Here is a 230,686-nt window from a genome sequence, read left to right as displayed (position 1 = left end):
GGACGACCCGCGGCAGATCCTGGCCGCGCAGCAGAACAAGGCACGCGGCGAGGCGGTCGCGGCGATGAAGGCGGACGGCGTCGAGTACGAGGAGCGCATGGAGCGGCTGATGGACATCAGCTACCCCAAGCCCCTGGAGGAGCTGCTCTCCCACGCCTACGACGTCTACCGCAAGAGCCACCCGTGGGTCGGCGATCACCCGCTGTCCCCCAAGTCGGTCATCCGCGACATGTACGAGCGGGCCATGACCTTCACGGAGTTCACCTCCTTCTACGATCTCGCGCGGACCGAGGGCATCGTGCTGCGCTATCTGGCGAGCGCCTACAAGGCGCTGGACCACACCGTCCCGGACGATCTGAAGTCGGACGACTTCGAGGACCTGATCGCCTGGCTCGGCGAGATGGTGCGGCAGGTCGACTCCAGCCTCCTGGACGAGTGGGAGCAGCTCGCCAACCCCGCCGAGGAGACGGCCGAGGAGGCCCAGGAGCGCGCCGACCAGGTCAAGCCGGTCACCGCGAACGCCCGCGCCTTCCGGGTGCTGGTGCGCAACGCGCTCTTCCGCCGCGTGGAGCTGGCCGCCTTGGACAAGGTGGGCGAGCTGGGCGAGCTGGACGAGGAGTCCGGCTGGAACGAGGACCGCTGGGCGGAGGCCATGGACGCGTACTGGGAGGAGTACGAGGAGCTGGGCACCGGCCCCGACGCGCGCGGCCCGAAGCTGCTGCGGATCGAGGAGCGGCCGGAGGACGGGCTCTGGCGCGTCCGGCAGACCTTCGCCGACCCCAACGGCGACCACGACTGGGGCATCACCGCCGAGGTGGACCTGGCCGCCTCCGACGAGGAGGGCCGCGCGGTGATCCGGATCATGGACGTCGGCCAGCTCTGACCGCCGGGCCGCGCCGCCCTCCCCGGCGGCGCAACCGCCTCCAGAGCCCGGGAAGCCCCGGCCGGCCCGGGCCCGACGGCCCGCTCGGTCCGGCCTGCCGGGGCGGCCCTCCCACCCCGGCTCCGGAGGGCACCGGCCGTTCCAGCGGCGCGGACGGTGCGGGCGGCGCGGAGAGCACGGAGCGCGTCGAGGAGAGGACCGGCACCGACGGCTCGGTCCGCAAGGCCTGTTCGAGGGAGGCCGCTGACGTACCCGCCGCGACGGTTCCCGGTGGCACGCCGCCGGCCGGTGAGGCCGGGCCCAGGGCACGGGCCTCCGCCAGCGCGGCGGTCAGGCAGTGCCGGTGCCACTCGATCTCGTCCTCGTCCTGGGCCAGCACCAGCTCGTCGACGACGTCCCGGGCGGGCCCCGTGACGGGACGAGCGGGGACGAGGGCCGGGCGCAGCGCGCTCAGGTACGCCCGCTCGCCGGGATCCGGCACGGCGTCGGCCAGGTCGTCGGAGCCGAGCACGGCCGCGGGGACGGCCGCCCGCTGCCAGGGATCCTCCGCTTGCGCGGTCAGCTGGTCGAGCCGCCGCGCGCGCCAGCCGCGGGCCCGCCGGTCGGGGTGTTTCTCCAGCACCGCCCGCAGTGGAGCGGGCGTGCGCCCGGACAGCAGATCGGGGCTGCGGTCGGCGAACTCCACGAGATCCGCCGTCAGATAGTGCCAGACGACCACGCGGTAGCGGTTGACGTAAAAGCGCACCGGAGCGAAGCAGCCAGCCTTCGCGAGCCGGGTGAACCGGCCCGGGCTGATGCCGAGCAGCTCGGCCCCCTCCGTCGTGCCGACCACCCACAAACGGGTACGCAGAGCCTCCGGGAACGCCTCGGTGGCACGGTGCCGTTCGATCTCCTCACGCGCCACACGCCGCCGCCCTCCGGGGCCGGACGCGACGGTGCGCACTTCCCCCAGCTGTACGGCCAGTTCGAACTCACGGGGCTTCAGCCCCAGTTCCCGCGCCGCCCTGGCGAGCGGAACGCTCTCCTCCATGGCGCCGCGCCCCCCAGCGCTCCGCACCGCGCACTGCTCCACGGCCATGACATCCCCCGTCGTCAATCCGTTACGGACAGTGACGACTCTAGCGTGGAGGGCGACAGCGCGTCAGACCTGTGGATAACTCTCGCCGCCCGGCCCGCCGGCCCTCTCTCCCGCCGCACGGCCGTCCCGCGCGCCGGCTCCCCCGCCCCGCACAGGAGCCGCGCCGCCCGACCCCTCGCCGACGCTGTTGACCAGCACGGTCATCTCGTAGGCGATCTGGCCGATGTCGGCGTCGCCGCCACCGAGGACGCACAGGCAGTTGTTCTCGCCGGCGGCGGTGACGAAGAGGACGCCCTCGTCGAACTCGACCATGGTCTGCCGCACCCGGCCCGCCCGGAACTGCCGTCCGGTGCCCCGGGCGAGGCTGTGCAGCCCCGACGCGACCGCCGCCAGGTGCTCGGCGTCCTCCCTCTCCATGCTCGCGCTGGCCCCCGTCACCAGGCCGTCGTTGGACAGGATCAACGCGTGCCGTATCGCCGGGACGCGCTCGGTCAGGTCGTCGAGCAGCGAGTCGAGTTCCTTCGGGGAACCCCCGCCGAACCCTTGGCCCGACACCCCGCCGAGTTCCATGCCCATTTCCATGCCGCCTCCCCGTTCCCCGATTTCCCCGGAACTGCCGTGCCAGCCTTACTCACCTCCGTGCTCCCGGCAACCCGTCCGGCCGCCCGGCACATGCCTGTTGGCCAGTCGGCACAGGACAGCGACATGAACGGAGAATGGGTACGGACAGGCAACGGCGGACATGCGGTGACCCCGGGGCCGCCGAGGCGTTACTCCGCGGCGGGCGATTCCGTCGACGGCCCGCGCAACACCGGACAGCCGCCACCGCGTGCCGGGAAGGTGCCGAGTTCGGTGACGACGTAGCCGTTCGGATATCCCTTGATCTCGGGATTATGCCGGGCGTAGTGCGGGGTGCGCCGGGGCGGCAGCAGGCGGACCGCCTTCGACCGGGCGCGCAGCGCGCCGCGGACCAGGGCCCGGGCGGCGGGGTGCGGCCGCTCGTAGCGGAAGGCCTCCAGCAGGGCATCGTCCAGCAGGGCCAGGCTCGCGCCGCGGACAAGGGGGGCGAGCGGGCGGGGGTACCAGGAGGCCATGAGCTCGAGCGTGGCGTCGGAGACGCGGCGGCCGCCCTCGCACCAGCCGAAGTGCTCCCGCTCGTAGGCGTCGAGGCAGTGCTCGAAGTCGGCATAGGTGGAAGGGATGTCCTGGATCCCCATGTGGCGGCCGAGCGTGCGGTAGTACGCGGCCATGGCACGCCGTTCGTGGTCGGACAGGCGTCGCCAGCCATAGCTGTCGATCCACCTGCCGGGAATCACCACGAAGGCGCACAGGACATAGCGCATGTCGTCGTTGCCGATGTCGTAGGAGCGGTGCATCTGGTTGATGCGGCGGATCGCGGACCGGCCGCTCTCGCTGTCGAAGCCGTGCTCGAGGACCGTGTCCAGCAGCAGTGCCGTGTCGTCGTACCGCTTCTGCGGGCGTCCGGGGAATTCCCCTGTCGCGGCCAGGAGACGGCCGATGCTGGGTACGGCGTACGTCCGGTACAGCGCCAGCTCCAGGGCGCGGGTCGTGTCCCAGGGGAACTCGAGTGTCGAAGTGATCCGGTAAACGCGGAGGAAGTCGCGCTCCGGGTCCAGACGGCGGATTTCCCTGAGCCGGTCGTAGCGCTTCACTTCGCGGTCTTCCCTTCGTTCGTCGGAGGTTCAACTCTACGGCCGCCGGGCACACTTGAACGACCGCAGGAATAGCCGCTCACGGGGCAGGTGATCCGCGTGTTCGACAAACTTCGCAGGCGTGTGGAAGAGATCCGTCAGCCGCCGGCGCCCCCGGTGCCGCTCGGCCGCCGGCACAATCTCTTCGAGGCGGCAGCGGTGTATGTGGCCGCGTGCGCCGAGAACGACTCCGACCGGGGAGCGGAAGCGGCCCGGTGGGTGTCCCCCGAAGCGCTCAGTTTCGGGATAAACGAACTCGCCTGCCGGGCGGTCATAGCACTGGCGCGCGAGCGCGACGAATCACCGCAGACCGTGGCCCGCACGCTCCTGGGCCTCCCTGCCGCCTGAGCAGCCCCGGTCGCGTCCGCGCGCCTTCGGCGCCCCTGCCGCCACCGCCCCACCGGTGACGACGTGTCGCGTCCCGCTCGGACGACGTTCCCCAAGCCGTCATTTTGAAGTCGTGTACATGCCATCATCACCGCTCTACGCTGCCACCGCACCCGCGCCCACCGTCTCCCCCACCCGGAGGACCTCGTGCCCGCCGCAGCCAGCCAGCCCGCCCCTCCCCGCAGACTCCGCCGCCGCCACCTCGGCGCCCTGGCCACGGCGTTCGGCCTCGCCGCCACGTCGCTCGGCCTGTGGGCCTCCGACTCCGCGGCCGCGCCCGCCGTACCGACGCCCGAGCACGTGGTGGTCGTCGTCTTCGAGAACCACGGCTACAGCCAGGTCGTCGGCAACTCCGCCGCCCCCTACATCACCTCGCTCGCCACGGGCGGCGCGAACCTGACCGCCTCGTACGCCGAGACCCACCCCAGCCAGCCCAACTACTACGCGCTCTTCTCCGGGGACACCCAGGGTGTCACCGACGACAGCTGCGTCGATCCCGGCTTCAGCGACGCGCCCAACCTCGCCTCCGAACTGGTGGCCAAGGGCAGAACGTGGGCCAGCTACAACGAGTCGCTGCCGGCCGACGGCTCCACCACCTGCAGCAGCGGCCGGTACCGGCAGAAGCACAACCCCTGGTTCGGCTTCGACAACGTTCCCACCGGCACCGCCCACACCTTCGCGGCCTTCCCCGGCGACTACGACAAGCTGCCCACGGTCTCCTTCGTCGTGCCGGACATGTGCAGCGACATGCACGACTGTTCGGTGGGCACCGGTGACGCCTGGCTCAAGAAGAACCTCAAGGGCTACGCGGACTGGGCCAAGAGCCACAACAGCCTGCTGCTCGTGACCTTCGACGAGGACAACCGGCTGAGCGGCAACCGCATACCGACCGTCCTCTACGGCCAGCCGGTCAAGGCGGGGGCCAGCTCCGCCACCACGTACAACCACTACGACGTGCTGCGGACGCTGGAGACCATGTACGGCCTCCCGCACGCCGGGAACGCCGCGCGTGCCAAGGACATCACCGGCATCTGGAACAGCTGACCGTGTACCTCACGGACGGCCGCGCCGCCCCGCCCACCGCCGCCCCCGGCCGGGACTCCGCTCCCGGCCGGCGGGCCGCCGTCGTCCCCGGAACGGTGCTCGTCCTCGGCACCGTCAGCCTCGTCACCGACGTCTCCTCGGAGATGGTCAGCGCCGTGCTGCCGCTCTACCTGGTCACCGGACTGGGCCTGTCCCCGCTCGGGTTCGGGCTCCTCGACGGGGTGTACAACGGCGTCAGCGCGCTCGTCAGGCTCGTCGGCGGCCGGCTCTCCGACCGGAGCGGCCACAAGGCCGTGGCCGCCGTGGGCTACGGCCTCTCCGCCGTCTGCAAACCCCTGCTCCTGGCCGTCCACTCGCTGCCGCTGATCGGTGCCGTCCTGGCCGCCGACCGCACCGGCAAGGGCCTGCGCACCGCCCCGCGCGACGCCTTGATCTCACTGTCCTGTGAACCCGCCGGACGGGGACGGGCTTTCGGGGTGCACCGCGCGATGGACACCGCCGGGGCCCTGCTGGGTCCCCTCGTCGCGTTCCTGATCCTGCGGGCAGCCGCCGACGGCTACGACGCGGTCTTCACCGCGAGCGGGTGTGTGGCCGCGCTGGGCGTTCTCGTGCTGCTGCTCTTCGTCCCCGGACGCACGCGCGGGCCTTCCGCGGCCCGCCCCCCGGCCAGTCGCGCACCCATGCGGGAGCTGCTGCGCCGGCCGGCTGTCCGCCGGCTGACCGGCTGCGCGGTCGTGCTGGGCCTGACCACGGTCAGCGATTCCTTCCTCTACCTCACCCTCCAGCGGCGCCTCACACTGTCCGAGTCCTGGTTCCCGCTGCTACCGCTGGGCACAGCGGGCACGTTCTTGCTGCTGGCGGTGCCTCTCGGCGCGGTCGCCGACCGCATCGGCCGCCGCCGGCTGTTCCTCTGCGGGCACCTCGCGCTGCTCGGAGCGTACGGCCTCCTCGTCGCCCCGCTCGGGGACTCCCCGGCCCTCGCCTGCCTGGTGCTCGCTCTGCACGGGAGCTTCTACGCCGCCACGGACGGTGTACTCGCCGCGGCCACCGCCGACGCCGTCCCGGCGGCGGTGCGGGGCACCGGCCTGGCGGTGGTGCAGACCGGCCAGGCGGCCGCCCGCTTCGTCTGCTCGATCGCCTTCGGAGCGGCCTGGACCGCCTGGGGCGACCGCACCGCCCTGGGTGCCGCCGCCGTCGGCCTGGCCGTGGCCGCCGCGGCCGGCGCGCTGCTGCTGCGCCCAGCCCCTCCTGAACCCACCCCGGAGCCCGCCCGTTGAACCGCGAGAACGTCCTCAGTCGCAGGAACCGTCTGCTCGTCCTGCTCGCCGCCGTACTGGTCCTCGCCGCCGTCGCCGTGGGTGCCGTGCTGCACGCCGCCGGACGGGCGGCGCAGAAGGACCAGGAGCAGGCGGGCGGGCCACCCGTGCGTTCCGGCAAGGTCACGCTGGACGCGCCGGGCCGCGGCGTCTTCCGCAACATGGCCTGGGGCCCGCACCGCGACGAGATCGCCTCGGTCGCCGCCGACGACCCCACCGGCCCGCGCACCGCGTCCGGAGTGCGGTGCCTGCGCTTCCACACGGCCGGCGGCACCGGCGTCTGCCTCCAGGCCGTGCGCGGCGGCCTCCGCGAGGCCTACCGCGCCGTCGTCCTCGACGCGCACCTGCGGGAGCTGCGCCACTACGACCTCGCGGGCGTCCCCACCCGGGCCCGCGTCTCGCCCGACGGGCGCTCCGTGGCGTGGACGGTCTTCGTCAGCGGCGACTCGTACGCGGGGACCGCGTTCTCCACCCGGACCTCGGTCGTCGACACCCGTACCTGGACCGTGGACCGCGATCTGGAGGACTACCAGGTCTTCGTGGACGACCGTCCGTACAAGAGGGCGGACATCAACGTCTGGGGCGTCACCTTCGCCGACGACACCCGTTTCTACGCGACCGTGGCGACCGCCGGAAAGACGTATCTGGTCAGCGGCGACCGCACGGCACGGACACTGCGCGCCCTGCACGAGAACGTCGAATGCCCGTCCCTCTCCCCCGACGGGACCCGTATCGCGTACAAGAAGCGCGTCGAGGGCGCGTCATCCGACGCGCCCTGGCGCTTATACGTCCTGGATCTGCGGACGCTGCGCGAGAGTGCCACGGCCGAACGGCGGAACGTCGACGACCAGGCGGTCTGGCGGGACGGGCACACCCTGGTGTACTCACTGCCCGGCGACTACGGCTCCGACCTGTGGACGGTCCCGGCCGACGGCTCCGGCAGGCCCCAGGTGGCGATGGCGGCGGCGCTGGCCCCCGCCTTCACCGGCCGGGCCCGCTAGCGCCCCAGCTCCTTGCGGGAGGCCCTGCGCAGCCGCTTGCGCTGCGAGGGGTCCAGCAGCAGATACGCGCCGACCGGTACCCCGATCAGCACCAGCAGGGCGGCCCAGAAGGGCAGCAGCCACAGCAGGACCACGCCCACTGCCACGCCGCCGACGGCCACCTTCGTCCTGTTGGTCATCGCGTGCCTCCTTGGCGACGGCCGGCGCGGCGCCTGCCGCCGCCGCCCGTCACAGCTGCCTGTCACAACGCCTCAAGGCCCTGCCCGGTTCCCCGGGCGGCCCGCAGCGGGGCGCCCACCTCATGCATGTGGAGCAGCGCCTGTCGATAGGAATCGATAAGTCCGGTTTCAGCGTACGTCAGCCCGGACGTCCGGCAGTGGGCGCGGACCAGGGGGCGGGCCAGGCGCAGGTGGGGGCGCGGCATGCTCGGGAAGAGATGGTGCTCGATCTGGTAGTTCAGGCCGCCCATGAACCAGTCGGTGACCGGCCCGCCGCGTACGTTGCGGGAGGTGAGGACCTGCCGGCGCAGGTGCCCCCAGCGCTCGCCGTCCGGGTCGGGCATCTCCATGCCCTTGTGGTTGGGGGCGAAGACCATGCCGAGGTGGAGGCCGAAGAGGGCGTGGTGGAGCAGGCCGAAGGCGAGCGCCTTGCCCGGCGACATCGAGGACAGCAGCAGGGTCGCGTATCCGGCCGCGTGGAGGAGGAGAAGCGTCGCTTCGAGACGGCGTTCGCCCGCCTCCCGCCGTTTGAGGTCGAGCAGGCTCGAAACCTTCAGGTTGACGCCTTCGAGCAGCAGCAGCGGGAAGAACAGTGCTGCCTGGTGGCGGGTGAGCCAGCGGGTGAAGCCGGCCCGGGCGGCGGCCTGCCGCTGCGTCCACACCAGCGCGCCGACACCGACGTCGGGGTCCTTGTCGACGTGGTTGGGGTTGGCGTGGTGGCGGTTGTGCTTGTCGTTCCACCAGCCGTAGCTCATGCCGAGCAGCAGGTCGGCGTGGACGAGCCCGAGGAGACGGTTCGCACGCCGGGTGACGGCTATCTGGGAGTGTCCGCTGTCGTGACCGATGAAGGCGGTGCGCGCCGAGAACACCGCGGCCGGCAGGGCGAGCAGCAGGGTCCACCACGAGTCCCCGGTGAGCACGATCCCCGTGGCCGTGGCGGCGAGCGCCAGCAGATTGGTGACGACGGTGAGCGCGTACCGGCCCCGGCGGCGCTCCAGCAGGCCGGCGGCGCGCACCTGGCGCAGCAGCGGGGCGAAGTCGCTGCCGGAGGCGGGTTCCGCGCGGACGGGTGTGGCCTGGGGCATGGGGTCTCCGGTGTGGTCTCGGCGGGCGGTGCGACGTCTGAAAACGTACGGAGAGCGGCCCCTGCGGGACCATGGCGGCACCACCCGGACCCGCAGGGGGGCAGACCCACGAGCGGGCAGGGGGGCTGGCGACACCCCCGCGCGGACGTGGCGCGGCTCACACGTCGGCGGCATTCGCCGGACCTTCGCGTCCTGTACCCTCGGGCGCTCCGGACCCTGACTAGTCAAATTTGAGGAATGCGCAGCTCCGTGACACCACTCCCTGTCGCACCGCCCTCCGACCTCCGCCGGCTCGTCCACTGCTCGGCGGCCTTCCTCCCCGGAGACCCGGCCCGCACCGGCCGCGTCGCCTTCTGGCAGCCGGACGGCACCCCGCCCGTCGCCACGGACGCCGTCGAGGAGCTGACCGTCGCCGTACCGGACGGCTCCGACGTCAGCACCCGGACCGTGCGGGCCAGGGTGCTGCCCGTGCGCGATGCCCTGCCCGTCCTCACCCGCGCCCGGGCCGCGCGGGCCGACGAGGCTGCGGCCTTCTGGGGATCCGCCGCCGTCCTCGCCCTGCAACTGGCCGCCCGGGGCAAGCTGCTGCCGGGCCTGTCCGCCACGGACCACGACGCCTGGCGCGTCGGCCCCCTCGCCCCCGACGACTTCCGCCGCGTGCGGGAGCTGGCGGCCGCGATGCCGCCGGCCGCGCACGCGGTCCCGCTGCCGGACAGCGACCCGCTGCTGCTCCCCGACCCGGAGCAGCTGCTGCGCGCCTTCCTGGACGCCGTCGCGGACGGCCTGCCGCGCTCCCCCGCCGCCGCGCTCGCCACCGGCGGTCCCGCCTTCACCGCGCCGGAGCCACAGCGTCTGCCCGAGCAGCGCGCCTGGGCCGCCGACGTCGCCGCCGGGCACGACGCGGGCGTCCGGCTCTCCCTGCGCGTCGAGGTCCTCGGCCCCGACGGCGCGCTCACGGACACCGGCGAGCCGGACGACGAGGACGTCCACCCACGCTTCCGGGCCGTCCTCCAGCTCCACAGTCTGGCCGACCCGGCGCTCGTCGCGGACGCCGCCGACGTGTGGTCCGGCACCTCGCCCGTGGCCGCCGCGCTCGGCCGGGGCGCCCGGATGAACGCCCTGCTGGCGCTGCGCCGCGCCGCCCACGCCTGGCCGGCCCTCTCCCCCCTGCTGTCGGAGGCCGCCCCGGCCGCCATCGACCTCGCAGACGACGAGGCAGGCGAACTCCTCGGCGCCGGTTCCCGGGCCCTGGACGCGGCGGGCGTCGAGGTCCACTGGCCGAAGGAGCTGGCCCGCACGCTCACCGCGCGCGCCGTCGTCGGCTCGCCGGACGACGACGATGAGGCGGCGCCCGACCGCCGGTCGGGCCTGCCGTCCCTGCTGTCCGCCGACGCGCTGCTCTCCTTCGGCTGGCGCTTCGCCGTGGGCGACCGCGAACTGACCAGGGCCGAACTGGACCGGCTCGCCGAGGCCAGCCGCCCCGCCGTGCGCCTGCGGGACCGCTGGGTCCTCGTGGATCCCGAAGCCGTCCGCCGCGCCCACGAACGGCGGGACCGCAAGGTGTCGCCCGTCGAGGCGCTGGGCGCGGCGCTCACCGGCCGCGCTCTCGCGGGGGACGGCGACGAGACCGTCGAGGTCGAGGCCACCGGCCGGCTCGCGGCCCTGCGCGACGCCATCGCCGACCCCGAGGCCGTCCGCGAGCCCGTGGCGCCGCCCGCCGCGCTCGCCGCGACCCTGCGCGACTACCAGCTGCGCGGCCTGGACTGGCTGAGCCGGATGACCTCCCTGGGCCTCGGCTGCTGCCTGGCCGACGACATGGGGCTCGGCAAGACCGTCACCCTGATCGCCCTCCACCTCCACCGGCAGACCCTGCCCGGCGCGGCCGGACCGACGCTGGTCGTCTGCCCCACCTCCCTCATGGGCAACTGGCAGCGCGAGATCGAGCGCTTCGCGCCCGGTACGCCGGTGCGCCGCTTCCACGGCTCGTCGCGGAACCTGGACGGGGTCGCGGACGGCGAGTTCGTCCTCACCACCTACGGCACGATGCGCCTGGACGCCCCGCGGCTGGCCGGGACGGGCTGGGGCATGGTCGTCACCGACGAGGCACAGCACGTCAAGAACCCGTACTCGGCGACGGCCAAGGCGCTGCGCACCATCGGGGCGAAGGCCCGGGTCGCGCTCACGGGCACGCCGGTCGAGAACAACCTGTCCGAGCTGTGGGCCATCCTCGACTGGACGACACCGGGTCTGCTGGGCTCGCTCAACGCCTTCCGGCGCCGCTACGCACAGGCCGTCGAGGGCGGCGCCGACCCCGCCGCGGCCGAGCGGCTGTCGGCGCTCGTGCGCCCGTTCCTGCTCCGCCGCCGCAAGTCCGACCCCGGCATCGCGCCGGAGCTGCCGCCCAAGACCGAGACGGACCACGCGGTCACGCTCACCCGGGAACAGGCGGGCCTGTACGAGGCGGTGGTGCGGGAGATCCTCGCCGAGATCTCCGCGGCGGACGGCCTGGAGCGGCGCGGTCTCATCGTCAAACTGCTCACCGGCCTGAAGCAGATCTGCAACCACCCCGCGCAGTTCCTCAAGGAGCTCGGGACCAAGGGCAAGGACGCGAAGGGCAGCGGACGGAAGGACGCCCGGGCCGGTGGCCCGCGCATCGCCGGCCGCTCCGGCAAGGTCGAGCTGCTGGACGAACTGCTGGAGACCATCCTCGCCGAGGGCGCGAGCGTGCTGGTCTTCACGCAGTACGTCCAGATGGCGCGGCTCCTGGAGGACCATCTGGCCGCACGGGGCGTGCCCACCCAGTTCCTGCACGGCGGCACGCCGGTGGCGCAGCGCGAGGAGATGGTCCGCCGATTCCAGGCGGGCGAGGTCCCGGTCTTCCTGCTGTCGCTCAAGGCGGCGGGCACGGGCCTGAACCTCACCCGCGCCGGGCACGTCGTGCACTTCGACCGCTGGTGGAATCCGGCCGTCGAGGCCCAGGCGACCGACCGCGCGTACCGCATCGGCCAGACCCAGCCGGTGCAGGTCCACCGCCTCGTGACCGAGGGCACCATCGAGGACCGGATCGCCGAGATGCTCAGCCGCAAGCAGGCGCTGGCCGACGCCGTGCTGGGCGCGGGCGAGGCCGCCCTGACCGAGCTGACCGACGCCGAGCTGGCTGAACTCGTGGCACTGAGGGGGACCGGACGATGACATCCGTGAACGAGCACGACGAGCACGACGAGCGCACCTTCGCGGCCCTGCCGCCCGTGCAGGGGCGGGGGTTCGCACAGAGCGAGTGGGGCCGGGCCTGGCTGGCGGCGCTGGAGGACTCCGCGCTGGACGGCCAGCAGGTGAAGGCCGGCCGGCGGCACGCGCGCGCGGGCGCGGTGGGCGCCGTGACCGTACGGCCCGGCCGGATCACCGCCCTCGTACGCGACCGGGACGGCACGGCCCAGCGCTCCGACGTGGTGGTCCAGCGGCTCTCCGCCGCCGACTGGGACCGCCTCCTCGATCTGGTGGCCGGCCGGGCCGGGCACGTGGCCGCCCTGCTGGACCGCGCGCTGCCGCCGCATCTGGCCGAGGACGCCGCCGCGGCGGGCGTGGACCTGCTGCCGGGCATCGGCGACCTGGAACCGGAGTGCGCCTGTGGGGCGTGGGACCACTGCCCGCACACGGCGGCACTGTGCCACCAGGTGGCGCGGCTGCTGGACGAGGACCCGTTCGTGCTGTTGCTGATACGCGGCCGTGGGGAGCGCGAGCTGCGGCGCGAGTTGGAGGCGCGCGGCACCGCCGGTACCACCGCGCACGCGCGGCAGGCGCCGGCGGGGGTCCCGGCCCGCGAGGTGTTCGCGGCCCACGCCGTCGTCCGGGAGCTGCCCGCTCCACCGCCGGCGGTGGAGGCCCCGGGCCGCGCCCCCGTCCTGGCGGGCGCCTCGGCCGAGCCCCCCGGACTCGACGTGCCGGCGCTGGAGTTCCTGGTCACCGCTGCCGCGGCCCGGGCCCACCAGATGCTGTCCGAGGCCCTGGCACCCGGTCACGAGGAGACGCCCGTCCCGGTCGAGCTCACGGTGCGGCAGGACGCGGTACGGCTCGCCGCGGCGGGCCCGCCCGGCCGTGTCGCCGACCGGCTGGCGGCCGGCTGCGGCCACGGACGGGCGGAACTGGCCCAGGCCGTACGGGCCTGGGGGCACGGCGGCCCGGCGGCACTGGCCGTACTGGACGAGGACGGGGAGCCGGAGCCCGCGGACCTGGCGCGCGCCCGGGCACGGCTGGCCGGCGCGTGGGAGCAGGGCGAGGCCCCGCGGCTGCGGGCCGTGCGCAACCGCTGGACGGTCGTCGGCACGGGCGCACAGCTGCGCTACGGGCCCGACGGGCGCTGGTGGCCGTACCGCAAGGAGGGCGGCCGCTGGCAGCCGGCCGGCCCCGGCGACCACGACCCGGCCGCGGCGCTCGCGGGCGTGCTCGCGGAGAGCTGACGCCTCGCCACGGCCCCTTCCGGGGGCGCCGTGTGAAGCCGTGCGGCTTCCGCGCCCCCGGGCACTCCCGGATCGCCTAGAAGCCGGGCCAGCCGGTGGGCAGGCCCGCCGGCAGGCTGGGCAGGCTCGTGGGCAGCCCGGAGGGGAAGCCGGACGGCAGGGAGCTGGGCAGCGAGGAGGGCAGCCCGCTCGGCAGGGAGAAGGACGGTGCGGCGCTGACGGGCCCGATGGTCGAGTCGTTCTTCACCGGCTTGCCGTCGGCCTTGTGACCCATCACCAGGAACGCTCCCAGCGCGGCCCCGGCCACCGCCACCACCGCCGTCACGGCGGCCCCGGCCCGCCGGCCGCCTCCCCGGCGGGGAGGCGGCTGCGGGGCCCATGGCGGCGGCGAGGGGCCGAAACCGCCGGGTGGCGGTCCGTACGGGGATCCGGGCGGCGGTCCGGGTGGAGTGGCCATGGCGCCAGCGTCCCCGGGCCGCGCCCCGGGGACCGCCCCGATGACCGGACCGCTACACGCTTCGCTCAGGACCGCGACATTCCACCGCTTTGGCGCCTGCGTGGCGCAACCCTGGGAAGATCCACTGACAGTACGATTTAACGGATGACTGTGGAGATCACCCAGATACGGGTCACCGAGGCGAAAGCGCGGGCGGCGCGCCTCCTGCTGGCGTTCCGGCACGGCAACCAGCGCTCGTTCGACGACTCCCTGCCCTCGGACATGGCTGCCGAGGAGACCAGGGACCTCGTCGCCGCGCTCGTCTGGGTCGCCAACGAGGCGGTCGCCAAGGCGTATCGCCCCGAAGCCGCCGACCGGGTGCTGCGTCATCTCGCCCGGCGCGCGCCGGAGGAGGCCGGCTGGGTCGAGACGGACGAGGAGGCCGCACCGGATGTCGCAGTGCTGCTCGAATCGGTGTGGCGCGGAGACGCGGAGACGGTGCGCAGGCTGGTCCGTGCCACGCCGGACACCACCTTCCTGCTCGGCAAGCTGGTGCACGCGGTCGCCCTGCTCCTGCCGTCGGTCCCCGGCCCCGAAGTGCGCCGCGTCATCGGTGAGCTGCGCGGAGAAACGCCTCCAGCCCCGCGAGGTCGTCCGTGTTGAGGTAGTCGACCCCGGCGGCGAGCAGCTCGCGCCACAGGGCGGTGCGGGCGGGGCCCGGGACGTCGGGCGTGGCCCAGAAGCGCACGTGCCGGCGTTCGGCGTGCGCGGTGGTGACGATGCGCGTGAGGGCGGCGCGTTCTCGTGCGGGCATGGGGCCCACGCCCTGCCAGGTGAAGGTGTGGCTCCAGTCGTCACTGACGAGCGGAGCGAACGAGGCGGGTGCCCCCCCGAGGTCGGAGAGCCTGCCGTCGTAGAAGGCGTGCCGCACGTGCTCCGCCGCCATGGGCGCGCGGGCTCCCCGGTCGCCGGAGACGACGGCCGTCACCGCGTCCCGGTGGACCCTGCCGCCGGTGCACGAGCTGAGCATCGAGTGGTACGGGCGCAGGTGCCGGGACAGCGCGCGGTAGGTGGCGTCCCCCGCGGTCTTGATGTCGATGAGCAGTTGCAGGGAGAGGTCGTGGCCGGCGTACACGCGGCCGTGGTTGGCTCTGACCCGGCGCAGCAGCGGGTCGAGGTAGAGGGCCTCCAGGGTGCGGCGGGGGTCGAGCCCGGAGGCGTCGTGCGCGACGAGCAACTTGTCGCCGACCAGCCAGATGTCGGCTTCCACGCTGTTGAAGCCGTGCGCGAGTGCGTCGGTGAGCGGGTGCGGGTGGGCGTAGTCGTTGTGGGCGTGGGCGTTGCGCAGCGGGGGCCCGCCCCGGCCGGTCTCGGCGACGGGGCGCGACTCGGCGACGGCGGGAGTGGTGAAGGAGCCCGCGAGCGCGGCTCCGAGGGTGAGGACGACGGCTCGGCGGGTGCGGGACATGGGGCGGCCTCCCGGTGGGGTGGGCGAATAGGCGCGCTCTGCGCGAGCTGCTGGTCGTGAGTATCGGGGCCCCCAGGGCCGTTTGACAGGGACGTGTCGAGAGTTGCCCGGACCGATGCCGGGGTGTTCCTCGGTGTTCTTTCGGGGGCATGGATAAGTGCCGTGTGTCATGACGGAGTTGACGAGACCTCTGGGGTGACAGTGGGTAGAAGTGGCCGCCGCCTGCGGGGGGCGCTGACGGTTCTGGTGGCATGGATCTCGCTGGTCGGCGGCGGCCCGGCGTGGGCCGACACGGACGAGGTCTCCTCCCTGGAGCTGGGCGCCGCCGCGTCGCTGGGGTCGGGAGTGACGTACCGGAAGTTCTCGTTGAAGGGCTCGCACGGGCCCGCGTACGGGCATCTGCTCACGGTCGACCTGCGCAACCGCCATGTCTCCGTGGACCTTTTGTACCCCGGTGCGGTCGGGGCGCGGGAGCGGACGTCCCTGCTGGCCGGCGAACGCGGCGCCGTGGGGGCGGTGAACGGGGACTTCTTCAACATCAACGAGGACCAGCACCCGGGTGTGGAGGTGACGGGCGCTCCGGTGGGTCCGGCCGTGTCCGGCGGCCGGGCGCTGAAGGGCGCGGTGCCGGACGGCCAGCGCTTCGGGCCGGCGATGCCGTCCGGGGCCACCACCGAGGACGTCCTGACCGTGGGCCGGGACCGGGTGGGGCGGCTCGACCGGCTCGTGCTGGACGGCTCGGTGCTCACCGAGGACGAGGAGCTTCCGCTGAGCGGCTTCAACCAGTACGCGCTGCCCGTCGGCGGCATCGGCGCCTTCACTCCGGCGTGGGGCCGGTCCTCCCGGGAGCGGGCGACGTGCGGGACCGACCACGACAGGGGCGCGCCGTGCAGCGACGTCACCTATGAACTGACCATCAGACGGGGCCGGGTGGCGTCGGCGGCGCACAGGCCGGGGCGGGGCGCGATCGCGCGCGGGTCGGTGGTGCTGGTCGGGCGTGAGAAGGGAGCGCGCGCGCTGCGCAGGCTGCGGGTCGGCGACCGGGTGAAGGTGGAGCAGCGGTTGCGGTCGCGGCGGGCCCGGACTCCGCGGTTCGCGGTCGGGGGCTTCCCGATCCTGCGCGGCGGCGCCTCGCTTCCGGGGCTGGACCGCAGGACCTCGGCCGTGCGCACGGCCGCCGGTCTGGCCGGCCGGGGACGGCGGCTGTACCTCCTGGCGCTGGACGGCTCACCGGCCTACCGCTCCGGGCTGACCGTCGCGGAACTGGCCCGGACGATGCGGCGGCTGGGGGCGGTCGACGCCTTCAACCTCGACGGGGGCGGCTCGTCCACACTCGTCACCCGCGCCCGGTCCGGTGGCCGGCCGACGGTGCGCAACCACCCGTCGGGCGGCGCGGAGCGAGCCGTGGCCAACGGTATCGGCATTTTTATCCGACCTTGACACCGGACTTTAATCCCATCCTTTTGAGTGATCGCCCCGGCCTAATTCCGCTGCTAACTTCGAATGCGGCCGAGCGCGAATTCCTCGCGGTTCCGTAGCAGGCAGTTCCGTATTGGATGGGTGGGCTTTCGCATATGACTACGCCAGTGGAGTCCGGTACCGGCACGGTCGACCCCCCGGGCCGGCTGAGCCTGGGCACGGAGGCTGCCCGGAATCTGGCGACCACGACCAAGTCCGTGCCGCAGATGCAGGGCATCACCTCGCGGTGGCTGCTGCGCCTGCTGCCCTGGACGCAGGTCTCGGGCGGTACGTACCGGGTGAACCGGCGCCTGACGCACACGCTCGGCGACGGCCGGGTCGAGTTCTTCACCACGGGCGCCGAAGTGCGGGTCATCCCGGCCGAGCTGGGCGAGCTGCCGCTGCTGCGCGGGTTCTCCGGCACCGAGGCGCTCCAGGAGCTCGCCGACCGGTTCACGCAGCGGGAGTTCCGGCCCGGCGAGATGCTGGTGGAGGCCGGCCGGCCCGCCGACCAGGTGGTCCTGCTGGCCCACGGCAAAGCGGAGAAGGTGCGCACCGGGGAGTACGGCGACCCGGTCGTGCTCGGCGTGCTGGCCGACGGGGGCTACGTCGGCGACCGGCCGCTGGCCGCGGGTGCGCCAGGCGACTGGGACTTCTCGGTCCGGGCGCTGACGGCCTGCACGGTGCTGACCCTGCCGCACCAGGAGTTCCAGGAGGTGCTGGAGCGTTCGGCGGAGCTGCGCTCCCACGTGGAGTCCTACCGCGACCGCGCGACGCTCCCGCAGAACGAGCACGGCGAGTCCGCCATCGACGTGGCCTCCGGACACGTCGGCGAGCCCGCGCTGCCCGGTGTCTTCGCGGACTACGAACCCACGCCCCGCGAGTACGGGCTGAGCGTGGCCCAGACGGTCCTGCGCGTCCACACCCGCGTCGCCGACCTCTACAACGAACCGATGAACCAGCTCGAACAACAGCTCCGCCTGACCATCGAGGCCCTGCGCGAACGCCAGGAACACGAAATGGTCAACAACCGCGACTTCGGCCTCCTCCACAACGCCGACCTCAGCCAGCGCATCCACACCCGCAGCGGCCCACCCACCCCCGACGACCTCGACGAACTGCTCGCCACGGTGTGGAAGGACCCGTCCTTCCTGCTGGCACACCCGAGGACCATCGCGGCGATCGCCCGCGAGTTCAACCGCCGGGGCGTCTATCCGGACAGCGTCGACGTGAACGGTCACGCCGTGCCGGCGTGGCGGGGGGTGCCCATCTTCCCCTGCAACAAGATCCCGGTCAGCGAGAGCGGGGTCAGTTCCGTCCTGCTGATGCGGACCGGTGAGGAGAACCAGGGTGTCATCGGTCTGCACCGCACGGGAATTCCCGATGAATACCAGCCGAGTCTTTCCGTGCGCTTCATGGGCATCAGCGAACAGGCGATCATGTCTTATCTGGTGAGCGCCTACTACTCCGCAGCAGTGCTGGTTCCCGACGCACTGGGCATTCTCGAGCACGTCGAAGTCGGGCACTGAGCGCGGGTATCCCGCAGAAGTCGTCGCCCCCTGCCGGGGGCCGCGACCGGATGCCGGGGCGGGCCCATCGGTCTGGGCACAGCCGCCGTCCCGTCGTCCGGCTTCGCAGCCCCCGGCTCCTGTCCTCCCGCACCACCGTCATGCCACGTCACGCACAGATGGGTGAGCCCCGCTTATGACCACGTCAGTGGAGCCGGACCAGTCCGACCAGCCGACCCCGGCTCAACCGGCCGACACACAGCTGAGCCTGGGCACGGGCGCGGCGCGCCAGCTCGCGACGACCACCAAGTCCGTGCCCCAGATGCGCGGCATCTCCTCCCGCTGGCTGCTGCGCGTCCTGCCCTGGGTGCAGGTCTCGGCCGGCACCTACCGGGTCAACCGGCGGCTGGTCTACACCCTGGGCGACGGCCGCGTCGAGTTCGTCTCGACCGGCACCGAGGTGCGGGTCATCCCGGCCGAGCTGGGCGAGCTGCCGCTGCTGCGCGACTTCGGGGACACCGACACCCTGGAGGCCCTGGCGAACGCGTTCGTCCAGCGGGAGTACGCCGCGGGCGACGTGCTCGTCGAAGCGGGCCGGCCCGCCGACGAGATCTTCCTCATCGCCCACGGCAAGCTCACCAAGACGGGCCCCGGCGAATACGGGGACGAGACGACGCTCGGCATCCTGGGCGACGGCGACTACTTCGGCGACCGGGCGCCCCTGGAGCCGGACGCGACCTGGGGCTTCACCGTGCGCGCGACGACCCGCTGCACGGTCCTGTCCCTCTCCCTCCAGGCCTTCCAGGAGCTGGCCGACCGCTCCGAGGCCCTGCGCGCCCATGTCGACGGCTTCGCGGACCGTCCCACGCCCCCGGCGAACAAGCGCGGCGAGGCCGACATCACCGTGACCTCCGGGCACTCGGGAGAGCCCCTCATTCCCGGCACGTTCGTCGACTACGAGCTCAGGCCCCGTGAGTACGAGCTGAGCGTGGCCCAGACGGTCCTGCGCGTCCACACCCGCGTCGCCGACCTCTACAACGAACCGATGAACCAGCTCGAACAACAGCTCCGCCTGACCATCGAGGCCCTGCGCGAACGCCAAGAACACGAAATGGTCAACAACCGCGACTTCGGCCTCCTCCACAACGCCGACCTCAGCCAGCGCATCCACACCCGCAGCGGCCCACCCACCCCCGACGACCTCGACGAACTGCTGTCACGGCGCCGCAAGACCCAGTACCTGCTGGCCCATCCGCGCACGATCGCCGCGTTCGGTCGCGAGTGCAGCAGCCGGGGCCTGTATCCCAAGAACATCGAGGTCATGGGCACCGCGGTGCGTTCCTGGCGCGGAGTTCCGCTGCTGCCCTGCAACAAGATCCCGATCAGCCCCACGGGCACCAGCTCCATCATCGCCATGCGGACCGGTGAGGAGAACCAGGGCGTCATCGGCCTCCATCAGACCGGCATCCCCGACGAGTACCAGCCCAGTCTCAACGTGCGCTTCATGGGCATCAGCGAGCAGGCGGTCTCCTCCTATCTGGTGAGCGCCTACTACTCCGCCGCGGTGCTGGTGCCGGACGCGCTGGGCATCCTGGAGGACGTCGAGATCGGACGCTGAACCACCGGCCGGGCTCCGGTCGCCGGGGCCCGGCCCGCTCAGGGCCGGACGTCGCCGACGAGCTGGGTGGTCGCCGACAGGCCGTGGGAGATGGTCGGCGCGACGCTGGTGCTCGCGAGCAGGAAGCCGAGCAGGACACAGACGAGCGCATGCGCGAATTTCAGGCCCCCGCTGCGCATGAACACCACTGCCAGGACCAGAAGCAACAGGACCACGGAGATCGAAACGGCCATGGCGAACCTCCTCGGCGGAGCGGCGGTTGTCCGCCAGTCTGGCTCATCCCACCACCTGGACCCGCGCGCCGGGCATACTCCATTCGGGTATGGATGTCACCGGTACGGGCGGGTGCGCAGCGGATCCGGTGCCGGGAGGCGGGTCGCGAGCGGCCGCCCATGAGGCGGCGGTGGGCCGTGCGGGCCCGGGCGGACGCTCGACAGGCGCACGGCCCACGGCGTGCCTAGGCTGACGGAATGAGCCGCACGACCCGGGACGGCGGGACCGCCACAGTGCCGGAGACCACGGTGCGGGAGACCGCCGGGGCCGGCGAGCGGACCACCGCCTGGCGGCGCTTCCTGCACCGGGTGCCCAACGGGTTCGCGCTCTTCTTCGCCCTGCTCGGCGTCTTCTGCGCGATCACCGCGCTGATTCCGCCGCTGCGGCGCGTGGCCACCCCGGTGACCGACGCCATGGACCTGCTGACGGTGCCGACGGCGCCCAACCTCGCCTATGCCGTCTTCCTGCTGCTGCTCGCCGCGGCGATGGCCGCCCGCAAGCGGGTCACGCTCTGGTTCGTCCTGGCCTATCTCACCCTGTTGCTGCTCGCGGACGCGCTGCTGCTGTCCGTGGGCTACTGGGACATGATCCCCTCGACGTCGGTGAGCGCCGCCGCGATCGTCCTGCTGGTCCTCGCGCGACGGGAGTTCTACGCGGCGTCGCGGCGCGGGGCGTTCCTGAGGGCCCTGCTCGTTCTCGTGGCGGGGCTCGCGGTGGCCATCCTGGTCGGCTGGGGCCTGGTGTCGCTCTTCCCCGGCACGCTGGAGCCCGGTGGGGGCAACCGGCTGCTGTTCGTGGCCAACAAGGTGTGCGGCGGCCTCGTCAGCGGCCGGCACTTCGACGGGCACCCGCCGCACTGGCTCTACTTCCTCCTGGGCCTGTTCGGCGCGCTGGCCCTGCTCAACGCGGCCATGGCGCTCTTCCGGTCCCAGCGTCTGGTGGCGGCGCTGCACGACGACGAGGAACCCCGCATCCGCGCCCTGCTCGGCCGCTACGGCGCCCGGGACTCGCTCGGCTACTTCGCGACGCGCCGCGACAAGGCCGTCGTCTTCTCCCCCAGCGGCAAGGGCGCCGTCACCTACCGCGTCGAGGCGGGCGTCTGCCTGGCCTCCGGCGACCCGCTGGGCGACCCCGAGGCGTGGACCCCGGCCATCGAGGCCTGGCTGGGCGTGGCGGGCCGCTACGGCTGGCAGCCCGCCGTCATGGGCGCGAGCGAGGAGGGGGCCAAGGCCTACGCCCGTTCGGGGCTCGGAGCGCTGCAGCTGGGTGACGAGGCCGTCCTCCAGGTCTCCTCCTTCGACCTGGAGGGCCGCGAGATGCGGGTGACCCGCCAGGCCGTCCACCGCGTCGAGCGCACCGGCGCGACCGTGCGCGTCCGGCGCCACTCCGCGCTGTCCGACGAGGAGATGGGCGAGGTCATCCGGCGTGCCGACGCCTGGCGGGACACCGAGACCGAGCGGGGCTTCTCCATGGCGCTGGGCCGCCTGGGCGATCCGGCCGACGGCGACTGCCTGCTCGTCGAGGCGTTCGACAACGAGGGCACGATGATCGCCCTGCTGTCGTTCGTGCCGTGGGGAGCGGACGGGGTCTCGCTGGACGTGATGCGCCGTGACCGCGCCGCGCCCAACGGGGTCATGGAGTTCATGGTCGCCCGGCTGTGCGCGCAGGCCGGGCGGTTCGGCGTCAAGCGCATCTCGCTCAACTTCGCCGTCTTCCGCTCGGCCTTCGAGGAGGGCGCGCGCATCGGAGCGGGGCCGGTGTTGCGGCTGTGGCGCAAACTGCTGTTGTTCTTCTCCAAGTGGTGGCAGCTGGAGGCGCTCTACCGCTCGAACGTGAAGTACAACCCCGAGTGGCACCCCCGGTTCCTGTGCTACGCCGACGCCGGTGCGCTGGCCCGGATCGGGCTGGCCGCGGGGATCGCCGAGGGCTTCGTCGCGGTGCCGAGCCTCGGCAAGCTGTGGCGCCGGGGGCGGCCCCGGGGCATCGCCAGCCCCGCGTCCACGGCGGGGCTGCCCTCGCTCTCCGAGCTGGGGTTCGTCCCCGGAGCGGGTACGGGCGCGGAGGCCGGGGACGAGACGGCCGGGCTGCCGGAGCAGGTACGGGTGCGGCGGCGGAAGCTGGAGCGGCTGCGGGCGGCGGGCGTCGACCCCTATCCCGTGGACGCCCACCGCACCCACACCCTCGCCGCCGTCCGCGCGGCCCACCCGGGGCTGCCTCCCGCGTCCCGCACCGGTGCGCGGGTGACCGTCACCGGACGGGTGCTGCTGATCCGCAACCACGGCGGGGTGGCCTTCGCCCTGCTGCGCGACTGGTCGGGCGACCTCCAGCTCGTCCTCACCCGCGACGGTTCGGGCGACGAGCTGCTCAGGCGCTTCTCCGCTCACGTCGACCTCGGCGACCACGTCGAGGCCGAGGGTGAGGTCGGCACCACGGACCGCGGTGAGCTGAGCGTCTTCGTGACCCGTGCCCGTATGACCGCCAAGTGCCTGCGCCCCCTGCCCGACAAGCGGCACGGCCTGAGCGACCCGGAGGCCCGGGTCCGGATGCGGTACGTGGACCTCGCCGTCTCGCCCGGGGCGCGCCGGACCGTGCGGGCCCGCAGCGCGGCGGTGCAGGCGCTGCGGCAGGGGTTGCTGGCGCGGGGCTTCCTGGAGGTCGAGACGCCGATGCTCCAGCAGGTCCACGGCGGCGCGAACGCCCGGCCGTTCACCACCCACATCAACGCATACGACCTGGACCTGTATCTGCGGATCGCGCCCGAGCTGTATCTCAAGCGGCTGTGCGTGGGCGGCATGGAGAAGGTCTTCGAGCTGGGCCGGACGTTCCGCAACGAGGGCATCTCCTACAAGCACAACCCCGAGTTCACGATGCTGGAGGCGTACCAGGCGTTCGCCGACTACGACGTGATGCTGGACCTGACCCGTGAGCTGATCCAGGAGGCGGCCGTCGCCGCGCACGGCTCGGCGGTCGCGGTGCGGGTGGACGGTGACGGGAAGCGGACGGAGCACGACATCTCGGGGGTCTGGCCCGTGAAGACCGTTTACGGCGCCCTCTCGGAGGCGCTCGGCCGGGAGATCGGTGCGGATACGCCCACCGAGGCGCTGCGGGCGTGCTGTGACGCGGTGGGTGTGCCGCACCGGCCGGAGGACGGGCGCGGTGACGTGGTGCTGGAGATGTACGAGCGGCTGGTCGAGGAACGCACCACGCTGCCCGTCTTCTACAAGGACTTCCCCACGGACGTCTCACCGCTGACGCGGCCCCACCGGGGGGACGCGCGGTTGGCGGAGCGCTGGGACCTCGTGGCCTTCGGCACGGAGCTGGGCACGGCGTATTCCGAGCTGATCGATCCGGTCGAGCAGCGGCGCCGGCTGACGGCGCAGTCGCTGCTGGCGGCGGGCGGCGACCCGGAGGCGATGGAGCTGGACGAGGACTTCCTGCGGGCACTGGAGTACGCGATGCCGCCGACGGGCGGGCTGGGGCTCGGAGTGGACCGGCTGGTGATGTTCCTGACGGGGCTGTCGATCAGGGAGACGCTGCCGTTTCCGCTGGTGCGGCACCGGTGAGGCGAGGGGCCCGTACCGACCCATCGGACACCCCCTAGGGGCGCCGTTCGGCGGCGAGGTCCGCCCAGCGCATCGTGCGGTCGCACCACCGCTCCAGCAGCACCGCGTCATGGCCGACGGTCAGCAGTCCCGCACCGCTCTCCCGGCGGTACGCCTCGACGACGGCCACCAGCGCGGCGGTCGTCGACGCGTCCAGCATGGCGGTCATCTCGTCGCAGACCAGCCACCGGGGACGCAGCACGAGCGCCCGTGCCACGCAGGCGCGTTGCAGCTGTCCGTCGCTGACCTCGTGCGGACGCCGGGCGAGCAGTTCCCCGGACAGGCCGACGGCGGCGGCGAGCGCGGCGACGCGCTCGGCCGCCTCGCCGCGCCGCCCGGTCGCGCGCAGCGGCTCGGCGATCAGGTCGTCGAGCCGCAGCCGGGGGTCGGCGGACTGCCGTGGCTGCTGGAAGACGACGCCGAACGCCGTGCGCTGTGCGCGCGGTGCCCGGTGGCGCCAGCCGCGGGCGGGCTCGCCGTCGATGACGACGGTCCCGGCCACGGGCCGGTGCAGCAGCGCGGCGACGCGCGCCAGGGTCGACTTGCCGCATCCGCTGGGGCCGAGCAGGCCGACGGCCTCGCCGTCGCCGACGGTCAGCGAGACGTCGTGGACGACGGGTTCGCGCGGGTCGTAGCCGGCGGTGACGCCGCGCAGTTCAAGCACCGGGGGGCTCCTCGTGGTGACAGGCGACGCCGCCCGTGAACTCCGGTAGCGCCGCGCACTCCTCGGTCGCCCGGGCGCACCGCGCCGCGAAGGCACAGCCGTCGGGGAGGGCGTCCAGCTCCGGCGGCATGCCGGGGACGGGGGTGAAGGCACGCTCCGGCAGGGCGTCGAGGAGGCCGCGGGCGTAGGGGTGCCGGGGCCCGGTGGCGCCGAAGAAGTCGGCGGCGGGGGCGATTTCGACGATGCGGCCCGCGTACATCACGGCGACGCGGTCGGCGACGCGCCGTGCCGCCGCCAGGTCGTGGGTGATCATCAGGAGGGCGTGGCCGGCGTCCGCGTGGCGGCGCAGCTCGTCGGCCGTGCGGTCGACGAGGTCGCGGTCGAGGCCGGTGGTCGGCTCGTCGGCGAGCAGCAGCGGCGCGTCGCCGGCCAAGGCGAGCGCGGTGGCGGCGCGCTGGGCCAGGCCGCCGGAGAGCTGGTGGGGGTGGCGGTCGAGGTGGCCGGCCGGGAAGGCGGCCCGCTCGGCGGTCGCCTCGACGGCTTCGTCCAGGGCCCTCCCCCGGGCGCCCGTCAGCTCGCGCACGGTCTCGCGCAGCTGCGCGCGTACGGTCCGCACGGGCGTGAGGTGCGCGGCGGGGCTCTGCGGGACGAGGCCGATGCGGCGGCCGCGTACGGTGCGGGCCAGGGTGCGCTCGTCGGCGGCGAGCAGGTCCAGGTCCCCGAGGTGGGCGTGGCCGGTGGTCCGGGCGTTGGCGGGCAGCAGGCCCAGCAGCGCGGAGGCGAGCACGGACTTGCCGCAGCCGCTCTCGCCGATGAGCGCGAGGCACTCTCCCGGCATGAGCCGGAAGGACACGTCGGTGACGGCGGCGACGTCGCGGCCCGCGCGCATGCGGAAGCGTACGGTCAGGCCGCGGACGTCCAGGACGGCTGCCGCGTCCGTGGCCGGGGGCGTCGAGGGGGCCGGCGTCGTCACAGCGTCAGCTCCGATCGGCGGCGCGGGTTGAGCCGTTCGCGCCAGGCACCCGCGAGGCCCGCCACGGCCAGGGTCGGCAGGACGATGAACAGGCCGGGGAAGAGGGTCGGCCACCAGTCGCCGGCGAGGAGGGACCCGCGCGCGCTCTGGACCATGGTGCCGAGGCTGGCCTGGTGGGTGGGCAGGCCCAGGCCGAGGAAGGACAGCGCGGATTCGTGCCAGACGGCGTGCGGGATCATCAGCACCGCGGCGAGTCCCGCCTGGGGGGCGACCGCCGGCAGCAGGTGCCGCACGGTGACGCGCCAGCGGGACGCGCCGCCGGAGACGGCGGCGTCGACGTAGGGGCGGGTGCGCAGCGACAGCAGCTCGGCGCGGACGATCCGCGCCGTCGACAGCCAGTGCGTGACCGCGACCGAGGCGATCACGGGCCAGACGCCGGGGCGGAGCACGGCGACGACGAAGATGCCGAGCAGCAGGTGGGGCACGGAGGAGAAGAGGTCGACCACCCGCATCACGGCGCGGTCCGCCCAGCCGCCGAGGGCGCCGGCCAGCGCGCCGACGGCCGTGCCGACGACGGTCGCGACGACGGCGGCGGCCACGCCGACGAGGAGGGAGACGCGCAGGCCGTGGACGCAGCGCAGCAGCAGGTCGCGGCCCACCTCGTCGGTGCCGAAGGGGTGGGACCAGGAGGGTGGCAGCAGTTTCGCGCCGAGGTCGACGGCCTGCTCGTCGAGGGGCGCGGCGTACGGCACCACCAGGGCGACGAGGACGACCAGCGTGACCGCCGCCGCCGGGACGGCCGTGCGCGGGTCACATCTCTTCATGGGACACCCTCGGGTCGGCGAGTCCGTAGAGCAGGTCGGAGAGCAGGTTGCCGACGAGGACGGCGGCTGTGGCGAGCACGGTGAGGGCCGCCAGCAGCGGGAAGTCGACCTTGGTGGCGGCCTCGACGGTGGCGGAGGCGATGCCGGGCCAGCTGAAGACCGTCTCGACGAGCAGGGCGCCGGTGATGAGTTCGGGCACGCGCGAGCCGAGGAGGGTGAGGACGGGCAGCAGTCCGGACCGCAGGGCGTGGTGGAGCAGCACCGTCCGTTCGCTCAGGCCGCGGGCGCGGGCGCCGCGCACGGGGTCCTCCGTGAGGGCGTCGCCGACGCCCTGGCGTACGTACAGCACGAACCAGGGCAGCTGGGTGGCGGCCAGCACCGCGGCGGGGAGCACGAGATGGGAGGCGACCTGTCCGGCGGTGACCACGTCGCTGCCGGTGTCGGTGAGGCCCCCGGCGGGCAGGGCGTCGAGCTTCAGGGCGAAGCCCCAGACGGCCAGCAGCCCCAGCCAGAAGGGCGGCGCGGCCTCCAGGACGTACGCCAGGGAGGTCACGGTCCGGTCGAGGAGGCCGCCGCGGCGCCGGGCGGCGAGGACGCCGAGAGCAGTGCCCACGGTGACGGCGAGGGCGAAGGCGACGCCGCCCAGCAGGACGGACCAGCCGACGCGTTCGCCGATGACCTGGGTGACGGGCTGGCGCAGGGACGCGGAGTCGCCGAGGTCGCCGGTGAGGGCGGCGGTCAGCCAGTCCCACCAGCGGGCGACGAACGGCCGGTCGGCGCCGAGGTTCTCGCGGAGCCGGTCGAGGACGTCCTGGCCGGCGCTCAGGCCGGAGGTGCCGGCGTAGGCCTTGGCGGGGTCGAACGGCGACGCGGCGGCGAGGGCGAACACGCCGAACGTCACGACGGCGAGCAGGGGGACGGCGGCCAGGAGCCGCCGCCCCGCCATGCGTGCCATCGGCCCCCAGGGGAGGGTGCGGGGCCGGGGGCTCACTTCGCGGGCTGCCAGTCCTCGACGTTCCACCACGGTCCGGCACCGAGGCCGTGGTCGTGCGGTTCGACCTGGGTGGTGAGGTCCTGCCAGGCGTCGTTCACGACGTAGAGGTGGTCGACGTCGGTGAGGAAGACGTAGCCGGGGTTGTCGGCGAGACCTTGCTGGACCTTGTCGTAGGCGGCCTTGCGGGCGCTCTTGTCGCCGCTGCGCCGGCCCTCCTCGAGGGCCTTGTCGACGTCGGGGCTGGCGTAGGCGGCCATGTTGTTGAAGCCGTCGAGGGCGAGGGAGGAGTGGAGCAGGTTGTAGAGGTCGAAGTCGGGGTCGGCGGGGTTGCCGCCGCCGGCGAGCACCGCGTCGTCCTTCATGCGGGGCTCGATGACCTCCCAGGTGCCGCTCTGCACCTTGACCTCGATGCCGGCCTTCTTGGCGTCGGACGCGAAGGCGAGGGCGTGCTCCTCGCGGAGCTTGTCGCCCGCGGGGAACCAGAGGGTGAAGGAGGCGCGCTGTCCGTCCTTCTCGCGGACGCCGCCGGCGGCGGGCCGCCAGCCCGCGTCGTCCAGGAGCCGCTGGGCCTTCTCCAGGTCGTGGGGGCGCTCGGTGCCCTCGGCGAACCACTCGCTGTCGGTGGGCACGGGCCCGTAGCCGGCCCGTCCGGCGCCTTCGAGCAGCTTGTCGACCATGGCCGCCCGGTCGACGGCCAGGTCGAGGGCGCGGCGGACGGCGGGGTCGCCGGTGACCTTGCCCGCCGTGGGCAGCGTGACACCGCGGAAGTCGGTGGTGCGGGCGGTGAGGGTCACCTTGTCCTTGTCGCCCTTGAAGCCCTTGACGAGGTTGGGCGGCAGGACGGCGCCGTCGAGGTCGCCGGAGCGCAGCCGGGTGGCGCGCACGTCGTCGTCCTTGATGATCGCCATGGTGAGCTTCTTGACCTTCGGCTCGCCGCCCCAGTAGCCGGGGTTGGCCTTGAAGGTCAGCTTCTCGCCCTTGCTCCAGCCGGTGAGGACGTACGGTCCGGTGCCGATGGGCGCGGTGTTGAAGGAGCCGGTGTTGACGTCCTGGCCCTTGGCCGCGTGTTCGGGGGCGATGGGCAGGACGGTGCGCTCGGCGAAGGGGGCGTAGGGGTACTTGAGCGCGAAGACGACGGTGTCGTCGCCCTGGGCGGTGACCTCGTCGATGGCGTCGAGCTCGCCCTTGGCGGCGTTGTTGGTCTTCTCGTCCAGGATGGTCCGGTAGGTGAAGACCACGTCCCTGGCGGTGAAGGGCTCTCCGTCGCTGAACTTCACGCCCTGGCGGAGCTTGTAGGTGTACGTCCGCCCGTCGTCGGTGACCTTCGGCAGCTCGGCGGCGAGGGCGGGCCGCAGCTTCATGCCGGCGTCGCGGCGGAGCAGCCCGTCGAAGATCTTGGAGTTGCCGTCCTTGCCGTAGCCCAGGAGGGGACTGAGGGTCTCGGGCTCGTTGGCCAGCCCGACGACGAGCGAGTCCCCGGCGCCGCCTTCGCGCCCGCCACCGGGCGCCGCACAGGCCACCGCCCCTGCCGCGAGTACGCCTGCCATGGCCGTGGCGGCCACTCCCCGTATGGACCGGGCGGTCATGCCCCCACCTCTTGCTTACTACGTGTTGCTATTGCGAATCACTCGCAATTAAAGCGTACGTAAAGGTGGGGGCGTGCTCGGGGGTGGGAACGGGCCGGTCCGGTCAGCGGACGGGCGGCCTCACGTTCCCGCCGGCCGTCAGAGCTGACCGGACGCCGCGATGGTGATCTTCGCGGAGGTCGCGCCGCCGCGGGAGCCCAGCGCCTCGATCTTCTTGACCAGGGCCATGCTGGTCTCGTCGGCGACCTCGCCGAACACGACGTGCTTGCCGTCGAGCCAGTCGGTCACGATCGTGGTGATGAAGAACTGCGAGCCGTTGGTGTTCGGGCCGGCGTTGGCCATGGACAGCAGGCCCGGCCGGTCGTGCTTGAGGGTGAAGTTCTCGTCGGCGAACTTCTCACCGTAGATGCTCTTGCCGCCCGTGCCGTTGCCGCGGGTGAAGTCGCCGCCCTGGAGCATGAAGGCGGGAATGACCCGGTGGAAGGAGGAGCCGGCGTAGCCGAAGCCCTTCTCGCCGGTGGCCAGCGCGCGGAAGTTCTCCGCGGTCTTCGGAACGACGTCGTCGAACAGGTTGAAGTTGATGCGCCCGGCGGGCTCGTCGTTGATGGTGATATCGAAGTAAACCTTGGTAGTCATGCCTCTATCCTGCACCCTTGCGCACACTGCTCTTCTCCGGGGGCCCTGTACTCCCCCGCCGGACCAGCCCGGGCCGCGGGTCCTGGACGCTGACCGGCTCGGCGCCGTCCAGGAGGGCCGTCAGGCGCTCCGCCGCGCGGCGGCCGAAGGCCGCGGTGTCGCGGTTCAGGGCCGTGAGGGGCGGGTGGGTGGTGCGGCACAGGACCGAGTCCTCCCACGCCACGACGGACAGGCCGCCGGGCACCGACAGGCCGCGTTCCGCGGCCACGGCCAGGCCCGCCACGGCCATCACGTCGTTGTCGTAGACGAGCGCGGTGGGCGGGCGGGGGGCCGCGAGGACGCGGCGGGTGGCCTCGGCGCCCTGGGCGTCGGAGTAGTCCGTGGTCACCGACCTCGCCTCGGGCAGGCCCAGGCGCTCGGCCTCGGCGCGCAGGGAGTCGATGCGGCGCCGGGTGTGGGCGAGGCCGGGCAGGCCCGCGACGTGGACGACTCTGCGGTGACCCAGGGCGTGGAGGTGGGCCACGACCGAGGCCATCGCGCCGGCGTCGTCGGCCCACACCGTGGAGATCGCCGCACCCCGCGGGACCGCCTCGGCCGGGGCGCCGACGACCACGGCGGGCAGGCCCAGCTCCGCCAGCAGCTCCGGGCGGGGGTCCCCGTCGCGGGGGTCGACGACGAGGACGCCGTCGACCCGGTGCTCGGCCCACCAGCGGCGGTGGACCGCGCACTCGGCGTCCAGGTCCTCGACGACCTGGAAGAGCAGTCCCAGCCCCCGCGCGGCGAGCGCCTCCTGGACACCGGAGACGAGCTGGAGGAAGAAGGACTCGACGCCGAGGGTACGGGCGGGGCGGGCCAGGACCAGGCCGACGGTCGCCGCGCCCTCGCCCGACAGGGCGCGGGCCGCGGCGCTGGGCTGCCAGCCGAGCTGCTCGGCGACGCGGCGGACGCGCTCGCGGGTCGCGGCGGAGACGCCCGGCCGGTCGTTGAGGGCGAAGGAGACCGCGCTCTCCGAGACGCCCGCCCGCTGGGCGACGTCCTTCATCGTGGGGCGTCGGGCCGGCCGGTGGCGCATCGTTCCCACCCCTCCTCGGAGCCCTTCGGGCACCAACACACTAAAGCGCATTAGTCGTTGACGGCAGTATTGACGTGACTCGCCTGCCGGGTGCAGGTTTTGACCTGCCTCCTGCCGACCCGATCGAAGGAGCTCCCCCGGCCATGCCCATATCCAGGCCCCGTGTCGCCGTCGCTTCGCTCCTCGTCCTCCCCCTGACGCTCACCGCCTGCGGCTCGGGCGGCGACGGAGGAGGCGGCGGATCGAGCGCGGACGGAAAGCCCGAGGGCACCATCACCTTCCAGACGTGGAATCTGCGCGCGAAGTTCAAGGATTACTTCGACGGCCTGGTGAAGGACTTCGAGAGACAGAATCCGGGCGTCAAGGTCAAATGGCTCGACCAGCCGGCCGAGCACTACGCCGACAAGCTGAGCGCCGAGGCCGGCGGCGGGACGCTGCCGGACGTCGTCAACGTCTCCCCCGACCTCTCCTTTCCCCTGGCCAAGGCCGGGATGCTGACGAACCTGGACAAGGAGAAGGCCGCCGCGAGGTTCAAGGGCGAATACACGCCCGAGGCGTGGCAGGGCAACACCCTGCCCGGGCTGGACGGCTCCTACGCCTTCCCCTGGTACCTCAACACCGGGCCGCTCTTCTACAACAAGGCCCTCTTCCGGTCCTCGGGCCTCGATCCCGAGAAGCCCCCGAAGAGCTACGAGGAACTGTTCGCCACGGCCATGACGATGGCGGAGAAGTCCGGTGGACGCACGGCGACGCTCGCCAACACTCCGTCCATCGAGGATTTCGGGCGCTACGGCGTGCAGCTGATGAACCACGACGCCACCAGGTTCACATACAACGAACCCAAGGGCGTCGAGCTGCTGAGCAAGTACAAGGAACTCTACGACCGCGGCGGTCTCGACCCGCAGGCCCTGACCAACAGCGCCGAGAAATCCGGGCAGAAGTTCCTGGAGCAGAAGGTCGCCATGAACCCGGGCGGCGCCCACGACCTGGAGACCTTCAAGAAGAACGCACCGAGTCTCTACCGCGAACTCGGCATCACCGACGCGCCCAACAACACCGGCAAGCCGAACATGTACGTGATGGGCCTGGCCGTCAACGAGCACAGCGCACACAAGGCGGCCGCGGTCGCCTTCGCGCATTTCGTCACCGCCAAGGAGAACCAGGAGGCGTTCGCGCACAAGGTCGCCGTCTTCCCCAGTACCCGGGGCTCCCTGGACGACCCGTACTGGACCGCCGACGACGGCACCGACGAAGGCCGCGTGCGGGTGGCGTCGGCGAAGATGCTCAAGGGCGCCGTCAACTACACGCCCGTGGTCATGAGCGACGAGATGAAGACGGTGCTCAAGAACGAGGTCGCCAAGGCCCTCCAGGGCAGGAAGTCACCCCGGCAGGCGCTCGACGACGCGGCGGCGCAGAGCGACAAGCTGCTCGAGCGGGGCTGATCCGCCGTGCCACGCAGCGCGTCACGGGTCCGTACCCACCGGGCGGTCACTCCCTGGCTCTTCCTCCTGCCCGGCCTCGCCGTCGTCGCCGTCTTCAGCCTCTACCCGGTCCTCAGCACGTTCTCCAAGGCGTTCACCGACGCCCGCACCCTCACCGGCGGCCACTGGGTCGGCACGGCCAACTTCCGCGGCCTGCTGCACGACGAACAGTTCTGGGTGGCGCTGCGCAACAGCCTCCTGTACGTGCTCCTCGTCGTGCCCTTCACGGTGCTGCTGCCCCTGCTGCTGGCACTGCTGGTCCAGAAGCAGATCCCCGGCGTCGCCTTCTTCCGCGCGGCGTTCTACACGCCCGTGGTCGCGTCCGTCGTCGTCGTGTCCCTGATCTGGGTGTGGATGCTCGACGACCGGGGCCTGGTCAACGGGATCCTGCACGTCCTCGGTGCCGGGCCGGTCGACTTCCTCGGCGACTCCTGGCTGCTGCTGCTCAGCGCGATGGCCCTGACCGTGTGGAAGGGGCTCGGCTACTACATGATCGTTTATCTGGCGGCCCTGGGGAACGTCCCGCGCGAGCTGCACGAGGCGGCCGCCGTCGACGGGGCCGGCCCGCTGCGCCGCTTCCGCAGCGTCACCGTGCCGGCCGTCCGCCCCACCATGGTGCTGGTCGGCGCGCTGTCCTCCGTGGCGGCCTTCAAGGTCTTCTCGGAGGTCTACCTGGTGGCCGGGCCCACGGGCGGCCCGGCCGGCCAGGACACCACGCTGGTGATGCTCGTCCAGCGCACCGGCACCGGGCTGAACGGCCGCGTGGGCTACGCCTCCGCCATCTCCCTCGTCGTCTTCGCCGTCGCGCTCCTGCTCATGCTGCTCGTGCTGCGCGCCGACCGTACCGACCGCAAGGAGAAGTACTGATGCGCGGGGAGAAGGCCTGATGTCGCGGACGCCCGGCTGGGAGAAGGCGCTGCGTTACCTGCTGATGCTCCTCGTGCTGGCCGTCACCGTCGGCCCCTTCCTCTGGCAGCTGTCGACGTCGCTCAAGAGCACCACCGAGGACGTCTACACCTCGCCGCCCCGCCTGCTCCCCGGCCACCCGACGGCGCACAACTACGCGGAGGTCGCGGACATCATCCCCGTGTGGGACTACGCCCTGAACTCCCTCAAGGTGGCGGTGGCCAGCGTGCTCACCAACCTCGCCGGCGCCTCCATGGCCGGCTACGCACTGGCCAGGCTGCGCTTCAGGGGCCGCAAGGCCGCCGGGCTCGCGTTCGTGCTGGCCCTGCTGGTGCCGCTGGAGTCCATCGTCATCGCACAGTTCACGATGATGCGCGACCTGGACCTCGCCAACACGCTCACCGCGGTCGTGCTGCCCGGCGCCGTGGGCGCCCTCAACGTCCTGCTCATGCGGAACGCCTTCGCGGCCCTGCCCCGGGAGGTGGAGGAGGCGGCCGTCATCGACGGGGCGAACGCCTGGCAGCGGTTCGTGCGGATCGGCCTGCCGTCGGTGCGCGGCACCCTCGCGGTCGTTGCGATCTTCGCCTTCATGGGCGCCTGGGACGACTTCCTGTGGCCGCTGATCGTCCTGACCGACTCCGACAAGTTCACCCTGACCGTGGGTCTGAACTTCCTCCACGGCACCTTCGCGCAGAACCCCCGGCTGGTCGCCGCCGGGACCGTCATCGCGGTCGCCCCGCTCATCGTGATGTTCGCCTGTCTCCAGCGGTACTTCTTCCGCGGGGTGGGCGAGGGCGCCGTCAAGGGCTGAAGGGATCGCTCACGTGCGCTTCGGCGTCAACTACACCCCCTCACGGGGCTGGTTCCACCACTGGCTCGACTTCGCTCCGGACGACATCCGCGCCGACCTGGACTCCCTTGCCGTCCTCGGCCTGGACCACATCCGCGTCTTCCCGCTCTGGCCGCTCTTCCAGCCCAACCGCTCCCTCATCCGGCCGCGCGCCCTCGACCAGCTCGGACTGCTCGTCGACGCGGCCGGCGAACGCGGCCTGGACGTGAGCGTCGACGGCCTCCAGGGCCATCTGTCCAGCTTCGACTTCGTCCCCTCCTGGACCACCACCTGGCACCGCCGGAACCTCTTCACCGACCCCGACGTCGTCGAGGCCCAGGCCGCCTACCTCCGCGCCCTCGCCGGCGCCCTCGCCGGCCGGCCCAACTTCCTGGGCATGACGGTCGGCAACGAGGTCAACCAGTTCTCCGCCGCCCCCCACCCCGACCCCGACCGGATCGACGCCGGCCAGGCGGAGCGGTGGCTGCGACGGATGCTGGACGCGTGCGAGGAGGGCGCACCGGGCCGCGCGCACACCCACGCGTCCTACGACGTCGCCTGGTACGACGGCACGCACCCGTTCACGCCCGCACACTCGGCCCGGCTGGGCACGATGACCGCCGTGCACTCGTGGGTGTTCAACGGCACGGCCCAGCGGCACGGGCCCGGCGGGGCGGCCACCGCCCTGCACGCGGCCTACCTGGTGGAGCTCGCGAAGGCGTGGGCCGTGGAGCCGGCCCGGCCGGTGTGGCTCCAGGAGGTCGGCGCGCCCGCCCCGCACGTTCCGCCCGGGCGGGCGGCGGACTTCACCCGGGCGACGCTCGCGCACGTGCTGGACTGCCCGGACGTGTGGGGGGTCACGTGGTGGTGCTCGCACGACGTGGACCGCGCCCTGGCGGACTTTCCGGAGCTGGAGTACGGGCTCGGCCTGTTCACCAACGACCGGCGGCTCAAACCCGCGGGCGAGGCGATGTGCCGGGTCGTACGGGAGTGGCAGGAGGGCGCGGCACGTGAGCCGGTCGCGCCCCGGACGACCGCCCTGGTCCTGGACGTGGGCGAGCCGGACGGCGCTCCGGGGCGGGGGGTGTGCGCGCCGGGCGGGGCGTTCTTCGAGGCGTGGATGCGGGTCGCCTCCGGCGGAGGGCGGCCGGCGGTGGTCCTCGCGCAACGGGCCCGGGACGCGGACCATCTGGCGGCGCGCGGCATCACGGAGGTGCTTGTCCCACAGGACACGCCCTGAACCCACCGGGCCGCCCGTCGCGGCCCGGTTCCGCCCCTCACCCAAGGAGCTGTCGTGAGCGAGAGACCCACCCGCCGTGCGGTGCTGGCGGCCGGAGCGGCCGGCCTCGCCGCCGGCGCCCTGCCCGCGGCGGCCGCCTCGGCCGGCGCCGCCGAGGACCTCCAGCCGTACGCCTCCTACTGGTTCCCCGACGGTCTGCCCTCCGGCACCCCCGCGCCCGGCGTCACCTGGCGCAGCCTGAGCGCGTGGCGGGAGCGGGACGACGCCGACCTGCCGTTCAACCGGGCGACGGTCCCGCTGGCCCCGCGCTTCACCCCGCCCCCGCCCAACGCCACCGCGCGCCCCGACCAGGCCCGCGTCTGCGCCCTCGCCGCCTTCGCCCCCACCTCGGGCAACCCCTCCCAGGGGTCGGCCAGCGCCGACTTCTACGCGCTCAGCCACTGGGCCTACCTGGACGAGCTGGTGTTCTGGGGCGGTTCCGCGGGCGAGGGCCTGGTCCTCGCGCCCAACGCGCCCGTCGTGGACGCCGCGCACCGCAACGGGGTGCGCGTGCTCGGCACGGTCTTCCTGCCGCCGGCCGCCTACGGCGGACAGCTGCGCTGGACGCACGACCTGGTGCGGCAGGGGCCGGACGGCGCGTTCCCGCTCGCCGACAAGCTGGTCGAGGTGGCGCGGGCGTACGGCTTCGACGGATGGTTCCTCAACGCCGAGACCGGCGGGGGTGACGCCCGGCTCGGGGCGCGGATGCGCGACTTCGTGGCGTACCTGCGGGCCCGGGGCGCGTCCGGCGGCAGGGCGCTGCGCGTCACCTGGTACGACGCCATGACCGTCTCCGGCGACATCGCCTGGCAGAACGAGCTCAACGAGCGCAACGCCCCGTTCTTCCGCGCCGCCGACGGCATGTTCCTGAACTTCGGCTGGAGCCGTTCGGGTCTGGTGTCCTCCGGGGAGCTCGCCCGGAGCCTGGGGCGCGGACCGTTCGAGCTGTGGGCCGGCATCGACGTCGAGGCGCGTGGCTGGGACACCCCGGTCGACTGGGACGCGCTCGTGCCGGCCGGCGGCCCGCACCTCGCCTCCTACGGTTTCTACCGTCCCGAGTGGACGTGGCGGAGCCTCCCCGAGGGCGGCCGGGCACCGGCGGCCTTCCACGCGCGGGACGACCGCTTCTGGTCCGGGGCCGCGCTGGACCCGGCCTGTCCGGAGTCCGGGCCGTGGCGGCCCGCGGCGGCGACGGTCGTGGACCGCTCGACCCTCATCGCGCTGCCGTTCGCCACCACCTTCAACACCGGTCACGGACTGGGCTGGTACGACCGCGGCCGGCGCGTGGCCGGCGACGCGTGGAACCACCTGGGACTACAGGACCGGCTGCCCGGCCGCCGCTGGGTGGTCCACACGGCCGGTGACCGGCCCTTTGTCGGCTTCGACTTCGCCGACGCCTGGCGGGGCGGCAGCAGTCTCCTGGTCACCACGCAGGCCGCGGGCGCCGCGACGGTCGAGCTCTACGCCGCGCGGCTGCCGCTGTCGGAGGCGACCGTGGTGGAGCTGGCGCACCGCACCGACCCGGGGTCGGCGGCGGTGCGCGTGGAGGTGGCCCTCGCGCTGGAGGAGCGGCCCGACCGCTTCGCGTACCTGCCGGCCGGCACGTTGCCCGCGGGCGGCCGGGGCTGGACCACGGCCACCCTGCGCCTGGGCCCGCTCGGCCGCGCCGGCGGCACGGCCCGCGTCCTGGGCGTGCGGCTGACGGCGCCGGACGGCGGCGGCGTGCGGTGGCGGCTGGGCGAGCTGGCGGTCCACGACGCCGTGCCCGCCGCACCGGGACGGCCCCGGGCGGTCACGGTGAGCGCGTCCACGCGGAACGCCGACGGCACGGCCGCGCTGCGGCTGCGCTGGGACCCGCCCGCCGCGGCGGGCACCGGCCGGCGGGCGCCCGGGCCCGTGCGCCACTACGAGCTGCGGCAGGCGCTGCCCGGCGGCGGCTTCCGCTTCCTCGGCGGCACGTGTGGGCATGCCTACTACGTCCCGGCGCTGCGCCGTACGGCCGGCGAGGCGGCCACCCGCGTCGACGTGTGCGCCGTGGACGAGCTGTACTCCGTCTCCGCCCCCGCTTCCGTCATGTTCCGCTGGTAGCCCTTCTCACCCGAGGGCCCCGCCCGAAGGAGAAGCATGCACAACGACCGCAGCATCACCGAAGCCCGCCTCACGCGCGTGCTGGAGGAGCGCATCCGTCCGGCCGTGTACCCCGAGTCGGTGCCGCTGTCCGTGTCCGTGTGGCACGCGCCGGGTGAGCCCGTGTCGGTGGCCGAGGGGCTGGCGGCGGAGCGGACGCCCGTCGAGGCGGGGACGGAGTGGGGGCCTGCCTGGGGCACCAGCTGGTTCACCGTGTCCGGGACCGTGCCGCGGGAGTGGGCGGGCCGCACGGTGGAGGCGCTGCTGGACCTGGGCTTCGACGACAACATGCCGGGCTTCCAGTGCGAGGGCCTGGTGTACGGCCCGGACGGCTCGCCGCTGAAGGGGCTCAACCCGCGCAACCAGTGGGTGCGCGTCAGCGAGAGGGCGCGGGGCGGCGAGCAGGTCCTGCTGCACGTCGAGGCGGCGTCCAACCCGGTGATCCTGGACTACCGGCCGTTCCGGCCCACCGAGCTGGGCGACCGGGAGACGGCCGACGACGCACCGCGCTACCGGCTGGCCCGGATGGACCTGGCCGTCTTCGAGCGGACGGTGTGGGAGCTGGTCCAGGACCTGGAGGTGCTGGGCGGGCTGATGGCCGAGCTGTCGGTGGACTCGCCGCGCCGCTGGGAGGTCCTGCGGGCCGTCGAACGGGCGCTGGACGCCGTGGACCTCCAGGACGTGGGCGGCACGGCGGCCGGGGCCCGTGAGGAGCTGCGCGGTGTGCTGTCCTCGCCCGCGCACGCCTCCGCGCACCGGATCAGCGCGGTCGGGCACGCGCACATCGACTCGGCGTGGTTGTGGCCGCTGCGCGAGACGGTGCGGAAGGTGGCCCGTACGACCTCCAACATGACGGCGCTGCTGGAGGACGAGCCGGACTTCGTCTACGCGATGTCGCAGGCGCAGCAGTTCGCGTGGGTCAAGGAGCACCGCCCGGAGGTGTACGCGCGGGTCAAGAAGGCGGTGGCGGAGGGCCGGTTCGTGCCGGTGGGCGGCATGTGGGTGGAGTCCGACACGAACATGCCGGGGTCGGAGGCGCTGGCGCGGCAGTTCGTGCACGGCAAGAGGTTCTTCCTGGAGGAGTTCGGGATCGAGACGGAGGAGGTGTGGCTGCCGGACTCGTTCGGCTATTCGGCGGCGCTGCCGCAGCTGGTGAGGCTGTCGGGCTCCCGGTGGTTCCTGACGCAGAAGATCTCCTGGAGCCGGACCAACAAGTTCCCGCACCACACCTTCTGGTGGGAGGGGCTGGACGGCACCCGCGTCTTCACGCACTTCCCGCCCATCGACACCTACAACTCCCAGCTGTCGGGCGCGGAGGTGGCGCACGCGGTCCGCAACTTCCAGGAGAAGGGCGGTGCGACGCGGTCCCTGGCGCCGACCGGCTGGGGTGACGGCGGGGGCGGGACGACACGGGAGATGCTGGCGCGGGCGAAGCGGCTCGCGGACCTGGAGGGGTCGGCGCGGGTGGTCTTCGAGAAACCGTCGGCGTTCTTCGAGAAGGCGCACGCGGAGTATCCGCACGCGCCGGTGTGGGTGGGCGAGCTGTACCTGGAGCTGCACCGCGCGACGCTGACGAGCCAGGCGCGGACCAAGCAGGGCAACCGGCGCTGCGAGCACCTGCTGTACGAGGCGGAGCTGTGGGCGGCGACGGCGGCGGTGCGGACCGGGTTCCCGTATCCGTACGAGGCACTGGACCGCCTGTGGAAGACGGTGCTGCTGCACCAGTTCCACGACATCCTGCCGGGCACCTCGATCGCGTGGGTGCACCGGGAGGCCGCGCGCACGTACGAGGAGACGGCGGCCGAGCTGGAGGCGCTGATCGCGCGGGCGCTGGCGGCGCTCGCCGGGGACGGCGCCTCCGGCGGCACGGTCGTCTTCAACGCGGCGCCGCACGAGCGCGCGGGCGCGGCGGCGCACGGGGCCGTGGCCGCGGGCCGGCCCGCCCCGGAGCCGTCGACGGCACAGCCGCGCGAGGGCGGCGGCTTCGTCCTGCGCAACGCCGCCCTGCGCGTCGAGGTCGACGGTCGCGGCCTAGTGGTCTCGGTGTACGACACCGGGGCGGACCGGGAGGCGGTCCCCCCGGGCGCGGCCGCCAATCTGCTCCAGCTCCACCAGGACTTCCCGAACATGTGGGACGCCTGGGACGTGGACCCCTTCTACCGGAACACGGTGACCGACCTGACGGACGCCGAGACGGTGGAGCTGGCCGAGGACGGGGTGACGGTCCGCGTCGTGCGGGCCTTCGGCACCTCGCGCGTCGTGCAGCGGCTCTCGCTGCCGGCGGGGGTGCGCCGGCTCGACGTCGAGACGGAGGTCGACTGGCACGAGACGGAGAAGTTCCTGAAGGCCTCCTTCCCGCTGGACGTGCACACGGACCGGGTGGCGGCCGAGACGCAGTTCGGCCACCTCCACCGGCCCACGCACGCCAACACGAGCTGGGACGCGGCGAAGTTCGAGGCGTGCGCGCACCGGTTCGTGCACCTTCAGGAGCCGGGCTGGGGCGTGGCCCTGGTCAACGACTCGACGTACGGCTACGACGTGACGCGCGCGGCCCGCGCGGAGGACGGCGGAACGACCACCACCGTCCGGCTCTCCCTGCTGCGGGCCCCGCGCTTCCCCGACCCGCGCACCGACCAGGGTGTGCACCGCTTCCGGTACGCGCTGGTGCCGAACGCGTCCGTGGGGGACGCGGTGCGGGAGGGATACCGCGTCAACCTGCCGGAGCGGAGGGTGCCCGGGGAGCGCGGGGTCCTGCCGCTGGCGCGCGTCGACGACGACGCGGTGGTGGTCTCGGCGGTCAAGCTGGCGGACGACGGCAGCGGGGACGTGGTCGTCCGGCTGTACGAGTCGCTGGGCGGGCGGGCGCGGGCGCGTCTGACGCCGGGCTTCGCGATGGCTTCGGCGCACGTGTGCGACCTGCTGGAGCGGCCGCTGGAGGCGGTCCCGGCGGAGGGTGAGGGGATCCGTCTGGCCCTCAGGCCGTTCCAGATCCTCACCCTGCGGCTGAAGCGGGCCTGAGGCCGGGGTGGATGGCGGGCGGCCCTCCGCACGGGGGCCGTCCGGCCGGATCCCGGCTCCGCATAGCATTCGAACATGAAGCTGCGTTTTCCCCGCCTGCGCGGACGCCGGCTCCTCGCCGCGACGGCCGCTGCCGTGGTCCTCGCGGGTGCCGGCACGTGGACGGTGGCCTCGGCCACCGGAGGCGATCCGCCCGTGCGCCGCGAGGACCGGTTCATGACCGTGCCTGAGGCCGCCGGCGGCGGTGGCGGTGGCACGGTGCGGATCGACACCTCCTTCTTCACCTCCGGCGGTTCGGGCCGCCGGCCGGCCGTACTGCTCGCGCACGGCTTCGGCGGCAGCAAGGAGGACCTGCGGTCGCAGGCGGAGGAACTGGCGCGTTCCGGCTACGCGGTGCTGACCTGGTCGGCGCGCGGCTTCGGGCGCTCCACGGGCCGCATCGGCCTCAACGACCCCGACCGCGAGGTCGCCGACGTGAGCAGGCTGATCGACTGGCTGGCCGGGAGGCCCGAGGTGCGGCTGGACGCGGCGGGCGACCCCCGAGTCGGCATCACGGGCGCCTCCTACGGCGGCGCGGTGTCCCTGCTCGCGGCCGGGAACGACAAGCGGGTCGACGCCATCGCCCCGCAGATCACCTACTGGAACCTGGCCGACTCGCTGTTCCCCGGCGACGTCTTCAAGAAGCTGTGGGCCGGGATCTTCTTCACGACGGGCTCCACGTCCACCACTGCCTCCGGGCCCGTCGGCCCTAAGGGCGGCCCGGCCGGGGAGGGCGGGGCGGGGGCGCCGTCCGCCCTCGCCGCGGGCTGCGGCCGGTTCGAGAAGAGCCTGTGCGAGATGTACGAGCGCGTCGCCGTCGCCGGAAAACCGGACGCGCAGGCCCGGGAGCTGCTGGAGCGCCGCAGTCCCTCCGCGGTCGCCGGCCGGATCGGTGTCCCCGCGCTCCTGGTGCAGGGTCAGAGCGACTCGCTCTTCCCCCTCGACCAGTCCGACGCGGCGGCCCGGGCCATCGACCGCAACGGCGCGCCGGTCGCGGTCGACTGGATCACTGGTGGTCACGACAGCGGCACCAAGGGGGAGCAGGACCGCGTCGAGCGGCGCACCAAGGCCTGGTTCGACCGCTACCTGGGGGACGACGACGGGGTGGACACCGGCCCGGTGTTCCGCGTCACCCGGACCGGGGGCATCGACTCGACCAACGGGCGGACCCAGCTGCGCGGGGCGAGCGGCGACTACTACCCCGGGCTGCACGGCGACCCCCGCGAGGTCGCCCTGACGGGCCGTGAGCAGTCCTTCGCCAACCCCGCCGGGGCGACTCCCCCGGCCATCTCGGCCGTCCCCGGCATCGGCGGCATCTCCCAGCTGTCGGGCCTGGGCGTCGGCGTGTCCATGGACTTCCCCGGCCAGTACGCCCGTTTCGACTCCGAGCGGCTCGACGAGGGCGTCCACGTCACCGGCTCGCCCACCGCGAAGGTGAAGGTCGCCTCGGACACCGGTGAGGCGGTCCTCTTCGCCAAGGTCTACGACGTCGGCCCGAACGGGCAGCAGCTGCTGCCCGGACAGCTGGTGACCCCCCTCCGCGTCGAGGGCGCCGGGACGGGCCGGACCGTGGAGGTGCGGCTGCCTGCCGTCGACCACACCTTCGAGGCCGGGCACCGGATGCGGCTGGTCCTCGCCTCGACCGACCTGGGCTACGCCTCGCCGGCGCGGCCGGCCACGTACACGGTCTCGCTGGGCGACGGCGGCCTGACCGTGCCGGTCGCGCCCGGTGTGCGGACGGGCTCGGCCGGGCTGCCGTGGTGGACGTGGGCGATGCCGCTCGGCGGGGTGCTCGTGGCGGCGGCCGTGCTGCTGACCGGCCGGCGGCGGACGGCCGCCCCCGCGCCCGACCCGGAGCTCGCCGACGTGCCGCTCCAGATCACGGGCCTGAGCAAGCGGTACGCCGGGTCCGCCGACCGGTACGCCGTGCGGGACCTGTCGTTCCGGGTCGAGCGGGGCCAGGTGCTGGGCCTGCTGGGGCCGAACGGCGCGGGCAAGACCACGACGCTGCGCATGCTCATGGGGCTGATCCGGCCCGACGCCGGGGAGATCCACGTCTTCGGGCACGCGATCCGGCCGGGCGCGCCGGTGCTGTCGCGGGTCGGCGCGTTCGTGGAGGGCGCGGGCTTCCTGCCGCACCTGTCCGGCCGGGCCAACCTCGACCTGTACTGGCGGGCGACCGGCCGGCCGGCCGAGGACGCGCACCTCGACGAGGCCCTGGAGATCGCCGGGCTCGGCCCCGCGCTGGAGCGGGCGGTGCGGACGTACTCCCAGGGCATGCGGCAGCGCCTGGCCATCGCGCAGGCCATGCTGGGGCTGCCGGACCTGCTGATCCTGGACGAGCCGACCAACGGTCTCGACCCGCCGCAGATCCGCGAGATGCGCGAGGTGATGATCCGCTACGCGGCGGCGGGGCGGACCGTCATCGTCTCCAGCCACCTCCTGGCGGAGGTGGAGCAGTCCTGCACCCACCTCGTCGTGATGGACCGCGGGCGGCTGGTCAGCGCCGGTCCCGTCGCGGAGATCGTGGGCTCCGGCGACACGCTGCTGGTGGGCGTGGAGGGCGAGGTCTCGGAGGTGACGGCCGACAAGGTGGCCGCGCTGCCCGGCGTGGCCTCGGCCGTGCGGACCGACGAGGGGCTGCTGGTGCGGCTCGACGGCGTACGGGCGCCGGAACTGCTGGTGGAACTGGTGCGCCTGGAGGTGCCGGTGGCGAGCGTGGGCCCGCACCGGCGGCTGGAGGACGCGTTCCTGACCCTGATCGGAGGCTCGGCATGACCACGGCGCCGGCGTCCGCGCCCGGTTACCGGGCGCGGCACACCCTGCCCCTGCGTGTGGAGGCGGCACGGCAGCTGCGCCGGCGGCGCACGCTCGTGGTGGGCGCGGTCCTGGCCGTCCTGCCGTTCGTGCTGATCGCCGCCTTCGCCATCGGCGGCGATCCCAGCGGGCGCGACGGGCGGGTGACGCTGATCGACACCGCCACCACCTCCGGCGTGAACTTCGCGGCGACGGCGGTGTTCGTCTCGGCGGGCTTCCTGCTGGTGGTGCCGGTGGCGCTGTTCTGCGGCGACGCCGTGGCCTCGGAGGCGAGCTGGTCGTCGCTGCGCTACCTGCTGGCTGCTCCCGTACCGCGGTCGCGGCTGCTGCTGAGCAAGCTGGCGGTGGCGCTCGGGTTCAGCGCGGCCGCGATGGTGCTGCTGCCGCTGGTGGCACTGGCCGCGGGCACGGCCGCGTACGGCTGGGGCCCGCTGCGGATCCCCACCGGGGGGTCGCTGGACGCGGGGACGGCGGCCGGGCGGCTGGCCGTCGTCGTGGCGTACGTGTTCGTCAGCCAGCTGGTGACGGCGGCGCTGGCGTTCTGGCTCTCGACCGTCACCGACGCGCCGCTGGGCGCGGTGGGCGGCGCGATGGGGCTGACCATCGTCGGCAACGTGCTGGACGCGGTCACCGCGCTGGGTTCCTGGCGCGACCTGCTGCCCGCGCACTGGCAGTACGCGTGGGCCGACGCGCTCCAGCCGCAGCTGGAGTGGGGCGGCATGGTGCGGGGCACCTCGGTGTCGGTGGCGTACGCGGTGGTGCTGTTCGCCCTGGCGTTCCGGCACTTCGGGGCCAAGGACGTCGTGTCCTGACGCGGCGTCCGGCCCTCCCCCGCCCGGCCCCGGGTCAAGGCCGGGCGGGGGAGGCGGCGCCGTAGACGGGCCGTGGCATGCGGGTCCGCGCCAGCAACTCCCGCACCGCCTCCCCCACCTCCGACGGCGCCCACCGGTCGCCCTTGTCGGCCACCGGCCCGGGGTGCCAGCCCTCCATGACCGTGACCCGGCCGGCTTCGGCTTCGAAGACGTGCCCGGTGACCTCGGCGGAGGCCGCGGAGGCGAGCCACACCACCAGCGGTGAGACGTTGGCGGGTGCCATCGCGTCGAAGCCGTCCGCCGGCGCGGCCATCGCGGCCGCGAACGGCCCCTCGGTCATCCGGGTGCGCGCGGCCGGTGCGACGGCGTTGACCTGGACGCCGTAGCGCCCGAGTTCGGCGGCGGCGACGAGGGTGAGGGCCGCGACGCCCGCCTTGGCGGCGGCGTAGTTGGCCTGTCCCACACTGCCGAGCAGGCCGGCGCCGGAGGTGGTGTTGACGACGCGGGCGACGGGCTCGCGCCCGGCCTTCGCCTCCGCGCGCCAGTGCCCGGCCGCGTACCGCAGGGGCAGGAAGTGGCCCTTGAGGTGGACGCGCACGACCGCGTCCCACTCGTCCTCGTCGAGGTTGACCAGCATGCGGTCCCGCAGGAAGCCGGCGTTGTTGACGAGGGCGTCGAGGCGTCCGTACGCCGCCAGCGCGGTGTCGACGAGGGAGGCGGCGCCCTCGGCGGTGGCGACGTCGCCGGTGTGGGCGACGGCTTCGCCGCCCCGGGCTCGTATCTCCTCGACGACCTCGTGTGCGGGGCCCGCCGAGGCCCCCTCACCGGCCGGGGTCGTCCCGAGGTCGTTGACCACGACGCGGGCCTCCTCGGCGGCGAGCGCCAGGGCGTGCGCCCGGCCGAGACCGCGGCCGGCTCCGGTGACGACGGCGACGCGGCCCGCGCATATTCCGGTCATCTCAGCTCTCCTGGTCCAGGTCCACGGGACGGTTGGCGTCGGCGGCGTCGAGGAAGGCGGGCCGCTCCCCGCCACCGTGCACGAGCAGGCTGGCGCCGGTGATGTAGGCGGCGCGGTCGGAGGCGAGGAAGACGGCGGCCTCCCCGACCTCGTCGGGTTCGGCCAGGCGCCCGGCCGGGACGGTGCGGGCGACCGCGGCGACGCCGTCCCGGTCGCCGTAGTGGAGGTGGGCCGACTCCGTGCGCACCATGCCGAGGACGAGGGTGTTGACGCGGACGGCCGGGGCCCACTCCACCGCCATGGTGCGGGCGAGGTTCTCCAGCCCGGCCTTGGCGGCGCCGTAGGCGGCGGTGCCGGGTGAGGGACGGGTGCCGCTGACGCTGCCGATCATCACGATCGCGCCGCCGGACGGCTGGTCGCGCATGATGCGGTGGGCGGCGAGGGACGCGGTGAGCGGGGCGGTGAGGTTGAGTTCCAGGACGCGGGCGTGGCGCTCGGCGTCGGCAGCGCCCAGGGGCCGGAAGGGGGTACCGCCGGCGTTGTTGACCAGGACGTCCAGTCGCCCCTCCGTCTCCTGGAGGTGGGCGAAGAGGTCCCGTACGGCGGCCGGTTCGCGCAGGTCGACGGGGAGGTGACGAGCGGTGCGGCCGGCGGCCGTCACCGGCGCGTCGGGGGGCCGGCGGGCGCAGACGAGCACGCGGGCGCCCGCGCGCAGCATCGCCCGGGCCACTCCCGCGCCGACGCCGCGCGTGCCGCCGGTGACCAGCGCGACGCGGCCGCGCAGACAGCCCGCGGCTGGCGCCCCGGTCGCCTCCGCCGCCCTCGCGCCCGTCGCGCCCCGTGGTCCGGGAGCGCCGCTCATCTCGCACCTCCCGCGGCAGCCGGTCCGCTGCTACCGTCGAAACCTAACAAACGTTTGGTGGAAAGGTAGCCGATGAGCGTCTCCACCGCACGCCCCGAGCCGGGCATCGCCGTCCTCACCGTCGACTTCCCGCCCGTCAACGCCTTACCCGTACAAGGCTGGTTCGAGCTGGCCGGGGCCGTGCGCGCCGCCGGGAGCGACCCGGGGACGCGCTGCGTCGTCCTGACCGCCGCAGGGCGGGGCTTCAACGCGGGCGTGGACATCAAGGAGTTGCAGCGTACGCCCGGTAACGACGCCCTGATCGGCGTCAGTCACGGCTGCTTCGAGGCGTTCTCCGCCGTCTACGAGTGCGAGGTGCCGCTCGTCGCGGCCGTGCACGGCTTCTGCCTGGGCGGCGGCATCGGCCTGGTCGGCAACGCCGACGCCGTCGTCGCCTCCGACGACGCCACCTTCGGCCTGCCCGAGCTGGACCGGGGCGCGCTCGGCGCGGCGACCCACCTGGCCCGGCTGGTGCCCCAGCACCTGATGCGCACGCTCTACTACACCTCCCGCACGGTCACCGCGCGGGAGCTGCACGCTCACGGCTCGGTGTGGCGCGTCGTCCCGCGCGAGGACCTGACGGCCGCCGCCCTGGAGCTGGCGCGGGAGATCGCGGCGAAGGACGCGTCGCTGCTGCGGCTGGCCAAGGCCGCGCTCAACGGCATCGACCCCGTCGACGTGCACCGCAGCTACCGCTACGAGCAGGGCTTCACCTTCGAGGCGAGCCTCGGCGGCGCCGGCGACCGGCACCGCGACGCGTTCGTCGCGGGGCACCGGGGGAGGGAGCGGTCGTGACCGCCGACAAGACGATGACCGCCGACGAGGCCGTGGGCCGGCTCGCGGACGGCATGACCGTCGGCATCGGCGGCTGGGGGTCCCGGCGCAAGCCGATGGCCCTCGTCCGGGCCCTCCTGCGCTCCGGCCTCACCGACCTGACCGTCGTCTCCAACGGCGGCCCGGACGTGGGCCTGCTGGTGGCCGCCGGACGCGTGCGCAAGCTCGTGGCCCCCTTCGTCACCCTCGACTCGATCCCCCTCGAACCGCACTTCCGCACCGCCCGGCAGCGCGGTGAACCGGAGCTGATGGAGCTGGACGAGGCGATATTCCTGTGGGGCCTGACGGCCGCCGCGCGCCGGCTTCCGTTCCTGCCGGTACGGGCCGGCCTCGGCTCGGACGTCCTGCGGATCAACCCCTCGCTGCGCACGGTCACTTCCCCGTACCCGGACGGCGAGGAACTGCTGGCGGCGCCCGCGCTGGACCTGGACGTGGCCCTCGTCCACCTCAACCGCGCCGACGCCCACGGCAACGCCCAGTACCTGGGCCCGGACCCGTACTACGACGACCTCTTCTGCGAGGCCGCCCATGAGGCATACGTCTCCTGCGAACGGGTGGTTTCGAGCGCGGAGTTCGCAGAAGGAGGAGGGCCGCAGACGCTGCTGGTCCAGCGGCACTGCGTCACCGGTGTCATCGAGGCGCCGGGCGGTGCCCACTTCACGTCCTGCGTGCCGGACTACGAGCGGGACGAGGCGTTCCAGGCGGCGTACGCCAAGGCCGCCTCCGACCCGGTGGCCTGGCGGGAGTTCGCCGAGCGCTTCCTCTCCGGGGACGAGGACGACTACCGGGCCGCGGTCGCGGCCTGTCGCGGGGAGGGCGCGTGACCGGCGGGACGGGTGCGAGCAGGGCCGAGGTCTGCGCCGTGGCCTGCGCGGAGGTGTGGCGGGGCAGCGGGGAGATCCTGGCGAGCCCCCTCGGCGGCGCGGTGCCGGTGATCGGCGCCCGGCTGGCCAAGCTCACCTTCGCCCCGGAGCTGCTGCTGACGGACGGCGAGGCCATGCTCATGGCCGACGTGCCGGCGCTGGGCGCCCAGGCCCGGGTGGTGGAGGGCTGGCTGCCCTACCGGCGGCACCTGGAGCTGGCCACCGGCGGCAGGCGGCACGCGCTGCTGGGGGCGAGCCAGCTCGACCGGCACGGCAACCAGAACATCAGCTGCATCGGCGACTGGAAGCGGCCCGAGCGCCAGCTGATCGGCATGCGCGGCCTTCCCGTCAACACGCTCAACCACCCCGTCAGCTACTGGATCCCCCGCCACTCCCCCCGCGTCCTGGTCGAGCGGGTCGACGTGGTCTGCGGCGTGGGGCACGACCGCGCCGCGGCCGCCGGGCCGGCGGCGACGCGCTTCCACCGTCTCGTACGGGTCGTCACCGACCTCGCCGTGCTCGACTTCGAGACGCCCGACCGCACGCTGCGCGTCCGCTCGCTGCACCCCGGCGTGGCGCCCGGCGCACTGCGGGCCGCCACCGGTTTCCCGCTCGCCGTCCCGGCCGACGTGCCGCGCACGCGCGTGCCCACGCCCGCCGAACTGCGCCTGATCCGCGACGTCCTCGACCCGGACGGGTTGCGCGAGCGCGAGGTGCCGTCGTCATGAGCGCCACCGTGCCGGCCGGGCCCAAGGAGCCGCCTCCGCCCTGCCTGCCCACCGCGCTGACCCGTCTCGTCGGCGTCCGGCACCCCGTCGTCCAGGCCGGCATGGGCTGGGTGGCCGGCCCCCGCCTGGTGACCGCCGTGGCGGAGGCCGGGGGCCTGGGCGTCCTGGGCTCCGCGACCATGACGCCGCCCCAGCTGCGCGCCGCCGTCCGGGAGGTGAGGTCCCGGACCGACAGGCCCTTCGGCGTCAATCTGCGCGCGGACGCCGGTGACGCGGCCGAACGCGTGGAGATCATGGTGGCGGAGGGCGTACGGGTGGCCTCGTTCGCGCTGGCCCCCTCCCGTGCCCTGATCGCCCGGCTCAAGGACGCCGGGATCGTGGTCATCCCCTCGGTCGGGGCCCGGCGCCACGCCGAGAAGGTCGTGGCGTGGGGCGCGGACGCGGTCCTGGTGCAGGGCGGCGAGGGCGGGGGCCACACCGGCGGGGTCGCGACCACGGTGCTGCTGCCCCAGGTCGTCGACGCGGTGGGCGTCCCCGTCGTCGCGGCGGGCGGCTTCCACGACGGACGGGGCCTGGTCGCGGCCCTCGCCTACGGCGCCTGCGGCGTCGCCATGGGGACCCGCTTCCTGCTCACCGCCGACAGCACGGTGCCGGCCGCGGTGAAGGCCGCCTACCTCGCCGCGACCGTCCGGGACGTCACCGTCACCACCAAGGTCGACGGCCTGCCGCACCGCATGCTCCGCACCCCCTTCGTCGACGGCCTCGAACGCGCCGGGCGCGCCGCCACGGCCCTGCGGGCCCTGCGGCACGCCGCCGCCTTCCGTGAGCTCTCCGGCGCCGGCCGGCTCCGCCTGCTGCGCGACGGGCTGGCGCTGCGGCGCGCGCGGGACCTGACGTGGAGCCAGGTGCTGCTGGCCGCCAGCACCCCCGTGCTGCTGCGGGCCGCCATGGTGGACGGCCGCACGGACCTCGGCGTGATGGCGGCCGGACAGGTCGCCGGCGTCATCGACGACCTGCCGTCCTGTGCCGAACTGATCGAACGGATCATGGCGGAGGCACAGGCCGCTCTGCGAGGCTTGGGGCTTCACGAGGGCCTGTAGGCAGGGCCCTATGGGCACGCAGCCGGAAGGTGTCGACCATGGCCGAAGCAGCCGGGACCGCAGCCCGAACCCTGTGGCAGTTGTTCGAACCCGTGCACGCCGTCACGTACTTCGCCCCCGAGGCCCTCACCGCCTACGCCGAGGCGGGCCTGCGGGGCTGGCAACGCGGCTACTTCGCCGGGCGGGCGGCACCGCTCGGGCCCGTCGGCCCCGAGCCGGTCACCGCGGCCTTCTTCAGCTTCGCGCCCGGGACCGTGGCCCGGGCCCTGCCCGCCGTCTGGGAGATCACCCCGCCCGGACGGGCCCTGGAACTGCGCCGGTCGGGCGCGCGGGCGGCGCTGGCCCGGCTGCTGTCCGGCCGGGAGAAGGAGGCGGCCCGGGCCGGCGAACTGCTCGAACCGTACGCCCGGGGGCTCGACCACGGCGGCCGGGTGCTCGCCGCGGCGAACGCGGCGCTGGACGTCCCCGGCGACCCGCTGGACCGGCTGTGGCACGCGGCCACCGTGCTGCGCGAACACCGCGGGGACGGCCACGTGGCCGCGCTCGTGGCCGCCGGCCTGGACGGCTGCGAGGTGCTGGTCCTGCGGACGGGGATCGACATCCCGCGCTCCGAACTCCAGCCGTACCGCGGCTGGACCGACGAGGAGTGGGAGGCGGCCGCCCGGCGCCTCGGGGACCGCGGGCTGCTGGCCGCGGACGGCTCGGCGACGGAGGAGGGGCGCCGCCTGCACGCGGCGGTCGAGGAGGCGACGGACCGGGCGGCGGCGCGGCCGTGGCGGGGCGTGCCGGCGGAGGCCCTCCGTGAAGTGGCCGACGTGCTCGCGCCGCTGGCGCGGGCCTGCGCCCGCTCGCTGCGCTTCCCCAATCCGATCGGGCTGCCGGAGGCGGAGCTCACGGGGGCCGGCTGAGCCGTGGTGCGGGGGGCGGGCGGCCGGGGCGGTCACAGGCGCTCGATGACGGTCACGTTGGCCTGCCCTCCCCCTTCGCACATCGTCTGCAGGCCGTAGCGGCCGCCTCCGCGTTCCAGCTCGTGCAGCAGCGTCGTCATCAGCCGCGCCCCCGTCGCGCCCAGCGGATGCCCGAGCGCGATGGCTCCGCCGTTGACGTTGACCTTGTCCGGGTCGGCGCCCGTCTCCTCCAGCCAGGCCAGGACGACGGGGGCGAACGCCTCGTTGATCTCGACGAGGTCGATGTCGTCCATGGTGAGCCCCGTCTTCCGCAGGGCGTGGGCGGTGGCCGGGATGGGGGCCGTGAGCATGCGGACGGGGTCCTCGCCCCGGACCGACAGGTGGTGGATCCGGGCCCTCGGCGTCAGTCCGTGGTCGCGCACGGCGTTCTCGCTCGCGATGAGCAGCACGGCCGCCCCGTCGGATATCTGCGAGGAGACGGCCGCGGTCAGGCGGCCGCCGGGGACGACCGGCCGGAGGGCGGCCATGGCGGCCGCGGACGTGTCCCGGCGGGGGCCCTCGTCGGCCGTCAGGCCGCCGTACGCGACGGTCTCGCGGGCGAAGCGGCCCTCGTCGGCGGCCCGCACGGCCCGCCGGTGCGAGCCCAGCGCGAACTCCTCCATGGCCTCGCGGGAGATGCCCCACGTGTCGGCGATCAGTTCGGCGCCGTGGAACTGGTCGACGGGCCGGTCGCCGTAGCGGGCCCGCCAGCCGCGCGAACCGGCGTACGGTCCGTCGGTCAGGCCCAGGGGTTCGGCGGCGCGGCGGGCCGCGTAGGCGATGGGCACCTGCGACATGTTCTGGGTGCCGCCGGCGACGACGAGGTCCTGGGTGCCGGACAGCACGGCCTGCGCGGCGAAGTGGACGGCCTGCTGACCGGATCCGCACTGCCGGTCGACCGTCACGCCGGGCACCTCCTCGGGCAGCCCCGCGGCCAGCCAGCTGGTGCGGGCGATGTCGCCGGCCTGCGGCCCGACGGTGTCGAGGCAGCCGAGGACGACGTCGTCCACGGCCGCCGGGTCCACGCCCGTGCGCTCCATCAGCGCCGTGATGACGTGCGCCGCCAGGTCGGCGGGGTGGGCGGCGGCGAGGGCGCCGCCGCGCCGGCCGACGGGCGTGCGCACCGCTTCGACGACGTATGCCTCGGCCATGGCTCCCACTGCTCCTAGGCTCGTACGGCGATCCCGTCCAGGACCATCGACAGGTACTGCCGGGCGATCTCCTCGGGGCTGTGCGCCCCGCCCGGCCGGTACCAGGACGCCGCGACCCAGACCGTGTCCCGCACGAAGCGGTAGGCGAGCCGGACGTCGAGATCGGCGCGGAAGGCCCCTTCGGCGGCCCCGCGCTCCAGGGTGCCCAGCCACACCCTTTCGAACTTGCGCTGCGACTCGGCGAGGTAGCCGAAGCGCGGCTGGCCCACCAGGTGCCGGGACTCCCTCTGGTAGATGGCGACGGCGGCGCGGTGCCGGTCGATCTCCCGGAAGGACTCGGTGACGAGGGCCTCCAGGGTCTGCCGGGGGGCGAGCCGGGCGGCGAGCACGGCGTCGTAGCCGGCCCACAGCTCGTCGAGGAAGGTGGAGAGGATCTCGTCGAGCATCGACTCCTTGGAGTCGAAGTGGTAGTAGAGGCTGCCCGCGAGGATGCCCGCGGCGTCGGCGATGCGGCGGACGGTGGTGGCGCTGTAGCCCTGTTCGGCGAACACGTCGGCCGCGGTGGCCAGCAGTTCCCCGCGTCGTGCGGGAGCCGGCTTGCCCGTGGTGGTCTTCTTGCTGATCGGCACGGTTTCATTCTCGTCCACGTCCAGGACCGGTCACGCGCGCTGGCTGCTGACGGAGACGGTCTCGCCGGTCATGTACGAGGAGTAGTCGCTGGCGAGGAACACGATGACGTTGGCGACCTCCCAGGGCTCCGCGGCCCGTCCGAAGGCCTCCCGCTCGGCCAGTTCGGCGAGCAGCCCGGGGGTGGTGACCCTGGCCAGGTGGGGGTGCGCGGCGAGGCTGGGCGCGACCGCGTTGACCCGGACCCCGTAGGCGGCGGCCTCGACGGCGGCGCAGCGGGTGAGGGCCATGACGCCGGCCTTGGCGGCGGCGTAGTGGGCCTGGCCGCGCTGGGCCCGCCAGCCGATGACGGAGGCGTTGTTGACGACCACCCCGCCGGTGCCGTCGGCGCGCATGCGGCGCAGGGCGGCGCGGGTGCAGCGGAAGGTGCCGTTCAGGGTGGTGTCCAGGACGCGGTGCCACTGCTCGTCGGTCATGTCGGCGAGTTCGGCGGTGCCGCCGAGGCCGGCGTTGTTGACGAGGACGTCGAGGGGGCCGTGCCGGGCCCGGGCCAGGTCGAGCAGGGCGGCGACCTGGCCCTCGTCCGTCACGTCGCAGGGCGTTCCGGCGACCCGTCCGGCGCCGAACTCCCCGGCGAGCGCGGTCACGGTGGCGCGGAGCCTGCGTTCGTGGGCGTCTCCGAGGACGACGGCGGCGCCTTCCTCCAGGAAACGGCGGGCGGTCGCCCCGCCGATGCCGGTCCCGGCGGCCGCGGTGACGACGGCCGTGCGGCCGGACAGCAGGGCGTGCGGGGCGGGGCGGGGCGGCGGGCCGGAGCGGGGAGCGGTGCGGGGCGTGCGCGACTCCTCGACGCTGCTCATGGCCGTACGTTAACCTACCAAACACTTGTTAGGGAAGGATCGCCATGTCCACTGACCCTGTAGTGCGCTACGAGCGGCGCGGCCCGGTGGCGACGGTCACCATGAACCGGCCGCGGTACCGCAACGCCCAGAACCTGGACATGACGTACGCGCTGGACGGCGCCTTCTACGCGGCGTCGGACGACGACGCCGTCAAGGTGGTCGTCCTCGCCGGGGCGGGCGACCACTTCTCCGCCGGCCACGACATCGGCACCGCCGAGCGGGGCGCCGACCTGCCCCATCCTCGCCGGGCCGGCCTGTGGTGGGACCACTCCGACAAGGCGGGCGCGGAGCGGCGGTTCGCCCGCGAGTCGGAGGTCTACCTGGGCATGTGCCGGCGCTGGCGCGAGCTGCCCAAGCCGCTGATCGCGAGCGTCCAGGGGGCGTGTGTGGCGGGCGGGCTGACGCTGGCCTGGGTGTGCGACCTGATCGTGGCGAGTGAGGACGCCTTCTTCGCCGACCCCGTCGTACGGATGGGCGTGCCGGGCGTCGAGTACTTCGCCCACCCGTGGGTGATGCCGCCGCGTGTGGCCAAGGAACTGCTGTACACCGGCGACCGGATGAGCGCGCGGCGCGCGTACGAGGTGGGGATGGTCAACCGCGTGGTGCCGCGCGCGGAGCTCGCCGGACGGACGGCGGAGCTGGCCGAGCGCGTCGCCCGCATGCCCCGCATGGGTCTCGCCCTCGCCAAGCGGGCCGTCAACCAGGCGGAGGACCTCCAGGGTCTGCACGCCGGCCTCGACTCCGTCTTCGGGCTCCACCACCTGGCGCACGCGCACAACGCCGAGACCTCGCGCGACCCGCTCGGCGGCATGGACGTCCGGGCCATGAAGGACGCCTGATGGACCTGGGGTTCACGGCGGTGGAGCGGTCCCTGCGGGCCGAGGCCCGCGCCTGGCTGGCGGCGCACGTGCCGCCGGAGCCGCTCGCCTCGCTGGAGACGGAGGCGGGGTTCGCCCAGCACCGGGCCTGGGAGCGGACGCTCCACGAGGGCCGCTGGTCGGTGGTGTCCTGGCCGCGGGAGTACGGCGGCCGGGGCTGTTCGCTGCTGGAGTGGCTGGTCTTCGAGGAGGAGTACCACGCCGCCGGCGCCCCCGCCCGCGTCTCCCAGAACGGCGTCCACCTCCTCGCCCCCACCCTCTTCGCCCACGGCACCGACGAGCAGCGGGCCCGGGTGCTGCCCGCCATGGCCGGCGGCGGGACCGTCTGGGCCCAGGCGTGGTCCGAGCCGGAGGCGGGATCCGACCTCGCCTCCCTGCGGTCGGTCGCGGTGCGCACCGAGGGCGGCTGGCTGCTCTCCGGCCACAAGGCGTGGTCCTCGCGGGCGGCCTTCGCCGACCGGGCCTTCGGCCTCTTCCGCAGCCACCCGGGCGCGGACCGGCCGCACCACGGGCTGACCTACGCGATGTTCCCCCTGGACGCGGACGGCGTGACCGTACGGCCTGTCGGACGCCTGGACGGCAAGCCGGCCTTCGCCGAACTCCTGCTGGACGACGTCTTCGTGCCCGACGAGGACATCATCGGTGAGCCGGGCCGGGGCTGGCGCGTCGCGATGAGCACGGCCGGCGCCGAGCGCGGGGTGACCCTGCGCAGCCCCGGACGGTTCACGGCCGCCGCGCGGCGGCTCGTCACCCTGTGGCGGGCGGCCGGCGAACCGCTCGACGGGGCGCTGGGCGACCGGGTGGCCGACGCGGTGATCCGCGCTCGGGCCTACCAGCTCCACGGCTACGCCCAGGCGTCCCGGCCCGGGCCGGCCGACCCCGCCGGCGCGGAGTCCAGCCTCACCAAGGTGTTCTGGTCCGAGCTGGACCTGGCCCTGCACGAGACGGCCCTGGACCTGCTGGGCCCCCGCGGCGAACTCGCGGACACGGCCGGCGAGGCGCCCGCGGGCGGCGGATGGGCGGACGGCTGGACCTTCGCGCTCGCCGGTCCGGTCTACGCCGGCACGAACGAGATCCAGCGCGACGTCATCGGCGAGCGGCTCCTGGGCCTGCCGAAGGGGCGCCGTGGATGAGGCGGCGGGATCCGGGACGGCGGGGACGGGTGACGGGCGACGGCGGCAAGCACCGCGCCGGCCGCCGCGAAGGAGGCACGCGATGACCGACGGTGCCGGACGGTTCCCCGGACCGGTCACGGGGAGGCGCGGGTGAGGTTCGCCCTGGACGCCGAGCAGAGGGCCTTCGGCCGGGTGCTCGACCGGATGCTGTCCGCCGCCGGTACGCCTGCCGCGGTGCGGGCCTGGGCGCGGGGCGAGCACGGGCCGGGCCTGGCGCTGTGGGAGCGGGTCGCGGCGGCGGGGGTCTTCCAGCCGGCCGCGCCCGAGGCGTACGGCGGTGCCGGGCTCCTGCCGGTGGAGTTGTCGGTCGCCTTCGTCGAGCTGGGTCGGCACGGCGTGCCCGGGCCGCTGGTGGAGACCGTCGCGGCGCTCGTCCTCCTCGGCCGGCTGGCCGGGGCCGGCGAGGCGGCACCTGCGGAGGAGTGGGGGCCGCGCGCCTGCGCGGGGCGGGCCCGGCTGACCCTGGCGGCGGCCGGCGGGCCGTACGCGCTGGACGCGGACGTGGCGGACGCGGTGTTCGTCGTCGACGGCCCGCAGGGGGCGGCCGGCGGCGCCGGGCGGCACACGCTGCGGCTGGCCCCCGGCCACGGGCCGGTGCAGCCCTCGCTCGACCCGGCCCGGCGGCTCGCCCGCCCGCACGGCGACGGGGAGCTTCTCGCCACCGGGCCGGCCGTACGGGACGCCGCCGCGCACGCCGCCGAGTGGGCGGCCCTCGCGACGGCGGCGCAAGCGCTCGGTGTGGGCCACGCCCTGCTCGACCGGACGGTCGCGTACGCACGGCGGCGCACGCAGTTCGGCGCGGCCATCGGCTCGTTCCAGGCGGTCAAGCACCGGCTGGCGGACACGCTCGTCGACCTGGAGTTCGCCCGGCCGCTGCTTCTCGGCGCCGCCGTGGCCCTGGCCGGGGACGACCCCGGGACGTCCGCCGCCGTCGCCGCGGCCAAGGCCGCCGCCTGCGACGCGGCGTACGCGGCGGCGCGCACCGCGCTCCAGGTCCACGGGGCGATCGGCTACACGGCCGAGTACGACCTGTCCCTGTGGATCGGCAAGGCGCGGGCGCTGCGCTCGGCGTGGGGGACGCCACGGGAGTGCCGGGCGAAGGCGCTGGGCCTGTACGACGGCCTCTGACCGCCGCGCCCGGCGGAGTGCCGGCCACCGCCCGTGCACCGGGCCGCCCGGTGGGCGGGGCTACGGTGTCCGGGCAAGCGCCGGAAGGCCGTCGCGCTCTCGCACCTCAGAGACGCCCCACACCCGCTGTGACTGAGCGCCGCAGGGGGCCCGACTGGCCGACTGGCGTGCTCAGTCACAGGTGAGCGTCCCCACCGCCGGCGCGGCGCGCCCGCTCATGCGCTGTCGATACGGTCGAGCAACGCCTTGGCCTCCGCGCTGCGACGGTGATCCGGGCCGAAGGCGGCCAGGCAGGCGTCGTGGGCGTCCGCGGCCAGCGGACGGGCCTCGGTGGCACGCCCCAGGCCGAGGAGGGCGGTGGCCATGGCCACCTTGACCGCGCCGGTTTCCGAGCGGCGCTGCTCCTGGGGCAGACGGCGGCGCAGCTCGTCGGCGCGCTCCGCCTCAGCGAGAGCCTCCTCGTGGCGGCCCTGGCCGTTGAGGCTGCGGGCCAGACCGAGACGCAGGACCAGGGTGAACCGGTCCGGTTCGCGATGGGCGGCGAGTGCCTCGCACGCCAGCGCCTCTGCCTCCGAGTGGCGGCCCAGCGCGGTGAGGGCGAAGATCTGCCCGTTGCGGGCGGCCGTGGTGATGAGCGCCATCTCCGGGCCTGTGCCGCGGGCTGCGACCCGGGCGACGGCCCCGCACTCCGCCTCGCATTCGGCGTGCCGGGCGAGTGCGCTCAGCGCCTGGGCGCGGTCCGAGCGCAGTTTCAGCGTCTGCGGGTGTTCGGCGCCGAAGATCCTGCCGAAGACCGGAAGCAGGGCGTCGTATGTGGTGACGGCATCGGCGTGGCGGCCTTGAGCGCCCGCAGCGAGCGCGGCGATACCCAGTGCCAGCGGCGCGTAGGTGTCGTCGCGCGGCCGGGACCGGGCCGCAGCCACGGAGCGCGCCTCGGCCTCAGCCTCGGCATAGCGCCCCGCCTGGTACAGGGCCATGGCCTGGGCCAAAGGGGTTGTCATCGTCTGAGCGGCTTCGCCTCGGCCACGCCACCGAAAGAGTTTCATGCCCGGAGCATACGAATGCTGCACACGCCAGTTCGAAGAAGAGGCAAGGGGTGGTCTGTGGGTTCGAGCGCACGGGGCCGACTCGGACGCTCACGGGCCGAGTACAGCGCTCCGTCACACCCGCAGGCGATCGCCCTCCTCCCTCCCTCACACGCGATACACCCCGGGGGGCGCAAAAGGACCCGACGATACCCCATAGGGGTATGATTGGTCCTCCTCTCCCGAGGAGCAGCGTTGACCCCCACGACACCGAGTACCACCGGCGCGCCCCGGGCCACGGCCGAGGTCGAGCTCGCCATCGGCGGCATGACCTGCGCCTCGTGTGCCGCGCGCGTGGAGAAGAAGCTCAACTGCCTGGACGGGGTGGCGGCGGCGGTCAACTACGCCGCCGAGAAGGCCAAGGTCACCTACGGCGACGGCGTGACGGTGGCGGACCTCGTCGCGACCGTCGAGGCCACCGGTTACGCGGCCACGCCGCCGCGGGCCGGCGGGACGGCCGGCGGGGAGCGGGCCGACGAGGGCGCCACCGGGGCGGGCGACGAGCTGACGCCGCTGCGCCAGCGCCTGATCACCGCCGTCGTCGCCGCCCTGCCGCTGGCCGCCTCGGGGCTGCTCGACCCGATGATCGCCGGGGCCGCGATGGCGTTCTCCTCGGTCTTCGTCGTCGGCAACGGCCTGCGGCTGCGGAGCTTCAAGGCCGCCGGCTGACCCCCGCGCGCCGGACCACGACCCGCCGCCGGGCGCCTTCGGGCACCCGGCGGCGGGTCATGTGCGGGCGGGCGCGGGGGTGCGCGCCGGCGTGGGCAGGTGGTCGACCATGGGGACCACGTAGCTGTTCTCGCAGGTCTGCCCGGTCACCTTCCTGCCCCCGCCCACCAGGTCCACCTCGATCCGCTCGGGCGGCAGCCCGCCCGGCACCCGGTTGTGGGCGGCCGTGCAGACGAGCTGCCGGCGGGCGGTCACCGTCAGGCGGGCGACGTCGAGAGGCAGCTGGATGGTGACCCGGCCCTGCGCGGTGCCGACCTCGATGCGGCCGCCGCTCTTGGGCACCTCGGAGAACAGCCCCCGCATCCGCTCGGCCTCGTTGGGCCCGTGCAACAGCAGCAGCACCGCCTCCTCCGCGCTCACCCCCTCGCGGGCCGGGCGGGAGACCGGTTGCAGCCCGCCGGCCAGGCCGGGGAAGGCGAAGTACAGGCGTGCCTCCTTCACCGGCTCGCCGGGCCGTTTGACCCCCTGGGCGGGCCGTCCCACCTCGACGACCTCGGTCGGCTCGATGCCGCAGGCCGACAGGCCCGCCACCAGCGCCCCGCACAGGGCCAGTGCGCCGGCCGCGCGTCGTGCCCTCACCCCTCGTCACCTCCTCCTCGGCGCAGCGGGAGGTCCACGGTGAACACCGCTCCTCCCTCGGGTCCGTTGGCGGCCCGGACGGTGCCGTCGTGCAGGCGGACGTTCTCCAGCGTGATGGCGAGGCCGAGGCCGCTGCCCTCGGAGCGGACCCGGGCGGCGTCCGCCTTGAAGAACCGGTCGAAGACGTGCGGCAGCACCTCGGGGTCGATGCCCTCGCCCCGGTCGGCGATCTCGATCAGCAGCCGTTCGTCCCCGGCGTCGCCCCGGCCCGCCCGCACGGAGACGGCGACCGGCTCGCCGCCGTGCCGCAGGGCGTTGCCCACGAGGTTGGCGACCACGACGTCGACGCGGCGCGGGTCCAGCCGCGCCCGTACGCCCTCGGGCAGGCGGGCCGTCACCTTGTCCTGCCAGCCGCGGGCCTGGAGGGTCTTGCGCACCGTCTCCGCCACGTCGACCTCGTCCAGGTGGAGCGCGGCGGCACCGGCGTCGAACCGGGAGATCTCCATGAGGTCCTCGACCATGCGGGCGAGCTTGCCGGTCTCCTCGCTGATGAGCCGGACCGCGTGGGCGGTGTCGGGGTCGAGGCCGGCGGCGTCCTCGTCGAGCACGTCGACGACGGCGGTCATGGCGGCCAGCGGGGTGCGCAGCTCGTGGGAGACGTCGGCGGCGAAGCGCCGGGAGTTGGCCTCCATGCGGCGCAGCTCGGCGACGTTCTCCTCCAGGGCGGCGGCCATGTCGTTGAAGGTCCGGGACAGGTCGGCCAGCTCGTCGCCGCCGGTCACCTTGAGGCGGGTGTCCAGCTCGCCCTCGGTGATCCGCTGGGTGGCGCGGCGCAGCTCGCGCACGGGCCGCAGCACGCCGCGCGCGGCGATCAGCGCGGGCACGACGGCCAGGGCGACAGCGGGCAGGGCGCCGCTCTGCGCGGCGTCGACCAGGGCGTGGACGTTGACCTCGTCCTCGCGCAGCGGCACCTGGGCGTAGACCTCCAGGCCCGACATCTGCGAGGTGTCGCCGCTGAAGGCGACGGGCAGGCCGATGGCCAGCCAGGGGCTGCCGTCGACAGTGACGCGCTGGAAGGCGGCGATGCCGTCGCGGACCTTCTCGCGCACCCCCTCGGGGATGCGCCCGCCCGGGTTGCCCTTCTCGCCCGGGCCCCGGAAGCCGGCGGGCAGCAGCGGTCCGTCCTTGTAGCGGACGTGGGTGGTCCACTGCAGGGCCTGCCCGGCCCGGTCGAGGTCCTGGGTGAGCTTGACGAGGCTCTTGTCGTCCGGCGGGAAGCCGAGGTCGGGCACCTGGGAGTTGACCTGGGCGCGCAGGGCGGTGACGGCCGTGTCCTGGGTGCGCTTGAGGATGGCGGTGCGCGCCTCGCGGAAGGTGAGCGCCGACGTGGCGAGCGCGCTCAGCGCCGCGACGAGGAGGAACGCCACGACGAGGCGGGCGCGCAGGCCCCGCGCCAGGGTCCGCAGGTTCGGACGGCGCAGGTTCGGACGGCGCAGGGCCGGGCGTCTCACGGCGGTACGGCTCGCTTACAGGGGCCCGAAGCGGTAGCCGAAGCCACGGACGGTCTGGATGTACTTCGGGGAGCGGGTGGACTCCTCGACCTTCGTGCGCAGCCGCATGACGCAGGCGTCGACCAGCCGGGCGTCGCCGTGGTAGCTGTGCTCCCACACGTGTTCCAGGAGCTGCTGGCGGCTGAAGACGCGGCCCGGGGTGGCGGACAGGTACAGCAGCAGCTTCATCTCGGAGGGGGCCAGCGGCAGGTCCTGGCCGTTCTTGGAGACCAGCAGCCCGGCGCGGTCGATGACCAGGTCGCCGTGGGCCTCGGCGGCGGCCGGGGCCGGCTCGCAGCCGGCGCCGTCGACGGGCGCGGCGCGGCGCAGCACCGCACGGATGCGGGCTTCGAGGACCTCGCCGCGGGCGGGCTTGACGATGTAGTCGTCGGCCCCGGCCTCCAGGCCGAGCACGACGTCTATGTCGTCGCCGCGCGCGGTGAGCATGATGATCGGGATCTGCTGGGTGGCGCGGATGCGCCGGCAGACCTCGAAGCCGCTCTTGTCGGGCAGCATCAGGTCGAGCAGGACGAGGTCGGGCCGGAAGGTCTCCAGCGCGGCGAGGCCGGCTTCGCCGGTGGGCGCGGCCTCGACGTCGTGGCCGCGGCGGCGCAGGGTGAGGGTGACCCCTTCCCTGACGGCGCGGTCGTCCTCGATCAGAAGCACGCGTGACATGCGGACCAGTATCGGTCGCGCATTTGCCCGAATGCGCCCGCGGCACGTCCGCCGCCGGAATTGTCACCGACTCCTCATATTCGAAATCTGCGAAGTCCCCGGTCGGACGGGGCCCGCTAGGGGTGTCCGATGTGCCGCAGCAGCAGGGCACGGAACTCCCGGTCGAAGGCGTCGTAGCGGGAGCGCAGCCCCTCGCCCGGCCATCCCTCCGGCGTCAGCTCGGCGGGCAGCACCGGGTCGGCCAGGAGGTGTCGCAGCACCGCCGCCGACACCATGAAGCGCTCGGCGAGCCGGTCCGGGCCGCCGGGCAGGGCCGCGAGGGCCGCCTCCAGGGCGCGGGCGCGCCGCGCCCAGCCGTCGAGGTCCCACAGCGCCGCCGCCAGCGCGGCGGGCTCGCCCTCCGGGGTGCCGGTGAACACGGCGCACTGCTCGGCCACGACCTCCGGTCGCCCGTCCCGCACGAGGTTGGCGGGCCGCATCCAGCACCCCTCGCGCAGTTCGGCCATGCGCAGGTCGGTCATCGCCTGGCGCAGCGCGGCCCGGTCGGCCGCGGCGCGGCGTTCGCGGGCGACCACGGCGATCTCCCAGTCGCCCGGCCAGGGGCGGGTGCGCGGGGCCCGGCTGTCGTCCTGCCGGGCCTGGCGGGCGATCAGCCGGTCGGTGAGCCGGTACAGGCCGTCGCGCTGCTCCAGGTCGCCGGCGGCCACCATGCGGGTCAGTGCGGTGCGCACCGTCCCCTCGGCGGTCTGGAACAGCTCGCCGACGCGGACGAGCGCACGGGCCGGGAGGGCCGGCGGGTGATGGCCGAGGAGCGTGGACAGCACGATCGAGCGCGCCGTCAGCGGCCGGAGGGGAAGTGAATCGTCCATGACTGTCGAAACCCTATCCATTACAGTCTCGCATCACGCATCATGAAAACGTAATGCCGAGCCCGCCCCCCGCTGCCGCCCGGAGGTCGCCGTGAGCGCCACGCACGAAGTGTTCAACCAGGCCCCGCCCCTGACCGGCTTCTCCACCGCCGACGACCCCGCCCTCCTGGAGGCCCTGCGCCGGGACGGCGGCGGCTGGGGCGAGGCGGAGGTCCGCGCGCTGGGCGCGCGGGCGGGGTCGCCGGAGGTGCAGGAGTGGGCCCGGACGGCCGAGGCGAGTCCGCCCGTGCTGCGCACCCACGACCGCTACGGCCACCGGATCGACGAGGTGGAGTTCCACCCGTCCTGGCACCGCCTGATGGCCGCCGCCGTCGAGAGCGGCCAGCACGCCGCCCCCTGGGCCGAGGCCCGTCCCGGCGCGCACCTGGTGCGGGCGGCGAAGTTCTACGTCTGGGCACAGGCCGAGCCCGGGCACGGCTGCCCGGTGTCCATGACGTACGCCGCCGTACCGGCCCTGCGCGCCCAGCCCGGCCTGGCCGCCGCCTACGAGCCGCTGCTCGCCTCCCGGACGTACGACTACGGGCTGCGCCCGCCGCTCGGCAAGCGGGGGCTGATCGCCGGCATGTCGATGACGGAGAAGCAGGGCGGCTCGGACGTGCGGGCCAACACCACCACCGCCGTGCCGGCCGGCGACGGCTCGTACGTGGTCACCGGGCACAAGTGGTTCACGTCGGCGCCGATGAGCGACGTCTTCCTCGTCCTGGCGCAGACGGGTGAGGGGCTCACCTGCTTCCTGATGCCCCGCGTCCTGCCCGACGGCACGCGCAACGCGATGCGGTTGCAGCGGCTGAAGGACAAGCTCGGCAACCGCTCCAACGCCTCGGCGGAGATCGAGTACGAGCAGGCCGTGGCCTGGCCGGTGGGCGAACCGGGGCGCGGGGTGCGCACCATCGTCGAGATGGTCAACATGACCCGGCTCGACTGCGTCGTCGGCTCCGCGGCCGGCATGCGGGCCGGGCTGCGGCAGGCACTGCACCACGCCTCGCACCGGAGGGCGTTCGGCGCCGAGCTGATCGGCCAGCCGCTGATGCGCAACGTCCTCGCGGACCTGGCCGTGGAGTCCGAGGCCGCCACCGTGCTGGCGATGCGGCTCGCCGCGGCCCTGGACCGCTCGGAGGCGGGCGACGCGGGCGAGGGGGCCCTGCGGCGGCTGGGGCTGGCCGCCGGCAAGTACTGGGTCTGCAAGCGCGGCAGCACCCACGCCGCCGAGGCCCTGGAGTGCCTCGGCGGCAACGGCTACGTGGAGGAGTCCGGCATGCCCAGGCTCTACCGGGAGGCCCCGCTGCTGTCCATCTGGGAGGGCTCCGGCAACGTGGCCGCGCTGGACGTGCTGCGCGTCCTCGGCCGCGAACCCGACTCCCTGGAGGCCTACTTCACCGAGGTGGAGCGGGCCGCCGGAGCGGATCCGCGGCTCGACGCGGCCCTCACGCGGCTGCGCGGGCTGCTCGGTGAGCTGTCCGATCCCCACCGCGCCCAGCTGCTGGCCCGCCGGCTCGCCGAGCAGCTCACGCTCGTCCTCCAGGCGAGCCTCCTCGTCCGCCACAGCGCCCCGGCCGTCGCGGACGCGTTCTGCGCCAGCCGGCTCGGCGGCGACTGGGGGAACGCCTTCGGCACCCTTCCCGCGGGCGCGGACCTGGGGCCGGTGCTGGACCGGGTGCTCCTGAAGGACGCGCCGTGACCGTGCGCACCGAGCGCCTGGGCCCGGTGACCACCGTCGTCCTCTCCCGTCCCGAGGTGCGCAACGCCGTCGACGGGCCCACCGCGGCCGCGCTCGCGGCGGCCTTCCGGGCGTTCGAGGCGGACGGCTCGGCCCGGGTGGCGGTGCTGTGGGGCGAGGGCGGCACGTTCAGCGCGGGGGCGGACCTCAAGGCGATCGCCGCCGGGCACGGCAACCGCGTCGCGCCGGCGGGAGACGGCCCGATGGGACCCACCCGCATGCGCCTGTCGAAGCCGGTGATCGCGGCGGTGAGCGGCCACGCGGTCGCCGGCGGCCTGGAGTTGGCCCTGTGGTGCGATCTGCGGGTGGCGGAGGAGGACGCCGTCCTCGGCGTCTTCTGCCGCCGCTGGGGCGTGCCGCTGATCGACGGCGGGACCGTGCGGCTGCCCCGGCTCATCGGCACGAGCCGCGCCCTGGACCTCGTCCTGACCGGCCGTCCGTGCCGGCCCCGGAGGCGCATGCGATGGGGCTGGTCAACCGGCTGGTGCCGACGGGCCGTTCGCGCGCCGCGGCCGAGGAGCTGGCGACGGAGATCGCCCGCTTCCCCCAGGACTGCCTGCGGGGCGACCGGGCCTCGGTGCTCGACCAGGAGGGGATGCCGGAGGAGCGGGCCCTCGCGGGTGAACTCGCCTACGGCATGCGGTCGTTGGAGCAGGTGCGCGCGGGCGCGGCCCGGTTCACGGCGGGGGCCGGACGGCACGGGGACTTCACGCAGATCTGACGGCACATGCCATCGACCATGTCCTGAATTCACCCCATCGGAGGAATCCGGCCGAAGGACCGGGCGAGCCGCCGGGCGAGCCCCTCAGGATCTTCGTCGTGAGTGGATGGCGACGGCCAGGACGTGCGGGGACGGCAGGGCGCCCGGGGCTCGTGGGGCGTACGGGGGCGCTGGTCTTCGCGGCCGCCCTGGCGACGGGCGCGGCGCCCGGTGAGCAGCCCGCCGCCGGCCCGGCGCCCGCCGCGCCCGCGTCGGCCCCGGCGGAGGTCCTCCGGGCGGGCGGCGGCGCCGACACCGCCGTGCTGACCCGCAGGGGCGACACCTTCGAGGCCCGCACGCACACCACGGCGCAGCCCTGGGAGGACCTGGCGGACCGCGCCCCGGGCGACGGGCCGTCCCCGAGCACCGCGTTCCTCCACCACCGGCCCGGGTGTCTGATCGCCTCCACGCAGACCGCGCGCCTCGTGACCACGGTCAGGTTCTGCCCGCCGGCGGCCCCCGCCGCCCCGCCGCCGCCGGCCCCGCGGCCCACGCCCCCACCACCCCGGCCGGAGCCCGCGCCCGCGGCACCGCCCGCGCCCACTCCCGCTCCCCCGCCCGTACCGCGCAGCGCCCCCCAGGCGCCGCCGCCGAGCGCCCCGGCCCCGCCTCCGGCCCCCGCGCCGCCTCCCCCGCCCCGGCCGCACGCCGCTCCCGTCCGGCACGTCACGGCCCGCACGTACCACCCGAGCGTCGCGCCGCCGCCCAAGGGCGGTGCCTCCCTGGTCACCCTCACCCTCCTGCTCACCGCCCCCGCCGTGCTCGCCGCCGCGCTGCTGCGCCCGCGCTCGGGCGGTGGCGGCCGGAACCGCTGACCCCGCTTGTCGTCCTCTGGAGGTTTGCCTTGTCCGAGTGGCTGGTTCTGGCCATCGCGATGGCCGCCGCGTGCGCCGTCGTCCTGACCATCACGGTCCTCAGGGAACGCCGGCTCGGCGAGCACGACGACCCGAGCCAGACCCCCGACGTCATCGAGTACATGACGATGATGGTCGGAGTGGTTTACGCCATCGTGCTGGGACTCGCCATCGCCGGCGTCTGGGAGGGGCGCAACGCCGCGCAGGACACCGTCCGGGCGGAGGCGCAGGCCCTGCACGAGGTGTCCGAGCGGGTCCAGGTCTACGCCCCGGAGACCCGGGACCGCGTCCGGGCGGACATCGACGCCTATGTGAAGCACGTGGTCAAGAAGGAATGGCCCGTCATGCTCAAGCAGGGCGACGTCACCGACCAGGGCGCCCGGCTGCTGGACAAGGTGCGCACCGACGTGACGGCGTACGAGCCGCGCGACGACCACGAGAGCCAGTCCTACCAGCCCGTTCTGGACCAGGTCGGCGCGGCCGACACGGCACGCAACACCCGGGCGGCGAACGCGAGCGACACCATGCCGGGCGTGGTGTGGTTCGGGCTGATCGTGGGCGCGCTGGTGGCGGTCGGGCTGATCTTCACGCTCCAGATCCGCCGCTCGCCCCGCGAGCTGATGCTGGCCGGCCTCTACAGCGCGCTGATCGCCTTCCTCCTCTTCCTCATCTGGGACTTCAACTCCCCCTTCGGCCATGAGGTGGCCGACACCACGGGACCGTTCACGGCCCTGTTCACCGTCTGAAGGCCGCTCCCGGCCCGCGGCGCACGCCCCGCCCCGGGCCTCCCGTCCCACGTCACCCTCCCGGGTCTCCCCTGGCGGGCTCGCCGAGCGCTCGCCACAATGTCGGCGTGGCCAGGAGTCCGGGCCCCGGAATGACCGGATCACGGCCCCGGACCCCACCGGTCCGACTGTCGGTGGCGGTTTGGGGGTACGGAGGTACGGACGGGAGGTACCGAGCGTGACCGACTGCTTTGCTGACATGGACGGCCTCACCAGGCCGGTCGGCGAATCGGAAGCCGACGCGTACGTGCGCGGCATCTGCTTCAAGACCGGGCCGCCCCGCCTCATCGGTGCCGAGCTGGAATGGCTCGTGCACGACCTGCGGGAACCCACCCGCCCTGTCGCCCCGCACCGGCTCGCCGCCGCTGCCGAACGGGTCGGCGCCCTGCCGCTGCGTTCGGTTTTCACCGTGGAACCCGGCGGCCAGCTGGAACTCAGTTCACGACCCGCGGAATCCCTCACCGCCTGTGTGGAGGAGCTGTCCGCGGATCTCGCCCTCGCCCGCGCCGAGCTGCGCGGCCTGGGGCTCGCCCTGGAGGGGTGCGGCAAGGCGCCGTGGTACGAACCCCCTCGGGTGCAGAGCAATCCTCGGTACAACGCGATGGAGGTCTACTACGACAGCATCAACGGCGCCGGCCGCAACGTCATGTGCCGCACGGCGTCCGTGCAGGTGTGCGTGGACGCCGGCACGGAGGAGCCGGGGCCCATGGGCTACGGGCGGCGCTGGCGGATGGCGCACCTGCTGGGCGCGGTGCTGTCCGCCGCGTTCGCCAACTCGCCGCTGCTCCTCGGGCGGCCGTGCGGCTGGCGCTCCAGCCGGCAGGCCTGCTACGCGCGCATGGACCCGGGGCGCAGTCTGGCCCCGCCGGAGAGTCACGATCCCCGTGCGGCGTGGGCGGCCTACGCGCTGAACGCGAACGTGATGTTCGTACGGTCCGACGGCGAGCCGTGGGCGGTGCAGCGCGGGCTGGCCCTGCGCCAGTGGGCCCGTAGCGGCCTGCCGCGGCCGGTGACCGCGGACGACGTGGCCTATCACCTGACCACGTTGTTCCCGCCCATAAGGCCGCGCGGGCACCTGGAGCTGCGCATGATCGACGCGCAGCCCGGGGAGGACGGCTGGATCGTGCCGCTGGCCGTCACGGTGGCGCTGTTCGACGACCCCTCGGCGGCGGAGACGGCCTACCTGACGCTCAAGGGGCTGGGCGACGCCCCGGGCCCGCAGCGCCCGCCACGCAACGCGCTGTGGCGCAGGGCGGCCCGCCGCGGGCTGTCCGACCCGGAGCTGCACGCGGCGGCGGTGGTGTGCTTCGCGGCCGCCCGGGAGGCGCTGCCAAGGCTCGGGGCCTCGCCCCGGGTGACGGAGGCCGTCGACGCGTTCATCGACCGGTACGTGAACCGCGGCCGATGTCCCGCCGACGACCTGCTCGACCGCGTCGCCGGCGGCACCGGCGAGGGGGCCCGCCCATGACCGCGTCCCGGGTGGACCCCGGCACATTGCGGTCGCGTGCCGCGAGCGCACTGCTCGCGGCACGCGACCGCACCCGCGCCCTGACCGGCTGCGTCGACGACAGGGAACTGGTCGCGCAGCACTCGCCGTTGATGTCCCCCCTGGTGTGGGACCTGGCGCACATCGGCAACCAGGAAGAGCTGTGGCTGCTCCGCGCGGTGGCCGGCCAGGAGGCGCTGCTTCCCGGCATCGACTCCGTGTACGACGCCTTCGAGCACCCCCGCGCCGAGCGGCCGTCGCTGCCCCTGCTGTCCCCGGCACAGGCCCACGGCTACGTCGCGGACGTCCGCGGCCGGGTGCTGGACGTGCTCGACGCCACCCCGGTGGAGGGAGGCGGCCCGCTGGTCGAGTCCAGCTTCGCCTTCGGCATGATCGCGCAGCACGAGCAGCAGCACGACGAGACGATGCTGATCACCCACCAGCTACGGGCCGGGCCGGCGGCGCTCACCGCGCCGCAGCCTCCGCCGGCCGCCGTGGACGCGGCGCTGCTCCCGCGGGAGGTCCTCGTCGAGGGCGGCCCGTTCACGATGGGCACCTCCACCGAACCGTGGGCCCTGGACAACGAACGCCCCGCGCACCGCCGCGAGGTGGCCCCCTTCTTCATCGACACCCTGCCGGTCAGCAACGACGCCTACGCGCGGTTCATCGAGGACGGAGGCTACGACGACCCGCGCTGGTGGCACCAGGAGGGCTGGGAGCAGGTGCGCCGCCACGGCATCACCGCGCCGCTGTTCTGGCGGCGCGAGGGCGGCGGCTGGCTGCGGCGGCGGTTCGGGGTCGTCGAGGAGGTGCCGCCGGCCGAACCGGTGCTGCACGTCAGCTGGTACGAGGCCGCGGCGTACGCGGCGTGGGCGGGCCGGCGGCTGCCCACGGAGGCCGAGTGGGAGAAGGCCGCGCGCCACGACCCGGCGTCCGGGCGTTCCCGGCGCCACCCGTGGGGCGACGAGGACCCCTCGCCGGAGCACGCCAACCTCGGCCAGCGGCACCTGCGCCCGGCCCCGGTCGGCGCCTACGCCGCGGGGGCCTCGCCGCTGGGCGTCCGGCAGCTGATCGGGGACGTGTGGGAGTGGACGGCCAGCGACTTCCTGCCCTACCCGGGCTTCCGGGCCTTCCCCTACCGCGAGTACTCCGAGGTCTTCTTCGGCGACCGGTACAAGGTGCTGCGCGGCGGCTCGTTCGCGGTGGACCCGGTGGCCTGCCGGGGCACCTTCCGCAACTGGGACCTGCCGGTGCGCCGGCAGATCTTCTCCGGCTTCCGCACGGCGCGCGACGCGGAACCCGTCTGATGTGCCGCCACATCGCCGTGCTGGGCCCCAAGGCCCCGCTCGGCCGACACCTCATGGATCCTCCGTACGCGCTCGTCCGCCAGTCCTGGGCGCCGCGACGGCAGTGTCACGGCACGGTCAACGCGGACGGCTTCGGCGTCGGCTGGTACGCGCCGGGCGATCCGCTGCCCGCGCGGTACCGGCGGGCCGGCCCGGTCTGGGCGGACGAGTCGTTCGCCGACCTCTGCCGGGTGGTGCGCAGCCGGGCCCTGCTCGCGGCGGTCCGGGACGCGACCCTCGCGGGCCCCGACGCGGAGGCCGCGGCGGCTCCGTTCGCCGGGGGGCCCTGGCTCTTCAGCCACAACGGGGCGCTGCCCGGCTGGCCGGACTGCGCGGCCCCGCTGGTGTCGCTGCTGCCGCCGGTGGCGTCGCTGCGGCTGGCGGCGCGGTGCGACTCGGCGTTCGTCTGGGCGCTGGTGGAGCACCGGCTGCTGCGCGGGGAGAGACCCGGGCAGGCGCTGGCGGGGGCCGTGGCGACCCTCGCCCGGGCCGCGCCGGGCTCCCGGCTCAACCTGCTGCTCACGGACGGGGCGTCGATCGCCGCCACGACGTGGGGGGACTCCCTCTGGTACCTCGCCGGCGACGGACGCACGGTCGTCGCCTCCGAGCCGTACGACGACGACCCCCGCTGGACCGAGGTCCCCGACCGCACCCTCCTGACCGCCGACCGCACCGGCGTCACGCTCTGCCCGCTCTCCTCGCGAGTCCCGCGAGTCCCGCTCAAGGAGCCCGTTCAGTGAGCCCGTTCGTCCTGACCCGCACCCTGCCGCCCGACGCGACCGCCGCCGCACTGCGCGCCGACGTCGCCGAGGGGCTGACCCGCTCCCCCAAGGAACTCCCTCCCAAGTGGTTCTACGACGCCCGCGGCAGCGAGCTGTTCGACGAGATCACCCTGCTGCCCGAGTACTACCCGACCCGTTCCGAGCGGGAGATCCTGCTCGCCCGGGCCGGGGCCATCGCCGGGGCGACCGGTGCCCGTACGCTCGTCGAGCTGGGCTCGGGCTCCTCGGACAAGACCCGGCACCTGATCCGGGCCCTGGAGGCGCTGGAGTTCTACGTCCCGGTGGACGTGAGCGAGAGCGCCCTGGCGGGCGCCGCCGAGACGCTGCTGGCCGAGCACCCGGCGCTGACGGTCCACGCGCTGGTCGCCGACTTCCAGTACGGCCTCGCCCTGCCGGAGGGCCTGCCGGGTCCCCGGCTGATCGCCTTCCTCGGCGGCACGATCGGCAATCTGCTGCCGCCGGAGCGGGCGACCTTCCTGGCCGGCATCCGGGCCGGCCTCGCGCCCGGGGACGCGCTGTTGCTCGGCACCGACCTGGTGAAGGACCAGAGCGTGCTCCTCCCGGCCTACGACGACGCCCAGGGGGTGACGGCCGCGTTCAACAAGAACGTCCTCACCGTCATCAACCGGGAACTGGGTGCCGACTTCGAGCCCGACGGCTTCGACCACGTGGCCCTGTGGGACGCCCGCCGCGAGTGGATCGAGATGCGGCTGCGGGCCCGTGCGCCCGCCGTGGTGAAGATCCCCACGCTGGACCTGGCGGTCCACTTCGAGGCCGGCGAGGAGCTGCGCACCGAGGTGTCCGCGAAGTTCCGGCAGGAGGGCGTGCGACGGGAACTGGCCGAGGCCGGGCTGGAGCTGACCCACTGGTGGACGGACGAGGCAGGCCGCTTCGCCTTGTCCCTGTCCGTCCCGGTTAGCCTCCCGGTGTGAACGAGGACAGCGCGCACGACGCGCACCAGGGGAAACGGGACGACGGCCACAGCCTCCCGGCCGGCTTCGAACGCGGCACGGACGGCCCCAGAGTCATCGTCGCCGGCGTCGACGGCTCCGACACGTCGTGGCGCGCCGCCGCGTACGCCGCCGGGCTGGCCCGCCGCCAGAACGCGCTGCTCGCGCTCGTCTACGTCCAGCCGGTCCTCGCCGGCGGCGCGGCGCTGGGCGCCCCCGTGGCGGACATGACCGAGGAGGTGGCCGAGGAGCTGCTGGCCGAGATCCGCGCGACGACCGAGCGGCTGCGCGGCGTCCACGAGGTCCGGTGGGAGTTCCACACCTTCCGGGGCGACCCGTACACGGGCCTGGTGCGGGCCGCGGACGAACTGAAGGCGGACGCGGTCGTCGTCGGCGCGTCCGAGCAGGCGGGGCACCGCATCATCGGTTCCGTGGCGGTGCGGCTGGTGAAGGCGGGGCGGTGGCCGGTGACCGTGGTGCCCTAGGGGCGCCCTGGCCCCCGGCACCACCCGAACGGGTGACGCTCGGGCGCCGGCCGGGTGGGTAGCCTCCGGAACATGGCTGATCAGGAGGACGACGCGCGGCCGGACGGGGCCCTCTCCCTGGAGCACGACGAGCACGGCGTGCTGGTGCTGAGGCTGGGCGGGAGCGGGACCGTCATCCCCAAGTCCATCCCGGTCGTGGACGGGTCGGGCAAGCTGATCGCGGTGTACGCGGCGGGCCCGGCCGTGGTCCGCGTGGCCGAGCAGGACCTGGCACGGATGCCGGACCCGCCGAGCGCGCCGGCCCCCGCCCCGCCCGTCCCCGACTTCCCGGCCCCGGACCCGGAGCGCTGACGCGGCCCGGCCGGACGCGCTCGTCTGGCGGGGGGCGGGTGGGTGAGGCACGGTGGATCCATGTCCAACCACACCTACCGGGTGACCGAGATCGTCGGCTCCTCGGACGAGGGCGTGGACGCGGCGATCCGCAACGGGATCAGCCGCGCCGCGCAGACCCTGCGGGAGCTCGACTGGTTCGAGGTGACCCAGATCCGCGGCCATCTCGAGAACGGCTCCATCGCGCACTACCAGGTGGGAATGAAGGTGGGCTTCCGCCTGGAGGACGCCTGACGGGGGCGGACGCCCCGGGGTGCTTCAGTGCGCCTCGCGCAGGTGTACGCCCATGCGGGTGGCGGTGGCCGTCATGCGGTCGGCGTCCCCCTTCTCCTCAGCCGCGCGCCGTTCCGCTCTGATCGCCTCGCACGCGGCACACCGTCGCGCCCCCTCCCCTGCCGTGCCGAGCAGTTCGGCCGCCCTGGCCAGCCTGAGCGCGGCCGGCGGACAGTCCCACTCCCGCCCTCCGCCGACGGGGCGGAGCTGCACGTACGGCCCCTCACGGCCCATCACTTGACCGACCTTGTCGATGCGGCGGTCCACGACGAACGCCCCGACCCGGTACGTCATCACACCAATCTCCCCCTCAGGGTCGCACACGGTGATCTTCTCTTCGCTCTGGGCAACCGTTTGTCGGTGCCCGGCGGTACTGTGGGCGACGGCGGCGAGGTTTAAGAGCTTTAAACGCCGCCCTGGGGCGAGGAGTTGATGGCGGTGGGGAAACGGGATCCGAACAGGGGCCTGGAGCGGCTGTTCCGCGAGAGCACGTGGACGCTGAGCCAGTTCGCCCGCGAGGTCAACCGCATGGGCACCGAGCGCGGGACGCCGCTGAGGTACCGCGAGCCGTCGGTGCACCAGTGGCTCGGGGGCCACCTGCCGAAGGAGCACGTACGGCCGCTCATCCTGGAGGCGCTCGCCCGCAGGCTGCGCCGCCCGGTCACCCACGCGGAGGCCGGCTTCCCCCCGCCGGGCGGCGGCACCGGCCCGGGGCCTGGCACGGTCGAGGGGCTCGTCGACCTCGGGCGAAAGGACATGGACCCGTCGCGGCGGAGCGTGCTGGGGTACAGCCTGTTCTCCGTGGCGCTGACGGTCCCGGACTGGCCGGACGTGGTCGGCCGGATGGAAGCCGTGCAGAAGGGTCAGGCCGGGCGCATCGGCATGCCCGAAGTCGACATGGTCATCGCGATGACCGAACGCGTCTCCGAACTCGACGACCAGTTCGGCGGCCGGCACGCACGACCGATGGCGGCCGCGTTCCTGGTGAACACGGTGACGCCGTATCTGCGCGCGGACGCTCCGGAGGCGGTGCGCAAGGCGATGATGTTGGCTGCTTCGGACCTGTGTTACCTCACGGGGTACATGGCGGTGGACGAAGGCCTCCACGGCCTGGCCCAGCGCTATTACCTCAAAGCCCTGCAGCTCGCCGGAGCATCCGAGGACCACCTCACGTACTGCACGACGCTGCGGGGCATGAGCGTGCAGGCCGTCGACCTGGGCCATGGGCCGGAGGCCGTGCGACTGGCCGACGCGGCTGCGTCGGCGTCCCCACAAGCGGGGCCTCGCATGCGGGCGTTCCTCGCGGGGCAACAGGCGCATTCAGCAGCGCAGGTCGGCGATCGCACGGCGGCCTTGATGTACCTCAAGGAGGCGGAGGTCGCGATGGAGAAGGCCGAGTCCCGGGCGACCACCTTCGCTTCGTACAACCCCTCGTCACTCTCGTACCACGCCGGTCAGGTCCGTTACGAACTCGGCGACCTGCGCGGCTCGATCGAGGCCCTGGAGGAGTCCGACAAGCTGCGCTATCACCTGCACTGGCGGAGCCGTGTGCGTTACCTGTCGATGCTCGCGGAGCGGCAGTGCCAGATCGGTCACCTCGAAGCCGCGTGCGACACCTGGGGCAAGGCAATCGACATCTATCCGCATGTCCAGTCGGCACAGTGCGACGAGCGGATGCGGGAGATGTTCTCCCGCATCCGCCCTCACCTGGGAAACGCCGCCGCCCGACAGCTCCACGAGCGTGCCCGAGCCGTCGCACCCGCGACGTTGTCGGCCTGACGGGCGTCAGCCGCGCGGCACCACCGTCGACAGGACCTGCGGCAGGGGGTACCAGTCGGCGGTGGCGAAGCTCGCGTGGGAGCGGGCCATGAGCGAGACGCGCTCACGTGCCTGCGCCTCGGTCGGACGGGTGATGTCGATGGCGGGCGCCACCTTGTGCGCGTCCGTCATGACGACGAGGTAGTGGCGCCTGTCGTACCAGGCGGTGTCGATGCCGCCCGCCGTGTACGCCGTGGCGTCGCCGTCGAAGACGACGAACCACGGACGGATCGTCGCGTCCGCGTACCGCGTGCGCGGGTCGCCGGCGGCGGCGTTGTGCACGGCCGGGAAGGCGGCGGCCTGGCCGATGCGGCCGGCGGCGGCGAGGTCGCGGAGGTGGGTGGCGTACTCGCGGTCGGTCCACAGGCGGTCGAGCGGGTTGCCCTCCTCCACGACACCGGGGATCAGCTCCACGATGAACTTGCCCGCCAGCGCCGACCGGCTGGGCCAGCCGTCGGCCTGCACGGCCTCGTCCAGCGAGGCGTGCTTGCCCATCAGGTCGCCGGGGCGGTACAGCGCGTCGCCGAGCTCGGCGGACAGGAGGGCGTCGAGCTCGGCGGGGCCGCGGCCGCTGTTGGCGTTGAAGCCGTCCTTCATCTCGACCTTGAGCAGGATCGGCCGGTGGCCGGGGTTGGCGTCGTGCCAGGCACGGATGTCGGCGAGGCAGCCGGACAGCGGCTGGTTGCGGGCGCCGGTGCGCAGGGCGGCCGGCGAGCCGGCGTTCACGCAGTTGTTGTCGTTGCTCAGCGGCTTGGAGTGGGAGACCCGGAAGGAGCCGCCGCCGAAGCCGTTGGTCCAGACGTCGATTTCGAGAAGGCCCGCCCCGGAGTCGAGGGCGTCGGCGAAGTAGGGGTACTTGGCCGTGTCGTAGGCGTTGTGGACGCCGACCCCCGTCGTGGCGCCGTAGGACGGCGAGCCCTCCGCCCCCGCCGGAGCCGCCGGCACGGCCACTGCCGCGATCGCGGCAACTGCGGTCATCCCCGTACGTATCGCGGTACGCATGTCCCCCACCACTCTCCATCCGCTGATGTGAATGATCAGCAGGGTACGGGAGGGACACGAGCGGCCTTGAGGTGGTCAGGAGTTACTGTCCGTCGACGGGGATTCGGACCACACGACGACCGAGAGGCTGAGGCCGCGCCCCCCCTCCGACCGGGCTACCTCGAACGCGGCCACGCGTCCCTCCGTGGTGACGAAACAGGCGACGGAGCCCGGCTCGACGATGACGGCCTTCGGGGCCTCCCTCCTCCCCGTCAGCATGACCGCGCGGCACATGGACGGCGTCAGGTCCCTGACGGGCACGTTCACGCCCTCGGCGAATCCGCCCGCGTCGAAGACGACGCGCTCGGAAGCGGAATCGGCCGCCCAGAGGTCGTCGCCCTGGGAAGCCCCCCTCGGCTCGGGCGGCTCGCGATCCAGGTCGATGCCCGACGCTTCGGCCTCCGAAGCGGCACTGGGCGGCAGGAAGACCCAGCCGCTCCAGCGGACGCCGGCGCGCGGAGGGGACGCGGGGGACGCGACGGCCGTAGGGGGGAAGGGGGCCCCGGTCGGCGCGGAGGGGGCGGGCGCCTGGCGGCGTTCCCCGCCGGTTTCCATCACGATTCCCAGTCCGACCACCACCGAGGTCACCAGGACGCCCAGCACGGCGGAGACGACGCCCCAGCCCCTCCTCGTCCTTGAGGTGAACGCACCCACGACCACCACCCCGCCCTCCCGGTGAGACGGGTGCCGGCCACGGGCGGGCCGGCGTGAGGCGGCCGGTGCGGCCCTTCGGCCGGCCTCCGTCTCCACCCGCAGCCCCAACACCGCCGCCCACGTCCGGCGGACGGGCGACAGGTGGCGGACTCGGACGGGGGGCGTGCGCAGCCCCAGCAGCGCCGCCACCGTGCGCCGGGCGAGAGGGGATCCGCTCATCGCGCCGTCCCTCCCGCCGCGCCCTCCGGGCCGCCCGGACTGCCGGGCCGCGGCGCGGCCGGGCCCTCCGGGCCGGTGCCCAGCACCGCGTCGCTGATGGTGCGGGCCTGCCCGAGGTGGGTCAGGATCGTGGGGGCCGACATCCCCACGGCGATCGCCGCGTAGACGCCGTTGATCTGCTCGGACAGGCCGGCCAGGGCCGCCGCCCCCGCGCCGAGTCCCATGTGGACCACCAGGGCCGCGCAGGCCGGGATCAGGTCGTAGAAATCCCGCAGGCGGGGCGGCTCGCCCTGCTCTCCGGCCGGGGCCTGCCGGTACTGACGGCGGGCCTCCTGCCAGGCCATGACCTGGTGGTGCAGGTCGACCAGGCCGCGGAGCGAGCCGCCCGCCGCACCCAGCAAGAGCAGTAATGGCGTGTCCATGGAGCCCCCGTGCATCATGACGGCACTCCGGCGCAAAATCGCGGGAGGGCTTCACAAAGCGTAGTGGGCCTGCCTTTTCCTCGCGCCGGGCGCGACGGAAAAGGCAGGGTCTGCCACTTGCTGCGCCGGCGGCTCCCTATCCGGCGTAGACGTCCTCCACGTACCGCCCCGCGTCCGTCAGTCGGCGCAGCCACGCGTCGGCGCCCGCGGCGTCGACGCCCGTCCGGCGGCTGCACAGGTCGCGCAGTGCCGCACGTACCCCCGGGGCCATGCGGCTGCCGTCACCGCACACGTACACCCGCGCGCCGGCCTCCAGGAGGGACCAGACCTCGTCTCCCTCGGCGGCGATGCGGTGTTGCACGAACGGGCCGCTCTCGCCCGGGCGTTCGCTGAACGCCGGGCGCAGCGAGACCGCGCCCGCGCGTTCGGCCGCGCGGAGTTCGTCCTCGTGCAGGAAGTCCGCGTCCGGGGCGTCGCAGCCGAAGTACAGGAGGGCGGGGGCGAGGCCGGCGCCGGCCGTGGCGAGGGCGTGGCGGTCGGCGACCGCGCCGCGGAAGGGGGCCAGTCCCGTGCCGGCGGCGACCATCAGCAGCGGGGCCGTGTCCTGGTGGTCGATGCGGAACGACTGGCGGCAGGGCTGGACGCGGCCCCACACCGTGTCCCCGGGCCGCAGCCCCGCGAGGTGGTTCGAGCCTGTTCCCCGGAACTCGCCCCGGCCGGAGCGGGCGGGGGCCGCCAGGACGGAGACCATGAGGTCGATGTGGCGGGGGCTGTGGGCCGGGGAGGAGGAGACGGAGTAGATCCGGGGCCGCAGCGGCGGCAGGAGTTCGAGGAGGGCGGCCGGGCCGAGGACGCCCCGCAGGGCGGGGTGGTCCTCGATCAGGTCGAGCACGGTGCGCGGGTCGTCGGCGTGCACGGCCCTCAGGGCGGCCTGCTCGGGCGGACAGGGGTTGCGGTCGGCCAGCCAGGCGAGCTGACGGGCCGTCGGGCGCTGCTGGAGCTCCAGGTGGTGCGTGAGGAGCTCGCGGACGGTCAGCGGCCGGTCGACGGGCAGGGCGTCGCGGCCGGGGCGCCGCGGGTGCAGGGAGAGGACCGTGTCCGGGTGGACGCCGAGGAGCCCGGCGGCGCGCTCGACCAGCGCGGGGTCGTTGGCCGGCAGGACCGCGAGGTGGTCGGCGGTGCGGTATGCGACACCGTCCGGCAGGGCCAGCCGCAGGAAGCGCTTGGTGCGGGGATGGCCGGGTGCGGTCAGGTCGTGGGCCTCGGTGACCGTCATGGGCCGTACGTCGTGCCGGGCGGCGAGCGCGTCCAGGGGTCCGCCGGTGACCTCGGTGACGGTGTACGCGGGGGCGTCGGCGGCGTCCTCGGCGGGCTCCGCGCTCGCGTCGGGGTCGCCGTAGCGCTCCAGCAGGGCGTGGCGCAGTGCGCGGGTGAACTCCTCGACGGTGCCGGTCAGGTCGCCGGAGGCGTCGGCTGCGGCGCGGGGCAGCAGCCGGGTGCCGCCGAGAGCGGCGAGCCGTTCGTCGAGGAGGGTGGGGACGCGCTGGTAGGTGGCGGCCCAGTTGCGGTCGCCGACGCCGAGGACGGCGTAGTGGACTCCCTCGGCGGCGCCTGGGGCGGCGGTGTGCTCGGCCCATGCGGCGAAGTCCGTGGCGTCGTCCGTCGGCCGGCCGTTGTAGGAGGCGGCGACGATCACGACGGGGGTCTCGTGCGGAAGGGCGCCGACGCGTTCGTCCAGCGCGGCGACGGTGGCGTCGAAGCCCAGCCGGGCCGCCTCGTCGGCGAGGTCGCGGGCCAGGTCGCGGCAGGTGCCGTAGGCGGATCCGTGCAGGACGAGCAGGCCGGTGCCCTGCCGGGCGCGGGCGGGCAGGGCCGCGCTCCCGTCGGCGGCGGGTGTGCGGTCGTCCGTGGTGACCGGGCGGGGCCCGCGCAGGGCGGTGCGCAGGGCGAGCCGGTCGGCGGCGGTGCGGCGGGCGAGGGAGAGGGTGAAGCCGTCGGGCTTGAGGGTGAGGGTCTCCTTGACGCGCAACCGGTAGTCGGTGGTGTCGAGGAAGCGGTAGCGGTGGACGAGCAGGCCGAGCAGCATGGTCGCCTCGTGCAGGGCGAACTGGCGGCCGATGCAGGCGCGTTCTCCGGTGCCGAAGGGCTTGTAGGCGTGCGGTGAGCGGGCCGCCTCCGCCTCGGGGGCGAAGCGGGTGGGGTCGAACAGCTCGGGGTTGTCGCCCCAGACCGGGTCCCGGTGCAGCAGGGGGGTCAGGACGGTGACGCCCTCGCCCGCGCGCAGCGGGTAGCGGCCGCCGAGCAGCGTGTCCTCACGGGCCTCGCGGGCGAAGGCCGCGGCCGTGGGCCACAGCCGCAGCGCCTCGTTCAGGACCTGCCGGATCCAGCGCAGCCGCCCGATGTCCTCGAAGGTCGGCTCGGGGTCCTCGGCGTCGCCCCACAGTTCGTCCGTCTCGCGCTGGGCGAGACGCAGGGCGACGGGGTCCTTGAGGAGGTGGTGGAGGGCGAAGGAGAGGGCGCCGGAGGTGGTCTCGTGTCCGGCGATGAGGAAGGTGATGACCTGGTTGCGGATGTTGGCCGCGTCCAGGGTGGTGCCGTCGGCGGGGTGGGGGGCGCCGAGCATGAGGCCGAGGAGGTCGTCGGTGCGCTGCTCACCCGTGGCGGTCCGGGCCGCGATGACGTCGTCGACGACGCCGGCGAGGAACGCGGCGTCCGCACGGAAGGCCGCGTCCTCGGCGCTGTGGTCGGCGTCGGGGTCGCGCCCGAGCTTGTTCATGCTCCAGTCGAGGCAGCGCACCATGGCGCCGACGAAGGGGTGCGGTTCGTCGCGGGCGAACGACTCGAAGTCGTAGCCGAATCCGGCGAGCCCGATGGTGTCGAGCGTCATGCGGGTCATGTCCTCGGGCACGTCCACGGGGCCGCCCTCCGCCAGGCGGGCGTCCCAGGAGCCGGTGAGGCGGCGGGCCACCCGGAGCATGGCGGGGTGGTAGGCGCGCATCGAGCCGAGGGCGAAGGCGGGCAGCAGGATGTCGTGGGCCTTGGCCCAGTTGGCCTCGTGGTTGTAGGCGGTGAAGAGCCCGTCGGCGGTGAACTCCCGGACGTTCTCCAGCGCCGGCCCGACGTGTTTGGTGAAGCGCTCCTCGTCGGCCAGCTCGGTCACCAGGTCCAGGGAGGTGACGAAGAGCCGGTCCACGCCGTGCAGCCGGCGGCGGAAGACGGGACCGTGCCGGCGGGCCAGACGCATGATCTGCTGGAGCGGGGTGTCACTCGCGCCGACGGCCGAGATGTCGACGACGGGGATGGCGGCCACGGGGGCCTCGGTGACGTGGGTCATGTCTTCAGCGTGGCCGCCCCGGACCGGACCGCCGGGCGGGGGAACTGCATGATTGTGCAGTGGCCCGCGGCGCGTCGCTCTTGCGCGCGGGCGCTGACCGGTTCCGAGGACGGGGGTGTGGTGGTGAGCGGTGACGAGTACGGCGCGTGGCGCAACCACTTCATCGCCCTGCTGGACCGGCTGCCGATCCCGATCGCCATCTGTCACGCGAACGGGGAGGTGACGGTCGCCAATCCGGCCATGGCCACCGAGTGGGGCATGGCCCCGGGGCAGGTGCGCGGCCGCAACCTGCTGGAGCTGTTCCGGCCCCGGGCCGCCGAGCAGATCGAGCGGCTCACCGAGGCGCTGCGCCTGGGCAACCGCTCGCGCTACACCATCGACGTGTGCTGGCCGGCGGGCCACGGCGACGCGTTGCGGGAGGGCGAACTGCTGGTCGACCCGGTCGGCGAGCCGACGCGGACGTACCCGATGCTGCTGGCGGTCCTGCGGGTGCGGGAGGCCCCGGAGCCGGCGCCGGTGGTGGGGGTGAGCGAGGTGGAGGGCCGGATCCTGGCGCTGGCGGCGGCGGGGTCGACGACGGCGGCGATCGGCAAGGCGGTGGGCCTGACGGTGGACGGCGTCAACTACCACCTGGGGCGGCTGTCACGACGCTGGCGGGTGCCGAACCGGACGGCGCTGGTGGCGAAGGCGTACGTGCTGGGGGTCCTGGTGCCGGGGCGGTGGCCCCCGGAGGTGGGGGCGTGAACGGGCCCCCCTTTCTTCCGGGGCTTCGCCCCACCAGGCCGGTCCGGGGTTCCGGCTCGGGCTGTACGGTCTCGTGCGCTGGCGGGTGGGGCGCGGTGGGGCCGTCGCCGGAGCGCTGCGAGCGAGGGAGCCATCGCCACGATGCAGGCTCGGACCGGTAAGGTGCTGACCTTCGGTTGCCGGAAGCCGACCGGAGTCCTTCGAAGGCCGTGTCCACGATGAACCTCGACGTCACTCCCGCACGACTCCGGCTCGACCGCGCGCTGGACGGCCTGACCGTCGCCTTCCGCGGTATGACCGCCCGACCTGACGAAAGCAACTGCGCGTGCCATTGGGGCAGCGCGGAAGAGCTCGCCCAGCCGAAGGCCCCGGACGGGCGGCTGGACGCCGACCTCCTGCGGCGCACCTGGCAGGCCGTCGACTGGAAGGACCACGGCGCCGTGCTGCGCCGCGTCCTGCCCCAGTTCTCCACGGCTCTCGTCAGGGGGCTCGTCGAGCCGGGCTACGGCTTGGAGGAAGCCGCACGATCGTTCGCCCGCGGCCATTGGCAACGGTGGCCCGCACGGCACAGCGCGGCGGTATGGGAGTTCCTGCACGCCTGGTGGGCTCACACCCTCACTGAACCGGATCCCGTCGTACCCGCCTACGAGGTCCTCACCTTCTGCGCCGAGGCCTCCGCCACGATGAGCCCGTGGCTCACCGCCTGGGAGGACGCGAGGGGCCCCGTGGCCGACCAGCACCTGGCCGAGACGGCGGACCGGTGGCAGGACGACATGCTGTGCGACGAACTCCCGTGGGACGCCTGGGAGAACGAGGAAGAGATGCGCACCGCACTCGCCACCTGGTTGGTCACCCACGGCACCGCCCGGTTGCGAGCGCACGGCGTCGGCGAGGAACTGCTCGACCGGATACAGCTGCTCCGCCTCACCGGCCTTGCCCGCTGGGAGCACCCGCACTGGCCCTTTCCCTACCACTGAGCCGCGCGCCGTTAACCGGTGGCATCGCCCGGTCGGCCCTGGACAATGCGTCTATGCGTATGCGAGCAGTGCGCCTGGACGAGCTGTCCCTCCTCCAGGACATCGAGAGGGCCGCCGGGCAGTGCTTCCTGGACGTCGGCATGCCGGAGATCGCCCATGACGAGCCGTTCCCGCTCGGTGAGCTCAGGCGCTACCACCAGGCGGGGCTCGCCTGGGTGGCGGCCGACGACGCCGACGACCCGGTCGCCTACTTGGTCGCCGACCGGGTCGACGGCAACCTGCACGTCGAGCAGGTGTCGGTGCACCCGGGCAGCGCGCGCCGCGGCCTCGGCCGGGCCCTGCTGGACCACCTGGCGGATCACGCCGCGAGCGAGGGGGTGCCCGCGCTGACCCTCACCACGTTCACCGAGGTCCCGTGGAACGCCCCTTACTACGCGCGCTGCGGATTCCGGCTTCTGGACGACGACCAGCTCACTCCCGGGCTGCGGGAGATCCGCCGGCGCGAGGCGGCCCATGGATTGGACCGGTGGCCCCGGGCGTGCATGCGCCGGGCTTTGTGATCCACGCTGCACCGGTACGGGGCCGCAGCCGCGCCGGCGGCGCCCCGCCTTACCGCCCCCGCAACACGCAGTCCCCGCACAGCCCTCCCCCCGGCACCCGGTAGTACAGGCAGCACGACCGGCGGGTGAACGACGGAGCGCCGCCGGTGCGCAGGGTGCCCGTGTCGTGGAGCAGCGGGTCGGTGAGCAGGGACCGTGCGACGGCGACCGCGTGGGCCGCTTCCCGGTGGCGGCCCCGGGCCCCGCACCACGTGTGCAGGACGCGCAGGGAGCCGGCGAGGGACGAGGCGGCGTTGCCGCGCAACAGCCGCGGGGAGACGGGGGTCACCGTGCGGGTGACGTCCATCAGGGGGGCCAGCAGGCCGTGCAGGACGGTGGCCGCGATCTGTGCCGCCTGCTCCGCCGGTTCCGCCGTGGGCGGCAGTGCGGCCGGGCGGGGCAGGAGGAGGTCGTCGGGGGCGGTCGCGCCGGGGTGCCAGCGCAGGCGGCCGTCCGCGAGGTCGGGGACCGAGCCGGTCAGCACGGCGGAGGCGAGCGGGACCGACAGCAGGCGTCCGGCGACGCCCTGGAAGGCGATGGAGGCCGCGACCCGCCGGTCCGCCGTCCCCAGCCGCTCGGCGACGGTCGCCACCCGCAGCCGTACGGCCTCCTCGCCAAGCGGGAGGAAGCCGTGGGCGTCCGCTCCCGCGTCGTCGTCGGTGCGCAGGGCGAAGAAGGGCCCCACGGAGGCGGTTTCGGACAAGCGCATGGGCGGCCGTTCCCCTCGACTGGTTCCCACCGGTTCCGACGGGGTCCGGTGGAGTCCGACGGCACCCGTCAAGGCCCGGACGGACATTCGGGCTCTATGGTCGCTGGAACGTGACCTGAACACCACGCCCACCATCCGTCGCATCCTTGACTCCCTGTACGCCCCACGCAACCCTCTGCGCGGACACCGTTGTCGCCAAAGGGGCGTGGACGCATGAGACGGACCGTACATCCACCGCTGCGCCGCACCGGTGTCGTCGCCCTCGCCCTCGCCGCCGTGCTGGGCTCCACCGCGCTCGTGCCCCGGGCGCCCGCCGCCCCCGCGGCCCAGGCGCTCACCGGCCTGGTGAACCCCTTCATCGGCACCCAGAACGAAGGCAACACCTTCCCCGGCGCCGCCGTCCCCTTCGGGATGGTCCAGCTGTCCCCCGACACCGGCCACAGCACCGGCTACGACTACAAGGACGGCCAGATCCGCGGCTTCAGCACCGTGCACCTGTCCGGCGTCGGCTGCCGCCTCGGCGGCGACCTGCCGGTGCTGCCGACCACGGGCGAGGTGACGCAGACGGACGACGCCCGCTACGCCGCCGGGTTCAGCCACCGGGACGAGAGCGCCCGGCCCGGCTACTACCGCGTGCGCCTGGCCTCCTACGGCGGCATCACCGCCGAGCTGACGGCCACCGCCCGCACCGGACGGCAGCGCTACACCTTCCCCGCCACCGACAAGGCCAATGTCCTCCTCAACGCCGGCCAGTCGCTGCACAAGACCGTCTCCACCAGCGTCGAGGTCGTCGACGACCGCACCGTGCGCACCACCATCACCGGCCGTGGCTTCTGCCAGGACACCCGCCCGTACACCCTCCACACCCTCACCCGCTTCGACCGGCCCTTCGCCTCCTACGGCACCTGGAACGGCGACCACGTCACGGCCGGGTCGCGCACGTCGGCCTCGGCCGGGCGCAACGGGGCGTGGGTGCGGTTCGACACCACCCGCGACCGGGACGTGGAGGCCACGACGGCCCTCAGTTACGTCGACGCGGCCGGCGCCGAGCGCAATCTGCGCGCCGAGGAGGCCGGCTTCGACCGCACGGCCGCCGCGGCACGGGCGGCGTGGGAGCGCCGGCTGGGCGACGTGACCGTCCAGGGGGGCGGCCCGACGCTGCGCCGCACCTTCTACTCGTCGCTGTACCGCTCGTTCCTGGCACCCAACATCGGCAGCGACGTCGACGGCCGCTACACCGGCTGGGACCAGCGCGTCCACCGCGCGAGCGGCTTCACCTACTACCAGAACTGGTCGCTGTGGGACACCTACCGCACGCAGGCCCAGCTCCTCGCCCTGCTCGCGCCGGGCGAGTCCCGGGACATGGCTCTGTCGGTGCTGCGGATCGACGCGGAGGGCGGCTGGCTGCCCAAGTGGGGGTACGGCACGGTCGAGACGAACATCATGACCGGCGACCCGGTGACGCCGTACCTCACCAACGCCTTCGAGCACGGCCTGCTGGCCGGGCACGAGGAGGAGGCCTACCGGGCGCTGAAGAAGAACGCGGACGGCGTTCCGCCGGCCAGCTCGCCGTACGTCGGCCGCGAGGGCAACGCCCAGTACGTCCGTGACGGCTTCGTCCCGTACCTGCCGTCCGGGCCCCGGCGCAAGCCCGGCGACTCCGACTTCCACGAGGGCGCCTCCGCGACGCTCGAGTACGCGCTGGCGGACGGCGCGCTCGCACGGATGGCCCGGGCGCTGGGCCACCGCGCGGACGCCGACCGCTACGAGGCCCGGTCGCACAACTACCGCAGGCTCTACGACCCGGACACCGGCTTCTTCCGCCCCCGCGACGCCTCGGGCGCGTTCACCGGGTCCGCCGAACCGGCGCGGAGCCCCGGCTTCCACGAGGGCACGGCGTGGCAGTACCAGTGGCTGGTGCCGCAGGACCTGCCCGGCCTGGTGCGGCTGATCGGGGGCCGGGCCGCGGCGGACAGGCGGCTGGACTCCTTCTTCGCCTACGACCGGCTGCTCGCCGACCCGGCGCGCACCGCCCGCGAGGTGTGGGTCCACGGCCCGTACGACTACTACAACGCCGACAAGTACAACCCGCAGAACGAGCCCGACCTCATCGCGCCGTACACCTACCTCTCCACCGGCAAGCCGTGGAAGACGACGGACGTGGTGCACGCGGCGCTGACGCTGTTCACCGACTCCCCCACCGGCATGACCGGCAACGACGACATGGGCACGATGTCCGCGTGGATGGTGCTGTCGTCCATCGGGGTGTACCCGGTGCGGCCGGGCACCGACCTGTGGGGGCTGAGCACACCCGTCTTCGACCGGGTCGACCTGCGCCTGGACCGGCGCTGGTACCCCGGGGGCCGCTTCACGGTGACCGCGCCGGGCACCTCGGACACCGATCGGTACGTCCGCTCGGTGCGGCTCGGCGGGGACGCGTACGACCGCACGTACCTGACGACCCGGGAGATCCGCGACGGCCGGCGGCTGGACTTCACCGTGGGGCGGGAACCGTCGGGCTGGGGCACGGGCGAGAGGGCCGCGCCGCCCGCCATCGGCTGATCCCCGCGCTCCGAGCGGGGCGGCGGCTTCCGTCACCGTCCCGGCTCGGCCATGATGACCGCGATCGTCACGAACGACGAGAGGACGAGGGCATGGCCGGGCTCCGGGTTGGTCAGGGCGTACTGCGCCGCAAACCGATCGAGACGATCGAGGAGGCCGAGGAGACGGAGGCGCACGGCGAGCACCTGACCCGCACGCTCGGCCTCTGGCAGCTCACCGCGATCGGCGTCGGCGGCATCATCGGCGCCGGCATCTTCAGCCTCGCCGGCACCATCGCCAACGGCAAGGCGGGCCCGGCGGTGCTGGTCTCGTTCCTGATCGCGGGCCTGGCGAGCGCGGCGGCGGCCTTCTCGTACGCCGAGTTCGCGGGCATGATCCCCCGGGCCGGGTCCGCCTACACGTACGGCTACGCGGTGCTCGGCGAGATCGGCGGCTGGTTCATCGGCTGGGACCTGCTGCTGGAGTACACGGCGATCGTCGCGGTCGTGGCCATCGGCATCTCGGGGTACATCGACTTCCTGCTCGGCGAGATGGGCGCCAAGCTGCCCGACTGGATGCTGGGCGCCCCGGGGACGGGCGACGGGCACCGCATCGACCTGTTCGCGGCGGTGCTGTGCCTGCTGATCGCCTACCTGCTGACCATGGGCATCAAGAACGCGGCCCGGTTCGAGACGATCGTCGTGGGCCTGAAGGTCCTGGTGGTCCTGCTGGTGATCGTCGTCGGCTTCTTCCACATCAACACCGCCAACTACTCCCCCTTCTTCCCCTTCGGCGTCAGCGGCGCGTTCACGGGCGCGGCCACGGTCTTCTTCGCCGTCTTCGGCTACGACGCCATGTCCACGGCCGCGGAGGAGTCGAAGGACGCGCAGCGGCACATGCCCCGGGCGATCATGTACTCGCTGGCCGTGTCGATGGTGCTGTACGTGCTGGCCTGCCTGGTGCTGACGGGCATGCAGAACTACAAGGACATCGACAAGGAGAGCGGCTTCTCCACCGCCTTCAAGTCGGTCGGGCTGGGCGGGATCGCCGACGTCATCGCGGTCGGTGCGATCATCGGCATCCTGACGGTGATGTTCACCTTCATGCTCGGGGTGACCCGCGTGTGGTTCGCGATGAGCCGCGACGGGCTGCTGCCGAAGTGGTTCGCGCACACCCACCCCACACGGCACGTGCCGACCCGGGTGACCTGGATCGTCGGCTTCGCGTCGGCGGCCATCGCCGGGCTGGTGCCGATCGGCGAGGCGGCCGAGCTGACCAACATCGGCATCCTGCTGGCCTTCGCGGTGGTGTGCACCGCCGTGATCGTGCTGCGCTACCGGCGCCCGGACCTGCCGCGCTCCTTCCGCTGCCCGTGGGTGCCGGTCGTCCCCGGCCTCGGGGTGGTCGCGTCCATCTGGCTCATCACCTATCTGGCGTGGCAGACGTGGGTGCGGTTCGCGGTGTGGTTCGTGATCGGCCTGGTCGTGTACTTCGCCTACTCCTACCGGCACTCGGAGCTGGCGCACGCGGACGAGCGCGGGATTCCGCGGGACTGACGGGACGGGAGGCACGGGCGGCGCCGGGAGCCCGCGCCCCGTCCGGGCCGCGGCCGCCTCCGCCCGGCGCGCGGCTCACTTCAGCAGCTTCGACAACCGCCGGTCGGCCAGCGGCTTGCCGCCCGTCTGGCAGGTCGGGCAGTACTGCAGCGAGGAGTCGCTGAAGGAGACCTCGCGGATCATGTCCCCGCACACCGGACAGGGCTGCCCCGTCCGCCCGTGCACCCGCAGGCCCGTCTTCTTCTCCGCCTTCAGGTCGGCGGCCGCCTGCCCGCGCGAGCGTTCGACCGCCTCGCGCAGCGTCGTGCCGAGCGCCTCGTACAACACGGCGGTCTCCTCCTCGGTCAGGCCGGCGGCGAGTCTGAAGGGCGACATGCGGGCGGCGTGCAGGATCTCGTCGGAGTAGGCGTTGCCGATGCCGGCGATGACGCCCTGGTCGCGCAGGACGCCCTTGAGCTGCCGGCGCCCGCCGCTCAGCAGCCCGGCGAAGACCTCCAGGGTGAACTCGGGCGCGAGGGGGTCCGGGCCCAGCCTGGCGATGCCGGGGACGTCGGCGGGGTCGCGGACGCAGTAGACCGCGAGCCGCTTCTGGGTGCCCGCCTCGGTGAGGTCGAAGCCGCCGCCTCCGGCCAGCCGCACCCGCAGCGCGAGCGGCCCCTTGCCGGGGCGCGGCGGGGCGTCGGGGAGGGTGTCCCGCCAGCGCAGCCAGCCGGCGCGGGCGAGGTGGAAGACCAGGTGGGGGCCGTCCCCCGTGGCGAGGCCCAGGAACTTGCCGTACCGGCGCACGGCCGTGACCTCCCGCCCGTCCAGCGCGCCGAGCGGCGGGTCGTACGTCTTGAGGACGCTGACCGCCGCGGGCAGGACGCGCTCGACGGTACGGCCGACGAGGCGCTCGGTGAGGAAGCCTGCGAGGGCCTCGACCTCGGGCAGCTCGGGCATGGTTCAAGTCTGCCGCAGCGGGGCGCGGCGGCAAGTCAGCGCACCGGGGCGTCCCAGTCGACGCGGTAGCCGGTGAGCCAGTCCGTGCCGCCCCCGGTGTTCCCGGCCGTGCGGGCCGCCACCTCGGCGTCGCGGGCGCGTCGCTCCTCGGCGGTGCGGGCCGCCCGCCCGGCCAGGGCGGCGCTCATGGCGACGACCCGTTCGACGCGCTCGCGCCGCAGCCGCTCGTAGGCGGCGAAGGCCCGGTCGGGTGCGGGCAGGTCGCGCAGGCAGCGGGCGAGGACGACGCCGTCCTCGATGGCCATGGACGCGCCCTGGGCGGCGTTGGGCGCGGTGGCGTGGGCGGCGTCGCCCACGAGGACGGTGTGGTGGTCGTGCCAGACGGGAGTGGAGAGGAGGTCGTAGACATTCATGCCGACGATGTCGCGACCGGTGGCGGCCGCGATGGCGGCGGCGGGCGTGCGGTCGTCCGCGAAGGTCTCGGTGACGCGGCGGCGCCACTGGTCGGGGGTGTGCGCGGCGAGCGCCGTCTTCGGCACCTCGGGACCGGGGATGTTGGCGAACCAGTACGTCGTGCCGTCGGGGGCGGTGGCGCAGCCGAAGAAGCCCCGTCGCCCGTACATCATCCGGTAGGTGTCCGGGGGCGCCGGGTGGCCGGTGTCGCGGGTGCGGCCGCAGACGGTGAGCTGGCCGGTGTGGCGGGGGCGGGGCGCGGTGGGGTCCAGCAGGGTGCGGGTGCGGGAGTGGATGCCGTCGGCGCCCACGACCAGGTCGCCCTCGGCGCGGCTGCCGTCGGCGAAGAGGGCCGTCACCGTGCCGCGCGGGCCGGTGCCGGTGGCGACGAGGCGCTTGCCGTACTCGACGGGGATGCCGCGCCGCGTGGCCTCGTCGCGCAGGGCCCGGTAGAGGGCGGAGCGCGGGAGGGTGCGGGGGCGGGGCCCGCCGGCGGAGCCGGCGAGGGGGCGGGTGCCGAGCGTGCCGCCCGTGTCGCTGAGGAACTCGACGGTGCCGGAGGGGAAGGAGCGGTCGTGAACGGTCCGGTCGGCGTCGATGACCGCCAGGGCCTCCAGCCCGTTGGCGAACAGGACGAGGAACGCCCCGGCGTGGTCGGCGCCGCTCGGGTACGCCTCGTAGACGGTGGATCCGATGCCGGCCCGCTGGAGGGCCATCGCCGTGACGGGCCCCGCGATGCCACCACCGATGATCAGGGCATGGGCCATGGTGCTCCGTCCCGATACGTCGAATGCGAACGCCTGATCGCTGGAATCACCGATCGCCCGGTCGAACATCTGCTCACGACGTAACCAGACGGAGTGCGGCACGTCCAGAGCCGGGGTGATGGCCGGAACTCGCTCTCTCCCCCGGCGGCGGCGCGACGGCTTCCCGACGTGACGCCGTCCCTCGGGGGGGGGCGGGTCGGGGGGTGGTCCCCGTGTCCGCCGGGGAGCACCGGCGGACTCTCCGGCGCTCGTCCCCGCCCGCGCGCCTTCCCGCACCCCTCGCGCTCCGGAAGGGAACACGGGGTGCTTACCTGCGTCCGCCACGGTTCGTCCCGGCGCGCATACTGGGTCGCGGCACTGGGTGGAGCAGACCGGGGTGGGCACGGCTCGGGGGATTCGATGCCAGAGCAAGGCGTTTCGCTACAGGAATTGATCGCTCGTCAACACCGCTCGGGGATCGTCGGCCGGCAGGCGGAGCTGGCCTGCTTTCAGGACAACTTGCGCCAGCCGCCCGACGACGCCTCTCACCGGTTCGTCTTCCACCTCCACGGCGACAGCGGAGTGGGCAAGACCTTCCTGCTCCAGCAGTTGATCAGTGGCGCACGGGCGCAGCGGGCCCTGACGGCGTGCGTCTCCGACTCCGTCCGCAGTGTGGTCGACGCCATGGAGACCGTCAGCGCGGAACTGGCGCAGCAGGGCTTCCCGCTGCGGAAGTTCGACGCCCTCCTCACCGCCTACCGCCGCAAGCTGCACGAGGCGGAGGCCCTCTACCACTCGGCGCATCCCCCACCCGGCCGGCCCGTGGACCGCACCCGGGACGGCCGCGGCCCCCAGGACGGCGCCCCCTCGGCGACGAGCCGGGTGGCGGCGCGGATCGGGCTGGCGTCGCTGGCGCTGGTGCCCGGCATCGGCTTCGTCGCCGGGGCGGTCGACGCCGCCGAGGTCGCCCAGGCCACGGACCGCCTGCGGGAATGGCTCGGCGGCCATTTCCACAACCGTGAGGACGTCGAACTCGTGATGTCCCCGGAGAAGACGCTCACCCCCCTCTTCGCCGAGGACCTCCGTGAGGCCGCGGCCCGCCGGCCCTGGGTGGTGCTCTTCTTCGACGACTACGAGTGCACGGCGCCGGTGCTCGACGACTGGCTGCGCGAACTCCTCCTGAGCCGCGTCCACGGAAAGCTCCCCGCCAACACCGTCGTCGCCCTCGCGGGACAGCAGCCGCTCAGCTACGCCGGCTGGGGCGACCACCTGGGCCTGGTGCAGCACCTGCCGCTCGACGTCTTCACGGAGGCGGAGGCCCGGCAGCTGCTGGCCGCCAAGGGCATCACCGACGAGCTGAGCGTCGGCGTGATCCTGCGCGAGTCCGGCAGACTGCCCCGGCAAGTGGCCCTGATGGCCGAGAACGGCCCCGACGACCCGCACAGCGCCGACGTCAGCGGCGCCACGGTCGAGCGCGTCCTCAAGAACATCGACGACCCCGTCCGGCGGGCCGCGGTGCGGGCGTGCGCCGTCCCCCGCCGGCTCGACGAGGAGGTGTACCGGGCGGCGGTCGAACCGGAGGCCGCCGTCTTCTCCGGCTGGCTCCGCACCCTGCCCTTCGTCACCGACCACGGCGGCATCTGGCAGTACAACGAACCCATCCGGGCGGCCTTCCTGCGCGACGAGCGCAACCGGTCGCCCGAACGCTGGCACGACCGGCACCGGGCGCTGGCCGGCGCGTTCGAGGAGTGGCGCCTGCGGCTGGAGGAGACCCTGCCCCCGGAGGACCGGTGGGCCGACGACCGCTGGGTGGAGTTCGCCCTGGAGGAGCGGTACCACCACCTGTGCGCCTTCCCCCAGAGCTTCCTCCGTACGACCGCGCGCTTCCTCGTCGACGCCTGCGCCTGCGAGCCGGCCCGGATCAGGCGCTGCGCCGACATGCTGGCACAGGCCGGGGAGGCGGCCGGCCTGGAGGCCGCCCGCAGTCTCGGACAGCGCCTGCTTGCGGTCCTGCCGGACGAACGCGCCGACGCCGTCCCCGCCCTGGACACCCTGCTGGCCGAACCCGGCCTCGACACCGCCGGGCGCGTCGCGGCGCTCGTGGCCCGGGGGGAGCGCCACCGCAGGGCCGGGCGCGCCGAGGAAGCCCTCGCGGACTACCGCCAGGCCCTCCAGCTGGATCCGACCTGCCCCCGCGTCTTCACGGGCCGCGGCGCCCTCCACCGCGCCATGGGCCGCCTCGACGAATCGCGTTCGGACTTCAGCCGCGCCCTGGAGCTCACGCCCGGCGATCCGGCCGCCCTGGCCGGGCGGGGCGCCACGCACCGGTTGATGGAACGCTACGGCGACGCGCTGGCCGACCTCCAGCGGGCCGTCGCGATCCGGCCCGAACTCCACTGGGCCCACGCCGAACGCGGCTGGACCTACCTCGCCACCCGCCAGCTCGACGAGGCGCGCGCCGCTTTCACCAGCGCGCTCGAACACCGGCCCGACGACTCCCGGCTGTTCATCGGGCGGGCCTCCGCCCACCGGTACATCGGCGACTACGACCTGGCCCTCGCCGACTGCGGGCACGCCCTGCGCCTCAAACCGGACTCGTGGTGGGCGCACGCGGTGCGCGGCGCCACCTACCGGCTCCTGGAACGTTACGACGAGGCCGTCGCCGACCTCACCCGGGCCATCGACCTGCGCCCCGACTACGACTGGTGCCTGGCGGGGCGCGGCGAGGTCCACCGGCGCGAGGGCCGGTTCGTGGAGGCGCTGCGCGACCTGGACCACGCCCTGCGCATCCAGCCGGACAACGACTGGGCGCTGGCCCGGCGCGGCGCGGTGTACTGCGCCCAGCAGCGCACGCAGGAGGCGCTCGCGGACTTCCAGCGGTCCTGGGACAACATGCCGGACTACGACTGGGCGCTGATCAAGCCGGGCCAGACGTACCGGCTCATGGGCCACGAGTTCGACTGGTACTCGGCCCCCGGGTGACGCCGCCCGGCCCCCTAGCGGGCCCGCCCCAGCGCCTCCGCCAGGTAGGGTGCCGTCGCGCTCCCGGCGGCCCGCGCCACCTCGCGGGGGCCGCCGGCCGCCATGACGCGCCCGCCCTCCTCGCCCCCGCCGGGGCCGAGGTCGATCACGTGGTCCGCGCCGGCCACGACGGCCATGTCGTGCTCGACGACCACGACCGTGTTGCCGGCGTCCACCAGTCCGTGCAACTGCCGCAGCAGCACCTCCGTGTCGGCCGGGTGCAGCCCGGTCGTCGGCTCGTCCAGCACGTAGAGCGTGTGCCCGCGCCGGGTGCGCTGGAGCTCGGCGGCGAGCTTGATCCGCTGGGCCTCGCCGCCCGACAGTTCGGTGGCGGGCTGGCCCAGGCGCAGATAGCCGAGCCCGACGTCCTGGAGCGTGCGCAGGCTCCGCCGCGCCGCCGGCACGTCGGACAGGAAGCCGGCCGCCGCGTCGACGGTCATGTCGAGGACCTCGGCGATGGTCCTGCCCCGGTGGGTGACCTCCAGGGTCTCCGGGTTGTACCGCGCGCCCCCGCAGGCGGTGCACGGGGCGTACATCCCTGGCAGGAACATCAGCTCGACCGCGACGAACCCCTCGCCCTGGCAGACCTCGCAGCGGCCCCCGACGACGTTGAACGAGAAGCGCCCGGCGCCGTAGCCCCGGGCCCGGGCCTCGTCCGTGGCGGCGAACAGCTTGCGGACGGCGTCGAACAGGCCGGTGTAGGTGGCGAGGTTGGAGCGCGGGGTGCGGCCGATGGGCTTCTGGTCGACCTTGACGAGCCGGTGGACGGCCTCCAGGCCGTCCGCCTTCCCCACGGGCTCCCCGCCGTCCAGGTGCGCGGCGACGGTGTCGGCGAGGCCCTGGCCGACCAGGGTCGACTTGCCCGAACCCGACACGCCGGTCACCGCGGTGAAGACGCCGAGGGGGAAGTCCACGTCGAGGCCTCGCAGGTTGTGACGCGTCACGCCGCGCAGCCGCAGGACGCCGGAGGGCTCGCGGGGCGTACGGGCGGCGGGCGCGGCCCCGTCGGGGAAGACGAACCGGCGCGTCGCCGACTCCGCGACGTCCGCGAGACCTGCGACGGGGCCGCTGTAGAGCACCCGGCCGCCGTGCTCGCCCGCCTCGGGGCCGACGTCGACGATCCAGTCCGCGCGGCGCACGACGTCCATGTGGTGCTCGACGACGAACAGCGAGTTGCCCGCGGCCTTGAGCCGGTCCAGCACGGTCAGCAGGGCGGCGCTGTCCGCCGGGTGCAGCCCGGCGGAGGGCTCGTCCAGGACGTAGACGACACCGAAGAGGCCCGAGCGCAGCTGGGTGGCGAGCCGCAGCCGCTGGAGCTCGCCGGAGGACAGCGTGGGGGTGGGCCGGTCGACGCTGAGGTAGCCCAGGCCCAGCTCGGTGAGGACCTCGATGCGGGCGACCAGGTCCCGCGCGAGGGCCGTGGCGGCGCCCTCCCCCGCGCGGGCGGCCGGGCGCAGCGTCCGTGCCAGCGCGGCCAGCGGGAGGGCGGCCAGGGCGGCGATGTCGTGCCCGGCGAACGTGACGGCCAGCGCCTCGGGGCGCAGTCGGCGCCCCGCGCACACCGGGCAGTCCCGGCTGACCAGGTGCCGCTCGGCGCGGGCGCGCAGGGCGGCGCTCTTGGAGTCCGCGAAGGTGTGGAGCACGTAGCGGCGGGCGCTCATGTACGTGCCCTGGTACGGGCGCTGGATGCGGTCGGCTTCGCGCACGGGGTGGACGGTGACGACGGGCTGCTCGTCGGTGAACAGGATCCAGTCGCGGTCCTCCCGCGGCAGGTCCCGCCAGGGCCGGTCGACGTCGTACCCGAGGGTGTCGAGGATGTCCCGCAGGTTCTTGCCCTGCCACGCGCCGGGCCAGGCGGCGATCGCGCCGTCGCGGACGGACAGCGACGGGTCGGGGACGAGGGACTCCTCGGTGACCTCGTGGACCCGGCCCAGGCCGTGGCACGCCGGGCAGGCGCCGGCGGCGGTGTTGGGCGAGAAGGCGTCGGAGTCCAGCCGCACGGCGCCCTCGGGGTAGCTGCCGGCACGGGAGAAGAGCATGCGCAGGGAGTTGGACAGGGTGGTGACGGTGCCCAGGGACGACCGCGACGTGGGCGTGGACCTGCGCTGCTCCAGTGCGACGGCGGGTGGCAGCCCGCTGATCTCCTCGACCTTCGGCGCGCCGACCTGGTGGATGAGGCGGCGCGCGTAGGGGGCGACGGATTCGAAGTAGCGGCGCTGGGCCTCGGCGTAGAGGGTGCCGAAGGCGAGGGAGCTCTTGCCGGAGCCGGAGACGCCCGTGAAGACGACGAGGGCGTCGCGGGGGATGTCGGCGTCGACGGCCTTGAGGTTGTGTTCGCGGGCGCCGCGGACGCGGACGTAGGGGTCGTGCGGCCGGGCCTCCGGCCGCGCTGCCGGGTCGTGCATCGGGGTTCTCCGCGGGTCGGCGCAGGGGTGCGGGCCGATCTTATGTTCCCCGGTCGTGTCCCTTTCGGGGAACCGCGGCAGGTCCCCGGCCGGGACCGCCGTGCGCAGAGCCGCGGGCCGGCACCGCGCCGGGCGGAAAGGAGGAGATGCCAAGCTGGCCGCATGTACACCGCCGCACCCGTCCTGGTCGTGGACGACGACCCGACCGTCGCCGAAGTGGTCACCCGTTACCTGGAGCGGGCCGGCTTCGCCGTCACCCGCGCCGCCGACGGGCCCACGGCCCTGGCGCGGGCCGCCGAGGAGCGGCCCGCGCTGGTCGTCCTCGACCTCATGCTGCCCGGCGGCGTGGACGGCCTGGAGGTCTGCCGGCGACTGCGCCGGGACCACGGCCCCGTACCCGTGATCATGCTGACGGCGCGCGGCGACGAGGACGACCGCGTCCTGGGCCTGGAGGTGGGCGCGGACGACTACGTCACCAAACCGTTCTCACCCCGCGAGCTCGTGCTGCGCGTCGAGTCCGTCCTGCGCCGCGTCCGCGCGGCCGCTGCCGCCGTCCCGCCTCCCCCGGCGCCGCCGCTGCGGGCCGCCGGGCTGACGCTCGACACCGCGGCGCGCCGCGTGACCAAGGACGGCGTCGAACTCGCCCTCACCGTACGCGAGTTCGACCTGCTGACCTTCCTGCTGCGCCAGCCCGGGCGGGCCCTGGGGCGCGAGGAGCTGATGCGCGAGGTGTGGGGCTGGGAGTTCGGCGACCTGTCGACGGTCACCGTGCACGTCCGGCGGCTGCGCGCCAAGGTCGAGGACGACCCGGCCCGGCCGCGGCTGATCCAGACCGTGTGGGGCGTGGGCTACCGCTTCGCGGCGGGGCCGGGAGAGGCGGCAGGCCGTGCGTGACGTGCTGCTCATCGTCCTCTTCGCCTTCCTCGGGGCGGCCGTCGCGGGTCTGCTGGGGGCCCTCGCGCTGCGCGTCCTGCGCCGCCGCTCGGTCGTGGTCTCCCTCGCCGTGGTGGCCGTGGTCTCGGTGACGGCGATGCTGGCCGGGACGCTCGCCGTGGCGCGGGCGATGTTCCTGTCGGCGCACGACCTGCGCGTCGTGACGACCGTGTGCGCGACGGCCGCCGTGGTCTCGCTCGCCACGGCGCTGCTGCTGGGGCGCTGGGTGGTGGCCCGCAGCGCGGCCCTGACCCGTGCGGCCCGCTCGTTCGGCGAGGGCGGCTCCTTCGCGGCCCCCGACGGCGGGGCCACGGCCGAACTGGACGCGCTCTCGCGGGAGCTGGCGGCCACCAGCGCCCGGCTGGCCGAGTCGCGGGAGCGCGAACGCGCCCTCGACGCCTCGCGGCGTGAGCTCGTGGCCTGGATCTCGCACGACCTGCGCACGCCGCTGGCCGGGGTGCGTGCGATGTCCGAGGCGCTGGAGGACGGCGTGGCCGAGGACCCCGGGCGCTACTTCCGGCAGATCCGCGTCGAGGTGGACCGGCTGGACGCCATAGTCGGCGACCTCTTCGAGCTCTCGCGCATCCACGCCGGGGCGTTGCCGCTGCACCCGGTCCGCACGTCGGTGTACGACCTGGTGGGCGACGCCCTCACCGGCATCGGGCCGGTGGCCCGCGAACGCGGCGTCCGGCTGGCCGGCGACGCGGTGGACGCCGCGACGGTCGTGGTGGACGGCAAGGAGATGACCCGCGCCCTGGGCAACCTGCTGGTCAACGCGGTCCGGCACACGCCCGCCGGCGGCACGGTGACGGTGACCGCCCGGTGCGGCGAGGGCGACGGGGGCACGGTCGTCGTGTCGGTCACGGACGGCTGCGGCGGCATCCCGGAGGAGGACCTGCCGCGCGTCTTCGAGACGGGCTGGCGCGGTTCGCAGGCCCGGACCCCGCCGGGCGCGGGTCTGGGCCTAGCCATCGTCCGCGGCATCGTCGGGGCCCACGCCGGCAGCACGACGGTGCGCAACGTGCCCGGTGGCTGCCGCTTCGAGATCACGCTGCCCGCGGGCACCGGAGGGGCGGCGCTCCCGGACGGGTGACCGGTCGTCAAGGCGCTGACGTGATCAGGGCCCGTGCGCGACGATGCGTCCACGCTCCGGCAGAGCGAGCACCGCCGAGGGAACGGGATGGGCCATGTCCGACACCGACGCCGACCCGCTGCGCAGGATCGCCGCGACGATCGACCGGGAGCGCGAGCCCTCGTCGCGGGTGTGCCTGTCCTGCGGCGGGCCCGCCCTGGTGGTGGTGACCGAGGAGCCCGCCGGGAACAGCCCGCCCGTCATCAGCGTGCGCAAGGAGTGCGCGCACCGCAGGTGCGAGCACCCCTGACCCCGGGCGGGCTCAGCGGGAGGTGCGCGCCGCCCAGCGCTGCTCGACCTTCCCCAGCCGCCAGTAGGCGAGCGCCGCCGCCCACACCACGACGAACAGCCCGACGATGACGAAGCCGACGTTGTCGAGGTCGAGCGCGGCGATCCAGCCGCTCACCGGGTCGTGGAGTCCGAGCTTCTCGTGCAGGACGCCGACCAGCTCGATCGTGCCGATGAGGAAGGCCACGGCGATGGACAGACCGGTGATGGTGAGGTTGTAGTAGACCTTGCGGACGGGGTTGGAGAACGCCCACTGGTAGGCGAAGTTCATGAACGTCCCGTCGAGCGTGTCGAACAGGCTCATGCCGGCGGCGAACAGCAGCGGCAGGCAAAGGATCGCGTACCAGGGCAGGCCGGCGGCCGCGCCGCTGCCCGCCATCACCATCAGGGTGACCTCGGTGGCGGTGTCGAAGCCGAGGCCGAAGAGGAAGCCCAGCGGATACATCTGGCCGGGGCGGGAGACGGAGCGGGTGAAGCGGCCCAGGAGGCGGTTCATGAAGCCCCGCGAGTCGAGGTGCTCCTCCAGCTCGGCCTCGTCGTAGCGGCCCTCACGCATGGCGCGGAAGACGCGCAGGATGCCGGCGAGGGCGACGAGGTTGAGGGCGGCGATGAGGTAGAGGAAGCCGCCGGAGACGGTCGTGCCGACCACTCCGAGCGTCTGGTGGGTGGCGGACCCCTCGTCCATCAGCACCCCTGCCATGTGGGTGCCCCCGGCCACCAGGGCCGCCATGACGACGACCACGCTGGAGTGGCCGAGCGCGAACCAGAAGCCGACCGAGACGGGACGCTTGCCGTCGGCCATCAGCTTGCGGGTGGTGTTGTCGATGGCGGCGATGTGGTCGGCGTCGAAGGCGTGCCGCATGCCGAGGGTGTAGGCCGTGACGCCGAGGCCGACGCCGAAGACCTTGGAGTCCACGGTGTAGTGGTTCGGGACGACCAGCAGGAAGAGCACGCCGAAGGCGACGACGTGCAGGGCGGCTATGACGGCCAGGAGGCCGGCGGTGCGCACGGTGTCCTGGCGGCGCCAGCGGAAGGCGGGCAGGCCTTCGGGCGCGGCCGCGGCGGGGGTCTTGGTGGGCAGGGTCATCTGCGGGTCACGCTCCAGCACCTCGTGGATCTTCTCGTGAGATGCCGTGGCCGGTCTCCTGGCTTACGGGTCGTACAGCGCGCCCGTCCCGCCTTCCCAGCAGCTGGGTGCTGCCAGTGGCTCCGGGCGCCGCACGCGGCGCCCGGGTGGGACGAGAACTCCCCGATCACAGTGGCGAGGGCCGCTCCGGACTCGGACCACGAGGGTCCGCACCGGTCTTCCCGAGCACCACGGCCGGGCCACCTTAGCGCTCTGACCGGCCACGGGAACAAAGAAGTGGCAAGTGCCACTTCCTTGCAGCAAGCCCCGGCGGCCCCTCGCCGGACGTCCGCACGGCCCCCGCAGGCCGTGCGGCCCCGGGTCGGGCACGGACGACACCCGCCGGGTGATGGACGCGGCCGGCCGGCCGGTGCTACGAGTGCAGGGACGACGAGAGGGGCTGACCGCCATGGCAGACACGCCGGACAGAGAGCACCCGCCCGCGGACCCGGCCGGGCCGGAGCGGGACGTGACGTTCGTGCGCCGCATCGGCCTGTTCCAGGCCACCGCCATCAACATGAGCCAGATGTGCGGCATCGGACCCTTCGTCACCATCCCGCTGATGGTGGCCGCCTTCGGCGGGCCGCAGGCCGTCCTGGGCTTCGTGGCGGGGGCGCTGCTCGCGCTGGCCGACGGGCTGGTGTGGGCGGAGCTGGGGGCCTCGCTGCCGGGCGCGGGCGGCAGTTACGTCTACCTGCGGCAGGCATTCCAGTACCGCACCGGCAAGCTGATGCCGTTCCTGTTCGTCTGGACGGCGATGCTCTTCATCCCGCTGGCGATGGCGACCGGCGTGATCGGCTTCGTCCAGTACCTCGCCTACCTGTGGCCGGACATGACGCGGACGCAGGGCGACGTGACGGGCCTCGCGCTCATCGCGGTGGTCGTGGCGCTGCTGTGGCGCCGGGTGGAGAACATCGCCCGCATCACCGCCGTGCTGTGGGGCGTGATGATCACCGCCGTCCTGCTCGTCATCGTCGCCGCCTTCACCCACTTCAACCCCGACCGCGCCTTCACCTACCCCTCCCACGCCTTCGAGCTGACGAGCAATCACTTCTGGATCGGCTTCGCGGCGGGCCTGACCATCGGCATCTACGACTACGGCGGCTACAACACCGCCGCCTACATGGGTGCCGAGATCAAGGACCCGGGACGCACCCTGCCGCGGGCCATCGTCTTCTCGATCCTCGGCATCATGGGCATCTACCTGCTGCTCCAGATCGGCACCCTCGGCGTCGTCGACTGGCAGGAGATGCTCGACCAGGACTCGACGGCCGCCACGTCCGTGGCCTCCGCCGTGCTGGAGAAGACGTGGGGCAAGGGGGCCGCGGACGCCGTCACCGTCCTGATCCTCCTCACCGCCTTCGCCTCGCTCTTCACCGGGCTGCTCGGCGGCTCGCGCGTGCCCTACGACGCCGCCCGCGAGAAGGTCTTCTTCCGGCCGTTCGGCGTCCTGCACCCCAAGCACCGCTTCCCGGTGCTGCCGCTGGTCACCCTGGGGGTCATCGGCTCCGTCGGCTTCCTGATCGGCCGTCACACCGAGCTGGCCACGCTGATCCAGCTGCTGACCTCCGTGATGGTCCTCGTCCAGGCGCTGGCCCAGATCGCGGCCGTGACCGTGCTGCGCCGCCGGCAGCCGGGGCTGCGGCGGCCGTACCGCATGTGGCTCTACCCGCTACCGAGCCTGGTGGCGCTGGTGGGCTGGCTGGTCATCTACGGCTACGCGGACGAGAACTCGCCGGGCCGGCACCCCATCGAGTGGTCGCTGGCCTGGGTGGGCGCGGGGTGCGTGGCGTTCGTGCTGTGGGCGGCGTACGAGAAGGTGTGGCCGTTCGGGCCGCGGGAGATCAGCGAGGAGTACCTCCAGGCCGGTGCGGCGGGCCCCGGTACGGCCGATCCCGACGCCGGCGCGGACCCCGGGGAGCGGAAACCGGCACCCGCCTGACGCGGCGGCGCGGCCGGTCGTCTGACGGGGCGTCCGGCAGCGGGGGCGGGCGGCCCGGACTCGGGTGGTCCGGCCGAACGGTGATAAAACGGCACCCATGCCCGTGACCACCGCGCCTCCCCCGCCCACGCCCGCCGCCAAGCCGCGCAAGCTGCACTGGCACCGCCTGATATTCGGGCTCTGGTACCGCCCGGTCGAAGTGCTCGACGAGGCGCGGGACCGGAGCGTCTGGGGGGCGGCGGCCTTCCTGTCGCTGCTGTGCGGAGCGCTCGGCACGCTGGCCAAGGACTCCTTCTGGGGGCAGTGGGACGTCAGTCCCGTGCTGGCGCTGGAGGCCATGGCGATCGGGTCCGTGGTGATGCTGCTCGCCAGCCTGCTGCTGGGCGCCGTCACCCACGCGATCGCGCGCCGTCTCGGCGGCAACGGCAGGTTCGCCCCGACGGCGAGCCTGTTCGTCGTGCTGTTCTGGGCGAGCGACCTGCCGCGGCTCGCCCTGGACACCTGGCTGTCCGCCGGCTCGGCCCCGGTGCGCGCGGCCGCTTCGGTGACGGCGGCCTTCGGCTGCGCCCTGGCCACGCTGCTGATACGCGGCCAGCACCACCTGCCGACCCACAAGGCCGCCGCGTCGGTGAGCATCCAGATGCTCGCGGCGGTGGTCCTGCTCAAGTTCCCGCCGGGCAGTGCCTGAGCGGTCCGGAGCCGGCAGTCGGACGCCGGACGACGAAAGGCCCGCCCGGTGCGACGGGGGATGCACACCGGGCGGGCTCGAGGACATTTCTACCTCATCAATGATGGGTTATGCATCAAAAACCTGTTCGCCTCCTCGAAGACCACCGGACCGGCAGCGAAATCAGGCCACGCGCCCGGATGGTGGGACGCCACTCCAGCGCGTCTCTCGGAACGTCGAGTTCCATCTCCTCGCACCGCTCCAGGAGCACGGTGAGCGCCGTCTCCGCCTCCATCCTGGCCAGCGCGGCGCCCAGGCAGTAGTGGATCCCGTGTCCGAACGCCAGGTGCCCCGAACGCTCCCGCCCCAGGTCAAGACGGTCGGAGCCGGGAAACTGACGGGGGTCGCGATTGGCCGAGGCGATCGACAGCAGCACCGTCTCGCCGGCAGGCACCCGCACTCCGCCGATCTCCACGTCCTCCAGCGGAAAGCGCCGGATGGCGAGGGTGGCGGGTCCGTCCCAGCGGTTCAGCTCCTCCAGGGCCGCTCCGACTCCGTCCGGATTCTTTCGCAGCTCGGCCAGCGTCCCGGGGTGGTCCAGGAGGGCGAGGACCGCGTTGCCGATGAGATGGACAGTATTCTCATATCCGGCGAACAGGATGAGGAACGCGAGCGAGGTCAATTCATCCGGGGAGAGTGAGTCCCCGTCCTCCTGCACCTGGATCAGGTCCGACAGCAGGTCGTCGGCCGGCTCGGCGCGCTTGCGCTCGATGAGCCCGGTGAGGAAGCGCATCATGCCGACGACCGCCTCCTTCGTCCGGTGCGGGCGCTCGGGGTCCGGGGTCACCAGGGCGTCCGTCCAGGCCCGGAAGTCCACCCGGTCCGCCTGCGGCACGCCCAGCAGGTCGCAGATCACGATGATCGGCAACGGGCCCGCGTACGCCGCCAGCAGATCCGCCCGCCCCAGGGGCTCGACGGCGTCCAGCAGGCTCCCGGCGACCGCGCGCACCGGGCCGCGCAGCTTCTCCACCCGCCCCGGTGTGAACGCCTTCGCCACCAGGCCGCGCACCCGCGTGTGGTCCGGGGGGTCCATGTTCAGCAGGTTGGCGTCCAGCGCCGGAGGCAGTGGGAAACCCGCGTAGTTGCCCGGCAGGGCGTTGCGCTTGTCCAGGGAGAGCCGGGGGTCGGCGAGCGCCCGGCGCACGTCCTCGTAGCGGGTCACCAGCCAGGCGGGCCGGCCGTCGGGGCCGGCGGCCCGGTGCACGGGGCCGGCCTCGCGGAGCGCGGCGTAGGTGCCGTGCGGGTCTGCTATCAGCGGCGTGACGTCGATGGGTCGCATGGCATCCGACTCTAGGGCGTGTCCGACGGGGCGGTGCGGGTCCCGCGGTGTCCGGGAGCGGAAGCGGCGGGAAGGCGGTTCCGGGCGGCGGGGTGCACGGGCGGCGCCGGACCCGGACGGAGTCTCCTCCGCCGGATCCGGCGCCGGCCTGTGTCGCAGGCGGCCTTGACCCCCGTCCAGGGCCGCCTCGTCCAAGGGCCGCGCGCCGTCAGGGACGGCGCGCCGCGCTGATCTCCCGCAGTTCGGTGAGCACGGCGTCGACCAGCGGATCGTGGAAGACGTCGGCGACGCGTGCCAAGTGCTCGTGTTCTTCGGCCGGGTCGGCGCTGACGGTCATCACCACGCTGTCGGCGTGGGGCGACGGCACGTGTCCGGTGGCCTGGTTGGCCAGTCCCCTGCGCAGGGCCGCGGCCTCCACCACGGCGGCCAGCCCGTGCGCGTCGAGCGCGGCCGCGGCGGCCTTCTCCCGGGCGATGTCCAGGGCGACGGGCTCGACATGGCGCCGGACGCCGCGCTGGATGTCGCGGATCTCCGCCATCCGCCGGTTGGCCCGCCACTCCAGGTCGGCGAAGGGCCAGCGGGTGATCCAGCCGGACTCGCCGATGGTCACCTCCGGGGCGTGCGCGGTGACTTCCCGCCACAGCGGCTCCAGGCGCCGCAGCCGGCGCCAGGCGGCCGCGCGGGGACCGACGGCGGGCAGCGAGAAGCCGAGCAGCACCAGCAGCGCGGCCACCGAGGCGGTCAGCGGCGCCACGCCGTTGGAGAGCCAGTACGCCTCGTGCCCCGCCCAGCTGAGGGCGAAGCCGGCCAGCTTGCAGGCACAGTACACCAGGCCCAGCCAGCAGCCGGCGGCCAGCGTCCGCAGCCCCTTGGCGAGCCAGGAGCGGCCCAACTGGGCGGCGTAGCGGGGACACAGGCAGCCGAGCCCGGCGAGGCTGGTGCCGAAGATGGCCAGGTACAGCACCAGGAAGGCGACCACGCCCGGCGCGTCGGCGTACGCGGTGCTGAAGTCGCGGGGGTGCTCCACGGCGTCGGGGCGCCCCACGGCGAAGCAGACGACGGCCGCGGCCCAGGCGACGGTCACGGCGGCCACCGCCCACCGAGACCGCACGGCCGCGCGGGCCCGGGCCGCCTCGTCCTTCCCGCCGGTCCAGCGCAGCAGCAGGATGGTGGCCCCGGCGGCGAAGAGCACGACGGCCGAGTACAGGAAGACCATGGCCAGGTTGGCCACGCCGGTCAGCCGGTCGAAAGCGCGGTAGACGCTGGGCGCGGAGAACAGGAAGACGACCGGCACGCCGGCGGTCATCAGGGTCGTCACGCCCAGGTCGGTGTTGCCGCGGTCGCGGAACCAGGCACGGGCCTTGTAGCCGACGATGACCCAGGAGACGGCGCTGAAGACCAGGTAGATGACGTCAAACACCGTCGCCTCCCGCTCCCGTGGCGCCGTCCCCAGCGGGCGCGACGCCGGTCCGCACGCCGGTGCCGGCCTCGCTGCGCAGCCGGCGGCGTACGTGCTCCAGCGCCGGACCGAGGGCGGCGGCCAGCTCGGCCGCCGCGCCCTCCAGGGGCTGTTCCCGGCCGGGCGGCGGGGGCACGACCTTCGCCATGAGCAGGGTGCCGAGGATCTCCGTCTCGCGCTCGGTGAGGTTGTCGTAGCAGTGGTGGCGCGCCAGGCCCATGGTCAGGCCCATGCGACGCATGGCCGTGGCCACGTCCACCGAGGGGGTCCACACCTTGAGGGCGTCCTCGGTGACGGCGGGGTCCTGGTCGTGGCCCAGGAGGAGGTGGCCGATCTCGTGCAGCACGATGTGGACCTGGTGCCAGGGCGAGGTCTTCTGCTCGTAGACGATCCAGAACGCGTCGTCCGTGGTGGCCGTCATGCCGGAGACCACGCCGTCCAGGCTCATCGGCACCAGGTGGATCGGCCGCCCCACGCGGCCCGCGAGGGCGTCGCAGAGACCCTGCAGGCCGGTCGACGCGGGCAGGCCGAGCTCCTGGATCAGCTGCTTGCACCGCCGCCGTATCCGCCCCACCCGCATGCCTGCACCGTCCTCGTCCTCGGTACGCCGCCAGTAAGTGAAGAGCCGGTCCTCTTGCGCCATGAGGGTCACGAGCGCTCCTCACGTCCCGCGTCGGGCGGGTCGGACGGGAGGTTCATCTGCTGCCGGAACTGGGAGATGATGGTCGTGAGGCTGTCCTGCACCTCGGGTGGCAGGCCCACCGAACGCAGGGCGATGGCCCGCACGCGCTGGTCCCTCATGGCGACGAGAAAACGGACCTCCTCCTCCACCCGGGCGGCCTGCGACGCCGACAGGTCACCCATCAGGTAACCCACGGGCACCGCGAAGAATTTCGCCAGCGCCCGCAGGACGTCCGGGCTGGGGTTGGCGCGCCGGCCGTTGCGGAGCATGGACAGGTACTGCTCGGTGAGCGTGACCCCGCCGTACTCCTCGCCGCGGCTGATCTCCTCGGCCACGTGCGCGTTGGTGTACGGGGCCCCGGGCGGGTGCATGGCCGCGAAAAGGTAGTTGAGCCGCTGGGCGAGCGGGCTTCCCGCGTCACCTGCCGACCTGTCCACCCCGGTTGCCATCCGCCCCGATTCCTTCGCGTGCTCGGTGTCACACGACCAACGGACCCTCACGGCCGGTTAAGTCCTCCAGTGGCCGCACGGGCATCCTGCCACGGCGGGATGCCGAGCACTAGTCCGCCCGAGGTGAGGAGGCGGTGAAGAACTTAACCGGGAGTTGAGGGGCGCCCCCGGCCGCGCCGGCAGCGGGCTCCGCGCCACGGGACCGCCTGCCGCGACGGCCGCCGGGTCACCCGCCGATGGTGAAGTCCCTGCCCTGGTAGACGACCCCGCCCCGGCCGGAGAAGTTGTTGGTGACCGTGCTGTTGTCGACAGACAGGGCGCTGGCGCGCTCCGCCCACTCCCGGAACTCGGCGGCGAACCGGGGGTCCTGCCGCCCCTGTGTGAAGATCAGCGCGGCGAGCTCCCGCACCTGCTCCTCGCTCCGCGGGTCCAGCGGCAGCGGAGCCGCGCCGTCGTCCTCCCCGCCGCGCCCGAAGGCCCGGCGCGCCAGGTCCGTCAGCGAACCCCACATCCGGCGTCCCGCCTCCGTCCCGGCGGCCCCCGCGGCCGCCGTCACCGCCGTCGAGATCGCGGTCAGCGACATCGGATCGACCATCTGCCAACTCCCCACCCTCGCGGCCGGACCGGGCCGGCCTCGCGCCCCCGTCTGTCGGCGACAGGCTACCTCCCGCCTCCGGCAGCCGGCCCGTGCCGGGACGGCCGGCGGCCCCGCCCGCGGCCCGGTCCGGGGGCCCGTTGTCCGGCGTCCTGGTGAATCCGCCCGCGTCGGCCTCTCGCCACGGGTCTCCCGGCCGTAGGACGATGACACGCTCACCTCGTGCTTCCCGCCCGTTCCCGTCGTCCGCGCACCAGGGAGGAACCACTCATGGAAAGACCCGGACCCTTCGCCTTACGGGGCCTCGCCGCCCTCGTCCTCGGCCTGCTGACGGCGGTCGCGGCGCTGCCCGGCCCGGCCGCCTCGGCCTCCCCCGTCCGGTCGGCGCCGCGCGCCGCGGCCGCGGCGGCCGACTCCTACTGGACGCCCGAGCGCATGCGGGCCGCCGCCCCGGCCGCCGGCGACGGCAGGCGGGCGACCGGGGGCCGCGCCTCCGACGTGCCGCCCAGTCACCCCTTCGACGGGCTGCCGCAAGTGGGCACGTTCTTCTGGACGGACGGGAACAACACCGGCCGCTTCTGCGGCGGCACGGTCGTGCGCAGCCCGCACCGCGACCTGGCCGTGAGCGCCGCCCACTGCCTGCGCTCACCCGCCCCCAAGAAGCACCTGTCCTTCGTGCCGCAGTACCACGACGGCCGGAAGCCGCACGGCGTCTTCCCCGTCGAGGACATCTACATCGACGAGCGCTACTACGACCTGGGCACCGACGGCGGGGCCCGCTGGGACTACACCGTCGTCCGGCTGGGCGAGCGGGCGGACGGGACCGCCGTGCAGCGCGCGGTCGGCGGCTTCGGCCTGGCGATCCGCCCCGGCTACGACCACGAGGACGTACGCCTGATCGGCTACCCCGGGAACAGCGACGCCACGTACCCCAAGCCGCTGGACTGCCGCTCGTCCACGCACCGCTACACCAGCACGGACCCCCGGGCGCCCGGGGACTTCCTGGAGATCGCCTGCGCCGGGTACGTCGGTGGCACGTCGGGCGGGCCGTTCCTGGTGCGCGGCGGGTCCGGGTACGAACTGATCGGTGTCATCGGCGGCTACCACACCGGTGGTGACACTCCGGACATCTCCTACAGCTCGTACTTCACCGGCGACCTGCTCGCCCTGTACCTGCACGCCGTGGCCGGCGACCCGCCCGCCGAGCCGGACGAGCGCTGAACGCGGGACGGCGGCACCCCGGGCCGGGGTGCCGCCGTCACCTCGCGGGGGTTGCCCGCCGGCTACCGCCGGCGCGGGTGGCGCGTGAGGGTGTAGCCGCCGACGGCGGCGAGCGCGCAGAGCACGGCGCCGCCCACGGTCCAGGCCCAGCGGTCCGACCACCAGCTGCCCGTCCAGCCGTCCTCCGGCTCGGCGACGGCCGCGGCGTGCAGGGGCGCGCCCAGCTCACCGCCCTCCGCCCGGGCCCCGCCGGCGTCCTCCGCCGTCGCCTGGACCTCGGCCTTCACCGGCAGCCCGAGATCCCGGTCGGGGACGTCGGTGACGGTGACACGCATGTAGTAGGCCCCCGGCAGCGGGTCGTTGGCCCACCGCTCCGACCAGGGCCGCACCGTCCGCAGCGTGCAGGTCAAGGTCACCGAGGCGTCCTGCTCCGAGGCCCGCTTGGCGGGCTCGCCCGAGGCGCACGCCTGACGGCGGCGCAGCCCGTCGAAGACGTCGAGCCGCCAGGTGGCGGCGCCGTGCCGCGAGGACGCCTGCGGCAGCGTCACCGTGGCCTTGGCCGTGGGGCGCCGGCCGGCGCCGGCCGGGAACTGCCAGTAGAGGTAGTCACCGGTCGACGCGTCCGCCGTGGCCTTCTCGCCCTGCTCGATCGCCGTCGCGGTCCGGAAGGCCGTGCCGGCCTCGGTGGGCTTGTCGTCGTCGGCGGCCGCGGCCGTGGCCGACCCGAACAGCGCCGTGCCGGCGAGCAGCGCCGCGGTCGTCATCCGTGTTGTGCGTCGCATCAGTTCTCCCTCCACACCGCGAGGCGCCAACGGGCCAGCCAGCCCCACAGCAGACCGGCGAGCAGCCCGGTCACGGCGAGGACGGCGAGGAGCACCCAGCCGCGGCCGAGGCCGAAGGCGGCAAGGTCCGAGGGGTCGTCGGGGCCCTTCACCAGGTCGACGGCCAGCTCGACGGGCAGGCCGGGCTCCCGCTGGACGGAGGGCGGCGCGGAGAAGGAGTTGGAGACCTCCAGGCACACGGTGCGGGGGGCCTTGTCCCCGTCGTCCTTCGCCTCGGCCACGGGGTGGCGCAGTCCGGCCGCCATCACGTCGGTGCGGCCGCTGCCGGCGTCCGAGCCGCGGACCAGTTCCTGGCCGCCCTCGGTCACCGCGCGCAGCAGCACGCCGTAGTCCCGGTCGACGGCCCGGTCGGCGCCGACGCTCACCGAGGCGCGCAGCTCCTGGCCGGGCTTGACCTTGACGCGGTACCAGCGGTGCTCGGAGAACTTCTCGCGGTCGGTCCAGATGCCGGCGCGCAGCTCGGGCGCGGTCGAGCACTGGTCGGTGCCCGTGACGGGCTTCGGCGTCTCGACCGGCGTCTCGGCGCGGCGCACGAGCTGCTTGATGCGCCCGGACAGTTCCTTGGTCTCTCGGACGGTGGTGTACGTACCGCCCGTGGCCTCGGCGATGCAGCTGAGCTGCTCGCGGGTCTTGTCGTCCTGGGTGAGACCGAGGGTGTCGATCGTCAAGTGCGTGCCCTTGGCGGCGAGTTCGCGCGCCACGTCGCACGGGTCGGGCATCCCGCAGGAGTCCTCACCGTCGGTGATGAGCACGATCCGGCGCGTACCGCCGTCGGTCCCCAGGTCCTGGTCGGCGCCGCGCAGGGCGTACCCGATCGGGGTCCAGCCGGTCGGGCGGAGGCCGGCCACGGCGGCCTTGGCGTCCGTGCGGTCGACCTTGCCGACGCGGTAGAGCTGCTGGCTGTCGCGGCAGCCGATCGCCTTGTCCTCGCCGGCGTAGCTGGCGCCGAGGGTCCGGATGCCGAGGCGCACGTTCTCCGGCGTGGCGTCGATGACCTCGTTGAACGCCTGCTGCGCGGCCGCCATGCGGGTGCGTCTGCCGCCGTCCACGTCCTGGGCGCGCATGGAGCCGCTGACGTCCAGGACGAGCTCTACCTTGGGGGAGTTCTTGGCGGGCCCGTCGGCGGCGTTCGCCGGTGCGACGCCCCCGGCCAGGGCGGCGAGTAGCGCACAGGCTCCCGCCGCGAGCCGTCTTGTGGTGATCATCCGGAAATCCTAGTGATCACCGGTGGCGGGACCCAAACCCGGCGGCGGCCGCGGGCGTCCGGAGCGGGGGCGGCACCCGCTCCGGACGCCGGGAGCGGCGGCGCCCCCGGCTCCCGTCCTACTCCTCGCCCTCCAGGTTCCCTTCCGTCTCCAGGAACGCCTGCCGCAGGCCCTCCAACGTCTCGGCGTCCGGCTTGGCCCACATGCCGCGGCTCTCGGCCTCCAGCAGGCGTTCGGCGATGCCGTGCAGCGCCCAGGGGTTGGCCTCCTGGAGGAAGGCGCGGTTCTCGGGGTCGAGGACGTAGGTCTGGGCGAGCTTGTCGTACATCCAGTCGGGGACCACGCCGGTCGTCGCGTCGTAGCCGAACAAGTAGTCGACGGTCGCGGCGAGTTCGAAGGCACCCTTGTAGCCGTGGCGGCGCATCGCCTCGATCCAGCGGGGGTTGACCACGCGGGCCCGGAAGACGCGCGAGGTCTCCTCGACCAGGGTGCGGGTGCGGACGGTCTCGGGCCGGGTGGAGTCGCCGATGTACGCCTCCGGCGCGGTGCCGCGCAGGGCGCGGACCGTGGCGACCATGCCGCCGTGGTACTGGAAGTAGTCGTCGGAGTCGGCGATGTCGTGCTCGCGGGTGTCGGTGTTCTTGGCGGCGACCGCGATGCGCTTGTAGGCCGTCTCCATCTCCTCGCGGGCCGGCCGGCCTTCGAGGCCGCGGCCGTAGGCGTAACCGCCCCAGACGGTGTAGACCTCGGCGAGGTCGGCGTCGGTGCGCCAGTCGCGGCTGTCGATGAGCTGGAGGATGCCGGCGCCGTAGGTACCGGGGCGGGAGCCGAAGATGCGGGTCGTGGCGCGCCGTTCGTCGCCGTGGGCGGCGAGGTCGGCCTGGGCGTGGGCGCGGACGTGGTTCCGGTCGGCCGGCTCGTCCAGGGAGGCGACCAGGCGGACGGCGTCGTCGAGGAGCCCGATGACGTGCGGGAAGGCGTCGCGGAAGAAGCCGCTGATGCGCAGGGTGACGTCGATGCGCGGGCGGCCCAGCTCGTCCAGGCTGACGGGTTCGAGTCCCGTCACCCGCCGCGAGGCCTCGTCCCACACCGGACGGACGCCCAGCAGCGCCAGCGCCTCGGCCACGTCGTCACCGGCGGTGCGCATGGCGCTGGTGCCCCACAGGGACAGGCCCACCGACTCCGGCCATTCGCCGTTGTCGGTGCGGTAGCGCTCCAGGAGGGAGTCGGCGAGCGCCTGGCCGGTCTCCCAGGCGAGGCGGCTGGGGACGGCCTTGGGGTCGACGGAGTAGAAGTTGCGGCCGGTCGGCAGGACGTTGACCAGGCCGCGCAGCGGCGAGCCGGAGGGCCCCGCCGGGACGAAACCGCCGGCCAGGGCGTGCACCGCGTGGTCGATCTCGTCGGTGGTGGCGGCGAGGCGCGGCACGACCTCGCGGGCGGCGAAGTCGAGGATCTCCGCGACCTGCGGGCCGTGCCCCGCCGCCGCGGTGGCGACGGCGGCCGGGTCCCAGCCGGCGTCCTCCATGGCCTGGACCAGGGTGCGGGCCTTGTCCTCCGCCTCGTCCGCGGTGGTGCGGGTGGCGGCGGACTCGTCGAGGCCGAGGGCCTCGCGCAGGCCCGGCAGGGCGGACGTGCCACCCCAGATCTGACGGGCGCGCAGGATCGACAGCACGAGGTTCACCCGCGCCGCGCCGGTGGGCGCACCGCCCAGGACGTGCAGGCCGTCGCGGATCTGGGCGTCCTTGACCTCGCACAGCCAGCCGTCGACGTGCAGCAGGAAGTCGTCGAAGCCGTCGTCGTCCGGCCGGTCCTCGAGGCCGAGGTCGTGGTCGAGCTTGGCGGCCTGGATCAGGGTCCAGATCTGCGCGCGGATGGCGGGGAGCTTGGCCGGGTCCATGGCGGAGATCTGCGCGTACTCGTCGAGGAGCTGCTCCAGGCGCGTGATGTCGCCGTAGGACTCGGCGCGGGCCATGGGCGGCACGAGGTGGTCGACGAGCGTGGCGTGGGCGCGGCGCTTGGCCTGGGTGCCCTCACCGGGGTCGTTGACGAGGAAGGGGTAGATCAGCGGCAGGTCGCCGAGGGCGGCGTCGGGGCCGCAGGCGGCGGACAGGCCCGCGTTCTTGCCGGGCAGCCACTCCAGGTTGCCGTGCTTGCCCAGGTGGATCATGGCGTCGGCGCCGAAGCCGCCGTCCTCGCGTGCCGCGGCGATCCAGCGGTAGGCGGCGAGGTAGTGGTGGGAGGGCGGCAGGTCCGGGTCGTGGTAGATGGCGATGGGGTTCTCGCCGAAGCCGCGCGGCGGCTGGATGAGGATCAGCAGGTTGCCGCGGCGCAGGGCGGCGAGGACGATGTCGCCCTCCGGGTTGCGGCTGCGGTCGACGAACATCTCGCCGGGCGCGGGGCCCCAGTGCTCCTCCACGGCCTCGCGCAGTTCGACGGGCAGCTGCGCGTACCAGCGGCGGTAGTCGGCGGCGGGGATGCGGACGGGGTTGCGGGCGAGCTGCTCCTCGGTGAGCCACTCCTGGTCGTGGCCGCCAGCCTCGATGAGGGCGTAGATCAGCTCGTCGCCGTCGCCGGAGGCGAGGCCGGGCACCTCTTCGGTGCCGAAGTCGTAGCCCTCCTCGCGCAGTCGGCGCAGCAGGGCGACGGCGCTGGCAGGGGTGTCGAGGCCCACCGCGTTGCCGATGCGGGAGTGCTTGGTGGGGTAGGCGGAGAGCACGAGGGCGACGCGCTTGTCGGCGGCGGGGACGTGACGCAGCCGGGCGTGGCGCACGGCGATGCCGGCGACGCGGGCGGAGCGCTCGAGGTCGGCCACGTAGGCCGGCAGTCCGTCCTCGTCGACCTCCTTGAAGGAGAACGGGACGGTGATGATGCGGCCGTCGAACTCGGGCACGGCGACCTGGGTGGCGGCGTCGAGCGGGGAGAGGCCCTCGTCGTTCTCCTCCCAGGCGCTGCGCGGGCCGGTCAGGCACAGGGCCTGGAGGATCGGCACGTCGAGGGCGGTGAGGGCGCCGGCGTCCCAGGACTCGTCGTCGCCCCCGGCGGAGGCGTCGGCGGGGCGGGTGCCGCCGGCGGCGAGGACGGTGGTGACGATGGCGTCGGCGCCGCGCAGGGCCTCGATCAGCTCGGGCTCGGGGGCGCGCAGCGAGGCCACGTACAGCGGCAGGGCGCGGCCTCCGGCGTCCTCGACGGCGCCGCAGAGGGTGTCGACGAAGGCGGTGTTGCCGCTCATGTGGTGGGCGCGGTAATAGAGCACCGCGACGAGCGGGCCGCTGGCGCCGGGCTTGGGGGTGCGCTCCAGACGGCCCCAGGAGGGAGCGGCGGCCGGGGGTTCGAAGCCGTGACCGGTGAGCAGCACGGTGTCGGAGAGGAAGCGGGCCAGCTGTTCGAGGTTGGCGGGGCCGCCGTGGGCGAGGTAGGCGTGGGCCTCGGCCGCGATGCCGACGGGGACGGTGGAGGTCTCCATCAGCTGGGCGTCGGGGGCCTGTTCGCCGGTGAGCACGACGACGGGCCGGTCCTGGGCGAGCAGCTGGTCCAGCCCCTCCTGCCAGGCGCGCAGACCGCCGAGGAGCCGTACGACGACGAGGTCGGTGCCCTCCAGGAGTTCCGGCAGGTCGTCGAGCGGGAGCCGGGCGGGGTTGGCCAGCCGGTAGGGGACCGGGCCGCCGGCCGCGCGGGCACTGAGCAGGTCGGTGTCGGACGTCGACAGGAGAAGGATCACGCGGCGCTCCCGAGGGCGAGTGCTTCGAGGGTCGCCCGGGGTGCGCGGCACCACGATGTGCGCATGCTGCGGCTGGCCTTCCTCGGGGTCCGCGCCCCGGGCGGTTGGAGGACGGCGGGAGTTCCTGACTCGCGCGGCGGTGTCGCTGCGCTCACAGTGGCGGGACCGTGCCGGAGTTCCACCGGCTTCCTCCCCTGACGCCGTCGCTGGCGTTTCGGCGGATGGCTCCGCCGGTGGTCATAGTAGCGATCGCGCGGCGGGAGCCGGAGGGGAGAGTGTTCTGGTCCCTTCCCCGGTGGGGGTGTGTCCATGCGTCGTTTTCCGGGGCCGCGTCCGGGGCCACCGGACCGGGTGCCGGACGGAGCCGCCGGGGGAAGGGTGTGCGGGCGGGGCCGGGGGCGCGCTCCACACCCCCGGCTATGCTCGCCGCCATGCCCGTCACCCCCGAATCCCCTGGCCGCGACCGAGGCGACGCCTGCCCCGGCGCGCTGCGGCTGCACTCCGCGGACGACGGCGGGCTGGCCCGGGTCCGGCTGCCCGCCGGTTTGCTGACGGCTCGTCAGGCACGTGTTCTGGCCGACGCCGCCGACCAGTTGGGCGACGGCCGCCTCGACCTCACCTCGCGCGGCAACGTGCAGGTGCGCGGGCTCGCGGACGGGTGCGGCGCCGACCTGGGCGCGCGCCTGCGCGCGGCGGGGCTGCTGCCGTCGGACCGGCACGACCGGGTGCGCAACATAGTGGCTTCGCCGTTGTGCGGCCTGGACGGACGGGGAGCGGGGAGCGCGCGGGAGGACGCGTCGGCGCACGGGGGCGTCCGGGCGCACGCGGACGTCCAGACCTGGGCGAGGAGGCTGGACGCGCTGCTGTGCGCCGGCAATACCGGCTGCGGTACGGACAGTTCAGGCGACTTGTCGGGATTGTCGGGTCGGTTCCTCTTCGGTCTGGACGACGGCCGGGGCGACGTCGTCGCCCTCGGACCCGATGTGACATTGATCGCAAGCGACGACGGGCGCAGCGCCCTGCTGTCGTACGGCACCGACGACCCCGGCGGCACCGCCGGCTCGCTGCGCGTCGCGGCGGACGACGCACCCCGCGCGGCGGCCCTGGCGGCCCTGGAGTTCCTCGCCGCCCGGCGCGAGAGCGACAGCCGGGCCTGGCGGGTGCGCGAACTCGCCCCCGGGCGGCGGCCGTGCACGGACCGGCTGGCGGTCCGCCTCGCCGCGGCCGGCATCGGCTGCGCGCCCGTCCCGCCGCGCCCGCTGCCCGTCGGCCCCCCGGCCGGACCGGGCCTGGTCCACGGCCCGGACGGCCGGTGCGCCCTGTCGGTGACCGCGCCCCTGGGGCGGCTCACCACCGACCAGTGGCGGCTCCTGGCCCGTACCGCCGACCAGGACGGCGACGGGGAACTGCGTGTGACACCCTGGCGCGGCGTCGTCGTCCCGGGCCTCACGGCCCGCACGGCCGCGGCGCGCCTCGCGGCGCTCGCCGACGCGGGCCTGATCACCTCCCCCCGGTCCCCGTGGCACGGCGTGGGCGCCTGCGCGGGCCGGCCGGGGTGCGCCAAGTCCCTGGCGGACGTACGCGCCGACGCCGCCGCCTGCCTGGCGGACGCGCCGCCCGCGCGCCCTGGTGGCGCCGGGGGACTGCCGGTGTACTGGTCCGGGTGCGAACGGCGCTGCGGCCACCCCGGGGGCACCTGGGTCGACGTGCTGGCCACGGGTGAGGGGTACCGGATCGGGCTGCGCGACGGCGGCACGGAGCCGACGCCGGCGCGGCCGGTGCCGGCTGGAGGACTTGCCGGCGCGGTGGCGGCGGCACGCAACCACGACATGCACGACGTGAACGAGGACAGAGTGTTCGACTACGAAAAGGACGGCGCGTCCATCTACCGCCAGTCCTTCGCCACCATCCGTGCCGAGGCGGACCTGGGCGGGCTGCCGCCGGACGTCGCCCGGGTCGCGGTGCGCATGATCCACGCCTGTGGGATGACCGACCTCGTGCGCGACCTCGCGTACTCCCCCCAGGTGGTGGCGCGGGCCAGGGAGGCACTGCTCGCGGGCGCGCCGATCCTGTGCGACGCGAACATGGTCGCCTCCGGCGTCACCCGCAAGCGGCTGCCCGCCGGCAACGAGGTGCTGTGCACGCTCGCCGACCCGGCGGTCCCCGAGCTGGCGGCCCGCATGGGCACGACGCGCAGCGCGGCGGCGCTCGAACTGTGGCGCGACAAGCTGGAGGGCGCGGTGGTGGCGGTCGGCAACGCGCCCACCGCCCTGTTCCGGCTGCTGGAGATGGTGGCCGAGGGGGCCGGCCGCCCGGCCGCCGTCCTCGGCATCCCCGTCGGCTTCATCGGAGCCGCCGAGTCGAAGGACGCGCTGGCCCAGAGCCCGCTGGGGCTGGAGTACCTGGTGGTACGGGGCCGGCGCGGCGGCAGCGCGATGGCCGCGGCCGCGATCAACGCGATAGCGAGCGAGGAAGAGTGAGCGAGCAGTCTTCGACCACGGGCAGGCTGTACGGGGTCGGTCTCGGCCCCGGCGACCCGTCCCTGATGACCGTGCGGGCCGTCGAGGTCATCGCCTCGGCCGACGTCGTGGCCTACCACAGCGCCCGGCACGGCCGCAGCATCGCGCGCTCCATCGCCGAACGCCATCTGCGCCCCGACCACGTCGAGGAGCGCCTGGTCTACCCGGTGACCACGGAGACCACGGACCACCCCGGCGGCTACCGGGGCGCGATGGAGGAGTTCTACGAGGAGGCCGCCGCCCGGCTGGCCGCGCACCTGGACGCCGGGCGCTCGGTCGCGGTGCTCGCCGAGGGCGACCCGCTCTTCTACAGCTCCTACATGCACATGCACAAGCGGCTGGCGCACCGCTACGCCACCGAGGTGGTCCCCGGGGTCACCTCGGTGAGCGCGGCGGCCGCACGGCTGGGCGAACCACTGGTCGAGGGCGAGGAGGTGCTGACGATCCTGCCGGGCACGCTGCCCGAGGAGGAGCTGACGGCCCGCCTGGCCGCCACCGACTCGGCCGTCGTGATGAAGCTGGGCCGCACCTTCCCCGCCGTGCGCGGCGCGCTGGAGCGGTCCGGCCGGCTGCCGGAGGCGCGCTACGTGGAGCGCGCCACGATGAGCGGCGAGCGCACGGGCAGGCTGGCGGACGTGGACCCCGCGTCGGTGCCGTACTTCTCGGTGGCGGTGCTGCCGAGCCGCGTGGACGCGGCCCCCGCCACGACGCGGGGCGAGGTCGTCGTCGTCGGGCTGGGCCCGGCGGGACCGCTGTGGCTGACCCCCGAGGCGCGCGGCGAGCTCGCGGCGGCGGAGGACGTCGTCGGCTACAGCACCTACGTGGACCGGGTCCCCGCGCGCCCCGGCCAGCGCCGGCACGCCTCCGACAACAAGGTGGAGTCGGAACGCGCCGAGTTCGCCCTCGACCTGGCCCGGCAGGGCCGCCGGGTCGCGGTGGTCTCCTCGGGTGACCCCGGCGTCTTCGCCATGGCCACGGCCGTGCTGGAGGTCGCCTCCGAGGGCCCGTACCGCGACATCCCGGTCCGTGTGGTGCCCGGCATGACGGCGGCCCACGCGGCGGCGGCCCGCGCGGGCGCGCCGCTGGGCCACGACTACGCGGTCGTGTCGCTGTCGGACCGCCTCAAGCCGTGGGAGGTCATCGCGGAGCGCCTGCGGTCGGCCGCGGCCGCGGACCTGGTGCTCGCCCTGTACAACCCCGGCTCCCGCAGCCGCCTGTGGCAGGTCGGCAAGGCCCGCGAGCTGCTCCTGGAGCACCGCACCCCGGACACGCCGGTGGTCGTGGCCCGTGACGTGGGCGGCCCCCAGGAGCACGTCCGCGTCGTCCGCCTGGGCGAACTGGACCCGTCCGAGGTCGACATGCGCACCCTCCTCATCGTCGGCTCGACGCAGACCCGCGCGGTGCGCCGGGGCGAGGACGGCACGGAGGAGATCGTCTGGACGCCGCGGCGGTATCCGGAGCGGTGACGGCCGCGGGCCGGGGTGGAGCGGTCGGCCGCAGGCCACCCCGGCCCGTACCGTCCTCACTCCCCGGCCAGCAGGCCCGTCAGGCCGTCGAGCGTCGCCCGCAGCGACTCCGCCGGCACGCCGCCGCCCTGGGCGACCTCCGCCGTGCCGCCGCCGCGGCCGGACAGCAGCGACTTCACCAGGCCGGCGGCCGACAGGCCCGTCTCGGCCGCGGCCCGGTTGAGGGCGATCGTCAGCACCGCCTTGCCGCCGTCGGCCGTCGCGCCGACCGCCGTCACCCCCGGGCGCTCCCGGGGCAGGCGGTCGCGGACCGCGAGGGCCAGCGAGCGGGCGTCGCCGTCCGTCGTCGCCGTGACGACGAGGGTGCCGTGGACGTCGGTGGCCGCCGCGGCGAGCTCCCCTGCGCGGGCCACTGCGGCGCGGCGGCGCAGTTCCTCCGCCTGCTGGTCGGCGGCCTTCAGCCGCTCCAGCAGCCCCGCCACCCGCTCGGGCAGGTGGGCTCGCGGGGCCTGCACCTGCTCCGCCAGACGGGAGACCAGGTCACGCTCGCGCGCCAGATAGCGGAAGCCCTCGAAGCCGACGGCCGCCTCAAGCCGCCGCATGCCCGCGCCCACCGACGACTCGGCCGTCAGCGCCACCACGCCCACCTGCGCGGCGCGCTCGACGTGCGTGCCGCCGCACAACTCGCGCGACCACGCGCCGCCGATCTCCACCACGCGCACCCGCTCGCCGTAGGTCTCGCCGAACAGCGCCAGCGCACCGAGCTCCTTGGCCTCGGGCAGCGACATCCACCGCACGTCCACCGGCAGGTCCCGGCGCAGCGCGCGGTTCGCCGCCTCCTCGACCTCGCCGCGCGCGGCCGGGCCGAGACCGCCGCGCCAGGGGAAGTCCAGCCGCAGATAGCCGGGGCGGTTGTACGAACCCGCCTGGAGGGCCGTCGGGCCCAGCACCTGCCGGAGCGCGGCGTGCAGCACGTGCGTACCGGAGTGCGCCTGCCGTGCCCCCAGCCGCCATTCCGGGTCCACGGCCGCCCGTACCGCGTCGCCCGCCGCCAGCTCGCCGGCCGTGACCCGCACCCGATGGACCACCAGGCCGGGCAGCGGCCGCTGGACGTCCAGCACCTCGGCCTCCACCGAGGCGCCCGTCAGGGTGCCGGCATCGCTGTCCTGGCCGCCCGACTCGGCGTAGAACGGCGTCCGGTCCAGCACGACCGTGGCGATCTCACCGCTGCGCACCGCCTTCAGCGGACCGCCCGGCCCCAGCAGGGCCAGCACGCGCGAGTCCGTCGTCAGCGTGTCGTACGCCCGCCAGTCCGTCGGTCCGTGGGCGGCGAGCACCGTCCGCAGCGCGGAGGTGTCCAGCGCGCCGCCCGACTTGCGGGCCCGGGCGTCCGCGCGGGCCCGTTCGCGCTGCTCCGCCATCAGCGCGGTGAAGCCCTCCCGGTCGACCTCGACGCCCTGTTCCTCGGCCATCTCCAGCGTCAGGTCGACGGGGAAGCCGTAGGTGTCGTGCAGCAGGAAGGCCTTCGGCCCCGGCAGCAGGTGCCCGCCCGCCGCCTTGACCTCGGCCACCGCCGTGTCCAGGACGGTCGTGCCCTGGCGCAGCGTCGACCGGAAGGCGTCCTCCTCGGCGTACGCCTGCTGGGAGATGCGGCCGAACTCCTCGGCGACCTCCGGGTAGCTGTGCCTCATGCAGTCCCGGGCGGCCGGCAGCAGCTCCGGCAGCGCGGGGTCCTGATGCCCCAGCAGCCGCACCGAGCGCACGGCCCGGCGCAGGATGCGCCGCAGCACGTATCCGCGGCCCTCGTTGCCGGGGGCGGTGCCGTCGGCGAGCAGCATCAGGGCGGTGCGCACGTGGTCGGCGACGACCCGCAGCCGTACGTCCGCCAGGTGATCGGCCCCGTACCGCACACCGGTCAGCTCCGCGGCCCGGTCCAGCACGGGCCGCGTCTCGTCGATCTCGTACAGGTTGTCGACACCTTGCAGCAGGGTGGCCATGCGCTCCAGGCCCATGCCCGTGTCGATGTTGCGGCGGGGCAGTTCGCCCAGGATCGGATAGCCGCTCTTGCCGGCGCCCTCCCCGCGCTCGTACTGCATGAAGACGAGGTTCCAGAACTCCATGTACCGGTCCTCGTCGACGGCCGGGCCGCCGGCGCGCCCGAGGGCGGGCCCCCGGTCGTAGTAGAGCTCCGAGCAGGGGCCGCACGGCCCCGGAACGCCCATGGACCAGAAGTTGTCCTCGTCGCCCCGGCGCACGATCCGCTCCTCGGGCAGCCCCGCGACGCGCCGCCACAGCAAGGCGGCCTCGTCGTCGGAATGATGGACGGTGGCCCAGATCCGCTCGGGATCGAGCCCGTACCCCCCTTCCTCGACGGACGAGGTGGACAACTCCCAGGCGAAGGAGACGGCCTCCTCCTTGAAGTAGTCCCCGAACGAGAAGTTCCCGTTCATCTGGAAGAACGAGCCGTGCCGCGTGGTCCTGCCGACCTCCTCGATGTCGAGGGTCCGCACGCACTTCTGCACGCTGGTGGCGCGCGGCCACGGCGGCGCGGCCTCGCCGGTCAGGTACGGCTTGAACGGCACCATGCCGGCGTTGACGAACAGCAGCGTCGGATCAGGGGTCGGCAGGGGCGCGCTGGGCACCACGGTGTGACCGCGGGCGGCGAAGTAGTCGAGGAAGCGGCTGCGGATGTCGGCGGTTCGCACAGGGGGCTCCGATCAGGCGGCGCGGACGATGCGGGTCACGGGGTGGAGCGCCGCGTACTCCAGGGGCGCGGACGGATCGATGGACACGTCGAGCGGCGCGGGCTCCGCCCCCGCCCGCACCAGCAGGTACCCGACGGCGGCGATCATCGCGCCGTTGTCGGTGCACAGCCGCAGCGGCGGTACGCGCAACTCGATGCCCGCAGCATCGCAGCGCTCCTGGGCCAGCGCCCGCACCCGCGAGTTGGCGGCCACGCCGCCGACGACCACCAGGGTGCCCACGCCGTGCTCCCGGCACGCGCCGACGGCCTTGCGCGTCAGCACGTCCGCGATCGCCTCCTGCAACGAGGCGGCACCGTCGGCGACCGGCAGCGCCCGCCCGGCCGCCCGGTGCTGCTCGGCCCACCGGGCGGCGGCCGTCTTCAACCCCGAGAAGGAGAAGGCATGGGGATCATCCCGCGGCCCGGTCAACGGCCGCGGAAACGCCACGGCACGCGGATCCCCCTCACGAGCCGCCCGGTCGACCGCCGGACCACCGGGATAGGGCAGCCCGAAGACGCGGGCCACCTTGTCGAAGCACTCGCCGGCCGCGTCGTCGAGGGTGTCCCCGAGGTGGACGATCGGATCGCGGGCGAGGTCCCGCACGAGCAGCAGCGAGGTGTGCCCACCGGAGACGATCAGCACCATGCAGGGATTCGGCAGCGGCCCGTGTTCCAGCGTGTCGGCGGCCACGTGCCCGGCGAGGTGATGCACGCCGTACAGGGGGACGCCCAGCGAGTAGGCGAGCCCCTTCGCCGCGGCGACACCGACCTGCAGGGCACCGGACAGTCCGGGCCCCGTGGTCACCGCGACGGCGTCGATGTCCCGCATGGTCAGCCCCGCGTCGGCAAGCGCCGCCCGCACGACGGGGGCGGCCGCGTGCACGTGGGCGCGCGCCGCGATCTCCGGCACGACGCCGCCGTAGCGCGCGTGCTCGTCCATGCTCGACGCCACGGCCTGGCCCAGCAACTGCCCGTCCCGGACCAGACCGGCGCCGGTCTCGTCGCAGGACGACTCGATACCCAGAACCACCGGTGAACGCTTCACGCCGCGCCTTCCTGCTTTGGATCAGTAATTGCATAGTCTATGCAATAAGCTTTCCGGTGATGGCGTCACGGCACCAGACGGAAGACACGGATCCCGCGGTCGCCCACCCGCGCCGCGTAGTGGTCGTACGCCGGAAGGATCGCCAGGGACCGGGCACGCTCGGCGCGTTGGGCGGCAGGGGACAGCCGGTGGGCGGTGACCGGCTGGGTCCGGCCCCCGTACGTGACCGTGGCCTCCGGCCGGTGCAGCAGGTTCGCGCTCCAGTGCGGGTGGCGGGGACGGCCGAAGTTCGTGGCCGCGACCAGCCGGCTGCCGTCGGGGCAGCGGAAGGCACACAGCGGGGTGGCGTGCGGACGGCCGCTGCGGTGGCCGGTGGTGGTGAGCACCACGCTCGGCAGGAAGAGCCGGCTGGGCATCCAGCGCCCGCCGGTCAGCCGGTGCACGGCCCGGTCCGCACGGGGCAGCACGCGCGGGGCGAGCCACAGGAAGAGGCGGGTGGTGCCCGCGCGGGCGACGGCCGGGTGGACGCGTCGGGCGCGGCCGCTCATGCGGCGGGCCAGGCGGCGAAGGCGCGTTCGGCCAGGGCGGTGACGGTGAGCGCGGGATTGCAGCCGAGGTTGGCCGGGACGACCGAGGCGTCGGTGATGTGCAGCGTGGGGTGGCCGTGCACACGGTGGCCGGTGTCGACGACTCCGGTGCTCGGGTCCGTGCCGATCGGGCAGCCGCCGAGCAGGTGGGCGGTGAACGGCAGTCCCAGCAGGGTGTTCCACCACCAGCCGTAGGCGCTGCCCGCGACGCGTTCCGCGAAGCTCCGGGCCGCGGCCTCGGCGGCCGGCAGCCGAGCCGGCTCCCGCGGGCCGTCGGCGGGGACGAGGACCAGGCGCCCGTGCCGGAGCCGGCTGGTGAGGGCCGACTCCCGCGCCTCCATGGCCAGCAGCAGCGCCGTGCGCCCGCCGAAGTGCCGCACCGGCCACCGACGCAGCGCGCGGGCACCGCCGCCGGGCAACGGGCACAGCAGGGCCGCCAGCGGATGGGAACCGCCGCCGACCCGGCACAGCTGCACCAGCGTGACGTCGTCGGCGCGCAGCTCCGAGCTCACGGCGACACCGGGCCCGACGTCGAAGCCGGGCGCCGACACGGCGAGCAGCACCTCGCGGTTGGTGAGGGTCCGGCTGCCGAGCGCGGCCGACAGGCCCGGCAGCGTACCGGCGGCCCGGCAGCGGTGCAGCAACTCCGCGGTGCCCCAGGCGCCGGCCGCCAGGACGACCTGATCCGCGCGGAACGTGGCACCCCGCCGCCGCGGCACCAGCGCCCCGCCGGGCACCGTCCGGACGAGCCAGCCGCCGCCGGGCCGGGGGACGAGACCGATCACCGAGGTCAGCGGCCTGATGCGGGCGCCGAGCCGCTCGGCCAGGTGGAGGTAGTTCTTCATGAGGGTGTTCTTCGCGCCCACCCGGCAGCCGAGGACGCACCGCGCGCACCCCGTGCAGCCGGTGCGCTCGGGGCCCCGACCGGCGAAGTACGGGTCGGGGACCGGACGGCCGGGGGCGCCGAAGTACACACCGGCCCGGACGGGCCGGAAGGAGGCGCCCGCGGGCCCCCCGTCCGCGGCCACCCGGCCGAGCACGCCGTCCCCCGTGTCCGCCCCGGCGGGCAGCGGCACCGGGGCCGTGCCCATCATCCGCTCGGCCAGCGCGTAGAAAGGCGCGAGTTCGGCGGCCCAGTCGACGGTCCGGTCCCACCCCGGGCGACGGAAGACCTCCGCGGCGGGCCGATGGTGCACACCGGCGTACGCCAGCGAACCGCCGCCGACGCCGATGCCCGTCAGGGCCAGCAGGTGTCGGCGCACCCGGACGCGGACGATGCCGGTCAGCCCGAGCCGGGGCGCCCACAGGACGCGGTGCGCCTGCCAGGGCGAGTCGGCGAAGTCGGCGTCGGCGAAGCGCCGCCCGGCCTCCAGCACGGTCACCCGGTAGCCCTTCTCGGCGAGCCGCAGCGCCGCCACGGCACCGCCGAATCCGGACCCCACGACCACGACTTCGCCGCCCGCCGCCATGGGTAGACATGTACCCGGCCGGATGCCCCCGAACTCCCGCTTGGTGAGGTGCCGATGACCGTCCCGAAGGCCCCGGCAGCGCTCCCGCTGATCGGGCACGGCGCCCACTTGTGGTTCCGGCCCATGGACTTCATGGCCGGGGCGTACGAGCTGGGCCCCCTGGTCCGCTTCCGCCCGGGCCGGACCGTCTCCTACCTGATCACCGATCCCGGACTGTTGCACCAGGTGCTGGTCACCGAGGCCCGGTACGTCGCCAAGGGCAGGCTGACCGACAGCGCCGGCCCGCAGATCGGCGTCAGCCTGGTGATGGACATGAGCTTCGAGGGCATGACCCTCTTCGCCTCCCACCGCCGCCACCGCCGGGCCGTCCAGCCGGCCTTCCACCCCCACCGGCTCGCCGCGCGGACCGACGCGGTGGTCCGCGCCACCCGCGACCGGCTGGCCGACTGGTGGCCGGGGCGGCGGTTGCGGCTGGAGCGGGAGCTGCTGGCGCTGTCCAACGAGGTCAACGCCCGCGCGTTCTGCGGCGGGTCGGCCACCGCCGTCGCGAGGGCCCTGAGCGGTGTCCAGGCGCACCTCAACCGCGGTCTGTACTGGCGCTCGGTGGCCCCGCGCTGGACCGACGGGCTGCCCGTCCCCGGCACGGGGGGCTTCCGGCGGGCGCGCGACCGCCTGCGGACGGCGATCCGTGACGCACTGGGCGAGCGCCGCGCCCACCCCGGGTACGACGAGGGGGACGTGCTGTCCGCACTGGCCCGTGCCCGCTACGCGGACGACGGAAGCGGCTTGGGCGACGAGCAGATCTGCCGGGAGATGGTCTTCTACCTCATCGCCGCGGCGCACGGCATCGGCGACGTGCTGCCCTGGGTCTTCCACGAACTGGCCGCCCACCCCGACGCCGAGCGGCGACTGCACCAGGAGCTCGACGACGTCCTGGCCGGTGGGCCCGTGACCCCGGAGCACCTGCCGCGCCTGGAGTACACGCGCCGCACCCTGCTGGAGACGCTGCGGCTGTATCCGCCGGTCTGGCTCCTCGCGCGCCGTACGGTCGACGCCCTCGACCTCGGCGGCACCGTGCTGCCGGCCGGTACGGAGCTGGTCTTCAGCCCGTACGCGATGCACCGCCACCCCCACCACCACGCCGCCCCCCTGCGCTTCGACCCCGACCGCTGGCTGCCGGACAGGCGGGCCGGCCTGCCCCCGTGCGCGTACGTCCCCTTCGGCACGGGGCCGCGCAAGTGCATCGGCGACCGGCTGTCGATGCACCAGATGCTGACGGTGGTGGCCACCATCGCCTCGCGCTGGCGGCTGCGGCCGGTGCCCGGGGTGCGCGCGTACCCGTCGGCCCGCGTCTTCCTCTCGCCCCGGTCGGTGGAGATGGTCTGCGAGCCGCGCCTCACCCGGCGATGACCAGCACGACCGCCGTCAGGCCACCGCCGAGGAGGGCACCGGCCCACACCTGCGCCCGGGTGTGCGCCCCCAACCGGACCCGCGACCAGCCGACGGCCGCCGGCACCGGAGCCAGCAGGGCGCAGAGCGGGGCGACGCGCAGGGCGAGCAGAACGACGCTGCCGGCGGCCGCGCACGTGTGGAGCGAGACCTTCCCGAAACGGGTGCACAGCAGGAACGCCGCGCCGCCGGCGGGCGCGAGGGCCGCCGGCGCCAACAACTCGCGCGGAGCGCCCAGATGGCGACAGACCAGCCACACCAGCGCGGCCCCGGCCGAGGCGCAGGCCAGCGGCAGCGGGCGCTCGGCACGACGGCTCACGTCCAGGTCCGACACCCAGCCGCGGCGTACGCCGAAGGCCATCACCAGCACCCCCACGGCGCCGCACACCACGGCGGTCAGCCCCCACACCAGCCCGGCCGGCCGCGGCCAGGTGGCGTGCCAGCTGACGACGCAACCCGCGGCCACCGGAAGGACGGGGGGCGAGAAGCAGCGCGTGATGCGGCGGGCCAGCAGGTCCGCCGCGCCCGTCGCCGTACGGTGCTTCGCCGTGCCGTTCTTCCCCGTCATGTCAGGCAATGAGCCTATCTTCCCCACAGGAACGGAAGTTCCGCTCTTTCGGATGGTTTGAGGTGTAGGCAGCCGTGCTCCTGCCAACACTCTCCCCAGCTTGCGGGGCCACGAGGTGAGGGGGCGGGATGCCTCGGACTGCCCGGATGTCGAAGTGGCGCATATCCATGGCCCGATGGCTGCTCCGAGGCGCCGTCCGGCTGCCCGAGAACGGCATGGGCGGCCGGCGGCCACCGGCGGCCTCCGACGGCCACCGGCCGCGGCACGTGGCCGTCATCATGGACGGCAACGGCCGCTGGGCCGCCCGGCGCGGACTGCCGCGGACGAGCGGGCACGAGGCCGGGCTGCGGGCGTTGTCGTCGGTGCTGGACGGCGCCCTGGAGGAGGGCATCGAGCACCTGTCGCTGTTCTGCCTCTCCACCGAGAACTGGAACCGTCCGCGCGCCGAAATCGACGCGCTGATGCGGCTGGCGGAAGACACGTTCGACTCCTTCGGCGGCTACGCCGAGCGCGGCGTGCGGTTCCGGTGGCAGGGCTCGGAGGCCCGCCTGCCGTCCGCCGTGGTCGACGCCCTGCGCGAGGCCGAGGAGCGCACGCGCCGGAGCCGGGCGATGACGGTGGTCTTCTGCTTCAACCACGGCGGCCGCGACGAGATCGCGCGGACGGCCGCGGACCTGGCCCGCTCCGCCGTGACGGGACGACTGGATCCGGACGCCATCGACGAGTCGGTCTTCTCCCGGCACCTGCCGCTGCCGGAACTGCCCGACATCGACATGCTGATCCGCACCTCCGGAGAGCAGCGCATCTCCAACTTCATGCTGTGGCGCGCCGCGTACGCGGAGTTCTTCTTCGTGGACACCCTGTGGCCCGACTTCACGGGGGACCATCTGCGCGACCTCGTCGCGGCGTTCGCGCTGCGCAAGCGCCGCTTCGGCGCCGTCACGGGCGGATGAGGAGCACGGAGTCGCGCACCCGGCCCCCCTCGACGGAGACCCGGTCCGCGGCCAGGGTCACATCGGTCAGCTCCAGCGCGGGAGCGACGGCGACGGGCAGGGGCAGGTCGGCGGTGACGCGCACCGGCAGTAGACCGGCCAGCCTCCCGCCGAGGCGGACGAGGTCCACCTCGAGGGCGCCGGACAGGGCGGCGTGCGCGATCCGTGCCGTGGTGGGCCGGTCCCCGGTGCGCACCGTCACGACGGCATCGGTGAGCGTGGCGCGCTCCATGCGGCAGTGCAGCACCGCGTGCTCGGGCCCGGTACGGCGGACGCAACGCGCCGGGCCGGTGCCGACCGTGCGCGCCACGAGGGTCACCGGGGCGTCGCCGGGACCGCCGGGATCGCCGGGAATTTCGCCGGACAGGCCACCGGACAGGCCACCGGACATTCCGCCGTGCAGGCCGTCGTGCCCGTCGCTCGCGCGGGGCGCCGGAAGCGGGTCCGGGGGCGGCGGCAGCGCCCGGGCGGTCAGCGTCGTACAGGCCAGGAACGCTCCGGCGCACACCAGCAGCACCCGCGGGACCGGCCGCGCGGCCCTCACCCAGCGTCCCGCTCCGGCGGCAGCCAGGCGAATCCCCACACGCCCCCCGCCCCCGCGAGCAGGCTGCCCACCAGCATCCCGCCCGCGTTGCAGGTGACCAGGGCGACCAGGGCCAGGGCCAGCACGACGATCCCGACGGGGGTGTGCAGGCGGGGATGCGTGGCCAGCATCACCGCGGTCACGAGCAGCGGCACACTGGTCGACAGCCCGGCACCGGCCACGACACCGGCGACCCCGACGGCCGCGGGGAATCCCGCGAACGGCAGCCACAGCAGCTCCACGGCGCCCAGCACCGCAAGCACGGCGGCGCCCAGCGGCCGCTCCCGCCGCCAGGCCGCGAACCGCCGCGCCCTCGCCTTCGCCAGACCCGCCTTCGTCAGACCCGCCTTTGCCAGACCTGCCTTTGCCAGAAGCGTCAGGAGCACTCGTGTCGACCCGCCTCGACGCCCACGTCCACATCGCTCATCCGGAAGGTGCCGGCCGTGGCCAGCCAGGAAGTGAACTCCGGCCGGTCCACCGCCGCATGACCGGTGGCCGCGCCGACGCCGCCCTCCGGAAGCAGACCGACGCGCAGGTCGCTGAAGGAGGTGTCGCCGCCCCTGACCCGGTCGGTGTTGATCACGATGCCCGTGGCCAGGACGGGGCGGGTCCGACCGGCGCTGCCGCGCAGCGTCAGGGGGCCGAAGGGCGTGGGCACCAGCAGACTGGCGCACAAGCCCTTCACCCAGGCCCGCTCGGCACTGACCACCGCGACCGGATGCCGGGTGCCGTCGCGCTCCACGATCACGTCCGTTCGCTCCCGAAAGGCGTCCCCCTCCAGCCGCTCGCCCGTCAGCTTGAACGCCCCGCCGCTTCCCGCGGCGGACACTGCCAGCACACCGTTGGCGGTGGCCATCAGCAGCCCCCCGGCCAGCGCGAGTCCGGCGAACGACGCCGCGGCCAGCCGCCGACGGCTGACCCGGCGCCCGCCTTTCCTTCTCGTCCCCTTCACGTCCGGTCAACGTCCGGCGGGGGGAACATGTGGCGGTGGCCCACCGGCGCCCGGTGGGCCACGACGGCCGCAGAGAGCACGGGGGAGCGCACGGACGGGTCCGCCGCGCCCACGGAAGTGACTCCCCACCGCCACCGTGCACCAGGGTGCGACAAGGTCCCGGCCGTCATGCTGTCGCCGCAGGTCAGTAGAGTGCCGATGCCCCTGATCGCAGTCGACCCCGAGGTGCCTCCCGTGAGCCCAGCCCCCGTGACGGTCGTAGGCATCGGCGCCGACGGCTGGTCGGGCCTCGCCCCCGCCTCCCGGGAGGCGCTGCGCCACGCCGAGGTGATCATCGGCGGCCCGCGCCAGCTCGACCTGCTGCCCGCCGACTGCCCGGCCGAGCGCGTCGCCTGGCCGTCGCCGCTGCGCCCGGCCGTCCCCGGCCTCCTCGCGACGCACGCCGCCCGCCGCGTCTGCGTGCTGGCCAGCGGCGACCCCATGTTCTACGGCATCGGCCGCACCCTCGCCGACGTCCTCGGTGCCGACCGGCTGCGCGTCCTGCCGCACCCCTCGTCCGTCTCGTACGCCTGCGCCCGCCTCGGCCGGCCCCTGCACGACACCGACGTGATCAGCCTCGTGGGCCGTCCCCTCGCGACGCTCACGGCCGCGCTGCACGACGGTCGGGGCCTCCTCCTGCTCAGCGCCGGCGCGGACACCCCCGCCGAGGTCGCCGAGCTCCTGCGCCGGCGCGGCTGGGGGCCGAGCCGGATGACCGTGCTGGAACAGCTGGGCGGCGACCGCGAACGCCGCCTCGACGGCACCGCCGACGACTGGCCGCACCCGCCCGGCGACCCCCTCAACGTCATCGCCGTCGACTGCCGCCGGGCCCCGGACGCGCTCCGCCTCCCCCTCACCCCCGGCCTGCCCGACGACGCCTTCGAGCACGACGGCCAGCTGACGAAGCGCCACGTGCGGGCGGCGACCCTCGCCGCGCTCGCCCCCGCCCCCGGCGAACTGCTGTGGGACGTCGGCGGCGGCTCCGGCTCCATCGGCATCGAGTGGATGCGCGCCCACCCCTCCTGCCGGGCCGTCGCCGTCGAACGCGACCCCGTACGGGCCGCGCGCATCACCCGCAACGCGGATGCCCTGGGCGTCCCGGCCCTCCGCGTGGTCACCGGCCCCGCGCCCGCCGCCCTGGCCGGCCTGCCCGCTCCCGACGCCGTCTTCATCGGCGGCGGCCTGACCGCCCCCGGCCTGCTCGACGCCTGCTGGGAGGCGCTGCCCCCCGGCGGCCGGCTGGTGGCCAACACCGTCACCCTGGAGTCCGAGGCACTGCTGACGGACCGCTACCGCCGCCACGGCGGCGACCTGACCCGCCTCGCGGTCGCCCACGCCGTCCCCGTGGGGGGCTTCACGGGCTGGCGGCAGGCGATGCCGGTGACGCAGTGGTCGGTGGTCAAGCCGCCCCAGGAACCCCGCCCCACCCCGCCCCAGGAGGCCCACCCATGACCGTGTACTTCATCGGCGCCGGCCCGGGTGCCGCCGACCTCATCACGGTGCGCGGCGCCCGGACCCTGGCCCGCTGCGCCGTCTGCCTCTACGCCGGCAGCCTCGTCCCCCGCGAACTCCTCGCCGAGTGCCCGCCCGACGCCCGCCTCGTCGACACCGCCCGCCTGGACCTGGACGAGATCACCGCCGAGTTCGTCCGCGCCCACGAGGCCGGCCACGACGTGGCGCGCCTGCACTCCGGCGACCCCGCCCTCTTCAGCGCCGTCGCCGAGCAGATGCGCCGCCTGGACGCGCTGGGCATCCCCTACGAGATCGTCCCCGGCGTCCCCGCCTTCGCCGCCGCCGCGGCGGCGCTCGGCCGCGAACTGACCGTCCCCACCGTCGGCCAGACCGTCATCCTCACGCGCGTCGCCCAGCGGGCCACCCCCATGCCCGCCGGCGAGGACCTCGCCACGCTCGGCCGCAGCGGCGCCCTGATGGTCCTCCACCTCGCCGCCCGCCACGCCGACCGTGTCGTCGCCGAACTGCTCCCCCACTACGGCGCCGACTGCCCGGCCGCCGTCGTCGCCATGGCCAGCCGTCCCGACGAGATCGTCCTGCGCGGCACCCTCGCCGACATCGCCGACCAGGTGAAGGCCGCGGGCGTGGTCCGCACCGCCGTCATCGTCGTCGGCCGCACGCTGGCCGCAGAGCAGTTCCCCGACAGCTTCCTGTACTCCACGACGCGGGACCGGGACAGCTGCGGCCGGACGGTGCTGGAGCCGTAGGCGACGCCCCCGCACCGGCCGGTAGGAGACGCCGCCGCACCGGAAGCCGCGCTCAGGGAGCGAGGCTCGCCCCGGGGCCCCGCGACGTCTGCAGGGAACGGCGTACGCGTCAGCGGTCGCGGGGCCCCCGCCCCTCGGCACGCCCCACGATCGTGCCGGCGCGGTCGATGCAGATGACGTCGACCGTCACGGGCGCGCCACGCAGCACCGCCAGTGCCTCGTCGCGGGCGGTGGCCGCGACGAGGTCGCCGAGCCGGACGCCGTCCGCCGCGCACAGGTGCAGGGCCTCCAGGCCGGTGTTGGCCGAGGCGACCGCGGCTGCGAGGGCGTCACCGGCCCCGCCCCGGCGGGCGAGCTCCGCCAGGAACTCCTTGTTCACCTGCGAGCGGGCGGAGTGGAGGTCGAGGTGGCCCGCCGCCAGCTTGGAGAGCTTGGCGAAGCCGCCGGCGATGGTCAGGCGGTCCACCGGGTGGCGGCGGATGTACTTGAGCACCGCCCCGGCGAAGTCGCCCATGTCCAGCAGGGCGTCCTCGGGCAGCCCGTGCACCGCGACGGCGACCTTCTCGGAGGTCGCACCCGTGCAGCCCGCCACGTGCGTGCGGCCCGCCGCGCGGGCCACGTCCACGCCGCGCCGGATGCTGTCGATCCACGCGGAACAGGAGTAGGGGACCACGATCCCGGTGGTGCCCAGGATGGAGATGCCGCCGAGGATGCCCAGGCGCGGGTTCCAGGTGGAGCGGGCGATCTCCTCGCCGTGGTCGACCGAGACCTCGATCTCCACGTCGCCCGGGGCTCCGTAGCGGGCGGCGACTTCGGCGACGTGGTCGCGCATCATCTGGCGGGGCACGGGGTTGACCGCGGGTTCGCCGACGGCCAGCGGCAGCCCGGGCCTGGTGACCGTTCCCACGCCGGGGCCCGCCCGGAAGACGACCCCGGAGCCGGGCGGCAGCAGCCGCACCGTGGCGCGGATCAGAGCGCCGTGCGTGACGTCGGGGTCGTCGCCGGCGTCCTTGACGACGGCGGCCATGGCCCACCGGCCGCCGTCGCCGAGCTCCTCGGCGGCGAGCGCGAAGGCCGGGGTCTGTCCCTTGGGCAGGGTGATCGTCACCGGGTCGGGGAACTCGCCGGTGAGCAGTGCGGTGTACGCGGCCGTGGTGGCGGCGGTGGCGCAGGCGCCGGTGGTCCAGCCGTGCCGCAGCCCGGTGTGCTGCAACTGCGCCGCACGTCCGCCGGCGGCCTCGCGGGCCTCGGTCTCAGTCACGTACCGCTCCGCCCGTAGGCTGGGCCGCCCGGCCGCCGACAGAGCCGGCCGGGGAAGCCGAGACGACGGAAGGGCAGCACATCGTGAGCGGCGCGGAACGCCACGTCCTGATCCTGGGCGGCACGACCGAGGCCCGGCGGCTCGCCGCCGAGCTGGCCGCGGATCCCGGCCTGCGCGTCACCAGTTCGCTGGCGGGGCGCGTCGCCGAGCCGCGGCTGCCGGCGGGGGAGGTGCGGATCGGGGGGTTCGGCGGACCCGAAGGCCTCGCCCACTGGCTGCGCGAGCAGCAGGTGGCCGCGCTCATCGACGCCACCCATCCTTTCGCCGGCACGATCAGTTTCAACGCGGCACAGGCTGCCGCAGCCGTCCATGTTCCCCTGCTGGCCGTCCGCCGGCCCGGCTGGGTGGCGGGTCCGGGCGACCGGTGGCACCCGGTCGGCTCGCTGGCCGAGGCGGCCGGGGTGCTGCCCGCGCTGGGGGGACGGGCGTTCCTCACCACGGGCCGGATGGGCCTCGCGGCGTTCGCGCACCTTGAGGGTATGTGGTTTCTGGTCCGCTCGGTCGACGCGCCGGAGCCGCCGGTGCCGGCGCGGATGGAAGTGGTGCTGGAGCGGGGGCCGTTCACGCTGGAGGGAGAACGGGAGCTGCTGCGGCGGCACGCGATCGACGTCCTCGTCACGAAGGACAGCGGCGCGGCGGCGACCTCCGCGAAGCTGATCGCCGCCCGCGAGGCCGGCATCCCGGTCGTGGTGGTCCGCCGCCCGCCGGCGCCGGACGGCGTGCCGGTGGCCGACGGCCCGGCGGGGGCGGCGGAGTGGCTGAGGCGGACCCTGGCCTGAGTGTGCGCTGGCGGCGTGGCGAGGCGGACGCTGGCCCCAGCGGGCCCCAGCGGAGTGACCGAGGCAGACCTTGGCCCCAGCGGGCCCCGGCGCGTGGCTGAAGCGGACGCTGGCCCCAGCGGCCCCGGCGCGGGGCCCGGACCGGGTGGCCTAGGGGGTTGTCCGATGGGTCTGCGCCGGCACCGTCACCCGCGCCGTGGAGGCGAGGCCGAACGGACGGATGGTCCGGCGTACGGCCCGCCGCCGGACCGTACGACCCGCACCCGCCCATCGGACACCCCCTGGGTCCCGGTCACCCCTCCGCCTCCTCCCAGCGGTCGACGCCGGGGAGGGCGAGGTCGGTGAGCCGGGCGAGGGCCTGCCGGGCCGCGGGGCCGAAGGGGGCGGCCGCCAGGACGTCGAGGGCCTGCCGCCGACGCTCGACGACCATGCGCCTGACGGTCCGGGGTGCCCCGGTGGCGGCGATCAGCGCCTGGGCCTCGGCGAGGCCGTCCGCGTCCAGGTCCGGGTCGCCGACGAGTTCCCTCAGCCTCGCCGACTCGGCGGCGCCGGCGTCGCGCAGGGCCAGCGCGAGGACGACCGTGTGCTTGCCTTCCCGCAGGTCGTTGCCGGTGGCGTCCCCGCGCGCCGGGTCCGGCAGGACGTCCTCCAGGTCGTCGCACATCTGGAAGGCCTCCCCCATCGGCCGGGCGTAGGCGGCGCACACACCCAGCACCGAGCTGCTCGCCCCCGCCATGGCGGCGCCGATCTGCAGCGGGCGTTCCACGGTGTACTTGGTCGTCTTGTAGTGGATGACCGCCAACGCGTCCTCGACGTTGCCGAAGTCGGTCCCGAAAGCCCGTAAGTCGAGGAACTGGCCGATGACGAGCTCCCCGCGCATCCGGTCGAGGACCGCCCGGGCGGAGGCGGGCGAGGGGCCGGAGAGGCCACCCAGGAGCTCGGCGGACCACACCTCGCACAGGTCGCCGAGGAGGATCGCGGCGCTCTCGCCGAACCACCGCGCGCGCGGCCCGGGGCCGTCCTGCTCGAAGGCGCGGTGCGCCGTGGGGCGCGCGTGACGGCTGTCCGAGCCGTCGATCACGTCGTCGTGGATCAGCGCGAAGGTGTGGAAGAGCTCCAGGCCGGCCGCGGCGCGCAGCACCTCGGTGGTCGGCGGCCGTCCGGCGACGGCGAACCAGCCGAGGCAGCAGTACAGCGGGCGCACCCGCTTGCCCCCGCCGCCGAGGAAGTCGCGCAGGACGCGCAGCGGGGCGGCGATGCGCGCGCCGTCCTCCCCCTCGGCCTTGCCGGCCAGGAAGCACTCCAGGGTGTCCTCCACGGCCTGGCGGACCCGGCCCAGGTCGATGTGCGGCGTGGCGGTCTCCAGGATGGTCATGGTGCCGTGCTCCTTGCCGGGCCGTACGAGCGGTGTGTCATCGGGCGGTGGGTCATCGAGCGGTGGATCACCGGGCGGCCGACCGTCTGGCGGCAGGTCGTCGAGGCGCAGGCCATCGCGCCACGGACCGTCTGGCGACGAGTCACCGAGACGCGAGCCATCGGGGCGCGGCTCATAGGGCGTCAGCCCGTCCGCCGTGCTCGCACAGCTCCTGCCAGGCCGCCGGATCCGGCAGGAAGACCTGGTCCTTGACCTCGGGCGGGCGCATGCCGGCGGCGACCCTGCGGTGCCAGTGGGCGGTGAAGGCGGACGGGGGGACGCACTGGACGCGCAGCGCGGCCAGGTCGCCGCGGGCCCGGGCGGCGGCGTAGCGGGGGGCCTGCCGGGCGATCTCCCGGTCCAGCCGGTCCCCGAAGGCGAGGACCTCCTCGGGGCGGGGTGCGGGGCGCAGGGCGACGGCCACGGCGTAGCGCGGCCCGTTCGCCTCCTCCTCGGTGCGGAAGGTCGCGTTGACCACGTCCAGGCCGGTGCTCCAGGCCGTCGCCTTCAGGGCGCGGAAGAGGTGGAACTCGCGCAGGCGCTCCCCCGCGACGTCGGAGAGGGTGCTGCGGCCCGCGTACTCGACGCGCGGGACGCCCCGGACGTGGTCCACGACGTGCGCCAGGTCACCGAGGACGTACCGGTGGAGGCCGCCGACGTGCGAGAAGACCACGTGGTAGTCGCGGCCCGCCTCCAGTTCGCCGAAGAGCAGCGTCGGGCTGTCGGGGCGGACGTCCTCGGCGGCGTCCACGAACTCGTACAGCGCCGTGGAGACGGCCAGCGGCCCGGCCGTGGGGTGGCGGTCGACGGGGACGCCGACGGGACCTTCGGACGCCGAGGGCGGGGTGGGCAGCACGGTGACGCCGGAGCCGTAGAGCTCCTTGACCCGGGGGAGGTAGAGCGAGGCCATGCCGGAGGTCCAGCAGTAGAGGAGCCGGATGCGGGGCCAGATCACGGCGGGTGTGGGGGCGCCCGCCCGTTCCGCCTGGCGCTCCAGTTCGCGCGCCCGGTCCTTGTCGGGGCGGCCGCCGGACATGCCGAGGTAGGTGCCGTCGGCGAGGTCGCGCAGGATCGCAGGCCACCACTGTGCGAGGAGTTCGGGGAGGATCGCGATCATCGAGGGGTTGTGGCCGACGACGGAGCGCACGTCGTGGGCGACGGCCGTGCGCACGCGTACGTAGAGCTTGTCGAGGTAGCGCCGGTCGTCCACGGGGACCGGCAGGTCGGCCCAGGGCGCCAGGGCGCCGGGCTCGGTCATCGTCACCCCGAAGCCGCCGCGCAGGTCGGCCTGGCTGGGGCCCAGGCTGGGCCGCCCAGAGGCGGTGGTCGCCGGTCGTGCGAGCCGGTCGTGGCGCAGGTTGAGGGTGACGGCGCCGGGCCCGAAGTCGTCGGGGAAGCAGGTGGCGGGGACCCCCATGGCCGCCCGGAAGAACGGCAGGTACACCGTCTTCAGGAAGTTTTCGGTCACCGGGATCCGTTTGCGCGCGCCGGTGCTGCCGGCGGTGGTGAAGAACAGCCGCGGCGTCTGGGGGGTGAGGACGGACGGCTCGCCTTCGGCGGCCCTGTTGATCCAGGGTTCGTAGTCGGCGTAGGTGCGCAGCGGGACGGCCGTCCGGTAGTCGTCGATGGTGCGGAGCCTGCCGAAGCCGTGGTGCCGGCCGAACGCGGTGTCGGCGTTCTCGGTGAGCAGCCGGGTGCGGATCCGGTCCTGCCACGCCGCGGCGTCGTCCAGGGTCGCCGTCAGGCTGTTCCTGGCCTCGATGAGTTCTTGCCGGAAGGCCGTGGCGCCGGTGTCCGGGGAAGCAGTCATGGTCACTCCTTGACCGCCCGGGCAACGGCGGTCACCGTGGCGACCACGTCCCGCTGCGCCGGAGCGTGTTCGATGAGAAGGTGACGCGCCGGGTCGGCGAGGCCGTCGCGCGGGCCCGGCCGGAGGGAGCGGTCGTCACCGGCCGGGAGGGCGAGGAGGTCAGTCATGGGCGCTCTCGTCGGCCAGGACGGCGTAGGCGCGCAGGCGGCGGGGGTCGTCGGTGTCGCGGTGCACCCGCAGGTAGGCGTGGCCGCCGGCGGGTGGCGTGAGCCGACGGGTGTGGTGGACGGCGATCCGGTCGCCGGCCCGCAGCACCCCGGTGATCGCCGGTTCGGACAGGGTGTGCCCGAGGTGCACGAGGTAGCCGGGCAGGGTCAGGTCCCGCACGTCCACCGTGATCCGCCACGAGCGGGGGCTCCGCGCCCGGTCGGGCTCGGGGAGGCCGCGGGGGACGTGGAGGACGTACGGAGGCGGGTCCGCCGGCAGTTCGCCGCGCAGGGCCCGCAGCAGCAGCCGCAGTTCCCGGTGGCCGGTCCGGGGGTCCTCGCGGTACCAGGCGACGCGGCCGTCGCGGTGCGCGGTGGTGGGCGGCAGGCGTCCGGCCAGATTGGCGGGGTTACCGACGAGGTAGCGGGTGCGGGTGTGTTCGCCGAGCCAGCAGCGGCGCTCCTCCTCGCTGAGCGCCGCGGTGAATTCCAGGACGGACGAGGCGAATTCCTCCGGGACGACCTCGTGCAGCACGGCGATCGCCGCCACTCCCCCGCCGGACCCCGTGGCGCACATGCGTACGGCATGTGCGCGCGCTAATTCCTCTTGCGTGAAACCTGATTCCTCTAACGGCGACATTCAGATGAGCACCTTCTCCAGCAACTCCCGCCCGGGGGCCGGCCGATTGCGGGTCAGCAGGGCGGTCGTGAGCCGGTACGGGTCGACATGGGGGTGCGGACGCGCGTGGCGGGCCAGGAACTCCGGCAGGTCCGCCCCGGTCCCCGTGGCCGGGCGGTCCAGCAGCCGTTTGGCCCGGGCCATGCAGCGCCACAGCAACTGCGGCCGGAACGGCTCGCGGTCGCCCTGTCCGAGCACGGCGATGTAGTAGAGGCGCACACCCAGGCGGTAGATGGCGGGGCCGACGCGCGGAAGGAATTCCTCCGCGAGGTGCGCGGCCGTACGCCCTTCCCAGCCGCCGTGCCTGCTGGACTTCAGGTCGCCACCGAGCCGCACCCGGCCTATCCCGACCAGCGTCACCGCTGCGCCCAGGTCGGTGAGGACCTTGGCCAGCAGGGTGTAGTCGGGGACGGCCTCCCGGTCGCAGGCGAGCACCACGGAGTCGTACGAGCCGACGAGCGGGGCCAGCTCGCGCAGGAGACCGAGGAGGTAGTTGGCGTGGCGGCCGGCGCTCATGATCTGCCGCAGGGGCAGGCCGTGACGCGTGGCGTCCAGGTACACCGGTCCCCCCGAGGGGCGGTGGTCGATGCACAGTCCGCGGCGGGCGAGGAGGTCCAGGACCTCGTCGGCCGTGGCCGGAGGCGGGCGGCGGGCGGTCAGGCCGGGATCCCTCATGCCGAGCTCGGCCCACCGCCGGGTCCACAGGTCGAGGACGCGGGAGCTCGCCGGATGGAGCCAGCCGTCGCGCGCGACGGCTTCGTGGTAGGCCGACAGGTCACCGAAGGCGCCGCCGTCGCGCCGGCGCTGGAACTCCACGTAGAGGGAGCCGATGTGCTCCTCGTCGAGGCCGGAGAAGTCCAGGCCCGGGTGGTGGGCGTCGAGGTGGGCCCAGAAGCCCAGCGTCTGGGCATTGGCCACGGCGACGGTGTGGCTGTGGAGGTGGTCGACGTCGGCCAGCACCGCGGTCGCGCGGCTGATGACGTCCGCCCACAGCAGGCCCTTGATGTGACTGGGCGTCAACGGCTTGGTCGGAGTGATGGGGACGGGCGCGAAGAGCACCCGGCGCCTGCCCGGTCGCGCACCCTCAGCGGCATGGTCCCGAGCTGATAAGGGAATCGGCTGCACTGGAATGATGACCGCTCTCGCTAGGAATGCGGCGCAGGACGGTCAGAGAATGTGGACGTGTCAACACCTGAACGACTGCGCAACATTTGTTCGGCAATCGACGGTACCTGCACGTCACAGCTGATGCAAGGTCAATTCTCGGGAACAGGGAATTCCGATTCCGCTTAAGAACTGCCAGAGCGGCGAATACAAAGGCGGGCGGAAATGGACGCCGGGCCCGCGGCACTCCCCCGCGGGCCCGGTGGAAGGCCTACCAGTCGGACTTGCGGTAGTCCTTCAGGAAGCAGCCGTAGAGGTCCTCGCCCTGCTCGCCGCGCACGATCGGGTCGTACACCCGGGCCGCGCCGTCGACGAGGTCGAGGGGGGCGTGGAAGCCGGCCTCGGCGAGGCGCACCTTGTCCGGGTGGGGGCGCTCGTCCGTGATCCAGCCGGTGTCGACGGCGGTCATCAGGATGCCGTCGCTTTCGAGCATCTCCTGCGCGCTGGTGCGCGTGAGCATGTTCAGGGCGGCCTTGGCCATGTTCGTGTGCGGGTGGCCCGCGCCCTTGTAGCCGCGGCTGAAGACGCCCTCCATGGCGGAGACGTTCACCACGTACTTGCGGCGGGCGGCGGCCGCGGCCATCGCCGGGCGCAGCCGGCTGATCAGGATGAAGGGCGCCGTGGAGTTGCACAGCTGCACTTCGAGGAGCTCGACGGGGTCGACCTCGGAGACCGTCTGGATCCAGCTGTTCGTGGCGTCCAGGTCCGGGACGAGGCCGCCGGCGTCGATGGCCGTGCCGGCTTCGATGCGGGCGAGCGAGGCGGAGCCGCTGACCAGCGCCAGGTCGGTGACGTCCTGGGCGCTCAGACCCTCGCCGCCCGCCGACGGCAGCGCGGCGACGGCGTCCACCGCGCCGCTGCCGAAGGCGCCGATCACCTGCGCGGCCGGCAGCTCACCGGCCGGCAGCGGGGCGGACTCGGCGGCGACCAGCTCGCTGTAGGCGCGCGGGGAGCGGCGGACCGTCTGGGCCGCGTTGTTGATCAGGATGTCGAGCGGGCCCTCGGCCGCGACGGAGTCGGCGAGCGCGACGACCTGCGCCGGGTCGCGCAGGTCGATGCCGACGACCTTGAGCCGGTGGATCCACTGGTCACTGTCCGGCATCGCCTTGAAACGCCGGATGGCGTCGTTGGGGAAGCGGGTGGTGATGGTGGTGTGGGCTCCGTCACGCAGCAGGCGCAGCGCGATGTACATGCCGATCTTGGCCCGGCCGCCGGTGAGCAGGGCCCGGCGCCCGGTGAGGTCGGCGCTCGCGTCGCGGCGCATCCGGTTCTCGGCGGCGCAGTCCCGGCAGAGCTGGTGGTAGAAGGCGTCGACCTCGACGTAGCGGCTCTTGCAGATGTAGCAGGAGCGGGGGCGCTCGAGGATGCCCGCGATCTCGCCGAGGACCGAGGAGCTGGGCAGGAGCCCCTGGGTCTCGTCGTCGATCCGCTCGGCGGACCCGGTGGCCGTGGCCTCCGTCACGGAGCGGTCGTGGGCGGTCTTGGCGGCCCGCCGCTCCTGCCGGCGGCGCTGCTTCACCGTGCGGTAGACGCCGGAGGTGGCGCGCCGCACCGCGATCGCGTCGGGGTGGTCGACGGGGAGGGTGTCGAGCTCCTCGAGCACGCTCAGGAGGATCGCCATGCGCTCGGGGGCTATGCCAGGAGTGTCCGACGGGTGGCCTGCACCGTCGCGGTTCTCTTCAGTGACGGTCATGACCGCTGTCGTTTCCAGTCCGCTTGTTCGATTAATCGTCCAGGAAACTGTACGTACGCGGGCAGGGCAGCGCCAAACCCGAACGCGGGCGCGCGAAGGGATCACCCTCGGGCGGCCGGCGGGCGAGGCGGGCGATCATGACCACTTCCGCGGGCCACACCACCTCCCACTCGGCCCACATGTGGCGATCCGTGACCCTCAAACCCCGGGCATCACATCCGACTTATTGGCCTTTCTGGGTTAATTACGCCCGGTCAGCCCCCTATTCGGCCAAGTCCATACGAAACGGCGGCCACAATTGCCTCTCAACACCCCTTAGAAAGGTTTGACCATGTCGCGTATCGCCAAGGCAGCCGTCCTGACTGCCGCCGTCGGCACCGTCGTTTCCGGTGTCGCCGGTGTCGCCTCCGCCGACTCCGGCGCGCAGGGTGCGGCTGTGGGCTCCCCCGGCGTAGTCTCCGGGAACGTCATCCAGATCCCGCTCCACGTACCGATCAACCTCTGCGGGAACACGATTGACATCATCGCCCTGCTGAACCCGACCTTCGGCAACACCTGCGTGAACGACTGATCACGCCCCTCTGACGGCGCGCGTCACAGCCGGACTGCGCGCACCGCGTGGGAGCGGGTCACAGTCAGCCGCCGGATCCCTCTCCCGCGTGTTTGTGGCGCCCATCTACCTCCTGATGGGCGCCACTGGCGTGTGGGGACGAGGTCACCGGCTCGGCGTCGGAGTCGTCGCGGGCCGACCGCGACGGGTGCTGGGCGCCGGGCAGATCGGGCACCTCGATGATCGGTGGCAGATCCGGGGTGAGGTGTGAGTGGTGCGACGCCATGATCGCCTGCCTGGGGTCGGTCGGGGAGCCCACGGGAGTGGGTCTCGGGGAGGAAGGACGGAGGGGGGGCGGACGGCGGGGCCCTTCACGCCGCCGCGAGCAGCTGCTGGCGCAGACGCGCGCACGTGCGGCTGAGGATGCGGGAGATCTGCATCTGCGATACGCCGAGGCGCGCCCCGATCTGCTTCTGCGTGAGGTTGCCGAAGAACCGCCAGTACAGGACGTAGCGCTCGCGCTCGGACAGCGCGTCCAGCAGCGGCTTGAGGGACTGCCGGTCGACGACGAGCTCCAGCGCGCGGTCGGCCAGGCCGAGCGTGTCGGACAGCGGAAGCTCCTCGGCCCCCGAGACGGGGTGGTCGAGGGAGAGCGTGTGGTGCACCCCGTCGGCGTGGAGGCCGCGCCGGACCTCCTCCTCGGACAGCCCCGTCTCCGCGGCCAGCTCCGCTGGGGTGACGCTCGCGCCGGCGTCCCGCTGCTCCAGCCTGGTGCGCGCGGCGCGGACGGCCGCCCGCAACTCCTGGTCCTTGCGCGGGATGTGAAGCGACCAGACGTGGTCCCTGACGTGACGTTTCAGCTCCCCGTTGATGGTGGGGATGGCGAAGGACTCGAACGCGAACCCCAGGCCCGGGTCGAAGCGGTCCACGGCGTGCACCAGCGCCAGGGCGGCGACCTGCCGGAGATCGGCGGGGCTCTCTCCGCATCTGCGGTAGCGAAGGCTGATGCGCTCGGCCATCGGCAACCAGGCGGCGATCACTTCCTGCCGGAACCTGTCGCGCTCCGCCCCCTCGGGGAGGGCTGCGAGGCGGGTGAAGGCGGTCGCGGTGTCCAACGGGTCGGCGTCGCACGGAGGCGGGCGGAACATCGTCTCAGCCATGATCACAGTTGTCCCCTCGCTCGTGCGTCAAGGAGTGCCTGCCGGCCGGAGCACCTTCCGGGGGGGCAGCTGCCCTCGCGACGCGCTCGCAAACGGACCGGCGCCGCGGGCCGGGCCGCCGGTGCGGTTTCCGGCCGCGGTCGTCCCAGCATGACCCCGGGCGGCGCTTCCCGCGACTCGAGGCGTACGAGTGGCTACGGAGCGCGAAGTGGAGTACGGGCCGGCGTCGCGTCGGCCTGCCGGACGTCACACCGGCGCCGCCGCGGTGGCGTGAGGCTGTGAGATCGTTTGCACCGGCCGGGGCGGCCGGGACGACGGGGCCGGAGCGCGGCCGCCGCCGTGGCCCGCCGCTGACACCGGAGCCGTTCTCGCGGCCCGTGCGGCGCGCTCCCGCGGCGGACCACCGGACCGGCGGAAGACCGAGGAGAGGCACACGCGAGAGGGGCGACGGATGACCGACGACGCGACCGGGGCGAGGACCTACGACGTGCTGGTGATCGGCTCGGCGAACGCCGACCTGACGGTCCGCGTTGACCGGCGACCGGGGCCCGGCGAGACCGTTCTGGGCACGGACCTGGTCGAGAACGCCGGCGGCAAGGGCGCCAACCAGGCCGCGGCGGCGGCACGCCTGGGAGCCCGTACGGCTTTGCTGGCGAAGGTGGGTGACGACGCGTTCGGCGAGATGGTGCTGGACGGCCAGCGCGAGGCGGGCACGGAGCTGCGGCACGTGCTGGTGGAGCGGGGCGCCCGCACCGGCACGGCGATGATCGTCGTCGGGCCGGACGGGGACAACGCGATCGTGGTCTCCCCCGGCGCCAACTCCCGTCTGCTGCCCGGCGACGTCACGGACGCCCGCGCGGCCGTCGCCGCGTCGGCCGTCGTCTCACTCCAGTTGGAGATCCCGCCGGAGACGGTGCGGGCCGCGGTCGCCGTGGCCGGGGAGACGGGCACGCGGGTGGTGCTCAACCCCTCACCGGTGCCCGAGGTGCTCGACCCGGCCCTACTGGAGGCGGCCGATCCGCTGGTCGTCAACGAGCACGAGGCCCGTGGGCTGTCGGGGCTGGACGCGGGCACCGCCGCCGACTGGGCACGGGCCCTGCGCGCACGCGGCGCCCGGTCGGTGGTGGTCACCCTGGGTGCGCAGGGCGCGCTCGCCCTGGACGACGCGGCCGGCGATCCGGTCGCCGTGCCGGGTGTGGCGGTCACGGCGGTCGACACGACGGGCGCAGGGGACGCCTTCACGGGTGCGCTGGCCACCCGCCTGGCGGCCGGGGCGGACCTGGCGGACGCGGCACGCTTCGCGGTGCGGGTCGGCGCGGTGTCCGTGACCCGCGCGGGCGCGCAGCCGTCGTACCCGACGGCGGAGGAGCTGGACTAGGGGGTGTCCGAGGGGTCGGCGCCGGTCATGCGGTGTGCGCTGGGGCACCTCCCGGCGGTGGCCGGGGGGAACCGCAGGACCCGTGCCGGCCCATCGGACAGCCCCGAGGGGTGCGTCCGCGCCGTCACGCCCGGCAGGCGTGCCCCCGGCTGCGCCGGGGCTTCAGACCGAGCGGCGCTCCAGCTCTATCGCGAAGCGCAGCCACGACTCGGCGCAGTGCCGGGCGGCCTGGGCCACCGTCGTGCGGCGGTGCGCGGGCACGCTCTCCAGGAGCCGGCGCCAGCGCTCACCGCCCATCGCGTGGACGCTGAGCAGTTGCAGCAGGGTGCGCCCGCTCTCGGAGAACCGGAGCGAGGGGTCCTTGCGCAGCTTCGGCAGGGGTGGTTCGGTGCTCGGCGTGCCGGCGGGCGGCACGCCCTCGGGCCGGTCGGCGGGGGCGGGCACGGGCGCGGGCTGGGTGGCGGCGCGCTGGCGCATCTCGTCGTCGCGGAGTTTCTTCGGCACCGGGTCCTGTCCCTTGCGTAAACGCATGCGGACGTCACGCGCGGTGCCCACGGCTATGCCCGCGACGTCGGCGATCTCTCTGAGGCTCGCCTGGGGTCTCGCGGCGATGAGCGCGCAGGCGCGGCGCCGGCCCTCCGCCGCGTTGAGCGGGCGGACACGGCCGTCCCGGCCCGTCCGTGCCGTCACCTGGCCGACGCGGCCGGCGGCCCGGCGGCGCAGCGAGGCGACGGTGCTGGCGGCGAGCCCCACCGCCGAGGCGATCAGCCGGTCCGACCACTGCGGATGGGAACGGATGATGCGCTCGGCGGCGGCCGACCGGTCCGCCTGGGTGAGCGGCGTGCCGTGCTGGTTGTTCGCCCTGACCGCGTAGACGAAGGCGTCCTCCGCGGTTCCTTCGAAGAACCGGACCGCGATCCGCTCATCCCCCCGTAGACGAGCGGCTCGCAGCCGGTGCATGCCATCGACGACCCGCATGGTGGCGCGGTGCACGACGATGGGCGGCAGGGGCACGTCCAGCCGCGCCAGCGACCGGACGTGCTGAGGGTCTTCACCTGCCGTCCGCGGGGAGTCCGCGGTCAGCAGGGCGTCAAGAGGAAGCAGAGCGGTCAGCTGGTGTTCCGGTTCCGTAACCGTCACGACATCCCCTCCTGAAGAACCCCCCCGGCCGACGGCGGATCAGGCACTTCACGGAGATGAGCGTGTGGGAGCCCATCTCCTCCAACTGGTGTTGGCCCCCCGTGCTTGCTGTCCAACACCAGTCGACCCGCCGACACCGAGGACGCTAGGCAGCGAGCACCACCCCTGTCAACCACGTTGTGTTTGCAGGCACATGAACGCCCCCATCCGCCCGTAAGCTAGATTGACCGCAGGAGGGAGGTGCGATCATGAAGGATCCCGAAACCTCGGCCGGCACTCTGGCCGACAAGCTCAATCACCTATTCCAGACAGTGATTCCGGCCGGCCGGGAGCCATACAGCACGGAGGAAGTGGCACGTGCGATCACCGCCGGAGGTGTTTCGATATCGGGGAGCTATATCTGGCTTTTGCGCAAGGGACAGCGTGACAATCCCACGCTGCGACACGTGGAGGCGCTGGCGAAATTCTTCGGCGTACCTCCGGCCTATTTCTTCGACGACCAGGTGACGGCTGCGGTCAACGCGGACCTCCGCCTCCTGGTGGCCCTGCGCGACACCCAGGTACAGCGGGTGGCGCTCCGCGCGGCCGGCCTGTCCGCGGCGAGCCTGCATTCGATCAACGAAGTGATCGAGCGGGTCCGCGAATTGGAAGGACTTCCGACGAGCCGGGCCAATCCCACCGAAAGCCAGCCCTGAAGCCGCTTTCCGGCAGCCCCGGCGAACGGAGCTGACTCCCGCGCCACGGAGCGGGTCGCGCACCCCGCATCCGATCACCCGATTGCATGCTGCAACTTCTTGTTTCTCCGCTGAACCGCGCTATCGAAACGGCCGCGGCAAAGGCATCATCCGGGCCATGAGTTGACGTCTTGTCGCCGGTGATTCCCGTGTGCTGTGAACGGCAAGGTTCCGGCGGGACGGGAGGTCGAATCCCCGTTCGGGGCGGCGCGTGGCCGGTCAGTTGATAGCGTCCTTCGGCCAGTTGCCCGTCACCCACGAACCGGAGGGACCGCCGCCGTGCCCGTACGTCTCGACGTCCAGTACCAGCTCGCCACCGCCCCCAACGGCAAGGCCGTCGACGTCCACCGGCCCGTGACGGACGCCGCCGTGTCGCCCGTGGCGCTGCTGTGGCACGGCGTCAGCCCCGACGACCGCGCCATGCTCCGGCCGCTGGCGCGGGCGGTGGCGGCCCTGGGCGTGCTGGTGCTCGTACCGGACTGGCGCTCCGACGCGTCCGACGGCGGGCGGGAGCACCTGCTGGCCTCGCTGGAGTACGCCCGCGCCCACGCACCCGCCCTGGGGGGCGACACGGACCGGTTCGTGCTCGCCGGATGGTCGGCGGGGGCCCCGGCGGCGCTGGGGATCGCCCTCCACCCCGAACTGACCGGCGGCTGGCGGCCGTCCGCCGTGGTGGGCGTCGCGTCCCGCTACGACCTTCCCGCCCGCACGACGGGCACTGCCCCGCTGGACGACCTGGCCGCGGCGGCCCCGGGCACGCCCGTACCCGTGCCGGTCGATCTCGTGCACGGCACAGAGGACACGCTGATGGACATCGGCCACTCGCGACGGCTGCTGGAGGCCCTCACGGCGCAGCGCTGGCCGGCGCGGCTGGAGGCGGTGCGGGCCGATCACGCAGGCGCGGCCATGACCGAGTACGACCCGGTGCTGGACCGCTGCCGGCCCAGCGAGAAGGAGGAGGTCCGCGCGGCCGGGGAGCTGACCGCGCTGGTCATCGCCCGGGCGGCGGGGATACCGGGGGCCTGAGACGGCGGGAGCCCGTGGCGCCGGCGGCGCCACGGGCCCGGCGGGTGTCAGCCCGCGACGAGGTCGCCGCGCGAGAGGCCGGAGCCCTCGGGAACGGCCGCGGGGTCGCTGCCGAGGTCGGCCACGGCGTTGTGCTCGTCGACGAAGACGACGCGGGGCTCGAAGGCGCGGGCCTCGGCGTCGTCCATGGTGCCGTAGGCGATGATGATGACCAGGTCGCCGGGGCTGATCAGACGGGCGGCTGCGCCGTTGATGCCGATCACGCCGGAGCCGCGCGGGCCCTCGATGACGTAGGTCGACAGCCGGGCGCCGTTGTCGATGTCGACGATGTCGACCTTCTCGCCCGGCAGCAGGTCGGCGGCGTCCATCAGGTCGCCGTCGATGGTGAGCGAGCCGACGTAGTGCAGGTCGGCCTGCGTCACGGTGGCCCGATGGATCTTGGACTTCATCATGGTACGAAACACGGAGAAACTCCTGGTTTGCCGGCTCCCTGCCCGCTTCCACGGGTCAAGGGCTGTCTCCGCAGCCTACCAACGGGTCGCCCGCCCGGGCGGCGTCCCCCGCCCCCTCACCCGGAGCGGACACGGGCGATGAGCAGGGCGACGTCGTCCTGGTCGTTGTCCTCGCGCAGCTCCCCCAGCAGCAGGTCGCAGGTGGCCTCCAGGTCGCCCCGCGGCCCGTCGAGCAGGTCGATGAGGACCTCCAGGCGGGCGTCGATCGCCTCGTCGCGGGTCTCCACCAGGCCGTCGGTGTAGAGCACCAGTTGATCGCCGGGGGCGAGGACCACGCTCACGCTCTCGAAGGGCACGCCGCCGACGCCGAGCGGGGCGCCGGTGGGCAGGTCGAGCAGCGTCGGGCGCTTCCCCGGCCGGACCAGGACGGGCGGCAGGTGGCCGGCGTTGGCGAGGCAGCACCGCTCGCTGTCGGGGTCGTAGACGGCGTAGAGGCAGGTGGCGATCGTCTGGTCCAGACCACTGGCGGTGCGGTCGAGATGGTGCAGCACCCGGGCGGGGTCCAGGCCGAGACCGGACAGGGTGCGGGCCGCGGTGCGCAGCTGGCCCATCGCGGCGGCGGCGTTGATGCCGCTGCCCATGACGTCCCCGACGACCAGGGCGCTCTGGGTGCCGTCCTGGGGGATGACGTCGAACCAGTCGCCGCCGACCTGGCTCGCGCTTCCGGCAGGCTGGTAGCGGTAGGCCACCTCCAGGCCCACCAGGTTCTGGGGCCGCTGGGGCAGCAGGTCGCGCTGGAGGGTGACGGCGGTGGCGCGCTCGCGCTGGTACCAGCGGGCGTTGTCGATGCAGACGGCGGCGCGGGCGGCCAGTTCCCCGGCGAGGACGAGGTCGTCCTCACCGAAGGGCTCGCGGTTGCGGGTGCGTTTGAGGTCGAGGGCGCCGAGCACCTCGCCCCGGGCGATCAGGGGGACGGCCATGTACGAGTGGAGGCCGGCGCGGCCCAGCATCGCGGCGGCGGCCTCGTCGCGCGCGATGCGCGGCAGGTCCCCGGGCGTGACGTGGGCCAGCCGGACGGGGCGGCCGGTCCGCACGCACTGGGACACCAGCCGGTCGGCGTCGTACTTGGCGATCTCGCCGGGCGGGTCGGCGGCCCGCACCGCCTCGGTGGCGTCGGAGGCGGCCACGGCCAGGGCGCGGAAGACGGCCTGTCCCTCCGAGGGGGCGGAGGACGGCCGCAGGGCGGTGTCCAGGACGTCGACGGCGGCCACGTCGGCCAGGCCCGGCACCACGACATCGGCCAGCTCGCGGGCGGTCTGGTCGAGGTCGAGCGTGGTGCCGATGAGGACGGAGGCGTCGGCGATCAGGGCGAGCCGGCGGCGGGCCTCGGTGGTGGACCGGTGCCGGTCGGTGACGTCCACGACCGAGGTGGCCACGCCCAGTGCACGGCCGGCGGGGTCCTCCAGCCGGTAGTACGAGACCAGGCGCGCCCGCTCGCCGGCTTCCGGGTCGGCCGTCGGACCCACGATGAACTGGTCGACCAGGGGGGTTCCGGTCGCGAGCACCTGGCGCATGGCCGACTCCACCACCTCCACGTCGGTGAACGGGATGGCCTCGCGGACGTGCCGGCCGATGTGCGAGCGGGCGGGCAGCCCGTGGATGCGCTCCAGGGCCGGGTTGACCATGACGTACCGCAACCCGGTGTCCAGCACGGCCAGGCCGATCGGGGACTGGGCCACCAGGCGCAGGGAGAGGGCGAGGTCCCTCTCCAGGCCGCGCAGGACCTGCTGGTCGGTGGCCATGCCGAGGGCGTAGACGCCGCCGCTCCGGTCCTCCAGGCGCATGTTGCGGAACTCCAGCAGGCGGGTGGTGCCGTCCTTGTGCAGGGCGGGGAAAGAGCCCGCCCACGTCCCGGCGTCGCCCATCACCTTGGCGAAGAGCCGCAGGACCTCGTCGTGGTTCTCCTCGGCGACCAGCAGGCGGGCGGCGTACTCTCCCAGCGCCTCGGCCGCGGTCCAGCCGAACAGCTCCTCGGCCTGCGGGCTCCACAGCACGATCCGGCCGTCCTGGTCGAGCACGGCCGCGGCCACGTTGAGCACGTCGAGCAGGCCGCCCGGCTCGTAGACGGGCACACCGGCGCGGGCCGGGTCCGGCCGGAAAGCGTCGCTGGTGCCCATTCGAGGTCCTCCCGCTCAGGGTGGTGCGGCGGCCTCGTGCCGGTGTCCGCCGGTCCGGTCCCTCGGTCCCTTCCTCGTCCTCAGCGCCGCAGCGCCTTCCATGTTCCCTCCGAACCGGTCCGGTGTGCAGCCCGCGGCCGCCACGTGGCCGCATCGGTGGCGTGTCCGGTTCCGGTGCGCGCCCCCCGGGGGCGGGTCACTCTCCGGGCGCGGCGGCAGGCAGGGGCAGGGTGAACCAGACGGTCTTGCCGGTGCCACTGGCGTGGTGGCCCCACTGGGCGGCGATCTCCTCGACGAGCCACATGCCGCGCCCGCCCTCGCTGTCGGGGCCGGCCTCGCCGCACAGCGGCAGGCAGCCGCCGGCGTCGGTGACCTGGGCGACCAGGTGCTCGGGGGTGCGGCTGAGGACGAGCTGCACCTCTCCGGAGCCCTCGGGGACGTGCACGATCGCGTTGGTGACCAGCTCCGAGAGCAGCAGGACGGCGTCGGCGGTCAGCTCGTGCAGTCCCCACTCGGCGAGCAGTTCCCTGGAGAATTTGCGGGCGGCGGCCACGGAGGGGGGCACCGCGGGCAGCGCGAGGGCCCGGGAGGCCGGCGGGCCGGGGGGCAGCCAGCGGGCGGCCCAGGCCGCGGGCGGGCTGTGGACACAGGAGGGGATCGTCCGGCCCCACGGGCCGAGGAGCTGCTGGGAGCGGGGCGTCCAGTCGGCAAGGGGCTCGGGGGCGCTGGTGATGGCGTCGGCCGTATGCGTTGGACTCAAGGTGTCGCGTCTGAATGCAGGCATCGGGCTCTGGTGCGATCGAGGTAGCGCGAAGGGCCCTGGACGACTCGTTTCCGGCGCCGCCCGGTCCTAGCGAGCGCGGTGGGGGCCGCTCGTCTTCGCGATGGATTCCTCAACATTCGCTCGGTTTCCGCCAGAGGTCTATACCCAATGGGTCACGATTCACCTGCGGAGCGCGATGTCCGCAGGTGACCCGGGCGATGTCGGGTGCAAAGTCCCGGTGGCGGGGCCGGGCTCCGGCCGGCGGCCCGCTCCGGTCCCGTCCCGCCGGCAGGGCCCGCCGTCTCCGGCGGGCCCGCCGTCCGCCCGGTGCCGGGCGGCCGGGGCGGTCAGTCCTTCTTGGGGCATTCCTTCCACGCGAGGTGGTAGACGGTGTTGATGCTGCCGTCCGTGGAGTCCATCGTCATGAAGCTGGTGGTCTTGCTCGGGTCGGACGAGCCGGCGTTGACGCGGAGTTCGGTGTTGATGTTGAAGTTCCGCAGTTCGCCACAGGGCGCCCAGACCAGCGCGGCGATGGGGACGGAGTCGGTGGCCTGCCAGTTGTCGGCGTAGGAGCCCCGGAAGGTGTGGCTGCTCGGGGTGGTCACGGGCGAGCCCTGGAAGTAGTAGGACGCCTTCTCGGTGCCCGACGCGCCGGGCTCGAGCTTCGCGTAGCCGCGGTAGTCGGCGGCGGCGATCGCGTAGGTGAAGCCCTGCGGCACGTGGACGTTCAGGCTGAGCTGGCAGTTCTTACGGAAGTCGGTGGGCTTGGAACCGACGCCCACCTGGGCGAGGTACTCGCTGTAGGTGACGGTGAAGGCGGTGTTGTCGGGCGAGACCGCGACGGCGGCGGTCCCGGCCGGGCAACCCGAGCCGTTGACGGTGGCGACCTCGATCACGATCTTGTCGGGCGGCGGGTTGCTGATGACGGACGAGGGGCCGTGGGTCGACAGCGGCGTCGCGAGTAACGCGGCGATCGCGCCCGCTGTGAGGAGACCGGTGGGCATGGTGGTGCTCCAATCGGTTGTCTTCGGGCCGCGTGGGCCCGAGGGGAAGACGTGGGAGTCCCCGTTGCCCGAGCGGAGGGCACGGGCGCCGAGCCCGCTATTCGGTCATGCGCATGCCAATTCATGGGTTCTCCTGCGCCCCGGGGACTGGGAGCGTTCGCATGGTAGGGGCCCGGACAGGCGTTGGCCAGACTCCTCGGGCGGGACGTGCGGGGCCGCACGGGGGCCGCCGGTGGCCGGGAACGGCCCCTCGGTCACGAACACGCTGGCCAGCGGAGCCGAGGGGGGCGGGAACGAAAGAATCCCGCCAACCCACAAGGGTTGGCGGGAGGTTCCGGGTCGTACGGGCGACGGCGCGCCGGGACGCCCGGGGGCCGGGACGGCCTCACGCCGCCGCACCCGCCGCCGCGTCTGACGCCGGTGGCGGTGACACGGCGTGGAGTCAGGCGGCCTTGGCGGCGCGCGCGGCCTCCACCAGGGTGGCGACCAGCGTGGTCAGCGCGGTGCGCAGCTCCTCGTCGGTGGGCAGGCCGTCCTCGCCGAGCACGGTGTGGGCCTGGGCGACGCACAGTTCCTCGCCCACGACCTCCGCGCCGCACGCACCCAGTATCTTGCGCAGGTCGGCCTGCGCCCACTTGGCGCCGAAACCGCTCGGGCTGGCACCGATGACGGAGGCCGTCTTGCCGACCAGAACCGATCGGCCGTACGGCCGCGACGCCCAGTCGAGGGCGTTCTTGAGCTGGCCCGGGACGGAGCCGTTGTACTCCGGGGTGGCGATCAGCAGGGCGTCCGCCTCGGCGATCGCCGCGAGCAGCGCCTTCACGCCGGCGCCCGGCGCGGCCTCGTCGTCCTCGCTGAAGGGCTCGACGGCCTTGAGGCCGTCCCACAGCTCCAGCTTCACCTCGGCGCCGGCCAGCGCGGCGCCGGCCCGCAGGATCGCGGAGTTGACGGAACCGGCGCGCACGCTGCCGGATATCGCGAGGACGCGCACGACGCCGGTGTCCGTGGACGGGGTGGCAGTGGTCATCGGAAGGAACTCTCCTGTGCAGTCGGTGAACGGAGACCGGATGAAGATCGCTTGGTCTCCGCACCGCATCGTAAGGCCCGGAATCCCGCACCTCGTCTTCCGCATGCAAATACGGCGAAGGAATCGTCAAGTCCGCTTCCGGTCAAGGTCGTCGGACCACCACCGGGAGGATCACTTCAGCGCGGTGCGCTTCTGCCACTGCTCCCAGGTCTCCTGCCAGACCTCCAGACCGTTGCCGACGTCGGTCTTCTTGGTGCTGGAGGTGCCCTTGACCTCGACGGTGGCGCCGATGGGCAGGAAGTCGTAGGCCCGCTTGGCGTCGGCGGTGGTCATGCCGAAGCAGCCGTGGCTGTTGTTCTCCACGCCGATGGACTTGTTCCAGGGGGCGGAGTGCAGGAAGGTGCCCGAAGCGGTCAGGTAGGTCACCCACTTCGAGTCCAGCATCCATTCGTTGCCGTGGCCGATGGTCGCGGAGTCCATCGTCTCGGCCGCGTTCTTCCCGCGCACGGTGTGGATGCCGCCGCGGGTGGGGTCCTGCGGCGAGCCGGCGGAGCCCTTGATGTCGCCGACGGGCTTGCCGTTCTCGTACATCGTCAGGGTGTGGCCCGGCACGTCGATGACCGCCTTGCGGTCGGCGCCGACGGTGAAGCCGAAGTCGTAGTCGCGCGAGAACCAGCGGCCCTCACCCGATTCGAGGCCCCCCAGCGCGCCCTTGACGGAGACCTTGGTGCCGGCGGGCCAGAAGGTCTTGGGCCGCCAGTCGAGCCGGTCCTGGCCCGAGTAGTCGGTCACCCAGCCCCAGGCGCCCTCCACCTTGGGCTCCGAGGTGACCTGCATCGCCTTCTCGACCTCGGCGCGCTTGTCCTTCGCGACGGCGTGGTCGAAGAGGATCGAGACCGGCATGCCGGTGCCGACCGTGTCGCCGTTGGCGGGGGTGTTGGTGAGCTTGTTGACCTTCTCGGCCTGCTGCGTGGTGAAGGTCGCGGTGGAGGAGGACTCCTTGCCCTTGCCCTTGTCGCCGCCCTTGGCGGTGGTGTGCACGGTGTACGTCGTCTTGGGCTTGACCTTGCCGTTCGACGTCCACGAGGAGCCGTCCTCGGCCAGCCGCCCCTCGATCTTCTGGCCCTTGTCGTCCTTGACCTCGACGGCGGTCAGCCGCCCGTCGCTGGCCTTGACGGATATGGGGGAACCGAGCTTGGCCTCGCCACCGCCGGCGGGGGTCACGGCGACCTTGGCCTCCGGTCCGGCGTCGGACCCGCCGCCGGAGCCGCCGCACGCGGTCAGGGCCAGCGAGCCCAAGAGGGCGGATATGAGCAGGGCGGGGCGACGGCCCGGTCCGACGTGCACGTGAGTCCTCCATAGCAGCAACGCAGTCCACGGCGGGCCGCCCGGCTCACGCTCTGCCACCGGAACGGACGGTCGAAAAATCCCCCCGCCGTCCGTTAAAGATGATCTGCGCGCTTCTACGGTTCCTGGAGAAAGCAATATTTACGCAGCGAAATACGCGCCCCGGACATCCGGGGCCGCGCGGACGTCCGTCGCAACGCGGACGGTGGGGCGCCGCGGCGGCCTGACGGGGCGTCCGTCAGGTTCGGACGGACCGCAGGACGACGAACTTCGGGTCGGAGGCGACGACCTCGCAGTTGCCGAACAGCCGCCGCAGCTTGACGTGGTAGCCCAGGTGCCGGTTGCCGACCACCCACAGCTCGCCGCCGGGTGCGAGCGCCCGGCGCGAGCCGGTGAACATGCGCCAGGCCGTCGTGTCGGTGGTGGCCTGGTGGGAGTGGAACGGGGGGTTGTTCAGGACGAGGTCCACCGATCCCGCCGGTACGGCCGCCAGGCCGTCGCCCACGAGGAACTCGACCTTCGCGTCCGCGCCGGCGTTGGCCCGGAAGGTGGCCTCCGCCGAGGCGACCGCCTGGAAGGACTCGTCGACGAACACCAGCTCCGCGCCGGGGTCGGCCAGCGCCGCGGCCGTACCGACCACGCCGTTGCCACAGCCGAGGTCGACGACGCGCCCGCCCCCGCTCCGCGGCAGGTGGCCCAGGAAGAAGCGGGTGCCGATGTCGAGGCGCTCGGCGCAGAAGATGCCCGCGTGGTTGGTGACGGTCATCCCCGCGGCCGCGCCGGCGTCGGCGCCCAGCTCGTAGCTGCGCGGCCAGGGGCTGGGCCGCCGGGCGATCCCCGGGTCCGGGGTACAGAAGATGAGCCGCGACTTCTTCACGGCCAGCGAGGTCCGGGTAGGCCCGAGGATCCGCTCGAAGAGCTGCAGCGTGGAGGTGTGGATCTCGGTCACGCGGCCGGTGCCGATGACGACGGTGCCCTCGTGCACGCCCGGCGCGAGGCGGTGCAGCTGGTCCTCCAGGAGCGCGAGGCTCTTGGGCACGCGGACGAGCAGCACGTCGACGCGGTCCGGCGGGGTGTCCCTGGTCGAGAGCAGCCGCACCGCGCCCGCGTCGACGCCGTTCCGCGCGAGGTTGGCCCGGGTGGCCTCCTGGCCGAGGAAGGAGTCGGTGATCTGCACGGGCCTGTCGCCGGCGAGCGCCGTGGTCAGCGCTCCCCACCGGTCGCCCAGCACGACCACGCTGCCCGACAGGTCCACCGGTTCACCGCCGTCGGTCCCCGCGAGGTGCCGCAGCAGGTATTCGTCGGCGCTGTCCCAGGCACGCAGGGGGTCGCGGGGGTCTTCGGGGAAACGGGCGAGTTCGAGGTCGCCCCGGGGCGTCGTGAAGCGGTTCATCGTCCCCTCAGGCTATCCGAGGCGGGGCCGGCAAGGCCCCGGCGCCGCGGCCCGCGGGGCCGTGACCGGCGGTTGTGCTCCGCGTCCCGCCGGCCGGCTCCGGGGCGGACGGAACTGTTTACGTCGACTTGGTGGAAGATCAGTCTCGGCCAGATTACGATCACTTTCAGCGTGAACTTGACCAGAAATAGTCGGTCTTGGGCCCATCGGGCCTGTCACGGGGGAATCGCGCACGGGGGTGCATCCATACCGGCGTGGCGGGGACCAAGCGCCGGCTCGGCATGTCCACCCGCTCACCGCGCGTCTGAATTGACTGCTTCTCGGGGGAACATTTCACATGGCTCGATGTCAGGCTGTCACCGACGACCTCACGTCCCAACAGGAGACGGCACCCGGAGAGGAGCTCTCCCCGGCACCGGGGGCCCGGGCGCTCCGCCTCCCTCTCGACGACATCACCGCGGCCGGTCTGCTGGCCGCCGGCCGCATCAGCGAAGCGGGCGCCGATCCCACGGCACAGCTGCTGTGGGACGACATCGCCCGGGTCGTCCGGCACGGGACCGCCCTGTGCCTCAAGGCCCTCGCGGGCGCGCCGCTGCGCCCCTGCGACCTCGCCTTCCTGAGCGAGCGGGCGTCCGCCTGGATGAAGAGCGGGCTGTCGATGCGGGCCGTGCTCGTGGGGCTGCGGCTGACCTCGCAGGCCGTCTGGGCGCGGGTGGCCCGGCACGCCGATCCCGGGCAGCTGGCCACGCTGTCGAGCCGGTTCCTGGTCGCGGTCCACAAGATCCACTTCGCGGTCTCGCAGGGTGCCCGGCCTGCGGGGGACCCCCGCCAGGCTCTCGCGTACGCCCTGGTCCACGGCCGGCCCGTGCCCCCCGAGGCCCGGGCGGCGGCCGGGCGGGCGCACGCCTTCACCGTCGTGGTCGTCGGGAGCGCCGAGGGCGTGGGCGCCGCCACCGGGCGGCGCGTCGGGGAACTGCTGCCCTGTGCCCTGCGGCTGACCGTGAACGGCGCGCTCGTCCTGCTCCTGCCCTGCGAGGAGGAGTGCGCGGAGGGCCACCACGACGCGGCCGTCGCGCGCATCCACCGGGCCGCGTGGCCGGCCGGGTCCGAGCCCTTCAGCGGGGTCGTGGACTGCGTCCCGCAGGAGAAGGTCCACGAAGCCGTCGGTGTCGCGCGCGAGGTGCTGCGCATCGCCGAGGTGATCGGCCGGGACCCCGGCAGCTACCGCCTGATCGACGTGGCGATGGAGTACTCGGTCCTGCACACCCCGGACGCCACCCGGGCCGTCGGCAAGCTCCTGGAGCCGCTGTCCGCCCACAGCCCGGACCTGCTGCACACCCTGCGCAGCTTCCTCTCCTGCGGGATGGACCGCCGGCGCACCGCGGGCTCCCTGCACGTCCACCCGAACACGGTGGACTACCGCCTGCGCCGCATCCACGAGCTGACAACGGTGTCACCCACCACGCCGCACGGCGCCCAGTTGCTGAGCGCCGCGCTGGCGGTCGCCGTCCTGTCCTGACCGGCCGGCTCAACGGGCCGGGGCGCCCCCGGTGCCCGGTGACCCGATCATGAACTCGCCCACGGGCACCTCCCCGGGCAGCTCCAGGCCGAGCGCCCCGGCCGTCAGACGGCTGTCGGTGAAGCCGAGCGCGCACGTCGCGAGACCCATCGAGGCGCCCACCAGGTACATGCTCTGGTAGAGGACGCCGGCGTTGCGCAGGGTCAGCGAGTACGCCAGTCCCGCGTACTTGGCCGCCAGCCGGGACACGCGGGACGTGAGGACGACCAGCAGGTCGGGAGCCGCCGCCACGCCGGCGGTCCGGGCGGCGCCCCGCAGCAGCGCCCCGCCGTCCCGGCCCGGCGGGCCGGGCGGCACGGCCACGAGGGCGTGCCGGCCGGGGTCGTAGCGGTGGACCCCGGGCGGCACGCCCGTGCACCGGCCCACCACCAGGTAGACGGTCAGGTCCTCGATGGCGCCGGCCGAGGGGAAGGCGCGCCGGCCGGCCCGGTCCGGCGCCTGCCGCAGGCCGAAACAGCGGTCGAGGAACTCGCCGACCGCCGCGGCCGTCAGCGGTTCCCCGCCGTGTTCGCGCACGGACCGGCGGTCCTCCAGGACGGCGGTGAGGGTGCGGTCCTCGTCGCGGAGCCGGGTGATGTCGGCCCTCGGCAGCGGCAGCACGCCGACGGAGCCGGACTCCACGGGCGTCGGACCGCCTTCGGCGTCGGCCGCGGCCGACGCCGGCGTGGCGCCGACCGGCCGGTCGTGCAGGCCCGGCCGGGAGCACCACCAGGACGCGAGGTCCTGGGGGCTCCAGGCGGCGGTTTCGCGCGCGTCCTCGGGGAACGAGCCGTCGTCGTCCGCCACGGCGAGCAGGCCCGACGCCGCGAGCCAGGCGGTCACCGCCGGGGGCCAGGACAGCGCGGACACCGGTCCGGCGGCCGCGGCGGCGGGCAGGGCCGCGAGCAACCGGCCGTCGTGGACGGTGATCCGGTGCCCGCCGAGCGGGGACTCGGCGACGACCTCGCCGCCCTCCGCACGTACCGACGCGTAGCGCGACCAGCGCGCCGTACGGTCCGCGCGCACCGGCTCGGCCCACCGGGCGCCGGGGTGCAGCGGCTCGGCGTCGATGACGGGACGGCCCTCCGCGTCGCACAGCGACACGGTGAGGCAGCACGCGAGCGCCCGCAGGACCGCTGCGGCGGCCGGCTCGCCGATCTCCCCCGCGAGCCGGGCGTGTTCGAGGCCGGCGGCACCGGCCCGGGTGATCAGTCCGGTGGCCGTCCGCAGGGGGCGGGGCGGCCGCCGGACGCGGAGAGCGCCCCAGGGGTGGGCCCAGACCAGCTCGTCGTCCTCCAGGTGTGCGCGCGTCCCGGCGCGCTGCCGGACCCGCATGCCGGCCTCCGGGGCCTGTCGCCTCATGACGCGCTCACGCGTCCCGGCGGCGCTGCCAGCGGACGGCGACGACCGCGGCGGCGAACCCGGCCAGCGTCCAGGCGCCCAGGACCATGGCGGTGTGGGCGTGTTCCCACGAGCCGGCCGGCTCGGCGGCCAGGAACGCGTCCGGCAGCAGCGCGGACCGGATGCCCTGGCACACCCACTTGAGGGGGAAGAGCGCGCCGGCCGTCTGGATCCAGGCGGGCATGGACGTCAGGGTGAAGTACACGCCGGAGATGAACTGCAGGACGATGAAGGGTGCCGTGGCGACGGTCGGCGCCGCGCGGCCCGAACGCACCAGGGACCCGACCAGCAGCCCCAGCATCGAGCAGGCGACGGTGCCGAGCAGGACGACCCAGGCCAGTGTGGCCCACTTGCCCGCCGTGTCCGGCGGCCGGACGTCGAAGGCGGCCACACCGACGGTCAGCAGCACGGTGGTCTGGAGCACCACGGCGACGAGCACCTGGACGATCTTGCCGATGAAGTAGGAGGCGTACGGGGCGGGGGTGCCCCACAGGCGCTTGAGGGTGCCCTCGCTCTGGTCCTGGGCCATGCCGATCGCGAGGCTGAGGAACGAGGAGCTCATCACGCCCATGCCGATCATTCCGGCGACCAGGGGCTGGCGGGCGGGCACGCCCGTGTCCGCGACGTCGCCCTGGAAGACGTTGCCCATCATCAGCATCATGAACAGCGGGAAACACAGCGTGAAGAACAGGGCCATGGGCTCCCGGACGATGCCGAGCAGCTCCACCCGGCCCCGGGCCAGACCGATCCGCAGGGCGCCGGGGCGGCGGCCCCGGGAGCGTGGCGGGGAGACGCTGGCGGAAGCGGAGGCTGTCATGCCGAGGGCTCCGATCGGTCGTCGCTGATCATGTCGAGGTAGACGTCTTCCAAGGAGGGACTCTCCACCCGCAGGTCCGGTACCGAGCCGCCCAGTTCGCGGGTGAGCCGCTGCACGACGGCCGAGGGGTCGTCCGTCGTCTCCTGCCGGGGCGTGCCGTTCTCACGCCAGTGCACCACCGGGCGCCTGCGGCCGGCGCCGCCCAGCTCGGCGGGCGGGGCCGCCGCGACGACGCGCCCGTGCGCGAGGACGGCGACCTGGTCCGCCAGGGCCTCGGCCTCGTCGAGGTAGTGCGTCGTCAGCAGGACGCTCGTACCGCTGGCGCGCAGGGAGCGGACGGTGTCCCAGAAACGGCGCCGCGCCTCGGGGTCGAAGCCGGTGGTGGGCTCGTCGAGGAAGATGAGCTCGGGGTCGCCGAGCATGCTCAGGCCGACGTCCACCCGGCGCCGCTGTCCGCCGGAGAGCTTGCCGATGCGTTTGCCGGCCTGTTCCACGAGGCCGACGACCGCCAGCAGTTCGTCGGGGTCGCGCGGGGTGCTGTAGTAGCCGGCGAAGTGGCGGAACGCCTCGCGCGGCGTCAGGTGCGCCAGGTCGCCGTTGCCCTGGAGGACGATGCCGATGCGGTCCCGCCAGTCGGGGCCGGCGGTGCCCGGGTCCTCGCCGAGGACCGTGACCTCCCCGCCGTCCCTGCCGCGGTAGCCCTCGAGGATCTCGGTCAGGGTGGTCTTGCCCGCGCCGTTCGGCCCGAGGACCGCGACCACCTCTCCCCGGCCGACGTCCAGGTCGACGCCGTCCAGGACGGTTCTGTGCCCGTAGGCCTTGCGCAGGTCCCGGACCCGGACGGCCGACCCGTCACTCATCGTCTTGTCCCTTCGTGCTGTGCCGGACCGCGGCGTCCTGACGGCGTGTCAGTACGCTCCGCAGGAGCGCCACGAGTTGCAGTTCCTGATGGGGCGTCACCCCGAGGCGGTTGGCCATCATGTGCAGGTGCGAGGCGAGGATCGCCTCGGGCGGCACGACGCCCCCGCCGTGCGCGCGCCAGACCGCCAGCGCCTCGCCCAGCCGCCCCGCCCACGGCTCCCACACCTGCGCGTACCGGCCGGCGGCGAGCGCCCGGGCGATGCCTGCGGCCGCCGGAGCGGCGGCCTGCCGTTCGGCCGCGGCGACGAGGCGGTCGACCGGGACCGGGGAGGCCCGGTGGAGTTCCGTCATCATCACGAGGGACCGGTCGAGGTAGCGCGAGACCGCTTCGGGCCCGCCCAGGGCGGCCAGCCCCGCGGTCATCGCCTGGAGCCCGGTCGTCAGCCGGGATCCCCCGCCCGCAGGCGGGGGCCACGCGGCGAGCGCCACCCGGCTGGCCCGGTGGAAGAGTTCGTGGGACAGCGGGAGCAGCGCCGCGCCGCCGTAGCGGACGGTCTCGGGCACGTACCGGTCCCGGTGGACCCCCGGTTCGCGGAACGCGCCGGGGCTCGCGGTGTCGGTGCGGTCGAAGGCCGCGGCATGGCGGCTGCTCTCGGCGTACGCGGCGGCGTCCACCTCGCGCGGGCAGCCGGGCAGGAACGCGGCCAGTCGCCGGCCCAGGTCCCGCTCCAGCGCGTCGGCCTCCCCGGGCCCCAGGTCCGCGACGCGCAGCCGCACATGGGGGCCGCGGTTCCAGTAGCGGATGTGGAACCACTGGTGTCCGCCGTCCGCCACCACCGGGGCGACCACCTCGTGGATCAGCCGGTCGTGGTGCTCGGGGCGGTGGGTGGCCAGATGCAGGTGCCAGGCGGTCCACCGGTCGCCGGCCGCCTCGGTGCGCGCGTCAGGTGCCGTCGTCGTCATGTCCACAGTCCCAGCGCGGGTTCCCGGTAGCGGGCGGTGCCGCAGACCACCATCAGCAACGGCACCTCGCAGGCGGGCAGGTCGAGGACCGTCTGCAAAGTGACCTCGTCGTAGGAGCGTGCCGGGCGCGCGTACATGCCGTGCGAGGCGGAGGCCAGGCACAGGCCCTGGGTGACCCAGCCGCACCACAGCTGCGCCAGCGCCCAGGCCTGGGGGCCGAGTTCGGACAGCAGCCGGCCGGTGTCGGTGTGGAAGACCCACACCAGGGTGGCCTCGACGACGCCCGAGTCCATCGTCTCGGAGCGGGGGTAGCCGAACTGCGCCGAGATCCTCGCCATCAGCGTCCCGTCGTCGCGGACGTGCTCCAGGCCGTCGGACGTCACCCGGTACAGGCCGTCCTCGACGCCCGTCACGTCCTGCGCGCACAGCGACAGCCGGATGTGGCCGGCCAGGGCCGGGGGCAGGGGCGGCGGGGGCGGCACGGCGGCCCAGCCAAGGTGGTCGTCGAGCACGGCCCGCGGCCGCTCCAGCCGCCGGCCGGAGAAGCCGTCCGCGCCGGCGGCCGCACGACCGGAGTTGCGGGCGGAGAGGACCTCCGCCCAGGAGGCCCCGGGCCGCACCGGGCCGTGCGGCAGCGACGGCCGTCCGCCGTGCCCCGCGGGGGCGTCCCAGCCGCTCAGCGGCAGGAAGGAGCCGGCCACCTCCCCCGCCGCGGGGTCCACCGGCGCGGGGGAGGGCGGCGGCAGCGAGGGAGCGGGCGGCAGCGCCGTGTCGGACAGGGCGACGGGGCCCGCGTCCAGCTCGATCAAGAGCGGCGGGCACCAGCCGTCCGCCGGGTCCAGTCCCAGCCGGCGAGCCGTCCGCCCGGCGGCCGTGCCCGCCTCCGCCAGCACGGGGCCGAGGCCGAGCAGTTCGGCGGCGAGCATCGTCATGCGCAGGTTGATGCCCGTCTCCAGCAGCACCAGCGCGCTGCGCAGGCGCTGGTACGGCAGGGGGAAGTCGGTGACCCGCCCGGCCAGCACGATCCGCGTGCGCCCCGCGCCGGCGGCACCGTCGCCCTCCCCCGCCGGCTCCTGCCCGGCGGGCCCGTCCAGCCGCACCAGGGCGTGCCGGTAGGGGTCCAGGTACCAGGCGCCGCCCGGCCGTTGCTCGACGAAGGCGTGCACCGGGAACTTGCTGCGCACCGAGGGGACGGCCCGGTGGTCGTTGTAGATGTTGTGCGGCTCGCGGCGCATCACGCCGAACGCGGCCAGCAGGGCGTGGCCCAGCCGGGCCGCGGCCGGCTCCGGCGCCCGGTCGCCGGCCGCCTCGCCGAAGGGCACGCCCGACAGCAGGTGCCGGGTGCCCAGCGGCAGGGCCACGCCCCTCGCGCCCCGTGCGTGCGCGGGGGGCAGCAGGCTCGTGCTGTGGTCGGTGGGCCGGACGGCCACCGGGGGCGCGTACAGCTCCTTGCCCAGTCCCTGCAGGAAGGCGAAGCGCTCCGCCGCTTCGGTGCCCGCCGCTTCCCGGGTGCCGGTCATGTCGTTCTCCTGGCTGCTGAAGGGTCTTGGGCCGTCGGTCCGGGCGGCGTCAGGGGAAGGGGTGCGGGTCGAGGGGCAGGAGTTCCTCGTCGCAGGGCACACCGGCGCCGGCCGTCCTCGTCGCGAAGCGGGGCAGGCCCGCCAGGCGCTGCTGGGCGTGGCCGAAGGACATCGCGACGATGCCGGGGACCACGGCCTTGACCGAGGCGAGCCCCAGGTCGGCGTGTTCGCGGGTGGTCTGGTCGACGATGACGATCTCGTCGAGCCCGGCGGCCGCGAAGTGGCCTGCCATGAACTCCAGCGCGCCGCGCACGTCGCCGGCCGCGGCCTCGGCGAAGACGCCGGGCCACCCCGGGAACGCCTCGGCCAGGGTGAGCCGGGGGCCGCCGAGCACCTTCTCGACGCGCGGCAGCGTCTCCGGGAAGCCGTACAGCCGGTGGTGGTCCACCAGCATGTCCACCTTCCACGGGTCGTCCAGCATGGGCGCCACGTCGTCGGGGTCCCAGTTGAGGCCGTGGCCCACGAGCTGGCTGATCTCCCAGAGCCCGGCGCGGACGGCCGTCATGGGGTCGGGTCCGGCTCCGGCGGCCGTGAAGCTGGCGGGCAGGGCGCGCCGCCGGTGCACGGCCAGCGCCCAGACCGAGGGCAGGGCCAGGTCGGAGGTGGTGACCAGCAGGTGGATGTCGTAGTCGGCGGCCTCGATGAGGTCCATGAGGTGCCGGGCCTCGGGGTCGGCCCGGACCTCGGCGTGGTCGAGGTGGGCCAGGGGCTGCTGGGCGTGCCAGGCCATCAGGATGGCGTCGCGCTCGGCCAGTTCGAACAGGGAGTGCAGCGCGGCCTCCTCCCGGCTGCCGCCGAGGGCGCAGCCGCTGGAGGACTCCAGGAAGTAGTTGGCACGCGTCGAGGCGCGGCCGCCCGAGTCGGGGCGGCGGGCGCGCTGGAAGGCCATGTCCGGCCGGCCGCCCGGCTCCGGGTAGCCGTACTGGTAGAAGGCGACGTCGGCCGGCACGAGGAGGGGCTCGCCGCCGGCGAGGCGGTGGCCCCAGGCCCAGTCCATGGGGGTGTCGGCGGTGCGGGCCAGGACCCGGCTGATCGGCGAGGCGAGCTGGCGTTCGGTGTAACGCCCCAGCCGGTCCGGGTCCAGGGCGAGGTCGCCCAGCTCCCGGTGGCTCCGGCCGCGCACGAGGGACGCCTGGTGGGGGTAGCCGCCGAAGCGCTCGTACGCCTCGAGGACGGCCACGGGCTCGGTGGCGTCGAAGGAGCAGCCGCGCCCGAAGCCGGGGAAGCGGGCGCCGCCGAGGACGGCGCCGGTCATGGCGAACGGGGCGTTGTCGTCGCGGAACATCTGGGTCACGGGGCCGAACCGGTGGTCCACGAGGTTCTCCCGCATGGCTTCGCGCCGCAGGTCGGGGCCGTCGTCCCCGCGGGTGGGGACGGCCGCCGAGGAGGGCCGCGAGCACAGGGCGACGGGCTCGGGCGGTACGGGTGGCAGCGTCTCGGCGTCCTGCGGGGTGGGGGCGGGGTCGCCGCAGACGGTGCAGTCGATGCTGCGGTGGACGCGGTGGCGGCGGACGCCCCGGTCGGTGGAGAGGGCGAGCAGTTCGCCGGGGGCGAGCGGTTCGGTGCGCAGCAGTTCGCCGTAGGCGGCCAGGAGCGTGCGCAGCAGCGGTGGGGCGCCGTTGCCGCCGCGGGCCGAGGCCGGTGTGCGCAGCGTGCGGTCCGTCACGAAGAACAGCGGGTCGGAGACGGCGGCGAGGGCACGCGTCTCGGCGCAGCCGGAGCAGCCGACGGCTGCTGTGGGGGTCCACAGCGGGCCGACGAGGATCTCGGCGGCCGTGATCCGCACGCTCAGCCAGGGGCGTCCCTCGGCGACCGCGCGGCAGTGGGCCGCGGTCTCCCACTCCTCGTCGAACGCGCCCGCCACGGTGACGAGTTCGTCACCGCACGCGGGGGGCCAGGGCCAGTCGGCCGGGACGCCGGGCGCGAGGAGGGCGCCGGGTGCCGTCGGGGCGGCGGTGGCCGGGCCCGGGTCGGTGAGGGTCATGACCACCACATCCAGCCGCTGTGCAGGGGGAGCCGGCCCAGGACCGGGTCCGCCGGGCGTTCGCTCGTACGGAGGGTGCCGGGGAGGGCGTGCAGCCGCTCCGCCAGCGCGCGCAGCAGGCGCGTGGGCAGGTAGGCGCAGACGACCGTGCCCGCGCACGTCACCTCGCCGGTGGTGCCCAGGACGGTGGCGCTCTGCCGGCGGGAGAGGGCCTGGGCGAGCGCCATGTGCAGCGCGTCGCCCGGGGTGTCGCCCCACTGCCAGGCGAGGGTCTCGCCGGTGGTCGTGCCGGTGAGGCGCACGGCGCACCAGCCGAGTGCGTCCCAGGTGCGCACGGTGGCGGTGAAGTCGACGTCCTCGTAGTCGCGCAGGGCCCGCCAGAGCCTGCGGGCCTGGAGGTCGGTGACGTCGTCCCAGCCGATCGGCTGTTCCTCGCCCTCGGCCGGCGGCCGCAGGGACAGCAGGCGCAGGGCGCCGTCGACGGTGCGGCGCAGGGGGTCGACGCCGGCGGCGGCCACCGCGTCGCCGGGGGCGTCCGGCGTCGGGGGCAGGGTCAGGCGCAGCGCGTCGAGCATGGCCTGCACTCCGGCGTGGGCCTGGTCGGGGCCGAAGCCGACGAGGGTGGCGGGCAGGCCCGGAACCCGGCCGCGCACGGGGGTGTTGGCCACCGGGAGCTGCGGCAGCGCGTCGACGATCTCCCAGGAGAACAGCCCGCTCCAGCGTTCCCCGAGGACGGCCGCGGACACCAGGGCGGCGACGGCGTCGGCCGGCTCGTCCTCGGGTGGGGCGGCCGCCGGCTCGGTGCCGGCGCCGGCCGGGCCGGGCAGGGCGACGCGTTCCACGGTCAGCTGGGCTCCGGTGACGACCGCGGCCTCGGGCCGATCCGTGCGGCCGACGCCGACGGCGTCCATCAGGTGGTGGCTCGCCAGCGAGCCGGCGATCACGGCGCTGAGCGGCCGGCGGGCCGGCGTCGGGCCCTCGGCCGTGAACCAGGCCCGGGCCCGCGTCCAGGCGGCCCACAGGGTGGTGAGGTCCTCGGGGCGGGTCAGGTACGGGGAGACCAGGGCCATGTCGTCGGTGAGCAGCACGGCGACGGCGCCGTGGCCGGCGAGCAGCGCGTCGCGGAGCCGGCCGGGGGGTTCGGTGCCCGGGTCCTCGACGACGGCGACGAGGACCCGGTGGTCCGCGGGGATGTCGTCGGCTGCGGGGCCGTCGGCGAAGGCCACGGCGGTGTGCTCGTCCGAGGTCCTGCCGGGCCAGTCGGCGGCGTCGTGGCCGTGCACGGTGATCCGGCCGACGCCGATGTCGGCCAGGCCGTCGGCGAGGGAGCAGGCCGCGTCGAGGGGGCCCACGACGTCGGCGTGGGTGGCGCGCAGCCGGCGGAAGCCGGCGAAGGGGGCGTCGCCGTGGGTCTCCAGGTGGGCGAGCACGTCGCCGAAGCGGGCGCGCTCGGGCTGCGCCGGGGGCGGGCCGCCGGCGGCGGCCAGGTCCAGCAGCATGCCCTTGGCGGAGAGCGCGGAGAGCAGGGCCTTGACGACGCCGTGGGCGCGGGGCCCGCCGATCGCGTCGGTCAGGGCCGCTTCGGTGGTGCCGTCCTCCAGCAGGGGCACGCAGCGGTCGACGAGCGGCAGCAGGCCGGAGGGGCCGCGCAGGACGAACGTGCCGCGGGCGGTGCGGAAGTAGACGCCCTCCGCCACCCCGGCGTAGTGCGCGCCGGGCCGCATCTTGACGGTCTGGGTCACGGACGGTCCTTCCTGTCCGCGGAGAACGTCCCGAAGGGCGCGCGGTCGAATTCCACGACCCACTCGAAGGCGTTGCGGCCGTCGCGGACCGCGGGCAGCGCCTCCTCGAAGTAGGTCTCGTTGCGGCGCTCCAGGAGGCGGGGCATGACGCGCGCGGCGGTCAGGCTCGCCAGGTCCAGGTACTGCGGCTTGTCCTGGAGCCGCTTGCGCATGTAGGAGATCTGGCCCGCGCGCTCGTCGAGGTCGCTCAGGTCGGTGTCGGTGGCCGGGGTCTTCGCCATCACCTGCTCGGGGACGCCGTGCCGGGCCCGCCACTCGGTGAGCCGCACCAGGTGTTCGGCGCGCGACTCCCCGGCGAGCGGGAGGTCGGTGCCGTAGTACCAGCGGCGGCGGTGCATGACGACGTCCCCGAAGGTGACCCTGGGGTAGGCGGTGGTGGACAGGCCGAGGCCGGTGCGCTGGTGGGCGAGGTGGACGACGTCGGTGACCAGACGGCCGGTGTCGAACAGCCAGCTGGCGATCCGCAGCGGTTCCGGCAGCAGTTCGGGCCATTTCATGCCGAGGGGCACGATCACCACGCGCTGTCCGCCAGCGTCGGCCAGGAACAGCTCGTCGGCCTCCGGGTCGTGCACGAGCCGGATGCCGGCCCACTGCTGGGGGGTGACGGTCTCGTCGAGGACGCGGACGTGATGGTTGATGTTCGCGTCGTGCAGCCCGTGGTCCTCGCGCACGGCCGGGCCGTACAGGCCGGTCAGCCGGTCGCGCAGCGAGGCGGTGGCCCGCCCGCCGTCCGCCTGGTCCTGGGCCAGGAAGCGGGTGTACGTCATGCCGTGGCCGGGGTAGATGTCGTTGACCACGAGCCGGTCGCCGGCGGGCTGCACCAGCACGCCGTAGGCGGAGGGGATGCGGCGGAAACGCTCGGGGAGCTGCGCGGACAGGCCGGCGAAGCGGGCGGGGTCGAGGTTCGTCTCCTCGGCGCCCGTGTGCCGGCAGACGTCCTTGACCAGCTCGGTCAGCACGTCCTCGCGCACCTTGTACAGGGCCGCCAGGGAGCCGTCGGCCGGGCCGAGGTCGGCCAGGGTGCTGTCGTCGAGCGCGTTCTCCCGGCGGTAGAACATCGTCACGAGGTCCTCGGCGACGTCCACCAGCCGCACGTCGAACCCGCTGCCGAGCAGGTCGACGGCGCAGGCGACGAGCATGGCGCGGACGTCGTGCTGGCGGTCGAAGACGGAGCGCAGCTCGAGCATGGCGGCCAGGTCGCCGAGGGCCTTGCGGTGCCGGGAGGCGTCCACGCGGCCCGGCAGCAGCGCCAGGTCCTCGTGTACCTGGAGCCGGGCCGGCCGGCCGGACAGCTGGATGAGGCGGCTCTCCACCGACTGGACGTCCTCCAGTGCGGCGACGCGGTCGTCCACGGAGCCGGTGGCGACGGTCTTCAGGGCCCGGTCGAGGGCGGCGAACTCGGCCGCCGCCCGCGGGTGGCGGTCCCCCAGGACCTCGGTGGCCTCGGCGACGATGTCGACGGCCTGGTCGTCCACGGGAGGCAGCGGGATGAGGATGCCGACGCGCAGCGCGCCGCGCACGACCGCCATGCCCTTGTCCTCGGGGACGCCCAGCCTGGCGGCGATCTCGGCGCCCAGTTCCGTCGCCTCGCGCGCCCCGGTGAGCGTCAGGCTCAGCAGGGCGTGCAGCGGCCGGGTGAGCGGTGTGGAGAGCATCCGGACCTTGTCGCCCTCCGGACGGGAGTAGACGAGCCGGTTGTTCTCGGCCACCACGGTCGGGTGCCGCTTGACGAGCGTGCCGGCTTCGGCCGGCTCGACCAGGCCGCCGCAGACGTAGGAGAACAGGGCGCGGTCGACGGAGACGCGGGAGTCGCCCCGGCGCGCGCCCTCGTCGGCGCCGTCCATGGGCAGCCCGTCCTCGCCCCAGGCGAACAGGCCGGTGGCGGTGAACCGGGAGAGCGGGCTGGTGCGCAGCATGGCCCGCGAGAGGTACTGGAAGATGCCGCGCTCGGATTTGCGGTCGCGCTGTTCGAGGCCGTCGCCGGCGAGGTAGCGCTGGACGGCGGAGTACACGCCGGGGGCGACGAGGGCCAGCGAGGCCCGGAAGTCGTCGTCCCGCAGCGTCTCCAGCAGGATCGTGCGCTCCTCCTCGGCCGTCCGCCCGGACAGGGCTTCGACCGCGTCGGCGGCGGCCCGGTGGGCGCGCTGCGCCCCGGCCCAGCGTGTGACCTCCTCGGGCAGCGGCTCCAGCAGGTCGGCGGGGCGGGGGTCCTTGCCGTTGAACACCGCGCGCTTGAGCGCGAGCAGTCTGCCGCGCTCCTTGCCCTCGGCGGCGGCCACCAGCTCGTAGAGGGCGTCGCAGGCGGGCTGGGCGAGTGCTTCGCGGGCCTGCCAGGTGGTGATCAGTTCGTCGAGCCGGGCCCGCATGGCGGGTACGGACAGCCGCCGGCCGGACAGGGGGTTCAGGCGCAGTTGCACGACGTCGGCCACGCCGGTGGCGGGGGTCCGGACGTCCTTCGGGTTACCGGTCACAGGTCGACCACCTTCGGCATGACCTCCTTGGCGAAAAGTTCCATGCTGGGGGCGGCCACCTCGTACGGCATGCCGCCGAAGTCGACCTGCCACAGGATCACGTCGATGCCCTGGAGGGCCTCCACGTAGCCGCGCACGCGCTCGGCGACGCGCTCGGGTGAGCCGACGAAGGCGCTGCCCGAGACGCGCATGTCCCGGGGGGTGAGCGTGCGCAGGTAGCGGCTCAGCCCGGTGTAGGAGGGGTAGTCCTTGGACGTGGCGTTGTCCCACGAGTCGGTGGACTTGATCCACACCCGCAGGTATTCGCGCAGGTACGGGTCGGCGATCCGGGCGGCCTCGGCGTCGGTCTCGGCCACGTAGAGGGGCAGGCTGGCCACGACGGTGGGCTTCTTGCCGGAGTCGCCGTGGTGGGCGTTGAACGCCTCGCGGTAGCGGTGGACCTGCTCGGCGTTCAGCTCGATGCCGCTGGGCGTGATCATCAGGCCGTGCCCGAGCTCGCCGATGCGGGTGAAGCTCTCGGGGGTCCGTACGGCCGACAGGTAGACCGGCGGGTGCGGGGCCTGGGTGGGGCGCGGCAGGGTGGTGGCGTCGCGGAAGGAGAAGAACGGCGTCTCGGCGGAGACGTTCTCCTCGGTCCAGAGCTTGATCACCGTCTCGATGGTGGACTCGAACCGTTCCCGGTTGGTGTCCATCGGGACGCCGAACGTCTCGAACTCGTACGGCAGGTAGGCGCGGGCGAAGCCCACGTCGAGGCGGCCGTCGCTGATGGCGTCGACCATGGCCGTGTAGGAGGCGAGCTTCACGGGGTGGTGGAAGACCGGCAGGATGCAGCCGGTGAACAGCCTGATGCGGCTGGTCTGGGCGGCCACCGCGGACAGGAAGTTCAGCGGGCTTGGGCAGTAGCCGCCGTAGCCCATCAGGTAGTGCTCGGTCATCTTGACGTGGCTGTAGCCGAGTTCCTCGGCCAGCCGGGACATCGCCAGCACGTCCCGGTAGTAGTCGACGGGTGAGCGCGTCTCGGGCTCGACGTCCGGGAGCAGGGATATGCCGAATTGCATGGGTTTCCTACCAGGAATACGAAGGAAGAGTGACGAGTTCGATGGGCCGTCGCGGGTTCAGCCGCCGGTGAGTTCGTCGCGGACGTCGTCCAGGCGCTGCTCCCAGGTGGAGCCGGTCTCCTGGTCGAGGGCCTCGCTGAGGGCGAAGCAGAGGTAGTAGCGCTCGACGGGGGTGACGTCCAGCAACGGCAGCGCGGTGTAGAGGAAGTTGAGCAGGCAGCGGTAGGCGAGGAACCAGTGCGCGGGCCGGTCGAGGAGGCCGAGGTCGTCGAAGGTGCGGTGGAAGTGCGTCTTCGGGCGGGCCGTCGCCCGGCCCGCCTGGTCGGCGCTGATGGCGGCGACGGTCTCGGCGGTCAGCACGCCGGCGGAGCCGAGGGCGTCGAGGGCGCCCCAGCCGTAGGTGAAGGCGCTCGTCCAGGGGCGGAGGTCCGTGGGCGTGCCGGAGCTCAGCTGGCGGCGCACGACCTCGCGGAAGGCGTCCCCCTCCTGCTCGAAGCGCCGGGTGAAGGCGGCGCGCACGTCGGTGTGCGGGCTGAGCGCGAAGAACGCCTCGGAGTGCGAGCGGTAGGACATGGCGCCGAGGCCGAGGCCCACGGGGCTGCTCGCCGCGAGCGCCGCCATGACGGCGGCGAGCCGGGTCCTGCGTCGCGCGGCGTCCGGCTCGGTCTCGGCGCACGCCGCGTCGGTGAGGGCCGTCAGGACGGCGTCGCGCACGTCCCCCAGGGGGCGGGGCCAGCGGTCGTCGTCCCCCATCGCGGGCACGTCGACGGTGCCGTGCGCGTGGACCGGCAGGTAGGGGCCGGGGACGTTCTCCATCCGGCCGAGTTGCCCGGCCCTGCGCAGGTAGGCGTCCTCGTCCACCGGCTCGGGGGTGATGCCGTGGACGGCGCCGGCCAGGCGCGGGGCAAGTTCCGCGACGTCGCAGGTCCTGCCCCCGTGGGGGCGGACCACCAGCTCGACGTGCGGGCCGTGGAGCCATCCCCGGCGCATGAGGCGCACCGGGAGGAGATGCTGCCGGGAGAAGTCCGCGAGGAGCGGGTGGAGGCGTTCCCGGATGAACGCGCGCTGCCGGGTGGTGTGGAGGTAGAGGCGGATCTTCTGCGCCTCGCCGAGGCGTTCGTGCTGCTCCATGGGGTCTTTCTGGTGGGCCCTTGGCCCAAGGAACCAGATCCTTGAGTCAAGGGGCCGGGTCTGGGGCCGGTCTTCGGCCCGGTTCCGGATTGACGAGTCCGGGGCTCGGCCGTCAGCGGCCTGAGCCTCAAGGCGTCGCTGAACGGGTCAGCAGCAGCAGGAGGAGCAGGTGGAGGAGGAGCAGCCCCAGCCCGAGGAGGCGCCCATCTCCGGCAGGGCGACCGCGTCGGACACGTCCAGCACGGACAGCTCCTCGAGCTGGAAGACCAGCTCGTCCATCTCAAGGATCTCGTTGTTCACGATGATCTCCCGTCTCGTTGGTCGGTGCGGCGGCTGCTGGGGTTCAGCAGCAGCAGGTGGAGGAGCAGGTCGAGGAGGAGCAGCCGATGCTGCCGTTGGAGGCGCCGAGCTCGGGCAGGGCACGCGCGTCGGCGATGTCCAGGACCGAGAGCTCCTCCAGCTGGAAGTCGAGCTCGTCCATCTCCAGGATGTCGTTGTTCATGAGAACTCCTTGTTCTGCGGTTTTTCCTTGTCACCGGCGGGAATTCCGCCGGAGTATTCGGTGCCCGGCCGCCGCGTGTTCGGCAGCGCGTGCCAGGCGAGCCCGCCGAGGACCGCCATTTTCTCGGTCTCCTCGTAGCCGGCCGTCGTGACGACCATGAATTGCGTCTGCACGGAATCCGGTGCGTGCGGCAGTCCGTGGACGACGAATTCCAGGAGCAGTCGCGCAGAATCCGGTTCACCCAGGCGGCCGGCGAGGTCGGCGAGAGCCTTCGCCAGCCGGTTCCCCGGGTTCCACACCCCGTGCCGTGCCCGGCGCGACGCGTAGCGGGTGCCCCGCCGCCAGGGCGTGGCGGTGCCGTCGGCGTGGCGGTCGCGGTAGAGCAGGTGGACGTCGTGGACGGTCGGTTCGGGGCTGTAGAAGCGCCAGTCGGGGATGAGGACGCGGTAGCGGTCCAGGCGGCGCTGCCAGGTGCCCGGGCTGCGGGGGTGCTGGGCCGCCAGCGTCAGGGCGAGCCAGCCCGTCAGCCCCGCCGCGGTCATCGCCCGCAGGACCGTGGTGCCGCGGCTCGCCGCCGTCGTGGCCTTCTCCCCCGTCCCCCGGTTCCGCGCACAGCGGCGGACGGCGTGGTGGGCGGCGAAGAAGGCCGGGGAGAAACGGTTCAGCCCCATGCCCGCCGCCGTACCGAGGTGGAAGGCCTTCGCCGTGGCCAGCAGCGTCCGGGTGACCGGGCGTGGCGTCACCAGGGCAAGTGGGAAGGCGAGTTCGGCAGCGATCACGCCCCGGGCGAACCAGGTGGTGGCCCGCGGATGGCGGACGGCCCACCGGTGCGCGCCGCGGTGCCCGAAGGACCGCGTGCGCAGCACGCCGGGCAGCGCACGCCCCTCGCGCCAGGTCGCCGACGCCGCCTTGGCCGCGCCCGCGGAGGCGTACGCCAGCGCGCACTGCCCCGCGATGAAGCGCAGGACCCAGCGGTCGATCCCGGGGTCGCCCCGCCCCGCCCGGGCCAGGGTCAGCGCGGTCATCAGCAGCATCTGCAACTGGTCGGCGCCGTCCCGGCCGTGTGGCTGAGCCCGCTGCAGCAGGGCGTCGGAGACGGCCAGGTAGCCGCTGCACACGGCGCCGGAGGCGGGCCGGCACCGGCCGGAGGCGAGGGCGCCCGCCGCCGCGAGGCGGGAGCCGTGCACGAGCAGGCCGACCGTCCGGCTCGCCGGCAGGGTGTGCGGCGCGCCCCTGCGCGACCGTGCGGCGTCACAGAGGAATTCGGCGGAACTCAGACACAGTCCGAGAGCCGCGGTGAATTCGACGCGCCGCAATGCCGAGGCATCGCTGTCCCCTTTCTCCGTCCCCCCGGAAAGAAATTCCAGGAAAGGAAGGAGACGCTCCTTCACTTGACCGGTCATGCCCTTGCTGCCCACTACACCTCCCCCGTGGCGGCTGCGATGTCGAGAAGCATGCCGGGGAGCGGAGAGTTTCCGCCATGGGGCCGGACACAAAGAACCTTGTGACCCTTCACCAGGCACTTGGGGGAACCGTTCGGCGGTGTGGGTCAGCCGGTGGCCGGGATGCCGCCGAGGGTGCGGACGGGGGGCGTGGTCGAGGGGGGGCGGGCCGGGCGGGTCGCCGACGGCCCGCAGGAAGTGGCTGCGGTCGTACGTGTGCCGCTGTGCGGTGGCCGCGGACAGGAGGCCCGCCATCCGGTTGACCACGGCTTCTCGGCGGGGCCGGGTCCACGACGGTCAGCGCGAGTGTCACGTTCAGGCGGGGGTAGCGCGGCTCCAGGGCGACGGCGACGGCGACGGCGACGGCGACGGCGACGGCACGTGGTGTTGCGCGGATGGGTGACGTGCACGGTCGCGGACCGGACGTGCCCACGCGGGAGCGGGCGACGCGCACGAGGAACCCGGGCGCAGGACCGTCATGGTCCGGCGGGTCCGCGGCGCTGGCCCGCCGGCGCCGCCGGGCAGGGCCTGCCCCGTCCGGCCGCCGCCTGGGGGTGGTCGGCGCAACGGGCTACGCCGCGCGCCACGCGGCGTCCCAGGCGCCGGCGCGCCTGGGCCTCGCGGCCGTGCGCCCCGCCCGGACGTGCGGACGCGTCGCCCGGCGCGGCGGCGTTCACCAGTCCGGGTCGTACCCCTCGTCGTCCCAACCGGCCTCGCGATCGTCGTCGAGGAGATCGTTGATCTCGTCCTCGGAGAGTTCGTCAGGTTCCAGTTCCATGAGTCGCATGATGCCCGCGGTGGCCCGCCCCGTCATCCCGGGGCGACGGCCGGAAGTCGGCGGACCCACCCGTTCGAGGGACAGCGCGGCCGGCGTCCGGGGAGCCCGGGGCGGCGGGGCAGGCTGTCACCGCCGCCGCGGCCGGGGCCTCGCGGCGGCCGCGTCCCGCGAAAGTGCCTGGTCCCGGCCCCGGCGACCGGCGCCGGGCCGGGCACAGGGAGGTGCGGGGGTCGGCCCGCCCCGGTCAGTCGCCCTGCCGGAACAGCCCCGGCATCCGGTTGGCGGTGTCGCGCCCCAGCGGACCGGGGGCTCTCCATGGCACCGCGGTCCTGGACGGCGCCGAGGCCACCCGGGCGGTGGTCGACGCGCGGCTGCGCGAGCACGCGTACGCGCACTTCGCCTGTCACGCCGTCACCGACGCGCACCGGTCCTCGCCGGGCCGGCTCGTCCTGCACGGCCCGGCGGAGGAACGGCCCACCGTCCGCGACCGGTCCCGGCTGCGGCTCCCGGAAGCGCGCCCGGCCTACCTGTCCGCCTGCGACACCCTGCGCACCAGCCGAACCTCGCCGACGAGTCCGTACACCTCGTCAGCGCCCTTCAGCTGGCCGCGCTTCCCGCACGCCACCGGTTCGCTGTGGCACGTCGACGACGTGGTGGGTGCCCGTATCGCCCGGGGCGTGGACGAGACGCTCCGCACCCGGGACGGGGCGCTCGACGTGAGCCGTACGGCGTGGGCCCCGCGGTGCGGTGCGCGGCGTCAGGGCGGACTACCCCGCGACGCCCAGCCTCCGGGCCCGCCGCGTCCACGCGGGGCCCTGAGGGTGCGGAACGAGCGGCGGCTGCCCCGGCGGGGCGAACCGATAGCATCGCGCGCGGCATTGTTCACGGGGCGGCGAGGGGATGCGCGAGGGTGACGGGCACAGTGCGGCTGAGGGTTCCGGTCGGCGCGGACGCCGGGCGGTGGGTCACCCGCGCGGCCTGTCGCCGTGTCCTCCTCGTCGTGCACAACGTCACGTCCGCCACCCGGCTGTTGGACGTGCTCCCGCTGTTCGACGACGACCTGCGGGTGCAGCTGTTCGTCACGTGCACGGGCTCGTCCCCCTTCCTGGCCGGCGTGCCCGAGCTGCTGGCGGCGACAGGACTGCCGGTCCTGCCCTGGGAGCAGGCGAAGGAGACGACCTTCGACTTGGCGGTCTCGGCGAGCTACGGTGGAGAACTCGACCTGCTTCAGGGGAAGTTGGTCGTACTGTCCCATGGCGTTGGCTACAATAAAAGGCTCGCGACACCGGACACCGGACACCGGACACCGGACACCGGACACCGGACACCGGACACCGGACACCGGACACCGGACACCGGACACCGGACACCGGATCCGGTCTTCGGCCTGTCGCCCGACTGGCTCCTGCGGGACGGGCGCCCTCTCGCGGCCGCCACGGTCCTCTCGCACCCGGAACAGCTCGACCGCCTCGTCGCCGGGTGTCCCGAAGCGGCGCCCACGGCCGTACTGGCCGGTGACCCCTGCTACGACCGCGTCCTCGAAGCACTCCCCCGGCGCGAACGCTTCCGGCGCGCCCTCGGTGTGACGCCGGGCCAGCGGCTGGTCGTGGTGAGCTCGACATGGTCGCCGCGGTCCCTCTTCGGCGACGGGGAACCCGGCGGCCACGACCTGCTGCCCTGGCTGCTGCCCCGCCTCGCGGCCGAGCTGCCCGCCGACGAGTACCGCGCGGTGGCCGTCCTGCACCCCAACATCTGGCACGGCCACGGCCCCGGCCGCATCCGCGCCTGGCTGGACCGCGCCCGACGCGCCGGTCTCACCCTGATATCCCCGCTCGAAGGCTGGCGGCAGGCGCTGATAGCGGCGGACTGCGTCCTGGGCGACCACAGCAGCGTCACCTATTACGCCGCGTCCATCGGCACGCCCGTTCTCCTCGGCGCCTTCCCCGAAGCCGACCTCGACCCGCACTCGCCCGTCGCAGCCCTCGGCCGGGCGGCGCCGAGACTGCGGCCGTCCGGCAGCCTGCGCACCCAGATCGACCGCGCCGTCAGGACCCACGACCCAGCCCGTTACGCCGCGCTGGCCGCCCAGACGAGTTCGTCGCCGGGCCAGTCGGCCGCGCTGCTGCGCCGCCTGTTCTACGACCTCATCGGCATCCCGGAACCGGGCGACCGGCCGGCCCTCCTGGACCGGCTGCCGCTGCCGGCGTACGAGCCCGCCGAACGCACCGCGCCTGTGCGCGTGCTGACCCGGCTGCTCAGCGCCGACCCGCCGGAGATCGCCGTCACCCGCTACACCGACGCCGATCACGAGCCGGAGGACGCCGACGCGGACGCCGCCCACACGGCCGTGCACGAGGACACCCGCGACCCCGGCCGCCTCGCCGTCGCCGACGTGATCGTGCGCTACGCGGCCGGGGACGACCCGAGGGTCGGGCCTCCCGGCACCTGGACCTCGGAGGTCCTGGCCCGCCACCGCCACTGCGCCCTCGCCGCCTACGTGGACGGGCCGGACCGCTGCGCCGTACGGACCCGGGAGGGCGACCTGGTGCGCCTGACGGCGGGCCCGGACGGGGACGGCAGGGCCGACCTGTGCGACCCGGCCGCCTACGCGTCGGCGCTCCACGCCTGGCTCGGCGGCGGCAAGTCCCTCGACGAGGCGGCGCCGGGAATCGTCGTACTCACGGGCGGAGTCCGGCACCACGTGGCCGTGCGGAGGATGGGCTAGGGGGCGTCCGCGAAGTCCCGCCTGACCCGGGGCTCCCCCAGCTACCGCTGGGAGGTGCCCCCAGCACGCGCGCTCCCTGCGTTGTCGGGAGCGCCCCAATACGCCCGGTACGAGGACACCCCTCCGCCTCGCGAGCTCCCCCCGCTACCGCTGGGAGGTGCCCCAGCACCAGGCGCCCCGGGCCACGCCCTACGGGCGCACGGCGCTGCTTCGCGGACACGACCTAAGGGGCGTCCGATGGGTCGGTGCCAGTCCCGCGGTGTCCGATGCTGGGGCACCTCCCAGCGGTAGCCGGGGAGGGTTCACAGGGCGGAGCGTCCGCCTCGGACCGGGCGTCCTCGGCTGCTGCGACAACGCGGCGAGGTGCCGTGCCCGGGGGCGCCTCCCCCGGCGGTAGCCGGGGGAGGCGCAGGGCCCGTGCCGACCCATCGGACACCCCCTAACCGGCGGCCCCCGGCTACCGGTCGCCCCCCTCGCCCAGCTCCGTCAGACGGGCCCGGACCCGGGCCAGGGACTCGTGGTCACCGGCCGTGTCGTACAGGCCCTCCGCCGTCCGCAGGGCGGCGGCCTCCTCGGCGGGCTCGGCCAGGTCCCGGGCGCAGCGGGCCCGCAGTTCGGCGGCGTCGGCGAGCTGGAGTGCGGCTCCTTCGTCGCCCATGGTGGAGACGGCCCTGTCGAGGCAGACCCGGGCGAGCCGCGGCTCGCCGGCGTCCAGGTGCGTCTCGCCCAGGCTCATGTACACGCGTCCCTCGTTGTAGAGGTCGGGCACGTCGAGGGCTCGGAAGCGCGCGAGGGCGTCGAGGAGCCGGCGCGTGGCGTCGGCGAGGAGCCCCTGGCCGCGCAGGGCGCGGCCGATGTGGTGCTCCAGGATCGCCAGGGCCCGCGGCACGTCCTCCCACCCGTCCTCACCCGGGCGGACACGTGCCAGGATCCGCTGGGCCTCGGTGAAGCGTTCCTCCGCCTCCGCGTACCGCCACTGGCGCAGGCGCAGCAGTCCGAGGACCTCGACGGCGGTCGCCCGGCCGCGGTGGTGCCCCGCCCGTTCGTCCGTGACGGCGGCGGCGGCCAGGGCTTCCTCGGCCTCGTCGAGGCGGCCGAGCCCCATGTGGGCGAAGGCGAGCTGGACCAGCATCCTGCCCTCCGCCCGCGGGTCGCCGAACTGCTCGGCGCAGCGGCGCGCGGCGTCGGCTCCCAGCAGGTGGCTCTCCACCCACTGTTCGTGGAAGCCGAGGCGCAGGTGCAGGCCCCACATGGCCTCGCAGAGCTGCCATACGAGTTCGTCGAAGCCGTGGTGCGCGGCGGCGCGGACCGCCGCGGCGAGGTTCTCCCGCTCGTGGCGCAGTGCGGCGAGGGCGGCGCGGCCGTCCTCGGGGCCGCGCTCCGCCGGCGGGGCCAGTCGCAGGTAGGCGGGGCCCAGGTGCCAGCGTGCCGGAACGACGCGGAGGTCGGCGGCCGCGGCGAAGCCCAGGTACCAGCCGGCCACCCGGCGTACGGAGGCCGCGACGGCCGTATGGCCGTCCTCCGCTTCGGCGCGCTCCCTGGCGTGCAGGCGCACGAGGTCGTGGAAGCGGTACCGTTCCTCGCCGACCTCCTCGATGAGGTGGACCTCCGCCAGTTCCTCCAGGGACGCCCGCGCCTCGTCCTCGCCGATGCCGGCGGCCTTCGCCGCGACGGCCACGGTGACGCTGGGCCAGGCCCACGCCCCCGCCATCCGGTACAGCAGTGCGCTGCGGGGGCTCAGTTCCGCGTACGTGACGTCGTTGACCCGTCGTACCGGGTCCGCCGGGTCGCCGCCGTTCACCGCGGGTGCCTCCTCGTCCGGACCGTACTCCGCCGCGGACAGCCGCCGGTCCACGGCGTCGAAGGTGAGGTGCTCCCGTACGGCGACACTGGCGCCCGCGGCGCACAGCGCGAGGGGAATGCCGCCGCATCGTGCCGCCACCGCCCGGGCGCCGGCCTCCCTGCCGGCCATCCGGCCACGGCCGACGATGCGGCCCAGCAAACGCACCGAGTCGGCCGGCGAGAGCGGCGGCAGCACGATGTGGCGGGCCCCGGTGCCGGCCACGAGCCCGTCGAGCCGGCGCCGGCTGGTGACGATGACCAGAGCGCCGGCGGCAGCGGGCAGCAGCGGTCTGACCTGGGACGCGGAGGCGGCGTCGTCCAGGACGACGACCATGCGCCGGTCCGCCGTGCAGTCCCGGTACAGCTCCTCCCGTAGCCGCTCGTCGGCCGGCATCCTGCGGGGCGCGACCCCGAGGCGGTCCAGGAAGCGGGCGAGCACCTCGGACGGCGCCAGCGCCGTCGACACCGCGGCGCCCGCCAGGTTCACGTGCAACTGGCCGTCGGGGAAACGTTCTTCGAGAGCGTGGGCGCAGTGCACGGCGGTGGCGCTCTTGCCGATGCCGCCCGGGCCGACGAGGACGACGACGGCGGGCGAGCCTGCGGGCCGCTCCTCCTCGTCGAGCATCTGCTGGATCTCTTCGAGTACGGCGTCGCGGTCGGTGAAGGCGGCGGTCACGGGCGGCAGCATGCGGGGGCGCGAGGCGCCCTGGGCGACGGCGGGTACGACACGGGGTGCCAGCCATTCGCTCTCGCGCGCCCACCGCATGACGTCCCGCGCGAACTCGGGCGAACGGCGGGCGCAGTCCGCCAGCCTGTCGGCCAGCACGCGCCGCTCCTCCTCGGTGACGGGCAGGCTGGGCGAGCCGCCCTGGTCACCGGAGTCACCAGGGTCACCGGAGTCGCCACGGTCACCAGGGTCACCGGGGGAACGGTCCTCGCCGCTGCCGCCCCCGTCACGCTGCGCCCGCCGCAAGAGGCCGAACAGCGCCTCGGAACTCCGCCGCCCCATCTCCCCGCCGGCCCCGGACAGGGCCCCCGAGGTGACAGTCCCCATGGCCGAAACCACCGCCGTCACGAACGGATCCACTACCCACCCCTGAAGTCGTAGTCCCGGCAACGATATCGGGGAGATCGCCGGTGGAAGGGCCGGTTGGCGGCGGAGGCGAAGAACGGGACTACGGCCGACGGCCTTCCCGGAAGGTGATGGCCCGTGCCGTTCCGAGAGAGCCGTCCGTGTCCCTCACGGACGTCGTGACCTCTCGGTCGCCCACCAGCTCCTTCACGGCAGTCGGCCCTGGTTGCAGGCGTCCGCGTTCGAAGAGCACGAGGGTGACACGCATGTCGGGGGGCACCGCGCGTTCTTCGTACTGGGCGTAGGTGACGGCATCACAACCCGAGTACCAGCCCATCTCCGGTTCGTAGCCGGAAACGACGAGGCAGGGCCGGTCCGAGGTCAGGCTCCGCGCCACGGGAACGGTGGACTCGGACAGCCGGCTGGGCCCCCGCATCGCCCCGTGGCCGACCACTTGCGCGGTGACCAGGACGGACAGCGACGCGAGAACGCCGACAGCGGTCAGCGTCTGGGCGGACCAACGGCCGGACCGCTCCGCCAGGTTCTGCACGCCGAGCACGGTCAGGAGCACGACGGGGACGTACACGAACCGCGGTTCGCCATGGGAGGTGCATCCCAGGACGACGAACATGAAGAGGGCGGTGAGACCGAGGAAGACCCGTCTGCGGTCTTCGCTTCTCTCGATCGTTGAGGGCCCGGCTGAGCGGACGCGCCGCACAGCGGCGACCAGCGCGAGAATCCCGGCGACCATGACGACGGCGCCGAGGTCACCGGCGAGGCGGTAGGGAAACGTGGCGGCGTAGTACAGCAGCCCGTCGCCGAAGAACGCGCGGTTGGCCTGGGAGGTGGCCCGCGTCATCACGCCCAGGGGCGAACCCGTCGCGCGCACCGCGTGGACGAGGTGGGGAACCAGCCCGAGTGCGACGAGCAGGACGGCCCAGAGCAGTCGGCGCCACTGCGCCGCCCAGGCCCGGGGCCCGTACGCCACGAGGGCCGCCAGGAAAACGGCCAGCAGGTTTCCCACGACGCCGTACCGGAAGTAGAAGGCCGGAACGATGACGAAGGGGAGCCCCAGCACGGCCCGGGAACGAGGCTTCTCCTGGGCGAGGGCGACGAGGAACACCACCATCAGCAGGAGGCCCGTACTGCCGATGTCGTTCAGGAACTCGGGCACGCGGCGAAGGAACCCGAGCCCGCCGAGCAGGAGCAGCGTCACCACGACCGCCCGTCTCGGGGTCGTCCAGCGGGCGGCGACGACATAGGTGACGGTCAGGGTGAAGAGGACCACGCACAGGGCCACGACCCGGAGCGTGCCGACGCTGTTGTGCACGGTCAGGGCGACGTACCCCAGAGCCGGCAGCCCGACGGGCCGGTAGAGGCCCCACCCGGCGTCCGGCGTCCCCTCCAGCCACGAGCGGGCCTTGTTCGCATAGACCGCCTCTTCATGGCCGAAGTGCGGCTCGTGTTCCTGAAGGGAGGCCCACACGAAGGCGGTGAGGACGAGGACACCGAGGACGCACACCCCGACGGGAACGCGCCGGATGACCTCGGCGCCTTTCAGGAGCGGCGCCGGGCAGGCGACCGTCGCCCCGCTCCGGAGGGCGATGAGGAAGGAGGGAACCGCCAGGAGCAGACAGGGCCACGGCTGCCACCCCGGTAACCACCCGCCGAAGCCGGCGATGATGAGGAGTTGCTGCGCCACGGCCGCCGTCACCGACACCACCGCGACGACAAGGGCCCAACGACGCACGTACGGCGACGACTTCAGCATGAGCAGACCTTCCCCCGAGAAAGCGGTGGGAAGCCCCTCAAGCCTTCACTCGCGCGACTCCCCTTCCCGTCGCACAGGCTGATCCATTTCCCCTCCACCAGCGGCGCGATTGATCACCTTGGCCAGTTCACAGCCTGGAATGGCCCATTTCGGCAGCAAAAAGGGGCACTTCTACTCAAGGGGACGTCAAGAGCCGGGACCATCCGTCACCGTCCCAGGCGGAAAACACCACCGCCCCGGTCGGCGAGATGCCGACCGGGGCGGAGTGGTCGCGGTGAGTGGGCGGGGGCGTCGGCCCCCGCCGCGCGGGGCGTCAGCCCAGGATCGCGAGAGCCTCGTTGAGGGTGGCCGACGGGCGCATGACGGCCGCCGCCTTGGTCACGTCGGGCTGGTAGTAGCCGCCGATGTCGGCCGGCGAGCCCTGCACCGCGATGAGCTCCTCGACGATCGCCTGCTCGTTCTCGGCCAGCGTCGCGGCGAGGGGGGCGAACGCCTTGGCGAGCTCGGCGTCGTCGGTCTGCTGCGCCAGCTCCTGGGCCCAGTACATGGCCAGGTAGAAGTGGCTGCCGCGGTTGTCGATGCCACCGAGGCGACGGCTGGGCGACTTGTCCTCGTTGAGGAACGTGGCGGTCGCGCGGTCGAGGGTGTCGGCGAGCACCTGGGCGCGGGCGTTGCCCGTGGTCTTCGCGTAGTGCTCGAAGGACGGCACCAGCGCGAAGAACTCGCCCAGCGAGTCCCAGCGCAGGTAGTTCTCCTTGACCAGCTGCTGGACGTGCTTGGGCGCGGAGCCGCCGGCGCCGGTCTCGAAGAGGCCGCCGCCGTTCATCAGCGGGACGACGGAGAGCATCTTGGCGCTCGTGCCGAGCTCGAGGATCGGGAAGAGGTCGGTCAGGTAGTCACGGAGGACGTTGCCGGTGACGGAGATGGTGTTCTCGCCGCGCCGGATGCGCTCGACCGACAGCTTCGTCGCCTCGACGGGGGCCAGGATGCGGATGTCCAGGCCCTCGGTGTCGTGCTCCGGCAGGTACGCCTTGACCTTCTCGATCAGCTGCGCGTCGTGGGCACGGGTCTCGTCCAGCCAGAAGACGGCCGGGGCGCCGGTGGCGCGGGCGCGGGTGACGGCCAGCTTGACCCAGTCCTTGATCGGCGCGTCCTTGGTCTGGCAGGCGCGGAAGATGTCGCCGGCCGAGACGGTCTGCTCGATGACGACGTCGCCGGCCTGGTCGACCAGGCGGACGGTGCCGGTGACCGGGATCTCGAAGGTCTTGTCGTGGCTGCCGTACTCCTCGGCCTTCTGCGCCATGAGGCCGACGTTCGGGACCGAGCCCATGGTGGACGGGTCGTAGGCGCCGTGGGCGCGGCAGTCGTCGATGACGGCCTGGTAGACGCCGGCGTAGCTGCTGTCCGGGAGGACGGCGAGGGTGTCGGCCTCCTGGCCGTCCGGGCCCCACATGTGGCCGGAGGTGCGGATCATGGCCGGCATGGAGGCGTCGACGATGACGTCGCTCGGGACGTGCAGGTTGGTGATGCCCTTGTCGGAGTCGACCATCGCCAGCGCCGGGCCCTCGGCGAGCTCGGCGTCGAAGGACGCCCTGATCTCCTCGCCCAGGTGGGGCAGGGTCTCCAGGCCCTTGAAGATGCCGCCGAGACCGTCGTTCGGGGTCAGGCCGGCGGCGATCAGCACCTCGCCGTACTTCGCGAACGTCTTCGGGAAGAAGGCGCGGACCACGTGGCCGAAGACGATCGGGTCGGAGACCTTCATCATCGTGGCCTTGAGGTGCACGGAGAACAGCACGCCCTCGGCCTTGGCGCGGGCGATCTGCGCGGTCAGGAACTCGCGCAGCGCGGCGACGCGCATGACGGACGCGTCCACGACCTCGCCGGCCTGGACGGGCACGGACTCGCGCAGGACGGTGGTGGAGCCGTCGTCGCCCACCAGCTCGATGCGCAGGCTGCCGGCCTCGGTGATGACGGCGGACTTCTCGGTGGAACGGAAGTCGTCGACGCCCATGGTGGCGACGTTCGTCTTCGAGTCGGCCGTCCACGCGCCCATGCGGTGCGGGTGCGTCTTGGCGTAGTTCTTGACCGACGCGGGGGCGCGGCGGTCGGAGTTGCCCTCGCGCAGGACCGGGTTGACGGCGCTGCCCTTGATCTTGTCGTAGCGGGCGCGGACCTCGCGCTCCTCGTCGGTGCGGGGGTCGTCCGGGTAGTCCGGCAGCGCGTAGCCCTGCTTCTGCAGCTCGGCGACGGCGGCCTTCAGCTGCGGGATCGAGGCCGAGATGTTGGGCAGCTTGATGATGTTGGCGCCGGGCGTCTTGGCCAGCTCGCCGAGCTCGGCGAGGGCGTCGGCGATGCGCTGGCCCTCCTCGAGGTACTCGGGGAAGCTGGCGATGATCCGGCCGGCCAGGGAGATGTCGCGGGTCTCCACGGCGACACCGGCCGCCCCGGCGTACGCCTTGACGACGGGCAGGAACGAGTGGGTCGCCAGCGCCGGCGCCTCGTCGGTGTGCGTATAGATGATGGTCGAATCAGTCACCGGGTGCTCCGCTCCACGTCTCCACGTCTGCAACATTGCTCGACATCAAGATATCTCGTGATCGGCCGGTGTTCGACAGGGGCCCGCCCCGGCGGGGCCGACGGCCGGCCGGGACGGGATCCGGCGGGGTCAGGAGACGGCGGCGACCGGTTCGGGGCTGCGGGGCGCGGGGACGGCCGTCCCGGTGGCGCCCAGCACGGGGTCGGGGCCGGGCAGCCCCGCCTCGTGGGCCCGGACCCCGGCGCGTACGGCCCAGAAGTAGAAGCCCAGGGACGACAGGGCGACCAGCGCGGTGTCCACGCCGCCGGGGATCACGCCGTGACCGCCGAACTCCGTGCTGCCGAGTGCGGACAGCAGGGCCATCCACATCAGGAACGCCACCATCCACCAGGCGGGCGCGAACTGCCGGCGCAGGCTCTTCTCGCCCCGGCGGCGCAGCACCACCGCGGCGACGGGCACGGAGACCAGCGTCAGCAGGGCGACCTTGCCGGTGTTGGGCCACTTCGACCAGTAGAGGGCGCAGGCGGCGAAGGCGAAGGTCAGGGGGCAGAGCACGGTGGCGGCGGGGAGGCGGAACGGCCGGGGCAGGTCCGGCTTGGTCCGGCGGAAGACGCCGACGGCGATGGGGCCCATGAGGTAGGAGACGACCATGGCGGCGGAGACGACGCTGGCCAGCGCCTCCCAGCTGTGCCCGATGGTCAGGAGCAGCAGCACGGAGAAGCCCAGGTTGAGCCACATGGCGGGGCGGGCGACGCCGTAGCGGGGGTGCACCTCGGCGATCTTCTTGGGGAAGAAGCCGGTCTCGGCGAGGTTCTGCGCCAGGTAGGCGGCGGAGGCGACGTTGCCGATGTTGGCGCCGTTCGGCGAGATGAAGGCGCCGAACTGGAGCATGGTGACGACCCAGTGCAGCATCAGCAGCTTGGCGAGGTCGGCGAAGGGCGAGGCGAAATCGATGCCGTTCCAGCCGCCGGCCTCGGTGAGCCGCTCCGGCGGTACGGCGCCGAGGAAGGCGACCTGGAGGGCGAGGTAGATGAGCAGGCCCAGGGACAGCGCGCCGACGAGGGCGCGCGGGATGGCGCGGCCGGGGTCCTTGGCGGCGCCGCCGAGGTTGACGACGGCCTGGAAGCCGTTGAAGGCGAAGACGACGCCGGAGGCGGAGACCGCGGTGAGGACGGCGGACCAGCCGTTCGGGGCGAAGCCGCCGTGGTCGGTGAAGTTGCCGGTGTGGAAGCCGGAGGCGATGAGCGCGGCGACGGCGAGGACCGGGATGGCGAACTTGACGAGGGTCAGCAGGTTGTTCGCCCGCGCCAGCAGGGCGACGGACCAGTAGCAGGCCAGCCACAGGGCGCACGTCAGGAAGAGGGCCGTCGCCAGGCCGGTGCCGCTGAGGCTGCCGTCGGTGACCAGTCCGCGGGCCCAGCCGAAGTTCCAGGAGGACATGTACTGGGTGCCCGCGATGGCCTCGATCGGGATCAGGGAGGCCGTGGCGATCCAGACGGCCCATCCTGTGACGAAGCCGAGGACCGGCCCGTGCGAGAGGGAGCCGAAGCGGGCCATGGCGCCCGGCAGCGGGTAGGCGGCCCCGGCCTCGGCGTACGACATGGCGATCATGCCGATGAAGACGGCGCCGATCACCCAGGCGACCAGGGAGGCGGGGCCGGCGACCCGGGCCGCCTGGCCGGCTCCGAAGAGCCAGCCGGAGCCGAAGATGGAACCCAGCCCGATCATGATCAGGGCGAAGAGGCTGAGGCCCTTCCGGTTGGCCGCGCCGACATCCACGATGTGCTTTCCGTTCTGCCTGGGAACTGGCTGGAAGCGTCTGTGCGCCTCGTCGGTCGCCCGGCTGCCGAGCCGGGACCGCCGGCTCGCGGCGTCGCACGGCGACACCCGTCTGCCGGGCCGAACGAAAATCAACCCCCGGGCCGGAGCCCGCCCCGCGTACCGGCCTCGCGTCACGAACGCAAGAGCGACGCGGGACATACTACGTCAACCAGCGGAAACGGCTCCAATCGCCGCCGTGGGCACACCGGGCGGCACCGGCTGTCCCCGGACGGCAATTTGATCACGAACGCCGGCCCTTCTCCCACCGCGTGGGGGTGGGCCGGGGGTGCGGCCGGCCGGGCAGCCGGTGTGCCCGCCCGGCCGCACGGCCCTCAGGAGGTGGCGCCGGGCAGTTCCCCCCTCACCTCGCGGGCGGCCGCGACCAGGTTCTCCAGCGAGGCCCGCACCTCGGGCCAGGCGCGGGTCTTCAGGCCGCAGTCGGGGTTGACCCACAGCCGTTCGGCCGGGATGGCCTTCAGGCCGGTGCGCAGGAGGGACGCGGCCTCCCGCGCATCGGGGACGCGTGGCGAGTGGATGTCGTAGACGCCGGGCCCGACCTCGCGCGGGTATCCGGCGCCGGCGAGCTCGCCGGCCACCTGCATGTGGGAGCGGGCGGCCTCCAGGCTGACGACGTCGGCGTCGAGGTCGTCGATGGCGGTGAGGATGTCGCCGAACTCGGCGTAGCACATGTGGGTGTGGATCTGGGTGTCCGGCCGGACGCCCGCGGTGGCCAGGCGGAACGCCTCGGTGGCCCAGGCCAGGTAGGCCGGGCGGTCGGCCTCCCGCAGCGGCAGCGTCTCGCGCAGGGCGGGCTCGTCGACCTGGATCACCGCGGTGCCGGCCGCCTCCAGGTCGTCCACCTCGTCGCGCAGGGCGAGGGCGACCTGGCGGGCGGTGTCGGCGAGCGGCTGGTCGTCGCGGACGAAGGACCAGGCGAGCATGGTGACGGGCCCGGTGAGCATGCCTTTGACGGGGCGCCGCGTGAGCGACTGGGCGTAGCGCGTCCAGCGGAGCGTCATCGGCTCGGGGCGGGAGACGTCCCCGGCGAGGATCGGCGGGCGGACGTAGCGGGTGCCGTAGGACTGGACCCAGCCGTGCTGGGTGGCGAGGTAGCCGGTGAGCTGCTCGGCGAAGTACTGGACCATGTCGTTGCGTTCGGGCTCGCCGTGCACCAGGACGTCGATGCCGGCCTTTTCCTGGAAGGCCACGACCTCGCGGATCTCGGCCTCGACGCGCTGCTCGTACGCGGCCTCGTCGAGGCGTCCGGCGCGCAGGCCGGCCCGCGCGGCGCGCAGTTCGCCGGTCTGCGGGAAGGAGCCGATGGTCGTGGTGGGCAGCGGCGGCAGTCCCAGGTGGGCGCGCTGGGCGGCGGTGCGCTCTGGGTAGGGCTGCGAGCGGCGTGCGTCGGCGGCGGTGACGGCGGCGGCCCGGGCGCGGACGGCCGGGTCGCGGGTGAGGGCCGAGCCGGCCCGGGAGGCCAGGTCGGCGCGGTTGGCGGCGAGTTCCGCGGCGATGGTGTCGGTGCCCTGGGCCAGTCCCCTGGCGAGGGTCACGACCTCGGTCGTCTTCTGGCGGGCGAAGGCGAGCCAGCGGGCGACCTGCGGGTCCAGGTCCCGCTCGGCGGTGGCGTCCAGCGGGACGTGCAGCAGCGAGCAGGAGGCGGCCACGTCGACGCGGTCGGCGAGGCCGAGGAGGGTGCCCAGGATCGACAGGGACTGCTCGAAGTCGTCGATCCACACGTTGCGGCCGTCGACCACGCCCGCGACCAGGCGTTTGCCCGGGAGTCCGCCGACGGCCGCGAGGGCGGCCAGGTTGGCGGCGGCCGCGCGGGTGAAGTCGAGGGCGAGGCCGTCGACGGGGGCCTTGGCCAGGACCGGCAGGGCCTCACCGAGGCGGTCGAAGTAGGAGGCGACGAGCAGCTTGGGCCGGTCGGTGAGGCGGCCCAGGTCGCGGTAGGCGCGGGCGGCGGCGTTCAGCTCCGCCGGGGTGCGGTCCTGGACCAGGGCGGGCTCGTCGAGCTGCACCCACTCCGCGCCGGCGGCCCGCAGGTCGGCCAGCACCTCGGCGTACACCGGCAGCAGCCGGTCGAGGAGGGTCAGCGGCTCGAAGCCCTCGGCCACGCCGGGCGCGGGCTTGGCCAGCAGGAGGTAGGTGACCGGTCCGACGAGGACGGGCCGGGCGGCCAGGCCCAGCGCGAGGGCTTCCCCGAGCTCGCCGACCTGCTTGGCGGAGTCGGCGGTGAAGACGGTGTCGGGGCCGAGTTCGGGGACCAGGTAATGGTAGTTGGTGTCGAACCACTTGGTCATCTCCAGGGGCGCCACCTCCTGGGTGCCCCGCGCCATCGCGAAGTAGCCGTCCAGGGCGTCGGCTTCGACGGCGGCGCGGTGCCGGGCGGGGACCGCGCCGACCATCACGCTGGTGTCCAGGACGTGGTCGTAGTACGAGAAGTCGCCGGTGGGCACCTCGTGGACGCCGGCCCCGGCGAGCTGCCGCCAGGTGGCGCGGCGCAGCCCGGCGGCGGTATCCCGGAGGGCGGCGGCGGTGACGGTGCCCTTCCAGTACCCCTCGACGGCCTTCTTCAGTTCACGGCCCTGGCCCTGCCGGGGGTAGCCGTACACGGTGGCACGGGCTGCCGCGGCTGCGGTCGTGCTGGTCAAGGAACTCTCCTTCGCGAGCTTCGTGTCCAGGAACCCGGAGGCCTGGCGGGGGCGCGAAGGGACGACGGTCCGGACGGGTACGGCACGACGCCGCGCTTCCCGCCTGGTGCTGTACGCCGACCCGCCCTCGAGGTCACCGGGAGACCGCGCGCGACCGGGTCGCGCACGGACAGCGGGCAGGTCTTCGGACTCGCGGGCACGCCTGGCGCACGCCGGCTCTCGGCCGACGGGCAGGCACCTAATGGCCGTCGCTTCCCAGGCCTGGCGGCCCAGTGCTCATGACGGCGGTCGTTCCCGCTCACCGCTGCGGGGCAGTCCCGGATTCCCACCGGGTTCCCTCTTGCGACGCGCCTGCCTGGCGGGCAGGGCGAACCAGCTGCACCGGCCACCCTAGGCGCTCGACACCGGGGAGGGACAGGGCTGTTCGCATTCCGGTCACGCGGCGCGCCCGCGCCCCCTGACCCGCACCGGGACGTGCGCCGGGGCGCGGAACGGTCCCTCACCGTCCCGCGCCCCGCTCCCCTGCGAGCCCGGGCCCCCTCGGGCCCGGCGACGGGCGGGGCCCCTCAGCCCCGGCCGTACGGCTGGATTCCGCTGCCGCCGCCTGCGCGTGCGCCATGCTCCGTCTCCCGGTGTCGCGCGGCGATCGCCCGCCGGACGTCCGGCACCCTGCGAACGTCCGCTGACCCCGCGACCTCCGCCAACCCGGCGAAGGAAGAGGGCACTTCCAGCGGACGCGCGCGGCGCGCCGTGCCGCTTCGCGGTGCCCGCCGGGTGGTCCCCGGTCGCACGACGACTCTGGCAGTGGCACCGCGTGCCATCAACCTTGGCCTTCTGTCAACTGTTGTGAATCTTCCGCGGGCGGCCTGCCAAGGCTGCGAACGCCGCTTCCACGGGACAGGGGTGGGCAGGGGTGTACTTACTAGGACGTCCAACTATATGTTCGTCAGCAAGGTCCGCGGTGCGGGGAAGCCGGTGTGAGTCCGGCACGGTCCCGCCACTGTGACCGGGGAGTGTGCCGCCGGCGACACGCCACCGACGAGCGGGATGTCGGGACGGCGGGCGGCGCGCGACGACCCGGAAGTCAGGATACCGGCCGCGGGTTCTTCCGTGTTGACCCACGAGGATGGAGCAGACACGCATGGCACCGGTCCGTACCCACGACCCTGGTGATCCGGCGGAGCACGCGCGGACGCCCTCGCGTCCCTGAGCCCCGGCGGCTCTTCGGCCTCCGCGTCCCACGGCCCGCCCCGCGGCCGCACCCCGGTGCCGCCGCCCGGCCGGCCGTGCCCGTCCCCGCTTCTCCTCCGACGAGAGCAGGCTTCCATGGTCCGTGAACTCACCCATTTCATCGGCGGCAGGCGCCAGGCCGGAACGTCGGGGCTCTTCGCCGACGTCCACGACCCCAACACCGGTTCCGTGCAGGCCAGGGTCCCCCTGGCCGGGCGCGACGAGACCGCTGCCGCGATCGCCGACGCCGCGGAGGCGCAGGTGGCGTGGGGCGAGTGGAACCCGCAGCGCCGCGCCCGGGTGCTGCTGCGGTTCCTCCAGCTGGTGGAGGGCGAACGGGACGCGCTGGCCCGGATGCTGTCCTCCGAGCACGGCAAGACCGTCGCCGACGCGCACGGCGACCTCCAGCGGGGCCTGGAGGTCGTGGAGTTCGCCGCCGGCATCCCGCACCTGCTCAAGGGTGAGTTCACCGACAACGCCGGCACCGGCATCGACGTCCACTCCCTGCGCGCCCCCCTCGGCGTCACCGCGGGGATCACCCCGTTCAACTTCCCCGCGATGATCCCGCTGTGGAAGGCGGCGCCCGCGATCGCCTGCGGGAACTCCTTCGTCCTCAAGCCGTCCGAGCGCGACCCGTCCGTACCGCTGCGGCTCGCGGAGCTCTTCCTGGAGGCGGGCCTGCCGCCGGGCGTGCTCAACGTCGTCAACGGTGGCAAGGAGGCCGTCGACACCCTGCTGGAGGACCCCCGGGTCCAGGCCGTCGGCTTCGTCGGCTCCACCCAGATCGCGGCGCACGTCTACGCCACCGCCGCCGCCCACGGCAAGCGCGCCCAGTGCTTCGGCGGCGCCAAGAACCACATGATCGTAATGCCGGACGCCGACCTCGACCAGGCCGTGGACGCCCTGATCGGCGCCGGCTACGGCTCGGCGGGCGAACGCTGCATGGCCATCTCGGTGGCCGTGCCCGTCGGCGAGGAGACCGCCGACGCGCTGGTCACCCGGCTCAAGGAGCGCATCGGCACCCTGCGGATCGGCCGCTCCGACGACCCGGACGCCGACTTCGGCCCCCTGGTGAGCCGCGACGCCCTCGACCGCGTGCACCGCTACGTCGGCATCGGCGCCACCGAGGGCGCCGAACTCGTGGTCGACGGACGCGGTTTCGTCCTGCCCGGCCACGAGAACGGGTTCTTCGCCGGCGCGACCCTCTTCGACCACGTCACGCCCGCCATGCGGATCTACCGCGAGGAGATCTTCGGGCCGGTGCTCAGCGTCGTCCGGGCCGCCGACTACGAGGAGGCCCTGCGGCTGCCGAGCGAGCACCCGTACGGCAACGGAGTGGCGATCTTCACCCGGGACGGGGACACCGCCCGGGACTTCACCCGCCGGGTGAACACCGGCATGGTCGGGGTCAACGTGCCCATCCCCGTGCCCGTGGCCTACCACACCTTCGGCGGCTGGAAGCGGTCCGGCTTCGGCGACCTCAACCAGCACGGCCCGGACGCCGTCCGCTTCTACACCCGCACCAAGACCGTCACCTCGCGCTGGCCCTCCGGGGCCAAGGAGGGCGCGAGCTTCACCATCCCGACGATGCGGTGACGGCGATGACGACCACGACCGCCCCGACGGCCGGCACCCTGCTGTCCGAGGACCAGCTCGCGATCGCCGAGACCACGCTGGACTTCGCCCGGGAGCACCTCGCCCCCCACGCCGTCGCCTGGGACCAGGACAAGCACTTCCCCGTCGACGTCCTGCGCAAGGGCGCGGACCTCGGCCTCGGCGGCGTCTACGTGCGCGAGGAGTCCGGCGGCTCCGGCCTGACCCGCGCCGACGGCGTCCTGATCTTCGAGAGCCTGGCCACCGGCTGCCCCTCCGTCGCCGGCTACTTCTCCATCCACAACATGGTCGCCTGGATGATCGACCACTACGGGGACGACGCCCAGCGCGCCCGCTGGCTGCCCGCCCTGTGCGCGATGGACGCGCTCGGCAGCTACTGCCTGACCGAGCCGGGCGCCGGCTCCGACGCCGCCGCCTTACGCAGCCGCGCCGTGCGCGACGGCGACGACTACGTCCTCACCGGCGTCAAGCAGTTCATCTCCGGCGCGGGCGCCTCCCAGGTCTACATCGTGATGGCCCGTACCGGCGAGGCCGGGCCGCGCGGCATCTCGGCCTTCGTCGTCGAACGTGACGACCCCGGCCTGTCCTTCGGGCCCGACGAACGGAAGATGGGCTGGAACGCCCAGCCCACCCGCCAGGTGATCCTCGACGGCGTCCGCATCCCGGCCGGGCGCCGGCTCGGCGCCGAGGGCGACGGCTTCCGCATCGCCATGAACGGGCTCAACGGCGGCCGCCTCGGCATCGCCGCCTGTTCCCTGGGCGGCGCCCAGAGCGCGCTCCACCGCAGCCTGGCGTACCTCGCGGACCGTGAGGCGTTCGGCGCGCCGCTGCTCGACGCCCAGGCGCTGCAGTTCACCCTGGCCGACATGGCGACCGAACTGGCGGCGGCCCGGGCGCTGGTCCAGCAGGCCGCGGACGCGCTGGACCGGGGCGCCCCGCAGGCCGCGCAGCTGTGCGCGATGGCCAAGCGGTTCGCCACCGACACCGGCTACGCGGTCGCCGACCGCGCCCTCCAGCTGCACGGCGGCTACGGGTACCTCAGTGAGTACGGCATCGAGAAGATCGTCCGCGATCTGAGGGTGCACCGGATCCTGGAAGGAACGAACGAGATCATGCGCCTCATCGTGGCCCGCGGACTGACGGGCTCCCTGCGATGACCCCGACCGACGACGAGAACGTGCTCCTGCGCACCGAGGGACGCGCGGGATACATCACCCTCAACCGGCCCAAGGCCCTCAACGCCCTGAACCACGCCATGGCCCTCCGCGTCGAGGAGGCCCTGACGGACTGGCAGAAGGACCCCGCCGTCGAGACCGTGGTCGTCACGGGCGCGGGCGAGCGCGGGCTGTGCGCCGGCGGGGACATCCGGTCCATCTACGAGGACGCGCGGGCCGGCGGGTCCGCCTCGGCGGACTTCTGGCGGGACGAGTACCGGCTCAACGCCCTGATCGCCCGCTACCCCAAGCCGTACGTCGCCGTCATGGACGGCATCGTGATGGGCGGCGGTGTCGGCGTCTCCGCCCACGGCAGCGTGCGGATCGTCACCGAACGCTCCCGCGTCGCCATGCCCGAGACCGGCATCGGCTTCGTCCCCGATGTCGGCGGCACCTACCTGCTGGGGCTCGCCCCCGGCGGGCTGGGCACCCACCTGGCGCTCACCGGCACGGCGGTGGGCGCGGCCGACGCCCTGCTGTGCGGCCTCGCGGACCACTACGTGCCCTCCGAGCTGCTGCCCGCCCTGACCGGCGACCTCGCGCACGCCCCGCTGCGCGACGTCCTCGCCCGCCACGTCCGCCAGGCACCGCCGGGCGAACTGGACGCCCACCGGGACTGGATCGACCACTGCTACGCGGCCGCGACGGTGGAGGCGATCGTGGACCGGCTGCTGGACAGCGGCGTCCCGGCGGCGAAGGACGCCGCCACCACGCTCCTCGCCAAGTCGCCCACCGCGCTGAAGGTCACCCTGGCCGCCCTGCGCCGGGCGCGGGACCTCGGGCCCCTGGAGCGGGTCCTGGAGCAGGAGTACCGCGTCTCCTGCGCGGCCCTCACCTCGCCGGACCTCGTCGAGGGCATCCGGGCACAGGTGATCGACAAGGACCGCTCCCCCAGCTGGTCCCCCGCCACGCTCGCCGAGGTCACCGACGCGGACGTGGCCCGGTTCTTCGCACCGCTCGGCGCGCGCGAGCTCCGCCTCGCCACGAGCGACCGTCCGCAGGAGGTGGCCTGGTGAGCGGCACCATAGGCTTCGTCGGGCTCGGCCACATGGGCGGCCCGATGGCCGTCAACCTCGTCAAGGCCGGGTACCGCGTCGTCGGCTACGACCTGGTGCCCGAGCTGCTCGCCGCGGCGGCGGACGCGGGCGTCGAGGCGGCCGCGTCGGCGGTGGAGGCGGTCGCCGGCGCGGACGCGGTCGTCACCATGCTGCCCGCCGGCCGGCACGTCCTCGCCCTCTACCGGGACGGGGGGCTCCTCGCCGCGGCGCGGCCCGGCACCTTGTTCGTCGACTGCTCCACCATCGACGTCGCCGACGCCCGGGCGGCCCACGAGGCCGCGCGGGCGGCCGGCCACCGGGCCCTCGACGCACCGGTCTCCGGCGGGGTCGTGGGGGCCGAGGCCGCCACGCTCACCTTCATGGCGGGCGGGGACGCGGACGCCTTCGCCCGGGCCGAACCCCTGCTGGCCGCCATGGGCAAGAAGGCCGTGCACTGCGGGGACGCCGGCGCGGGCCAGGCCGCCAAGATCTGCAACAACATGATCCTGGGCATCTCGATGATCGCGGTCAGTGAGGCGTTCGTCCTCGGCGAGAGCCTCGGCCTGAGCCACCAGGCCCTCTACGACGTGGCGTCCACCGCGTCCGGCCAGTGCTGGGCCCTCACCGTCAACTGCCCCGTGCCCGGCCCGGTGCCGGGCAGCCCCGCAGAGCGCGACTACCGGCCCGGATTCGCCGCCCCCCTGATGGCGAAGGACCTCGGGCTCGCGGCGAACGCGGCCCGCGCGGGCGGCGTGGACGCCGAACTGGGCCTGCGCGCCGCGCGGATGTACGCCGAGTTCGCCGAGGGCACCGGAGCCGGCCAGGACTTCTCCGGCATCGTACGGGCCGTCCGGCAGCGGTCCGGGCGGCCCACCGACCAGAACGGAACACCGGCATGACCGACACCACCGGCCAGGAGTACGAGACCATCCTCGTGGAGCGCAAGGGCCGCACCGCGCTCGTCACCCTCAACCGGCCCAAGGCCCTCAACGCCCTCAACCTCCAGGTCATGAACGAGGTCGTCGCCGCCACCGAGGCGCTCGACCGCGACCCGGACGTGGGCTGCGTCGTCCTCACCGGCTCAGAGAGGGCCTTCGCCGCCGGCGCCGACATCAAGGAGATGCGGCCGCGGAGCTACATGGACATGTACCTCAGCGACTGGTTCACCGCCTGGGACCGGCTGGGGCAGCTGCGGACGCCCACGGTCGCGGCCGTCTCCGGCTACGCGCTGGGCGGCGGCTGCGAGCTGGCGATGCTCTGCGACATCCTGCTCGCCGCCGACACCGCCGTGTTCGGCCAGCCGGAGATCAAGCTCGGCGTCATCCCGGGCATCGGCGGCTCCCAGCGGCTGACCCGCGCCGTCGGCAAGGCCAAGGCCATGGAGCTGTGCCTGACCGGCCGCACCATGGACGCCGCCGAGGCGGAGCGGGCCGGCCTGGTGTCGAGGATCGTGCCGGCGGCCGAGCTGCTCCCCGAGGCCCTCGCGGTCGCCGAGACCGTGGCCGGGATGTCCGCGCCGGTCGCGATGATGGCGAAGGAGGCCGTGAACCGCGCCTTCGAGACGACGCTGGCGGAGGGCGTGCGCTTCGAACGCCGGCTGTTCCACGCGGTGTTCGCGACGGCGGACCAGAAGGAGGGCATGTCGGCGTTCGTGGACAAGCGGCCGCCGGAGTTCACCCACGGGTAGGCGGACGGGGAGTGCCGGTGCCCGCGCCGGCGCTCCTCCTCCCCCCGGACGACGACGTGGCCCGCGCCGGAAGGCGCGGGCCACGTCGTTCGGCTACGGCCGGCGGCAGGTCACGCCAGGGTGTCCAGCCAGTCCTCGACCGCCCGGGCGGTCGTCTCCGAGTGGTCCTCCAGGACCGTGAAGTGGTCCCCCGGCACCTCGACGAGGGTGGCCGGCAGGTTCCACTGGGCGCGCCAGGCCTCGCTGGGCAGGTCGCGCAGGTCCTCCGCGAACGGGTCCGCCGCCTGCAGGAACAGGGTCCGCGTCCCGATCGGCTGGGCCTCCCACTGCGCGAAGATCCGGTTGTAGCCGCCCATCGCGGTGACCGTGAGGTCGGTGATGGACGAGTACGTGCCGTCGCGCCGGAGCACTCCGCCCATCATCGCCGACGTCAGCTCCGTCCCCATGGCGCCGGAGACGGCGTAGCTGTCGGCCAGGACCAGGGCCGTCGCGGGACTGCCGAGCTCCTCGAGCCGGGCGGCCACCGCGTGGGCGATCCAGCCGCCCGCCGAGCGGCCGACGAGGACGAAGGGCTCACCGGCGGCGCAGGCGAGCGCCGCCTCCGCCTGGACGGCCGCCAGTGCCTCCACGGACTGCGGCAGCTTCTCGCCCGGGGCGAACCCGGGCTCCGGAAGGACGTGCACCTCGCGGCTGCCGCGGAACGCCGCGGCGAACCGCGCGTACTCGTGGGAGCCCGACGTGGCGCTGAACGACGGGAAGCAGAGCAGCACGGGACGCTTCTCGCCGCGGGCCAGCCGGATGGGGTCCGGGAGCGTCCCCACGTCGGCGGGGGAGGCGAACTGCGGACTGATGGTAGAGGCGGCGATGCCCAACTGCATCGCTTCGATGATCTTCCCTTCCTCGCCCGCCTTCTTGTACAGCCCGGCGATGGTGACGGGAGCGGTGTCCCCCGCGCCGGTCTCCGCCGCCGGGGCCGGGGTGGCCGGCGTGCCGACGCCGTCCTCCGCCAGGCGTGCCCGCAGGTGCGCCACCAGCGCTCCCGGGGTCGCCTGGTCGAAGACGACCGTGGGCGGCAGCCGCAGGCCGGTGACGGCGTTGAGGGCGTTGCGCAGTTCCACCGCTGTCAGTGAGTTGAACCCGGACTCCAGGAACGTCACACCGGCCTGCACCTCGTCGACGGACGCGTGTCCGAGCACGACCGCCGCCTGGGTGCGGACGGCCTCCAGCAGGACGGCGTCCCACTCGTGCGCGGGGAGCGCGGCCAGGCGCCGCCGCAGCGCGCCCGCCTCACCCCGGTCCGCCTCCAGCGCGCGCCGTGCCGGGGTCCGTACGAGGCCGCGCAGCACCGCCGGCACGCCGGCGGGCCAGGACTGCTCGCGCAGCGCCGTGACGTCGAGCTTGGCCGGCACGAGGAGTGCCCGGTCGCCGGTGAGGCCGGCGTCGAACAGGGCGAGGCCCTCGTGGGAGGCGAGCGGGGCCATGCCCGCCCGGGAGAGCCGTTCCTCGTCCGCCTCGTCGAGCGTGCCGGTCATGGCACTGGTCTCCGCCCACGCTCCCCATGCCAGGGAGACGCCGGGCAGCCCCAGCGCCCGCCGGTGCTGTGCCAGGGCGTCGAGGAAGGTGTTGGCTGCCGCGTAGTTGCCCTGACCTGCCGCGCCGAGCACACCGGCCGCCGAGGAGAACAGCACGAAGGCCGACAGGTCGCGGCCCCGGGTGAGCTCGTGGAGGTTGAGCGCCGCGTCGGCCTTGGGCCGCAGGACGGCGTCCACGCGCTCGGGGGTGAGCGCGGGAAGGACGCCGTCGTCGAGGACACCGGCCGCGTGCACCACACCGGTCAGGGGCCGGTCGGCGGGGACGGCGTCCAGGAGCGCGGCGAGCGCCACGCGGTCGGCGGCGTCGCAGGCCTCGACCGTGACGGTCGCGCCCAGCGCGGAGAGTTCGGCGACGGTTCCGGCCGCGCCGTCCGCGGCGAGCCCGCGACGGCTGGTCAGCAGCAGGTTCCGTACGCCGTGCTCGGTCACCAGGTGCCGGGCCACCAGGGCGCCGAGCGTGCCGGTGCCGCCGGTGACCAGGACGGTGCCGTCCGGGTCGAGCGCCCGCTCCCGCGTGCCGGCCGTGCCCGCCCGGGCCAGCCGCGGCACCAGCACCTGCCCGTCGCGCACCGCGGCCTGCGGCTCGCCGGAAGCCACCGCCGCGAGGACGGCAGCGGTGTCCGGGGCCGCCGTCGCGTCCACGTCGAGCATCACCAGGCGGTCGGGGTTCTCCGACTGGGCGGAGCGTGCCAGGCCCCACAGGGGGGCGTGGACGAGGTCCGGCACCGTCTCGCCGTCGACGGCGGCGAGGGCGCCGCGCGTCACCAGGACGAGCCGGGAGGAGCCGAAGCGCTCGTCGGCGAGCCACGTCTGGAGCAGTTCCAGGGCCTGCCGGGCAGCGCCGCGCACGGCGTCGCCGGAGGCCTCCGGCGCCGGGTCGCAGGGCGCCAGCACCACGTCGGGGACGGCGTCACCGGAGGCGACCGCCGCGCCGAGCGCGGTCAGGTCGGGATAGGCCCGGGCCGCCGTGCCGGTGGCCGTCAGCGCGTCACCCAGCCCCAGCCCGTCGGCGCCCAGGACCGCCCACGGGCCGGAGGGTGCCGCGGGCGCCTGCGGACCGGCCGCCGTCCATGCCATCTCGAAGAGCGCATCCCTTCGGGCACCGGCCAGTTGACCGGGGGCCAGGGGGCGCAGCGTCAGCGAGTCCACGGAGGCCACCGGCCGGCCGTGCTCGTCGGCCGCGGTCAGGGAGACGGCGTCCCCGCCCTGCGAGGCGAAGCGCACGCGCAGGGTGGTGGCGCCGGAGGCGTGCAGCTGGACGCCGGTCCAGGCGAACGGGAGCCGGGCCCGGCCGGTGTCCGCGACGAGCTCGCCGAGCCCGATCGCGTGCAAGGTGGCGTCGAGCAGCGCGGGGTGCAGGGCGAAGCCGTCGGGCTGCGGCCCGTCGGCCCGGTCCAGGGTCACCTCGGCGAAGACCTCGCCGGCGCCCGTCCAGACCCGGCTGAGCCCGCGGAAGGCGGGGCCGTAGCCGAGGCCGGTCTCCTCCAGACGGTCGTAGTGGCCTTCGAGGTCGGCCTCGACGACGCCCTGCGGGGGCCAGACCGTCAGGTCGTCCGGGGCCTTCTGCGCGCCGGGGGCGAGGACGCCTCCGGCGTGCCGCGTCCACTCGGTGCCCTCGGTGCGCGAGTGCACGGTGAGGGTGCGCCGGCCCGACGCGTCGGCGGCGCCGACGGCCATCTGGACCTGGACGCCGCCGCGTTCCGGCAGCACCAGCGGCGCTTCGAGCATGAGTTCCTCGACGCGGTGGCAGCCGGCCTCGTCGCCGGCGCGGACCGCCATGTCGACGAAGGCGGTGCCGGGCAGCAGCACCGTGCCGGCCACGGTGTGGTCGGCGAGCCACGGGTGGGTGTCGAGTCCCAGTCGGCCCGAGAAGAGGTACGTGTCCGACTCCGCCACTCCGATCGCGGCACCCAGCAGGGCGTGACCGGCGGGGGCGAGGCCGGCCGACGAGACGTCGCCGGCGCCCTTGGAGGCGTCGAGCCAGTAGCGGCGGCGCTGGAAGGCGTAGGTGGGGAGGTCGACGCCGCGGGCGCCGGTCCCCTCGTAGAACGCCCGCCAGCCGACGGTCACGCCGTGGACGTGCAGCGTGGACACCGCCATCAGCAGCGTCTCGGCTTCCGGCCGGTCGCGTCGCAGGCCGGGGACGAGGAGCGCCGCGCCGTCCTCGGCGAGGCAGCCGCGCGCCATGGCCGTGAGGACTCCGTCGGGGCCCAGCTCCAGGAAGCGGGTCACCCCCCGGGCCTCCAGGGCGGCGATGCCGTCCGCGAACCGTACGGCCTCCCGCACGTGCCGCACCCAGTACTCGGCAGAACCGAGCTCGCCGGCCTCCGCCGGGGCTCCCGTCACGTTCGACACCACCGCGATGCGCGGCGTCCCGTAGGCGAGGCCTTCGGCCACGCGGCGGAAATCGTCGAGCATGCCGTCCATGTGGCCCGAGTGGAAGGCGTGGCTGACGCGCAGCGCGGTCGTCTTGACCCCAGTCGCCGCCAGCTGGGCGGCGACGGCCGTGACGGCGTCCCGGTCCCCCGACAGCACCACGGAGGCGGGGCCGTTGACCGCCGCGATCCACACGCCGGAGGTGCCGTCGACGGCCGCACGCACGTCCTCCTCGGACGCGGCGACCGACACCATCGCACCACCGGACGGCAGGGCCTGCATCAGGCGGGCCCGCGCCGCCACCAGGGTGGCGGCGTCCTCCAGGGAGAGCACACCGGCCACGTGGGCCGCCGTCAGCTCGCCGACGGAGTGTCCGGCCAGGTAGTCCGGCTCGATGCCCCAGGACTCGGCGAGGCGGAACAGCGCGGTCTCCAGGGCGAACAGCGCGGGCTGCGTGAAGCCCGTACGGTCCAGCAGCTCCGCGTCGTCGCCGAACACCACCTCGCGCAGCGGCCGGTCGAGGTGCCGGTCCAGTTCCGCGCAGACGGCGTCGAAGGCCTCCGCGAACGCCGGGAAGCGCGCGTGGAGTTCGCGGCCCATGCCCAGGCGCTGGGCGCCCTGGCCGGTGAACAGCACCGCCAGCTTGCCCGCGCCCGCCACGCCCCGGACCACGCCCGGAACGGCGCTCTCACCAGCGGCCACGGCCGACAGCGCGGCCACCAGCCGGTCCCGGTCCGGCGCCACGACGGCCGCACGGTGTTCCAGGGCGGCCCGCGACGTCGCCAGCGCGTAGCCCACGTCCACGGAGGACAGGGCGGGCTCGCCCTTGGCAGCCGCCGCCAGGCGTCCGGCCTGCTCCCGCAGCGCCTCGGCGCTGCGGGCCGACAGCACCCACGGGACCATGGGAGCGACGTCCGGCCGGGCCGTCTCCTCGGTGGCCTCGGGGGCCTGCTCCAAGATGACGTGGGCGTTCGTGCCGCTCACGCCGAACGCGGACACGGCGGCCCGGCGCAGGTCCTTCTTCTCGGGCCAGGTCTTCTGCTCGGTCAGCAGCTCGACGGCGCCCGCGCTCCAGTCGACGTGCGGCGACGGCTCGTCGACGTGCAGGGTCCGCGGGAGCACCCCGTGCCGCATCGCCATCACCATTTTGATGATGCCTGCGACACCGGCGGCGGCCTGCGTGTGACCGATGTTGGACTTCACCGAGCCCAGCCACAGCGGCCGGCCCTCCGCGCGTCCCTGGCCGTAGGTGGCCAGCAGGGCCTGCGCCTCGATCGGGTCGCCCAGTGTCGTACCCGTACCGTGTGCCTCCACCGCGTCCACATCAGCAGCGGACAGACCAGCGTTGGCCAGCGCCTGCCGGATCACCCGCTGCTGCGACGGACCATTGGGCGCCGTCAGACCATTCGACGCACCATCCTGGTTCACCGCCGAACCACGCACCACGGCCAGCACGGGGTGACCGTTGCGACGGGCGTCGGAGAGCCGCTCGACGAGCAGCATGCCCACGCCCTCGGCCCAGCCCGTACCGTCCGCCGCACCGGCGAACGCCTTGCAGCGGCCGTCGGGCGCGAGGCCGCGCTGACGGCTGAACTCCACGAATCCGACCGGGGTGGACATCACCGTGACACCGCCGACGAGGGCCATGGTGCACTCGCCCTGCCGCAGCGACTGTGCCGCCAGGTGCAGCGCCACCAGCGACGAGGAGCAGGCGGTGTCCAGGGACACCGCGGGGCCTTCCAGGCCGAAGGTGTAGGAGATCCGGCCGGAGACGACGCTGCCGGCGTTTCCGCTGCCCAGCTGGCCCTCGACGGACTCGGGTGCCTGGGTGAACCGGGCGGCGTAGTCCTGACCCATGACGCCCGCGAACACGCCGACGCGCTCGCCGCGCACGGAGTGCGGGTCGACGCCCGCCCGCTCGAAGGCCTCCCAGGAGGTCTCCAGCAGCAGGCGCTGCTGCGGGTCCATGGCGAGGGCCTCACGCGGGGCGATGCCGAAGAAACCAGCGTCGAAGTCGGCCGCGTCGTGCAGGAACCCGCCGTCGCGGGCGTAGCTCGTCCCCACGTGGTCGGGGTCCGGGTGGTACAGCGCCTCCAGGTCCCAGCCGCGGTCGGTGGGGAACGGCGATACGGCGTCGCCGCCCGCCGCGACCAGCTGCCACAGCTCCTCGGGAGAGGCGACGCCGCCGGGGTAGCGGCAGCTCATGCCGACGATGGCGATCGGGTCGTCGGCGACCGGGGCCTGCGACGCGGCCGTCCCGTCGGGTGTGCCGGGGCCGGTCTCCGCCAGTTCGGCGGTCAGGTGCCTGGCGAGGGCGACCGGCGTGGGGTAGTCGAAGATCAGCGTGGCGGGCAGCCGGAGGCCGGTGGCCGTGTTCAGGCGGTTGCGGAGCTCGACGGCGGTCAGCGAGTCGAAGCCCAGGTCCCGGAAGGAGCGCTCGGCCGCGACCTCGCTCGCGGAGCCGTGCCCGAGGACGGTCGCGACGTCGCCGCACACCAGGTCCACGAGCGCGCGCTCCAGTTCGGCTGCGGGCAGCCCGGCGAAGCGCCGCCGCTCGGGGGCGCCACCGGCTTCGGACACGCGGCGACCGCGCGTGCCGACCAGGGCCCGCAGCAGCGGCGGTACGTCGCCGCTCCGGGCGCGCAGCCGTGCCACGGCCAGCCGCATGGGCACGAGGAGCGCCGCGTCCGTGGCCCCGGCGGCGTCGAGCAGGGCGAGGCCCTCCTCGTTCGAGAGCGCCTCGGCCCCGGTACGTGCCATCCGGTCGATGTCGGTGCTCGTCAGCTGCTCGGTGACGCCGCTGGTCTGGGTCCACAGCCCCCAGGCGAGGGACTGTCCGGGCAGACCGAGGGCGCGACGGTGGTGCGCGACGGCGTCCAGGAACGCGTTGGCGGCCGCGTAGTTGGCCTGTCCCGCCGCACCGACGATGCCCGCGGCCGACGAGAACAGCACGAACGCCGACAGGTCGAGGTCGCGCGTCAGCTCGTGCAGGTTCAGCGCGGCATCGACCTTGGGACGCAGGACGGTGTCCAGGCGCTCGGCGGTCAGGGACTCGACGACACCGTCGTCGAGGACGCCGGCCGTGTGCACGACGGCGGACAGCGGCGGCTCGATCCGGCTCAGGAGCCCGGCCAGGTCGTCACGGTCAGCGACATCGCACGCAGCGATCGTCACCTCGGCAGCACCCAGGGCGACCAGTTCGTCGCGCAGCTCCACCGCACCGGGGGCGTCCGGACCACGCCGGCTCGTCAGCACCAGACGCTGCACACCACCAGCAGCCACCAAGTGCCGGGCCACCACAGCACCGAGAGCACCGGTACCCCCGGTGATCAGGACGGACCCGCCCCAGGAGACGGGCTCCTGCTCGACAGTGGGAACCACGGCCCGCACGAGCCGGGGCACACGGGCCGCACCGGCCCGCACCGCGACCTGCGGCTCGTCGGTGGCGAGGACCGACTCCAGCAGACCGGCGGGCGGCTCGCCATCGACGTCCAGCAGGACGAACCGGCCCGGGTTCTCCGACTGCGCCGAACGCACCAGGCCCCACACCGCGGCGCGGGCGAGGTCGGTCACGTCCTCACCGTCGTCCGCGGCCACCGCCCCACGGGTGACGAAGACCAGGCGCGACGAGACGAACCGCTCATCGGCCAGCCATGCCTGTACCAGCCCCAGGGCCCGCTCGGTCGCCTCGCGCACGCCCGACGCCACATCGGCGTCGCCGTCACCGAAGGTGGGCACCAGCACCACGCCGGGAGCGTGACCGGCGTCGATCCCGGCCCGGAGGGCGTCCAGGTCGGCGTAGGCCTCCGCGGAGGTACCGAGGTCGTCGTGCCCGAGCACGGCCCAGCCCCGAGCCTGGTCCTGGCTCGTCGCAGACGTCCGCAGGGGAACCCAGTCGAGCCGAAACAGCGAGTCACGGACGGCGGCACCGCCCGCTTGGAGCTTGTCGACCTCCACGGCCCGCAGGGTCAGCTCATCGACACGGATCACCGGGCGGCCACTGCCGTCCACCAGCGCCAGGGACACGGCGTCGGTACCCGCCGGGGACAGCCGCGCCCGCACCACGGAAGCGCCCAACGCCTGGAGCGAGACGCCGCGCCAGGAGAACGGCAACCGTGCCCGGCCCGTGTCGTCGGACGGCGACTCGAGGACGCCCCCGAGGCCGATCGCGTGCAGGGTGGCGTCGAGCAGGGCCGGGTGCAGGCCGAACGCCCGCGCGTCGGCTTGGGTCTCCTCCGGCAGGGCGACCTCCGCGAAGACCTCGGTGCCGCGCCGCCACACGCCGCGCAGCCCACGGAACGCGGGGCCGTAGGTGTACCCGTTCTCGGCGAGCGACTCGTACGCGCCCTCGGTGGGCACCGTCACGGCGTCCTGCGGCGGCCACACCTGCATGGCCGGGTCGGACTCGGCTTCGTGCGGGTCGCGCCCCGAGGGTGCGAGCACACCGGTGGCGTGACGCGTCCAGTCGTCACCCTGCGAGGCGTCCAGGAGCACCGGCTGGGGCGTCTCCGGAACGGGCCGGGAGTAGATGTCCAGGGACCGCCGCCCCGCGTCGCCGGCCGCGCCGACCACGAGCTGCACCTGGACCGAGCGGTCGTCGGGCAGGACGAGCGGCGCCTCGATGGTCAGCTCCTCCACCTCGTCGCAACCCGCCATGTCACCGGCCCGGACAGCCAGTTCCACGAAGGCCGTGCCGGGCAGCAGGACCGACTCCCCCATCGCGTGATCGGCCAGCCACGGCTGCGCGCCCAGGGACAACCTGCCCGTCAGGACCGCCCCGTCGCTCCCGGCCAGCATCACGGCGGCCCCCAGCAGGGGGTGATCCACCGGCGCGAGCCCGGCGGAGGACACTCCCTCCGGACGGATGTCGGACGGCTTGGGCCAGTAGTGCCGGTGCTGGAAGGCGTAGGTGGGGAGGTCGACGCGGCGGGCGCCGGTCCCCTCGTAGAACGCGCACCAGTCGACGTCCGTACCGTGAACGTGCAGCGTGGAGAGCGCGGACAGCAGCGCCTGCTCCTCCGACCGGTCACGACGCAGAGCGGGGACGAGCAGCGCGTCCTCAGAGACGCACTCACGTGCCATCGCGGACAGCGTCCCGTCCGGACCCAGCTCCAGGAACCGCGTCACACCCTGGGCGCTCAGAGCCGCGATGCCATCCGCGAAACGGACAGCCTCCCGCACATGACGCACCCAGTACTCCGGCGCACACAGCTCCTCGGCCGTCGCACCCGTCACATTGGAGACGACCGGAATACGCGGCGCGTGGTAGGTGAGGGTCGCCGCGACCTTCCCGAACTCCTCCAGCATCCCGTCCATGTGACCCGAGTGGAACGCATGGCTCACCCGCAGACGCTTCGTCTTCACACCGGACTCGGCAAGCGTGCCGGCCAGACGCAGCACGGCATCCTCGTCACCGGACACCACCACGGACGACGGCCCGTTGACCGCGGCCACCGACACACCGCCAACACCGTCAAGTGCCGCCAGTACCGTCTCCTCTGAAGCGGTGACCGACACCATCGCACCACCCGACGGCAACGCCTGCATCAACCGCGCCCGCGCCGCCACCAACACCGCAGCATCCGCAAGCGACAACACACCCGCCACATGGGCGGCCGTCAGCTCACCGATGGAGTGGCCCGCGACGAAGTCGGGCGTGACACCCCACGACTCCACCAACCGGAAAAGCGCCACCTCGACGGCGAAGAGCGCCGGCTGCGTGAAGCCCGTACGGTCCAACACCTCCGCGTCCTCACCGAACACCACCTCACGCAGCGGCCGATCGAGATGACGATCCAGCTCCGCACAGACAGCGTCAAAGGCTTCCGCGAACACCGGGAAACGACCGTACAACTCATGGCCCATCCCCAGACGCTGAGCACCCTGACCGGTGAACAACACCGCCAGTCGGCCGTCACGGCCCGTGCCCTCGACCACACCGGCTGCGGAGGCGCCGGAGGCCAGCGCGGACAGCGCGGCCAGGGCACCCTCACGGTCAGCCGCCACCACCGCCGCCCGGTGCTCCAGAGCGGCCCGCGTCGTGGCGAGCGAGTAGCCCGTATCCGGCACGGTCGCGTCCGGCGTGGACTCGACGAAGGCGGCCAGTCGCTGTGCCTGCGCGCGCAACGCCTCAGCGCTGCGGGCCGACAGCACCCACGGCACCGACGAGCCGCCGTCCGCAGCGGGTGCGTCCTTCGCCTCGACGGCCGGGGCCTGCTCAAGGATGACGTGCGCGTTCGTACCGCTCACACCGAACGCCGAGACGCCCGCCCGGCGAGGCTCACCGGTCGCCGGCCACTCCACCGCCTCGGTGAGCAGCTCGACTGCACCTGCCGACCAGTCGACCTTCGCGGACGGCTGGTCGACGTGGAGGGTTCGCGGCAGGACCCCGTGGCGCATGGCCATGACCATCTTGATGACACCAGCGACACCGGCAGCGGCCTGCGTGTGACCCAGGTTCGACTTCACCGACCCCAGCCACAGCGGCCGGCCCTCCGCACGACCCTGGCCGTACGTCGCCAGCAGCGCCTGCGCCTCGATCGGGTCACCCAGAGTCGTACCCGTACCGTGCGCCTCCACCGCATCAACCTGCTCGGGAGCCAACTGCGCGCTTTCCAGCGCCTGCCGGATGACCCGCTGCTGCGAGGGGCCGTTCGGCGCGGTCAGGCCGCTGCTCGCGCCGTCCTGGTTCACGGCGGAACCGCGGATGATCGCCAGCACGGGGTGGCCGTTGCGGCGGGCGTCGGAGAGGCGCTCGACGAGCAGCATGCCGACGCCCTCGGCCCAGCCCGTACCGTCGGCGGAGTCGGAGAACGCCTTGCAACGACCGTCCGCCGCGAGACCGCCCTGGCGGCTGAACTCCACGAACGCGCCCGGCGTCGACATCACGGTGACGCCGCCGGCCAGGGCCATGGAGCAGTCGCCACGGCGCAGCGCCTGGCAGGCCAGGTGCAGGGTCACCAGGGACGACGAGCACGCCGTGTCGACGGTGACGGCCGGCCCCTCAAGACCGAAGGTGTACGCCACCCGGCCCGAGAGCACGCTGCCGGCGCTGCCGTTGCCGAGGAAGCCGTCGCCGCCGCCCGGTGTGCGCTCCACGAGACCGGCGTAGTCGTGGTACATGAGACCGGCGTAGACGCCGACCTTGCTGCCGTGCAGGCCCAGCGGGTCGATGCCCGCCCGCTCGAACGCCTCCCAGGAGGCCTCCAGCAGCAGCCGCTGCTGCGGGTCCATGGCCATGGCCTCGCGCGGCGAGATGCCGAAGAACTCGGCGTCGAACTTCGCCGCGCCGTCGAGGAACCCTCCCTCGTACGTGGTGCTCGAGCCCGGCCGCTCCAGGTCGGGGTCCCGGAGCCTTTCGAGGTCCCAGCCGCGGTCGGTGGGGAATTCCGCCACTCCGTCGCCGCCCGCGGCAAGGAGCTCCCACAGGGCGTCGGGCGAGTCGACGCCGCCCGGGTAGCGGCAGCTCATCCCCACGATGGCGATGGGCTCCGTCGATATCTTGGCGAGCTGCTGGTTCTGCTGCCGCAGCCGCTCGTTTTCCTTCAGAGAGGCGCGCAGGGCCTCGACGATCTTTTCGGTGGGTGTGCTCACTTTATCCTCCGCAACTGGCACGCCTGTTTCACGACTGGGCATCGCCCAGTGCCCGCTGCACGAGGCTTTCCACGTTCAATTCATCAATGAGGTCGAGGCCCGTCACACCGGTCTCGTGGACTTCCTCGATCTCGGACTCGGGCTGCGCAAGCTGAAGCAGTACGTCCAGCAGACCGGCCTGCCTGAACCGGCTGACCGGAATGGACGCCAGCGCCGCCCGCAGCTCGGCCTCTTCGGGATCGACGTCGGCGGCACCGCCGGCGTTCGGAAAGAGCTGCTCGCGCAGGTGCTGCGCGAGGGCGAGGGGCGTCGGGTAGTCGAACAGCAGCGTCGACGGCAGCCGCAGCCCCGTCGCGGAACCGAGACTGTTGCGCAGCTCGACGGCCGTGAGCGAGTCGAAGCCCGTGTCGAGGAAGCCTGCCCGAGGCGCGAGCGCGTCCTGGCTGGTGTGCCCGAGGACGGCAGCGGCCCGCGTACGGACGAGGTCGAGGAGGAGGCGTTCGCGATCCGCCTCGGGCGTCGCGAGCAGGCGCTCCTTGAGCCCCGACTCCTGACCACGACCGGCATCGGCGACACGACGGACCGCAGGCGCACGCACCAGACCACGAAGCACCACCGGCAGATCCGGCTGACCCGCCAGCACAGAGGTGTTGAGGTGAATGGGAGCCAGCACCGCGTCGTCCACCGCACGAGCAGCGTCCAGCAACGCGAGCCCCTCGGCCTCCGACAACGGCCGCAGACCCGCACGCGTCATCCGCGATACATCCGCCTCGGACAGCCCACCCGTCATACCACCGTCCTGCGCCCACAGGCCCCAGGCAAGAGACTGCGCAGGCAGACCCTCAGCACGGCGCTGAAGAGCAAGAGCGTCCAAGAACGCGTTCGCCGCGGCGTAATTACCCTGACCAGCCGCACCGAACAAACCAGCAGCCGACGAGAACAGCACGAACGCCGACAGGTCGAGGTCACGCGTCAGCTCGTGCAGGTTCAGCGCAGCATCCACCTTGGGACGCAGGACGGTGTCCAAGCGCTCGGCGGTCAGGGACTCGACCACACCGTCGTCCAGGACACCGGCCGTGTGAATCACAGCAGACAGCGGAGAATCGAGCGAGCCCAAAAGCTCCGCAAGCGCCTCCCGGTCGGCCGCATCACACGCCACGACCTCTACCTCAGCACCCAACGCAGTCAGTTCGTCGCGCAGCTCCACTGCCCCGGGGGCGTCCGGACCACGCCGGCTCGTCAGCACCAGACGCTCTACGCCGTGCCCGCCCACCAAGTGCCGGGCCACCTCAGCACCGAGAGCACCGGTACCACCAGTGATCAGAACCGTGCCACCCCAGGAAGCAGGCTCCTGCTCACCGGCGGGAACCACGGCCCGCACGAGACGCGGCACACGCACCGCACCGGCACGCACCGCAACCTGCGACTCGCCAGAAGCAACCACCGCCCCCAGCAGATCAGCGGGCAGGTCACCATCAGCGTCCACCAGGACGAAACGGCCCGGGTTCTCCGACTGAGCCGAACGCACCAAACCCCACACCGCAGCATGCGCCAGATCCGCAACACCCTCGCCACCAACAGCGACAGCACCACGCGTCACCAACACCAACCGCGACGAAACAAACCGCTCATCGGCCAGCCAACCCTGAACCAACCCCAAGGCCCGCTCAGCCGCCCCACGCACCCCCAACGCGACATCACCACAAGCAGCACCCACACACGGCACCACCACAACATCCGGCACACCACCAGCACCCGAAACATCAGCCAGCGACGCAACAGACTCAACAACCAACCCCTGAGCCCCACCACCAGCCAACACCAACGACTGCCACTCCACCCCGAACAGGGAGTCCTGCTGGGGCTCAGCCGCCGCACGAAGCTGCTCCACGGAGAGCGGGCGAATCGTCAGTGCATCGACGGATGCGACCGGCTGTCCCGTTCCATCGGCGACAGTCAGCGACACCGCATCCGTTCCGGCAGGCGATAGCGCCACGCGGAGAACCGAGGCACCTGTCGCATGCAGCGACACGCCACTCCAGGAGAACGGCAGATGCGCCTGAGCGGAATCGTTCGAGTCGCCTGCCGCCATGGCGTGCAGCGCGGAGTCCAGGAGAGCCGGGTGCAGACCGAAGAGACGGGCCTCGGAAGCGGCCGTCTCAGACAGCGCGACCTCGGCGTACGTCTCCTCGCCGCGCCGCCACACCGCACGCAGCCCCTGGAACGTCGGGCCGTACGTCAGGCCGGCCGCCGCGAAACGCTCGTACAGGCCCTCGATGTCGACAGCCTCCGCGTTCTCCGGCGGCCACACCACGAGGCCGGCCACCGGCGCGGTGTCGCCCGCAGCCAGAGTTCCGCTGGCGTGACGCGTCCACGGTGTGTCCGTTCCCGCGCCTTCCGGGCGGGAGTAGAGCGCGAACGCGCAGCGCCCGCCGTCTTCGACTGCGGAAACGGACACCTGGACCTGGACCGCTCCCCGCTCAGGCAGTACGAGCGGAGCCTCCAGGGTCAGCTCCTCCACTGAACGGCATCCGGCCTGGTCACCCGCGCGCACGGCGATTTCGAGGATCGCCGTGCCCGGGACCACGATGACGTCGGAGACGGTGTGGTCGGCGAGCCAGGCGTGCGTGTCCACGCCGAGCCGTCCGGTGAACAGGTGACCGTCACCCTCTGCGAGCCGCACAGCAGCACCCAGCAGCGGGTGTTCGGCCGAGGACAGACCGGCCGACGTGACGTCGCCGGCCGCCTTCGTGGCGTCCAGCCAGTAGCGCTGGTGCTGGAAGGCGTAGGTGGGGAGGTCGACGCGGCGGGCGCCGGTCCCCTCGTAGAACGCGCACCAGTCGACGTCCGTACCGTGAACGTGCAGCGTGGAGAGCGCGGACAGCAGCGCCTGCTCCTCCGACCGGTCACGACGCAGAGCCGGGACGAGCAGCGCGTCCTCAGAGACGCACTCACGTGCCATCGCGGACAGCGTCCCGTCCGGACCCAGCTCCAGGAACCGCGTCACACCCTGGGCGCTCAGAGCCGCGATGCCATCCGCGAAACGGACAGCCTCCCGCACATGACGCACCCAGTACTCCGGCGCACACAGCTCCTCGGCCGTCGCACCCGTCACATTGGAGACGACCGGAATACGCGGCGCGTGGTAGGTGAGGGTCGCCGCGACCTTCCCGAACTCCTCCAGCATCCCGTCCATGTGACCCGAGTGGAACGCATGGCTCACCCGCAGACGCTTCGTCTTCACACCGGACTCGGCAAGCGTGCCGGCCAGACGCAGCACGGCATCCTCGTCACCGGACACCACCACGGACGACGGCCCGTTGACCGCGGCCACCGACACACCCGTGACGCCCTCGACAGCAGCCAGGACATCCGCCTCCGGCGCCGCCACCGACACCATCGCACCACCCGACGGCAACGCCTGCATCAACCGCGCCCGCGCCGCCACCAACACCGCAGCATCCGCAAGCGACAACACACCCGCCACATGGGCGGCCGTCAGCTCACCGATGGAGTGGCCCGCAACGAAGTCAGGCGTGACACCCCACGACTCCACCAACCGGAAAAGCGCCACCTCCACAGCGAACAGAGCGGGCTGCGTGAAGCCCGTACGGTCCAGCAGCTCCGCGTCCTCACCGAACACGACCTCGCGCAGCGGCCGATCGAGATGACGATCCAGCTCCGCACAAACCGCATCGAACGCCTCAGCGAACACCGGGAAGCGCGCGTGGAGTTCGCGGCCCATCCCCAGACGCTGAGCACCCTGACCGGTGAACAACACCGCCAGCTTGCGCATGTCCGCCACGCCCTCGACCACACCCGGCGCGGAGGCGCCGGAGGCGAGCGCCAACAGCGCCGCCACAGCACCCTCACGGTCAGCCGCGACCACCGCCGCCCGGTGCTCCAGCATCGCGCGCGAGGTCGCCAGGGAGTAGCCGACGTCCAGGCGGGACGAGCCGGACCCGTCCTTCACCGACGACGCAAGGAGCCCAGCCTGCTCGCGCAGGGCCTCGGCGCTCCGAGCGGACAGCACCCACGGCACGGCCGAATCAGTGTCCGGAGCAGTGGCCTCTTCGGTCACTGCCGGAGCCTGCTCGATGATGACGTGCGCGTTGGTGCCGCTGATGCCGAAGGAGGACACGCCGGCACGACGGGGCTCGCCGGTCTCCGGCCACTCCACCGCCTCGGTCAGCAGCTCGACAGCGCCCGCGCTCCAATCCACGTGCGGCGACGGCTCGTCCACGTGCAGTGTCTTCGGCAGCACACCGTGCCGCATCGCCATCACCATCTTGATGATTCCTGCGACACCGGCGGCGGCCTGCGTGTGACCGATGTTGGACTTCACCGAACCCAGCCACAGCGGCTGACCCTCGGCGCGCTTCTTGCCGTAGGTCGCCAGCAGGGCCTGCGCCTCGATCGGGTCGCCCAGCGTCGTACCCGTACCGTGCGCCTCCACCGCGTCAACCTGCTCCGGCGCAAGACCAGCACTCTCCAGCGCCTGCCGGATCACCCGCTGCTGCGACGGACCATTCGGCGCCGTCAAACCATTCGACGCACCATCCTGGTTCACCGCCGAACCACGCACCACCGCCAACACAGGATGGCCATTGCGCTCAGCATCCGACAGCCGCTCGACGAGCAGCATGCCCACACCCTCAGCCCAACCCGTACCATCCGCCGCACCAGCGAAGGACTTGCAGCGGCCATCGGCCGCCAGGGCGCGCTGACGGCTGAACTCCACGAAGATGCCGGGGGTCGAAAGCACCGTGACACCGCCGACGAGGGCCATGGTGCACTCGCCCTGGCGCAGCGACTGAGCCGCCCAGTGGAGGGCCACGAGGGACGACGAGCACGCCGTGTCCACGGTGACCGCAGGCCCTTCCAGGCCCAGCGAGTACGAGATCCGGCCCGTGGCGACGCTGCCCGCGCTGCCGTTGCCGAGGTACCCCTCCAGGCCTTCCGGGATCTCCTGGAGCCGGGATCCGTAGTCGTGGTACATCACGCCGGTGAAGACGCCGGTGCGGCTGCCTCGCAGGGACGTCGGGTCGATGCCCGCCCGCTCCAGCGCTTCCCAGGAGGTCTCCAGCAGCAGACGCTGCTGCGGGTCCATGGCGAGGGCCTCACGCGGCGAGATACCGAAGAAGCCCGCGTCGAACTCGGCCGCGTCGTGGAGGAAGCCGCCCTCGCGCGCATAGCTCGTGCCCGAGCGGCCCGGGTCGGAGTCGAAGAAGCCGTCCAGCTCCCAGCCGCGGTCGGTCGGGAACGGGGAGACACCGTCACCGCCGGAGGCCACCAGCTCCCACAGGTCCTCCGGCGAGTTGACCCCGCCCGGATAGCGGCAGCTCATGCCGACGATCACGATCGGGTCGTCGTCGACGGCCACGGAGGAGGAGACCGGCGCCGGCATGGCCGAGGCGAGGTCGTCACCGAGCAGTTCGGCCCGGAGTAGTTCAGCGATGGCGGACGGCGTGGGGTGGTCGAAGACCAGAGTGGACGGCAACCGGAGGCCGCTGTCCGCGTTCAGGCGGTTGCGCAGCTCCACGGCTGTCAGCGAGTCGAAACCGACTTCCTTGAACGCACGCAGGGGCTGGACCGCGTCGGGTGAACCGTGTCCCAGTACGGCCGCCACATGGGTACGGACGAGGTCGAGCAGGACGCGTTCGCGGTCCGCCTCGGGCGTGGCCAGCAGGCGCTCCTTGAGGCCCGACTCCTGACCACGACCGGCATCGGCGACACGACGGGCCGCAGGCGCACGCACCAGACCACGAAGCACCACCGGCAGTTCCGGCTGACCCGCCAGCACAGAGGTGTTGAGGTGGATGGGGGCGAGCACCGCGTCGTCCACCGCACGAGCAGCGTCCAGCAACGCGAGCCCCTCGGCCTCCGACAACGGCCGCAGACCCGCACGCGTCATCCGCGATACATCCGCCTCGGACAGCCCACCCGTCATACCACCGTCCTGCGCCCACAGGCCCCAGGCAAGAGACTGCGCAGGCAAACCGCCAGCGCGACGCTGGAGAGCGAGAGCGTCCAGGAACGCGTTCGCCGCAGCGTAGTTGCCCTGACCAGCCGCACCGAACAAACCAGCAGCCGACGAGAACAGCACGAACGCCGACAGGTCGAGGTCGCGGGTCAGCTCGTGCAGGTTCAGCGCGGCATCGACCTTGGGACGCAGGACGGTGTCCAGGCGCTCGGCGGTCAGGGACTCGACGACACCGTCGTCGAGGACGCCGGCCGTGTGCACGACGGCGGACAGCGGCGGCTCGATCCGGCTCAGGAGACCGGCCAGGTCGTCACGGTCAGCGACATCGCACGCAGCGATCGTCACCTCAGCAGCACCCAGGGCGACCAGTTCGTCGCGCAGCTCCACCGCACCGGGGGCGTCCGGACCACGCCGGCTCGTCAGCACCAGACGCTCCACACCACCAGCAGCCACCAAGTGCCGGGCCACCACAGCACCCAAAGCACCCGTACCACCAGTGATCAAAACCGTGCCACCCCAGGAAGCAGGCTCCTGCTCACCAGCAGGAACCACGGCCCGCACCAGACGCGGCACACGCACCGCACCGGCACGCACCGCAACCTGCGGCTCGCCAGAAGCAACCACCGCCCCCAGCAGATCAGCGGGCAGCTCCTCATCAGCGTCCACCAGGACGAAACGGCCCGGGTTCTCCGACTGCGCCGAACGCACCAAACCCCACACCGCAGCATGCGCCAGATCCGCAACACCCTCGCCACCAACAGCGACAGCACCACGCGTCACCAACACCAACCGCGACGAAGCAAAGCGCTCATCCGCCAGCCAGCCCTGGACCAACCCCAGAACCCGACCCGACGCCTCACGCACACCCAACGCCACATCACCACAAGCAGCACCCACACACGGCACCACCACAACATCCGGCACGCCACCAGCACCCGAAACATCAGCCAGCGACGCAACAGACTCAACAACCAACCCCTGAGCCCCACCACCAGCCAACACCAACGACTGCCACTCCACCCCGAACAACGAATCCCGCTGCCCATGAGCGAGCTGCTCTCGGGTGATCAACCGCAGAGTCAAGGAGTCCACAGTGGCGACCGGGGCCCCGGTGCCGTCCGCGACCGTCAGCGAAACGGTGTCCGTACCGGCAGGGGCGAGGCGGACGCGAAGGACGGAGGCGCCGATCGCGTGCAGCGACACGCCACCCCAGGCGAACGGCATGCGGGCCTGGCCGGACTCGGCCAGGGCGCTGAGGCCGAGTGCGTGCAGAGCGGCGTCCAGCAGGGCCGGGTGCAGACCGAAGCGGGTCGCCTCGGAGGCGATCTGCTCCGGCAGCGCGACCTCGGCGTACGTCTCCTCACCGCGGCGCCACGCAGCGCGCAGGCCCTGGAAAGCGGGGCCGTAGGCCAGACCGGCCTCGGCGAAGCCGTCGTAGAGGCCGTCGAGCGCGACCGGCTCGGCTCCCGCCGGGGGCCACACCGTGAGCTCCGCCGCGGGGCCCGCGACGGCGCCGTTGGCGAGGGAGCCGCCGGCGTGCCGGGTCCAGGGCTCGTCGGTCCCGGCCCCGGCGGGACGGGAGTAGAGAGTGAACGCGCAGCGACCGCTGTCGTCAGCGGTGCTCACGTGGATCTGCAGCTGCACCGAGCCGTGCTCGGGGAGCACGAGGGGGGCTTCCAGCGTGAGTTCCTCGACCCGGTCACAGCCGACCTGGTCGGCGGCCTGGAGGGCGAGTTCCACGAAGGCCGTGCCGGGCAGCAGCGGGGCACCCATCACGGCGTGGTCGGCTATCCAGGGGTGCGTCCGCAGGGACAGCAGTCCGGTGAGCAGCAGGCCGTCGTCGTCGGCGAGGGACATGGCCGCGCCGAGCAGCGGGTGGTCCGTCGCGTTGAGGCCCGCCGCGGTGACGTCTCCGGTCGAGGGGACGGGGTCCTTCGGCCAGTAGTGCTGGTGCTGGAAGGCGTACGTGGGAAGGTCGACGCGACGTGCACCACTCCCCTCGTAGAACGCGCGCCAGTCGACGTCCACGCCGTGAACGTGCAGCGTGGCGAGCACGGACAGCAGCGACTCCGCTTCCGGCCTGTCACGACGCAGGGCCGGCATGAGAACGGCTGCCGGGTCCGGCAGGCACTCACGTGCCATGGCGGACAGGGTCCCGTCCGGACCCAGCTCCAGGAACCGCGTCACACCCTGAGCGCTCAGAGCGGCGATGCCGTCCGCGAAACGGACAGCCTCCCGCACATGACGCACCCAGTACTCCGGCGCACACAACTCCTCCGCCGTCGCCAGGCCGCCCGTCACATTGGACACGACCGGAATGCGCGGCGCGTTGTAGGTGAGGGTCGCCGCGACCTTGCGGAAGTTCTCCAGCATCCCGTCCATGTGACCCGAGTGGAACGCATGGCTCACCCGCAGACGCTTGGTCTTCACCCCCGCCGACGAGAAGCTCTCCGCGACCCGGGTCACGGCGTCCGCGTCACCGGAGATGACCACGGACTCGGGGCCGTTGACCGCGGCCACCCATACGCCGTGGGTGTCGTCGGTCGCCGCCCGTACGTCCGCCTCCGGCGCGGCCACGGACACCATGACACCACCCGCCGGCAGCGCCTGCATCAGCAAGGCACGCGCCGCGACCAGCTTCGCGGCGTCGGCGAGGGACAGCACGCCGGCCACGTGCGCCGCCGTCAGTTCACCGATCGAATGACCGGCGAGGCAGTCCGGCGTGATCCCCCACGACTCGGCGAGGCGGAACAACGCGGTCTCGACGGCGAACAGTGCGGGCTGCGTGAAGCCCGTACGGTCCAGCGACTCCGCGTCCTCGCCGAACACCACCTCGCGCAGCGGCCGGTCGAGATACTGGTCCAGTTCCGCGCAGACCGCGTCGAAGGCTTCGGCGTACGCCGGGAAGCTCTCGATGAGTTCGCGGCCCATGCCCAGGCGCTGGGCGCCCTGGCCGGTGAACAGCACCGCCAGCTTGCCCGAGCCCGCCACGCCCTCGACCACTCCGGCCGCGGGCCTGCCGGCGGCGAGCGCCGCGAGACCCGCGGCGATCCCCTCACGGTCGGGGGCCACGACTGCCGCGCGGTGCTCCAGCGCGGCTCGGGTGGTCGCGAGGGAGTATCCGACGTCGAGCGGGGAAGCGGTCGCTGCCAGCGGTGCCAGGCGGGCGGCCTGTTCCCGCAGCGCCTCGGCGTTCCGTGCCGACAGCACCCACGGCACCGCCGGTCCGGCGTACGGAGTGGGCTCGTCCGTCTCCTCGGCCGCGGGAGCCTGCTCAAGGATGACGTGCGCGTTCGTACCGCTCACGCCGAACGCGGACACGCCGGCCCGGCGGGCCTCTCCGGTCACCGGCCAGGCCTGCTGCTCGGTGAGCAGCCGCACGGCGCCCGCCGACCAGTCCACCTTGGTGGACGGCTGGTCGACGTGCAGGGTCTGCGGCAACACGCCGTGCCGCATGGCCATCACCATCTTGATGACACCCGCGACACCGGCGGCAGCCTGCGTGTGACCCAGGTTCGACTTCACCGACCCCAGCCACAGCGGCCGGTCCTCCGCGCGGCCCTGGCCGTACGTCGCCAGCAACGCGTGCGCCTCGATCGGGTCACCCAGCGTGGTCGCGGTGCCGTGGGCCTCCACGGCGTCGACCTGCTCGGGTGACAGGCGTGCGTTCGCCAGCGCCTGCTCGATGACCTGCCGCTGGGCGGGACCGTTGGGCGCGGTCAGACCGTTGGACGCGCCGTCCTGGTTGACCGCCGAGCCACGGAGGACGGCCAGCACGGGGTGACCGTGCCGCTGGGCGTCCGAAAGGCGTTCCAGCAGGAGCACGCCGGCGCCCTCGGCCATGCCGGTTCCGTCGGCGGCGTCCGCGAAGGACTTGCAGCGGCCGTCGGCCGCCAGCCCGCGCTGGCGGCTGAACTCCAGGAAGACGCTGGGCGTGCCCATCACGGTGACGCCGCCGGCGAGTGCCATGGTGCACTCGCCCTGGCGCAGCGACTGTGCCGCGAGGTGCAGCGCGACGAGCGACGACGAGCAGGCCGTGTCGATCGTGACGGCCGGGCCCTCCAGGCCGAGGGTGTACGAGACCCGGCCCGACAGGACGCTGGCCGCGCCACCGGTCATCAGGTAGCCCTCGACCTCGTCGGACGAGCGTTCCAGCCGGGCGGCGTAGTCCTGGCCGTTGGTTCCGGCGAAGACGCCGACCTTGCCGCCGCGCAGGGACGTCGGGTCGATGCCCGCCCGCTCCAGCGCCTCCCAGGAGGTCTCCAGCAGCATGCGCTGCTGGGGGTCCATCGCCACGGCCTCACGCGGGGATATGCCGAAGAATTCCGCGTCGAATCCGGCGGGCGCGGAAAGGAACCCGCCCTTCCGTACATAGCTGGTGCCGGGGCGGTCCGGGTCCGGGTCGAACAGCGTGTCCAGGTCCCATCCACGGTCCGCCGGGAAGTCGGAAATTCCGTCACCGCCCGTGGCAAGCAGTTGCCACAGCTCCTCGGGTGTGCTCACCCCGCCGGGGAACCGGCAGCTCATCCCCACGATCGCGATCGGCTCCTGGTCCCTGGCGTCCATGACGCGCAGGCGCTCGTGCGCCTTCTCCAGGTCAGCCGTCACTCGCTTGAGGAAATAGCGAAGCTTGTCTTCATTCCCCATCAAAAAATCTCCGTACTTGGAACTCGACACGTCACGCGAGAGGCGAACGGTGTTGTCAAGAAATTCCGAACTTCTTGCTGATGATGTCGAACATCTCGTCGTCCGTCGCCGACTGGAGATCCTCGGTCGTACTCGTGCCGGGCTCCGTCTCCCCGGGTTCCCGCCACTGCGCCACCAGGGCCTGCATCCGCATCATGATCCGGGTGCGCACGGCGCTGTCCGGGGACATGTCCGAGAGCACGGCCTCCAGTTTGTCGAACTCGTCGAGGGCGGCCGTCGCGGACCCGTCGCCCGCCGCGTCCCCGTCCGGGTCGAGTTCCTGCCACAGGTAGTCGGCCACGGCTGCGGGGTTCGGGTAGTCGAACACCAGGCCTGCGGGCAGCCGCAGTCCGGTGGCCGATCCGATCCGGTTGCGCAGTTCCACCGCGGTGACCGAGTCCAGCCCGAGTTCCCGGAAGGCCCGGTCGCCCCGGATGGCGTCCTGCGAGGTGAACCCGAGGACGGCGGCCGCCTGCGCCCGCACCGATTCCAGCAGCAGGGCGCGCCGCTGGCCGGCGGGGGCCGCCGCGAGCCGGCGCACGAGCTCCGGCTGTTCGTCCTGGGCGTCGTTCGCGGGGGCGACTCCCGACTCACGGAGCTGGCGCACCTCCGGGATGTCACCGATGAACGGGCTGGGGCGCGTCGCGGTCAGTGCGACGGAGAAGCGTTCCCAGGCCACATCCGCGATCATGACGCAGGTCTGCTCGTGCTCAAGTGTCCGCCGCAGCGCCTCCGTGGTCAGCACGGGGTCCATCGCGGGCAGCCCGTGCCTGTTCAGCAGCTCGCCGAACGAACCGTCGGCCATGCCCTCACCGTCCCACGCGCCCCAGGCCACCGAGGTGGCCGGCAGGCCCTGGCTCCTGCGCAGGTGCGCGAGGGCGTCCAGGTAGGCGTTGCCCGGGGCGTAATTGCCCTGCCCGGAGGCGCCGATCGTGCCGGCCACCGAGGAGAACAGCACGAAGGCGCTCAGGTCCATCTCACGGGTGAGCTCGTGCAGGTGCACCGCGGCACCCACCTTGACCTGGAGGGCCCGTTCGAGCTGCGCGGGGGTCAGGTCGTCGACCATCCCGTCGTCCAGGACGGCCGCGGTGTGCATCACCGCGGTCAGCGGCTGCTCGGCCGGCACCGAGTCCAGAAGTCGCCGCAGCGCATCCCGGTCGGCGACGTCGCAGGCGACGACGGTGACGCGGGTGCCTGCCGCGGTGAGTTCGGCGGCCAGCTCCGCGGCTCCCGGGGCGTCCGGTCCGCGGCGGCTGACGAGCAGCAGGTGGTCCGCCCCCTCGCGGGCGAGCCAGCGAGCGGTGTGGGAACCCAGGGCACCGGTGCCACCGGTGATCAGCACCGTGCCCGAGGGCTGCCAGTCGCGGACCGCGGGTGCGGCACCCAGCGGGGCCTGCTCCAGTCGCCGGCCGAACACCCCGGAGGTGCGGACCGCGAGCTGGTCCTCGTCCCCCATGCCGGACAGCACGCCGCACAGACGCGACCGGCTCCGCTCGTCGAGCGTCGTGGGCAGGTCGACGAGACCGGCCCACTGCTGCGGGTACTCCAGGCCGGCGACCCGGCCGAATCCCCACAGGAGCGCCTGCTCGGGGCTGGTGACGGCGTCAGTCGGGCTCACACCGACGGCGCCGCGCGTCGCGCTCCACATCGGGGCCTTGAGGCCCGCGTCGTTCAGCGCCTGCGCCAGTACGACGCTCAGGGCGAACCCGGCCGGAGTGGTCGGGTGCCCCGCGAGAGGCTCGATGGCGAGCGCGACCATCGACAGCACCCCGCTGATCTCCTCACCCGAGCCGTCGACCACCTCGGTCAGCCGCTCGGCGAGGACGGACCGGTCGAGGTCGGCCTCCGTCAGCTCGGCCCTGACGACGTCGACGCCCTGCTCGTGCAGTGCCGCGACGGCTCCGGTGACGAGCTCGTCGGCGTGGTGGCCGGGCGCGGTCACGACCAGCCACGTACCCGACAGCGCTCCCGCCGGTGCCGCCGTGACCGGCTTCCACGTGACGCCGTACCGCCACGAGTCCGCGACCTCCTGATCGCGGTGGCGCTTGCGCCAGGTGGACATGGCGCGCACGAGCGGGCTCAGCGTGGACCGCGCCTCGTCGCTGTCGATCGCCAAGGTACCGGCGACCGCGGCGAGGTCCTCGTTCTCGACCGCCTCCCAGAACTTGCTTTCTGCGGCGTTGGCGGGCTGAACGGTACCGGGATCGTGAGCCGGCTGGGGGGCGTCGAGCCAGTAGCGCTGGCGCTGGAAGGGATACGTCGGCAGATCAACACGACGCGCACCCGTACCCGCGAAGACCGTTGCCCAGTCAACCTCAACACCACGGACATAGGCCTCGGCGAGTGAGGCAAGCATGCGCTCCTCGCCACCCTCACCACGACGCAGCGTGCCGATCGTGGTCACAGACCGCTCGACAGCGTCGCCAGTTTCCTCCACGCCCATCAGCAGGACGGGGTGGGCGCTGGTCTCGATGAACACATCATGACCATCAGCCAGGAGCTGTTCGGTGGCCTGGGCGAACTCCACCGTCTGACGAAGATTGCGATACCAGTAGCCCGCATCCAGGGTCGCGGTGTCGATCTGCGTGCCGGTGACCGCCGAATAGAACGGCACCCGCCCACTACGCGGCTCAAGCGGCGCCAAAACCTCCAGCAAACGCTCCTCAATCACCTCAACCTGAGCCGAATGCGAGGCATAATCCACCGGCACCAAACGCGCCCGCACACCATCAGCCTCACACCCAGCCCGCACCGCCTCCAACGCCCCCGGCTCACCCGAGACCACGACCGAGCCCGGACCGTTGACCGCCGCAACCGACACCGCCGAACCATACGGCTCAAGCCGCTGCACGGCCTCCTCCAACGGCAACGCCAGCGACAACATCCCACCGGCACCCGCCAGATCCAGCAGCAAACGACTGCGCAACGCCACCACACGCGCCGCATCACCCAGCGACAAACCACCCGCCACACACGCAGCAGCAATCTCACCCTGCGAATGACCCACCACCGCAGCAGGCTCCACACCATAAGAGCGCCACACCGCAGCCAGCGACACCATCACCGCAAACAGAACCGGCTGGACCACATCCACCCGCTCCAACAGCGACGCATCACCACTACGCACCACATCAAGCAACGACCAGTCCACAAACGGCTCCAACGCCGCCGCACACTCGCCCATCCGCCCAGCGAACACCGGCGAAGCATCCAACAACCCCGCCGCCATACCCACCCACTGCGAACCCTGACCCGGGAACACAAACACCACACCACCAGGCGCGGAAGCCTCACCCCGCACCACACCAGCAGCATCACCCCCGGCAGCCACAGCAGCCAGCAACCCCAGCGCCGCATCACCACTCTCCGCCAACACCACCGAACGGTGACGGAAAACCGACCGCGACACCGCCAGCGACCAGCCCACATCCCCCAGGCCCAGACCCGGAGCAGACCCCACAAACGAAGCCAACTGCCCCGCCTGTGCCCGCAACGCCTCCTCCGTACGACCCGACAACACCCACGGCACCACAGCACCGGAACCGGCGTCAGCGTCAGCGTCGGACTCAGCAGCAGTCTGTGCGGGAGCAACAACGCCTTCGAGGATGACGTGCGCGTTCGTACCGCTCACACCGAACGAGGACACACCGGCACGGCGAGGACCGCCGGTCTCCGGCCATGCCTTCTGCTCGGTCAGCAGCTCGACGGCACCCGCGCTCCAGTCGACGTGCGGCGACGGCTCGTCGACGTGCAGCGTCTTCGGCAGCACACCGTGCCGCATCGCCATCACCATCTTGATGATTCCTGCGACACCGGCAGCGGCCTGCGTGTGACCGATGTTGGACTTGACGGACCCCAGCCACAGCGGCCGGTCCTCGGGGCGCTCCTTGCCGTAGGTGGCCAGCAGGGCCTGTGCCTCGATCGGGTCACCCAGCGTCGTACCCGTACCGTGCGCCTCCACCGCATCCACATCAGCCGCCGACAACCGCGCGTTCGCCAGCGCCTGCCGGATCACCCGCTGCTGCGACGGACCATTGGGCGCCGTCAGACCATTCGACGCACCATCCTGATTCACCGCCGAACCACGCACCACCGCCAGCACCGGGTGACCGTTGCGACGGGCGTCGGAGAGCCGCTCGACCAGCAGCATGCCCACACCCTCAGCCCAACCCGTACCATCCGCCGCACCAGCAAACGCCTTGCAACGACCATCACCGGACAGACCACGCTGACGGCTGAACTCCACGAACACATCCGGCGTAGACAACACCGTCACACCACCCACGAGCGCCATCGAGCACTCACCCTGACGCAACGACTGCGCCGCCAGATGCAACGCCACCAACGACGACGAACACGCCGTGTCCACCGTCACCGCAGGCCCTTCCAAGCCCAACGTGTACGCCACACGACCCGTGGCCACACTCCCCGCGCTGCCGTTGCCCACGTACCCTTCGACGCCGTCGGGCACGGACGTCAGCCGAGCACCGTAGTCGTGGTACATCACGCCCGCGAAGACGCCGGTACGGCTGCCACGCACGGACTGCGGGTCGATGCCCGCCCGCTCGAACGCCTCCCACGACGTCTCCAGCAACAACCGCTGCTGCGGATCCATGGCGAGGGCCTCACGCGGCGAGATCCCGAAGAACTCCGCGTCGAAGTCGGCCGCGTCGTAGAGGAAGCCGCCTTCGAGCGTTGTGGAGGTGCCACTCCGCTGCCCGTCGGGGTCGTGGAGGCCGTCGAGCACCCAGCCACGGTCGGTCGGGAAAGCCGCGATGGCATCACCACCGGCTGCGACGAGCTGCCACAACTCTTCGGGCGAGGTGACCCCGCCGGGGAACCGGCAGCCCATGCCCACGATGGCGATCAGGTCGTCGTCGGTGGCGGGTACCGCTGTCGGCTCCACCGCGCCGGACTCCTGTGCCGAGTCCAGCAGCTCGCTGAGGAGGAAGGAAGCCAGCACCTCAGGCGTCGGGTGGTCGAAGACCATGGTCGCGGGCAGTCGCAGGCCGGTGGCTGTGCCGAGGCGGTTGCGCAGCTCGACAGCGGTCAGCGAGTCGAAGCCGACCTCTCGGAACGCCCGCGTGGGCTCGATCCCTGCCTCGGACGCGTGGCCGAGCACGGACGCCGCGTTCGTGCGGACGAGGTCGAGCAGGATGCGATCGCGCTCACCTGCTGAGAGGGAGGCCAGCCGCTGCCGGAGCGACCCGTCGGCTTCGGCCGTGTTTCCGGCGGCTCGCCTGACCGGGGTGCGGACCAGACCGCGCAGCACCGCCGGCAGACCGACGGTGCCGGCCTGCGCGCGAAGTGCCGAGGTGTCCAGTCGTACAGGCGCGACCAACGCCTCGTCCGTCGCGCACGCAGTGTCGAACAGCGCCAGGCCCTGGTCGACCGAGAGCGGGCTGAGGCCGGTGCGCGTCATGCGCTTCAGCGCCTCGTCGTCCAGGTGGCCGGTCATGCCGCTGCTGGACTCAGCCCACAGGCCCCAGGCAAGAGACTGCGCAGGCAAACCCTCAGCGCGACGCTGGAGAGCGAGAGCGTCCAGGAACGCGTTCGCCGCAGCGTAGTTGCCCTGGCCAGCCGCACCGAACAAACCAGCAGCCGACGAGAACAGCACGAACGCCGACAGGTCGAGGTCGCGGGTCAGCTCGTGCAGGTTCAGCGCGGCATCCACCTTGGGACGCAGGACGGTGTCCAAGCGCTCGGCGGTCAGGGACTCGACGACACCGTCGTCGAGGACGCCGGCCGTGTGCACGACGGCGGACAGCGGCGGCTCGATCCGGCTCAGGAGACCAGCCAGGTCATCACGGTCAGCGACATCGCACGCGGCGATCGTCACCTCAGCAGCGCCCAGGGCGACCAGTTCATCGCGCAGCTCCACCGCACCCGGGGCGTCCGGGCCACGGCGGCTCGTCAGCACCAGACGCTCCACACCACCAGCAGCCACCAAGTGCCGGGCCACCACAGCACCCAAAGCACCCGTACCACCAGTGATCAAAACCGTGCCACCCCAGGAAGCAGGCTCCTGCTCACCAGCAGGAACCACGGCCCGCACCAGACGCGGCACACGCACCACACCAGCACGCACCGCAACCTGCGGCTCGTCCGTGGCGAGGACCGACTCCAGCAGATCAGCGGGCAGGTCACCATCAGCGTCCACCAGGACGAACCGGCCCGGGTTCTCCGACTGAGCCGAACGCACCAAACCCCACACCGCAGCATGCGCCAGATCCGCAACACCCTCGCCACCAACAGCGACAGCACCACGCGTCACCAACACCAACCGCGACGAAACAAACCGCTCATCCGCCAGCCAACCCTGAACCAACCCCAAGGCCCGCTCAGCCGCCCCACGCACAGCCGACGCGACATCACCACAAGCAGCACCCACACACGGCACCACCACAACATCCGGCACACCACCAGCACCCGAAACATCAGCCAGCGACGCAACCTGCTCCACCGCCAACCCATGAGCCCCACCAGCAGCCAACGCCAGCGACTGCCACTCCACCTGGAACAGAGGGTCGTTGGAGGAGCGCTTGGCGCTTTCGAGCTGCTCGCTCGTCACAGGGCGCAGCGACAGGGAGTCAACAGATGCCACGGGAGCGCCGGTGCTGTCCGCGACACTCAGCGACACCGTGCCGTCGGTGGCGGGCGCGATCCGTACGCGCAGGGCCGAGGCACCCGAGGCGTGCAGGGAGACGCCACGCCACTCGAACGGAAGCCGGGACTCGCCCGACCGCTCGACCGCAAAGGCGTGCAGTGCGGAGTCGAGCAGAGCAGGGTGCAGGCCGAAGCGGCCCGCTTCCGATGTGGCGTGCTCGGGCAAGGCAAGCTCGGCGTATATCTCTTCGCCTCGGCGCCATACCCGCTTGAGCCCCTGGAAGACGTCTCCGTAGACGTAACCAGCCTCAGCGAAGCGCTCATACGCGTCGCCGACCGGAATCTCCTCGGCACCGGTCGGGGGCCAAGCCGTGAGGTCGAAGGCAGCGAGCCGCTCGTCAACGGCAAGGACACCACTGGCGTGGCGCGTCCACACGCGGTCACCCTCAGTGGTGGTGTCCTCGACGCAGGAGTGAACGGTCAGCGAGCGCCGGCCCGATTCGTCGGCCGCGCCGACGACGAGCTGGAGGCGTACCCAGCCCTGGTCGGGGAGGGTCAGCGGCGCTTCGAGGGTCAGTTCGTCGACCCGCGCGCCGCCGATCTCGTCGCCGGCCCGTACGGCCAGTTCCACGAACGCCGTACCGGGGAGCAGCACGGTCTCCATGACCGAGTGGTCGGCGAGCCACGGGTGACTCTGGAGGGACAGACGCCCGGTGAACAGGAAGGTGTCGGCGTCGGCCAGGCCCACGGCGGCGCCCAACAGTGGGTGATCCGCCGGGTTCAACCCCGCGGAACCCACGTCACCGACGCCCTGCATCGCGTCGAGCCAGTAGCGCTGGCGCTGGAAGGGATACGTCGGCAGATCGACACGACGCGCGCCGGTGCCGGTGAAGACCGTTGCCCAGTCAACCTCAACCCCATGGACATAAGCCTCGGCGAGTGAGGCAAGCATGCGCTCCTGGCCGCCCTCGCCACGACGCAACGTCCCGATCGTCGTCACAGACCGCTCCACCGCGTCAGCGGTCTCTTCCACACCCATCAACAGGACCGGGTGAGCGCTGGTCTCGATGAACACATCATGGCCATCAGCCAGAAGCTGCTCGGTGGCCTTGGCGAACTCCACCGTCTGACGAAGATTGCGATACCAATACCCCGCGTCCAACATCGCGGTATCGACCTGCGTTCCCGTGACCGCGGAGTAGAACGGCACCTGACCACTACGCGGCTCAAGCGGCGCCAAAACCTCCAGCAAACGCTCCTCGATCACCTCGACCTGAGCCGAATGCGAGGCATAATCCACCGGCACCATACGCGCCCGCACACCATCAACCTCACACTGCGCGCGCACCGCCTCCAACGCCGCAGGCTCACCCGAGACCACGACCGAGCCCGGACCGTTGACCGCCGCAACCGACACCGCCGAACCATACGGCTCAAGCCGCTGCACAGCCTCCTCCAACGGCAACGCCAGCGACAACATCCCACCGGCACCCGCCAGATCCAGCAACAAACGACTGCGCAACGCCACCACACGCGCCGCATCACCCAGCGACAAACCACCCGCCACACACGCCGCAGCAATCTCACCCTGCGAATGACCCACCACCGCAGCAGGCTCCACACCATAAGAGCGCCACACCGCAGCCAGCGACACCATCACCGCAAACAGAACCGGCTGGACCACATCCACCCGCTCCAGCAACGACGCATCACCACTACGCACCACATCCAGCAACGACCAGTCCACAAACGGCTCCAACGCCGCCGCACACTCGCCCATCCGCCCAGCGAACACCGGCGAAGCATCCAACAACCCCGCCGCCATACCCACCCACTGCGAACCCTGACCCGGGAACACAAACACCACACCACCAGGCGAGCCGGCCACACCACGCACGACCTCCGCGGCCTGCTCGGCCTGACCCTCGGCGATCGCGGTGACCAGTTCCTCGTGCCCGGCGCCCAGAACAACCGCACGGTGCTCCAGACCCGCACGACCGGACACCAGCGAATGACCCGCATCCACCAACCGCAACCCAGGCCGGGAACCCACAAACGAAGCCAACTGCCCCGCCTGCGCCCGCAACGCCTCAGCACTCCGTGCCGAAACCACCCACGGCACCACAGCACCGGAACCGGCGTCAGCGTCAGCGTCGGACTCAGCAGCAGGCTGTGCGGGAGCAACAACGCCTTCGAGGATGACGTGCGCGTTCGTACCGCTCACACCGAACGAGGACACACCGGCACGGCGAGGACCGCCGGTCTCCGGCCACTGCACCGCATCCGTCAACAGCTCTACGGCGCCGGCCGTCCAGTCCACCTTCGACGACGGCTCGTCCACGTGCAGCGTCCGCGGCAGCACACCATGGCGCATCGCCATCACCATCTTGATGACACCCGCGACACCAGCGGCAGCCTGCGTGTGACCCAGGTTCGACTTCACCGAACCCAGCCACAGCGGCCGGCCCTCCGCACGACCCTGGCCATACGTCGCCAGCAGCGCCTGCGCCTCGATCGGGTCGCCCAGCGTCGTACCCGTACCGTGCGCCTCCACCGCGTCAACCTGCTCCGGCGCAAGACCAGCACTCTCCAGCGCCTGCCGGATCACCCGCTGCTGCGACGGACCATTCGGCGCCGTCAGACCACTGCTCGCACCGTCCTGGTTCACCGCCGAACCACGGACAACGGCCAGCACTTCATGTCCGTTGCGCCGGGCGTCGGACAGCCGCTCCAGGAGCAGGACTCCGACGCCCTCCGCCCATCCGGTGCCGTCGGCGGAGTCGGAGAACGACTTGCAACGACCGTCCGCCGCAAGACCCCGCTGACGGCTGAACTCCACGAAGACACCCGGCGTCGACATCACGGTGACACCACCGGCGAGTGCCATCGAGCACTCACCCTGCCGGAGGGCCTGGCAGGCCAGGTGCAGGGTCACCAGGGACGACGAGCACGCCGTGTCCACGGTGACGGCCGGCCCCTCAAGACCGAGCGTGTACGCGACGCGGCCCGAGACGACGCTGCTGGCGCTGCCGTTGCCGAGGAAGCCTTCGAGGCCCTCCGGCACTGCGTGGAGCCGAGCACCGTAGTCGTGGTACATCACGCCCGCGAAGACGCCGGTACGGCTGCCACGCACGGACAGGGGGTCGATGCCCGCCCGCTCCAGCGCTTCCCAGGAGGTCTCCAGCAGCAGACGCTGCTGCGGGTCCATGGCGAGGGCCTCACGCGGCGAAATCCCGAAGAAGCCCGCGTCGAACTCGGTCGCGTCGTGCAGGAACCCGCCCTCGCGGACGTAGCTCGTGCCGACGCGGTCCGGGTCCTCGTCGAATTCGATCCGCCAGCCACGGTCGGTCGGGAACTCCGAGATGCCGTCCCCACCGGCGGCGAGGAGCTGCCACAGCTCTTCGGGGGAGGTGACCCCGCCCGGGTAGCGGCAGCTCATGCCCACGATGGCGATGAGGTCGTCATCGGTACCGGTCGTCACCGACCGGCTGGGAACGAGCGCCACGGGGGCCTCGCCGACCAGCTCGTCACGGAGGTGCTGTGCGAGGGCGAGGGGCGTGGGGTAGTCGAACAGCAGCGTCGGGGGCAGCCGGAGGCCGGTGGCGGCCCCGAGCGCGTTGCGCAGCTCGACCGCGGTGAGCGAATCGAAGCCCGCGTCCAGGAAGCCGAGGCGGGCGGGGACCGCATCCGCCCCGGAGTGTCCGAGCACCGCAGCGGCCCGGGTACGGACCAGGTCGACCAGGATGCGGTCCCGCTCGGCGGCGGAGGACTCCAGGAGGCGTTCCACCAGGCGCTCCGCGTCCGCTCCGCTCGAATCCGAGCGCCTACGGGCCTGGGCGGCCCGGCGGACGGGGGTCCGGACGAGGGAACGGAGCACGGCAGGCATCTCGGGGCCGCCGCCGAGAGCGGCTGCGTCCAGGTGGATGGGGGCGAGCACCGCGTCGTCCGCCGCACGGGCAGCGTCCAGCAACGCGAGCCCCTCGGCCTCCGACAACGGCCGCAGACCCGCACGCGTCATCCGCGACACATCCGCCTCGGACAACCCACCCGTCATACCACCGTCCTGCGCCCACAAACCCCACGCAAGAGACTGCGCAGGCAGACCCTCAGCACGACGCTGAAGAGCAAGAGCATCCAAGAACGCGTTCGCCGCAGCGTAATTACCCTGACCAGCCGCACCGAACAAACCAGCAGCCGACGAGAACAACACGAACGCCGACAGGTCGAGGTCACGCGTCAGCTCGTGCAGGTTCAGCGCGGCATCCACCTTGGGACGCAGGACGGTGTCCAAGCGCTCGGCGGTCAGCGACTCGACCACACCGTCGTCAAGAACACCAGCCGTGTGAACCACAGCAGACAGCGGAGAATCGATCCGGCTCAGGAGACCAGCCAGGTCATCACGGTCAGCGACATCGCACGCAGCGATCGTCACCTCAGCAGCACCCAGGGCGACCAGTTCGTCGCGCAGCTCCACCGCACCGGGGGCGTCCGGACCACGCCGGCTCGTCAGCACCAGACGCTCCACACCACCAGCAGCCACCAAGTGCCGGGCCACCACAGCACCCAAAGCACCCGTACCACCAGTGATCAAAACCGTGCCACCCCAGGAAGCAGGCTCCTGCTCACCAGCAGGAACCACGGCCCGCACCAGACGCGGCACACGCACCGCACCGGCACGCACCGCAACCTGCGACTCGCCAGAAGCAACCACCGCCCCCAGCAGATCAGCGGGCAGGTCACCATCAGCGTCCACCAGGACGAAACGGCCCGGGTTCTCCGACTGAGCCGAACGCACCAAACCCCACACCGCAGCATGCGCCAGATCCGCAACACCCTCGCCACCAACAGCGACAGCACCACGCGTCACCAACACCAACCGCGACGAAACAAACCGCTCATCGGCCAGCCAACCCTGAACCAACCCCAAGGCCCGCTCAGCCGCCCCACGCACCCCCAACGCGACATCACCACAAGCAGCACCCACACACGGCACCACCACAACATCCGGCACACCACCAGCACCCGAAACATCAGCCAGCGACGCAACAGACTCAACAACCAACCCCTGAGCCCCACCACCAGCCAACACCAACGACTGCCACTCCACCCCGAACAGCGAATCCCGCTGCCCATCAGTGAGGTCGGCCGAGGCCAAGGGCCTCAGCGTCAGGGACTGCACGGAAGCGACGAGCGCGCCCGACGCGTCGGCCGCCGCGATCTCGAGCACGTCCGTACCGACCGGACGCAGGCGTACCCGCAGCGACGTGGCGCCGGTCGCGTACAGCGAGACCCCGCTCCAGGCGAAGGGGAGACGGGCCTGGCCCGTGTCCTGCACGAGGCGGCCGCCGCCGAGGCCCACGGGGTGCAGCGCGGCGTCCAGCAGGGCCGGGTGCAGGCCGAAGAGCTGGGCGTCCGCTTCGGCCGACTCCGGGAGTGCCACCTCGGCGAAGACGTCCTCGCCGGACACCCACACGCGCTCCAGGCCCTGGAAGAGCGGGCCGTAGACGGTGCCGTTCGCAGCGAGGCGCTCGTACACGTCGCTGATGTCGGCCTCTACGGCGTCAGCCGGGGGCCAGTTCTCGAAGTCGACGGCCGGAGTCTCGCCGCGCGGGGCGAGGGTGCCGCCCGCGTGGTGGGTCCACGGGCCGTCGGCCGCGTCCGTAGCCCGCCGGGAGTAGAGGTCGAAGGGGCAGCGGCCGGATCCGTCGGCGGCTCCGACGGAGATCTGGAGCTGTACGGCGCCGCGTTCGGGCAGGACGAGCGGGGCTTCCAGGGTCAGTTCGTCGACCCGCTCGCACCCCACCTGGTCGGCGGCGCGCACGGCGAGTTCGAGGATCGCCGTGCCCGGTACGACGACCGCGCCGGCGACCCTGTGCTCGGTGAGCCACGGGTGGGTGTCGACGCCGAGGCGTCCGGTGAACAGGTAGCCGTCGCCGTCGGCCAGGCCGACGGCGGCGCCGAGCAGGGGGTGCTCGGCGCGTGACAGTCCGGCGGCCGACACGTCACCTGTGCGGGTGAGGGAGGGCGTGGGCCAGTAGCGGGTGCGCTGGAAGGCGTACGTGGGCAGCTCGACGATGCGGGCGCCCGTACCGGCGAAGGCGGTGTCCCAGTCGACGGTGACGCCGTGCAGGTGCAGCCTGCTGACGGCGGTGAACAGCGTTTCGTCCTCGGGCCGGTCACGGCGCAGAGCGGGGACGAGCAGCGCGTCCTCAGAGACGCACTCACGTGCCATCGCGGACAGGGTCCCGTCCGGACCCAGCTCCAGGAACCGCGTCACACCCCGTGCTTCCAGAGCGGCGATGCCGTCCGCGAAACGGACAGCCTCCCGCACATGACGCACCCAGTACTCCGGCGCACACAGCTCCTCGGCCGTCGCCACAGCGCCCGTCACATTGGAGACGACCGGAATGCGCGGCGCGTTGTAGGTGAGGATTCCGGCGAAGCGGCGGAAGTCGTCGAGCATGGCGTTCATGTGCGGTGAATGGAACGCGTGGCTGACCCGCAGCTGCTTGGTCTTGACACCGGATGCGGCGAGGGTCGCGGCGACGCGCGTCACTGCCTCGGCGTCGCCGGACATCACGACGGACGACGGCCCGTTGACCGCGGCCACCGACACACTGGGGACACCGTCGAGTGCCGCCAGCACCGTCTCCTCCGATGCGGTGACGGACACCATCGCACCGCCAGACGGCAACGCCTGCATCAGCCGCGCCCGCGCCGCCACCAACGTCGCCGCGTCCGCGAGCGACAGCACACCCGCCACATGGGCGGCCGTCAGCTCACCGATGGAGTGGCCCGCGACGAAGTCGGGCGTGACACCCCACGACTCCACGAGCCGGAAGAGCGCCACCTCCACAGCGAACAGTGCGGGCTGCGTGAAGCCCGTACGGTCCAGCAGCTCCGCGTCCTCACCGAACACGACCTCGCGCAGCGGCCGCTCAAGGTAGCGGTCCAGCTCCGCACAGACCGCATCGAACGCCTCAGCGAACACCGGGTAACGACCGTACAGCTCACGGCCCATCCCCAGACGCTGAGCGCCCTGGCCGGTGAACAGCACCGCCAGCTTGCCCGAGCCCGCCACGCCCTCGACCACTCCGGCCGCGGAGCTGCCGTCGGCGAGCGCCGCGAGACCTGCGGCCATCGCCTCCCGGTCGGCCGCGACCACCGCGGCGCGGTGCTCGAAGGCGGGCCGCGTGGTGGCGAGCGAGAACCCGATGTCCGCCAGGTGGGCGTCCGGCGTGGCGTCCAGGTGGGCGGCCAGGCGGGCTGCCTGGCCGCGCAGGGCTTCCTGACTGCGCGCGGAGAACGTCCACGGCACGGCGCCGGCGTCGCCGGTCCGGGTGGTCGCCGTCTCCTCCTCGGCAGGCGTGGGCGCCTGCTCCAGGATGACGTGCGCGTTCGTACCGCTCACACCGAACGAGGACACACCCGCACGGCGCGGCTCACCCGTCTCCGGCCACTCCACCGCATCCGTCAGCAGCTCCACCGCACCCGACGCCCAGTCGACGTGCGGCGACGGCTCATCCACGTGCAGCGTCTTCGGCAGCACACCGTGCCGCATCGCCATCACCATCTTGATGACACCAGCGACACCAGCGGCAGCCTGCGCGTGGCCGAAGTTGGACTTCACCGAGCCGAGCAGCAGGGGCCTGTCCTGCGGCCGGTCCTGGCCGTAGGTCTCCAGGAGTGCCTGGGCCTCGATGGGGTCGCCGAGCGTCGTGCCGGTGCCGTGGGCCTCGACGGCGTCCACGTCGGCCGCGGACAGCCGGGCGTTCTCCAGCGCCTGCCGGATCACCCGCTGCTGTGACGGGCCGTTCGGCGCCGTCAAACCGTTCGACGCGCCGTCCTGGTTGACGGCGGATCCACGAATCACCGCCAGCACCCGGTGTCCGTTGCGCTCGGCGTCGGACAGGCGCTCCAGCGCGAGCATGCCGACGCCCTCGGCCCAGCCGGTGCCGTCCGCGGCGGCGGCGAAGGACTTGCAACGACCGTCGGCCGCGAGTCCGCGCTGGCGGCTGAACTCCACGAACACGCTGGGGATCGCCATGACGGAGACGCCGCCGGCCAGGGCCATGGTGCACTCGCCCTGCCGCAGCGCGTGGCATGCCAGGTGCAGGGCGACGAGCGACGACGAGCAGGCCGTGTCGACGGTGACGGCCGGGCCCTCCAGACCCAGGGTGTAGGAGGTGCGGCCCGACACCACGCTCGGGGTGTTGCCCGTCATCAGGTAGCCCTCGACGTCGTCCGAGGACTCCCTGAGCAGCGTCGCGTAGTCCTGGCCGCTGGACCCGACGAAGACGCCGGTCCGGCTGCCGCGCAGCGACTGCGGGGCGATGCCGGCCCGCTCCAGCGCCTCCCACGCCGTCTCCAGGGAGAGCCGCTGCTGCGGGTCCATGGCGAGGGCCTCGCGGGGCGAGATCCCGAAGAACGTGGCGTCGAACCCGTCCACGTCCCTGACGAAGCCGCCCTCGCGGACGTAGCTGGTGCCCGGGCGGTCGGGGTCCGGGTCGAACAGTGCGTCCAGGTCCCAGCCGCGGTCCTCGGGGAACGCGGACATCGCGTCCCGGCCCGCCGTGACCAGCTGCCACAGCTCGTCGGGGGACGTCACCCCGCCCGGGTAACGGCACCCCATGCCGACGATGGCGATCGGCTCCTGCGCAGTGTCCTCGATCTCCCGCAGACGCGCGTGCGCCTGGTCGAGATCAGCCGTGACCCGCTGGAGGTACTGGAGAAGCCTGTCTTCGTTTTCCATGGGGTGTGTCACCTGTGTCAGTGGTCGAGAAAGGGGGCGGGGCGGGCGGTCCGTCAGCTCTTGCCGTACTTCTGGTCGATGTAGGCGAACAGCGACTCCGCGGTGACCTGTTCTGCTGCTGTTCCGGTGCCGGGGTCGTCGGCGGGGGCCTCGGTCAGCTTCGTCAGCAGGGCCTGGAGGCGCTCCACGACGCCGGCGCGGGTCCCGCTGTCGGGCTCGGCCGCCGCGAGCGCGGCTTCCAGCCTCTCCAGCTCCGTGAGGATCCCGGCGGGGCGGCTCCGCCCCTGCTCGGACGGTTCCGCCGGGGCGAGGGTGCCGGAGGGGGCCGCGGTGCCCTCGGGGAGCAGCTTCGCGACCAGGTGGCCGGCCAGGGCCTCGGGCGTCGGGTAGTCGAAGACCAGGGTCACCGGCCAGCGCTTGCCCGTGCTCGCGCCGAGGCGGTTGCGGAACTCCACGGCGGTGAGGGAGTCGAAGCCGATCTCCCGGAACGCCCGTCCGGGCTCGATGAGGTCCGGGGAGGAGTGGCCGAGGACGCCGGCGGCCTGGGTGCGGACGAGGTCGAGCAGCGCGGTGAGGCGCTCGGTGGCGGGCAGCGCGGTGAGGCGCTCCACCAGCGTCGGCCCCTCCGCCGTGGCCGCGGGGCCGTTCACGGTGCGTCGCGTCCGGCGGCCGCCGGAGGCGACGGACCGGAACAGGGCCGGCACGGTGCCGTCCTGGCGGCGCAGCGAGCCGGTGTCGAGGGGCACGGCCACCATGAGCGACTCGTCGGAGGCGGCGGCGAGGTCGTAGAGCTCCAGGCCCTGCTCGGAGGTGAGCAGGGCGGCGCCCTGCCGCTTGATGCGGGTCAGGTCGGTCGCGCCGAGGTGCCCGGTCATGTCGCTGGCCTGCTCCCACAGGCCCCAGGCCATCGAGGTGGCGGGCAGGCCGCGGGCGCGGCGGTGCTGCGCGAGGGCGTCCAGGAAGGCGTTGGCGGCGGCGTAGTTGCCCTGCCCGGCGCTGCCGAAGGTGGAGGCGGCGGAGGAGAACAGGACGAACGACGTGAGGTCCGCGCCCAGGGTCAGCTCGTGGAGGTTGACCGCGGCGTCGACCTTCGGGCGCAGGACGACGTCGAGCCGCTCCGGGGTCAGGGACTCCACGACACCGTCGTCGAGGACGCCCGCCGCGTGGACCACGGCGGTGAGCGGGTGGTCCGCCGGAACGGACGCCAGCAGTGCGGCCAGGGCCGTGCGGTCGCCGGTGTCACAGGCGACGAGCCGGACCGTGGCGCCCGCCTCGGTGAGGTCGGCCACCAGTTCGGCGGCGCCGGGCGAGTCGGAGCCCCGGCGGCTGGTGAGCAGCAGGTTCCGTACGCCCTGCCGGGTCACCAGGTGGCGGGCGAGCAGGCCGCCCAGGGTTCCGGTGGCGCCGGTGAGCAGCACCGTGCCGTCGGGGTCGGGTGCGCTCGGCAGGGTCAGGACCACCTTGCCGACGTGGCGTGCCTGGCTCAGGAACCGGTACGCCTCGGGGGCGCGGTGGATGTCCCAGGCGGTGACCGGCGGGGTGCGCAGCACTCCGTCGCGGAAGAGTGCCAGGAGTTCGGTGAGCATCTCCTGGATGCGGTCGTGGCCGGCCTCGCCGAGGTCGAAGGCCCGGTAGCGGACGCCTTCGTGGCGGGCCGCGACCTCGTCGGCGTCGCGGATGTCGGTCTTGCCCATCTCCAGGAAGCGACCGCCGCCGGGCAGCAGCCGCAGCGAGGCGTCCACGAGTTCTCCGGAGAGGGAGTCGAGCACGACGTCCATGCCCCGGCCGTCGGTGGCGGCCAGGAAGCTCTCCTGGAACTCGGCCGTCCGCGAGGAGGCTATGTGCGTGTCGTCGAGCCCCAGGGCGCGCAGGGTGTCCCACTTGCCGCGGCTCGCGGTGCCGTAGACCTCGGCGCCGAGGTGCCGGGCCAGCTGGACCGCGGCCGTGCCGACGCCTCCGGCGGCCGCGTGGACCAGTACCTTCTCGCCGGGCCGTACGGCGGCGAGGTCCGTGAGGGCGTAGTACGCGGTGAGGAAGGTGACGGGCACGGAAGCCGCCTGGACGAACGACCAGCCCTCGGGCATCGGGGCGACGACCTTGCGGTCCGTCACCGCGACGGGCCCGAAGCCGCCGATGAACAGGCCCATGACCCGGTCGCCGGGTGCCAGGTCGATGACGCCCGGGCCGACTTCGAGGACCACGCCGGCGCCCTCGCTGCCCATCGTCTCCTCGTTGGGCACCACGCCGAGGGCGAGCACGACGTCCCGGAAGTTGACGCCGGCGGCCCGGACGGCGACCCGGATCTGGCCCTCTCCCAGCGGTGCGGTCGCCTCGGCGTTGTCGACGAGGGCGAGGCCGTCCAGGCTGCCCTTGACGGGGATGTCGAGCCGCCACGTGGCGGAGCCGGCGGGCGGCGACAGCAGGGTGGCCGAACCGGTGGCGGCACGCGTCAGCCGGGCGGCACGGAAGGTACCGCGCCGGACGGCGAGCTGCGGCTCGTCCAGGGCCGCGACGGCTGCGAGGGCCGGATACGCGTCCTCGTGACCGTCCAGGTCGACGAGGACGAACCGGTCGGGGTGCTCGGACTGCGCCGAGCGCAGCAGGCCCCACGACGGGGCGTTGACCAGGTCGGTGACGTGCTCGCCCCGCTCGGTGGCCACGGCCCCGCGGGTCACGAGGACCAGCCGGGAGGAGGCGAACCGGTCGTCGGCCAGCCAGCCCTGCACCAGGGCGAGGGTCCGGTGGGCGGCCT

At 73.6% G+C, this 230,686-nt stretch carries 159 protein-coding genes, 3 pseudogenes and 4 riboswitches (2 of these 166 running past the window's edge); of the genes and pseudogenes, 73 read left to right on the top strand and 89 right to left on the bottom strand.

Annotation, left to right across the window (positions count from 1 at the left end):
- Positions 1 to 883: the final stretch of a DEAD/DEAH box helicase gene (locus tag CYQ11_RS27425; RefSeq protein WP_099198337.1), read on the top strand. The gene continues 1,631 nt to the left of window position 1, outside the view; only the last 883 of its 2,514 coding nucleotides appear in the window; its start codon lies off the left edge, out of view; its stop codon occupies positions 881 to 883.
- Here CYQ11_RS27425 and CYQ11_RS27420 read toward each other — a convergent pair.
- The 3 genes from CYQ11_RS27420 to CYQ11_RS27410 all read right to left on the bottom strand — a co-directional run bounded on the left by CYQ11_RS27420 (position 861) and on the right by CYQ11_RS27410 (position 3,634).
- Complete coding sequence (locus CYQ11_RS27420) at positions 861 to 1,961, bottom strand: DUF6397 family protein (protein WP_240003248.1); 1,101 nt, start codon at positions 1,959 to 1,961, stop codon at positions 861 to 863. The two genes, CYQ11_RS27425 and CYQ11_RS27420, sit on opposite strands and share 23 nt — an antisense overlap.
- Positions 1,962 to 2,024: 63 nt before the next feature.
- Positions 2,025 to 2,531 (bottom strand): roadblock/LC7 domain-containing protein, encoded by a 507-nt coding sequence (locus CYQ11_RS27415; protein ID WP_099198335.1) that lies wholly within the window; start codon positions 2,529 to 2,531, stop codon positions 2,025 to 2,027.
- Between the two features lie 200 nt (positions 2,532 to 2,731).
- The gene (locus CYQ11_RS27410; RefSeq protein WP_099198334.1) at positions 2,732 to 3,634 is read right to left on the bottom strand and encodes an oxygenase MpaB family protein; all 903 of its coding nucleotides are present in this window, start codon (positions 3,632 to 3,634) and stop codon (positions 2,732 to 2,734) included.
- 123 nt (positions 3,635 to 3,757) lie between these two features.
- Here CYQ11_RS27410 and CYQ11_RS27405 point away from each other — a divergent pair, with 123 nt between their 5' ends.
- From CYQ11_RS27405 to CYQ11_RS27390, 4 genes are all read left to right on the top strand, one after another.
- On the top strand, positions 3,758 to 4,021 hold the full coding sequence (locus CYQ11_RS27405; RefSeq protein ID WP_240003256.1) for a hypothetical protein: 264 nt from the start codon (positions 3,758 to 3,760) through the stop codon (positions 4,019 to 4,021).
- Between the two features lie 186 nt (positions 4,022 to 4,207).
- Positions 4,208 to 5,104 (top strand): alkaline phosphatase family protein, encoded by an 897-nt coding sequence (locus CYQ11_RS27400; RefSeq protein WP_448323665.1) that lies wholly within the window; start codon positions 4,208 to 4,210, stop codon positions 5,102 to 5,104.
- Positions 5,105 to 5,106: 2 nt separating this feature from the next.
- Positions 5,107 to 6,381 carry an MFS transporter gene (locus tag CYQ11_RS27395; protein ID WP_099198333.1) on the top strand — a complete coding sequence of 425 codons (1,275 nt, stop codon included), beginning with the start codon at positions 5,107 to 5,109 and terminating at the stop codon, positions 6,379 to 6,381.
- Entirely contained in the window at positions 6,378 to 7,421 is a 1,044-nt protein-coding gene (locus CYQ11_RS27390) for a TolB-like translocation protein (protein ID WP_099198332.1), read from the top strand. Before CYQ11_RS27395 ends, CYQ11_RS27390 begins: the two co-directional genes overlap by 4 nt.
- On the opposite strand, the gene CYQ11_RS27385 is transcribed toward CYQ11_RS27390, so the two are convergent.
- Positions 7,418 to 7,600, bottom strand: a complete 183-nt coding sequence (locus tag CYQ11_RS27385; protein WP_099198331.1) for a tail-anchor membrane protein — start codon at positions 7,598 to 7,600, stop codon at positions 7,418 to 7,420. The two genes, CYQ11_RS27390 and CYQ11_RS27385, sit on opposite strands and share 4 nt — an antisense overlap.
- Before the next feature lie 62 nt (positions 7,601 to 7,662).
- The gene (locus tag CYQ11_RS27380) at positions 7,663 to 8,724 is read right to left on the bottom strand and encodes a fatty acid desaturase family protein (RefSeq protein WP_099198330.1); all 1,062 of its coding nucleotides are present in this window, start codon (positions 8,722 to 8,724) and stop codon (positions 7,663 to 7,665) included.
- Between the two features lie 237 nt (positions 8,725 to 8,961).
- On the opposite strand from CYQ11_RS27380, the gene CYQ11_RS27375 reads away from it, so the two are divergent.
- Positions 8,962 to 11,916 (top strand): SCO1167/SCO6262 family helicase, encoded by a 2,955-nt coding sequence (locus CYQ11_RS27375; RefSeq protein WP_420894482.1) that lies wholly within the window; start codon positions 8,962 to 8,964, stop codon positions 11,914 to 11,916.
- On the top strand, positions 11,913 to 13,181 hold the full coding sequence (locus tag CYQ11_RS27370; protein WP_099198328.1) for an SWF or SNF family helicase: 1,269 nt from the start codon (positions 11,913 to 11,915) through the stop codon (positions 13,179 to 13,181). The genes CYQ11_RS27375 and CYQ11_RS27370 overlap by 4 nt, the downstream gene beginning before the upstream one ends.
- A 76-nt stretch (positions 13,182 to 13,257) precedes the next feature.
- Here CYQ11_RS27370 and CYQ11_RS27365 read toward each other — a convergent pair whose 3' ends face one another.
- Entirely contained in the window at positions 13,258 to 13,638 is a 381-nt protein-coding gene (locus tag CYQ11_RS27365; protein WP_146104752.1) for a hypothetical protein, read from the bottom strand.
- A gap of 144 nt (positions 13,639 to 13,782) precedes the next feature.
- Here CYQ11_RS27365 and CYQ11_RS27360 point away from each other — a divergent pair, with 144 nt between their 5' ends.
- Positions 13,783 to 14,280, top strand: a complete 498-nt coding sequence (locus CYQ11_RS27360) for a hypothetical protein (protein ID WP_146104751.1) — start codon at positions 13,783 to 13,785, stop codon at positions 14,278 to 14,280.
- On the opposite strand, the gene CYQ11_RS27355 is transcribed toward CYQ11_RS27360, so the two are convergent.
- Positions 14,225 to 15,085: a phosphatidylinositol-specific phospholipase C/glycerophosphodiester phosphodiesterase family protein gene (locus CYQ11_RS27355; RefSeq protein WP_099198325.1), complete on the bottom strand. Its 861-nt coding sequence runs from the start codon at positions 15,083 to 15,085 to the stop codon at positions 14,225 to 14,227. The genes CYQ11_RS27360 and CYQ11_RS27355 overlap by 56 nt on opposite strands.
- Positions 15,086 to 15,280: 195 nt before the next feature.
- On the opposite strand from CYQ11_RS27355, the gene CYQ11_RS27350 reads away from it, so the two are divergent.
- The 3 genes from CYQ11_RS27350 to CYQ11_RS27340 all read left to right on the top strand — a co-directional run bounded on the left by CYQ11_RS27350 (position 15,281) and on the right by CYQ11_RS27340 (position 19,669).
- Complete coding sequence (locus CYQ11_RS27350; protein ID WP_243469293.1) at positions 15,281 to 16,525, top strand: phosphodiester glycosidase family protein; 1,245 nt, start codon at positions 15,281 to 15,283, stop codon at positions 16,523 to 16,525.
- Between the two features lie 134 nt (positions 16,526 to 16,659).
- Complete coding sequence (locus tag CYQ11_RS27345; protein WP_099198324.1) at positions 16,660 to 18,072, top strand: family 2B encapsulin nanocompartment shell protein; 1,413 nt, start codon at positions 16,660 to 16,662, stop codon at positions 18,070 to 18,072.
- A 175-nt stretch (positions 18,073 to 18,247) separates the two neighbouring features.
- A complete protein-coding gene (locus CYQ11_RS27340; RefSeq protein ID WP_099198323.1) occupies positions 18,248 to 19,669 on the top strand; it encodes a family 2B encapsulin nanocompartment shell protein in 1,422 nt (473 codons plus the stop codon).
- A gap of 38 nt (positions 19,670 to 19,707) precedes the next feature.
- On the opposite strand, the gene CYQ11_RS27335 is transcribed toward CYQ11_RS27340, so the two are convergent.
- Positions 19,708 to 19,902, bottom strand: coding sequence for a hypothetical protein (locus CYQ11_RS27335; protein ID WP_099198322.1), 195 nt, complete (start codon positions 19,900 to 19,902; stop codon positions 19,708 to 19,710).
- Between the two features lie 237 nt (positions 19,903 to 20,139).
- On the opposite strand from CYQ11_RS27335, the gene lysX reads away from it, so the two are divergent.
- Positions 20,140 to 23,505 (top strand): bifunctional lysylphosphatidylglycerol synthetase/lysine--tRNA ligase LysX, encoded by a 3,366-nt coding sequence (gene lysX / locus CYQ11_RS27330; RefSeq protein ID WP_099198321.1) that lies wholly within the window; start codon positions 20,140 to 20,142, stop codon positions 23,503 to 23,505.
- Positions 23,506 to 23,539: 34 nt separating this feature from the next.
- On the opposite strand, the gene CYQ11_RS27325 is transcribed toward lysX, so the two are convergent.
- From CYQ11_RS27325 to CYQ11_RS27295, 7 genes are all read right to left on the bottom strand, one after another.
- Complete coding sequence (locus CYQ11_RS27325; protein ID WP_099198320.1) at positions 23,540 to 24,208, bottom strand: ABC transporter ATP-binding protein; 669 nt, start codon at positions 24,206 to 24,208, stop codon at positions 23,540 to 23,542.
- On the bottom strand, positions 24,201 to 25,097 hold the full coding sequence (locus CYQ11_RS27320; protein ID WP_099198400.1) for an ABC transporter ATP-binding protein: 897 nt from the start codon (positions 25,095 to 25,097) through the stop codon (positions 24,201 to 24,203). Before CYQ11_RS27320 ends, CYQ11_RS27325 begins: the two co-directional genes overlap by 8 nt.
- Positions 25,098 to 25,177: 80 nt before the next feature.
- On the bottom strand, positions 25,178 to 26,005 hold the full coding sequence (locus tag CYQ11_RS27315; protein ID WP_099198319.1) for an ABC transporter permease: 828 nt from the start codon (positions 26,003 to 26,005) through the stop codon (positions 25,178 to 25,180).
- The gene (locus CYQ11_RS27310; protein WP_099198318.1) at positions 25,992 to 26,960 is read right to left on the bottom strand and encodes an ABC transporter permease; all 969 of its coding nucleotides are present in this window, start codon (positions 26,958 to 26,960) and stop codon (positions 25,992 to 25,994) included. The genes CYQ11_RS27315 and CYQ11_RS27310 overlap by 14 nt, the downstream gene beginning before the upstream one ends.
- Positions 26,961 to 26,992: 32 nt before the next feature.
- A complete protein-coding gene (locus CYQ11_RS27305; RefSeq protein ID WP_099198317.1) occupies positions 26,993 to 28,585 on the bottom strand; it encodes an ABC transporter substrate-binding protein in 1,593 nt (530 codons plus the stop codon).
- Between the two features lie 138 nt (positions 28,586 to 28,723).
- The gene (locus CYQ11_RS27300) at positions 28,724 to 29,221 is read right to left on the bottom strand and encodes a peptidylprolyl isomerase (RefSeq protein ID WP_099198316.1); all 498 of its coding nucleotides are present in this window, start codon (positions 29,219 to 29,221) and stop codon (positions 28,724 to 28,726) included.
- A gap of 4 nt (positions 29,222 to 29,225) precedes the next feature.
- Positions 29,226 to 30,293 (bottom strand): LacI family DNA-binding transcriptional regulator, encoded by a 1,068-nt coding sequence (locus CYQ11_RS27295; RefSeq protein WP_104651107.1) that lies wholly within the window; start codon positions 30,291 to 30,293, stop codon positions 29,226 to 29,228.
- Positions 30,294 to 30,436: 143 nt separating this feature from the next.
- Between CYQ11_RS27295 and CYQ11_RS27290 the strand changes: the two genes are divergently transcribed.
- The 8 genes from CYQ11_RS27290 to CYQ11_RS27255 all read left to right on the top strand — a co-directional run bounded on the left by CYQ11_RS27290 (position 30,437) and on the right by CYQ11_RS27255 (position 43,601).
- A complete protein-coding gene (locus CYQ11_RS27290) occupies positions 30,437 to 31,735 on the top strand; it encodes an ABC transporter substrate-binding protein (protein WP_099198315.1) in 1,299 nt (432 codons plus the stop codon).
- Between the two features lie 6 nt (positions 31,736 to 31,741).
- Positions 31,742 to 32,641 (top strand): carbohydrate ABC transporter permease, encoded by a 900-nt coding sequence (locus CYQ11_RS27285; protein WP_099198314.1) that lies wholly within the window; start codon positions 31,742 to 31,744, stop codon positions 32,639 to 32,641.
- Between the two features lie 19 nt (positions 32,642 to 32,660).
- Positions 32,661 to 33,491, top strand: coding sequence for a carbohydrate ABC transporter permease (locus CYQ11_RS27280; RefSeq protein ID WP_099198313.1), 831 nt, complete (start codon positions 32,661 to 32,663; stop codon positions 33,489 to 33,491).
- 13 nt (positions 33,492 to 33,504) lie between these two features.
- On the top strand, positions 33,505 to 34,749 hold the full coding sequence (locus CYQ11_RS27275; RefSeq protein WP_099198312.1) for a glycoside hydrolase 5 family protein: 1,245 nt from the start codon (positions 33,505 to 33,507) through the stop codon (positions 34,747 to 34,749).
- 54 nt (positions 34,750 to 34,803) lie between these two features.
- Positions 34,804 to 36,876, top strand: a complete 2,073-nt coding sequence (locus tag CYQ11_RS27270) for an endo-beta-N-acetylglucosaminidase (RefSeq protein WP_099198311.1) — start codon at positions 34,804 to 34,806, stop codon at positions 36,874 to 36,876.
- A gap of 36 nt (positions 36,877 to 36,912) precedes the next feature.
- Complete coding sequence (locus CYQ11_RS27265; RefSeq protein WP_099198310.1) at positions 36,913 to 39,933, top strand: alpha-mannosidase; 3,021 nt, start codon at positions 36,913 to 36,915, stop codon at positions 39,931 to 39,933.
- A gap of 75 nt (positions 39,934 to 40,008) precedes the next feature.
- Positions 40,009 to 42,750 carry an alpha/beta fold hydrolase gene (locus CYQ11_RS27260; RefSeq protein WP_099198309.1) on the top strand — a complete coding sequence of 914 codons (2,742 nt, stop codon included), beginning with the start codon at positions 40,009 to 40,011 and terminating at the stop codon, positions 42,748 to 42,750.
- Positions 42,747 to 43,601 (top strand): ABC transporter permease, encoded by an 855-nt coding sequence (locus CYQ11_RS27255; protein ID WP_099198308.1) that lies wholly within the window; start codon positions 42,747 to 42,749, stop codon positions 43,599 to 43,601. The genes CYQ11_RS27260 and CYQ11_RS27255 overlap by 4 nt, the downstream gene beginning before the upstream one ends.
- Positions 43,602 to 43,635: 34 nt before the next feature.
- On the opposite strand, the gene CYQ11_RS27250 is transcribed toward CYQ11_RS27255, so the two are convergent.
- Positions 43,636 to 44,559: an SDR family oxidoreductase gene (locus CYQ11_RS27250; protein ID WP_099198307.1), complete on the bottom strand. Its 924-nt coding sequence runs from the start codon at positions 44,557 to 44,559 to the stop codon at positions 43,636 to 43,638.
- Position 44,560: 1 nt separating this feature from the next.
- Positions 44,561 to 45,421 carry an SDR family oxidoreductase gene (locus CYQ11_RS27245; RefSeq protein ID WP_099198306.1) on the bottom strand — a complete coding sequence of 287 codons (861 nt, stop codon included), beginning with the start codon at positions 45,419 to 45,421 and terminating at the stop codon, positions 44,561 to 44,563.
- 72 nt (positions 45,422 to 45,493) lie between these two features.
- Here CYQ11_RS27245 and CYQ11_RS27240 point away from each other — a divergent pair, with 72 nt between their 5' ends.
- Genes CYQ11_RS27240 through CYQ11_RS27220 form a run of 5 tightly spaced genes read left to right on the top strand, consistent with a single transcriptional unit; the run spans position 45,494 to position 49,893 of the window.
- Positions 45,494 to 46,255, top strand: coding sequence for an enoyl-CoA hydratase family protein (locus CYQ11_RS27240; RefSeq protein ID WP_099198305.1), 762 nt, complete (start codon positions 45,494 to 45,496; stop codon positions 46,253 to 46,255).
- A gap of 14 nt (positions 46,256 to 46,269) precedes the next feature.
- On the top strand, positions 46,270 to 47,118 hold the full coding sequence (locus CYQ11_RS27235; protein ID WP_099198399.1) for a CoA transferase subunit A: 849 nt from the start codon (positions 46,270 to 46,272) through the stop codon (positions 47,116 to 47,118).
- The gene (locus CYQ11_RS27230) at positions 47,115 to 47,885 is read left to right on the top strand and encodes a CoA-transferase subunit beta (RefSeq protein WP_104651106.1); all 771 of its coding nucleotides are present in this window, start codon (positions 47,115 to 47,117) and stop codon (positions 47,883 to 47,885) included. Before CYQ11_RS27235 ends, CYQ11_RS27230 begins: the two co-directional genes overlap by 4 nt.
- A gap of 44 nt (positions 47,886 to 47,929) precedes the next feature.
- On the top strand, positions 47,930 to 48,985 hold the full coding sequence (locus tag CYQ11_RS27225; protein ID WP_099198398.1) for an NAD(P)H-dependent flavin oxidoreductase: 1,056 nt from the start codon (positions 47,930 to 47,932) through the stop codon (positions 48,983 to 48,985).
- Between the two features lie 38 nt (positions 48,986 to 49,023).
- A complete protein-coding gene (locus tag CYQ11_RS27220; protein ID WP_099198304.1) occupies positions 49,024 to 49,893 on the top strand; it encodes an SCO6745 family protein in 870 nt (289 codons plus the stop codon).
- Positions 49,894 to 49,925: 32 nt separating this feature from the next.
- On the opposite strand, the gene CYQ11_RS27215 is transcribed toward CYQ11_RS27220, so the two are convergent.
- Genes CYQ11_RS27215 through CYQ11_RS27205 form a run of 3 tightly spaced genes read right to left on the bottom strand, consistent with a single transcriptional unit; the run spans position 49,926 to position 52,570 of the window.
- Complete coding sequence (locus CYQ11_RS27215; RefSeq protein WP_099198303.1) at positions 49,926 to 51,083, bottom strand: acetyl-CoA C-acetyltransferase; 1,158 nt, start codon at positions 51,081 to 51,083, stop codon at positions 49,926 to 49,928.
- 14 nt (positions 51,084 to 51,097) lie between these two features.
- A complete protein-coding gene (locus tag CYQ11_RS27210) occupies positions 51,098 to 51,712 on the bottom strand; it encodes a TetR/AcrR family transcriptional regulator (RefSeq protein ID WP_099198302.1) in 615 nt (204 codons plus the stop codon).
- Between the two features lie 30 nt (positions 51,713 to 51,742).
- Complete coding sequence (locus CYQ11_RS27205) at positions 51,743 to 52,570, bottom strand: SDR family oxidoreductase (RefSeq protein WP_099198301.1); 828 nt, start codon at positions 52,568 to 52,570, stop codon at positions 51,743 to 51,745.
- A 44-nt stretch (positions 52,571 to 52,614) separates the two neighbouring features.
- Here CYQ11_RS27205 and CYQ11_RS27200 point away from each other — a divergent pair, with 44 nt between their 5' ends.
- The 3 genes from CYQ11_RS27200 to CYQ11_RS27190 all read left to right on the top strand — a co-directional run bounded on the left by CYQ11_RS27200 (position 52,615) and on the right by CYQ11_RS27190 (position 55,793).
- On the top strand, positions 52,615 to 53,451 hold the full coding sequence (locus CYQ11_RS27200) for an enoyl-CoA hydratase (protein WP_099198300.1): 837 nt from the start codon (positions 52,615 to 52,617) through the stop codon (positions 53,449 to 53,451).
- Entirely contained in the window at positions 53,451 to 54,623 is a 1,173-nt protein-coding gene (locus CYQ11_RS27195; RefSeq protein WP_099198299.1) for an acyl-CoA dehydrogenase family protein, read from the top strand. Before CYQ11_RS27200 ends, CYQ11_RS27195 begins: the two co-directional genes overlap by 1 nt.
- 132 nt (positions 54,624 to 54,755) lie before the next feature.
- Complete coding sequence (locus CYQ11_RS27190; RefSeq protein ID WP_099198298.1) at positions 54,756 to 55,793, top strand: acyl-CoA dehydrogenase family protein; 1,038 nt, start codon at positions 54,756 to 54,758, stop codon at positions 55,791 to 55,793.
- 215 nt (positions 55,794 to 56,008) lie between these two features.
- Here CYQ11_RS27190 and CYQ11_RS27185 read toward each other — a convergent pair whose 3' ends face one another.
- Positions 56,009 to 56,794, bottom strand: a complete 786-nt coding sequence (locus tag CYQ11_RS27185) for a tetratricopeptide repeat protein (RefSeq protein WP_240003245.1) — start codon at positions 56,792 to 56,794, stop codon at positions 56,009 to 56,011.
- A gap of 279 nt (positions 56,795 to 57,073) precedes the next feature.
- Between CYQ11_RS27185 and CYQ11_RS27180 the strand changes: the two are divergent.
- Positions 57,074 to 57,454 (top strand): annotated as a pseudogene (locus CYQ11_RS27180) (cation transporter); the annotation flags it as partial.
- Between the two features lie 150 nt (positions 57,455 to 57,604).
- Here the strand turns inward: CYQ11_RS27180 and CYQ11_RS27175 are convergent.
- The 4 genes from CYQ11_RS27175 to CYQ11_RS27160 form a co-directional block, all read right to left on the bottom strand.
- Positions 57,605 to 58,186, bottom strand: a complete 582-nt coding sequence (locus CYQ11_RS27175; RefSeq protein WP_099198296.1) for a hypothetical protein — start codon at positions 58,184 to 58,186, stop codon at positions 57,605 to 57,607.
- Positions 58,183 to 59,697 carry an ATP-binding protein gene (locus CYQ11_RS27170; RefSeq protein ID WP_099198295.1) on the bottom strand — a complete coding sequence of 505 codons (1,515 nt, stop codon included), beginning with the start codon at positions 59,695 to 59,697 and terminating at the stop codon, positions 58,183 to 58,185. Before CYQ11_RS27170 ends, CYQ11_RS27175 begins: the two co-directional genes overlap by 4 nt.
- Before the next feature lie 15 nt (positions 59,698 to 59,712).
- Positions 59,713 to 60,411, bottom strand: a complete 699-nt coding sequence (locus tag CYQ11_RS27165; protein ID WP_099198294.1) for a response regulator — start codon at positions 60,409 to 60,411, stop codon at positions 59,713 to 59,715.
- Between the two features lie 116 nt (positions 60,412 to 60,527).
- Positions 60,528 to 61,280 carry a PaaX family transcriptional regulator C-terminal domain-containing protein gene (locus CYQ11_RS27160; RefSeq protein ID WP_099198293.1) on the bottom strand — a complete coding sequence of 251 codons (753 nt, stop codon included), beginning with the start codon at positions 61,278 to 61,280 and terminating at the stop codon, positions 60,528 to 60,530.
- A 91-nt stretch (positions 61,281 to 61,371) separates the two neighbouring features.
- Between CYQ11_RS27160 and CYQ11_RS27155 the strand changes: the two genes are divergently transcribed.
- The 11 genes and pseudogenes from CYQ11_RS27155 to CYQ11_RS27100 all read left to right on the top strand — a co-directional run bounded on the left by CYQ11_RS27155 (position 61,372) and on the right by CYQ11_RS27100 (position 71,129).
- A complete protein-coding gene (locus CYQ11_RS27155; RefSeq protein ID WP_099198292.1) occupies positions 61,372 to 63,018 on the top strand; it encodes an acyl-CoA dehydrogenase family protein in 1,647 nt (548 codons plus the stop codon).
- Positions 63,015 to 63,778 (top strand): annotated as a pseudogene (locus tag CYQ11_RS27150) (crotonase/enoyl-CoA hydratase family protein). The gene CYQ11_RS27155 and the pseudogene CYQ11_RS27150 overlap by 4 nt, the downstream one beginning before the upstream one ends.
- Before the next feature lie 152 nt (positions 63,779 to 63,930).
- On the top strand, positions 63,931 to 64,632 hold the full coding sequence (locus CYQ11_RS27140) for a hypothetical protein (RefSeq protein ID WP_181143806.1): 702 nt from the start codon (positions 63,931 to 63,933) through the stop codon (positions 64,630 to 64,632).
- Positions 64,633 to 64,661: 29 nt separating this feature from the next.
- The gene (locus tag CYQ11_RS27135; RefSeq protein WP_099198289.1) at positions 64,662 to 65,417 is read left to right on the top strand and encodes a bestrophin-like domain; all 756 of its coding nucleotides are present in this window, start codon (positions 64,662 to 64,664) and stop codon (positions 65,415 to 65,417) included.
- A 238-nt stretch (positions 65,418 to 65,655) separates the two neighbouring features.
- Positions 65,656 to 66,924 carry an ergothioneine biosynthesis glutamate--cysteine ligase EgtA gene (gene egtA, locus CYQ11_RS27130; protein ID WP_099198288.1) on the top strand — a complete coding sequence of 423 codons (1,269 nt, stop codon included), beginning with the start codon at positions 65,656 to 65,658 and terminating at the stop codon, positions 66,922 to 66,924.
- Complete coding sequence (gene egtB / locus CYQ11_RS27125) at positions 66,921 to 68,249, top strand: ergothioneine biosynthesis protein EgtB (protein WP_099198287.1); 1,329 nt, start codon at positions 66,921 to 66,923, stop codon at positions 68,247 to 68,249. The genes egtA and egtB overlap by 4 nt, the downstream gene beginning before the upstream one ends.
- Entirely contained in the window at positions 68,249 to 69,028 is a 780-nt protein-coding gene (gene egtC / locus CYQ11_RS27120) for an ergothioneine biosynthesis protein EgtC (RefSeq protein WP_099198286.1), read from the top strand. Before egtB ends, egtC begins: the two co-directional genes overlap by 1 nt.
- Positions 69,025 to 70,002: an L-histidine N(alpha)-methyltransferase gene (gene egtD, locus CYQ11_RS27115; protein ID WP_099198285.1), complete on the top strand. Its 978-nt coding sequence runs from the start codon at positions 69,025 to 69,027 to the stop codon at positions 70,000 to 70,002. The genes egtC and egtD overlap by 4 nt, the downstream gene beginning before the upstream one ends.
- A gap of 95 nt (positions 70,003 to 70,097) precedes the next feature.
- Positions 70,098 to 70,505, top strand: a complete 408-nt coding sequence (locus CYQ11_RS27110) for a universal stress protein (RefSeq protein ID WP_240003255.1) — start codon at positions 70,098 to 70,100, stop codon at positions 70,503 to 70,505.
- A 72-nt stretch (positions 70,506 to 70,577) separates the two neighbouring features.
- Positions 70,578 to 70,856 carry a hypothetical protein gene (locus CYQ11_RS27105; RefSeq protein ID WP_099198283.1) on the top strand — a complete coding sequence of 93 codons (279 nt, stop codon included), beginning with the start codon at positions 70,578 to 70,580 and terminating at the stop codon, positions 70,854 to 70,856.
- 60 nt (positions 70,857 to 70,916) lie between these two features.
- Positions 70,917 to 71,129, top strand: a complete 213-nt coding sequence (locus CYQ11_RS27100) for a dodecin (protein WP_099198282.1) — start codon at positions 70,917 to 70,919, stop codon at positions 71,127 to 71,129.
- A gap of 24 nt (positions 71,130 to 71,153) precedes the next feature.
- Here the strand turns inward: CYQ11_RS27100 and CYQ11_RS27095 are convergent, their stop codons facing one another.
- Positions 71,154 to 71,462, bottom strand: a complete 309-nt coding sequence (locus CYQ11_RS27095) for a hypothetical protein (RefSeq protein WP_146104750.1) — start codon at positions 71,460 to 71,462, stop codon at positions 71,154 to 71,156.
- Between the two features lie 144 nt (positions 71,463 to 71,606).
- Here CYQ11_RS27095 and CYQ11_RS27090 point away from each other — a divergent pair, with 144 nt between their 5' ends.
- On the top strand, positions 71,607 to 72,947 hold the full coding sequence (locus tag CYQ11_RS27090) for an NsdA family TPR-like regulatory protein (RefSeq protein ID WP_181143805.1): 1,341 nt from the start codon (positions 71,607 to 71,609) through the stop codon (positions 72,945 to 72,947).
- A gap of 6 nt (positions 72,948 to 72,953) precedes the next feature.
- Here CYQ11_RS27090 and CYQ11_RS27085 read toward each other — a convergent pair whose 3' ends face one another.
- From CYQ11_RS27085 to CYQ11_RS27070, 4 genes are all read right to left on the bottom strand, one after another.
- Positions 72,954 to 73,988: a phosphatidylinositol-specific phospholipase C domain-containing protein gene (locus CYQ11_RS27085; RefSeq protein ID WP_099198280.1), complete on the bottom strand. Its 1,035-nt coding sequence runs from the start codon at positions 73,986 to 73,988 to the stop codon at positions 72,954 to 72,956.
- A 75-nt stretch (positions 73,989 to 74,063) separates the two neighbouring features.
- A complete protein-coding gene (locus tag CYQ11_RS27080) occupies positions 74,064 to 74,900 on the bottom strand; it encodes a hypothetical protein (protein WP_104651104.1) in 837 nt (278 codons plus the stop codon).
- The gene (locus tag CYQ11_RS27075) at positions 74,897 to 75,322 is read right to left on the bottom strand and encodes a hypothetical protein (RefSeq protein WP_146104749.1); all 426 of its coding nucleotides are present in this window, start codon (positions 75,320 to 75,322) and stop codon (positions 74,897 to 74,899) included. Before CYQ11_RS27075 ends, CYQ11_RS27080 begins: the two co-directional genes overlap by 4 nt.
- Before the next feature lie 136 nt (positions 75,323 to 75,458).
- Complete coding sequence (locus tag CYQ11_RS27070) at positions 75,459 to 78,656, bottom strand: bifunctional cytochrome P450/NADPH--P450 reductase (RefSeq protein WP_099198277.1); 3,198 nt, start codon at positions 78,654 to 78,656, stop codon at positions 75,459 to 75,461.
- A 123-nt stretch (positions 78,657 to 78,779) separates the two neighbouring features.
- Here CYQ11_RS27070 and CYQ11_RS27065 point away from each other — a divergent pair, with 123 nt between their 5' ends.
- From CYQ11_RS27065 to CYQ11_RS27055, 3 genes are all read left to right on the top strand, one after another.
- Positions 78,780 to 79,400 (top strand): helix-turn-helix transcriptional regulator, encoded by a 621-nt coding sequence (locus CYQ11_RS27065; RefSeq protein ID WP_240003243.1) that lies wholly within the window; start codon positions 78,780 to 78,782, stop codon positions 79,398 to 79,400.
- 218 nt (positions 79,401 to 79,618) lie between these two features.
- Positions 79,619 to 80,377 carry a hypothetical protein gene (locus tag CYQ11_RS27060; protein WP_099198275.1) on the top strand — a complete coding sequence of 253 codons (759 nt, stop codon included), beginning with the start codon at positions 79,619 to 79,621 and terminating at the stop codon, positions 80,375 to 80,377.
- Between the two features lie 53 nt (positions 80,378 to 80,430).
- Positions 80,431 to 80,937: a GNAT family N-acetyltransferase gene (locus CYQ11_RS27055; RefSeq protein ID WP_099198274.1), complete on the top strand. Its 507-nt coding sequence runs from the start codon at positions 80,431 to 80,433 to the stop codon at positions 80,935 to 80,937.
- A gap of 49 nt (positions 80,938 to 80,986) precedes the next feature.
- Here the strand turns inward: CYQ11_RS27055 and CYQ11_RS27050 are convergent, their stop codons facing one another.
- Positions 80,987 to 81,685 (bottom strand): (2Fe-2S)-binding protein, encoded by a 699-nt coding sequence (locus CYQ11_RS27050; protein ID WP_099198273.1) that lies wholly within the window; start codon positions 81,683 to 81,685, stop codon positions 80,987 to 80,989.
- Between the two features lie 213 nt (positions 81,686 to 81,898).
- On the opposite strand from CYQ11_RS27050, the gene CYQ11_RS27045 reads away from it, so the two are divergent.
- Both CYQ11_RS27045 and CYQ11_RS27040 read left to right on the top strand, forming a co-directional pair.
- Positions 81,899 to 84,247, top strand: a complete 2,349-nt coding sequence (locus CYQ11_RS27045) for a GH92 family glycosyl hydrolase (RefSeq protein ID WP_099198272.1) — start codon at positions 81,899 to 81,901, stop codon at positions 84,245 to 84,247.
- Between the two features lie 92 nt (positions 84,248 to 84,339).
- Positions 84,340 to 85,782, top strand: a complete 1,443-nt coding sequence (locus CYQ11_RS27040; protein ID WP_099198271.1) for an amino acid permease — start codon at positions 84,340 to 84,342, stop codon at positions 85,780 to 85,782.
- Between the two features lie 75 nt (positions 85,783 to 85,857).
- Here the strand turns inward: CYQ11_RS27040 and CYQ11_RS27035 are convergent, their stop codons facing one another.
- Both CYQ11_RS27035 and CYQ11_RS27030 read right to left on the bottom strand, forming a co-directional pair.
- Positions 85,858 to 86,721, bottom strand: a complete 864-nt coding sequence (locus CYQ11_RS27035; protein WP_099198270.1) for an Fpg/Nei family DNA glycosylase — start codon at positions 86,719 to 86,721, stop codon at positions 85,858 to 85,860.
- A gap of 35 nt (positions 86,722 to 86,756) precedes the next feature.
- A complete protein-coding gene (locus CYQ11_RS27030; RefSeq protein WP_099198396.1) occupies positions 86,757 to 87,941 on the bottom strand; it encodes an FAD-dependent monooxygenase in 1,185 nt (394 codons plus the stop codon).
- A 429-nt stretch (positions 87,942 to 88,370) separates the two neighbouring features.
- Here CYQ11_RS27030 and CYQ11_RS27025 point away from each other — a divergent pair, with 429 nt between their 5' ends.
- Positions 88,371 to 90,902, top strand: coding sequence for a tetratricopeptide repeat protein (locus CYQ11_RS27025; protein ID WP_099198269.1), 2,532 nt, complete (start codon positions 88,371 to 88,373; stop codon positions 90,900 to 90,902).
- Positions 90,903 to 90,916: 14 nt separating this feature from the next.
- On the opposite strand, the gene uvrA is transcribed toward CYQ11_RS27025, so the two are convergent.
- On the bottom strand, positions 90,917 to 93,346 hold the full coding sequence (uvrA, locus tag CYQ11_RS27020) for an excinuclease ABC subunit UvrA (RefSeq protein ID WP_099198268.1): 2,430 nt from the start codon (positions 93,344 to 93,346) through the stop codon (positions 90,917 to 90,919).
- A 162-nt stretch (positions 93,347 to 93,508) separates the two neighbouring features.
- Between uvrA and CYQ11_RS27015 the strand changes: the two genes are divergently transcribed.
- The 3 genes from CYQ11_RS27015 (at position 93,509) to CYQ11_RS27005 (ending at position 95,661) form a co-directional block, all read left to right on the top strand.
- Positions 93,509 to 94,240, top strand: coding sequence for a response regulator transcription factor (locus CYQ11_RS27015; protein WP_099198267.1), 732 nt, complete (start codon positions 93,509 to 93,511; stop codon positions 94,238 to 94,240).
- A complete protein-coding gene (locus tag CYQ11_RS27010; protein ID WP_104651103.1) occupies positions 94,233 to 95,372 on the top strand; it encodes a sensor histidine kinase in 1,140 nt (379 codons plus the stop codon). Before CYQ11_RS27015 ends, CYQ11_RS27010 begins: the two co-directional genes overlap by 8 nt.
- A gap of 94 nt (positions 95,373 to 95,466) precedes the next feature.
- Entirely contained in the window at positions 95,467 to 95,661 is a 195-nt protein-coding gene (locus CYQ11_RS27005; RefSeq protein WP_099198266.1) for a hypothetical protein, read from the top strand.
- Positions 95,662 to 95,673: 12 nt separating this feature from the next.
- Here CYQ11_RS27005 and nicT read toward each other — a convergent pair whose 3' ends face one another.
- On the bottom strand, positions 95,674 to 96,786 hold the full coding sequence (gene nicT / locus CYQ11_RS27000) for a Nickel transporter NicT (protein ID WP_099198395.1): 1,113 nt from the start codon (positions 96,784 to 96,786) through the stop codon (positions 95,674 to 95,676).
- 31 nt (positions 96,787 to 96,817) lie between these two features.
- A riboswitch (cobalamin riboswitch) is annotated at positions 96,818 to 97,034 on the bottom strand.
- Between the two features lie 308 nt (positions 97,035 to 97,342).
- On the opposite strand from nicT, the gene CYQ11_RS26995 reads away from it, so the two are divergent.
- Positions 97,343 to 98,767, top strand: a complete 1,425-nt coding sequence (locus CYQ11_RS26995; protein WP_240003254.1) for an APC family permease — start codon at positions 97,343 to 97,345, stop codon at positions 98,765 to 98,767.
- A gap of 97 nt (positions 98,768 to 98,864) precedes the next feature.
- Positions 98,865 to 99,455 carry a YIP1 family protein gene (locus CYQ11_RS26990; protein WP_099198264.1) on the top strand — a complete coding sequence of 197 codons (591 nt, stop codon included), beginning with the start codon at positions 98,865 to 98,867 and terminating at the stop codon, positions 99,453 to 99,455.
- Positions 99,456 to 99,570: 115 nt separating this feature from the next.
- Here the strand turns inward: CYQ11_RS26990 and CYQ11_RS26985 are convergent, their stop codons facing one another.
- From CYQ11_RS26985 to CYQ11_RS26965, 5 genes are all read right to left on the bottom strand, one after another.
- Complete coding sequence (locus CYQ11_RS26985) at positions 99,571 to 100,773, bottom strand: cytochrome P450 family protein (RefSeq protein WP_099198263.1); 1,203 nt, start codon at positions 100,771 to 100,773, stop codon at positions 99,571 to 99,573.
- A 208-nt stretch (positions 100,774 to 100,981) separates the two neighbouring features.
- Positions 100,982 to 102,193 (bottom strand): MAB_1171c family putative transporter, encoded by a 1,212-nt coding sequence (locus tag CYQ11_RS26980; protein ID WP_099198262.1) that lies wholly within the window; start codon positions 102,191 to 102,193, stop codon positions 100,982 to 100,984.
- The gene (locus CYQ11_RS26975; protein ID WP_240003253.1) at positions 102,186 to 102,875 is read right to left on the bottom strand and encodes a hypothetical protein; all 690 of its coding nucleotides are present in this window, start codon (positions 102,873 to 102,875) and stop codon (positions 102,186 to 102,188) included. The genes CYQ11_RS26980 and CYQ11_RS26975 overlap by 8 nt, the downstream gene beginning before the upstream one ends.
- 5 nt (positions 102,876 to 102,880) lie before the next feature.
- A complete protein-coding gene (locus CYQ11_RS26970; protein WP_099198261.1) occupies positions 102,881 to 103,363 on the bottom strand; it encodes a helix-turn-helix domain-containing protein in 483 nt (160 codons plus the stop codon).
- 226 nt (positions 103,364 to 103,589) lie between these two features.
- A complete protein-coding gene (locus CYQ11_RS26965) occupies positions 103,590 to 103,958 on the bottom strand; it encodes a hypothetical protein (RefSeq protein WP_099198260.1) in 369 nt (122 codons plus the stop codon).
- Positions 103,959 to 104,228: 270 nt separating this feature from the next.
- Here CYQ11_RS26965 and CYQ11_RS26960 point away from each other — a divergent pair, with 270 nt between their 5' ends.
- A complete protein-coding gene (locus CYQ11_RS26960; RefSeq protein ID WP_099198259.1) occupies positions 104,229 to 105,179 on the top strand; it encodes a trypsin-like serine peptidase in 951 nt (316 codons plus the stop codon).
- 62 nt (positions 105,180 to 105,241) lie between these two features.
- Here the strand turns inward: CYQ11_RS26960 and CYQ11_RS26955 are convergent, their stop codons facing one another.
- From CYQ11_RS26955 to cobN, 3 genes are all read right to left on the bottom strand, one after another.
- The gene (locus tag CYQ11_RS26955; RefSeq protein WP_099198258.1) at positions 105,242 to 105,961 is read right to left on the bottom strand and encodes a hypothetical protein; all 720 of its coding nucleotides are present in this window, start codon (positions 105,959 to 105,961) and stop codon (positions 105,242 to 105,244) included.
- Entirely contained in the window at positions 105,961 to 107,226 is a 1,266-nt protein-coding gene (locus CYQ11_RS26950) for a VWA domain-containing protein (protein ID WP_099198257.1), read from the bottom strand. The genes CYQ11_RS26955 and CYQ11_RS26950 overlap by 1 nt, the downstream gene beginning before the upstream one ends.
- Positions 107,227 to 107,344: 118 nt before the next feature.
- Positions 107,345 to 110,944, bottom strand: a complete 3,600-nt coding sequence (cobN, locus tag CYQ11_RS26945; protein WP_099198256.1) for a cobaltochelatase subunit CobN — start codon at positions 110,942 to 110,944, stop codon at positions 107,345 to 107,347.
- Positions 110,945 to 111,062: 118 nt separating this feature from the next.
- A riboswitch (cobalamin riboswitch) is annotated at positions 111,063 to 111,136 on the bottom strand.
- A 29-nt stretch (positions 111,137 to 111,165) separates the two neighbouring features.
- Between cobN and CYQ11_RS26940 the strand changes: the two are divergent.
- From CYQ11_RS26940 to CYQ11_RS26930, 3 genes and pseudogenes are all read left to right on the top strand, one after another.
- Positions 111,166 to 112,419 (top strand): annotated as a pseudogene (locus CYQ11_RS26940) (hypothetical protein); the annotation flags it as partial.
- A gap of 378 nt (positions 112,420 to 112,797) precedes the next feature.
- On the top strand, positions 112,798 to 113,424 hold the full coding sequence (locus CYQ11_RS26935; protein WP_099198394.1) for a precorrin-8X methylmutase: 627 nt from the start codon (positions 112,798 to 112,800) through the stop codon (positions 113,422 to 113,424).
- Positions 113,421 to 114,929, top strand: coding sequence for a precorrin-2 C(20)-methyltransferase (locus CYQ11_RS26930; protein ID WP_099198255.1), 1,509 nt, complete (start codon positions 113,421 to 113,423; stop codon positions 114,927 to 114,929). The genes CYQ11_RS26935 and CYQ11_RS26930 overlap by 4 nt, the downstream gene beginning before the upstream one ends.
- Before the next feature lie 56 nt (positions 114,930 to 114,985).
- Here the strand turns inward: CYQ11_RS26930 and alaS are convergent, their stop codons facing one another.
- The 4 genes from alaS to CYQ11_RS26910 all read right to left on the bottom strand — a co-directional run bounded on the left by alaS (position 114,986) and on the right by CYQ11_RS26910 (position 120,773).
- A complete protein-coding gene (gene alaS, locus CYQ11_RS26925) occupies positions 114,986 to 117,634 on the bottom strand; it encodes an alanine--tRNA ligase (RefSeq protein ID WP_099198254.1) in 2,649 nt (882 codons plus the stop codon).
- Between the two features lie 12 nt (positions 117,635 to 117,646).
- Positions 117,647 to 118,702: a tRNA (adenosine(37)-N6)-threonylcarbamoyltransferase complex transferase subunit TsaD gene (tsaD, locus tag CYQ11_RS26920; RefSeq protein ID WP_181143887.1), complete on the bottom strand. Its 1,056-nt coding sequence runs from the start codon at positions 118,700 to 118,702 to the stop codon at positions 117,647 to 117,649.
- A gap of 80 nt (positions 118,703 to 118,782) precedes the next feature.
- On the bottom strand, positions 118,783 to 119,265 hold the full coding sequence (locus CYQ11_RS26915; RefSeq protein ID WP_099198252.1) for a nitroreductase family deazaflavin-dependent oxidoreductase: 483 nt from the start codon (positions 119,263 to 119,265) through the stop codon (positions 118,783 to 118,785).
- Positions 119,262 to 120,773 (bottom strand): FAD-dependent oxidoreductase, encoded by a 1,512-nt coding sequence (locus CYQ11_RS26910; RefSeq protein WP_099198251.1) that lies wholly within the window; start codon positions 120,771 to 120,773, stop codon positions 119,262 to 119,264. Before CYQ11_RS26910 ends, CYQ11_RS26915 begins: the two co-directional genes overlap by 4 nt.
- Before the next feature lie 54 nt (positions 120,774 to 120,827).
- Between CYQ11_RS26910 and CYQ11_RS26905 the strand changes: the two genes are divergently transcribed.
- Entirely contained in the window at positions 120,828 to 122,183 is a 1,356-nt protein-coding gene (locus CYQ11_RS26905; RefSeq protein ID WP_099198250.1) for a cytochrome P450, read from the top strand.
- Here CYQ11_RS26905 and CYQ11_RS26900 read toward each other — a convergent pair.
- Positions 122,170 to 122,790: a phosphatase PAP2 family protein gene (locus CYQ11_RS26900; protein WP_099198249.1), complete on the bottom strand. Its 621-nt coding sequence runs from the start codon at positions 122,788 to 122,790 to the stop codon at positions 122,170 to 122,172. The two genes, CYQ11_RS26905 and CYQ11_RS26900, sit on opposite strands and share 14 nt — an antisense overlap.
- A gap of 128 nt (positions 122,791 to 122,918) precedes the next feature.
- Here CYQ11_RS26900 and uppS point away from each other — a divergent pair, with 128 nt between their 5' ends.
- The gene (gene uppS, locus CYQ11_RS26895) at positions 122,919 to 123,743 is read left to right on the top strand and encodes a polyprenyl diphosphate synthase (RefSeq protein ID WP_240003242.1); all 825 of its coding nucleotides are present in this window, start codon (positions 122,919 to 122,921) and stop codon (positions 123,741 to 123,743) included.
- Here uppS and CYQ11_RS26890 read toward each other — a convergent pair.
- From CYQ11_RS26890 to CYQ11_RS26880, 3 genes are read right to left on the bottom strand one after another with little or no spacing between them, the layout of a single operon-like run.
- Positions 123,730 to 124,326 (bottom strand): hypothetical protein, encoded by a 597-nt coding sequence (locus CYQ11_RS26890; protein WP_099198247.1) that lies wholly within the window; start codon positions 124,324 to 124,326, stop codon positions 123,730 to 123,732. The two genes, uppS and CYQ11_RS26890, sit on opposite strands and share 14 nt — an antisense overlap.
- Complete coding sequence (locus CYQ11_RS26885) at positions 124,323 to 124,751, bottom strand: DUF6114 domain-containing protein (protein ID WP_099198246.1); 429 nt, start codon at positions 124,749 to 124,751, stop codon at positions 124,323 to 124,325. The genes CYQ11_RS26890 and CYQ11_RS26885 overlap by 4 nt, the downstream gene beginning before the upstream one ends.
- On the bottom strand, positions 124,742 to 125,317 hold the full coding sequence (locus tag CYQ11_RS26880; protein WP_099198245.1) for a DUF6230 family protein: 576 nt from the start codon (positions 125,315 to 125,317) through the stop codon (positions 124,742 to 124,744). Before CYQ11_RS26880 ends, CYQ11_RS26885 begins: the two co-directional genes overlap by 10 nt.
- A 198-nt stretch (positions 125,318 to 125,515) precedes the next feature.
- Between CYQ11_RS26880 and cbiE the strand changes: the two genes are divergently transcribed.
- Together cbiE and cobM are read left to right on the top strand one after the other, a co-directional pair.
- On the top strand, positions 125,516 to 126,808 hold the full coding sequence (gene cbiE / locus CYQ11_RS26875) for a precorrin-6y C5,15-methyltransferase (decarboxylating) subunit CbiE (protein WP_099198244.1): 1,293 nt from the start codon (positions 125,516 to 125,518) through the stop codon (positions 126,806 to 126,808).
- Complete coding sequence (gene cobM / locus CYQ11_RS26870; protein ID WP_099198243.1) at positions 126,805 to 127,575, top strand: precorrin-4 C(11)-methyltransferase; 771 nt, start codon at positions 126,805 to 126,807, stop codon at positions 127,573 to 127,575. Before cbiE ends, cobM begins: the two co-directional genes overlap by 4 nt.
- A gap of 109 nt (positions 127,576 to 127,684) precedes the next feature.
- On the opposite strand, the gene CYQ11_RS26865 is transcribed toward cobM, so the two are convergent.
- A complete protein-coding gene (locus CYQ11_RS26865) occupies positions 127,685 to 128,836 on the bottom strand; it encodes a cobalt-precorrin-5B (C(1))-methyltransferase (RefSeq protein WP_099198242.1) in 1,152 nt (383 codons plus the stop codon).
- A gap of 80 nt (positions 128,837 to 128,916) precedes the next feature.
- Between CYQ11_RS26865 and CYQ11_RS26860 the strand changes: the two genes are divergently transcribed.
- Complete coding sequence (locus CYQ11_RS26860; protein WP_099198393.1) at positions 128,917 to 129,675, top strand: cobalt-precorrin-6A reductase; 759 nt, start codon at positions 128,917 to 128,919, stop codon at positions 129,673 to 129,675.
- 292 nt (positions 129,676 to 129,967) lie between these two features.
- On the opposite strand, the gene CYQ11_RS26855 is transcribed toward CYQ11_RS26860, so the two are convergent.
- From CYQ11_RS26855 to CYQ11_RS26835, 6 genes are all read right to left on the bottom strand, one after another.
- Positions 129,968 to 131,050, bottom strand: coding sequence for a polyprenyl synthetase family protein (locus CYQ11_RS26855; protein WP_099198241.1), 1,083 nt, complete (start codon positions 131,048 to 131,050; stop codon positions 129,968 to 129,970).
- A 172-nt stretch (positions 131,051 to 131,222) separates the two neighbouring features.
- A complete protein-coding gene (locus CYQ11_RS26850) occupies positions 131,223 to 132,899 on the bottom strand; it encodes a GH3 family acyl-acid amido synthetase (RefSeq protein WP_099198240.1) in 1,677 nt (558 codons plus the stop codon).
- Between the two features lie 2 nt (positions 132,900 to 132,901).
- The gene (locus tag CYQ11_RS29890; protein ID WP_181143804.1) at positions 132,902 to 133,066 is read right to left on the bottom strand and encodes a hypothetical protein; all 165 of its coding nucleotides are present in this window, start codon (positions 133,064 to 133,066) and stop codon (positions 132,902 to 132,904) included.
- Positions 133,059 to 133,682: a DUF6182 family protein gene (locus tag CYQ11_RS26845; RefSeq protein WP_099198239.1), complete on the bottom strand. Its 624-nt coding sequence runs from the start codon at positions 133,680 to 133,682 to the stop codon at positions 133,059 to 133,061. Before CYQ11_RS26845 ends, CYQ11_RS29890 begins: the two co-directional genes overlap by 8 nt.
- 63 nt (positions 133,683 to 133,745) lie before the next feature.
- Entirely contained in the window at positions 133,746 to 134,804 is a 1,059-nt protein-coding gene (locus CYQ11_RS26840) for a hypothetical protein (protein ID WP_240003241.1), read from the bottom strand.
- 355 nt (positions 134,805 to 135,159) lie between these two features.
- Positions 135,160 to 136,641 (bottom strand): SDR family NAD(P)-dependent oxidoreductase, encoded by a 1,482-nt coding sequence (locus CYQ11_RS26835; RefSeq protein WP_099198238.1) that lies wholly within the window; start codon positions 136,639 to 136,641, stop codon positions 135,160 to 135,162.
- Between the two features lie 331 nt (positions 136,642 to 136,972).
- Here CYQ11_RS26835 and CYQ11_RS26830 point away from each other — a divergent pair, with 331 nt between their 5' ends.
- Positions 136,973 to 137,212: a chaplin gene (locus tag CYQ11_RS26830; protein WP_099198237.1), complete on the top strand. Its 240-nt coding sequence runs from the start codon at positions 136,973 to 136,975 to the stop codon at positions 137,210 to 137,212.
- Between the two features lie 350 nt (positions 137,213 to 137,562).
- On the opposite strand, the gene CYQ11_RS26820 is transcribed toward CYQ11_RS26830, so the two are convergent.
- Positions 137,563 to 138,351: a sigma-70 family RNA polymerase sigma factor gene (locus tag CYQ11_RS26820; protein WP_240003240.1), complete on the bottom strand. Its 789-nt coding sequence runs from the start codon at positions 138,349 to 138,351 to the stop codon at positions 137,563 to 137,565.
- A gap of 451 nt (positions 138,352 to 138,802) precedes the next feature.
- Between CYQ11_RS26820 and CYQ11_RS26815 the strand changes: the two genes are divergently transcribed.
- A complete protein-coding gene (locus CYQ11_RS26815; protein ID WP_099198235.1) occupies positions 138,803 to 139,729 on the top strand; it encodes a ribokinase in 927 nt (308 codons plus the stop codon).
- Between the two features lie 162 nt (positions 139,730 to 139,891).
- Here CYQ11_RS26815 and CYQ11_RS26810 read toward each other — a convergent pair whose 3' ends face one another.
- Positions 139,892 to 140,869: a ParB/RepB/Spo0J family partition protein gene (locus tag CYQ11_RS26810; protein WP_104651101.1), complete on the bottom strand. Its 978-nt coding sequence runs from the start codon at positions 140,867 to 140,869 to the stop codon at positions 139,892 to 139,894.
- A 248-nt stretch (positions 140,870 to 141,117) separates the two neighbouring features.
- Between CYQ11_RS26810 and CYQ11_RS26805 the strand changes: the two genes are divergently transcribed.
- Together CYQ11_RS26805 and CYQ11_RS26800 are read left to right on the top strand one after the other, a co-directional pair.
- Entirely contained in the window at positions 141,118 to 141,564 is a 447-nt protein-coding gene (locus tag CYQ11_RS26805; RefSeq protein ID WP_099198233.1) for a helix-turn-helix domain-containing protein, read from the top strand.
- Between the two features lie 318 nt (positions 141,565 to 141,882).
- Positions 141,883 to 142,629: an alpha/beta hydrolase gene (locus tag CYQ11_RS26800; RefSeq protein WP_099198232.1), complete on the top strand. Its 747-nt coding sequence runs from the start codon at positions 141,883 to 141,885 to the stop codon at positions 142,627 to 142,629.
- Positions 142,630 to 142,676: 47 nt separating this feature from the next.
- On the opposite strand, the gene panD is transcribed toward CYQ11_RS26800, so the two are convergent.
- From panD to CYQ11_RS26765, 7 genes are all read right to left on the bottom strand, one after another.
- Positions 142,677 to 143,093: an aspartate 1-decarboxylase gene (gene panD, locus CYQ11_RS26795; protein WP_099198231.1), complete on the bottom strand. Its 417-nt coding sequence runs from the start codon at positions 143,091 to 143,093 to the stop codon at positions 142,677 to 142,679.
- A 104-nt stretch (positions 143,094 to 143,197) separates the two neighbouring features.
- Entirely contained in the window at positions 143,198 to 145,258 is a 2,061-nt protein-coding gene (locus CYQ11_RS26790) for a SpoIIE family protein phosphatase (RefSeq protein WP_099198230.1), read from the bottom strand.
- A gap of 196 nt (positions 145,259 to 145,454) precedes the next feature.
- Positions 145,455 to 146,018 (bottom strand): ATP-binding protein, encoded by a 564-nt coding sequence (locus CYQ11_RS26785; protein WP_146104748.1) that lies wholly within the window; start codon positions 146,016 to 146,018, stop codon positions 145,455 to 145,457.
- Positions 146,019 to 146,368: 350 nt separating this feature from the next.
- The gene (locus CYQ11_RS26780; protein WP_099198228.1) at positions 146,369 to 147,025 is read right to left on the bottom strand and encodes a DUF4360 domain-containing protein; all 657 of its coding nucleotides are present in this window, start codon (positions 147,023 to 147,025) and stop codon (positions 146,369 to 146,371) included.
- Between the two features lie 442 nt (positions 147,026 to 147,467).
- Positions 147,468 to 148,052 carry an NADPH-dependent FMN reductase gene (locus CYQ11_RS26775; RefSeq protein WP_099198227.1) on the bottom strand — a complete coding sequence of 195 codons (585 nt, stop codon included), beginning with the start codon at positions 148,050 to 148,052 and terminating at the stop codon, positions 147,468 to 147,470.
- 171 nt (positions 148,053 to 148,223) lie between these two features.
- Entirely contained in the window at positions 148,224 to 149,399 is a 1,176-nt protein-coding gene (locus tag CYQ11_RS26770) for a L,D-transpeptidase family protein (protein WP_099198226.1), read from the bottom strand.
- A gap of 238 nt (positions 149,400 to 149,637) precedes the next feature.
- Positions 149,638 to 150,792 (bottom strand): methyltransferase, encoded by a 1,155-nt coding sequence (locus tag CYQ11_RS26765; protein ID WP_099198225.1) that lies wholly within the window; start codon positions 150,790 to 150,792, stop codon positions 149,638 to 149,640.
- A 337-nt stretch (positions 150,793 to 151,129) separates the two neighbouring features.
- Here CYQ11_RS26765 and CYQ11_RS26760 point away from each other — a divergent pair, with 337 nt between their 5' ends.
- Complete coding sequence (locus tag CYQ11_RS26760) at positions 151,130 to 152,311, top strand: PucR family transcriptional regulator (RefSeq protein WP_099198224.1); 1,182 nt, start codon at positions 151,130 to 151,132, stop codon at positions 152,309 to 152,311.
- A 9-nt stretch (positions 152,312 to 152,320) separates the two neighbouring features.
- Here the strand turns inward: CYQ11_RS26760 and CYQ11_RS26755 are convergent, their stop codons facing one another.
- The 13 genes from CYQ11_RS26755 to CYQ11_RS26695 all read right to left on the bottom strand — a co-directional run bounded on the left by CYQ11_RS26755 (position 152,321) and on the right by CYQ11_RS26695 (position 168,236).
- Complete coding sequence (locus CYQ11_RS26755; RefSeq protein ID WP_104651100.1) at positions 152,321 to 153,712, bottom strand: SagB family peptide dehydrogenase; 1,392 nt, start codon at positions 153,710 to 153,712, stop codon at positions 152,321 to 152,323.
- Between the two features lie 7 nt (positions 153,713 to 153,719).
- A complete protein-coding gene (locus tag CYQ11_RS26750; protein WP_099198222.1) occupies positions 153,720 to 154,568 on the bottom strand; it encodes an ABC transporter permease in 849 nt (282 codons plus the stop codon).
- Positions 154,565 to 155,428 carry an ABC transporter ATP-binding protein gene (locus CYQ11_RS26745; RefSeq protein ID WP_099198221.1) on the bottom strand — a complete coding sequence of 288 codons (864 nt, stop codon included), beginning with the start codon at positions 155,426 to 155,428 and terminating at the stop codon, positions 154,565 to 154,567. Before CYQ11_RS26745 ends, CYQ11_RS26750 begins: the two co-directional genes overlap by 4 nt.
- Positions 155,421 to 156,392 carry a thiopeptide-type bacteriocin biosynthesis protein gene (locus CYQ11_RS26740; protein ID WP_146104747.1) on the bottom strand — a complete coding sequence of 324 codons (972 nt, stop codon included), beginning with the start codon at positions 156,390 to 156,392 and terminating at the stop codon, positions 155,421 to 155,423. Before CYQ11_RS26740 ends, CYQ11_RS26745 begins: the two co-directional genes overlap by 8 nt.
- A complete protein-coding gene (locus tag CYQ11_RS26735; RefSeq protein ID WP_099198219.1) occupies positions 156,389 to 157,912 on the bottom strand; it encodes a nitroreductase family protein in 1,524 nt (507 codons plus the stop codon). Before CYQ11_RS26735 ends, CYQ11_RS26740 begins: the two co-directional genes overlap by 4 nt.
- Before the next feature lie 49 nt (positions 157,913 to 157,961).
- Entirely contained in the window at positions 157,962 to 159,956 is a 1,995-nt protein-coding gene (locus tag CYQ11_RS26730) for a TOMM precursor leader peptide-binding protein (RefSeq protein WP_099198218.1), read from the bottom strand.
- Positions 159,953 to 161,698 carry a hypothetical protein gene (locus CYQ11_RS26725; protein WP_099198217.1) on the bottom strand — a complete coding sequence of 582 codons (1,746 nt, stop codon included), beginning with the start codon at positions 161,696 to 161,698 and terminating at the stop codon, positions 159,953 to 159,955. The genes CYQ11_RS26730 and CYQ11_RS26725 overlap by 4 nt, the downstream gene beginning before the upstream one ends.
- Complete coding sequence (locus CYQ11_RS26720; protein WP_099198216.1) at positions 161,695 to 164,229, bottom strand: lantibiotic dehydratase family protein; 2,535 nt, start codon at positions 164,227 to 164,229, stop codon at positions 161,695 to 161,697. Before CYQ11_RS26720 ends, CYQ11_RS26725 begins: the two co-directional genes overlap by 4 nt.
- Entirely contained in the window at positions 164,226 to 165,287 is a 1,062-nt protein-coding gene (locus CYQ11_RS26715; protein WP_104651099.1) for an LLM class flavin-dependent oxidoreductase, read from the bottom strand. The genes CYQ11_RS26720 and CYQ11_RS26715 overlap by 4 nt, the downstream gene beginning before the upstream one ends.
- 57 nt (positions 165,288 to 165,344) lie before the next feature.
- Positions 165,345 to 166,418 (bottom strand): hypothetical protein, encoded by a 1,074-nt coding sequence (locus CYQ11_RS26710; protein ID WP_099198214.1) that lies wholly within the window; start codon positions 166,416 to 166,418, stop codon positions 165,345 to 165,347.
- A 147-nt stretch (positions 166,419 to 166,565) separates the two neighbouring features.
- Complete coding sequence (locus tag CYQ11_RS26705; protein ID WP_240003239.1) at positions 166,566 to 166,718, bottom strand: thiazolylpeptide-type bacteriocin; 153 nt, start codon at positions 166,716 to 166,718, stop codon at positions 166,566 to 166,568.
- Between the two features lie 43 nt (positions 166,719 to 166,761).
- A complete protein-coding gene (locus tag CYQ11_RS26700) occupies positions 166,762 to 166,920 on the bottom strand; it encodes a thiazolylpeptide-type bacteriocin (protein ID WP_099198213.1) in 159 nt (52 codons plus the stop codon).
- On the bottom strand, positions 166,917 to 168,236 hold the full coding sequence (locus tag CYQ11_RS26695) for an HTTM domain-containing protein (RefSeq protein WP_099198212.1): 1,320 nt from the start codon (positions 168,234 to 168,236) through the stop codon (positions 166,917 to 166,919). Before CYQ11_RS26695 ends, CYQ11_RS26700 begins: the two co-directional genes overlap by 4 nt.
- A gap of 1,188 nt (positions 168,237 to 169,424) precedes the next feature.
- Here CYQ11_RS26695 and CYQ11_RS26690 point away from each other — a divergent pair.
- Together CYQ11_RS26690 and CYQ11_RS26685 are read left to right on the top strand one after the other, a co-directional pair.
- Entirely contained in the window at positions 169,425 to 170,054 is a 630-nt protein-coding gene (locus CYQ11_RS26690; protein WP_181143802.1) for a CHAT domain-containing protein, read from the top strand.
- Positions 170,051 to 171,865: a hypothetical protein gene (locus CYQ11_RS26685; protein WP_104651098.1), complete on the top strand. Its 1,815-nt coding sequence runs from the start codon at positions 170,051 to 170,053 to the stop codon at positions 171,863 to 171,865. The genes CYQ11_RS26690 and CYQ11_RS26685 overlap by 4 nt, the downstream gene beginning before the upstream one ends.
- Positions 171,866 to 172,322: 457 nt before the next feature.
- Here CYQ11_RS26685 and CYQ11_RS26680 read toward each other — a convergent pair whose 3' ends face one another.
- The 5 genes from CYQ11_RS26680 to metE form a co-directional block, all read right to left on the bottom strand.
- Positions 172,323 to 174,761 carry a tetratricopeptide repeat protein gene (locus tag CYQ11_RS26680; RefSeq protein ID WP_240003237.1) on the bottom strand — a complete coding sequence of 813 codons (2,439 nt, stop codon included), beginning with the start codon at positions 174,759 to 174,761 and terminating at the stop codon, positions 172,323 to 172,325.
- A gap of 121 nt (positions 174,762 to 174,882) precedes the next feature.
- A complete protein-coding gene (locus CYQ11_RS26675; RefSeq protein WP_099198210.1) occupies positions 174,883 to 176,550 on the bottom strand; it encodes a glycosyltransferase in 1,668 nt (555 codons plus the stop codon).
- A 313-nt stretch (positions 176,551 to 176,863) separates the two neighbouring features.
- Positions 176,864 to 179,086, bottom strand: a complete 2,223-nt coding sequence (locus CYQ11_RS26670) for an NADP-dependent isocitrate dehydrogenase (RefSeq protein ID WP_099198209.1) — start codon at positions 179,084 to 179,086, stop codon at positions 176,864 to 176,866.
- A gap of 129 nt (positions 179,087 to 179,215) precedes the next feature.
- On the bottom strand, positions 179,216 to 180,865 hold the full coding sequence (locus CYQ11_RS26665) for an APC family permease (RefSeq protein ID WP_099198208.1): 1,650 nt from the start codon (positions 180,863 to 180,865) through the stop codon (positions 179,216 to 179,218).
- 374 nt (positions 180,866 to 181,239) lie between these two features.
- Positions 181,240 to 183,564: a 5-methyltetrahydropteroyltriglutamate--homocysteine S-methyltransferase gene (gene metE, locus CYQ11_RS26660; protein ID WP_099198207.1), complete on the bottom strand. Its 2,325-nt coding sequence runs from the start codon at positions 183,562 to 183,564 to the stop codon at positions 181,240 to 181,242.
- A gap of 169 nt (positions 183,565 to 183,733) precedes the next feature.
- A riboswitch (cobalamin riboswitch) is annotated at positions 183,734 to 183,943 on the bottom strand.
- Positions 183,944 to 184,506: 563 nt separating this feature from the next.
- Positions 184,507 to 184,679: riboswitch (cobalamin riboswitch) on the top strand.
- Positions 184,680 to 184,890: 211 nt separating this feature from the next.
- Here metE and CYQ11_RS26655 point away from each other — a divergent pair.
- Genes CYQ11_RS26655 through CYQ11_RS26635 form a run of 5 tightly spaced genes read left to right on the top strand, consistent with a single transcriptional unit; the run spans position 184,891 to position 190,346 of the window.
- Entirely contained in the window at positions 184,891 to 186,390 is a 1,500-nt protein-coding gene (locus CYQ11_RS26655) for a CoA-acylating methylmalonate-semialdehyde dehydrogenase (protein ID WP_099198206.1), read from the top strand.
- A 5-nt stretch (positions 186,391 to 186,395) separates the two neighbouring features.
- Positions 186,396 to 187,565: an acyl-CoA dehydrogenase family protein gene (locus CYQ11_RS26650; protein WP_099198388.1), complete on the top strand. Its 1,170-nt coding sequence runs from the start codon at positions 186,396 to 186,398 to the stop codon at positions 187,563 to 187,565.
- A complete protein-coding gene (locus CYQ11_RS26645; protein WP_099198205.1) occupies positions 187,562 to 188,638 on the top strand; it encodes an enoyl-CoA hydratase/isomerase family protein in 1,077 nt (358 codons plus the stop codon). The genes CYQ11_RS26650 and CYQ11_RS26645 overlap by 4 nt, the downstream gene beginning before the upstream one ends.
- Entirely contained in the window at positions 188,635 to 189,558 is a 924-nt protein-coding gene (gene mmsB, locus CYQ11_RS26640) for a 3-hydroxyisobutyrate dehydrogenase (RefSeq protein ID WP_099198204.1), read from the top strand. Before CYQ11_RS26645 ends, mmsB begins: the two co-directional genes overlap by 4 nt.
- Positions 189,555 to 190,346 carry an enoyl-CoA hydratase gene (locus tag CYQ11_RS26635; protein WP_099198203.1) on the top strand — a complete coding sequence of 264 codons (792 nt, stop codon included), beginning with the start codon at positions 189,555 to 189,557 and terminating at the stop codon, positions 190,344 to 190,346. The genes mmsB and CYQ11_RS26635 overlap by 4 nt, the downstream gene beginning before the upstream one ends.
- 110 nt (positions 190,347 to 190,456) lie before the next feature.
- Here the strand turns inward: CYQ11_RS26635 and CYQ11_RS26630 are convergent, their stop codons facing one another.
- The 4 genes in view from CYQ11_RS26630 to CYQ11_RS26615 are tightly spaced (at most 55 nt apart) and all read right to left on the bottom strand, a layout consistent with a single transcriptional unit that may run on beyond the window.
- Positions 190,457 to 201,907 (bottom strand): type I polyketide synthase, encoded by an 11,451-nt coding sequence (locus CYQ11_RS26630; protein WP_243469292.1) that lies wholly within the window; start codon positions 201,905 to 201,907, stop codon positions 190,457 to 190,459.
- Positions 201,908 to 201,935: 28 nt separating this feature from the next.
- Entirely contained in the window at positions 201,936 to 212,537 is a 10,602-nt protein-coding gene (locus CYQ11_RS26625) for a type I polyketide synthase (protein WP_104651096.1), read from the bottom strand.
- A 55-nt stretch (positions 212,538 to 212,592) separates the two neighbouring features.
- On the bottom strand, positions 212,593 to 227,934 hold the full coding sequence (locus CYQ11_RS26620) for a type I polyketide synthase (RefSeq protein WP_104651095.1): 15,342 nt from the start codon (positions 227,932 to 227,934) through the stop codon (positions 212,593 to 212,595).
- A 53-nt stretch (positions 227,935 to 227,987) separates the two neighbouring features.
- Positions 227,988 to 230,686 carry the 3' portion of a type I polyketide synthase gene (locus CYQ11_RS26615; RefSeq protein ID WP_099202843.1) on the bottom strand. Its footprint extends 3,937 nt past the window's final position, so only the last 2,699 of its 6,636 coding nucleotides appear in the window; its start codon lies off the right edge, out of view — the gene reads right to left on this strand; the stop codon is at positions 227,988 to 227,990.

Origin of the sequence: Streptomyces cinnamoneus (genome assembly GCF_002939475.1) — a bacterium.
Lineage (GTDB): Bacteria > Actinomycetota > Actinomycetes > Streptomycetales > Streptomycetaceae > Streptomyces > Streptomyces cinnamoneus_A.
This window is presented reverse-complemented; position numbering and strand designations above follow the sequence as displayed.

Bases quoted from the DNA above. Each gene is read 5' to 3' on its own strand.
- CYQ11_RS26775 (WP_099198227.1), bottom strand. From the start codon at position 148,052: ATGACCACTGCCACCCCGTCCACGGACACCGGCGTCGTGCGCGTCCTC.
- uppS (WP_240003242.1), top strand. From the start codon at position 122,919: ATGCCTCGGACTGCCCGGATGTCGAAGTGGCGCATATCCATGGCCCGA.
- CYQ11_RS26645 (WP_099198205.1), top strand. From the start codon at position 187,562: ATGACCCCGACCGACGACGAGAACGTGCTCCTGCGCACCGAGGGACGC.
- CYQ11_RS27250 (WP_099198307.1), bottom strand. From the start codon at position 44,559: ATGACCGGAATATGCGCGGGCCGCGTCGCCGTCGTCACCGGAGCCGGC.
- CYQ11_RS26965 (WP_099198260.1), bottom strand. From the start codon at position 103,958: ATGGTCGATCCGATGTCGCTGACCGCGATCTCGACGGCGGTGACGGCG.
- CYQ11_RS27005 (WP_099198266.1), top strand. From the start codon at position 95,467: ATGTCCGACACCGACGCCGACCCGCTGCGCAGGATCGCCGCGACGATC.
- CYQ11_RS27365 (WP_146104752.1), bottom strand. From the start codon at position 13,638: ATGGCCACTCCACCCGGACCGCCGCCCGGATCCCCGTACGGACCGCCA.
- CYQ11_RS27055 (WP_099198274.1), top strand. From the start codon at position 80,431: ATGCGTATGCGAGCAGTGCGCCTGGACGAGCTGTCCCTCCTCCAGGAC.
- CYQ11_RS27420 (WP_240003248.1), bottom strand. From the start codon at position 1,961: ATGGCCGTGGAGCAGTGCGCGGTGCGGAGCGCTGGGGGGCGCGGCGCC.
- CYQ11_RS27185 (WP_240003245.1), bottom strand. From the start codon at position 56,794: ATGACAACCCCTTTGGCCCAGGCCATGGCCCTGTACCAGGCGGGGCGC.
- CYQ11_RS27310 (WP_099198318.1), bottom strand. From the start codon at position 26,960: ATGGCACGCATGGCGGGGCGGCGGCTCCTGGCCGCCGTCCCCCTGCTC.
- nicT (WP_099198395.1), bottom strand. From the start codon at position 96,786: ATGACCCTGCCCACCAAGACCCCCGCCGCGGCCGCGCCCGAAGGCCTG.
- CYQ11_RS27360 (WP_146104751.1), top strand. From the start codon at position 13,783: ATGACTGTGGAGATCACCCAGATACGGGTCACCGAGGCGAAAGCGCGG.
- CYQ11_RS27085 (WP_099198280.1), bottom strand. From the start codon at position 73,988: ATGCGTACCGCGATACGTACGGGGATGACCGCAGTTGCCGCGATCGCG.
- CYQ11_RS26710 (WP_099198214.1), bottom strand. From the start codon at position 166,418: ATGGAGCAGCACGAACGCCTCGGCGAGGCGCAGAAGATCCGCCTCTAC.
- CYQ11_RS26815 (WP_099198235.1), top strand. From the start codon at position 138,803: ATGACCGACGACGCGACCGGGGCGAGGACCTACGACGTGCTGGTGATC.
- CYQ11_RS26740 (WP_146104747.1), bottom strand. From the start codon at position 156,392: ATGACGACGACGGCACCTGACGCGCGCACCGAGGCGGCCGGCGACCGG.
- CYQ11_RS27015 (WP_099198267.1), top strand. From the start codon at position 93,509: ATGTACACCGCCGCACCCGTCCTGGTCGTGGACGACGACCCGACCGTC.
- CYQ11_RS26950 (WP_099198257.1), bottom strand. From the start codon at position 107,226: ATGATCACCACAAGACGGCTCGCGGCGGGAGCCTGTGCGCTACTCGCC.
- CYQ11_RS26970 (WP_099198261.1), bottom strand. From the start codon at position 103,363: ATGGCAACCGGGGTGGACAGGTCGGCAGGTGACGCGGGAAGCCCGCTC.
- CYQ11_RS26845 (WP_099198239.1), bottom strand. From the start codon at position 133,682: ATGTGCGCCACGGGGTCCGGCGGGGGAGTGGCGGCGATCGCCGTGCTG.
- CYQ11_RS26820 (WP_240003240.1), bottom strand. From the start codon at position 138,351: ATGGCTGAGACGATGTTCCGCCCGCCTCCGTGCGACGCCGACCCGTTG.
- uvrA (WP_099198268.1), bottom strand. From the start codon at position 93,346: ATGCACGACCCGGCAGCGCGGCCGGAGGCCCGGCCGCACGACCCCTAC.
- CYQ11_RS27280 (WP_099198313.1), top strand. From the start codon at position 32,661: ATGTCGCGGACGCCCGGCTGGGAGAAGGCGCTGCGTTACCTGCTGATG.
- CYQ11_RS27215 (WP_099198303.1), bottom strand. From the start codon at position 51,083: ATGGCCGAGGCATACGTCGTCGAAGCGGTGCGCACGCCCGTCGGCCGG.
- CYQ11_RS27260 (WP_099198309.1), top strand. From the start codon at position 40,009: ATGAAGCTGCGTTTTCCCCGCCTGCGCGGACGCCGGCTCCTCGCCGCG.
- CYQ11_RS27035 (WP_099198270.1), bottom strand. From the start codon at position 86,721: ATGCCCGAGCTGCCCGAGGTCGAGGCCCTCGCAGGCTTCCTCACCGAG.
- CYQ11_RS26955 (WP_099198258.1), bottom strand. From the start codon at position 105,961: ATGCGACGCACAACACGGATGACGACCGCGGCGCTGCTCGCCGGCACG.
- CYQ11_RS27375 (WP_420894482.1), top strand. From the start codon at position 8,962: ATGCGCAGCTCCGTGACACCACTCCCTGTCGCACCGCCCTCCGACCTC.
- CYQ11_RS26830 (WP_099198237.1), top strand. From the start codon at position 136,973: ATGTCGCGTATCGCCAAGGCAGCCGTCCTGACTGCCGCCGTCGGCACC.
- CYQ11_RS26910 (WP_099198251.1), bottom strand. From the start codon at position 120,773: ATGGCGGCGGGCGGCGAAGTCGTGGTCGTGGGGTCCGGATTCGGCGGT.
- CYQ11_RS27100 (WP_099198282.1), top strand. From the start codon at position 70,917: ATGTCCAACCACACCTACCGGGTGACCGAGATCGTCGGCTCCTCGGAC.
- CYQ11_RS26735 (WP_099198219.1), bottom strand. From the start codon at position 157,912: ATGACCGGCACCCGGGAAGCGGCGGGCACCGAAGCGGCGGAGCGCTTC.
- CYQ11_RS27265 (WP_099198310.1), top strand. From the start codon at position 36,913: ATGCACAACGACCGCAGCATCACCGAAGCCCGCCTCACGCGCGTGCTG.
- CYQ11_RS27160 (WP_099198293.1), bottom strand. From the start codon at position 61,280: ATGGACGATTCACTTCCCCTCCGGCCGCTGACGGCGCGCTCGATCGTG.
- CYQ11_RS26675 (WP_099198210.1), bottom strand. From the start codon at position 176,550: ATGCTGAAGTCGTCGCCGTACGTGCGTCGTTGGGCCCTTGTCGTCGCG.
- CYQ11_RS27320 (WP_099198400.1), bottom strand. From the start codon at position 25,097: ATGCGCGCGGGCCGCGACGTCGCCGCCGTCACCGACGTGTCCTTCCGG.
- CYQ11_RS26655 (WP_099198206.1), top strand. From the start codon at position 184,891: ATGGTCCGTGAACTCACCCATTTCATCGGCGGCAGGCGCCAGGCCGGA.
- CYQ11_RS27415 (WP_099198335.1), bottom strand. From the start codon at position 2,531: ATGGAACTCGGCGGGGTGTCGGGCCAAGGGTTCGGCGGGGGTTCCCCG.
- CYQ11_RS26620 (WP_104651095.1), bottom strand. From the start codon at position 227,934: ATGGAAAACGAAGACAGGCTTCTCCAGTACCTCCAGCGGGTCACGGCT.
- cobM (WP_099198243.1), top strand. From the start codon at position 126,805: ATGACCGTGTACTTCATCGGCGCCGGCCCGGGTGCCGCCGACCTCATC.
- CYQ11_RS26750 (WP_099198222.1), bottom strand. From the start codon at position 154,568: ATGACAGCCTCCGCTTCCGCCAGCGTCTCCCCGCCACGCTCCCGGGGC.
- CYQ11_RS26635 (WP_099198203.1), top strand. From the start codon at position 189,555: ATGACCGACACCACCGGCCAGGAGTACGAGACCATCCTCGTGGAGCGC.
- CYQ11_RS27305 (WP_099198317.1), bottom strand. From the start codon at position 28,585: ATGACCGCCCGGTCCATACGGGGAGTGGCCGCCACGGCCATGGCAGGC.
- CYQ11_RS27380 (WP_099198330.1), bottom strand. From the start codon at position 8,724: ATGCCCCAGGCCACACCCGTCCGCGCGGAACCCGCCTCCGGCAGCGAC.
- CYQ11_RS27340 (WP_099198323.1), top strand. From the start codon at position 18,248: ATGACCACGTCAGTGGAGCCGGACCAGTCCGACCAGCCGACCCCGGCT.
- CYQ11_RS27245 (WP_099198306.1), bottom strand. From the start codon at position 45,421: ATGAGCGGCGCTCCCGGACCACGGGGCGCGACGGGCGCGAGGGCGGCG.
- CYQ11_RS27070 (WP_099198277.1), bottom strand. From the start codon at position 78,656: ATGACCCACGTCACCGAGGCCCCCGTGGCCGCCATCCCCGTCGTCGAC.
- CYQ11_RS27235 (WP_099198399.1), top strand. From the start codon at position 46,270: ATGACCGCCGACGAGGCCGTGGGCCGGCTCGCGGACGGCATGACCGTC.
- CYQ11_RS27300 (WP_099198316.1), bottom strand. From the start codon at position 29,221: ATGACTACCAAGGTTTACTTCGATATCACCATCAACGACGAGCCCGCC.
- CYQ11_RS27195 (WP_099198299.1), top strand. From the start codon at position 53,451: ATGGACCTGGGGTTCACGGCGGTGGAGCGGTCCCTGCGGGCCGAGGCC.
- CYQ11_RS26975 (WP_240003253.1), bottom strand. From the start codon at position 102,875: ATGGCGCAAGAGGACCGGCTCTTCACTTACTGGCGGCGTACCGAGGAC.
- CYQ11_RS26650 (WP_099198388.1), top strand. From the start codon at position 186,396: ATGACGACCACGACCGCCCCGACGGCCGGCACCCTGCTGTCCGAGGAC.
- CYQ11_RS27030 (WP_099198396.1), bottom strand. From the start codon at position 87,941: ATGGCCCATGCCCTGATCATCGGTGGTGGCATCGCGGGGCCCGTCACG.
- CYQ11_RS27240 (WP_099198305.1), top strand. From the start codon at position 45,494: ATGAGCGTCTCCACCGCACGCCCCGAGCCGGGCATCGCCGTCCTCACC.
- CYQ11_RS27105 (WP_099198283.1), top strand. From the start codon at position 70,578: ATGGCTGATCAGGAGGACGACGCGCGGCCGGACGGGGCCCTCTCCCTG.
- CYQ11_RS26835 (WP_099198238.1), bottom strand. From the start codon at position 136,641: ATGACCGTCACTGAAGAGAACCGCGACGGTGCAGGCCACCCGTCGGAC.
- CYQ11_RS26990 (WP_099198264.1), top strand. From the start codon at position 98,865: ATGCCCGTGACCACCGCGCCTCCCCCGCCCACGCCCGCCGCCAAGCCG.
- egtC (WP_099198286.1), top strand. From the start codon at position 68,249: ATGTGCCGCCACATCGCCGTGCTGGGCCCCAAGGCCCCGCTCGGCCGA.
- CYQ11_RS26780 (WP_099198228.1), bottom strand. From the start codon at position 147,025: ATGCCCACCGGTCTCCTCACAGCGGGCGCGATCGCCGCGTTACTCGCG.
- CYQ11_RS26855 (WP_099198241.1), bottom strand. From the start codon at position 131,050: ATGACCATCCTGGAGACCGCCACGCCGCACATCGACCTGGGCCGGGTC.
- CYQ11_RS26960 (WP_099198259.1), top strand. From the start codon at position 104,229: ATGGAAAGACCCGGACCCTTCGCCTTACGGGGCCTCGCCGCCCTCGTC.
- CYQ11_RS26730 (WP_099198218.1), bottom strand. From the start codon at position 159,956: ATGACCCTCACCGACCCGGGCCCGGCCACCGCCGCCCCGACGGCACCC.
- CYQ11_RS26700 (WP_099198213.1), bottom strand. From the start codon at position 166,920: ATGAACAACGACATCCTGGAGATGGACGAGCTCGACTTCCAGCTGGAG.
- CYQ11_RS27075 (WP_146104749.1), bottom strand. From the start codon at position 75,322: ATGGACACGCCATTACTGCTCTTGCTGGGTGCGGCGGGCGGCTCGCTC.
- CYQ11_RS27385 (WP_099198331.1), bottom strand. From the start codon at position 7,600: ATGACCAACAGGACGAAGGTGGCCGTCGGCGGCGTGGCAGTGGGCGTG.
- CYQ11_RS26625 (WP_104651096.1), bottom strand. From the start codon at position 212,537: ATGGGGAATGAAGACAAGCTTCGCTATTTCCTCAAGCGAGTGACGGCT.
- CYQ11_RS27050 (WP_099198273.1), bottom strand. From the start codon at position 81,685: ATGCGCTTGTCCGAAACCGCCTCCGTGGGGCCCTTCTTCGCCCTGCGC.
- CYQ11_RS27200 (WP_099198300.1), top strand. From the start codon at position 52,615: ATGTCCACTGACCCTGTAGTGCGCTACGAGCGGCGCGGCCCGGTGGCG.
- CYQ11_RS26765 (WP_099198225.1), bottom strand. From the start codon at position 150,792: ATGAACCGCTTCACGACGCCCCGGGGCGACCTCGAACTCGCCCGTTTC.
- CYQ11_RS27040 (WP_099198271.1), top strand. From the start codon at position 84,340: ATGGCCGGGCTCCGGGTTGGTCAGGGCGTACTGCGCCGCAAACCGATC.
- CYQ11_RS27095 (WP_146104750.1), bottom strand. From the start codon at position 71,462: ATGACGTACCGGGTCGGGGCGTTCGTCGTGGACCGCCGCATCGACAAG.
- egtA (WP_099198288.1), top strand. From the start codon at position 65,656: ATGGACGGCCTCACCAGGCCGGTCGGCGAATCGGAAGCCGACGCGTAC.
- CYQ11_RS26985 (WP_099198263.1), bottom strand. From the start codon at position 100,773: ATGCGACCCATCGACGTCACGCCGCTGATAGCAGACCCGCACGGCACC.
- CYQ11_RS26715 (WP_104651099.1), bottom strand. From the start codon at position 165,287: ATGCAATTCGGCATATCCCTGCTCCCGGACGTCGAGCCCGAGACGCGC.
- CYQ11_RS26755 (WP_104651100.1), bottom strand. From the start codon at position 153,712: ATGAGGCGACAGGCCCCGGAGGCCGGCATGCGGGTCCGGCAGCGCGCC.
- CYQ11_RS27205 (WP_099198301.1), bottom strand. From the start codon at position 52,570: ATGAGCAGCGTCGAGGAGTCGCGCACGCCCCGCACCGCTCCCCGCTCC.
- CYQ11_RS27345 (WP_099198324.1), top strand. From the start codon at position 16,660: ATGACTACGCCAGTGGAGTCCGGTACCGGCACGGTCGACCCCCCGGGC.
- CYQ11_RS27165 (WP_099198294.1), bottom strand. From the start codon at position 60,411: ATGTCACGCGTGCTTCTGATCGAGGACGACCGCGCCGTCAGGGAAGGG.
- CYQ11_RS27060 (WP_099198275.1), top strand. From the start codon at position 79,619: ATGAACCTCGACGTCACTCCCGCACGACTCCGGCTCGACCGCGCGCTG.
- CYQ11_RS26905 (WP_099198250.1), top strand. From the start codon at position 120,828: ATGACCGTCCCGAAGGCCCCGGCAGCGCTCCCGCTGATCGGGCACGGC.
- CYQ11_RS27045 (WP_099198272.1), top strand. From the start codon at position 81,899: ATGAGACGGACCGTACATCCACCGCTGCGCCGCACCGGTGTCGTCGCC.
- CYQ11_RS27335 (WP_099198322.1), bottom strand. From the start codon at position 19,902: ATGGCCGTTTCGATCTCCGTGGTCCTGTTGCTTCTGGTCCTGGCAGTG.
- CYQ11_RS27080 (WP_104651104.1), bottom strand. From the start codon at position 74,900: ATGAGCGGATCCCCTCTCGCCCGGCGCACGGTGGCGGCGCTGCTGGGG.
- CYQ11_RS26805 (WP_099198233.1), top strand. From the start codon at position 141,118: ATGAAGGATCCCGAAACCTCGGCCGGCACTCTGGCCGACAAGCTCAAT.
- CYQ11_RS26790 (WP_099198230.1), bottom strand. From the start codon at position 145,258: ATGGGCACCAGCGACGCTTTCCGGCCGGACCCGGCCCGCGCCGGTGTG.
- egtB (WP_099198287.1), top strand. From the start codon at position 66,921: ATGACCGCGTCCCGGGTGGACCCCGGCACATTGCGGTCGCGTGCCGCG.
- lysX (WP_099198321.1), top strand. From the start codon at position 20,140: ATGAGCCGCACGACCCGGGACGGCGGGACCGCCACAGTGCCGGAGACC.
- cbiE (WP_099198244.1), top strand. From the start codon at position 125,516: ATGCCCCTGATCGCAGTCGACCCCGAGGTGCCTCCCGTGAGCCCAGCC.
- CYQ11_RS27355 (WP_099198325.1), bottom strand. From the start codon at position 15,085: ATGTCCCGCACCCGCCGAGCCGTCGTCCTCACCCTCGGAGCCGCGCTC.
- CYQ11_RS26900 (WP_099198249.1), bottom strand. From the start codon at position 122,790: ATGACGGGGAAGAACGGCACGGCGAAGCACCGTACGGCGACGGGCGCG.
- CYQ11_RS27255 (WP_099198308.1), top strand. From the start codon at position 42,747: ATGACCACGGCGCCGGCGTCCGCGCCCGGTTACCGGGCGCGGCACACC.
- CYQ11_RS27290 (WP_099198315.1), top strand. From the start codon at position 30,437: ATGCCCATATCCAGGCCCCGTGTCGCCGTCGCTTCGCTCCTCGTCCTC.
- CYQ11_RS26850 (WP_099198240.1), bottom strand. From the start codon at position 132,899: ATGACTGCTTCCCCGGACACCGGCGCCACGGCCTTCCGGCAAGAACTC.
- CYQ11_RS29890 (WP_181143804.1), bottom strand. From the start codon at position 133,066: ATGACTGACCTCCTCGCCCTCCCGGCCGGTGACGACCGCTCCCTCCGG.
- CYQ11_RS26995 (WP_240003254.1), top strand. From the start codon at position 97,343: ATGAGCCAGATGTGCGGCATCGGACCCTTCGTCACCATCCCGCTGATG.
- CYQ11_RS26915 (WP_099198252.1), bottom strand. From the start codon at position 119,265: ATGAGCGGCCGCGCCCGACGCGTCCACCCGGCCGTCGCCCGCGCGGGC.
- CYQ11_RS27295 (WP_104651107.1), bottom strand. From the start codon at position 30,293: ATGCGCCACCGGCCGGCCCGACGCCCCACGATGAAGGACGTCGCCCAG.
- CYQ11_RS27220 (WP_099198304.1), top strand. From the start codon at position 49,024: ATGGCCGAAGCAGCCGGGACCGCAGCCCGAACCCTGTGGCAGTTGTTC.
- CYQ11_RS27315 (WP_099198319.1), bottom strand. From the start codon at position 26,005: ATGAAGAGATGTGACCCGCGCACGGCCGTCCCGGCGGCGGCGGTCACG.
- CYQ11_RS26745 (WP_099198221.1), bottom strand. From the start codon at position 155,428: ATGAGTGACGGGTCGGCCGTCCGGGTCCGGGACCTGCGCAAGGCCTAC.
- CYQ11_RS27370 (WP_099198328.1), top strand. From the start codon at position 11,913: ATGACATCCGTGAACGAGCACGACGAGCACGACGAGCGCACCTTCGCG.
- CYQ11_RS26680 (WP_240003237.1), bottom strand. From the start codon at position 174,761: ATGGGGACTGTCACCTCGGGGGCCCTGTCCGGGGCCGGCGGGGAGATG.
- CYQ11_RS26760 (WP_099198224.1), top strand. From the start codon at position 151,130: ATGGCTCGATGTCAGGCTGTCACCGACGACCTCACGTCCCAACAGGAG.